Source organism: Nonomuraea sp. NPDC002799 (assembly GCF_053592075.1).
The window spans coordinates 224155-453863 of sequence record NZ_JBSFVA010000002.1; the positions used below are offsets into that span (position 1 = coordinate 224155).

Consider the following 229709-nt stretch of genomic DNA (forward strand, 5'->3'; position numbering starts at 1 on the left):
GGGGGAAAGGCCAGGGCATATGCCGCGAAAATTTCGAAATTTCGCCGTTTGCCCTGCTGGAAGGCCGTGGTGGGTCGGCATGCCATTGACGTTGCGTGCGTGCTACCGCAACGTTTCCTGCAACCGATTGCAGGCTTGCCCCACCGCAGAGGAGTCACACACGTGGCCGTCGCCTCGGCGCTCCCGCCCCGCACGAAACCACGTCGATCAGGTGCGTTAACGCCATATTTGCTGATAGCTCCGTCGTTGATCGCGATGCTCGGGTTCCTCGTGTACCCGATGGCCAGCGTGATCTATTACAGCCTCCAGCGCTACAACGTCACCAAGCCCTGGGACAACGGCTTCGCCGGATTGGACAACTTCCGCACGCTGCTGTTCGACGACCCCATCTTCTGGCAGAGCCTCGGCTTCAGCCTGCGGTGGGTGGTCGTCGAGGTCGTGCTGCAGTTCCTGCTCGGGCTCGCGCTCGCGCTGATCGTGAACGAGAGCTTCGTCGGCCGGGCGTTGTCACGGGCGATGGTCTTCTCCCCGTGGGCGGTCTCCGGCGTGCTGACCACCGCGATCTGGGTGCTGCTCTACAACCCGTTCACCGGCATGTCGCGCTATCTCGCCGACATGGGCCTCATGGAGTACGGGGCGGCGCCACTGGCCGACCCGGACACCGTGTTCTGGGCGGCGGTGCTGGCCGAGTTGTGGCGCGGAGTGCCGTTCTTCGCGATCCTGCTCCTGGCCGACCTGCAGTCGGTGTCGAAGGAGTTGTACGAGGCCGCCTCCGTGGACGGCGCCACCCGGATGCGCCGCTTCTTCCACATCACGCTGCCGCACCTGCGGGACGCCATCATCCTGTCCACGCTGCTGCGCTCGGTGTGGGAGTTCAACAACGTGGACCTGCTCTACACCCTGACCGGCGGCGGCCCGGCCCACCAGACCACCACGCTGCCGCTGTACGTGGCCTCGCTGGCCGCCCAGTCGCACGACTTCGGCTACGCCACCGCGCTGACCACCGTGGCGTTCCTGATCCTGACCTTCTTCTCCATCGTCTACCTGCGGCTCAGCAAGTTCGGGGCGAAGTCATGACCCAACGCGGCAGCCGGGTGCCCCGGTGGCAGATCTACCTCCCGCTGGCCCTGTACCTGTTGTTCACGCTGGTGCCGTTCTACTGGATGCTGGTCTTCGCCTTCCGGCCGAGAGGGTCGACGTCGATCGTCCCGTGGCCGATCACGTTCGAGCACTTCGACACGGTCTGGAATGGGATGGGATTCGCCGTCTTCTTCCAGAACAGCCTGCTCGTCGGTCTCGCCTCGCTGGTCACGACCACGGTGGTGGCGCTGGCCGGCGGGTACGCGCTGGCCCGCTACAACTTCCGGGGCAAGGGCGCGTTCCTGATCGGGATGCTCTGCACGCAGTTCATCCCCGGCGCCCTGATGATCATCCCGCTGTTCGAGATCTTCCGGACGTTGTCGCTGACGAACTCCCTGTGGAGCCTGGTCGTCGCCGAGACGGTCTTCCAGCTGCCGCTCTCCCTGATCCTCATCAGCGGCTTCATCCGCAACATCCCGCAGGAGCTGGAGCAGGCCGCCTGGGTGGACGGGTGCGGCCGGCTGCGCGGCTTCCTGGCCATCGTGCTGCCGTTGTTGCGCCCGGCCCTGGTCGCGGTCGGCTCGTTCGCCTTCATCCATAGCTGGAACAACTTCCTCTTCGCCCTCATGTTCATCAACGACCAGGAGAAGTTCACCGTGCCCGTGGGCCTGGCCTACAACCTCGGCGAGAACAGCGTCGACTTCGGCGCACTCGCCGCCGGTGGCGTCGTCGCCGCCGTGCCCGTCGTCATCGTCTTCGCCTTCATCCAGCGCTACCTGGTGCAGGGGATGTCGGCCGGGGCGGTGAAGGGATGACCCCGACCTACCGCAACCCCGTGCTGAACGCCGACTGGTCCGACCCCGACGTGATCCGGGTCGGCGACGACTTCTACCTGACGGCCTCCACCTTCACCAAGGTGCCGGGGCTGCCGATCCTGCACTCGCGCGACCTGGTCAACTGGACGATCATCGGGCACGCCGTGACCAGCGGCTACGACGACGTACGGCCGGGCTGCGGGGTGTGGGCGCCCGCGTTGCGCCACCACGGCGGCCGGTTCTGGATCTTCTACGGCGACCCCGACGTCGGGATCTGCCAGGTGAGCGCCACCGACCCGCGTGGCCCGTGGACCGCGCCGCACGTCGTCAAGCCGGGCGTGGGGCTCATCGACCCCTGCCCGCTGTGGGACGAGGACGGGCAGGCGTACCTGGTGCACGGCTGGGCCAAGAGCCGCGCCGGGGTGAACAACCGGCTCACCCTGCACCGCATGGCCCCGGACGCCGGCGAGGTGCTGGACGAGGGCACGCTGATCATCGACGCCGACCTGCTGCCCGGCTACCGGACGCTGGAGGGGCCCAAGCTGTACCGGCACGACGGCGCGTACTGGATCTTCGCGCCGGCGGGCGGGGTGGAGCAGGGCTGGCAGTCGGTGTTCCGGGCGGAGTCGATCTTCGGTCCGTACGAGGACCGGATCGTGCTGGAGCAGGGCGGCACCGACGTCAACGGCCCGCACCAGGGCGGCTGGGTGGACACCCCGTCCGGTGAGCACTGGTTCATGCACTTCCAGGACCGCGGCCCCTACGGCCGGGTCGTCCATCTGCAGCCGATGGCGTGGGAGGACGGCTGGCCGGTGCTGGGCGACAAGGGCGAGCCGGTCGCCGAGGGCCCCGTGCCCGTGCCCGGCGGCGCCCCGGCCGCGCCCGCGACCTCCGACGACTTCGCCGGGCCCGCGCTCGGGCTGCAGTGGAGCTGGCAGGCCGACCCGGACCCCTCCTGGTGGGAGCTGCGGGACGGGCGGCTCCGGCTGACCTGCGTGCCGGGGCCCGACGACCTCGGGCGGCGCCCGGCCGTGCTCGGGCAGCGGCTGCCCGGCGAGCCGTGCACGGTCACCACGACGCTCACCCTGGAGGGCGCGGGCCGGGCGGGCCTGGCCGTGCTCGGGGCCACCTGCGCCTCCGTGGAGGTGGCGAGCACGGGCGACGGGACCGTGCTGGTGTGCGGGGACGCCGCCCCGGTGCCCGTCCAGGGGCCCGTCACCGTCGGCGCGCGGATCGCCGCCGGCGCGCTCGTCACGTTCCTGGCCGACACCGGCCAGGGCCTGCGCCCGATCGGCGCACCCTTCCAGGCCACGCAGGGCCGGTGGGTCGGGGCGGTGCTCGGCCTGTTCGCCGCGGGGGGCGGCACCGGTCAAGCGATCTTCGACGCGTTCACCGTGGACATCGAAAGGTAGAGACTCATGAGACTACGTGTGCCGGCGATGCTCCTCGCCGCGGCCGTGCTGGCCGGATGCGGCTCGGACGCGGGCTCCGACGGCAAGACCGAGATCACCTTCTGGGACACCAACGCGGGGCCGGCCCGCACGCCGGTCTGGCAGCACGCCATCGCCGAGTTCGAGAAGGTCAACCCGACCATCAAGGTCAAGTACGTGGGCGTGCCGATCGCGCAGTCGGCCCAGAAGATCGACACCGCCATCGCCGGCGGCGGCACGCCGGACGTGGCCGACGTGGCCACCTCCGGGCTGGGCAACCTGGTCGCCCAGAAGGCGCTCGAACCCGTGGACGCGCGCATCGCCGGCAACCCGGCGCTGAGCGGCAAGTTCAACGAGGCGCTCCTGACGACGGTCAAGAACGTGGCGCCGGACGGTAAGGCGTACATCATCCCGATCTCCACCAACGCGGGCGCGTTCTGGTACCGCAAGGACTGGTTCGCCGAGGCCAAGCTGGAGCCGCCCAAGACGTGGAGCGAGTTCTTCTCGGCGGTGGACAAGCTGAACAAGCCGGCGGAGAACCGGTTCGGCTTCACCATCCGCGGCGGCGCCGGCTCCATCGCGCAGATGCTGGAGGTCGTCTACGGCCAGTCGGGGGTCACGGAGTTCTTCGACGCCTCGGGCAAGGCCACGATGAACGACCCGCGCAACGTGACGGCGCTGGAGAAGTACGCCGGGCTGTACAAGAGGAACACGCCGGAGGCCGACCTGCAGAACGACTACGTCAAGATGGTCGCCCAGTTCGACACCGCCGGCAGCATCGCCGTCATGCAGCACAACCTGGGCTCCTACCAGGACCACATCAAGGCGCTCGGCCCCGAGAAGGTGGCCTCCTTCTCCGTGCCGAAGTCCGACGCCGGCGTCCAGACGGTGTTGTCCAACCCGGTCAGCGGCGTCGGCGTCTTCGCGGCCGGGGAGAAGAAGGAGGCGGCGTTCAAGCTCGCCGAGTTCTTCGCGAGCAAGGACATGGGCGGCTACATCGCGGAGAAGAGCGGCGTCATCCCCGCCAACACCGACGTCCAGGGCACGCAGGCGCCGCACATCGTCGAGGCCCAGCGGGTGCTGAACGACCCGGCGACCCAGGTCGTGCAGATGCCCTACTACCTGCCGGAGTTCAACGACATCACCAAGACGTGGTCGGAGCCGCTGTTCCAGAAGGTGTTGCTGGGCGAGCTCAGCGCCAAGGACTTCCTGGACCAGTTCGCGGCCAAGCTGACCGAGGCGCAGGCCGCCTACAAGAAGCGGCACGGGTGAGGTGGCTGGGCGGGCTGACACCCCTTGCCCCAAAGTAATCGGATAGACACCGAGAGTTACTATGGGTCAGGTTCGTGCACGTAGCGCATCGTGCGGCCTGCCCTGGAGTGATCGGCGGCCGACACGGTCGCCGATCACTCCAGGGGGCTGGAAATGACTGACGAGACCCAGACAAACAGGACGGACATCGACACGGTGGTGGGTGGCGAGGCCACGCTGCTGCACTCAGGGGACGACCCGGTGGCCGCCGCCGCCGTCGACGTGGCCGTCGAGGCCGAGCTCCTGGACGACTCCGCGGTGCTGGAGGCGGACTGGTCGGAGACCAAGCGGGAGAGCGAGCGGCAGATCGCCCGGATCGCCGCCAAGGAGCAGGAGCGCGTCCGCCGGCTCCAGCGCGAGCTGCAGGCCCAGGGGGCGGAGGTCTGGCCGATCGCCAGGTGGTGGGGGTTCGAGATCCATCTCAACGAGGCCGCCGCCCGGCGGACCGCGCAGGTCTCGCAGCTCATCGCCGAGACCGCCGGCTCCGTGCTGGGCGCCTGGCTCACGGCGGTCATCGAGCGGTCGCTCCGGGCCAAGTCCGGCTGGATCGCCTCGGTCGCCGGGCCGTACGGCGTCCGGCTGGCCTCGCCCTGGACCGCCCCCGCCACGCTCGTCCCGGCCAGGGAAGCCGGCCGGACGGCCGGTGACGCCCGGCTCTACTGGGCCGTCTACGAGCCCGGCGAGGGCTGGAGCGCCGACCAGAGCTTCGTCGACCACTTCAGCGCCTCCAGCCCGGCGGTGGCCGAGTTCCAGGACCGGCTCTACGTAGCCCACCGCGGCAACGGCGAGGACGCCGGCCTGTGGTGGACGGTCTATGACGCCGAGGAGGGGTGGAGCGAGGACCAGCGCTTCCCCAAGCACTTCAGCACCGCCGGTCCCGCGCTGGCGGCCTACGACGGGCAGCTCTACTGCGCGCACCGGGGCAACCGCGACGACGCTCTGTGGTGGTCCCGCTGGGACGGCGCCGGCTGGAGCCCGGACTTCAGGCTGCCCCAGCACTACAGCGCCGCCGCTCCGGCGCTGGCGGCGTACGACGGGCAGCTCTACTGCGTGCACCGCGGCAGCGGCGACGACGCCTCGTTGTGGTGGACGCGCTGGGACGGCACCCGCTGGAGCCCCGACCAGCGCTTCCCGCACCACTTCAGCCGGTCGGGACCGGCGCTGGCGACGTACCGGGGGCATCTCTACTGCGTGCACCGCGGCAGCGGTGATGACACCTCGTTGTGGTGGACGCGCTGGGACGGCACCTCCTGGAGCGCCGACCAGCGGCTGCCCGGCCACTTCAGCGCCGAGGCGCCCGCGCTGGCCGTCTACAAGGACCGGCTCTACTGCGTGCACCGCGGCGCCTCCGACCAGAGCCTCTGGTGGACCAGCTTCAACGGCACCGGCTGGGCCCCGGACGAGCGGCTGCCAGGGCACCTCAGCGCCGAGAGCCCGGCCGTCATCGCCTACCGCGACCGGAACGCCACCCGCGACCAGCTCCTGTGCGTGCACAGAGGGGTCCGCTGAGAGAAGACGTCAGGTGCCGGCCCACGCGGGCCGGCACCTGCCGGGTCTTCAGGGGCGGATCACCAACCGGCGAGCTGCTCCAGGAACCACTCGACCAGCACCTTGGAGACGGCGCTGTGCTCGGAGTTGACGGCGTCGAAGCAGAACGCGTCCAGGAACGTCTCGTCCTTCGGCAGGTCGCTGAAATCGCGGTAAAGGTCGGACTGCCACTGGAACGGGTCCTTGGTCAGGGCGATCGCGCTGGCCGCCGGCACGAAGGCGCTACGGCGGAAGCGGTCCTCGATCGGCAGCCCGATCGCGTCGGCGATCCGGCCCCACGAGTCGAGCGAGCCGCCGGGCGCACCGTCGAACGCGGCCACGTGCGAGGTGGCGCTCGTCCACACGGGAGCGCCGAAGCGGAGCGTGCCGACGTTCTGCAGCACGCCGTGGTCGGGCTGGATCCTGGCGGTGAGCTGCAGCGGGTCGGCGTGCAGGTCGAAGACCGGCGCGCCGGGCGGCAGGTCGGGGCCGACGCCGTTGCCGACGCCGTTGGCCAGGCCCAGCTTGTACGGGCGCATCGGGAACCAGCCGACCCGGCGCAGGTCGTCCAGGAACTCGGTGCGGAGCTGGCTGGCGGTGGTCACGGGACCGGAGTAGTCCGCGTCCGGGACCCAGCCCCACAGGAGCTGCTGAGCGGCCGGGCTGCGGATCAGCTCGGCCTGGCCGGGGCCGTCCGAGCTCGGCTGGAGCGACTCGTGCAGGTAGGCGAGCTGCTGGAGTACCAGCGGGATCCAGGCGCCCAGGTGCGGGCTGTCGTAGGAGAAGTACTTGTCGGTCTGGTGGTCGAAGCCGTCGTTCTCCAGGCGGGCCAGGGCGTACCTGGTGATGAGGCCGCCCATGCTGACGCCGCCGACGACCAGCGGGTCGTCGCCGCGCCGCTCCTGGATGACGCGCTTGATGCAGGTGGCCGCCACGGCGGCGTTGGCCTGGATGTAGGTCTGGCGCTGGTCGAAGCCGAGCAGGATGACGTCGATGCCCATCGACCTGAGCTGGTCGAGGAAGCCGGGAGAGCCCTTCTGGTAGGGCTTGTTGAAGTGCGTCCAGAGCGCGTCCAGGTCGCTCGGCCCGTAGTTGAAGCCGTCGGCGAAGATGAGCGGCCGGGTCAGCGTGGCGCTGCCCTCCGCCAGGTGCACGGCGGCGCGCCCGGTGGCCGTGTGGCCCTGGTACGGCTGGTCGCCGACCAGCTCCCAGACGTGGTCGGGCCGGTGCGCGTTGCCCTTGCGCTCCTGCGGGGCCGCGAACCAGACGCCCTGCTGCCCGAGTGCGCTCGCGATCCGTTCGATCTGCTCGGAGGTCAGGCTGCTTTCGACGCCCCGCGCCGTGGTCTCGACATCGATTCTGGGTTCCTGGGCCATGATTGATCCTTTCGGTCCATGACGGGGCCACTCAGGGCCGCTCAGACACACCATACGGTTACTCTCTGTGATTGAACGAGAACAAAGGGTGGTGGCGTGGGCAGGGCCGAAATCTACGGCGGCTGCCGTGATATGGGGCGTTTCCCGGCAGATGCCGTTTGTCGGGCGGCTGCATAGGCTGTTTCGGTGACCACTGAGCTGGCGCTGCTGCCGCGAGTGTCCTTCCAAGGCCGGGAGATCACCGGGGCGCGCCTGCACGGTCTGCTCGCCCTGCTCGCCGGCGACCTGCGTACCGGGTGCAGCGCCGCCCGGCTGGTCGAGGGACTGTGGCCGGCGGAGCTGCCGGAGCGGCCGGGCAAGGCGCTGCACGTCCTCGTCTCCCGGGCACGGGCGCAGCTCGGTCACGACGTCATCGCCAGCACCGCCACCGGCTACCGGCTCTCCCTGCGCGAAGGCCAGGTCGACGCCGCCGCCGTGCTGCTCAGCGCGTCGGCGAGCGGCCGGCACGCCCGCGCGGGCGACCACGCAGCGGCACTCACGCACGCCGAGGCCGGCCTGGCCCTATGGGAGGGAACGGCCGGCGACGACCCCGGGTTCGACGACCCGCTGTCGGCGCTGCGCGCGGAGCGGGCGGCCACCTACCGGACGTTGTGGCGGGCCCGCGCGCTGGCGTTGTCGCGGCTGGGCCGCTCGGCCGAGGTCACGGGGACGCTGGAGGAGCTGTTCCATGAGCATCCGCGCGACGAGGAGGTGCTGCTGGAGCTGCTGCGCTCCGAGGCGGTGACGGTCGGGCCGCCGGCGGCTCTGACCAGGTACGACGGCTACCGCCTCGGCCTGCGCGAAGAGCTCGGCGCCGATCCTGGGCCGGCGCTGCGGGCCGAGCACCAGCGGCTGCTGCGCGGCGAGGTGGGCGTCGTCAGGCACGGCGTCTCGTACGAGCCCAACCCGCTGGTGGGCCGGGACGCTGACCTGGTGGCGGTGGCCGCGCTGCTGAGCACCTCCCGGCTCACCTCGATCGTGGGCACCGGCGGGCTGGGCAAGACCCGGCTCGCGCACGCGGTCAGCCGGCGGGCCGAGCAGCCGGTCGTGCACTTCGTGGCGCTCGCGGGCGTCACCGGCGACGCGGACGTGACCGGCGAGGTGGCCTCCGCCCTGGGCATCGGTCCGGCGGGCCTGGGCGCGGACGCCGTCGACGGGATCATCAACGTGCTCGGCTCCGGTCCCGCGCTGCTCGTCCTCGACAACTGCGAGCACGTCGTCGGCGGGGTGGCGGAGCTCGTACGCGTCCTGCTGGCCGCCACTGGCGAACTGCGCGTGCTGACCACCAGCCGGGCCCCGCTGGGCCTGTCGTCGGAGTCGGTGTACCCGCTGCCCGAGCTGGATCCGGTCACCACGGTCGAGCTCTTCATCCAGCGCGCCAAGGCCGCCCGGCCCGGCGCCGACCTGTCCGGCGAGGTGGTGGCGGCGTTGTGCCGCCGGCTCGACGGGCTGCCGCTGGCGGTGGAGCTGGCCGCGGCGCGGGTGCGGGTCATGTCGGTGGCCGAGATCGCGCGGAAGCTGGCGGACCGGTTCGCGCTGCTGCGCGGCGGCACCCGTGACGCGCCGCCGCGGCACCACACGCTGCACGCCGTCGTGGACTGGAGCTGGAACCTGCTCACCCCGGCCGGCCAGGCGGCGATGCGGGCCCTGTCGGTCTTCCCCGGCGGGTTCACCGCCGGGGCCGCGCACTACCTGCTCGGTGACGCCGACGGCGTGCTGGAGGCGCTGGTCGACCAGTCGCTGCTCAAGGTGTCGGACACCGAGTCCGGGACACGTTTCCGGATGCTGGAGACGGTGCGCGAGTTCAGCGCGGAGCGCAGGGAGGCGGCGGGGGAGAGCGGCTGCGCGGTGGCCGGGTTCCTCGACTGGGCGCGCGACTTCGGCCGCGCGCACCACGAATCGCTCTTCGGGGACGGCGTGGCCGACTCGGTCGTGGGGGTGCGCGCCGAGCAGGACAACCTCGTGCACGCGCTCCGGTCGGGGCTCGCGGCGGGCGACCGCGCGACCGTCGCGGCCACCGCCGCCGTGCTCGCCGGCCTGTGGACCGTCGAGGCCGATCATCTGCGGATGATGCGCCTGATGGAGGAGACCGTCCGCGCCCTGTCACCCCCTGACTCCCCGCTGGTGCCACCGCCGGTCGCTCCGCCGGTCGCCCTACCGGTTTCCCCGCCGGTCTCCCCGACGCAGCCTGGGTCGGCCCTGGTGGAGACGGCGCGTACGGCGTTGACGTTGTGCGCGTTGAGCGCGTTCATCTCCGTGGGACCTCGGGCGACCAGCCCGCTGAGCGCGCTGCGCAGGCTGCCCCCGTCGCCGCCCGACACCCTGATCCGCGCCGCCGCGACCGTGATGTGCGCCGACCCTGCCAGGTTGCCGGAGTGGTCCACCGGCGCCGAACCGCTGCTGGCGGGTGTCGCCGGCGCGTTCCACAGCTACGTCCACGAGCAGGCCGACGACCTGGACGGCGCGCTCGCGGTCGCCAGGCGGATGCTGACCGCGTTCGAGCAGCGGGGCAATCCGTGGATCGTGGCCCTCGCGCGCTCGCGGATCGGCGAGCTGTGCGTGCGGCTCGAACGGCCGAAGGAGGCCAGGCGCGAGCTGCGGGCCGCGCTGCCGGTGCTGGAGGAGCTCGGAGCCCGTCCCAGGGTGTTGCAGACCCGGTGGGGGATCATCCTGTCCGACCTGCAGCTCGGCTACCTGGACGAGGCGGCGCGCGAGCTGGAGCTGGCCACGCAGAGCCGGGCCGACGACGCGCTCGGGCCGCTGCTGCCCAGCCTCGGCGCGCAGGCGGAGATCCACCTGGCCAGGGGCGAGATCGACGCCGGTCTGCGGCTCTGGCGGCGGGCCGTCGAGCGGCTGCGGCACGCCGAGAGCCCGGCCTTCCCTCTCGACCCGCCCGGTCTGGAGCCGTGGACGCTGGAGGCCCAGGCCGCCGCGGTGGTCGCGCACGCCCAGCACGGCAGGCTCGAACCGGTGGCCGAGCTCGTCGGCGAGCTGCCGGGCAAGCTGCGGACCCTGCTCGCCGAGCCGCTCGGCGCGCCGGCGCCCTACCAGGTGGACCTTCCGGTCTGCGGCGCGCTCCTGCTGGCGCTGGCGATGGTGGACATCGCCACGGGCAAGGGCTCGGGGGCGCGGATGGTGGCGCTGGCCGAGCGGTTCCGCTACCTGCGCACGTTCCAGCCGACCATGTCCTCCACCCGCGCCCGGCAAGCGGCAGTGGCGGCGAGCAGTATGGCGGGCGGGACAGCGGGCGGTCTGGCGGGCACGGCGGCGGGTGCGGTGGCTTATGCCGACGCGGTGGCCGCGTACGCCGGGCTGAGCCGCGACGAGCTGCGCGGCGCCGCACTGGCGGCGCTGCGAGCACGCTGACGAGCCCACCGTCAGGTTGTGGCGCGGTCCCACACGTCGCGGACGGCCTTGACCACGGCGTCCGCCCGGTCGGTGTGGATCGTGCTGTGGCCGGCGCCTTCGAGCGCCCGGTGCTCGCCGTGCGCGGTCGAGTCGGCCAGCGCCTGATAGAGGCGGCGCTTGGCCTCACTCTGCGCCCGCATGGCCTTCTTGGACATGAGCAGCGCCTGACCGGCGTCCACGGACAGCGCGGTGAGCGCGATCAGCGGCACATCGGGCACCTTGCCGGCGGCCTGGAGCTCGTCGCGGAGCTCCACCAGGCCCTTGCGCTCCTCCATGCCGGCCAGGATCCACTCGGGGCTCGCATGGTGGTCGACCAGCGTCGTGCGCAGCTCGGGCGGCCATTCGGCGAGCATCCGCCCGTAGACGCGGCGCGTGAACAGGCGGATGAGCCGCATGCTGAGCCGGCCGGGCCGCGGGTGGCGGGCCCGCGCCAGGTGCATGGACTCCGGCATGTACGTGTCCCACTCCTCGTAGAAGGCGTCGAGCATGACGATCCCGGCCACGTCCTCGGGGAAGAGCTGCGCGAACCGCCGGGCGTAGGCCCCGCCCAGCGAGTGCCCGACCAGCACGTACGGCCCGGCCACCCCGGCGGCGCCGAGCAGCTCCCGCAACTCCGTGGCGACGTCGCCCGCGGACCGGGGCAGGCCGGCCGGGTCGCTCCAGCCCGTGCCGCCACGGTCGTAGACGACGCAGGTCGTGAACTCGGCGACCCGGTCGTGGATGTTCAGGTAGTCCAGGCCGACGGCGCTCGCCCCCGGCAGGATCACCACGGCCGGCCCGCCGGCGCCAGAGCTGTGCAGCCACAGGCGCCGGCCCCCGACCTCGTGGTGGCGCCCGATCGGCGGTGCTTCGAAGACGGTCATCGGCATCGCGACCTCCTGACTGACGGGGTTGCTGCTGTCAACCCTGCCCGCAGCGGGTCTTACGACGGTTTCACCACGGTTTCACGCCCCTGCCCGCGCCTCCCGCCCGTGTCCTCCATGCCCCCGATTAGCCCCGTCCGAGCCTCCGACCAGGGACGGGAGGAGTTTGTGGCCGGATCCGGGGGTAGGCGTACCGCTACACCCGGACAGCGGCCGACGTACCGGGGACATCGGACAGGGGGAGGTGAATGCGGTGGACAGGCGATCCGACGAGGACGACGAGTTCTTCGCTCCCGTGTTGCGCGATCCGCCCGAGCAGGGCGGCGTGGTGAGCGACACCGGCGTGCCGGACGTGCACGGCGGCGGCCCGGGGCGGTGGGCGCGGTCACCGCAGCCCTCGAACGCGCTCAGCATCCGCCTCCTGCTGGCCGCGCTGGCGCTGCTCGTCGGAGTGGTGCTGACCGTGCTGGCCCTCTTCGCCGGACGTGCCCTGCTCGCGATCCCGCCCGCCGTGGTGGCGGTGGGGGCGGCCGTCTATCTGGTGGCGTTCGGCGTGCGGCGCTCTCGCTCCGACGGCGGCCCGCCGACGTTCGGTTGAGGCAGAGGTTGAAGGCCATGATCCAAGCACAGGGCAACCATCACAACAGGAGCCGAGATGTCGCAGATGTCGCTGATCGATCGAGAATGTGTTCGCCGGCTACTGGACTCGCAGCACCCCGACGCCACGCTGATCTTCCTCCAGGGTGACTGCGTCGTGCTCCCGGCCACGGAGGTGGACGACGCGCATCGGGCCCTGATCATCACCAGCCGCGCGGAGGTGCTGGCCCAGCTCCCGGACGGCCCCGTGACCGACCGGGCCCTGGACGACCTGGCCGTCCGGCTGGACAACGTCGTCCGCGACCTGAGCGCCTGACTCCGCGACCTGAGCGCCTGACCGTGTCATCCGATTTGCCCTCTATCGCCGGAGGCCGGGGGGAGGTTTCATCGAGGGACACGACGACCCCGGAGGCGGACAGTGGCATTCCAGCTCATGGCGCTCTATCACCACCCCGAAAGCGTTACGGCCTTCGACAAGCACTACGAGCAGACGCACGCGCCGCTCGCCGCCGCCCTTCCGGGACTGCGCGCCTACACGGCGCTGCATCCCGCCGCGGGGCCCTCAGGGGAGCGGCCCGCCTACCACCTCGTCGCGGTGCTGACCTTCGACGACGAGGCGGCGTTCAACACGGCGATGGCCGGTGAGCAGGGCCAGGCGACGGCAGCCGACCTGGCGAACTTCGCCGGGGCCGGCGTCACGCTGCTCACCGGCGCCGCGGACAAGGTGACCTGACCACGGCCGGGGCTCATCCCGGGCTACTTCTTCTCCTCCATGGTGACGGTCACGGTGCTCGCCTTGCCGTCGCGCTGGTAGGCGACCTCGACCCGCTGGCCGACCTTGTAGCCGCGGACCTGGCCGACGACCGTGTCGCCGCCCTGGACGGCCGTGTCGCCGATCTTGGTGATCAGGTCGCCCTGCTTCAGTCCGGCCTTCGCGGCCGGGCTGCCCGCGGTGACCTGGCGGATCAGCGCGCCGGGCACCGTGCCGGTGGCGTCGGTGACGCTCACCCCGAGGAAGGCGTGGCTCACCTGGCCGTTGCTGATGAGCTGCTCGGAGACCTGCTTGGCGGTGTTCACGGGGATCGCGAAGCCGAGGTTGACGCCGTCGGCGGCGATCGCGCTGTTGATGCCGACCAGCTCGCCGGCGGCGTTCACCAGGGCGCCGCCGGAGTTGCCCGGGTTGATCGCCGCGTCGGTCTGGATCATGCCGCCGAGCGTGGTCGTCTGCTCCTCCTGCTGGCTCTGCCGGTTCCAGCCGGGCGGCAGTTGTTGTTGGTCCCCGCCGTTCCCGGAGGTCACGGTACGGTCCAGCGCGCTGATGATGCCCGACGTCACCGTCCCGTCCAGGCCCAGCGGGCTGCCGATGGCCAGGACGTCGTCGCCGACCTTGAGCTGGTCGCTGTCGCCGAGCGCCACCTTGGCCAGCCCTGACGCGCTCTCGGCGCGGATGACGGCGAGGTCGGTGGCCGGGTCGGTGCCGACCACGGTCGCCTTGGCGGTCTTGCCGTCGTTGAACTTCACGGTCAGCGCGCCGTTCTGCCCGTCCACCACGTGGTTGTTGGTGAGGACCAGCCCGTCCTCCGACAACACCACGCCGGAGCCTTCGGCGGTCTGCCCCTGGATCATCACGACGGACGGCTGCACCTTCTCGGCCACCTGCGAGATCGTGAGCTGGTCGGCGGCGGTCCTGAACACCGGGCTGGGACCGGCCGCGGTGACGGTGGTGACCGGCGCCGGTTGCGCGGAGCCTGCCAGGGACGCTCCCATGGCGCCGCCGCCCACGGCCGCCACCGACAGGGCGGCCACGGCGCCCAGCGCCAGCCCGGCGATCGCCTTCCTGGTCAGCAGGAAGGCGCGCTGGTGCGCCTGCGGCGGCGGCGGAGGCACCGGGTTCGGCCGGGTGAAGCCTCCGGCGGCGGGCGGGGTGTCGCCGAACTGGGTCCAGCCGCCGGCGGTGTGCTCGCGAGGCTCGTTGGCGTCCATGTCATCTCCTGATGTCGTTAACACCAGGGTGCTCAATGGGAGGTAAGTCCTGGTTAAGCCCTGGATGGACATCTTCGTCTGCCGCTGACGCCGGCCTTATCACCGCTGGCCGGCGCGATCATCACGGCGGAAAAATATCTTGAAGACGTCCGCCGGCCCTGGACGGCGGGCCGGCCTGTTCCCCGCCCCGGAATGTGCGCCCTCAATGCGGCGTGGCGGGAACGTCCAGTGTGGGGTTTCGATCGAAAAAGCCGACGGGCTTCAACCGGAAGCCGGTGTGGTCGGCGGGCATGATCGGCCAGTCCTCCGGCCGGGGCGCGTGGGTGAGCCCGAAGGTGTGCCAGACGACGAGGGAGCGGCCGTCGAGATCGCGGTCCGCGGCGGCGTAGGCGGGCAACCCCGCCTGGCCGGGATGCTGGTTGACGAAGTCGCCGGCGGGATAGCGCTCGGCCGGATCGTAGGCCGTGACCCAGAGGTGCTTGGTGGCGAACGCGGCCCGCGCCGCGATGGAGGAGCCGGGATCGGCCAGCAGCGCCGGCTTGCCCTCGGGAAGGAGGGCGTACCCGACGGGGTTGCCCAGAGCGTTGAGCGAGGCCGGGTTGATGATGTGCCAGACCCGGTCCACGCCGGCGTCGGCGGGGCGCTGGGCCTGGCTCTCCCGGGCCAGCGGGGTGCGCCGGTAGGTGTAGGCGTTGCCGCGCGGGTTGTCCGGTCCCATCGGGACGCGGGCCACGTCGACCTCCTCGACGCGGTTGGCCGGCCCGTCGACCGCCATGTCCAGCCGGGCGCAGAACAGGTGCTGGTGGTAGGGGGCGCCCAGGCCGGGAGCGACCTCGGCCGCGTTCGGGTGCCGTCCGCCCGCGTGGGCGGAGGTGAAGAGCACGCCGGTGGCCTTGGCCTCGAACTCGATGGCGCCGTCGAGGTAGAGGTACCAGTAGAAGCCGTAGTCGTAGTTGCCGACGGTGGTGAAGAAGGACAGGACCATGCGGCGCTGGCGACGGGTCTCCGCGGCCCCGGTCCACAGGTCGGTGTGCTTCCAGAGGATGCCGTGGTCCTCCTCGTGCAGGCAGACGGCGTTCGAGAGCGTGCGCGGGGCGCCGAGCTCGTCGGTGATGACGGCGTCGAGGTAGGTGATGTCGCCGAGGCAGTCGCAGTGCGCGTTGAGGGGGTTGGCGTACTGGCCGATGAGGTATTCGCCGACGTCGAAGTAGTTCTGCCAGGAGCGCACCGGCGAGGGGTCGGCGTAGGGGACGACCATCTCGGCGATCGACGCCCGGTGCACGATCGAGCGGTCCTGGAAGGCGATCTGGTGCAGGACCAGGCCCTCGCGGGCATCGAAGCCGATGCGCAACGACCAGTTCTCCCAGAGCAGCAGGTTGCCGTCCAGGGTGAACCCCGGGCCGTCCGGCTGGGTGATCTCGATGGGTTTCAGGGTGGTGCGCGGCGGGCCGGTGACGGCGGGGTCGTCGTAGTTGCCCGAACCCGCGGGCACCGGGACCGGGCCGAGGTCGATGACGCGGTCCACCGTGCGGTTGAGCACGTCCACGTACGCGACGAGGCCGTCGACCGGGTGCGCCCAGGCATGGTCCTTCTCGTGCTCCTGGACGAAGGCGAGCCCGCGCAGGATGCGGCGGCCCGACTCCTCGGGGTACTCGTCGGCGTACACGCCGGCGGACAGCGGCGCGACCCTGACCCGCGCCACGTCCAGGCCACGGGCCTTCAGCGCCGCCAGCCACCGCTTGTCGGCGGACAGCACCTCCTCGACCAGCGCGAACTCCCCGTCCAGGACGGGGAGCTGGCCGTCGGTGGCGGCGTCCAGCGCCCGGTTGACGTCGATCACCCCGCGGCTGAGCGAGACGATCACGTCCCGGGCCGGCCTGCCGCCCGTGTCGTGCAGCAGGACCCGGATCCGGCGGTCCACCGGGTCTCCCGGCCGATGGGCGAGCAGGGCCTCCTTCGCCGGTTCCTCGATGCCGGCGTACACGAAGCGGGTGGCGCTCGTGACCAGGCCGGCGCGGGTCAGCACCGTGCGGGTGGTCGTGATCTCGTCCGGCGTCAGCGGGTCGAGCGGGTGCTGCGTGGCGACCATGGGATCTCCTCCGGAGGTTGCGGAGCCGAGTACCACTTCGTCAGCGAACACCACGGGTACGGTGATTTCCAGGGTCGCCGGAGTCCTCCGGGGGTTACGGTCCGGCCGTCACAGGCTGGTGACGAGGTCAGAGCGCGTTGGCGTTCTGCGCGGCCTGGTAGACGGACATCGCCTCGTTCCCGAAGAAGGGGCCGAACATGAACTGCGGGGCGCCGTCGTACTTGAAGCTGTTGACGGAGTTCAGCCAGCCCAGGCCGGTGCGCTCGTCGAAGCCCTGGAACCACGGGCCGCCACTGGATCCGCCGGTCATGGCGCAGCGCAGCCCCAGGTCCTGGGTCATCACGGTGTCGTTGAAGGCGCGCCCGCTGCAGTACGTCAGGTCCGAGCCGTCGAACGGCGGCGCCGCCGGATAACCGAAGGCGAACATCTGCCGCCGCCTGGCCTGGTTGAAGGCCACCCCCTGCCCGCCCACCACATCGGTCAGCGTCCGGCCCTGCAGCGGCGCGACCACGGCGGCGGCGATGTCGAAGTTGATGTCCTCGCGGGCGTTCCACTGCTGCGTGGTCAGCAGGGTGGTCGCCACCCAGGTCCCGAACGGGCGCCGGCCGTCGTCGAAGGCGGGGACGAACGCCCAGTTGCGGTGGGAGGCGCCGTTCAGCTTCACGCAGTGCCCTGCGGTCATCACCACGCTCTCGTTGGCGCTGGTCACCGCCGAGCCGGAGCAGGAGGCGTTCTGGCCCTCGGCGGTGGTGAAGAAGACACGTCCGGTCGTCCGCACGATGGCGCCGCCGTCCGTCCACGGCAGGCCGGGGCTGTTGGGGATCCGGGCCCGCTGCTGGTCGTTGGCCGCGACGCCGCGCACGGCGAACGGCGCGCCCTGACGGGCGGCGGTGTCGATGGAGGCCGAGAAGGTGCCCGTCCACGGCGAGCGCCGAGCCGTCGTGTCCGAGGCGCCGCGCGTGGCCCACGGGGTGCCCCGGGTGGGGCCGTTCGACTGCGTGCCACGCCGGGGCGCGGGCGTGTCCAGCGGCTGCGCCGCCAGCATGCGCTGGGGCGTCCAGTACTGCGCGACGGTCCTGCGCTCCGTTCCTGAGTCGGTGACCGACCATCCGACGGGCCTGCGGTCGAGAGCGTTCCCGGCACTGGCCTGGGCGGTGCTCGCTGGAACCAGGGCGCCTGTCACGGCGAGCGCGACAACGGAGAGCAGGGCGACTCTGCGGTGCATTACGTACCTCCTGATACCGGGGTCTGCTGATGAGAGGTACGTACGGGGTTGTCCATCTTCCTCAAGGCATGCGCATAAAGGTATGGCTCGCTGACGGTCTCGTGATCTGCGGCTGCCACGATCCGGACGCATGGTCCGTCTCTCGCTGGCAGCCACGTGCCTGATCGGCGCGCTTGTGGGCTGCACCGCCCCCCTGGAGACCGCAGGCCCCGCCGCGGCTCACTATCACGCCACGGAACTGCGTCCAGGCGACTGCGTCGAACCCCTGCCCGTGGACGCCATGGTGAACGTGGTCAGCTGCGAGATGCCGCACGCGGCGGAGTTCGCGACCACGTACGTGCTCGCGGACGGCCCGTGGCCCGGCCTGGAGGAGACCCAGCGGCTGGCCCTCGACGGATGCGGGCCCCTGATGCGGTACGTGGAGGCCAGGAAACACGGGCTCGAAGTGGTCCCCATCCTGCCGGCGGAGGAGTTCTGGCCGAGGCAGCGCACGGCGTACTGCCTGGCCGCTCCGTCGGACGGCGAGCCGCTGACCGGCCGCGTCATCAAGTAGCCCGGCTCGCACCTCCGTCTCACTCCTGAGAGGGAGTCGCGGGATCGCCCGTACCGGCGATGTGCGCGACCACCCCGAGAGCCGAGCATTTACCCCATGAAGAACTCCCGCTTCCCCTTCATCGCCGCGCCGCTGCTCGTGCTGGCCTACGGCGTGATCCGCATCCTCGACGGCCTCGACGGCAGCCGTGGGCCGGGTCTCGCGTGGACCACCGGCCACCTGGCCTTCATGGCGGCCCTCGTCCTGTTCGTGATCACCTTCTGGCGGATGCGCCGCATGGCCGGGAGCGACACGGTGTCCACCGTGAGCGCGGTGGCCGGTACGGCCGGCGTCGCGGCGCTGCTCGCACAGTTCGGCATCGACGTCGTGGTCGGGTTCATGTCCGCCGACCACGAGGCCATGGGCGTCCTGTTCGACCAGGTCCAGGCCGTTCCCGGGGTGGAGATCATCGTCTACACCGGCGCCCCGGTCCTGTTCTACCTGGCTCAGGTCGCGATCGTCGCCCGGCTCGCGATCCTGCGCCGCGTCAAGTGGTGGACGCCTGCCCTGGTCCTGCTCGACATGCTCCTGCCGTTCGTCGACAAGGACTTCATCCCGCTCGGCGCCGTGTGCCTGCTCGTCTCGTTCGTGGCGCTCGCCCGCCTGGACGCGGCGCCGAGGGCCAGGCATGCGGTCGCCCTGGCATGACGCGACCGGCAGAATGGGATTCTGTGTCCGACATGGGGTTTCTCGCGCCGGTCCGGCGGTGGTCGCGGACGCTGCCGCCGATCTGGGTGGACGCCGCGCTGGCGGCCGTGGTGCTGATCGTGCAGCTCTGGCCGCTCCTGACCCGCGACAACCCGGACGGCGGCCCCTGGCACTGGTGGGGCTACGCGGTCGTGGTCGCCTCCGCGCTGCCGCTGATCTGGCGGCGCCGCGCGCCCGTGACCGTCCTGCTGGCCACCCACGGCGCCATGATCTCGTACGACTTCGCCGACGAGGTGGCCGCCCAGCCCATCTGGTACGGCGGGCTGATAGCCGTCTTCACCGTGGCCGCCTACAGCCCCCGATGGCTCCGCCTGCTCACGCTGCTCTTCACGGTCTCCGGCGGCCTGCTCCTGGTCGGCTCGGCCGACACCGCGGTGCGCGGCGTGGTGCTCGCCGTGGCCGCCTACGCCATCGGCCGGGCCTCGGCCACCTCCCGCGCCCACGCCGCGGCGCTGGAGGAGCGGGCCGCCCAGCTCGCCCGTGAGCGCCAGGCCGAGGCCGAACGGGCCGCCGAACGCGAGCGGGCCAGGATCGCCCGCGACATGCACGACATCCTCGCCCACGCGGTCAGCCTCATGGTGGTGCAGGCCGAGGCCGGGCCGGTGGTGGTCACCAGCGATCCGGCCAGGGCCGAGGCCGTCTTCGACGCGATCGCCGCCGCGGGGCGCGACGCCATGGTGCAGCTCCGCCGCATGCTGAGCGTCCTGAAGGAGGAGGAAGGCCCGCGGTCGCCGCAGCCGACGATCGCCGGGCTGCCCGCCCTGGCCGGTCAGGTCCGGGCCACCGGGCTCGAGGTGACATACTCCACCTCGGGCGAGCCGGGGCCGTTGCCGCCGGACGCCGAGGTGGCCGCCTACCGCATCACCCAGGAAGCCCTCACCAACATCGTCAAGCACTCCGGCGCGACCCGCGCCGACATCCGACTCGCCTGGCAGGACGGCACTCTCATGATCGACATCAAGGACGACGGCCGCGGCGGCGGATCGGCTCTGCCGTCGGGCGGCAACGGCCTGATCGGCATCCGCGAACGCGCCGCCGCCTGCGGAGGCACCGCCGTCACCGGCCGGCGCTCCGACGGGCCCGGCTTCCAGGTGCTCGTCCGCCTGCCGCGGCCGGTGACCGCATGACCGTGCGGATCGTGGTCGCCGACGACCAGGAGCTGGTGCGGGCCGGGTTCAGCATGATCCTCGACGCGCAGCCGGACATCGAGGTGGTCGCCGAGGCCGGTGACGGCGCGCAGGCCGTGGCCGCCGTCCGCGCGCACGAACCCGACCTGCTCCTGCTGGACATCCGCATGCCGATCATGGACGGCATCGAGGCGGCCGGCATCGTCTGCGCGGAGAGCGACTGCCGCGTCCTGATGCTGACCACGTTCGACCTCGACGACTACGTCTATGACGCGCTGCGCGCCGGGGCCAGCGGGTTCCTGCTCAAGGACGTCCGCCGCGACGACCTCGTCCACGCCGTGCGCGTGGTCGCGGCCGGCGAGTCGCTGCTCGCGCCCTCGATCACCACGAAACTCATCGCGGACTTCACCTCCAGGTCGGCCGCCCGGCCGGCCGCCCAGCCGCCGGAACGGCTGAACACGCTTACCGCGCGTGAGCAGGAGACGTTGCGGCTGATCGCGCGCGGCCTGTCCAACGCCGAGATCGCGCGGGCCATGGTGGTCAGCGAGCACACCGTGAAGACACACGTCAGCAACGTCCTGACCAAGCTGGGCCTGCGTGACCGGGTGCAGGCCGTGATCGCCGCGTACGAGAGCGGACTGACCGTGCCAGGAGGCGCCTCATAAGCCGGTACCGGTGGCGCGACCGCGACGGGCCCGCCGGCCCGCTCTGCCACGCTCACTGGGCGGATCAGCAGGGGGTCACGCCGTCATCAGGGGGTCACGCCGACTCGCGGATGGTCAGGGAGGGGCGCAGCAGGACGTGCGCCGGCGACGGCTGGGCGCTGTCCCTGGCGTCCGGGCGCTCCAGCGTGCGGGCGAGCAGGTCGACGCAGGCCGCCGCCGCTGCGGCGAGGGGCGGGCGCACGCTGGTCAGGCCGACGGCCGCCGCGGCCGGGGTGTCGTCGAAGCCGACCACGGCGACGGGCTCGCCGCCGCGCGCGCGGGCCGCCCGCAGCGCCCCCAGCGCCAGCGAGTCGCTCGCGCACACCAGGGCGGTGACCTCGCCGTCGGACCGCAGCAGCGCACGCGCGGCGCTCTCGCCGCTCTCGATGCCGTCCGCCACCGCGCGCTCCCACCGCGCACCCTCTTCCGGCCCGAGCGCTCGCACCCATCCCGCGCGCCGGTCGTCACCCACGCCCGACCCCGCCGGCCGGCCGATGTAGCCGATGTGCCGGTGGCCGGCGGCCAGCAGGCGCCGGGTGGCCGCCTCCGTGCCCGCGGCCCCGTCCACGTCCACCCACGGGTGGCGGGCGCCGGGCAGATCGCTCCACGGCCGGCCGAAGGCGACGAACGGCAGCCCCCGCTCCAGCAGCCAGGACGTGCGGTCGTCGTCGTGGTGCGTGGCGGTCAGCACAAAGGCGTCCGGCTTGTACGAGCCCAGCAGGTCCGCATAGGCCGCGATCTCCGCACGGTCGTCCGCGGCGGTGTAGAGCAGGATACGGTAGCCCTCCTGAGCCGCACTCTCGGTCAGGCCGTGCAGAAAGCGGTCCAGCACCGAACCGCTGATGCCGTCGCCGCCCGGCCCGATGCGGACGGCGATCAGGCGGGAGCGGCCGGTGCGCATCTGGCGGGCGGCCTGGTTGGCGCGGTAGCCGAGCCGCTCGATCACGTCCAGGACGTGCCGGCGGGTCTCCTCGCGGACCACGTCGGGGGTGTTGAGCGCGTTCGACACCGTCTGGCGTGACACCCCCGCCACCCGCGCCACGTCGATGATCGTCACCTTGTCCGCCATAAAGCGCCTTTCGGGGGGTTGAACGATCAAAGTGATGTAGGGCACGATTTGATCGTTCAAAGTTAGGTAAGTGTCCAGGAATCTGCACCCCGATCTCCCTCCTTGTCAAGACCGGCGGTGTGACGTGAGGAGTTGGCGTGCTTCAACCGCTGCTGCACGACCTCGTGAGCACCGTGATGGCGCCGGCCGGCGCGCTGAGCGACGCCGACGGCCAGATCCGGCCGGCCGGCGTGCAGGGGCTCTTCTGCGCTGACCAGCGGGTCCTGTCACAAGCCCGGCTGCTGGTCGACGGGCGCGAGCCGGACGGCGTGGGGCACGCCCCTGCCGGGCCCGGCAGGGATCGGTTCGTGTCCCTGGCCCGCTGGCTCGGCGACCGTTCGGCCGATCCCACGGTCCGCCTCGACCGCCTGCGCGAGCTGAGCCCGTACGGGATGAGCGAGGTCGTCGAGATCACCTCCACGGCGTCGGTCCCGGTGACGGCCACGGTCACGGTCGAGCTGTCCTGCGACTTCGCGGCGATCGACGTGGTCAAGTCCGGCCGCGCCGCCACCCCGCTCCCGGCCACCGCGCCGGGCGGCGGACGGCTGACGTGGCACTCCGGCCCCACCGCCGTCACCGTCACCGGCCACGCCGCCGAGGTGGCGGCGGGGGGTGGCGCGTGTTTGCGGTGGCGGGTGGAGCTGCCGCCGGGCGGGACGGTGACGCTGCGCTGGGACCTCGCCGTCTCCGACCCCGACGCCGTCGTCCTGCCCGCCACGGGCCCCGCCGAGTGGAGCCGGCCGCGCGTCACCGCCGCCGACCGGCGCATCGACCGGCTGCTGGAGCGGTCGCTGGCGGACCTGAGCTCACTGCGCCTGGCCGAGCCCGGCGCGCCCGAGGACACGTTCGTCGGCGCGGGCGCCCCCTGGTTCCTGACCCTGTTCGGCCGGGACAGCATCTGGGCGGCGCGGCTGCTCCTCCCGCTGGGCACCCGGCTGGCCGCGAGCACCCTGCGCGTCCTGGCCCGCCGCCAGGGCCGCCGCCTCGACCCCCACTCGGGCGAGGCGCCCGGCAAGATCATGCACGAGCTGCGGCGGAACGCGTTCGACCTGGCGGGGGAGGACCGGCGACTGCCGGCCGCCTACTACGGCACCATCGACGCCACCCTCCTGTGGATCAGCCTGCTGCACGACGCGTGGCGCTGGGGCCTGCCGGCGCAGGACGTCGAGGCGCTGCTGCCCAGCCTGGAGGCCGCACTGGGCTGGCTCGCCGAGCACGCGGACCCCGACGGGGACGGCTTCGTCGAGTACGTCGACACGAGCGGCCACGGCCTGGCGAACCAGGGCTGGAAGGACTCGGGCGACTCGGTGCGCTTCCACGACGGCCGCCGGGCGGAGGCCCCCATCGCGCTGGTGGAGGTGCAGGGCTACGCCTACCAGGCAGCCCTGCACGGGGCCGCGCTGCTGGACGCCTTCGGCCGGCCGGGCGGCCCCCGCTGGCGCGCGTACGCCGCCGAGCTGGCGGAGCGTTTCCGCGCCGCCTTCTGGGTGGAAGGACCGCAAGGACGTTTCCCCGCACTCGCCCTCGACCGCGACAAACGCCCCGTGAACTCCCTCACCAGCAACATCGGCCACCTGCTCGGCACCGGCATCCTCTCGCGGGCGGAGACCGTCCAGGTCGCCGCCCTGCTGGCGGCGCCGAGCATGGCGGCGGGCTTCGGGCTGCGCACGATGTCGTCGGCGGACGCCGGGTTCAGCCCGCTGTCCTACCACTGCGGATCCATCTGGCCCCACGACACGGCCATCGTGATCGCCGGCCTGGCCCGGGAGGGCTTCGGCGTGCAGGCCGCCACGCTCGCCGAGGGACTGCTCGCGGCGGCCGAGTCCTTCGACTACCGGCTGCCGGAGCTGTACGCGGGCGACGCCCGCGACCGGCTGGGCCGACCGGTCGCCTACCCCGCCGCCTGCCGCCCCCAGGCCTGGTCGGCCGCCGCCGCGCTGACCATCGCCCACGTGGCGCTCGGGCTCCACCCCGACGTGCCGGCGGGCCAGGTCCACCTCCGCCCCCTGACCGGCGCGCCGCTGGGGGCGCTGACGGTCGGCGGGTTCCAGGTGGCCGGCGCGGACGTCGAGGTGACCGTCGACCACGACGGCACCGCCAAGGTCACCGGCCTTCCTGACGGCATCCGCTCCTGCGACTGCCACTGACCCCACCTGGCGGCGACCCGGCGGCGTGGTGCGCCGTCAGCGGGTGTGCAGGCGGCGGAAGTCGTCCAGGCTCTGGCGGTAGAGGGCGAGGTCGTTCTCCAGCTTGACCCTGGTGACCCGCCCGGGGTCCGACTCCCGCACCACCCGGCCCATCTCCGACCAGAACACGTCGGAGGGCAGCTCGGCGTAGTCAGGGGGGAAGAACTTCAGCGCCTCGGCCACGGCGTCGGCGGCGAAGCGCCAGTCGGCCGAGATCCGCTCGAACGTGTCGGGGTCGGAGGGGTCCTCGGCGAAGAACAGCGCGCCTTCCAGCGCCCGGCTCGCGTAGGTGGTGGCGACGAGCACCCACTGACCGGGGTCGATCAGCTCGGACAGGCCGCCGCCGAAGAGCACGTCGCCCTCTCTCGCCCAGCTCTCGGCCTCGCGCGGGACGAACACCTCCGCGCCGTCGAGGCTCACCACCCAGCCGTCCGCCTCCTGCGCGACCGTCGCCCGGCTCGACGCGCCCGGCTCGGAGGTCCGCAGGTCGAAATAGACGTATGCCTCCACCAGGGAACGGGCCAGACCGCGCTCAGGCATGCCGGGCCGCCAGCTCCTGGTAGGTGTCCTTGACGACGAGCAGCCGGTCAAGGTGGAACCTGCCGGGCTCGGCCGCCAGCACCGCCCGTCCGCGTTCGGACCAGAACCCGTCTTCGGGCACCGCGTCCGCCCCGGGCGGCACGAACTTGACGACCTCCTCGACGGCCGCGGTCGCGACCCGCAACGCGCGCAGGGCCTCGGCCTGGTCGTCCACCGGCACGTTGCCCGCCGTCAGGTCGGCCACCCACAACCACTCGCCCGCGTCGAGCAACTCCGAGGGCTCCCGGCCGCCGAACGTCGGATAGCCGGTCGGCAGCACCGGATGCTCCGGCAGCCCGAACAGGTGCTCACGCGGGGTGGCACACTCCTCGCACGTGCCCCAATAGCGGCTGACGGGCTGCCCGTCGACGCTGACCAGCCCGCTCTGCCAGGTCGTCTCCGCCGACCCGCAGGCGCATGGGTGCAGGTCAAGATAGAGGTGAGCCTCGTCCCTCGCTCGTGCCACCGCGAATGCCATAGCCGTCCTCTCCTCGTCGATCCATCATGCCGGAACCCGCCGCCCGCTCACGCCGGGATCGAGCGCGGTCGCTCCTGGACGTCGGCCGGGCCCGGCTCGGCACGCTGCCCGCAGACGCACGGTCCGTCCGCGGGGCAGGGGCACTCCCACTCCGGATACCAGCCGGTGCCGTTGGCGATCAGCACGAGGCGGTTCATGAACGCGGTCCAGTCACGGGGACGACGGCCGTTCGCGAGGGTGGCCAGCTCGGTGGCCACCGGTGCGGGGAGCAGCGCCCGCACCTCCGGCCGGACGCCGGTGATCAGGTCGAACAGCACGCCCAGCCGGGCCGCCCGCTGCGCCGCCGTGGCCGCCCGCGCCTGGCGCACGGCCTCGTACAGCTCCGCCTGCTCCGCGTGGTCGGCGGCCGGTGCGCCCAGCGCCCGCGCGACCGCCGCGGCGGCCGTCGCCGCCGCCGCCCGCTCGGTGGCGCCGATCGTGAGACGGCCGTCCACCTGGTACGTCAGCAGGCCCGCCTCGGCCGGACCCGCGCCGGCCGGCCGCACCTCGACCGGGATGGGCGCACGGCCGGGCAGCACGATGTCCATCAGGCCGGAGCCGTACGAGTGGACCCGGGCCCCCATGAGCGCCGCGGCGCGCTCCATGGCCTTGGCCGCCGCCGTCTCGGGCAGCCGCGCGTCGCCGCGCACCGCCGCGATCTCGGCGGCGTTCAGCTCGCCCGCCCGCGCGAGCGCCAGCATCCGGTGCGCCGACCCGGGCCGGCCGGGCGCCAGCCCCGCCTGCTCGGCCGCGGCGCGCAGCGCGGCGTTGTCGGCGGCGGCGCGCAGCGGGCTGCCCTCGGCGATCGCGGCGATCAGGCCGCGCAGCCGCGCGAGCGTCCTGGCGTCGGGCACGCCGAGCACCGGTCCGCTCGCCCTCCCGTCCGGTCCGAGCGCCGCGGTGCCAGGGCGTCCGGCGAGGGCCGCCGCGTGCGCAGCGACCTGCTCGGCCACCGCGATCCTGGCCGCGGGGCTCGCCCCGGCGGGCACCTGGACCGCCAGCCGGTCCTGCGTCCGCGAGGTGACGGTCACCTCCGTCACGCCCGCCGGGGCCGTGCTCAGCGCCAGCGTGAACGTCCCGCGCGGCGTGGTCACGGAGTACTCGCCCACCGCGCCCGGCGCCTGCGCCACATCGGCGACGCCGGCGATCTGCGCGAGCCGGGCGAGCCCGGCCGCCGTGGTGTCCAGCCCCGCGTGGGCTCCGCCGTTGAGCAGCCGCGCGATCCGGCTCTGCGGTTGGGCGGGGGCCGGCGCGCGGGGCCCGGTGCCCCACGGCGCGGCGGGCGGGGTGTGCCCGCGCCGCTCGATGTCGGCGGCGATGGCGTCGATCGCGTCCGCCAGGAGCGCCCGCGTGGCGGAGTCGCCGGCCGCGCGCCACCGGCGTGACAGGTGGGCGTGCTCGTCGAGGCGGGGCAGCAGGCAGAGGTCGGTGCCCTCGGCCTGGTTCTCCGAGAGCGACGGCCTGATGACGCCCTGCGCCGCGTTCGCCATCGCCGTCTGGGCGACGTGCGACAGTTCGTGCACCAGGACGGACGCCAGGACGTCCGGATGCACGTCCCAGATCCTCGTCCGGTGCGGGTCCTCCTTCGTGCCGGCGCGCTGCTCCGTGGCCGCGATGAGCCCGGCGCCCGGGTCCTCGATGAGCACGCGGACGTGCTGGTCGGGCAGCCCGGCGATCTGGAGGACCAGCGTGTCCTCCGTCACCCAGGTCACGCTCGCGGTCGTGCCGCCCAGGTCGCCGGCGGTGACGTCGGCGGCGCGCACCTCGTCCATGGTCAGGTCGGGAGCCCCGTCCGGCCGGGCGGACCTGCTGAACGGCGTGCCCTCGATCGCGGGGTCGCTCACGGTGCCCGTCGCGATCCCTTGGGAGACGCTCCCGCCCTGCGAGGGGCCGGACTGGCGGTGGTCGGTGGGCCAGCTCGGCTTGCCGACGTCTGTCGCGAAGACACCGCTGTTCTTCAGCTCGGCCAAGACCTGCTGGGTGAACGTACCGGGCGTTTCGGAGTTCATGAAGAGGTCGCGCAGGTTGATGCCGGCCTGCTGGGCCGCGTTCAGCACGTGCTGCGGCAGGGTGGAGAAGGCCATGGCGAACCCGCCGTCGGGCTGCTCGCTGAGCACGGAACCGGTGGGCGTGACCAGGAAACGGCGCAACCTGCCGTGCGGGTGCGCGCTGTCGGCTTCGCGGACGGCCACGTGGGCCACCTCGCCGCGCTCGCGGGCGGCCAGCCGGGCCTCATGGAGGACCGGGATGAGCCCGTGGGCGTCGCGGCTCGGCGTGAAGCGGAAGGAGTCCCAGTCGGAGCGGGGCTCCCCGAGCTGGATGTTCCCTTCCATCCGGTTGTCCAGCTCCTCCAGCTCCTCACCGAGGAGCAGCACGTCGATCGTGGCGCCGCTCGCGCTCGGCCGGCTCACCGGGTCGCCGACGGTGTGCCAGTTGCCGTCTCGCAGCCGCGCCACGTACCGGAAGGTGAGGTCGTAGTCCACGCGGAACCGGACGATGTAGCCCTTGCCCTTCACGAACTTGCTGCGCTCCCGGCGCGCCCCGTGATGGTCGGTCACACTCTCCGACACCTGCTCGCCCGCCTGCACGCTGCCGCTGAGGCCCGAGTCCGCGTCCGCCGCGCTCATAGCCGTCCCCACAGGGGCCACCCGGCCGCGGCTGACGGTCACGTTCTGGGCGTCGGCGGCCCTGTTGGCCTCGCCCACCTCGATGTCGTCGATCGGTCCCGCGACGATGGTGCGGTCCGACAGGCGGGCCTGGACGTTGGTCTGGACGCCCTGGTCCCGGAACTTCTGCCTGCTCACCGGTACGAGGTCCTCGCCGCCGGGGGAGATCATCCGCTCCAGCGCGGTCAGCAGCGCCGAGCGCGACAACCGCGTGACGAACTCGGACTCGCGCTCCTGGACCGCCGCGGGGTCCAGCATCCGGGTGAGCTCGGCCAGCACCACGTCCAGCAGGGTGGGTCGCGTGGGATGCTCCCAGAGCGCGACCGGGAAGAAACCGGGGTGCAGCTCGACCTGCCGCGGGTCGGTCACGGTGGCGAACGGCTGCGCCGAGTCCACGTAGGGCCGGATGAAGCCGATCGGGGAGCGCCGCCTCAGCGTGGCGTTGTAGGCTATCGCGGTCTCGGCGGCCGTCCTGCGCCTGCGCCTGCGCAGGACGATGTCGGCCAGGCGGGCCGCCGCGGAGATCGGGCCGGTGAAGGCTGGGCGCCCGGTGAGCCGCCGCAACAGGATCTTGCGCCGCGTGGGCCGGATGGGCCTGCGCACGACCTCGATGACGAGCCGGCCCTCCTGCTCCAGCACGTCGATGCCGTTGAACAGGCCGACCCGTTGCAGCCTGGCCTGCTGCCGGTTGATGGCGCGGGAGTAGGAGCGGCTCCGGTCCGTCGAGACGCCGAGCTTCTGCTCGCCGTCCTGATTTCCGCTGCCGGTCTCCACCCCTGCCGAGTAGGAGCCGCTGTACGACTCCGAGCGCGTGTAGTCGCTGTAGCGATACCGCTGGCGGATGATGCCGGCCTGGAGGGTGCGCAGGAGCAACCTGGCCCGGCGGAAGTTCTGTCCGGTCTTGGGCACCAGCCGGGCCCTGACGATCACCTCCTCGGTCGGCGCGACCTGCGAGTCGCCCTGGACCCTGTAGTGCTTCTCGTAGCCGCGCCGCGACCACAGGTCGTCGACGTGGATCCGGACGGAGTCCTCGGTGAAGTCGGTGGTCACCTCCTCGCGCAGCAGCGGGTTGTTCGCCAGCACGCCGGGCGCCTTGGCCTCGACCTCGTTCAGCACGGCGTCCAGGGTCGAGACCGGCGTGCCCTGCGCGTCGGTCAGGTCCAGCGACTCCACCGTGCCGATGCCCACGGCCTGGTCGTAGGACGGCGCCACCTCGACGTCCCTGGCGCGCTCGATCAGCTCCGCCGCCTCGGTCAGCGTGCCGGCGAGTTGCTGGACCAGCTCTGCCTGCTTGCCGTTCTTCACCTTCGGGCCGAGACCGGTGATCTCCCGCACCTTGTTGAGCAGCGCCTTCGCGGTGTGCCGCGCGGCGTAGGAGACGTCCTCGCCCATCACCCGGGCCGCGGCCACGTCGCAGATGTAGCGCTGCACCAGGGGCACGGCCAGGGTCGGGTCGAGGGGCGAGCTGTCGTTGAGGAAGCGCTCGATCGCGTCGGAGACCAGGGCGGGGGGCAGGTCGAGGGTGCCCTTGGCGTACATGTCCAGCGCCTCGTACTCGGCGATCATGGACAGGACCATGCCGTTCGCCTGGGCCTGCCGCGGATCGCCGCCGGATACCCGGCCCTCCTGCGGCAGGGTGGACGCGGTGCTCTCCGAGCCGGTGACCGTGAACGCCGCCTGGGTCAGCAGCACGTACTGGCGGCCGTGCTTGATGGTGAGCTCCTCGTCGGCCCAGAGGTCGACCTGCGAGGTGCTGACGGAGGTGCCTCCCGAGCGGGACGGCAGCGAGAGCTTGCCGCCGTCGCGGGACGTGCCGCCGTCGTCGAGATCCGACATGCTCGCCGACGCGCCCACGTTGAGGCCGGAGGAGCCGCCCGCCGAGACGCCGGCGATGCCCATCCCGAACAGGATCTCGCCGTTGACCTGGTCCACGATGCCGAGCACCTGGGTCTCGCCCATCCGGCCGCGCATCGACACCTGAGCCTGGGACGGCATTCCCCCGCCCTGGACGATCACGCCGCCGAAGTCCTGGAACAGCAGCCGGGGATTGGCGACGAGCATGCGCTGGCTCAGGGCGGTCGCCAGCGTGAGATAGGCGGCCGAGCCCACCGGCGCCCCCGGAGTGACCCCGCTCGCCGCGTCCAGCAGCCCCGGCACGTCCATGGCCAGGAGCCGCACCTTCGCCCGGAGCTCCTCGGACATGGGGCCCAGGGACGTGGGCCGGGTGGCGCCGTCGGTGGGGGGGAGCAGGTCGGCGGCGATGAGCAGCTTGGCCGATCCGGGACGGTCGGACAGCCGCGTCTCCTCGCCGTCCTGCAGGAGGTCGATGACCAACCGGTGCTTCAGCTCCGCGATGGCGACCGGCCCCTTGTTCTCGTGCAGCCCCACCACGCTCACGCCGCTGCCGTCGTTGGAGCCCACCGAACGGGTCCTGTTGCCGCCGCCGCTGACGCCCACCTCGTGCGAGAGCCCGTCCTGACCCTGGTTGGGCCCATCGCCCTCGGAGACGGACGCGCCGCCGCCGTACGTCCTGGACTGGCTGATCGACCGCCCGGAGCCCTGGTTGCCGATGTCGAGGTTGACCACGGTCTCGGCGTCGGTGTGCGTCATCTTGGGATTGCGGCGGAAGGACTCGAAGTCCTGCACGATCCGCAGGCGCAACACGTGGTGCCCCGGCGCCACGTTCAGGCCGTGCGTGACCAGGTCGACGAAGATGCCGTCCTGCACGGCCGCGTCGTAACCGGACCGGATCCGCTGCTCCGAGAGCTGCACGGTGAGCTCTTGGAGGTTGAGCACCTGGCTGGCGCGTCCGAGCAAGTTCGACGAATACTGCAGCTCCCCGTTGACCACCGGCGGGATGATGCCGAGTTCCCGCAGCTCCCGCACCACGTCCCGGATGGACGGGTCCAGGTCTTCGACGTCCTGGACGAGGACCGCTCCCGGGCCCCGGATCTGGCCGGGGCCGTCGCCCATGAACGTGGGGAGCTCGGCCTTGCGGCCCGGCGGCGGGCCGGGGAGCGGCTCGCCGCGGAAGAGCTGGTTGCCGTCGGCGTCGAGCAGCGGCTTGCCGAACCGGCGGAGCAGCGCCGCGCTGTCGACGGGCAGGCCGAAGTGGTAGGCCAGCGACTCCCGCATGGACACCACCGCCTCGTGCGTGATCGGCGCCAGGGTGACGGGCTGCTTGCCGACCTCCTCCACGGTGAAGGTGGTCTTCAGCACGAGCCGGTAAGCCTGCTTCGGGCTGGTCTTGCGGTGCACGCTCGGGTGGATGGCCTGCTTGTTCGCGCCGGACGAGTACGACCGCGAACCCGACCTGCTCCCCCTCGCCCCTGGGCCGATGGTCGGCTCGTACGTGCCGGGCCCGTTGACGCCCTCCAGCGCGGGGTGCTTGAACCCGGCCGAGACGTTGCCCTCGATCGAGCCGCCGGAGGAGGCGCCGTTGATCCACGCGGCGAAGTCGACGAGCACCTCCTCCTCCCACTCCTCGGCGGTCGGGCCGCCCAGCGGCTCGGCCTCCTCCAGGACGACCTCGGTCTTGGCGGTGATCTTCACGTCCGGCCCGTGGGTGCCCGACAACACCCTCGTGTGCCCGCCGTTGACCATGTCGCGCAGCAGGTGCGGCATCTCGGCGGTGACGTAGACGCGGAGCGCGTCCCGCGCCGGGGTGCCGACCATGGTGTAGTCGCCGCCCAGCGTCGCAGCCAGCAGGTCGAGGGCCTCCTCCAGGCCCGTCATGCTCTCGGGGACGGCCGTGGGCATCTCCGGGTTGCGCCGGTCCTCGGAGATCCTGGACAGGTGGCTCGGCGGCTGGTCGGTGTAGGAGTGCGAGACCCACAGCCGCTGATCGGCGACGTCCCCGGGCTTGCCGGAGTCCACCGTGGTGGTGTTGCGCCAGCCATTCCCGTTCCGGGAGCGGATCTCGACGGTCCAGGACGCGGCGGAGCTGAACAGCAACGACTCGCTCCGGTTGTCGCTGACCGTGCCGGTCTGGGCGTACATGCCCGCCCCGCTCGTCGCCGACCAGTTGCGGCCCATGGAGCCGCCCACTCCGACGGACAACCATTCGGCGACCTGGCGCACGTCGTCGTTGGGAATCAGCGGGGTGAGGACGGCGGAGTTCAAGTTCAACGGCGTGCTGGCGGAGCCGGACTCGGTGACGGTGACCGTACGGGAGGACTGCACGAACAGGCCGACCATCATCTCCGACGCCTTGACGGCCGGGTCGATCACCTCCACCAGGTCGGCGAGCGTGAGCTTGACGCGCACCTCGGCCGCCTGGCTCCCCTCGCCCACCCGCAGCACGAGGCCGTCGGTGGACATGGCCTTGTGCCAGTCGGCCCGGATACGGCGCTCCAGCTCGTGCACGGTGAACCGGTACGTGTTCCCGTCGCCCTTCAGCATCTCGTTGACGGTGTCGGTGAGGGCGCTGATGTGGGCGAGGCGACCGGCCGGCTGGCCCGTGGCGAGCGCGAGCTCCTGCGGCAGCGCCTTCTTCAGTGCCTCCAGGTAGGCCTCGTGATGCTGCTTGGCCGTCGCGTGCAGTCTGGCGCCGATGTCGGCCATGGGGACCGTGCCGGGAGCCGTGGTCCTGCCCGTCTGAGCCAACGCCGTCGCCGCTTGCTCGTACGTTTGCCGCGCCCGCGTCGCCTCGGTCAGCGCGGCGACGTAGGCCAGGGCGATCCGTTCGTGGCGCTGCGCGGTGGCGCGGTGGAGGGGGGCGGCTCGACGGGCGGCCTGCTCCCGCTCGTGACGGCCCGAGTCACGCTGGCGGGCGGCCTTGCGCGCCTGCCTGGTGGCCCTGCGGGCCTCCTTCCGCGCGTCGTTGGCGCTCTCCGTCTTCGCCTTGATCTGCGCCTGGAGCGCCTCCTCGGCCGTGGTGAGCGCGGCGACGAGGTCCCGCAGCTGCTTGACGGTCGGCTCGCCCTCAGGCGCGGCCGGGGCCGATGGCGGGCGGGTGGCCTGGGTCGGCGCCCAAGGCAGGTCCGGCGCGGTGTGCCCGCGCCGCTCGATGGCGCGGGCCAGGCCGTCGATGTCGACAGCCAGCAGGCGCTTCTTCGGCAGGGTGTCGGCCTGGTTCCACTGGTCGGTCAGCAGCGCCATCTCGCTGACCTGCGCGGCCACGCACGCGTCCTCCGTGACCTGGCCGTCGGGCCGGCCGCGCAGGAAACCTCGCCTGCCCGTTCCCCGCGCGGCCAGTAACTGCAGAGTGTGGGCGATCTCGTGGACCCAGATCCTGGCGACCTGGTCGTTGCTGACGCGCGGGTTGAAGTGGACCAGGTGCGGGTGGTCCGCGTCCGTGCCGCCGGTGCGGACGTCGGTCTGGCCCATCAGGCCGGCGGACAGGCCGCCGACGGTCGACTGGAAGTAGTGGGTGCCGTTGTTCTTGGTCTCGACGACGACGATGTCGGAGTTCGCACCGGTCAACGAGATGGTGACCACGTCCAGGTCGCCGAAGTACGCGGCGCGCAGCTCGTCCACCGGGGCGAGTGTTTCGTTCTGTTGGAGGTCGACGCCCTGACGGCCGTCGGTGACGTAGCGGGTGTCCGCCACCGGGCTGGAGGCGACCGTGGTGGTGCCCGGCTTGCTGGTGTGCGTCTCGGGCGCCGGGTCGGTGCCGGTGTCCGGGTCGGCGGCGTTCTGCTGGTCGCCGGCAGGGGCGGCGGAGGTTTCTGCCGCGGCCTGGCGCAGCAGGGCGGCCGCCTCCGTCTTCAGCGTGTCGACGTCCGTGCCCTGCTCGGCACTGGCTTCGAGTGAGGCGCGGATGCGGGCCACCGTGCGGGCGGAGATCGCGCCGACGGTCGTCTCGCCGGCGGCGACGAGCATGTCGCCGTCGGGGCCCACCACGACGTCGCTGAAGGCGTCGGTGAGGGCCAGCTCGGCGCGAGCGGCCGGGGACAGGCCGCCGAGGTTGGCGGCCGAGGTGGTGGTCTGGGTGGTGGTCTGGGTGGTGTTGTCCGGCTGGGTGGCGCCGTCTGACTGGGTTTGAACGTCGGCGGTGCTGTCGGGTGCCTGCGCCGTGGTGCTTTCGGGCGCCTGCGCCGTGGTGTTGTCCGGCGTTGGGGCCGTGGTGTTGTCAGTGTCCTGGGCGGTTTCGCCGTCCGGTGTCTGGGCCGTGGTGTCGGTCGTCTGGGCCGGCGTCTGCACAGCGTCGTCGGGCGCGGGCGCGGCGGCCGTCTGGTCGTCCTGCTCCGGGTCCACGGCGGCGGAGTCGTCGTTGTCCCTGTCGGGCGAAACGGTGTTGCGCCGCTGCTGATCGGCGTCGGCCTCAGGAGTGGTGGTGTTGCGGCGCTGCTGGTCGGTGTCCGTGTCGGGGGTCGTGGTGGTGCGGCGTTGCTGGTCGGTGTCCGTGCTGCCGGGCCGGGGTGCGGGCGCGTTCGGGGACGTCGTGGTGGTCGGGCCGCCGCCGCGGGCCGGCGCGGGCTCGGGGGAACGGACGGCACCGGGCTGGCCGCCGGGCTGGCCGCCGGTCGGGTCGGATTCGCCCGGCGTCATGTTCCCGGGCGGACCCCCCGGAGGGTGGCCGGCCGCCCGGGCGGCGTCGGTACGCGCGGCGGTGTCGTAGGCGGCCATGAGCGTGGTCGCCGGATGGGCCAGCGCGGTGTAGACCTCGGGGTTGAACGGGCTGATCGACCCGGTACGCCCGACGCCGCCGAAAAAGCCGCCCATGACGGCATCGCCCGTGAACGGAAACTCCCACTGCTTGTAGATGACGCCGTTGGCGATGAAGCTGCCGACCGGGGAGGCGATCGTGTTGGTCAGGCCGGTGGTGAGCGCCCGCCCCGCGAACCCGGGCACGCTACGGGTGACCCGGGCCATGGGCCCGGCCAGCGACGTGCCGGTCACCGCGCCCGTGCCGGCGCCGAGGACCGCGGCTCCCGACTTCCTCCAGTCCCACTCGGTCGTGGTGCCCAGCTGCTGCTGCTCCAACTGGGAGAAGAAGTCGATGAAGAACTCTTCGCCGATCTCCTCGACCAGCTCACGGCCGATCGGTGAGGCCAGCAGCCGCAGGATGGCGCCGCGCCCGGTGGCGCCGGTGAGCGCGGTCACCCTGGCGAGCCGCCGTGCGCCCAGTTCCCTGGCCCCCACCGTGAGAAGCCTGACCAGGATCCGCTGGATGGCCGCGCGGGCGCCCGCCGCGTACGGCCCGATGATCGCGGTGGTGGATCCGGCGGTGAAGAAGGACGCGACGATGGCGATGGCGATGGCCACGACCGTGACCCAGAAGGCCACGTTGATGGAGATCTTGGAGTACTGGGTCTCGACGGCGAAGTTGTGCGCCTGCTGCGAGTAGGCCTGCGCGTTCCCGGCGACCCCCGCCATGCCGCCCTCCTGGCCGTACAGTTGCTTGGCCCTGATGACGAAGTTCGCGGTGGCTGGAGAGGTCCAGCCGGCCACGACGGTGCGCGCGACCGAGCCGGCTTGCGGCACCGAGCTGGTGGTCCCCGCGGCCAGGGCACTGCACGCCTGCGCCAGCTCCGACAGGCCGCTCTCGCTCGCCTCCGGCCATTTCTGCCCGGCCGACAACATGGGGATCAGCCAGTGCACGACCCAGTCGGGCAGCACCTCGGTCTCCCACACCGGGAGGATGTCCCGGTCGATGCGGACCATGCCGCCAGGCCGGCCGTCGCCGGAGACCGCGACGTGGGAATCGCCGTTGACCGCCACGCCCTGGGCCTCAGATCTCCCGAATCAGCCCGGCTTGGATGTCGCGCTGGATGTCGGCATCGGTCTGCAGGGTGTTGTCGACGGCCGCGCGCACACGGTCGCCCGCGTCGGCTATCTCCTTGAGGAGCGTGACGCACTGGGTGAGCATCCGCGTGGGGCCGTCGTCGCGGAAGTAGGCCGCGCTGAACGCCTTCCCCTCGGCGCCGCCGCCCCACGGAGCCGCGGCGAGGGCCGCCTTGACGTCGGCGACCAGACCCGCCGTGTCCCGCTGGACGTCCTCGACCATGGTGCCCCACTGCGTGAGGCCGTAGTCCACGACGGGCTTGACGATCTGCGTACCGTCCCAGAGCTTCATTGCCTGCCCCCCATCCGATCGGCGAGTTGCGTCAGAAGAGTTTCTAGGTCACCTTCCAGATGTGCCTTGAGTTCCGCAGGGGGGATCACCGGTTCGAAGATCTCCACGACACGCTCCTGTGCCCTGGTCGCCGCCCGCTGCGCGGTCGCGGTGATCGTGTCGGCCAGGTGCCGGGCGTCCGGCCGCCGGTAGACGCGCGGGTCCAGGTCGAGCCGGATGAGTTCGCCGCGCGAGCCGACCGTCACCGACACCAGCCCGTCACGGGACTTCTCGGTGATCTGGACCGCTCTGGCCTGGGCGTGCAGCTCCACGCCGGCGTCCTCGATCCCCCGGAACAGGTCGCGCAGCTCGTCGGCGTACGCGCGCATCGCCGCCACATCCGGCTGATCGCGCGACTCCACAGGACCCCCCAGCCCTCGCCTCGTATGTGCGAACTCTTACGACACTTCAGCGTTTCTAGTCAGTTTCCGTCACATGAACATCGGGAGACAAGGGGGTGTGTCTAATGTGTTAGATTCCGACATTTACCGGCAAGGCGCTCTCCCCTAGATCGGTGACCTCCGCCCGGGGTACCCAGAGGCGGTACACGCCCCGCTCGACGCGCTCCAACCCCAGCTCACGGGCCTTGATCGCGGACGCGCCCAGGTGCTCGACGAGCAGCAGCCCGTCCCTTTCGCCGTGCACCTGGAACGGCTCTCCCCGCCAGCGGCACTCCGTCGTCACGAAGTGCAGGGCCGAGCATTCCGAGGCGGGAACCACCCGCACATGGCAGCCGGGCTCCACCTCGTCGAAGCCGGCCACCGGTTCGGGGCTGCGCAGCCGTATCCACAACTCCAGGGAGTGGGGCTCGGGGCTGGCCGGGTAGTCGGTGCCCTGCCAGCGGGCCCGGTAGAAGTGCCAGGTCATCCCGCCCGCCTTCCGACCATCAACCACCGCCGCAGGTCGCCGTGGTAGATCGCGCGCCGGTGCTCGATCCCCTCGGTGGTCAGCTCCCAGATCTCGGCGCCGTGGGGCAGGCCCACGCCGTGCACCTTGTACTCGCGGATGACGTAATCGACGTTCGGCACCAGACCCAGGCCGATGAACGGCGGCTCCTCGATCACCCATCCGGCCACGGCGGCCCGGCCTTCCTCGTCGGTGCCGCCGTAGGGGGTGCGGTAGAGGTCGAGGCCGGCGGGGCGCCAGCGCAGGATGTTCAGGGAGCCGGTGGCGGTCAGCATGTCCGGCTGGCCCAGCGCCTCGGCGAGCACGGCCGGGGTGGCGATGTGCGAGACGTCCAGGGCGTGGTGGCAGTAGCCGGACACCCTCGGGTCGTTCCCCGTCATGAACGCGTGGACGCCGGCGGGGGAGAGCAGCTTCTGCACGGCCGGCACCCCCGACGCGGGGTCGAGCTGCAGGTCCTGGACCAGCGTGGGCACCGCCAGCCTGGCCACCGCGCCGGACTGCAGCAGGAACGAGGCCCCCAGCCCCGGATTGACCGCCAGGCCCCAGCGCGGGTCCGGCCAGCCGGCCGCCAGCTCGACCAGGGACAACACCCGGCAGTGCGTGGCGACGCCGCCGGTGGCCAGCCGCATCGCGTCGACGGAGGTGAAGGCGATCACCCAGGTCCGCTCGGCGTCGGCGACCGTGGCCCAGGCGGGCCGCTCGTCGCCGGCCGCCGCCGCGGCGGTCACCGGCAGCGCCAGGTCGGCGCCGCGCAGCAGGCTCAGGCACAGGGCGTCCTGCCCGTCGGCGCGGGCCGCCCACAGCAACTCCTCGAACGGCGTCGCGGGCCGGTGCTCACTCGACGTCATCCGCCCAGTTTGCCCTCTTCGCCCGGATAGCCGGCAGACGGGCGTCGGCCTGGGCCAGGTGGCGGAAGATGTGAGAACACTGGCAGCGCTGACCTGCGGAAACGTCGGCGCTCAGGTGGCGGTTTGGAGCTTTTATCCAGGAAAGCGGCGTAATGTAAAGCGCCGCCCCCCACGGAGCCTTCCAGCTAGGAGAGCCAGCACGCATGTCCGTCACTCCCCGTGGTTACACGCGTACGCCGGAGCACGGGCTCGCCCGGTTGAGCTGGACCGAGGCGGGCTGGTCCGTCACGCGCGGCGTGGCCGAAGGAGCCGCCCCGTCCGAGGCCGCCGGCGGAGCGCCCGGGGCCGATGGGGCGATCGCCGGCGGAGCGCCTGCGGTCGATGGGCCGATCGCGGACGGCGAGGCCGGGATCGACGTGCTGCGCCCGTTGCGCGGGCTGGAGATCGCCTGGCCCGGGCGTGAGGTGCCGCTGGACGGGATCATGCGGCTGGCCGCCGCGGGCGTGCCGCTGACCGCCGAGAGCGCCCCCGCCTGGCTCCCCGCCGGCCTGGCCGCGCTGCTCACCGACCGCGACTGGCTGGCTTACGAGGCCGACGGCACCCCACGCTCCCTGGCCGACCTGCGCCGCGAGGAACACAGCGTACGGCTGCGCCGCCTGGCCCACCGGCCGCCGGGCGATCCGCCGCGGATCAGCGTGGTCATGTGCACCAAACGCCCGCATCTCGTCGGCGGCGCGCTCGCCCAGATCGCCGCCCAGCGCGGGGTTGCGGCGGAGGTGCTGCTCGGCCTGCACGGGGTGGCCTTCGAGCAGGTACGGCAGGCGGTCGAGGACTGCCCGCTGCCCGTCTCCTGGATCGAGGCGCCGGCCGCGACGCCGTTCGGCCGGGTGCTGACCGACGCCGCCGCGCGGGCCGACGGTGACTATCTGGCCAAATGGGATGACGACGACTGGTACGGCCCTGACCACCTCGCCGACCTGGTGATGGCGGAGCGGTACGCGGGGGCCGACATCGTGGGCGCGACCGGCGAGTTCTTCTACCTGGAGCCGCTCGACGCGACGGTCAGGCGCACGACGTTCGGCAGCGGCGCGGCCTGTCCGAGCGAGGTGTGGTCGGATCACGTGGCAGGGGGCACGATCCTCCTCCGTAAGACGAAATTTGGTGACATAGGCGGATTCCCCGCCCTGCCCAGCGCCGTCGACCGCGAGTTCCTCAGAACAGCCCACGAGGCGGGCGCCCGCATCTACCGCACCCACGGGCTCGGCTACGTGCTGCGCCGCGCCCTCGCCGACCAGCACACCTGGCAGCTTCCCCTCGCGCACTTCCTCAAAGGCGCCGCCAACCAGTGGCGCGGCTTCCGCCCGAGCCTGCTGATGGAGACGGCATGACACGAATCTCGCCCGGTGCGACGTGGACGTCCGACGATGGACGCGGCACGACATGGCGCTCCGCCCGTGGCCAGGCCCGTGGGACCGCCGTGCGGCGGGTACGCGGGAACGACTACCGGATCCTCCAGCCGCCGGAGCACTTCACCCCCGAACTCCGGGTCAGCGTGATCATCCCCGCCTACGGTGCCCAGGACAAGCTGGACCTGGTGCTGCAGGGCCTGGCGCGGCAGACGTACCCGGCCGCCCTGACGGAGATCATCGTCGTCGACAACGGCAGCTCCCCGCCGCTGCGGCTGCCCGAGGGCACGGCCGCCCGCCTGATCCACTGCGACCGGCCCGGCCGCGCCGCCGCCCGCAACGCCGGGCTCGCCCAGGCCACCGGCGACGTCATCCACTGGCTCGACTCCGACGTGGTGCTCACCTCCGGCGCGGTCGAGGCGCACATGCGCTGGCACCACGCCGCCCCGTACCTCTCCGTGACCGGCTACATCAGGTTCACCGACGCCGAGCTGCCGGCCACCCTCCCCGACGACCTGGAGCAGGTCTTCGAGCCGGCCGAGCCGCACGCCTGGCTCGTCGGCCTGGTGGAGCGCACGAACGGTCTCACCGCCCCTTCGCCGCGCCCGTTCAGCCTGCACGTCGGCGGCGCCACCTCCGTCAGCGCCGCCCTGGTCGAGGCCGCCGGGCCCATGGACGAGGAGCTGATCCTGGGCCAGGACACCGAGATGGGCTACCGGCTGGCGCAGGCGGGCGCGGTGTTCGTGCCGGAGCCCCGGGCCCGCGCCTATCACCTCGGCCCCACCATGCGGATGCGCCACCAGAAGCGCATCGACCGGGTCAGCCACGCCTTCGTCGCCGACCGCATCCCCGCCTACCAGTGGTTGCGCACGCATCCGTCCCGGCAGTGGCAGGTCCCCAACGTCACCGCCGTCCTGGACGGCACGGCCGGGTACGAAGCCGTCCGCGCCACCGTGGACGCGCTGCTCGCGGGAACGGTGGCGGATTTGTCTGTCGTCCTGGTCGGCCCCTGGGACACCCTCGACCGAGACCGCCGCGCCCCGCTCAAGGACCCGAACCTCGACCTGGTGCTGGTCCAGGGGCACTACCAGCATGAGAGCCGGGTACGCCTGGCGACCACGGAGCAGGTGGACCCGTCCACCCCGTTCGTGTTGCGCGTGCCGGCGGGCTGGGTGCCCGGCGAGGACAGCGTCGGCAAGCTCATGAACGTGGCCCGCGCCGAAGGGCTCGGCCTGGTCAACGTGCTGCTCGACGAGTCGTCCCAGGACATCGTGGCGGCCCGGCTGGAACGGGTGTCCGCCTTCGCCCGCGCCCGGCTCGTCGCCCGGCCTGGTGAGCCGCTCGACGCCGCCGTGGACGACGTCTCGGCCGTGCGGTGGGTCGTCGGCGAGGTGTACGGCTTCACCTCCGAGCCCGTCCCGTTGCCCGGCCGCCGCGCCGCGTACCAGGCGAGGGTCGAGGCCGTGGCGGAGGCGGCCCGCCTGGCCAGGGAGGCCGAGCGGCTGCGCGCCCAGGTCGCCAAGTGGCGGGACGAGGCGGCGCGCTGGCGCAAGAGCACCGTCGAGCTCCGCCGCGAGGTCGGCACGCTCCGCCGCGAGCTGCACGCGGCCGGCCGGCCGCAACCGGGCATGCGCGCCCTCCTGTCCGGCAAGGTGAAACGCGTCATCCGCAGGAAACCACGCGGCTGAGGGGCGGGAGCCGGGCAGCCGCTTCAGGCGACCGCGAACAGCAGCGCCGCGCTGATGAGGATGACCACGGCGGTGGCGAAGTGGATGCCGAAGGCGATCGCCTTGGTGCCGCCGTTGCGCAACACGATCACCGTGTCCGCCAGCGGCAGGAGCGCGACGACGAGCATGAACCACGCCGCGGCCGTGGCCCCCGCGAAGGCGATCAGGGCCAGCCCGAGGATCCCGTAGGTGGAGTCACGGACGCCCTTGACGGTCAGGTAGGCGGTCTCCTCCGCCGGGACGCCGTACCCCGTGGCGGCCGCGCGGGGCACCATCAGGAAGCGCGCGCCGATGAAGAGGCAGAAGAGATCAAGAACGATCGCGAGCCCGTAGGCGACCTGGGTAAGCATGTGCACTCCATATTTGCTAGCGCTGCTAGATGCAGGAGTGAGACTAGCATAGCCACGACAAGACAGCTAGCGACGCTAGAATGAGGTCATGTCCATCCAGACGCGCCGACAGCGCGAGCGTGCGGAGCGGGAACGGTTGATCGTCACGACGGCGCGCGATCTGGCCGAGTCGGAAGGCTGGGACGCGGTCACCACCCGCCGCCTGGCCGAAGAGATCGAGTACAGCCAGCCCGTCCTCTACAGCCACTTCAAGGGCAAGGACGCGATCATGACCGCCGTCGCCTTGGAAGGCTTCGCCGACCTCGCCGCCCGCCTGCGCGCCGCCCGCGCCGCCGCGTCCGGGCCGCGAGCGGCACTCGCCGTGGGCACGGCCTACGCCGGCTTCGCCGACGAGCGGCCCGCCCTGTACGACGCGATGTTCACCCGCACCGTCGACCTGGAGTTCGCCACTCCGGAGGCGCCGGCCGCGCTGTGGGACGCCTTCGTCGAGCTGCGCGAGAGCCTGCGCACGCCGGCCGGGGACGACGACCTCGAAGCACTCACCGAGACCTTCTGGAGCGGCCTGCACGGGCTCATCACCCTCCAGCGCAACGGCAGGCTCCGCCGCGAGGACCACCGCCGGCGGCTGGCCCTGCTGATCGCCCGCTTCTCCGCCTGACCCGCCCGGCACGGCCGGCACCGCCGTCCCGCGTTACTCGCCGCTGCACCCCGCCGATCGGCCGCTACCCGCCGCCCATCGCCGGCCTCGATTTGCTCGCCCTCGCTCTCGGTCCGGGAGCGGCGAATGGGGTGACACTGGTCTCATGGTCGAGAAGCTGGTCGCGCATGTGCGTGCGGCGTTCGGATGGGACACGGACGTCGTGGTGTCCGCCGGTCCGCGAGGCGCGCTGGGGCAGATCTGGCGGCTGGAAGTCGGGCGGGCGCGTTACGCGCTCAAGGAGATCTTCGCCGAACCGCCGTCGGCGACGCTGATCGAGGCCGAGCTGGCGTTCGCGCGGCGAGCCGCCCGCGCGGGAGTGCGGCTGCCCGCGTGCCACCCCGACCGCGAGGGGCACTACCTGCTGACCACGTCCGACGGGACGTGGCTGCGCCTGTACGACTGGATCGACCTGCGGCCGGTCGAGCTGACCGCGCCCGGCACACCGGAGGACATCGGCGCGCTGCTCGCGCGCCTGCACGGATGCGCCCCCGCCGTGGCCGCCGAGCCGGACGGCGGCCCACCCGACCGCTGGTACGACCGCGTCCCCGCCACCCACGAGTGGGCCGCCGTGTCCGACGCGGACGCCGCCTGGGCCGCGCCGCTGGCCGAACGGCTGGCCACACTGCCCGAGCTCGGCGCGGCGGTCGCGCCGGCCGGCCCCGCGGGGCTGATCGTCTGTCACCGCGACCTGCACCCGGACAACGTCCTGGCCGGCCCGTCCGGCGAGCTGGTGGTCGTCGACTGGGACAACCTCGGCCCGGCCGACCCCGGCCGGGAGCTGGCCCGGGCGCTGTTCGACTGGTTCTTCGACCACTCCATCGCCGACCTCGACGCCATGGGCCGCATGTACGACGCGTACGTGCGCGCGGGCGGCCCGGGACGCATCACCGAGCTCGCCGACTTCTCGATGTTGCTGGCTTCCCGGCTGAACTTCCTGCTGGTCCAAACCCGTGTGGCACTCGACCAGGGAGCCGAGCCCCGGCACCGCGAGTGGGCGGAACGCGAGATCGACGAGTTCCTGCGCCTCCTGCCGACCCCCGGTCAACTGGCCGACGTCCTGGCACTGACCGGCACCCGCTAGCGCGCCGACAACGCAGTGCCCTTCAACCAGCGACATCAACCAGCGACCATCAACCAGCGACCATCAGAAGTGCACCGCGCGGACCTCCGTGACGGTGAACTCGTCCACGATGTGCCGGTTCTGCAGCAGAAACCCGACCAGTCCCGCCACCGCTTCCACCCCCAGGGCGGCCCTGGCCTGCCCGGTCAGGAGGAAGACCAGGGGAGTGGACGGCTGGTCCAGAGAGAAGTTGCGCCCGTGGCGATGCACGTCGTGCAAAGCCCTGATCGGGATGGGCCGGGGTGAGGTGAACCACACGGAGACCGTCCACAGCGGCAGCGCCGGGTCCGCGTCCGCCGCGGCGTGATAGCAGGTCACGCAGCCCCGCCCCGCATGCTCGTCGTGCGGGCAGGTCCACTGGGTGATATCGGCGGGGGGCCGGCCGCGAGCGCCGAACATCGCCGTCTCGGTCACGCGACGGTGCCCAGGCCGTGTCCTCGATGGAGTGGGGTACTCGCTGATGATGCGTCCTTCTGCGTGGGGCGTACGGGGAAACAGGGGCGGTCACTCCGCTCGTCGGGTGTAGGAGGCGAGCAGGTCGATCTCGGTGAAACCGGCGGCGTCGAAGAGGTCCCAGACCGGCTCGGAGTCGCCGGCGGCGTACAGAATCGTCTCGGAGACGCCGTGTTCGGCGAGGAGGGCGTCGGCGGCCCGCAGCAGCGCCCGCTCCAGCCTCTCGTCGGCGTGCCCGGCGTCAGTGCCGAACCACCACAGGACGCCGAGGTCGTCCACCGGCTGCTGGACGACGACCTCGGCGGAGTCGTCGCCGTCCCGGGCTTTGAGCCACCACCCCGGCGGCGCCGTGCTGGGGGTCACCTCGACCAGCGGGCTCGCCTCGGCGTCGAGGTCGCGCGACGCCGCGCGGTGCAGGTATCGCCAGGAGGTGCGTCCGGAGAAGCCCGCGTGTTCGAGCACCTTTTCGGTGACGGGCCGGCGGCTCGTCGGCAGGGCGGCCAGGCCGAGACCGCGCGCGGCGGTGAAGGCGTGGACGGGGTCCCTCCCGCCGAGCTTGCCCAGGGCGTGGGAGACGAGCGCCTCGACGACGTCCGGCACCTCCCGCCCGTGCAGCCAGAGGATCTGCCCGGTGCGGCCGTCCAGGTGCGTCGTGTAGGACACCGCGCCGGCGATCTGGCCGTCCGGATCGACCAGCACGTCGGTTCGCGGGCGTTCGAGGCCGTCCCAGGCGGCGGGGTCGTGCCGGGACGTCCCGGCCACGGCGTCGTCGAGCATGCCGGGCGTGCAGGCGGGCTGGCCGGGCAGGCGGTCGGCGTCGGCCAGCGCGAGCACGGCCCGCCGGTCGGCGCCCCGGTAGCGGCGGGTCTTCGTGCCGGGCCCGGGTGCGCGCGCGGCGACGCGGCAGCAGGCGAGGATCTCGGGCGCGGACAGCGTGTTGCCCGTGCGCGCGGCCGTCCGCATCGCGGCGGCGGCGGTGGGCCCCGTGGTCTCCGGCGGGATGACCAGGAGCAGGTAGCCGTCCTGGTTGCCGCGGATCACCCTGATCGTGTGGGACGTCGTGGTCAGGCCGCTGACGCGCAGGAACCGGCCGTCGATGAGAAGGTGGGCCGGAACGTCCTGCCAGGTGGTCAGATCGAGCCGGACCCGCAGAATGGGCCCCAGCCGGCCCTCCAGAAGGCCGATGAGCGCGGGCAACTCGCGCCGCAGATCGCTGGAGTGCGGCCACCAGGCGCCATCGAGCGTCCCGTCCCGGGTGAGCGTCGGCTCCAGGAACACCCGAGCCGGTTGGAGATCGATGGGCTGGTTCGGCATCTGGCGTGCCGCCTGTCTCCGGTGCACGAGGAACCGGCTGCGCCTGAGGCAACGCCGACGCGGCTGCCGACATGGGAAATGGCCCAGGTGAATCCACCATACGCCTCCCGTCCCGCCGTCATAGAGCGCCGCACTCCGCGGACCGGCGTCAATCACGCGCCATGAGCCAATGCGGGCCACGAGCAGCACGAGCAGCCACCGGATCGCGGCCGGGCCCGTAATGCGTAAAGGCCCGGATCGCGGCCGGGTCCAGAATGCGTAAAGGCCCCGGATCGCGGCCAGGCCCAGAATGCGTAAGGGCCCGGATCGCCGCCAAGCCCCAGAAGGCGTAAAGGCCCCGGAACGCGGTCAGGGCCCGCACCCGGGGAGGGTGCGAGCCCTGACGCTTGCCGTCAGACGGCTAGTCAGGCGGCGACGATGTTCTCCGCCTGCGGGCCCTTCTGGCCCTGAACGACGTCGAAGGACACCTTCTGGCCTTCGGTCAGCTCACGGTAGCCACCGTTGGCGACGATGTTGGAGTAGTGCGCGAAGACGTCGGCGCCGCCGCCGTCCTGCGCGATGAAGCCGAAGCCCTTTTCAGAGTTGAACCACTTAACAGTACCGGTAGCCATGTTCTCTCCTTCAGATAAGTGCAGGGAACCCCCGAAATCCGCACTGTGCGGACCTCGTGTCGCCGCGATGAGCCCATCCGGAGATGACCGGCAAACAAAACGCGCCTGACTAGAACGCTGTCAGACGCGCACAAAGTCTTTTTATGGGTACCACAACTGCAACAAGGCAAGTCTAACACACGTCCTCGGGTGCCTTGCGCAGGTCCTCCAGATCCCCGAAGGGGCCTACGAACGGAGCGCCGCGTCGACCTGGCCGCGCTGGTAGATGGGCAGGCTCCGGTCCAGCCCGGTCACGTGCAGGAGCTCGCTGGTGTATCCGGTCGGCGCCGTCAGAGCGAGGACGATGCCCATGGCCTTGGCCCTGCGCCGGATGCCCATCAGCACCCCCAGGCCGGACGTGTCGATGAACGAGATGTCGGACAGGTCGCAGATCAGGGTGCTCTCGCAGGTCGAAAGGGCGGTGAGCAGCCGCTGGCGGAGCGTCTCGCTGGAGAAGATGTCGATGTCGCCATGCAATCGGATCACGGTGGCGGTGGGGGAATGTGCGTTTGAGGTCATGATTTAAGCCCGTCTCGGTGCTCAGAGGACCGAAGGTCGTCTATCGCCGCGGGCGACGCCGGCGCGGGTGCCAGCGTACGGAAGTGTCCTCGGTGCACTTGAGCTTACTCGCTCTGCGCGAGGCGGCCAGGGCCCCATACGCCTCTGGCGCAGCGACGGGCCGGGGAAGCCGTCGCGTGCTAGCTTGTGGGCGTTGCGGTGATGGACCCATGACTTCTGTGCGCCTGATGGCTGCGGCCGCGGGCGCACGCCTGTTTCACCGGCCGTCGCGGATGGGCCATTACGGCGACCTGGGAGCCCGTGACGTTCGGGTGCCCGCTCCGCGCCAGCTCGAATGGAGATCGACATGGCGACCGGCACTGTCAAGTGGTTCAACTCGGAAAAGGGCTTCGGCTTCATCGCCCAGGACGGCGGTGGCGCCGACGTCTTCGCCCACTACTCCAACATCGCCGCCGAAGGCTACCGCGAGCTGCGGGAGGGCCAGAAGGTGTCCTTCGACGTCGTCCAGGGACAGAAGGGCCCGCAGGCGGAGAACATCGTTCCCGCCTGACCTGGCGTCGGTGCTGTGATCGGCCGCGTCAGGCGGCCGATCACGAGCTACGATGGTCAGCGCTTCAGAGTTTGAAGAGCTTGGGATACGGCGCGGTGATGCGGTGGGTCTCGGCCCCGAAGTCGACGAGGACGGCGACGCCTTCTTCGACACCGATGACCGAGCCGAGGCCGTATTTGTCATGGCTCACCCTGTCCTCCAGCACGAACTGCTGGACAGGCGGGAGGGCAACCTCGGGAACGTTGAACGGGCTTCCGGGCAAGCGCTGCCGACCCGCGGCTCGATTAGGCCTCATTAGTGCAGTATGCGCTGTTCCGAGAGATAACTCGAACCTCTTGCGAAGACTCGGGCCGGACCGTGACCAGTTCCTGAGCCACGAAAGCCCTGCCGGAGCTACGATTCCACCGAATCTTCCACCACTCAGAGAACGTCCGAAACTCCTGACAGTCTGTCGCCGAATTCACCGGCTCGACCGCCTGAAGAAGCCCGCTCGCCACGACGGCTCCGAGGTCCGAGTGGGCCAAGTGGTCCATGTGGCGCCTGGGTCCGCGGCGAAAAGGGCTCAGACGAACGCGCTGTGCCCCGTGATCGCGCGGCCCACGATGAGCGTGTTGATTTCCCGGGTACCCTCGTAGGAGTAGAGCGCTTCGGCGTCGGCGACGAACCGCCCGATGTCGTAGTCGAGCACGATGCCGTTGCCCGCCAGCAGCTCGCGTGCCCAGCCCACGACCTCGCGCATCCGGGTGGTGCAGTATGCCTTGGCCAGCGCCGAATGCTCGTCCCGGTAGGTTCCGTCGTCCTGGAGCTGGGCCAGGCGCACGACCATGCCGAGCGAGGCCGTGGCGTTGCCGAGCATCCTGACCAGCAGATCCTGCACGAGCTGGAACTTGGCGATCGGCCGGCCGAACTGCTCGCGCTCCTTGGCGTAGTCCAGGGCGATCTCGTACGCGGCGAGCATCACGCCGACCGCCTGCCAGGCCACCCCGCTGCGGGTGCGGCGCAGGATCCCGGCGGTGTCGCGGAAGGAGGTGGCGTTCGGCAGCCGGTTCGCCTCCGGCACGCGGCAGCCGTCGAAGGTGAGGTCGGCGTTCTGGACGGCGCGCAGCGCCATCTTGTTCTCGATCTTCTTGGCGGTGAAACCGGGGGTGCCCTTCTCCACCACGAAACCCTTGACGTGCTGATCCTCGGCGTCCCGGGCCCACACCACGATCACGTCGGCGAAGGTGGCGTTGCCGATCCACCGCTTGGCTCCGTCGAGCACCCAGGTGCCGCCCTCGCGCCGCGCGGTCGTGCGCATGCCGCCGGCCACGTCGGAGCCGCCGGTGGGCTCGGTGAGCGCGAACGCGCCGATCTTCTCCATCCGGCTCATCGGCGGCAACCAGCGCTCCTTCTGCTCCGGCGAGCCGCAGGCGGCGATGCTGCCCATGGCCAGGCCGGTGTGCACGCCGAAGAAGGTGGCCATCGACGGGTCCGCGTGCGCCATCTCCATCGCGAGGAATCCGCTGAGCAGGCTGCTGGGCTTGGGGCCGGCGGAGCCGTCGTACGCCAGGCCGGCGATGCCCAGGTCGGCGTAGCCGCGGACGAGCTCGGTGGGGAACTCGGCGCGGGCCCAGTAGTCGTTGGCGATCGGCACCACCTTCTCGCGCAGGAACTCCCGTACCCGCCAGAGGATCTTCCGCTCCTCGTCGGGGAGCAACTCCTCGAAGGTGTAGAAATCTCCGGTCAGCAGGTCTGCCATGGCCATCCGTCCTCACTCCGGGTTCCCGGTTCCGCTACCCCCAGACGTCCGGACAACGCCGGCCGGGTTCACCTCGGGGGCCGCCCCGCGAGCACCCGCCGGTACACGTCCTCGTACGCCGCGGCCATCGCGCCGAGGTCGAAATAGCGCTCCACGTGGTTCCGGCACACGAGCGGGTCCAGGCTCTCGACCGCCTCGATCGCGGCGGGCAGCTCGTCGGCCGACTCGACGACGAAACCCGTACGGCCGTCGACCACCAGCTCCGGCACCGCCCCCCGGCCGATCGCGACGACGGGTGTGCCGCACGCCATCGCCTCGATGACCACCATGCCGAACGGCTCCTCCCACTGGATGGGGAAGACCAGGCAGCGGGCCGCCGCGAGCAGCGCGTGCTTGCGCTCGCCGCCGACCTCGCCGACGTAGGTGGCGTCAGGACCGAGCCTGGGCACGACGTGCTCGTCGAAGCAGGCGTGCTCGACGCGTTCGACCAGCTTGCCGGCGAGCACGATGCGGCGGCCCGCGGCGCGTGCGGCGTCGATGGCCAGGTGGGCGCCCTTGCAGACGTCGAACCTGCCGAGCCAGAGCACCCAGTCCTCCTTGACCTTCTGGAACGGGAAGGCCGCGACGTCGATCGCGTTGTGCACGGTGCCGACCCAGTTGAGGTCGGGCGCACCCGACCGCTGCGCCTCGGAGATGGCCACCAGCGAGATGCCGTCGCCCAGCGCGCGGTAGCAGTCGCCCAGCTCGCTGTCCGAGGTGCCATGGCAGGTGACGACCGTCGGGATCGCCCGGCCCGTCGCGGTCAGAGGACCGGCCAGCGAGTGGTCGTGCACGATGTCGGCGTCCACCTCGGTCAGCATGCGCTGCGCGTGGGCGGCGTGCAGCAGCTCCGGCAGCGGCTCGCCGATCCGCTCGGAAGGCGGCCGGTCGAAGGTGGACAGGAACGTGGCGGGGACCGTGGTGCGGCCGGCCCCGATGAGGGTCACCTTGTGGCCGCGCCGGTCCAGGCCGGTGATGAGGCCGGCCAGCATCTGCTCGATGCCGCCGTACCCGATGGGTGGCACGTCCTCCCACGGCGGCGCGATCATCGCGATGTGCAGGGGATCCCCCCGCCGCGCCGGCTCGGTCACGATGGGCCCGTCCAGCGGCCCCTCCCCGCCGATCACAGCGCCGCCAGCCCGTAGACGCGGCTGGGGTCGGTGCGACACGCGCCGCTGATCGGCGCGCGCGGCTCGGTGACCAGCTCGATGCCCTCCGGCAGGCCCGAGACCATGGGCTCGCTGCCGTCGTCGGAGACGCGGATGGTGACCCGGGCGCGCGCCACGGGCATGTCCTTGATCTCCAGCGCCCCGAATCCGGTCGGCAGCGCCGGCGCGAGCCAGACCTTCCCGTACGGCACCCACGGGTCGAACCGGAGCAGCGTGCGCAGCAGGTGGATGGGCGCGGCCGAGGCCCACGCCTGCGGCGAGCAGGAGGTCGGGTACGGGATCGGCTGCGAGAACTCGCTCTTGTCGAACCCGCAGAAGAGCTCCGGCAGCCGCCCGCCGAACGCCTGCGCCGCGTCCAGCAGCCCGACCGCGATGCGCTGCGCGTCCTCGACGAAGCCGTAGCGCATCAACCCGGCCGCGATGATGGCGTTGTCGTGGGGCCACACGGAGCCGTTGTGGTAGCTCATCGCGTTGTACGCGCCCATGGACGAGGCCAGGGTGCGCACCCCGTAACCGGTGAACATCTCGGGCGACAGCAGGTGGCCCGCCACCTGGGCCGCCTTGTCCTCGTCCACGATGCCGGTCCACAGGCAGTGGCCCATGTTCGAGCCGAGGCCGTCGATGGGCCGGCCCTGGCCGTCCAGGCCCATCGCGAAGTAGCCGGCGTCGGGCAGCCAGAAGCGCTCGTTGAACGCCGCCTTGATCGCCCTGGACCGTTCCACGCAGCGGCGCTCGGTCGCCTCGTCGCCGTGCCCGTGGGCGAAGTGGGCCCGGGCGAGGTAGGCGGCGTAGACGTAGCCCTGCACCTCGGCCAGGGCGATGGGCGAGCGGGCGATGGTGCCGTCGCGGAAGTTGACGCCGTCGAAGGAGTCCTTCCAGCCCTGGTTGATCAGGCCGCGGTCGGTCTTGCGCTGGTAGTACAGGAAACCGTCGTGTTCGCCGTACTCCTCGATCCAGCGCAGCGCGGCGTCGGCGTTCGGCAGCAGGTCTTCGACGGATTCCGTGTGCAGGCCCCACCGGCGCAGCTCGCCGAGGAGCATGACGAAGAGCGGGGTCGCGTCGACCGAGCCGTAGTATGCCTGGCCGCCGTAGGGCGATTCGTCGTCCTGGGTGCCGAAGCGCAGCTCGTGCATGATCTTCCCGGGCTCCTCCTCGGAGAGCGGATCGACCTTGGTCCCCTGGAGCCGGGCGAGCCTGCGCAGCGTGCCGAGGGCCAGCGACTGGTCCAGCGGCAGCGTCATCCAGGAGGTCAGCAGCGAGTCGCGGCCGAACAGCGTCATGAACCAGGGCGCGCCGGCGGCGATGGCCGGCGGCTCGTCCGGATGGTTGGCGTCGAACAGCCGCAGGCTGCCCAGATCCTCGCGTGAGCGGCGCATGACCTGGACCAGCGTGAGGTTCGTGCTCCGCATCGTGGGGCTGGTCCGCGTCCAGGTGGCGAGGCGGCGAGCCGGCTCGGCGTGCTCGATGGAGTGGGCCGCCGGAAACCAGGCGGACGACGACTCCACGCCCTGGATGATCGGATTGACCACGAACGTGGTGCGCCACTCCCCGCGAGCGGGCACCACCACGGTGAAGGTGAGCAGCCCCGGTGTGCATTCCACGGGCGTGCCCGGCGACTCCACGATGATCCGGGCCCCCCGCGCCCGGTAGGCCGAGAACACCTCCATCCCCGAGTCGAGGGGTTTCATCTCCACGTCGGACACCGGACGGACCCGCTCGGCCTTGACCTCGAACAGATCGGCCACGTCCGACCCCACGTGCATGGTCACCGAGCACCCCGCGGGCTCCTGCGACATGTTGCGCAACATCAGGTCCTCGCGCAGGCCGCCGCCGACATAACGGTCTCTGACCACCAGCATCGTGCTCTCCGCCCAGCCCGGCCGCGGTCGCGCCTTGGCCACGAACGTGGCGTGGTACGGCTCGGACAAGAACGTCTGCAGTGGCTCCACCGGATGGTCGTCCACTCGCAGCACCCATTTCGACAGGAGCCGGGTGTCCGAGTCGTAGACACCCTGCGCCCCGCCGGGGACGATGTCTCCGCCGTGCTGGCACAGACAGAACGAACCGCCCTCGACCAGGGTGACCGTATCCCCCAATGCCCCCGGCTGCCCCTCGAAAGTCCACGCGTTCATGGACTGCCCCCTATCACTTCCCCCACCGCTACCTGTCCACGGAGCGCTTCTGCATCCCTGCCCTCCATCAGGCCTTCGACGCGGCCTTTGCCTGCCGCCGGTCCGCAGGTGGACGAACGCTGGACTGGATCAGACGCCTTCCACCGCGTACGTGACCAGCGTGGTGAGCACCTGCTTGATCGACTCGCGCCGGCGTACGTCGCACAACACGATCGGGATGCCCTCGGTCAGCCCGAGCGCCCGCCGCACCTTGGCCGGATCGTGCCGGCGGGCACCGTCGAAGCAGTTCACGGCCACCACGAACGGGATGCCGCGCTGCTCGAAGTAGTCCACCGCCGGGAAGCTGTCCTGCAGCCGGCGGGTGTCGGCGAGCACGACGGCGCCCAGCGCGCCCAGCGCCAGCTCGTCCCACATGAACCAGAACCGGTCCTGCCCGGGGGTCCCGAACAGGTACAACCACAACCCTTCGCGGATGGTGATGCGGCCGAAGTCCAGCGCCACCGTGGTGGTGACCTTGGTCTCCACACCGGACAGGTCGTCGATCCCGACGCCCCGCTCGCTCAGCAACTCCTCGGTGTGCAGCGGCCGGATCTCGCTGATCGTGCCGACCATGGTCGTCTTCCCGACACCGAAGCCGCCCGCGATGAGGATCTTGATGGCCAAGGCCGAGGCGACCGCGGTCGTCCCCGGCTCAGAGGCTGCGTAGTCCATGCAGCACTTCCCTGTAGATGCGTTCATCGATCGTCTGGGCGGCGGGGCGCGGGCGCTGGATGGTGATGAGGCCCTCGCGCCGCAGGTCTCCGAGGATCACCCGGGTGATGTTGAGCGGCAGCCGGAGGTGCGCCGCGACATCCGCCACCGGCGTGGGCTTGCGGCACACCGACAACACGGCCCGATGCTCGGGGATCAGGTCCGATGGCTGGTAGACGCCGTCGACCGTCGTGACGATGGCCACCAGGTCGAACGTCTCGCCCTGCGGGCGCGCCCGGCCGCCGGTCAGCCCGAACAGCCGGATCAGCGGCCCGGGATCCTCCCCGGTCATGGTCTCGCGCCGTTCCAGGCGGGTGCCGGTGCCGCTCCCCTCGGCTGCGCGGAGAGGTGCTCGCCGACCCGCTTGACCATGAGCGCCATCTCGTACGTGACCATGCCCAGCTCCGCGTCGGCCGTGGCGAGCACGGCCAGCCGGGCACCCTGGCCGGCCGCGGTCACGAACAGGAAGCCACCTTCCATCTCGATGATCGTCTGCCGTACGCCGCCCAGGTCGAAGTGGCGCCCCGCGCCCATGGCCAGACTGTGGCTGCCGGCGGAGATGGCGGACAGATGCTCGGCGTCCTCACGGGTCAGCTCCCGGGAGCCGCCCATGGCGAGCCCGTCGGCGGACAGCACGATGGCGTGCCGGATGCCGGGGACGCGCTGGGTGAGGTCGTCAAGAAGCCAGCTCAGTTCACTTCTGGGGTCGGGCATCGGGATGGTCGTCCTTTCGTTTCCACACGTCTTGTCCAGGTTCCGTCTGCTGGCGGCCTTGCTGCCAGCCACGTTGCATGGACGACATGAGCTGTGCGAGCTCCTCCGGCGAGCGCCCCGCGACCGAGCGCCGACCGGCGCTCGGGGCGGTGCGTAGCTGGGGAGCCAGGTTGGCCTGCGGGATGCGCATCGGCAGCCCGTCGAGGTCCTCGTCCGCATCCTGGGCCGGCACCGTGACGCTCCACTCGACCGGCGGGCCGGGGGGCGTCGCCGAGGCGGGCATCCGCCTCGGCTCGGCTCCCGCCTTCGGGCCCGGCCTCGTCGCGGGTCCCGCGTCGAACCAGGTCGCGCGCTCGGGCTCGGCGACGTGAGCGGGCTGGGCATCGGGGCCGGGGCCGGGGGACTGGGCGGACTGGGCTACGGGGCCGGCGGCGTGGGCGGGCGCGGCCGGGAAGCTGTCCGGGAAGTGGTCCGGGACGGTGTCCGGGAAGTGGTCCGGGACGGTGTCCGGGAAGCTGCTCGGGACGGTGTCCGGGAAGTTGCTCGGGACGGTGTCCGGGAAGCTGCTCGGGACGGTGTCCGGGAAGTTGTTCGGGAAGCGGTTCGGGACGGTGTCCGGGAAAGTGTCCGGCGTGAGGTCCGGAAGGCTCTCCTGCGGGGTGCCGGGATCGGCCTCCGCTGCGGCGGCCAGGCCGTACGGCCGGGATTCCGCGGGTGCCGCGCCGAGCGCGCGCGGGGGCCTGGCGGCGTGGGCCACGGCGTGGTCGGCCGGACGGGCCGCCGTGGCGTCGGCCGGAGGTTCGGCCCCGGCGAGCAGCGCGGAGGGCAACAACACGATCGCCGTGGTCCCGTCGTACGGCGAGGGCCGCAGCGCGATCTTGATGTTGTGCCGGGCCGCGAGCCTGGACACCACGAACAGCCCGAGCCGGTCGCTGTCGGCCAGGTCGAACTCCGGCGGCTCGGCCAGCCGCGCGTTGAGATCGTCGAGGGTGGCCTGGTTCAGCCCCAGGCCGCGATCCTCCACCTCCAGCGCGAACCCGTTGGCCGCCCGCATGCTGCGGATGTGCACGTTCGTGTCGGGCGGGGAGAAGACGGCGGCGTTCTCGACCAGCTCGGCGACCAGGTGGATCACGTCGGTGACCGCGCCGCCGACCAGCAGCGGGGCGTCGGGCATCGGCGCGACGGTGACGCGGGTGTAGTCCTCGACCTCCAGCACCGCCGCGCGTACGACGTCGAACAGCGGCACCGGGTCCCGCCAGCGGCGGGCGGGCGCGGAGTCGGACAGGATGATCAGGTTCTCCGCGTGCCGCCGCATGCGGGTGGTCAGGTGGTCGAGCTTGAACAGGTCCTCCAGGACCTCGGGCTCCTCGATCCGGCGCTCCATGGTGTCGAGCAGCGCGAGCTGCCGGTGGAGCAGCGCCTGGTTGCGCCAGGCCAGGTTGAGGAAGACCTGGCCGACGCCCTTGCGCAGGGTCGCCTGGCCCACGGCGGCCTCGACCGCCGTGCGGCGTACGGCGGCGAAGGCGTGCACCACGCGATCGACCTCGGCGGTGTCGGCCGGATCGAGGCCGGGGGCCTCGGTGGCCGGGTCCACGTCTTCGCCGCGGCGCAGCCGTTCGACGAGCCGGGGCAGCCGCTCCTCGGCCAGCTCCACCGCCGACGCCTGCAACCGCAGCAGCTCGGTGATCAGCGAGCGGCCGAACCGGTACGACAGCGCGACCGACACGATCACCGCCGCCAGGCCCAGGAGCAGGACCAGCCCGATCCGCCAGTAGCCCCCGGTCTTCTGCCCCTCGGACTCCTCCGCGGCGCGGGCCAGCTCCGCCTGAGTGTCTTGGTTGAGCGTACGCAGGACGGCTTCGGCGTCGCCCTTCCACTGCGCGGGCTCCACCGGCGGCGCGCCGTCGGTGTCCCACCCGAACAGCTCGTCCTCCACCTCGATCAGCCGCTTGTACTGGGCGCTCGCGACCAGGTCGTCGTGGGTGGCCCGCAGTTCGGGGCCCATGTCGCGCTCGGCGTTGGCGAAGACGAGCCGGCGGCTGGCCATCGCGGCGACGAACGAGGCACGATCGGTGGGGGTCATTCTGCCCTGCACGATCGTGCTGGTGAGCACGGCGTGCTCGCGGCCGAGATACTCCGCCGTGGCGCTGTAGGCCGCCATGCCGCGCACCGCGCGGTAGGACGAGACGTCGCTCAGCGCGTCACGGTCGCTGAACTGGCCGTTGGCGACGCTGATCAGGTTGTTGTACGCGTTGATGATCGTCAGTGGCGGCGCCAGGACGCCTCCGTCGGCGGAGGCGCGCAGCGCCCGCAGCCCGTCGAGCGCCTGCACCAGAGCCCGCACCTGGGCCGGGGTCTCGGCGCCCGCGGCCTCGACGTCAAGGGACCCGATGACCTCGCGCAGCCGCGCCACCCGGACGTCGGTGTTGCGCCGCTGGTCCACCAGAGGCGCGTACGCCCCGGTGCTCCGAGGCGCCTCGGCCGAGAGCTGACGCTCCCGCTGTAACGCGATGATCAGTTCGAGCACTGGCGACCCGATGGCCTCCCAGCGGTCCTGCGTCTGGGAGACCGTGGCGATCTCCTCCACGCTGGAATAGGCGATGAACCCCCACAGGGCGATCATCGAGACCAGCGGAAGCAGGAGGATCCTGAGCAGCTTGGTACGGATCGGCGGAGGCGAGCTCATCCATATGTCCAATTCCGCGCGTGGAGATAGCGCCGCTGGGCAGTCGTGAACTGGGTGCCCCCGAGGATGCCCGCCACAACTGGAACGCCTGTGGTTCGTCCACTATGCCGATGGGGCACATGCACTTCAAGCTACAGATGCGAAGAATCATCCCGAATGGTGGGTTGACTCTTTGTCAGCACACGATTCGTGACCGTAACTGTGGGCGTCTCACGGACGGTGACCATCGCCGGGGCCTTTCGGGGTGAATTCCCCCCTTTTCAGGTCGCGATTCGTCTGGCAAAGACTTCGTCCCGACTCGATCGACACTCAGTACGAAAGAGGTCTTAGTCGCCCTTAGTGGGCACTTTCCAGGACAACTCGACATGCGACGCATTTGTCAGGTTGGGGCAGCGGCGGCCAAGTCCTGAGGAGAATCATGTATCGCGAGCTCAGCACCGTCCTCAGTGCCATCGTCACCGCCGCCCTCGGCGCCGTCCCCAGCGCCGTCCCCACTGCCGCTCTGACTGCTCACGGCATGACGGCCATCCCCGCCGCCGCTGCCGCCGTCGCCCCCTCCGCAGCCTCCTTCGTCTCGTCTCCGGAGATCGACAACATCGCGCATCGGGGCGGTGCCGGGTACGCGCCCGAGAACACCGTCGCGGCCTGCGCCCTGGCCCGCGCGCAGGGCGCCGACCTGTGCGAGTTCGACGTCCAGGAGACCAAGGACCGTCAGCTCGTGCTGATGCACGACCAGACGTTGTCGCGCACCACCAACGTGGAGAAGGTCTTCCCCAGGCGATCCCCGTGGAAGGTCGCCGACTTCACGCTCGCGGAGATCCACCGGCTGGACGCCGGCTCGTGGTTCTCCTCGCGGTACCGGGGCGAGGGGGTGCCGACTCTCAGGCAGGCGCTGCAGACCATGCACGGCAGCGACGGCGGGCTCCTGCTGGAGATCAAGCACCCGCCGCACAGCCCGGACATCGACCGGAACGTTGCGGCCGAGCTGGAGGACACCAAAGCCTGGTGGAGCGGCGGGCGGCTGGCCCTGCAGGCGTTCGACTGGCGGTCGATGCGGGCCTTCCGCGACATCAGTCCGCAGGTGCCGATCACCCTGCTCGGCAAGCCGCCCGCCAAGCGCCTCACCGAGCTGGCCACCTACGCCAACGGCATCAACCTCCCGCACGCCGGGCTCACCGCGCGGTACATCAGGAAGGTCCACACCAAGGGCATGAAGGTGTACGCCGGGACCACGAACAAGCCGGACGTCATCCGCCGCCTGATCGCGTACGGCGTGGACGGGATCATGACCAACAAACCCGATCACCTGGAGAACGTCACACGCCGCCGGTAAAAGTACGCTCTGGCTTACATAGCTAACTATGAAAAAAATAGTAGGCTACTGATATGAAACTAGGAATCGCCCTCCCCACGTCGGGCCCGCTGGCCGGCCCCGCCAACATCGCCCGCGTCGCGCAGGACGCGGAGCGCCTGGGCTACGACTCGGTGTGGACCTACGAGCGGCTGCTGCGGCCGACCGCGCCCGTCTCGATGGGCGGCGGCGAGCCGCAGCCCATGCCGGAGACGTACCGGCTCACCTACGAGCCGCTGGAGACCCTGAGCTATGTGGCCGCGCTCACGGAGCGGGTCCAGCTCGGCACCAGCATCATCGACGCCCTGCTGCATCCGGCCGTGGTCCTGGCCAAACGTTTCGCCACGCTCGACCAGCTCAGCGGCGGCCGGGTCGTCGCCGGTGTCGGCCAGGGATGGATGTCGCAGGAGTTCGCGGCGGCCGGCGTGCCGATGAGCCGCATCGGGCCGGGCATGGACGAGGTCGTCGCGGCCATGCGCGCCTGCTGGGGGCCCGATCCCGTTTCGTACGACGGGAAGTTCACCCAGATCGCCGAGTCGGAGATCAACCCGAAGCCGGCGCAGGCCCACGTGCCGATCCTGCTCGGGGCCATGACGCCGGGTGGCGTGCGGCGGGCCGCGCGCATCGCCGACGGCCTCAATCCGGTGGTCGTCTCGCGGGACATGCTGCTGGACCTGGCCAAGGTCTTCCGGGCGGCGGTGGAGGAGTTCGGGCGCGACCCCGGCGCGGTCACGGTGGTGGCGCGGGCCAACGTGCCCATCACCGCCGAGGCGCTGGGCGACGACCGGCCGTTTCTCGGTGGCTCGCCGCGTCAGATCGCCGACGATCTGGCCGGGCTCGACGGCACCGGCGTCGACCACGTGTTGTTCGCCGACTCCGGCCACGACGCGCAGGGGCGGCCCGTCGAGATCGACGCGGCCATCGCCCGCTACGCCGAGCTCATCGACCTCGCCCGCCGCTAGACACCTCGCCACCGTTCGCGGCGCAACCCGGGGGCGCGCCGCGCCGGTGGCGGGTCGGGGCGCTAACCGGGGTTGGGCCGCGCTGGAGGGCGGGTCCGGCCGTCGGGGCGCTACCGAGGTGGGGCCGCGCTGAAGGCGGGTCCGGCCGTCGGGGCGCTACCGGGGTTGGGCCGCGTCGAGGGCGCGGCCTGCGCGCTCGGTGGCGCAGTGCTCGCCGATGTCGTTGCGCTCGGCCCAGGCGTGCAGCTCCAGGAAGGCCCCGCGCAGGTCTTCGCCCACGGAGGTGAGCCGGTAGAGCACCGCGGTGGTCGGCCCGTCGGCGAGCTGACGCTCCACGAGCCTGGCCGCCATCAGCTCCCGCAGCCGCTCGGTGAGGATGCCGTCGGTGATGCCCGGGATCATCTTGGCCAGCTCGCTGAACCGCGAGGGCCGGTGCAGCAGCGCCACGATGATCATGCCGTTCCAGCGCTTGCCGAGCACCTTGAACACGACCGTGAACTGCACGTCGCAGGAGATGCCTTCCTCGCTTCCGTCCGAGGCGAGGCTCTCGGAAACGTATCCGGCCATGTGGCCAGCTTACCTGCCGGTAGTGCCCCCGGCCGGGCAGGCGGCGGAGCGGCCTGGATCACCTGCCGCGCCGCCCTTGGCGAGGCGTCAGGCGGCTCAGACATACCCGATAGTCGATCAGGCACGGTTCCTCTATGTTGGCCTGAGTATGCGACCCCCCAAGGAGATGCTCCTGTGAAGAGACTTCTCGAAGGAACCCCGCTGCGTACCGGTGTCGTCGCGGCCGTCGTGCTGGCAGGCGGCCTGCTGGCCGCTTCCCCCGCCGGAGCCGTCGTCGTCGGCGAGCGTACGGTCGTCGTGGCGCCGCAGACGGCCGGCCCGGCCGCCGCGGCGCGTCCGCGCAACGGCAGGATCCTCTACGACCGCTACAGCGGCGGCGAGGGCACGCTCAAGGTCAAGAACGGCACGTCGAAGGACGGGGTCGTCACGCTGGTCAAGGGGAAGACCAAGGCGATCAGCATCTACGTCCGCGCCAAGTCCACCGCCAGTGTCAGGGACGTCCGGGACGGGACGTACCGGATCTACTTCACCACCGGCTACCGGTTCAGCACGTCGAAGGGCAGGTTCACCCGGGCCGCCGTGTACAACCGGTTCAACGATCGGCTGAAATTCACCACGACCTCCGCCGGGACGAGCATCTGGACCCTGACCCTCAACCCGGTCAGAGGCGGCAACGCGCGGACCAGCCGGGTCAACCCGAAGGACTTCCCGGCCTGACGGCACCCGTACGCGCACAGAACTCCATGGACTGCCCCCGGCTCGAGGTGAGAGGGCCGGGGGCAAAGCCATTCCACCGTGGCCGAAGATGGCGATGATTGTTTTTGTAAGCGCTTTACACAGAGTGACCAACTGACTATGTTGAGTGCGTTCTAGCAGGTCAAAGGCTTGCGATTTCTTTGGAGACGGTCAACGGCGCAGGCGTGGTCACCAGGGTCACCCGAAGGGCCGCGCGCCACGGCGGCGCGACCGGCTCGCGGCGACCGAAGGACACGATGCCATTGACCGGCGCCCAGATCTGGGCCCTCGCCGCCGCCGCCTCGACGGCCGTGCTGGCGGCCGGCGTGCTGTTCGGGCCCGCGATGCGCCCCGGCACGGCGACCAGTCACTGGGACGCGCCGGCCACCACGCTCGACAAGCAGATCGACGCGACCGACCTGTACGCCTTCACCAGCCCGGACCGGCCCCGCAGCGTCACCGTCATCGCGAACTACCGCACGTTCCAGTTCCCCGGCAAGCCGTGCGCGTTCGACACCAACGCCCGCTACGAGGTGCACATCGACAACACGGGCACCGGCCAGGCGGCGCTCACCTACCGCTGGACGTTCAGGAACAAGGGCCTTCCCGTGCCCCCGTTCGTCCGTGCGAAGCCGCCGGCCGGGCCGGAGCCGCTGGTGGAGCAGGGCTTCACGCTGACCAGGCACCAGCCGGGCAGGCCGGCCCAGACCCTGGTCAAGGACGGTCACGTGGCGCCGGCGGACCCGGGCGCCCTGGTCGCGCCCGGCGACCCGAGCCGGGCCGTCATCGACCTGCCCGGCGGCGTGAAGGTGTTCACCGGCCCGTTCTTCTCCGACGACAAGGCCGTCACACTGCTCCGGTTCGGGCTGCCGTTCTTCCCGGTGCGGACCGGCGTGCCCGCCGGCGTCAACGCGCTGGCCATCCAGGTGCCGAAGGCGGACCTGGCCCGCGGCGGCGACCCGGCCCGCAACCCCGTCATCGGGGTGTGGACCACGGCCTCCCGCAGGTCGGTCTCGCTGCGCGGCGGCTCGGGCGACTACAAGCAGGTGTCGCGGCTGGGGAACCCCGGCTTCAACGAGGTCCTGATCCCGAAGTCCTCCCGTGACCGCTTCAACGGCCTGCGCCCCGAGGACGACGAGGGCGGTGGCCTGGTCGTGCCGTCCACCCTCGATCCCGACCAGGCCAAGGTCATCGCGGGGGAGGCGGGCGTCAAGGCGCCGGCCGCGCCGCGCAGGGACCTGGAGGAGATCTACCTCACCGGCCTGACCCGCGGCGGCCCGATCAAGCACGACCTCAACGGGCACCTGCTCAACCGCGACGCCTCCGGCGTCGTGCGCGCCGAGGAGTTGCGGCTCAACATGAGCACCCCGGTCACCGCCGAGCCGCACCAGTACGGCTATCTCAAAGGGGACGAGCAGGGTTACCCCAACGGCCGCCGCCCGATCGACGACGTCGTCACCGTCAATCTGCGGATGCTCCTGGGCGAACCGGCGGGGCCGGGCGTCCCCGCCCTGACCGACGAGACCAGTCCCGCCTTCCTGACCAGACAGGTCACCGGCTCCTTCCCGTACCTCGCCCTGCCCAGCAACGCCTAGCCCGAGCCCGAGGACGGCCGACAGATGACACGCGTACGGAGAATCCTGCCGCTGCTGGGCTGCGCACTGCTGGGGTGCTTGGTGCTGGCCCTGTTCGCGCCGGGCGGGCCGCTGCGCCAGGACGATCCGCCCGCCCGGTGGACGCCGTACGAGCTGAGCGCGTTCATCGTCGACATGCAGCGGCACCTGCGCCGGCACCCCGCCGACGCGCCCACCTGGGCCCAGCTCGGCGGCGCGTACCTGGAGCAGGCCCGGCGCACCGGCGACGTCACCTACTACGGCAAGGCGCACGGGGTCTTCCTGCGTTCGCTGCGCCTGTCGCCGGGGGAGCCCGACATCGACGCCGTGATCGGCATGGGCGCACTCGCGAACGCCAGGCACGACTTCGCCGCCGGGCTGCGCTGGGGCGCGCGCGCCCGCGCGGCCGCGCCGTACCGCTGGCCGCTGTACGGCGTGCTCACCGACGCCTACCTCGAACTCGGCGCGTACGACAAGGCCGAGCGCGAGCTCCAGCGCATGCTGGACGGCCGGCCCGACCTCGCCTCCTTCACCCGTGCCGCGCGCCTGCAGCACCTGCGCGGCCGGACCGGGTCCGCCAGGCAGACCCTGGAGCGGGCGCGGGAGATCGCCGGCGACGCCGCCGAGTACGCCTTCTGCCTGTGGCAGCTCGGTGAGCTGGCCTGGCACGAAGGCGATCCGCGCCATGCCCTGAACGCCTACGCCCAGGCGCTGGCCGCCGACCCGCAACACGCCCCCTCACTGGCGGGCCGGGCCCGCGCGCTGGCCGCGCTCGGCCGGACCGCCGAGGCGCTGCGCGACTACGCCGCCGCCGGCGCCCGCTCGCCCGCGTTCGCCGTGGAGCACGCCGAGCTGCTCGAACACCTCGGTGACCGGGACGCGGCCGACCGGCAGTACGCGCTGTTCACCGCGCAGATCGGGCTCCTGGCGGCCAACGGGGTCCGCGACGACCTGGCCGCCGGCCGGTTCGAGGCCGATCACGGCGATCCGCTCGCCGCCGTGCGGCACCTGCGCAAGGAGTGGGCGCGGGGGCGCAGCGTCGAGGTCGCCGACGCCCTCGGCTGGGCCCTGCACCGGGCGGGACGCTCCGTCGAGGCCGTCCGCTACGCCGCCCACGCCGACCGGCTCGGCGGGCGCAACGCCCTGTTCGCCTTCCACCGCGGCGAGATCGAGCGGGCCCTCGGCGACACCGCGGCCGCCCGCGCCCACCTGTCCGAAGCGCTGTCCATCAACCCGTACTTCTCCTTCGGCGGGCCCGCCAAGGCCCGCGCGGCGCTGGCGGCGCTGGCGTGACGGTGCTGGGTGCCGTTCATCCGATGCGGCGCCACCGCCGAACCGCCTTGATCGGGTGAGGCGCCCGCGTCCGGACGGGGCTACCGGCCGGCCGCGCCGGAGCCCGCCGGACCCGGCCCGGCCATGACCGGCCGGGCCACGGCGCGCCGGCCGAACGTGACGCCGCCGCCCAGCAGGACCACCCCGGACAACACCCCGCTGACGATGGGCACCCAGGCCACGGCGTCCGTCGACGCCAGGACGAGCCCGGCGGCGCCGAGCAGGGTGAGCAGCACACCGGGTACGGCGATGCTCCAGTCCTTCCAGACGGGCGCCAACGCGATGAAGTGCACGCCGACCACGAGCGCGATCCAGGCCACGTTCGCCTGCGGGGGACGGTCCCACGCGGCCAGCAACCGGAGCCCGCCGAAGAGGAGGACGGCCTCGGCGGCCACCACGACCAGGTAACCCCGGCCGAACATGCCCCCCGGCCGGCCCCCGGCAGACCGCTCCTGCCGGGCGCCGGCGGACCGCTCCTGCCGGGCGCCGGCGGACCGCTCCTGCCGGACGGCGGCGAACCACAGGGCGAGCACGCTCGCGGCCGCCAGGCACGCGGCCACCCGCAGGACGTACACGGTCGCGGTGTTCAGCGGGCTCTGCGCGTTGACGACGACGAACACCGCGCCGAAGGCCGCGCCCACCAGCAAACCAGTCATTCGTTGCATACCCTCATCAAAGGGGGTGCCGCGACGCCGTGGCATGGGGGCTGGGGCGAGGACGGGGTAGGTCTGGCCCTACCCGTGCCACGCACATCGCTCTATGGCGCTACCTGACCGCGCCGCGCAGGTAGGCCAGCACCGCCAGCACCCGCCGGTTGTCGTCCTCGGTCGCGGGCAGGTCGAGCTTGGCGAACACGCCGGCCACGTGCTTGCCGACGGCCGCCTCCGTGATCGACAGCGCGCGGGCGACGGCGCTGTTGGAGCGCCCTTCCGCGATCAGCGCCAGCACCTCGCGCTCGCGCGGGGTCAGCCGGTGCGCCGGCTCGGTGACCTCTCTGGCCCTGGCCCAGGTCTGCTCGAACAGGTCGATGAGGGTGGTGATCAGACTCTGCTGCCTGATCGCCAGCGCGCCCGGCGCGTAGGGGACGGGCGTGATGCGGAGGAAGGCCACCGTGCGGTCGAAGATGAGGATCTGCTGGATCGGCTCGTCCACGACGCGGTGCAGGTCACCGGCGGCGTGCAGCTCCCTGATCCGGGCCGCCTTGCGCGGGTCTTCGAGCATGCTCGCGTTGATGATCGTGCGCATCGTCATGCCGCCGCGCAGCGCGTCGAGCACGCTGCGCCGGCTCCGCTGCTCCTCGCGGCCCTTCTCCGCCGAGCCGACCGGCTGCATGGCCCGCAGCTCGCGTGCCGAGGCGGCGGCCTGCGCGATCTCCCGGCGGACGAGCTCGCTGTCCTCCAGCCGCTCGACGTCGACCGGGATGCCACGCAGCTCGCCCACCACCTCTTCCAGTCGATGGGCAAGCTGGGCCAGCGACACGCTCTCGTCCACACGCCTCCTTGACCTGCTCGTGTTGACAGTCCATCACGGTTTCGAGTGCACTCCTGCCGTGAAAATCAACAGTCCCACCGCCATCACCCTGATCCTGGCGTTATGCCTCGCCGCCGCACCGGTCACGACCGCCGGCGCGGCCGTCGACACCGCTGCGGCGGCCGTCACCGGCTCACCCGTCATGAACGCCCCGGTCTTCAACGACCCGACGGCCGACTCGGGCGTCGCCCACAGCCCGAGCGTCAAGCAGTCCGCCGTGATGGACCAGCTCATCCGGCTCATCAAGGCCGTCCCCACGGCCGGCGAGATCCGTTTCGCGATGCACGAGTTCGCCCCCGGCGACAGGTCCGGCGAGGTCGCCTCGGAGCTGATCGCCGCCCACGCCCGGGGCGTGAAGGTGCAGGTCATCCTCGACAGTCAGGACGACGGCCAGAACAACGCGGTGTTCGCCCAGCTCAGCACCGCGCTCGGCACCACGGAGACGGCCGCCTCCTGGGCCGTGCGCTGTGAGTATCCGAACGAGAGCGCCGACCGGGGCTGCATCGCCAGGAACTACCTGCACGACAAGTTCGCCACCTTCTCCAGCGTCGTCGCGGACGGGGTCACCCACACCAACGTCGTCTTCCAGACCTCGTCGAACATGACGGACTGGTACCTGTACAACTCCTACAACGACGCGTTCACCCTCACCGACGCCGTCGTCTACAACGGCTACGTCCAGTATTTCAAGGACCTGCGGGCCCGCCGCATGCAGCCGGTCAACCCGGACTACTTCTGGACGACTCCCACCGGCTCGGCGTACAAGGGTCACTTCTTCCCCCGCCTCAGCTCCAGCGGCGACCCGATCGCCAACGTGCTGAAGCTGGTCGAGTGCAGCTACCAGGACGCGGCCGGCGTCACCCGCCAGACCGACATCCGCCTGGCGCTCACCGCGTTCAACGGCACCCGGGACGCGATCGCCGACGAGCTGCTCCGGCTGCGCGGCGAGAACTGCTGGATCGACGTCGTGTACTACGACGAGAGCGCGCACTCCAACGTCACCGACCACATCCGGGCGAAGCTCGCCCAACCCGCGTCGAACGGCAAGTACATCCAGGTCCGGCCGTGCAGGTTCGCGGTGGGCAGCCGTTCCGTGGTCCCGCACACCAAGATCATGATGATCGACGGTCACTACGACGACGACATCACGCCCCGGGTCTACACGGGCAGCGCGAACTTCACCACCCTGGAGAACGCCGACGACTCCATGCTCAGAGTCGCCGGCCGTGACGTCCATACCAAATACCTGTCCTGGTTCTACAACCTCCGCAGCGCCTGCGGCGGCTGACCCTGCTCCGCGCCGGTTACGGCGTCCACCTGATGCCCGGGTTGACGCCGCCGGTCCAGTTGAAGGTGGCCATGTTGTCCCACTGGTTGCCGGTGCCGTTCATGTTGGCCGGGTCCCAGCCGTGGCCGGTGATGGCGTACCAGGTGGGCTCCCAGTAGAAGACGCCGATCGCGCCGGCGGCGCGGGCGGTGTTCTGGACCGCGGTGAAGTTGCTCGCCTGCCCGGCCCAGGTGGCCGGGTAGCCCGAGCACGGCGTCGAGCCGCCCACCGCGTTCGCCTCGCTGTCGGCGTTGGCGGCGGTGAACGGGTAGGCGGTCTCCGCCACGACGACCGGCTTGCCGTAACGGGACCTCGTGTCGTTGATCACCGTGGACAGGGTGGACAGCGGGCCGTGCCACATGCAGTAGTACGACAGGGCGGTGATGTCCCAGGGCACGCCCTTGGCGCGGATCCCGTCGTAGAACCAGCGCGCGTGCGCCTGGCTGTCGGCGTTCGCGGTGTGGATGATGACCTGGGTGCCGCCGTTGCACGCCTTGGTCGCGTTGTAGCCGGCCTTCAGCAGCAGGCTCAGGTTGGTGAAGTCGTTGTTGACGACCTTGCCGTCGTTCCACAACATGCCGACGTTGATCTCGTTGCCGATCTGCACGCTGTCCGGCGTGGTGCCCTGGGCCTTCAGGCTGTTGCAGATGTCGTAGGTGTAGTTGTAGACGTCCGTCTGGAGCTGGCCGATGCCGTGACTCGCCCATGCGGCGGGTTTGTACTGCTTGCCCGGGTCGGCCCAGGTGTCGGAGTAGTGAAAGTCGATCATCAGGCCGAGGCCCTTGGCCTTGACCGTCCTGGCGTAGGCCAGGACCTTCGCCTTGTTGTTGTATCCGCTCGCCGGGTTGTTCCAGACGCGCAGCCGCACGTAGTTGACGCCGACGCCGGTGAGGATGTCCAGCGGGTCGGCGGCGGTTCCGGCCGCGTTGTAGTACTTGGCCCCGAGGTCCAGGCTGCGCTGGACCGAGGAGATGTCGGCGCCGCGCATGGTCAGCGTGGCGGCTGCGGCCGGCGTGGGATTCAGCGGTACGAGGGCGAGCAGCGTCACGAGTGTCAGCAGGAGCGTGACCCTGATGGTGCGCAGGCGGTGGACGGCCATCCCGATCTCCTTGATCAAGAAATGGGCGGTGGTGGTCTTGGTGCCGTGCACTTCTCTATGTGAACGTTCACGGACGATTGAGGCGACGAGGGGCCCGCCAATTCGCCTTCAAGATGCTTAATCGCCCAGATGCGCTCTGTGAACGTTCACAGAATTCTTGAGCATGAGGATAAAGCTGAATGCCGCGCTGGGGAAGAGCGAGTTTCAGCGGTGTTTCGCCGAGCTGTCCGTCGGGGCTGGGGCGCGGTGGGGAGCGGCGCCGGGTTCGATGGGCTGCTCTTCCGGGTCGGTAGGCTGTGACTCAGGCTCTCCGCGATCTTCGGGGTGCCGCCGCAATCTGAGAGCGAGACGCAACATGAGCAGTCCTCGCAAAACTGACGACGACACGGCAGCCGAGGCGCCCGCCGAGCGGAGTGAGGCCGACCGGCAGGCCGAGCACGCGGACAACGCGCAGTGGCTCAAGGACAACCCGGACGCGATGCCGCAGGTGGACGGGGGACGGTGGGCCGTGTACGACCGCGACGGCCACCTCTGCGGCCACCTCGTCGGCGACGGCCCGACCCGCGACACCCGCTTCAAGGCGATCGCCGAGTCGGGCACGGGGACGCCGCCCGATGACGGGGCCGGCGGCTACGGCATCACCCTGCACGACGCGGGCGCGCACCTCCTCGACGCCACACTGCACGACGATCCGAACCCGCACACCACCTGACCGCGCACGGCTCGCGCCCTACCTGAACGTGTACTCGGAGCGGCCGAAGTCGAGAGTCCAGGCGTACCTGGCGAGGAACGCCTGTGAGAGCAGCCCGTCCACCCTCATCCCGCCGAGGCGCGACCACGGCGTGGTCCTGGCCGGCGCGATCGACAGGAGGTGCTCCGGCTGCGCCAGCGGCCCCAGGCTCAGGGGGCCGGCGGCCTTCAGATGGGTGGCGGCCAGGTCGGCGCGCGGAATGCCCCACGAGCGATACTGCGACCTGGTGGCCAGCACGGCCGCCTGCCGCAGCGTGCCGTCCTCGTCCTCCAGGACGTGGACCAGCCCCGAGTCGACGAAGAACGTGAGGTCGCGGCGGAGGCCGTAGCCGCCCCTGGCCAGCATGTAGTGGTCGCCCCACAGCGAGAAGGGCACGCGGACGCCGTCCAGGGGAGCGGGGTGGCCGCGCGGGGCGAGGAGGAGGCGGCCGGCCGGAGTGTCGATGGTGGGCAGGAACCGCCGCAGCAGGGCGGTGCCCATGAGCGTGACGTCCTGCGGGCCGGTCAGCGTGGGAAGCACGTCCACGGGGACGTTCGTCAGCCTGGCGCCGCCGAGGTCCAGCTCACGGACGATGCCGGCACGGACCGGCGTCCGGGTGACGCCGTGGAAGCGGTGGCCGTTCGGGAGCGTCTCGATGCCCGTCCGCGCCGCCCGCCGGGTGCTCATCACCAGGAACGCGCCTCCGGTGTCCAGGTGGAGCAGCGTGCGGTGGCCGTTCAGCACGCCTTCGACGGCGGGCAGGTAGGGGGCCAGCGGATGGTCCTGGAACGGCAGCGCGACCGGCTCGGCGGCCTCGACCGTCATCGGATGGTCGCGCCGCAGGGCCAGGTCGCGCGGGACACGGCGGCGGCGCCGGCGTAAGTGCTCGCAGGCTCTGTGTGCCTGGTCCAGGTGCAGCCACGCGTGCGCCACCGGCAGGTCGAGCGCGGGGTGCCGGAAGGTGAGGGCCGCATAGCGGGCCAGCGCCTGCTCGAACCGGCCGCGTACGAGGTCGGCCAGGACGAGCAGGCGGTCGTTCCCCGCTGCGGCGGCCCGGCGCGCGGCCTCCTCGACGTCTCCTGAGATCCACGCCCGCCGGGCTGCGCGGTGTCGTGACAACGTCATGACTGCTCCGTTCCTGACCGGTCGGGGCTGTCGCCATCAGGAATTATTCGCTTTTCCGTAATTACGTAAAAGCGTACTTACTCGGCGGGCGATGTCAACGAGGTCAGCGGGGCTCGTGGACGTCCGAGTGGAACCGGGTCCCCAGATCCGGCCAAGGCAGGAAATAGAGGGAGTTGATGGTCCGGCTGGAGATCAGCCAGGCATCGTCCTGCCTGACGTATTCGTCGTCGTACCGTACGCCCGCGATCAAGCACACCCCGTCCTGCCCGTGCTCGGCGTGCGCGCTCACCATCCCGGTCGCCCGGTCCCCGTCCCCTTCGAAGACCTGCGCGTGCGGATAATGGAAGGTGAACTCGTAAGCGCCTACGCGCTCGGCGTAGAAGCGGGCCAGCTCCGCCCGCCCGGTCACGCTTCCGCCGGTGAAGCGGAGGCTGCCCTCCTGCGCGAACAACCGCGCGGCGCCGTTCCAGTCGCGCGCGTCCAGGGCGAAGCCGTAGCGGGCCACCAGGTCGGACAGTTCGGCTCGGGTGATCAGATTCATGACCGCCAGTAGAGCGTCCTGGGAGTTCAGCGGTCCAACAACTTGTTGGGCGCATTGACGACCGGGAGGAGTCAATGGTGGACCTGGAACAGGTCAGGGCCTTCGTGGCGGTGGCGGATGAGCTGCACTTCGGCCGCGCGGCGCAGCGGCTTTTCGTCACTCAGCAGGCGTTGTCCAAGCGGGTGCGGCGGCTGGAGCAGGTGCTGGGCGGCGCGCTGTTCGTCCGGGGCACCCGCCGGGTCGAGCTGAGCGAGGCGGGACGGCGCTTCCTCGACCCGGCCAGGCGGTTGCTGGAGGCGGCCGAGGTGGCGCGGGCGGCGTTCGGCGGCGCGCCGCGCCCGCTCAACCTCGACGTCTGGGGCTACCAGCAGTTCCCGTGGACGCTGACGGTCGGCTTGGCCGAGACCATGCCAGAGCTGCTGATCCAGCCCAGCGTGCGGCGCGGGTTGCCGCGCGCGCTGGCCGCGCTGCGTCGCGGCGAGGTCGACGCCGCGTTCGGCAACCCCGCCGACCTCGACGAGCCCCTCCCCGCCGACCTGACCAGCCGGCTGGTACGCCTCCAGCCGATGGTCGCGGTGCTCGGCCCGCTGCATCCCCTGGCCGGCGCGGCCCACGTCGGCGCCCGCGACCTGGACGCCCTGTGGTGGCCCAGCACCGACCCGCCCGACATGGCCGCCTTCGCCCGTCGCGTGGCGGACGACCTGGGCATCCCGATCGAGTTCGGCGGCACGGCCTGCGCCGACGCCGGCTCCTACGCCCGGCGTCTCCCGCCCGACCGCCTGTCCCTCGCCCCTGACGACGTACGCCTCGCGGACGGCGTCCAGATCGTCCCCATCACGGAGCCGGCCATCCGCTACCCCTGGTCGATCGTCTGGCGGCGCGGCGACCGTAACCCCGCACTCGCCCGCCTCCTGCGTGAACTGGCCGAACGCGGCCACACCAGCGGCTGGACGGAACAGCCAGATCAGGACGCGGAGGCCCCTCCTGGACGGGCTCACGCGAAGTAGCCGCGCGCGACCAGGTCGGTCGTCACCAGGATCGCCACGGCCTCGGCGGCCAGCAGCGCCACCAGCACCACGAGCTGCACGACCCCGGCCTCGATCGGGCTCGCGCCGCCGAGCAGCATCCCCACGAAGGCACCGGGAAGCGTGACCAGCCCCACGGTCCTGGTCTGGTCCAGCGCGGGCACCAGGGCCCGGTTCGCCGCGGGGCGGCAGATCTCCAGTGCCGCGTCACGCGGCAGGAAGCCCAGCGCCAGAGCCGCTTCCACCTCTCCCTTGCGCTGGACCAGCTCCTCAGCCGCCCGCTGCCCGGCCAGCGACGTGGCGGTCATGCAGCCGCCCAGCAGGATTCCCGCGATGGGAATCACCACGATCGCGTCCAGGACGACCACTCCGCTGCCGGCCAGGACGGCCAGCACCGGTGCGGTCCCGGCCGCGATGGGCGCCGCCGCCCACCACGCGTTCCGGCCACGGGTGATGCGCCGGCCCGCGGTGAAGGCGGCGACGCCGTACATGAGCAGGATGAAGCCCGTCGCGGCCGTGAAGGAGGCGACCACCCAGGTGATCAGGGCGGAGACCGCGCCGAGTTGCGCGGCCGCGCGCAGGCAGGCGGTGAGAACGGCCCGTCCATGGCCGAGCCGGCCCAGCCAGGCGACCACGGCGCCCAGGACGACGAGGGCCACCAGGATCACCGGGAGAAGAGGGGTCAAAGAGATCAATGACGTGGAGCGCACAGCAGGTAGTGTGCCGCCTGCCGCGCAGAGGGCCCGCTTCGTGGCAGACGCCGCAGGAGGACAGACGGGCGCATGGAGGTCGAGAGAGGCCGTCGAACGTGCTCACCACTGAAGCCGCAGCGCGAGCGGGCCCCGGTGGTCCAGCGTGCTGCGGTACTCGATCCGCTGGTCCGGTACGAGACGGAGGCCGGGCAGACGTTCGGCGAGCAGGCGCAGGGAGATCTCCACCTGGCGGCGGGCCAGCCCCGCGCCGGGACAGTAGTGGGCACCCTGGCCGAAGACCACGTTCGCCTGCGGAGGCCGGGTGATGTCGAACTCCTCGGCCCGCTCGAAGGCGTCCTCGTCCCGGTTGGCGGAGGCGAGGCAGACGGCGACCTCGGCGCCGGCGGGCAGGTCTCGCCCGCCGAGGCTGGTGTCGGTGGTCACCACCCGGAGGAAGACGTGTGTCGGGGTGTCGTAGCGGGCGATCTCCTCGGCCGCGTTCGCCGCGAGGTCGGGCCGTTCACAGAGCAGTTGCCACTGGCCGGGCTGGGTGAGCAGCCGGAGCAGGCCGTTGCCGAGCAGCGCCGAGGTGGTGATGTGGCCCGGCATGGCCACCGACAGGACGAGGCCGACGAGCCCCGCCATGTCGTCGGTGCTGAGGGGCGCGTCACCCGGGGCGCACAGGGCGATGTAGTCACTGATCAGGTCGTTCTGGGGCGCGGCGCGGCGATCGGTGACGTACCGCATGATGAGCCGCTGGAAGCGGACCCAGCCGCGCGCGCACTCGATCTGCTCCTCGTCCGACCCGAACTGGTGCCCCATCCCCATGGCCGCCGCGGCGCGGCTGTCGTCCCCGAACGCCCTGCTGTCCTGCTCCGCGAAGCCGACCAGCCGGGCGGTCACGTCGACGGGCAGCACGTTGGCGTACGCCGCCATGAAGTCGGCGTGGCCGTCCTTGGCGAAAGCATCGATGAGGACCGACGCCCGTTCGGTGATGTACGACTCGGTCGCGGCGACACGTTCGGGGGAGAGGGCCGCGGCGGCGGGGGCCCGAAGCCGCCGGTGCGCCTCGCCGTCCATGGTGATGAAGAGCTCCCGCGGCGGAAGGCCCTTGGCCAGTTCCTCCAGGACGGCCGGGGGGAACGGGGTGTACGGCCGCAGGGTGTTCGCCGAGGAGAAGGTCCGCCCATCGCGCAGCACCGTGCGCACGTCGGCCATCTTCGTCACGACCCAGGCGCCGATCACCGGGGAGAAGAACAGCGGCTCTTCGCGCCGTGCGCGCTCGTACAAGGGGTAGGGGTCGTGCAGGTGCGTGCGGAGCGGGTCGTACAGGTCGCCCAGGGACATGCCCATCACCTTTGCCCGGAAGGTGGAAATTGCCCTGACTATAACCCGGCAAAGACGACAAAGGGCCAGACCATCAAGGCGCGCAACAGCGCCGGATCCCCGACGCGCAACGGCGCCGGGGCCGGCCGGTCAGGGGGCGGGCCAGTGGCGCAGCAGGGTGTCGAGGGCGTCCAGCACTCGGGTCCAGGTCTCCTGCGTGTCAGGGGCGCTGTGGCTGAACCCGCCCCCCAGCTCCAGGCTGACGTAGCCGTGGAAGACGCTGCCCAGCAGCCGGACCGCGTGCGTCTGCTCCGGCTCCGCCAGGTCGTAGCCGCGCAGGATCGCACGGGTCATCTGCGCGTGCCTGCCGCCCGCGCTGGCGGCCGCCGTCTCCGCGTCCAGTCTCAACTGCGTCGCGGCGTAACGGCCGGGATGCTCCCGGGCGTAGTCGCGGTAGACGTTCGCGAAGGCGGTCAGGGCGTCCTTGCCGGCCCGCCCGGCCAGGGCCGCGCCGACCCGGTCGGCGAGCTCTTCCAGGGCGAGCAGGGCGATCCTGGTCCTGAGGTCCTGGGAGTTCTTCAGATGTGAGTACAGGCTCGCGACCTTGACGTCGAACCGCCGGGCGAGCTCGGAGACGGTCACCTGGTCGAAGCCGATCTCGTCGGCCAGCTCCGCCCCCGCCTGAGTCAGGCGGGCCACGGTCAGCCCTGCGCGTGCCATGATCCACCTCTCCTCGGCCAACGCAGATTATGCTTTTGCCTAATGGCCTTAGGCAAGTCAGCCGGGCTGTCCAGGGCGGATGGCGTCAATCGCAGATCTGGGTGCTGACGGGCCTGGTGGCGGTCTCGGCGCGGCGGGCGTCGGGGGAGACCTCGGAGGAGGTCAGCACGTAACCGGTGTCGGCCTGGCCGACGACGGCGGCGAAGACCACGCCCAGCACCCGGCCGTCGAGGGACAGCAGCGGGCCACCCGAGTTGCCCTGCTGAACCGCGCCCCGGATGAGATACACCTCCCGCGTCACCTGGGTCTCCCGGTAGATGTCGGGGATGGAGGCGCGCTGCCGCTCCGCGATCCGGGCCGGTTGCGAGGTGAACCCGCGGTCCTTGGGATATCCCGCGATGACGGCGTCATCGCCCTTGCCGGCCTCGCCGGTGAAGGTCAGGTGCGCCAGCCCGAGGTTCGGCACGTGCAGCACCGCCACGTCCCGCTTCGGGTCGAACAGGACCACCGCCGCCGGGTGCGGCCGCTGCTCGTGGTCGATGACGACCAGGTCGGCGTCCACCCCAGCGACCACGTGCGCGTTGGTCATGACGTGATCCGGCGCGTACACGAACCCGGAGCCGGTGATGTTCTTGCCGCAGGTGCCGGCCAGTCCCTGCACCTGCACGATGCCCGCCCGGGCCTGTTGCAGCGCGGCGCTCGTCCGCACGGCCGCGTCCGGCGGTGGGACGTCGATGGTCGGCTGGCCGGCGATCGCGTCCAGCACCGGCGGGAACTCGGACCGGTCGACGAAGCGCTTGAACGGTTTCTGCCAGTCGCGTGCCGCCTCGGGAATCGCCTGGTCGACCGTGGCCAGAAGCAGCGAGCCGCGGATCTGCTCCACGATCGGCGTCAGTGAGCTGGACACCAGCAGGTTTCCGGCGAGCCAGGCGATGACCAGCACCGACAAGCCGGACATCAGGGCGCCGCCCAGCGCGTCCAGCCTCCGGGCCGCTTCGTAGCGCACATGGGCGCGCAGCACGGCCCCCACGGTGGACGTGCCGAATTGGGCGAGCGTCCCGGTCAGGAACACGATCACGATGGCCATCACGGACTGCGGCACATCCCCGTCCAGGACGGCGCCCGCGAGGGACGGCGCGATGTGGATCCCGAGCACGCAACCGCCGACGAAGCCGACGAAACTCGCCGCCCCCACGATGAACCCCTGGCGATATCCGGCGACGCCGGCGACCACGAGCAGGGCCAGCAGAATGAGGTCGAGCAGATCGCCGAGCACCAGACAAAGGTAAGCACAATATCGGCCCCGCGCTTGTCGCGATGATCAAACCGTATTGTGGTATCAAGAGTTTCCCGACACCTTCCGGACGACGGGCCGGCGCCTTTTATCCGCGACATTGTCGCGGCCTTTCCGCACGTTGTTCAGGCCGCGACCCGGCGTGCCGCCGATCGCCTGCCGAGCTCGGTCTCCAGGGCGGCCAGGTAGCGCTCGTGGCCGGCGCGGAGCTTGCCGGCGCCGAAGACCAGGGAGACGAGCGGGCCCGCGAGGCTCTCCCGCATGGTCACCTTGGTGCGGCCGCCGGGAAGGGCCTCCAGGATCTGCTGGTCGACGGCCTTGTAGCCGAAGACCAGGCCGCTCCAGGTGAGCTCGCGTCCGGGAGCGACGACGGCGAACGTCGACGCGATCTTCACCTTGCCGAGCCGCCAGCGGAAGCCGGCGCCAGGCGTGATCTCGTCGAGCCGCAGCACCTCGTAGCCCGGGGCCCAGGACGGCCAGTTGCGCAGGTCGGTCAGCACCTCCCAGACCTGGGCGGGTGTCGCGTCGACGACGACGCTGGACTCCGAGGTCACCGGGGCCTCGTCGTCGATCCGGCCTTGGGCGGCGTAGTCGGCGTGCAGGGTCGTGAGGGAGGGGCCCCGCTGGAACAAGCTGCGCATGATGACTCCTTGGTGATCGATGAGAGCAATGCTCTCGTTTCGGAGCGATGATGTCAAGAGCGGTGCTCTCTTTTTCGGTCGCCGCTCTCTCCGGGGTCGTCCGCTTGGGCGGCTGCTAAAATGGGGGTCAGTTGTGATGGAGGAGACCAGACGTGGCAGGTGACGACGACATCTCCGGGTGACACCGGAGGTTGATCGGCCCCGGCAGGCGCGCATGACCGCCGCCGGTGGGCCCTGATCGTCGTTCCCGAATCCCTGTCCCCTTCCCGGGCGGCTTCGGCGCGCCCCGGATCACACCCGTACGAGGTCTTCCGCATGTCCGATGCGTTCATCAACTGCGCCAACCTGTCCTTCTCCTGGCCTGACGACACGCCTGTCTTCAGCGACCTCTCCTTCACCGTCGGCGCCGGCCGTACGGGCCTCGTCGCCCCCAACGGCGCGGGCAAGAGCACGCTGCTCAAGCTGATCGCCGGCGAGTACCGGCCCGGCGGCGGCAGTGTGTCCGTCAACGGCACGCTCGGCTACCTGCCGCAGAGCCTGCCGCTCGACGGCGGCCTGACCGTGGCCGAGGTCCTGGGCATCGCGCCCGTGATCGCCGCGCTGGACGCCATCGAGTCGGGGGACGCGAGCGAGGAGCACTTCACCACGATCGGCAACGACTGGGACATCGAGGAGCGCACCCGAGCCCAGCTCGACCGGCTCGGGCTCGGCGACCTTGAGTTCGCGCGCACGCTGCGCACCCTGAGCGGCGGTCAGATCGTCTCGCTCGGCCTGGCCGCGCAGCTCCTGCGGCGGCCCGACGTCCTGCTGCTCGACGAGCCGACGAACAACCTCGACCTCGAAGCCCGCCGCAGGCTCTACGCCGTGCTCGGCGACTGGACCGGCTGCCTGCTCGTCGTCAGTCATGACCGGGCCCTGCTCGACCGCATGGAGCGCATCGCCGAGCTGGACCGGGGCGAGGTCCGTTTCTACGGCGGCGACTTCACCGCGTACGAGGCGGCCGTGCGCACGGAGCAGAACGCCGCCGAGCGCGGCGTGCGCAGCGCCGAGCAGGAGCTCAAGCGGGAGAAGCGGGAGTTGCAGCAGGCCAGGGAGCGGGCCGAGCGCCGGGCGGGCAACGCCGCCCGCAACCTCAAGAGCGCCGGTCTGCCGCGCATCTTCGCCGGCACCATGAAGCGGGGCGCCCAGGAGTCGGCCGGGCGGGCCGGCCAGACGCACGCCGCCCGCGTCAGCGACGCCCAGGCCCGGCTCGACGAGGCCGGGCGGGCCGTGCGGGACGACCAGAAGATCGTGTTGCGCCTGCCCGGGACGAACGTTCCCGCCGGCCGCACCGTCTTCACCGGCGAGCAGTTGCGGGCCCGCGGCCTGTTCGCCGAGCCCGGTCTCGACCTGGTGATCCGCGGGCCCGAGCGCATCGCGCTGACCGGCCCCAACGGCGTGGGAAAGTCCACCCTGCTGCGCCTGATCAGCGGCGACCAGGAGCCCGGCGGCGGCCTGGCCAGGCGGGCCGACGGCCGGGTCGCCTACCTGTCGCAGCGGCTCGACCTGCTCGACGTCGAGCGCACCGTGGCGGAGAACCTGGCCGCGTTCGCCCCCGGCATGCCGGAGGCGGAGCGGATGAACCTGCTCGCCCGCTTCCTGTTCCGCGGCGTCCGGGCGCACCTGCCGGTCAGGGTGTTGTCCGGCGGCGAACGGCTGCGCGCCACGCTGGCCTGCGTCTTGTGCGCCGAGCCGGCGCCCCAGCTCCTGCTGCTCGACGAGCCGACCAACAACCTCGACCTGGTCAGCGTGGGGCAGCTGGAGAGCGCGCTCGCCGCGTACGAGGGGGCGTTCGTGGTGGTCAGTCATGACGAGCGCTTCCTCGCGGAAATCGGGGTGAACCGCCGGCTGGAGCTGTCCGGCGGGCGGCTGCTGGAGACCGGGGGGATCGCCGGTGATTGACGCACCGACATAATCTCCACGCCGGATTGGCATAATTCTGGAATGGATCCCTCTCCGTATTCCTGGAAATTCTACCTTTCCACGACAATCGGAGTTTTATGGACGATTGTCCTCGTCGCTCTCATCGCTTCCCGGGCGACCATGGCACTCACCATCGTCACGGTGGTCGTGGGAATCGTCGGTGTCGTGGGCCCCGTCCTCGGTATTTACGGGGTCAGGGCCCTCAGGGTCCCGAAGATAAACCCCCGGCACGCCCGCCGGGTGATCGGCGGGATCATCGCCGTGAACGCCTTGGTGAGCGCGACCTGGGCGGCCGTGCTCTTTTACCAGGCCAACCGCGACGTCGACATTCGCGCGGTGAGCCGGCTCAGCGGACAGACGAACGTGCGTCCCGGCGGGGTGGCGTCACTGGCCGCCGCCCTGCCGGCCCGTCGAGGTCACGTCGTGCTGACGTTCCGCATCGCCGACCATAATGAGGAAATCGGCTATTGCGCGCCGTTCACGACACTCACGGTACGACCCCGCGCCGACGGAAACGCCGCCCTGTCCGTTACCCGCCGCACCGGTGAGCAGATGCGGCTGGACATCGCGCCGGGCGCCACGGAGCTTCATCTCGACATCATCGTCAGCAGCGTACGGAACGACGCGAACTGCGCCGTGGACCTGTCGCTGACCGAAGCCGTGCTCACGAATTCATAGCGGAAGCCCGAATTCATCGCGGAACCTGAAGGACAATCAGATGCGCGTGCTACGAAGAGCATTACGTCTTACTCTGTGCGGCGGGCTCGTCCTGGTGGCGGGCTGCGGCGGTCCGGCTCCGGCTCCGGGGCCGACGGTCCTCGAAGGCACCATCGTGGTGGGGGTGCCTCACGACGCCCCGGGATTCGCGCTCGGCACCATCAACCCGACCGGCATGGACATCAACGTCATGAAGGCCGTCGAGGCGAAGCTCGGCGCCAGGCTGGTGTCCACGCCCATCACCTCGGCGGCCCGGGCGCCCATGTTGAAGGGCAAGCGGGCGGACCTCGTCATTCACACGTACTCGATCACGCAGAGCCGTAACGATGACGGCATCGACTTCGCCGGGCCGTACATGGTGAGCACCCAGGCGCTGCTGGTGCGCTCCGACGACAAACGTTTCGACGGCAAGGACAGCCTGAAGGGAAAGACCGTCTGCACGGTCGGCACCACCACCGGCGCCAGGGTCGTCATTCCCGGGGCCATCATGGGAACGCCGGGCGCCATGCGACAGACGACCAAGGAATGCGTGGAGGCGCTTCTGGAGAAGAACACCGACGCCATCTTCACCGACACCCTGCTCCTGTACGGATACGCGGGCGCCTACGCGGGCAAGTTCAGCGTCATCCTGCCCGGGGTCTTCGGCGAGAACCAGTATTACGGGATCGGCCTGCTCGGCCCCAACAAGGCCGACTGCCTGAAGCTGAACGACATCATCCAGGAGTATCTGCGGGTGCAATGGCGGCGGGACTTCGAGTCCACGCTTCCCGCGGCCGCGCGCGCCTTTCCCGGCAACTCGGACGCGGGCGACTACGAAGGGCAGTTCAAGCCGCAGGCGACCGACATGAAGCTGCTGTCCTGCAAGTTGTGACGCGGGAACGAGGCCGTCAAGCCTCGTGGCACACGGGCTTGCCCGCAGGCATCGGCGCGGCCTTCGCCGCGCCGATGGAGCCGGCGATGCCCTGCGACAAGACCGCCGTGGCGTCGCCGGCTCGCGGCACCTCGGCCGCGCTTCTCCCACTGGCAGGCGGGTGATCAGGTGTCGCGGAAGGTACGCCGGTAGGTGTCGGGCGGGACGCCGACCGCTCGGTTGAAATGCCGGCGCAGGGTGGCCGCGGTCCCCATGCCCGTACGCGCCGCGATCTGCTCGATGCCGGCGTCGGTGGTCTCCAGGAGCTCCTGCGCGCGCCGGATCCGCTGATCGTGCAGCCAGCGCAGCGGGGTGACCCCGATGGCGCCGTTGAAGTGACGGGCGAGGTTGCGGGTGCTCATGCCCGCCCGGCCGGCGAGATCCTGAACGGTCAGCGGCTCATGCAGCCGGTTGAGCGCCCAGTCCTGCAGAGCGGCGAGCGGGCTGCCCGCACCGTCCCCGGGCGACAGCGGAGCTCCGGCGAACTGGGCCTGGCCGCCCGCCCGATGCGGCGCCACGACGAGGCGGCGGGCCAGCTCGTTGGCGACCGCCGCGCCATGGTCGTTCCTGACGACGTGCAGGGACAGGTCGAGGGCGGCTCCCTTGCCCGCCGAGGTCAGCACCGGCCCCTCATCGACGTAGAGCACGCCGGGATCGACGTCGATCGCGGGGTAACGTGCCGCGAGGCGGTCGGCGTGCATCCAGTGCGTGGTGGCCCGCCTGCCGTCCAGGAGCCCGGCGGCGGCGATCACGAACGCTCCCGTGCACAGCGACACGATGCGGGCGCCGCGCTCGTGGGCCGCGCGCAGCGCCGCCAGCAACTCGGCAGGTGGGTCGGCCTCGACGTCGGCGCAGGCCGGGACGACGACCGTGTCCGCGCCGGCCAGGGCGTCGAGCCCATGGCGGGAGTCGAGGCGCAACCAGCCGCCCAGCAGGGTCCGGGGCGGCCCGCAGACGCGGAAGTCGTACCAGGGGTCGGCGAGGTCGGAACGGTCGACCCCGAACACCTCGCAGGCCACCGCGGCCTCGAACAGCAGCACGCCCTCGTACAACACCAGCACCACCGACGTCATGTCCGAAAGTGTACGCATGTCGTCGCTTCAGACACTCGTGACCCGGGTCCGGGGCCGCGAAGATCAAGCCATGACGCAGAGGAAGACAACCGTGGCCGTCTACGGCGCGTACGGCCACACCGCGCGATTCGTGATCGCCGAGCTCACGCGGCGCGGCTTCGGGCTGATCCTGTCCGGCCGCGACGAAGAGCGCCTGCTGGCCCTCGACCACCTGGGAGTGCCGATCAGGCCCGCGTCGGCCGACGATCCCGAGTCGCTCGACCGCGCGTTGTCGGGGGCCGCGGCGGTCATCAACTGCGCCGGGCCGTTCGCGCAGACCGCACTGCCCGTGCTCGACGCCGCCGTCCGCGCCGGCGCGCATTATTTGGACGTCTCGGCGGAGCAGGTCGTCTCCCTCGCGATTTTCGAGCGCGCGGCGGACGTGAGCACGGTCGTGGTCCCGTCCATGGCGTTCTTCGGCGGGCTCGGCGACCTGCTGGCCACCTCGGCGGCCGGCGACTGGACGGACGCGGACGCCGTCGAGATCGGGATAGCCCTCGACAGCTGGCATCCGACCGAGGGCACCAGGCGGACGGGGAAGATCAACGCGCCCAAGCACCTGATCTACACCGGGGGCACGTTCGTCTCTCCTCCGCAGCCGCCCGAGATCCGCATCTGGGAGTTCCCGCCGCCGTCCGGCACGCTGGAGGTCAGCGAGCTGGCCACCGCCGACTCGGTCGCGATCTCGCGCCACCTGAGCACGCCCGAGATCCGGGTGTACATGAACCGGCAGCCGCTGCGCGACGTCCGGGATCCCGGCAGCCCCGCGCCCGTGGCCGCGGACGGCAGCGGGCGTTCGTCGCAGACCTTCCTCGTGGACGCCGTCGTGCGCAGGGGCGGGGAGCAGCGCCGCGCGACCGCGTCCGGGAGGGACATCTACGCCGTCACCGCGCCTTTGGTGGTGGAGGCGACGGCGCGGATCCTCGACGGCCGCATCACCCGGACGGGCGCGGCGGCCCCCGGCGAGTTGTTCGACGCGCCGGACTTCCTGCGGGCCCTCGCCCCCGCGCCCCTCACACTCGGCCGCGCGGAGGCGACAGCCCGCCTGTAGCCTCACCCGGCCGGGTAGTCCGCAGACTAGTCGGTGAGTGATCTGTTCGCTCACCTACCATCTCGTTATGTCGTGGGATGCCGAGCTCCGGGCCCTGACCGAGCGGGTCGCGGGCTCGCTGTTCAAGCGGCCAGAGCCCCGTGCAACTGCTGGGAATCAGCCCCGAGACCGCCACCGCCTGGACCCAGGCCGGCGGCAACTGGGCCCGCTAGGCGGCTCAACTCCCTGACCGACCCAACCCCAGAACCTAAGGTGTCATCTCATCTGTTGTCCCCGCGTAGCAGGTGAGATGACATCTAAGAATATGGTTCTACCTGGGCAGACTCTCAGAGCGCTCCAGACAACCGGGATTATGCGCCTGCTCATTCCTTCGCGGAGCTCGTGAGAAATCGGATGATCAGATCGGTGAGGTCGCTGGGCTGCTCCGCGACCATGTTGTGGCTCGCGGCCAGCTCGGTCACGCGAACAGTGCTCGGGATGTCGTGAAGGTCGCGCCGTACCCCTCGGCGGAAGGCAGTCATGAGCTCACCGCCGTCCATTCCCGCCGGGTCTCGGTCGGACAGGACGACCAGCGCGGGGCACGTCACCGCGCGGAGGAGGGGGATCGCATCGCGAAAATCCGGCGCGTAGCGCAGCGCCGCCAGAGTCTCCGGGCCAGGGCGAAGGTAGCTGTGGCCGTCCCGGGCGGTGAGGGCTCTTTGAGGGAGCATCGGTGCCTGCTCGGCGGGGACCGGCCGGCCCATCATCGCGGCCTGAGCGTCGAAGGTGGCCTTGAGCTGGTCGAGGGCCGTCTTGAGCGCGTCCTGCGCCATGCCCGGATAGTTGCCCGGGTCGTTCTCCGCGGACCTGAGTCCGTCGAGGTTGACGATCGCCGGGCATCCGGGGTGGCGTCGCGCCCACATGATGGCGAGCATGCCGCCGAGAGAGTGGCCCACGATCGCCGGACGGTCCAGGCGGAAATGCTTGACCACGGCATCAAGGTCGTCGAGAACCGCGTCCCACTCCCAAGGACCGTCCCCGGACAGCCCGTGGCCGCGCAGGTCCATGGCCACGACCCGGTGCCTTCGCGCGAGGAGCGGTGCGAGCGCGTCCCAGGCTTCGAGCGTCCCGCCCAGCCCATGAAGGAGCAATACGGCGGGGCCGTCCCCGCCATGGTCACGGGCCGCCAGAGGAATGACATGGTCGGTGATGGTGATGTCCTGAGGGGACACGCTGCTCCTTTGGTTGGTTGAGCCGGGCGCGCACGGACTCCGTGGTCACCCCGCCGTCGGGATGGCGTTCGAGCTTCGCGCGCTTGACGAGGTCGTGAACCCCCTGGCGGGTGATGCCGAGCATCGCCGCAGCCGTGGCGTACGGCACGGCTGCGGCCCCCGGGTGCCCCGCGCGGCGGGCGACGGCCTGCCCGAAGGCTGAACGCCACCACGCCTCTGGAGGGTCGAACGGCTCGTCGCCAGGGAAGGCCGCCGCGATCAGCCGTGCCGCCGTACGGACCGCGAGCTTGTCGTCTGGGCCGAGCAGCTGTGCCGCCCATACCTCGGCCGCGATACGCAAGCGTTTCCGTATCGGCCGGACCTGATCATCCGACTCGAAAAGGATCTCGAGCGGGTCAACGATCCGGGTTTCCATCAGCCGGACGAGCTCTCTGGTCAGTTCGACGTGCTCTGCCGTGCTCGCATGGTTCACTTGACGAACAATAGCAAGTACTTGGCAGAGTATGTCAAGAAGAAAGGAAGCGTCGGTAGACGGGGCTGAGAGAGCGCTCTCTCAGCCCGCAAGGCTTGTATCAAGAACTGAAAAATGTGGTCGGACTTTTCTCTCGCGGTCACCGCACGGATCACAAGAGCACAGACGCCCGGCAGGGCCGGGCCCGGCTCAGGCGGGTTGCCCGGCCGCCGCGCGCGCCGCCATCCGCCGTTCGAACCACAACGAGGTGAACGGCGGCACCGAGCACGCCAGCCCCAGGATCACCGCGCCCCGGCTCCAGCCCGCCTCCCGCGCCGAGAGCAGCACCCCGAAGATGTACAACGCGAACAGCGCCCCGTGGATCGGCCCGAACACGTTCACCCCGAGCTCCCCGGTCTCGGTCACGTACTTGAAGAACATCCCGATGAGCAGCCCTGCCCACGAGCACGCCTCAGCGATGGCCACAATTCTGAACAACCGCAGCATGCCCCGCCCTTTCACCCGATTTCCGCGCACACTCTACAGGCCGTAGAGGAGGGCGCACTCGCCGGAGGGCGGCGTGCGGCGCGGACCGTTAGGCTTCGGCGGATGAAGGCGATCTTTCCCCGCAAGCTGCACGAGGGCGATGTCGTACGCGTGGTGGCGCCGTCCAGGTCGCGCGCGATGGTGATGGAGCACGACCACACCGGCATCATCGACTCCAGGTTCGCCGAGCTGGGCCTGACGCTCTCGTACGGCGGCCACGTCGACGAGCGGGACGCGTTCGACTCTTCCAGCGTCGCCTCGCGGGTCGCCGATCTGCACGAGGCCTTCGCGGACCCGTCGGTGGCCGCGATCCTGACGGTCATCGGCGGTTACAACGGCAACGAGCTCCTGCCGTTCCTGGACTGGGAGCTGATCCGCGCCAACCCGAAGATCCTGTGCGGATACTCCGACATCACCGCCCTGCAGAACGCCATCCTCGCCCGGACCGGCCTGGTGACCTACTCCGGGCCCCACTGGTCGACGTTCGGCATGCGCGATCATGTCGAGCAGATCGTGGACTGGTTCACCTCGGTCATGTTCGACAGTGCTCCGGTCAGCCTCGCGCCGTCGGCGTACTGGAGCGACGATCTCTGGTTTCTCGACCAGGACGAGCGCGAGCTGCTCCCCAACGAGGGATGGTGGCCGATCCGGCCCGGCGCCGCCGAGGGACACATCGTCGGCGGCAATCTCTGCACGCTGAACCTGCTGCAGGGCACCCCCTGCATGCCGTCCCTCGACGGCGCGATACTGATCGTCGAGGACGACCTCGAGTCGCACCCGGCGACCTTCGCCCGCGACCTGACCTCGCTGCTGCAGCTTCCCGACGCGCCGGGTGTCCGCGGACTGGCGATCGGGCGCTTCCAGCACGCCAGCCGGATGACCCGCCCGCTGCTGGAGCAGATCGTCGACGCCCAGCCGGCGCTGGCCGGCGTCCCCGTCCTGGCCAACATCGACGTCGGCCACACCTACCCCTTGGCCACCTTCCCGATCGGCGGCCAAGGCGGGCTCACCGTCACCGGCACCCAGGCAAGCCTGACGCTGCTGCGCCACTGACCTCATCGCCGGTGCGCGGCCATGCGTGGCCGCGCTGACGGGGGAGAGCGGCGGGTCAGGACGAATCCCGCTCCGCTGTCTCGGCGATGCGCTTGATGTTCGCCAGGCGCCGATCCCAGTCGGCCGCGAGCCCGGCCATCCACCGCGCCGTCGCGTCCAGCGCCGCCGGCCGCACCGCGTACCGCACCTCGCGTCCGACCCGGCCGCCGGAGACCAGCCCGGCGGCGTCCAGGACGGCGAGGTGCTTGACCACCGCCTGCCGGGTGACGGGAAGTCGTTCGGCCAGCGTCGTCGCGGTCGCCTCGCCCTGGGCGGCGAGCAGATCGAGGAGCTGACGCCGCGTCGGGTCGGCCAGTGCGACGAGGACGCTGTCGACCGACGCGACGTCGCCGCGCTGTTCGTCCGTCACACCGATGGCTGCTCGGTGCGCGTCCTGAACGCGTCGAGGACCTGGGGCCACCCGCCGGCATTGTCCTTCAGCGCCTGACCGCGCAGTTCCTCGCTCCCCGCCAGCGCCGCGAACCCGCTCTCGACGACCCGCAACCGCGTCTTGTCGCCTTCCGGGGTCAACGTGAACTCCACCAGGGTGCTGTTGTCCTCGCGCAGGTCCTCTCCAGGGAACGCGCTGGCCCAGCGATAGGCCAGGTACGTCGGCGGCTCGACCTTCTCCACCCGTACCGGGAAGTCGCCGTACTCGGCGTTCTTCGCCACTGTCGACTCCCCTTCTCTGGCCACGGTGCCGGACACGGTCCCCTGGTCGGCCACCCAGAAGCCGGGCTCGGCCACCAGCGACCAGACCCGCTCCAGAGATGCCGCGATCAGTGTTTCGCGCTCGATCCGATCCTCGCTCATAAGAGGGCTCCTTCGTTGCCGTCGGCTGATGTGCAACTCAAAGATTGCACATCAGCTCTCCAGGTGCAACTCTGGAGTTGCGCGATAGGGTGAGTCAGGTGGGCAGGGGGGTGGGGCGGTCGACGACGATCTCGTAGACCAGGTCGGTGGTGATGGAGCCGACCCGGGCGAGTTCGGAGGTGATCTCCTCCAGGTCGCTCATGCCGGTGGCCACGATCTCCATCACGTAACAGGACTCTCCCGTGACGCGCAGGCAGCGCACGATCTGCGGCTGGCCGGCCAGCGTGGCGGCGACCTTGTCGTACAGCGAGCCGTGCACCTTCATCCGGACGATCGCGCGCAGGGTGTAGCCCAAGGCTTCAGGCTCGACGCGCGCCCGATAGTCGCTGATGGCCCCGTGCTCCTCCAGGAGACGCAGCCGGGTACGGGTGGCCGAGACGCTGAGCTGGATCGTCTCGGCGAGCTTGGCCAAGGTCGCCCGGCCGTCGGTCTGCACGGCGGTGATCAGGGCACGGTCCACGTCGTCCAGGGGTCTGGCAGCCGGTGTGTTCGTCATTAGTGCAGGATCCCGCAGATTCTGCGCCGGAGCCACCGATGGTCGATCGATTCGAGGTGTGACACCCCCCTATGGGCTCTCTAGCGTTGACCTCATGACGACTTCGACACCGTTCTTCCTCATCGACGTCTTCGCTGAGCGCCCGCTGACCGGGAATCCGCTGGCACTGGTGCCGGACGCGGACGAACTGACCGAGACCCAGATGCGCGACATCGCCCGCGAGTTCAACCAGTCCGAGACCACCTTTCTGCTCCAGCCCACCCAGCCGGGCGCCGCGTGGCGGCTGCGGTCGTTCACCCCGATCGGAGCCGAGGTGGACGGCGCCGGCCACAACGCGCTCGGCGCCTGGTTGTGGCTCGCAGACCAGGGACTGACCGGGGACGGGCCATCACGGACGCTTTTGCAGGAGATCGGCAAGGAGGTGCTGCCCGTCGAGGTCGTCCGCCAGGACGGAGCAGGCGTCCGGATCGTGATGGAGCAGTCGTCGCCCGTCTTCGGGGCCGTGATCGAGGACGCCTCCCGGCTCGCCGCCGCGCTCGGGCTGACGCCCGAGGACCTGGCCGCCGACCGGCCGGCGCAGGTCGTCTCCACCGGGGTCGCCCACCTGCTCGTCCCGCTGGCCGATCGCCCGGCCGTCGACGGCACCGCCGTCGAGAGCCGGGACCTGGCCGCGATCCTCGCCGAGGTGGGCGCCGAGGGCTGCTACGTCTACACCACCGCGCCCGGCGAGCCTGAGGCGGACGCCTACAGCAGGTTCTTCAACCCCACCGTGGGCATCGTCGAGGACCCGGCCACCGGCACGGCCGCCGGGCCGCTCGCCGCCTTCCTCCTTCGCGCGCGCGGCGCCGACGCGGGTCTGGTCGTCATCGAGCAGGGACACGCGCTCGGCCGGCCCAGCCGGATCCAGGTCGAGGTCGACGGCGACCGGGTACAGATCTCCGGGTCCGGGATCGTCACGGCCCACGGCCGGATCAGGGTCGCATGAAAGCGGGGACCACGATGACCATCGACGACCTCACCTCCACCGACCTGGCGCACCTGCGCCGCTGCGTCGAGCTCGCCACCGAGGCCCTTGAGGCGGGCGACGGCCCGTTCGGCTCCGTCCTGGCCGACGCCGACGGGACCGTCCTGGCCGAGGAGCGCAACCGCGAGGTGACCAGCGGCGATCCGACCGCCCACCCCGAGTTCGTCCTGGCACGGTGGGCGGCGGAGCACCTCACGCCGCAGCGGCGATCGGCCGCCACGGTGTACACGTCAGGAGAGCACTGCCCGATGTGCTCGGCGGCGCACGCCTGGGTCGGGCTGGGCCGGATCGTCTACGTGCTCTCCGCCACCGAGCTCGCCGACTGGCGCGCCGGGCTCGGACGGCCCGCCTCACCCGTGCTGAGCCTGCCGATCAACGAGATCGCGCCCGGCATCGCCGTCATAGGACCGGTGCCGTCCCTCGGCGAGGAGATGCGGGAGCTGCACGCGCGGGCGGCCAGACGTTCCGGCTAGGCCCCGGCCGCCAGACGGTCGCCGGGTCAGGCCGGGCCGGTAGGCGGTCGCCGGGTCAGGTGGTTGTTCCGGGCCGGGGTCGCGTGGCGGAGCGAGCCAGGCGGCGGCCGAGCTCCTGGGCCGGTCGTTCGACGAAGCGGTAGCTCAGGGCGGCGCAGGCGACCACCGCCGCCAGCAGCACCACGGCCCAGGTGATCCGCGCGGCGAGGGAGACGCCGGCGGCCGCGGGGACCAGCCGTCGCAAGATCTGCACCGCGAGGGGGTGCAGCAGATAGACGGAGTAGCTGATCAGCCCGAGGCGTACGAGGAAGCCGGGAAACGTGGCCGAGCGCAGCAGGCGGCCGAGCATGAAGGTCAGCCAGGCCGCCACCACGGCGGCGGACCAACTCCACCTGAACGCCAGCGCCTGCTCGTCGGACATGCCCCAGCCGGGCCCGAACCAGATCGCGGCGGTGATGGACACGACCGGCACCAGCTCGATCAACCATCTCCGCGCCCCCCGGCGGAGCTGCCCATGGTCCAGCCGGTAGAGCGCCGTCCCGGCGAACATGACGGACACGATGGACAGGCTCTGCCACGCGCCGACCCGGCTGTTGGCCCCGAGCAGGACGACGGCCAGGACGGCCAGGGCGGCCGCGCCGCACAGTCGTACCCGATGGCCGCCGCCGAGGATCGCGGCGAGTCCCGACATCAGCACGACGGCCACGATCAGCACGACGACGTCACCGCCGAGACCCCGTGACAGGGCGCCGGCCGGGAGCACACCGCCCACGAGCACGCCCGCCATCGCGACGGTGAGAATGCCGGTGGTCCGCGCGCGATGTCGCCCGAAGATGAAGATCGCGGTCACCAGCAGGTAGAACACCATCTCGTAGGAGAGCGTCCAGAACACGTTGACGACGCTGGCCACCTGCAGGAAGTCCTGCAACATCGTCAGGTGGGCGATGCCGGACGTGACCGGGTGGTCGCTCAGCTGGGCGGGCAGGACCGAGTAGACCCGCACGAGTCCGAACACGGTGCCGATGCCCGCCGCGACGATCCACAGGGGGTAGATGCGGAACAGGCGGCTGATCCAGAAACCGGCGACGCTGCCACGCCGTTCGAGCGAGGCCGGCACCACGTAGCCGCTGACGAGGAAGAACAGCATGACGCCGTACTGGCCGAAGTCGAACCACGGGCTGATGGTCGCGCGGACTTCGGGAAAGAGGGGATCCAGCAGGTGCTCGAAGAGCACGGCGAGCACGGCCACGCCGCGCAGGGCGTCCAGCCAGGTCTGCCGGCGGGCCGGTGGGGGCGCCTGTTCCTGGAGCGCGGCCTGCGGCCCGCCGCCTTTCCGGGCCGTCAGGTTGATAGACATTCAGTCACGTTATGGGGTCAACCTGGGTGAATGCTCAAAGTAACCCCAGGTGAGGGACCTGGACGGCCTGGGATCGGCCGGATCGGGCGAGGCATCGAGGCCGGCCGGGCGGCCGGAAAATCGTTCGCTCCCCCTCACCGCCCTGCGGCAGCATGGGTCGTGAGGGCACTCGGGGAGGTGAATGGTCGTGCGCGGGTCACTCGGCAATCCCGGGGACGCTCCATCGGTGCGAAGGTCGGCGGTCCAGCTCGCCCTGCGCTACTACTGCGGCGAGCTGATGCGCCAGTGGCGGGTCGCGGTGCCGGCGCTGACGATGCCGGCGACGGGGAACATCTGCCTGTTCTACCTGGCTCCGCTGATGGTGGCCGGGCTCTTGGGACATCTGGCCGATGGCGGCGACGGCACCCTCGCCGAGCTCCTGCCCTACGTTCTCGGCTTCGGCGCGTTGCTGCTGGCGGGCGAGGTGTTGTGGCGGGTCGGACTGCACTTCCTGAACCGTACGGACGCCCGGGGCGTCGAACGGCTCGGCGTCGTGGGCATGGACGAGCTGCTGGCCAAGGACGCCACGTTCTTTCATGACAACTTCGCCGGTTCGCTGACGAAACGGGTGCTCGGGTTCTCCTCCAGGTTCGAGGACTTCGCCGACACGCTCATCTTCTCGATCATGGCCAAGCTGGTGCCGCTGATCTTCGCCTCGGTGGTGTTGTGGCGTTATCACCCGCTGCTGGTCCTCGTCCTGGTGGGCCTCATCATCGTCACCGGCGTACTCGTCGCCCCGCTCATCCGCCGTCGCCAGGTGCTGGTCGACGAACGCGAGGCCGCCAAGGTGCTGGTGTCGGGCCACGTCGCCGACGTGCTGGCCAACATGGACACGGTCCGCGCGTTCGCCGCCGAGGATCGCGAAGCCACCGAACATCGGGCCAGGGTCGCCGTGCAGAGCAAGTTGTCGCTGCGCTCCTGGGACTACGGCAACCTCCGGGTGGACACCGTCGTCGCCCCGCTGTCCGTACTCACCAGCGTCGTGGGCCTGCTCCTCGCCGTGGCGCTGCGCGGTGGTCTGGGGGTGGAGGCCATCGTGGTGACGTTCACCTACTACTCCAACACGATCAGCATCATGTTCGAGTTCAACCAGGTGTACCGGCGCATGGAGACGGTGCTCACCGAAGCCGCGCAGTTCACCGAGCTGCTCCTCGTCCCGCCCACCGTGCTCGATCCGGGGCAGCCGCAGCCGCTGCGCCCGGCGGACGCGGGGGTGCGCTTCGAACGGGTGAACTTCGCGCACGCCCATGGTCCGCCGCTCTTCGAGAACCTGGATCTGGACATCCGCAGCGGCACCAAGATCGGGCTGGTCGGCCAGTCCGGCGGCGGCAAGACCACCCTCACCCGGCTGCTGCTGCGTCTCATGGACGTCGACGGGGGCCGGATCCTGATCGGCGGCCAGGACATCACCCGGTTGAGCCAGGCCGACCTGCGCAGCCTGATCGCCTACGTCCCCCAGGAGCCGGCCATGTTCCACCGGTCGGTGCGCGACAACATCGCGTTCGCCCGGCCGGACGCCACCGACGCCGAGATCCTCCGGGCCGCGCGGGCGGCACACGTCACGGAGTTCGCCGACTCCCTGCCTGACGGACTCGACACCCTGGTGGGCGAGCGCGGCGTCAAGCTCTCCGGCGGCCAGCGGCAACGCCTCGCCCTCGCCCGCGCCATCGTGCGCGACGCTCCGATCCTGCTGCTGGACGAGGCGACCAGTGCCCTGGACTCCGAGAGCGAGCTCCTGGTGCAGGAAGCCTTGTGGCAGCTGATGCGGGACCGTACGGCGCTCGTGGTCGCGCACCGCTTGAGCACCGTCGTCCGCATGGACCGGCTGGTCGTGCTCAACCGGGGGCGCATCGTGGAGGAGGGCACCCACCACGAGTTGCTCCAGGCCGAGGGTTCCTACGCCCGGCTCTGGCGCCACCAGTCCGGCGGCTTCCTGATCGATGACGAGGTCGAGGTCAATGACGACGTCGACGACGACACCTCGGACGCGCTCCGCCGCTGACCGGTGCCCGGGTCGCCGGGGCCGATGCCGGACCCTGCGGATCCCTACCCCAGCGGGGTGCGGCGCGGATCATCGGTGGTCCGCATACTTGGCTCCATGAACAAGCACGGGCAACTCGCCGGCTTCCTGCAGGCGCGCCGGGGCCTGCTGCGGCCCGAAGACCTCGGGCTGCGGACGTACGGCGAGCGGCGCCGGGTGCCGGGGCTGCGGCGCGAGGAGGTCGCGATGCTCGCGGGCATCAGCGCGCCCTACTACGCTCGCCTGGAGCAGGGCCAGTCGCACAACGCCTCGCGCGAGGTGCTCGACGCCATAGCGAGCGCCCTGCGGCTGGACGACTCCGAACGAGCCCATCTGCACGCCCTGGCCCGGGCGCCGAAGCGGCCAGGACCCGCGAGCCGGCCGCGTGCCGAACGCGTCACCCCGGCCACCCGTGCTCTGCTGGCGGCATTGGCGGGCACGCCCGCCATCGTGATCGGCCGCCGCAGCGACGTCCTGGCCTGGAACCGTCAAGGTCACGCGCTCTTCGCCGGCCACCTCGATCCGGGCGGCCCCGACGACCCGGCCCGGCGGCCGAACATGGCCAGGCTGGTGTTCCTCGACGCGCACACCCGTGACCTGTACGTCGACTGGCTCGCCAAGGCCAGAGCCGTGGTGGGCAACCTGCGCCTGACGGCTGGGCGATACCCGGACGATCCGCTGCTGGCCGCACTGATCGGCGAGCTGACCATGCGCAGCCAGGACTTCGCCGCGATGTGGGCCGATCACCGGGTCCTGCCCTGCGATGTCGCCGACTACGAGATGCGCCATCCCCTGGTCGGGACCTTGACGGTCACCCAGCAGACGGTGCAGAGCCCGCAAGGGGACGGTCCGGCCGTGGTGGTGGCCACGGCCGATCCCGGCTCCTCCTCCGCGACGGCCCTGACCCTGCTCGACCATGTCACGGCACCCCGGGAGCCGGCCCAGCCGCGCCCCGGCGCCGGCGTTCACACCATCTGACCGGCCTCTCCCCGAGGCGCCCCTCGACCACGGCGCCGCACCGCGGCTGCCGCATGCCCAAAACCGTGCCGACAACCGTGCCACGAACCGTGCCACGAACCGTGCCACGAACCGTGCCAGAACACAGTGAAGGAACCATGTCCAAGCGAAGCATCAAGATCACAATGTCGGGCCTGCTGATGGCCGCGACCGCCCTCATGACGACCGCGCCGGCCGACGCGACGTCCGCTCGAACGTTCCTGACAGACGTACGGGTCGCCACCCACTTCGACGTGGACGCCGACCAACTGCCCGAGAACATCACCCTGCTACCTGACGGCACGGCGGACATCACCTTCGCCGCCGGCCGCCAGGTGGCTCAGGTCACCCCGAAGGGCACGACCCGCATCCTGGCGACGCTGCCTGTCCCCGCCGACGGCGGAGTCAACACACCGGTCCTCGGCTTTCCCCTGACCACCGGCATCGTCCACACCTCGGGCGGCACGGTGTACGTGTTGTACGCGACCGGCACGGCCGATCTGACCGGGTTGTGGCGGCTGCGCCCCGGGCAGGCCCCGCAGCGGGTCGCCGCGCTGCCCGCGAGCGGCCTGCCCAACGGCCTGGCCCTGGACGAGCAGGGCGAACGGCTCTACATCACCGACTCGGTGCTCGGCACCGTGTGGACCGTCCCCCTCGCCGGCGGCACGCCCACCGCGTGGTCCACCGCTCCCGAACTCGCCTCGACCGGCTTCCTCGGCGTCAACGGCGCGAAGGTGCACCGTGGCGCCCTGTGGGTGACCAACCTCGACCGGGGCACCCTGCTGCGCATTCCGATCCGCTCCGGGAACCGGGCCGGAACGCCGCGGGTCAAAGCATCAGGGCTGGCCGGCATCGACGACTTCGCCTTCACCGGCCGCGGCGACGAGGTCCTCGCCGCACTCAACGGCCCCAACACGGTCGTCCGCATCCAGCCCGACGGCACCAGCACCACCGTTCTGGACGCCGCCGACGGGCTGCAGAACCCCACCTCGGTCGCGCTGCGCGGCAACGACGTGTACGTGCTCAGCGCCGCCTACACCACGGGCACCGACCCCAACCTGCTGCGCGCCCGCGTACGCGATCACCGCTAGCACCCGGCACGACACGTGCTGTGCGGGGGCCGGTCGTGAAGGTCCGCGCGCCGGAAGGGCGCATAGCCTTGGACCATGGTGCGATTCGCGGTCGGGTTGCCGAATGTCGGCGAGTTCGGCGACCCCCAGGTGCTGACGGAGTTGGGCGTCGCGGCCGAGGAGCACGGCTGGGACGCGGTCTATGTGTGGGATCACCTGCTCTACTCCGATCGCGAGTGGCCGGTCGTGAGCCCGACGGTGGTGTTGTCGGCGATCGCGGCTCGTACCAGCCGGATCCGGATAGGCGTGTTGATGACGGCCCTGCCCCGGCGGCGGGTGCAGATCGTGGCGCAGGAGACCGCCACGCTGGACCGGCTGTCCGGGGGGCGGCTGGTCTTCGGCGCCGGTCTGGGGTCGATGGACGCCGAGTACACGCAGTTCGGTGAGGATCCCGACCTGAAGGTCCGCGCCGCCAGGCTGGATCATGGATTGACGGAGCTGACGAGACTCTGGGAGGAGTTGCCGCCGCCCCCGGTCCAGCGGCCGCGGATCCCGATCTGGATTCCGGGGCGGTGGCCGACCCGGGCGGGGTTCCGGCGGGCGGCCCGGTGGGACGGGGCGATGCCGACCTTCCAGCACTTCGGGCGGGAGCGGCCGGTGCCCGTCGCGGAGTTCGCCCGAGTGGTGGAGTTCCTGGCTGAGCAGCGGGGTTCGCTGGACGGGTTCGACATCGCGCTGGAGGGACGCGCCGCGGACGGCCTGGTCGACGGGTACACGGCGGCGGGCATGACGTGGTGGGTGGAGGCGATGGGCTGGTGGCGCGGCGGGGTCGAGAACGCCCGGTCCACCATCGCCGCCGGCCCGCCCCGCTGACCGTCGCCAGCCCTTCGGGCACCGAACCGCCAGCCCTTCGGGCACCGAACCGCCCGCCCTTCGGGCACCGAACCGGCCGCTCTTCGGGCACCGAACCGGCCGCTCTTCGGGCACCGAACCGGCCGCTCTTCGGCACCGAGCCGGTCGGGCCGCCCCGCTGCCCGGCGCTCGCCCGTCGGGCACCGAGCCCGCGTCGGCTACAGCGCGGGCTCGCCGGCCGGGCCCCAGGTGACCGGAATGGACTCGGGCTTACGGAAGGCGGCGCCCTGCCGCCAGCGCAGGCCGGAGGGCGGAACCGCCAGGCGGAGCCGGGGCTCGTGGGCGGCCAGCGCCCGCACGACGGCCTCGATCTGCAGGCGCGCGAGCCGGTTGCCCGGGCAGAAGTGCGGGCCGTGGCCGAACCCGAGATGGGCCTGGCGGTCCCGGTCGGGATTGAAGTCCTCGGGGTCGGGAAAAGCCAGCGGATCACGGTTGGCCGCCTCCAGCGAGATCAGGACGAGCTCCCCGGCCTTGATCGTCATCCCGTCGACCTCGATGTCCTCCAAGGCCAGCCGTTTGATGCCGCCGGTCACCAGCGGCGTGTAGCGCAGCAGCTCCTCCACCGTCGTGGCCGTCAGGCCGGGATCGCCGCGCAGGGCGTCCAGCCAGCCGGGGTGGCGTAGCAGGGTGACCAGGGAGCCGGCCAGGAAGCTGACCGAGGTCTGGACCCCCACGAAGAGCATCATCATGGCGAACGCGATCACATCGCTCTCCGCCAGGGCCCCCGTCTGGGCGATGCGCTTGATCAGGTGGTCGCCGGGAGCGGCCACGATCTCGGGCAGACGGCGCTCGAAGAACCGGAACGTCGCCTGGTCGGACCGGCGCATGCGCTCGGCGCTGTGCCCGTATACCGGCCCCCAGGACAGGATCTCCTCCCACCACTGACGCAGGCGCTCCTTGTCCTGCTCTTCGAACTCGCCCAGCAGGTGCCGGTAGGCCACCGCGAAGGCCAGGGAGACGGCCAGCTCCTTGAACAGGTCGGCGGGCGGCTCCCGGCGGGTGAGGTCGCGCAGCAGGCCGGCGGCTTGTGCCTCGGCCCACCCCTGATGCCGGTGCAGCGTGCGCGGGGCCAGCGCGTCGGTCAGCAGGCCCTGGATTCCCGCGTTCCGCACCTTGCCGATGAGGTCGGTGGTCCCGTTGGGGAAGCGCAGCGGCCACGGCTCCTGGCGGGGCGCGCCGGCCTGCATGGCCGCCGCCATGTTGAGCCGGGGGTCGCTGAGCAGTCGCTTGGCGAGGTCGTAGCGGATGACCAGCCAGGCGGTGTCGCCGCTGACGGTGGTGACGCGGGTGGCGGGCGCGGGGGACGAGCGGATCGCGGTGAGCCGCGGGGACAACTCGAAGCCCCAGTCACCGAGGGGGAAGTCGTGGCTGGCGGTCATGCGGCGCGGCCTTTCGACGGCGGGATCTGCCCGATCGTTGCTTTCTGTAATCGAATGATAACAATATGTTGTCAACGAGGAAAGGATGTGACATGGGATCAGTAAAGACAGCGCTGGTCATCGGTGCCGGCGTGGCCGGACCTGTCGTGGCCATGGCGCTGCGCCGCATCGGCATCCGTTCGACGATCTACGAGGCGCACACCGCCGCGCCCGGCGACCTCGGCGGGGTGATCACGCTCACCGCCAACGGCCTCGACGCCCTGGCGGTCGTCGGCGCGGACGACGCCGTCCGGCGGATCGGCTGGCCGGTGACCCGGTTCCTGCTGGCCGACCACAAAGGGCGGCCCATTCCCGGATACGAGCTGCCGCGCGACCTGCCGTGCGCCCAGGCCGTCTGGCGCTACGACCTGTGCCGCACCCTGAGCTCGATGGCACTGGCCGAGGGCGTTTCCATCGAGTACGGCAAGCGACTGGTCGGCGTGTCCGAGTCGGCGGACGACGTCACGGCCGAGTTCGCGGACGGCGGCACGGCCCGCGCCGACGTGCTCATCGGCGCCGACGGAGTGCGCTCGGCCGTCCGCACCCTGATCGACCCCGCCGCGCCGCCGCCGAAGTACTTCCCGCTGCTGGACTTCTACGGCGTGTCCGACCTGGTCGTGCCGGGCACGAGCGACAGTCCGTGCGCGATCGTGGGGCGGCGGGCCGTGCTCGGCTACTGGCCGCAGATCGAGGGCGGCACGGTCTGGTACGGCAACCTGCCCATCGACGGCCCGCTGACCGCGGCCGCGGCCCGCCGCGTGCCCGCCGCCCAGTGGCTCGACCGGATCAGGCGGGTGTACGCCGACGACGCCCTGGCCCGTGACCTGTTCGCGCACACCAGCCCGGACCGGCTCTGCGTCGCCGGCTCGATGGTCATGATGCCGCCGGTCCCGCGCTGGCACCGCGGCCGGATGGTGCTGGTCGGCGACTCCGTGCACGCTCCCTCCTCCAGCTCCGCCCAGGGGGCCGCGCTCGCGGCCGAGAGCGCGGTGGAGCTCGTCCGCTGCCTGCGCGACCTGGGCGATCCCGCCACCGCCTTCACCGCCTACGAGCAGGCGCGCCGCGCGCGGGTGGAGAAGATCGCCGCGCGCATGGCCAAGGGGAACGTGGTCAAGGCGTCGGGCGCGGTGGCCATGTCGTTGCTGAGACTGCTCTGGCCCATCGTGAGCCGGACGGTCGCCAGCCCCGAGGTGCTCTTCGGCGCCATCTGCCGGCACCGCACCGACTGGGCCGCCCCGGCCCGGCCGCCCAGGTGAGCCTATGTGCGCTAACTTTCGGTAGTCATCAGATTACAGCTGATGGTTGAGGCTCGGTGAGAGGAGACCGGTGCTAGATCGCCCCGCGGGAAGCAAGTGGCTGGTCCTGGCCGTCATCGCACTGACGCAGCTCCTCGTCGTGCTGGATTCCACCGTGGTGGGCACCGCCCTGCCGTCGGCTCAGGCGGATCTGCGTTTCTCCGACGGTGACCGCCAGTGGGTGGTCACCGCGTACACGCTGGCGTTCGGCAGTCTGCTCCTCATCGGCGGGCGGATCGCGGACCTGCTCGGGCACAAGACCGCCCTGCTGGGCGGCATGGTGGGCTTCGCCGTCGCCTCCGGGGTGGCCGGCGCGGCCGGCGGGTTCGGCGTCCTGGTCTGTGGCCGCGCGCTGCAGGGTGTCTTCGCCGCCGTGCTCGCGCCCGCCGCCCTGGCCGTGCTGACGAGCACGTTCACCGACGAGCGCGAGCGCGGGAAGGCGTTCGGCATCTTCGGCTCGGTCGCCGGATCGGGCCTCGGCGTGGGGCTGCTGCTGGGCGGGGTGCTGACGGAGCAGTTCGGCTGGCGCTGGTGTCTGTACATCAACCTGGTGCTGGCGCCGGTGGCGTTCGCCGGGCTCGCCCTGCTGCTGCCGCACCGGCCGCGCCACCGCGCGGCGCGGCTCGACACCCCGGGCGCCCTCGTGGTCACCGCCGGGCTGTTCTGCCTGGTGTACGGCCTGTCCAACACGCAGGACGCCGGCTGGGGCACGCCGTCGTCAGGAGGGCTCCTGGTCGTCGCCGTCGCGTTGCTGGCGCTCTTCGCCGCCATGCAGGCGCGGGCCGCGCACCCGCTGCTGCCGCCGGGCATCCTGCTGGACCGCGACCGGGGCGCCGCGTTCGCCGCCCTGCTCGTCGCCTCCGCCGGCATGTTCGGCGTCATGTTGTTCCTGACCTACTACCTGCAGCAGAGCCTGCATCTCGGCCCCCTGCGCGGCGGTCTGGCCTTCCTGCCGATGGTCGCCTGCCTCATGGTGGCCGCGCCCGTGTCGGCCGGCGCGCTCGCGCCCCGGATGGGGATCAGGGCGGTGGTGGCGATCGGCATGGCGGTATGCGCCCTCGCCATGATCTGGCTCACCCGGCTCGGCCTCGACAGCACCTACCTGAACGGGGTCGTCGGCCCGCTGTCGCTCTTCGGAGCCGGCGTGGGTCTCGTCATCGCACCGGTCATCAGCGTGGCGACCTGCGGAGTGGCGCCCGAGGACGCCGGGGTCGCCTCGGCGGTCGTCAACGCCACCCAGCAGGTCGGCGGGACGATCGGCGTCGCGCTGCTGAGCCTGCTGGCCGTCCGGGCCACCGGCGACTCCACCGGCGACTCCACCGGCGGCCTCGCCCGGGCTAGCGCGGCGCTGCAGGCGTACGTCAGCGTCTTCTGGGCGCTGGCGGCGATGTTCGCCGTGGGCATGGTCGCGTCCGCGCTGCTGTTCCGCCGTTCCGAAACCCGGCTCGTCGCCAGCCCTACCAGCGCGGATTCCTAAACATCGCACGGATTCACCTATCGCCCAAGGTTCACCCTAAGTAATGGAGGGAATACTTTGCGTATTCTTGGTCATGAACGGGGGATCAGAACATGGATGGGACGCGGGCCGGCCGCGGGCGAGATGCCTTCGCGGTCGAGCCTTATACCGACAACTGCCGGGATGTCTGTGAGCGGGCGGAGCACGTCCTCGTGGGGGTCAGCCCCGGCAACGGCTACTTCAACAAGGAACGCCTGACGGCTCTGCTGCGCTGGGTCCACGCGGTCTTCGCCCGCGTGGACGTCATCGTGCCCGACGCGTCGCTCGTGCACACCTACCAGGCCATCGGCCACGATCGCGACCTCGCCCTGAAATACGCGCGCCAGAAGTCGAGCCAGATGTGCCGCAGGATCGCCCGCGCGCGCGAGGGCGCGGGCATCGGGCCGGACGCCGGGCCGATCCGGCTGCTGTCGGAGTTCGCCGGACACTCCCACTACCAGCGGCTGCGCGCCCAGGCGGACGTGGCCATCGCCGTCGACCCGGCGCTCCGGCAGGTGCTCTTCGACGGCAGCCGCAAGGTCCTGCTCGGCCATCTGAAGGGCGCCGAGCCCCGGCAGCAGCAGATCGAGGAAGGCATGCGCTATCTGACCGCGGAGATGCCGCTCTGCATGGACACCCCCGTCATCATGGGTGTCCCGAGCTCGGTGGCCGTCTATCACCAGGTGCTGCCCTTCGTCACGCAGATGTACGCCTCCGAGCACCTGACCATCTCGCCGCTGCAGGCCCACGCCGTGCTGCGGCCGGCCGCAGCGACGCCGGGCGCGCGCGACGGGTCGAAGGCCTCCCGGCCGGTCGTGCCGCCCGCCGGCGGGGGAGAGAGCCGACGGTGACCGCCACCCCCCGGACGCCGGACGTGCTCGGGGTCATCCGGACGCGTACGGTCGTCCGCCAGTACACGGCGGAGCCGGTCTCCGACGCCACCGTGCGGACCCTGGTGGCGGCCATGACGGCGGCCCCGTCCGCCTCCAACCTGCAAGCGTGGGCGTTCGTCGTCGTACGCGACCAGGCCAGGGTGCGCTCGGTACGGGCCTTCGCCCCGGGCATGGTGGGGCGTCCCGCCCTCGTCCTGGTCGCCTGCCTCGACCACTCCGGCTACGGCGAGGAGGTCCACCCACGGCAGGTGGGGAGGTTGTGCGTGGCCATGGCCGTGCAGAACTTCCTGCTCGCCGCGCACGCCCTGGGGCTGGGCGCCTGTCCGGCCTCCAGCTTCCTGGCCGCCCCGATCCGGCTCCTGCTGGACATGCCGCCCCATCTGGAGCCCGTCCTGCTCGTGTCCGCGGGATACCCGGCGGTCACGTCCCCGCCCTCCCCGCCCTCCCCGCGCCGCGCCCTGCATGAGGTGGTCCACCATGACGGTTGTGCCTGACGTCCCCTACCAGAGCCCGGGCGTGGAACTCGCCCGGCTGGCCGCCCGGCTGCTGAGCGGCGGCCGGGCCCTGGCCGACGAACCCCGCGACTACGCCGTCGCCCGGCTGATGAGCGCCGCTCACGAGTTGCTGAGGCTGGCGGACGCCCACGGTCTCGTCAATCCGCACTTCGCCGGCGTTCGGGTCCGGCTCGACGAGTTCTTCGAGGTGATGTCGGGTGACGCCGACGTGCCAGGGCTCCTCGACGAGTTGTGCCTGTCACTCGCCCGAGGTCTGAAGGAGGCGACGGAGCCAACCGGACGCTGATTGTCCGGAACCGGTCCTAAGGTGAGGTCAGTGACCGAGTTCCCCGACCAGGACACCCGCGGGAACACCGGCTCTATGCCGAACGGGATTTGACCGCGCTGGAGAGAGAACACTGATCATGGACATCTTGCTTATCGCCGGCCTGTGGCTCGACGGATCCGCCTGGGACGACATCGTGCCCCCGCTCAAGGCACTCGGCCACCGCCCTGTGCCGCTCACCCTTCCCGGGCAGGGTGACGGATCCGCCTCGGCCACGCTCGGCGACCAGGTGGCGGCGGTGCTCGCCGCCGTGGACGCGGCGGACGGAAAGCCCATGGTGGTGGGGCACTCCGCCGCCTGCACGCTGGCTTGGCTGGCCGCCGACGCGCGACCGGAGCGGGTCGCCAAGGTCGTCCTCATCGGCGGCTTCCCGGCCGCTGACGGGCAGCCCTACGCCGACTTCTTCGAGCCGCAGGACGGCGTCATGCCCTTCCCCGGCTGGGGCCCGTTCGAGGGGCCGGACTCCGCCGACCTTGACGAGGAGACCAGGCGAAGCTTCGCCGCCGCCGCGATCCCGGTGCCCGAGGGAGTGACCAAGGGCGTGGTCCGCCTGACGGACGAGCGACGGTTCGACGTCCCGGTCGTCGTCGTGTGCCCCGAATTCACCCCCGCGCAGGCCCAGGAGTGGATCGACGCCGGTGACGTGCCCGAGCTCGCCAAGGCCGAGCACGTCGGCTTCGTCGACATCGACTCGGGCCATTGGCCCATGACCAGCAGGCCGGCCGAGCTGGCCCGGCTGCTGGCCGAGGCGGCGCGCTGATCAGGAACGGACGGCCAGTTCGTCATCCGGAGCGACGGCGCCCGAGCTCCTGCGGCCAGTGGTGAGCCGCAGGAGCAGCGAAGCCGCTGTCAGCGCCACCCCGAACCAGACGACACTGGTGACACCGAGCCGATCGGCGAACAGTCCGCCGAACAGCGCGCCCAGCGCGATCGAGGTGTTGTAGGCCATGGTGTTGAGCGACATCGCGGCCTCGAAGGTCTCGGGCGCCGCGGCGAGCGTCATGTTGACCTGGCACAGTTGCACGGCGCCGAAGGAAAGTCCCCAGAGGACCAGCGCGATGATCGAGCCGGCCGGGCCGTCGCCGATCGTCAGCAGCAGGAGCAGGGACACCACGAGTCCCACGCAGCCGGCGACGAAGGTGCCCCGCAGGCTCTTGGTCACCGTATATCCGGCGATGAAGTTGCCCACGGCGCCGCCGATGCCGAAAATTATCAGCACCACGGTGATGAAGACGGGCGTGGCGGCCGCGTTGGCCTCCAAGAACGGCCGTACGAACGTGTAGGCCCCGAAATGGCCGAGCACGAAGAACACGACGACGAACAGCACCAGGCGTAGCTGGACGTTCTTGAGCGGAAGCCCGAAGACTTCACGGACCGACACCGCGTTCGCCGACGGCAGCGACGGAACCATGGCGGCCACCGCGACGAACACCAGCACACTGAGGCCGGCCCAGATGAGGAACGTGGTCCGCCAGTCGGTGAGGCTCTCCAGGATCGTGCCCAGCGGTATGCCCACCACCGTGGCGATCGAGATGCCGGACATCACGACCGCGGCCGCCCTGCTCGCCTGGCGTTCCGGGACGAGGCGCATCGCCATGCTCACGCCGATGGCCCAGAACACGCCGCTGGCGAAGCCCATGATGAGCCGCGTCGTCAGGATCACCGCGTAGTTCGGCGAGACGGACGTGATGAGGTTCCCCAGCGCCAGGATCACCAGCAGTGTGGACAGCAGCGCGCGCCGGTTGACGCGCCTGGTCCAGGCCACGATGAACGGCACACCCAGCCCGGCTGAGATGCCCTGCAGGGTGACCATCAGGCCGGCGGCGCCCACGGAGATGTTCAGGCTGGTGCTCAAGGGAGTGAGCAGGCCGACGGGCATCAGCTCCGTGGTGAGGAAGACGAACAGACTGGCCGTGATCGCGGCGACACCCAGCCAGGCCCTGAGTGTTGAAAGTGGGCGTTCATCCTGTTGAGGCATGTCATCTTTCCGTTGGTTCTCGGCGCCGGCAGCGGCGCCGCTGGACGTGCCCCACAGTCTCGCCCGGCGACGATCGATGAGTCCAACACATGCTTGTCACCTCATCGATCTCGTTGGACGATAGATCCATGGAGCTCCAGCAGATGCGCTATGTCGTCGCCGTCGCCGAGACGGACAGCTTCACCCGGGCCGCCGAGCGTTGCCTGGTCGTCCAGTCCGCCCTCAGCCACCAGGTCGCGCGCCTGGAGCGGGAGCTGGGCGCGCGACTCTTCGAGCGCACCAGCCGCCGGGTGCGGCTGACGCCGGCCGGCGCGGCCTTCCTTCCCGCCGCCCGTCAGTGCCTCGACGCCGCCGAGCGCGCGGCCGCCGAGGTCGCCGCGGCGGTCGGCGAGGTACGCGGACGGCTCGCCGTGGGCCTGATCCCCACCGTCGCCGCGGTCGACATCCCAGGAGCCCTGCGCGACTTCCGGCACCAGTACCCGCACGTGCGCATCAGCCTGCGCGTGGGCGCGAGCGACGAACTCGCCGAGCAGGTCAGGCAAGGAGCCATCGAAGTGGCCTTCCTCGGGCTGCCGACCACGGCGCGACCCCAAGGCGTCAACGCCCGCGAACTCGCCAGGGACCGGCTCGTCGCCGTGGTCGCGCCAGACCATCCCCTGGCCGGAGAAGCAGCGGTCGACCTTCGCCGGCTCTCCTCCGAGGTGTTCGTGGACCTGCCGCCCAAGACGGCCGGGCGGGTGCAGTCCGACCAGGCCTTCTCAGCCGCCGGCCTCACCCGTGACGTCGCCTTCGAGGTGACCACGGCGGACTTCATGGCTCGGCTGGTCGGCCAGGGCCTCTGCGTCGCCATGCTCCCGTCCGCCTACGTGCCTCAGCTCACCGGCGTCACCACCATCGAGGTCACGGACGCGCCGGCCCGCGTCGAATACGTCATCTGGAGCCGCGTCGGCCGCACGCCCGCGGCGACCGCCTTCCTCGCCCTTCTCGACCTCCCGGCCCTGTCCGGCACGGACTGAAGCCGGTCGGCTCACCCGAGCAGCTCGTGCAGGGCGGTCCGGCCCTCTTCGGCGCGGTGCGGGAGCAGCAGCAGCGTGTGGGCTCGTTCCAGCCGGGCCTCGATGCCTTCCCACTGGGCGACCGAGGCCGTCAGCGCGTCCGGGTCGGCGTGCAGCCGGCCGGCGGCGCGGGCCAGGCACGCGGCGGCCCAGGGGTTCTCCCCGGCGGTCAGGGTCGCCGCCGCCAGCCGATCGGGGGCATCGGGCAGCCCGGCCACGACGGCCAGCTCGGCCCCCGCCGCCTGCGCGTACGCCTCGTAGCGTCCCATCGGGAACGTGCCGAAAGCCCGCTCGACCAGGGCCGCGGCGTCGCTCAGATCGCCTGAGTGCACGGCGTCCCTGGCGTCGACGAACGCGCCGAAGGAGGACAGGCGCGCATGTCCGGCCCGCGCGTGGTCCACCACCACGCCGGCTCGGTGCCGCCACAGGCGGAAGCCGCGCCGGTCGTCGAGCAGGCCGTAGGCGAGCGCGACGGCCGACACCGAAGGCAGCAGCCATCCCGCCGCGGGACGGCCGGCTCGTTCCCAGCCCTCCCACATCCGTGCGCCGTGGCGCAGGGCCGCGCCGAGGTCGCCGGTGAGGACGAGACCGGGGATCAGCCGGCTGGCGGAGATGTACGGGTGGTCGCCGACGAGGTCGTCGTTCACCATCAGCCGGCCGGCGGCGATCGCCGCGGGCAGATCCCCGGCCACGACCGCGTCGGTGCACGCCACGTGGAGGGTGTCGACGATCTCGATGGCCGACCGCGGGTCGTCGCGGTCCATGCCGGCCAGCAGCGCCAGCCGTTCCCTGATGTGCCGCCGGGCTTCGCCGTGCCGGCCGGCCCGCCCGGCGACGGTCGTCACCGCGTCGAGCGCCGCGCTGATGAGGACGGTGTCGCCTGTCGTCCGCGCGGCGGCGAGCGCCGTGGCGGCCAGGGCCGGGTCCGGGTCGAACGCGTCCGGTCGCGCGGTCCAGGCGGCCGCCGTGGCGAGGGCCGCCGCCACGATCGGATCAGCGGGGTCGCCGGCCTCGGTGGCCTCGGCGAGGTGCCGGCGGAGCCGCTCGGCCGGAATGCCCTCGGGGAAGGAGGCGAGGAACCGGCCGGCCGTCTCCACCGCGCGGGCCAGGGCGACCGCGCGGCCGTTCTCGTCACCCGCGGCGTGGGCCTGCGCCGCGGCGGCGAGCAGCAGGTCGAACACGTCCTGCCCTGAGATGGTGTCCAGGGAGCAGTCGGCCGCGCTCCGCAGATCCTTGGCCGCCTCGCCGGGAGCGGGCGCCCGGTCAGCCGCCTGCCGGTAGTGGCCCTGTGCCTCAGTCAGGAATCGGCGGGCGAAGGTGAGATGGCCGAGCGAACGGGCCAGGCGGTGCGCCGGGCCGCCCGGTCGTGCCGGGGCGGCGGCCAGCGCCGCCCGCAGGTCGTCGGCGACCGCGTCGAACTCCTGCCGCCAGCCCACGGTCACGTCCTGCCCGCGGCCTCCGACCGGTGCCACAGCCCCGGATCGGCCGCCGCCGGTGGCGATCAGGCGCTCCTCCAGCGCGGTCGCGGTGTCGGCGGCCCACCGGAGATGGAGTTCCCGGGCCGCGTCGTGCTCGTCGGCAGACCGTGACAACTCGCCGGCGAAGGCCCTGACGGTCTGCAGGAGCCGCCATCGGCTCGCCGTCCCGGGGCTGCGGACGACGAGGCTCTTGTCAACGAGCCGCCCCAGCACGTCGGTGATCGCACCGGGCTCGCCGCCGGCGGCGAGCGCCGTCGCGGCGGCCACGTCGAAGCCGCCGCGGAACATCGACAGCCGCCGGAACAGCGCCTGCTCCTCCTCGTCGAGCAGCTGGTAGCTCCACCCGAGCACCGCGCGCAACGACCGATGCCGCTGGTCGGCCACCCGGCCGCCGGCCAGCACCCGCAGGAGGTCGTCGAGCGCGACCAGCAGCCCGGCCGCCCCCAGAGCCGCACTGCGGGCCGCGGCCAGCTCGATGGCGAGGGGTATGCCGTCAAGGCGGGCGCAGATCTCCGTCAGCAGCGCCGGGTCGGCGCCGAACTCGGGATCGGCCGCGGTGGCGCGGTCGAGGAAGAGCGCCTCGGCGTCGGAGGTCAGCGGCAGCGGGCCGATCGGCACGGTACGTTCGCCGGGCACGCTGAGCCGCTCGCGGCTCGTCACCAGGATCCGGGTGCCAGGACAGGCGGCCAGCATCCGCTCGGCGAACCCGGCCGCCGCGTCCAGCACGTGCTCGCAGTTGTCGAGGACGAGCAGCGCCCGGTCGTGGCGCAGCCGTTGCACGACGGCCTCCTCCAACGGCTGCCGGGCTCGCTCACTGACCCCGAGCACCCCGGCCACCGCCTGCGTGACGAATCCGTCCCGCACCGGCACCAGGTCCACGAACGCCCCGCCCGCCGGATACGAGGCGCAGGTCTCCGCCGCGAGCCGGCTCTTGCCGACGCCGCCCGGCCCCAGCAGGGTGACCAGCCGGGAGACCTCGAACGCCGCCAGGACCGCCTCACGCTCCCGTTCGCGTCCGACGAACGAGGTCAGCGAGACGGGAATGCCCGCCGGAGACGCCTCCCGGAGGCCGTCGTCCGCCTCGTCGCCGGCCGGTCGTCCGGCCAGCGCGGCCAGCGACTGCCGGTCGGCCACTCCGTACTTGCGCAGCAGCGAGGCGACGTGGCTCTCGACCGTGCGGACGGAGATGTGCAGCCTGTTCGCGATCTGCGCGTTCGACAGCCGCGCCGCCACCGCCGCCAGCACCTCGGCCTCACGCTCGGACACTTTTCCGATCACCCGGACATCATCACGTACGTGCGGCGGAGATGGATCTCTCAGTGGCGCCTCAGTAGTGACCACGGATGCCCGGCCGATGCCGCCCGAAGCACACTGATCACGTAACCGACCAGCACAACACGAGGGAAACGACATGAACAAGGTCATCTCGCAGGACGGCACCGCGATCGCCTTCGACCGGATCGGGCAGGGACCGGCGGTGATCCTGATCGGCGCCGGTCCGAACGACCGGTCGGCGACCGCAGCCCTGGCCGAGCTGCTGGCCAAGGACCTGACCGTCTACAACTACGACCGGCGCGGCCGTGGCGACAGCGGTGACACCGCCCCCTACGCGGTGGACCGTGAGTTCGAGGACATCGAGGCGATCATCGCTGAGGCGGGCGGTTCGGCGCACCTGTACGGCACCTCCGGCGGTGGCGTCATCGCGCTGGAAGCCGCCGCCCGCGGGCTCGCCGTCGACCGGCTGGCGGTGTGGGAGGTGCCCTACATCCTGCCCGGCACCCGTACGCCGGTGCCGGCCGACTACCGCGAGCAGCTCGTGGCGCTGCTGGCCGAGGACCGCCGAGGTGACATGTGCGAGTTGTTCCTGACCGCGGCGGTCGGCTTGCCGGCCGAGTTCGTGGCCCCGATGCGGGACTTCCCGGGCTGGACGGCGATGGAGGCCGTGGCCCACACGCTCATCTACGACGCGGCCATCACCGGCGACTTCTCCCTGCCCGCCGACCGGCTGGCCGGGGTCACGGTGCCCACCCTGGTGATCGACGGCGAGACGATCCCGTGGATCAGCGACACGGCGCGGGCGGTGGCCGGTCTGCTGCCGGACGTCCGGCGGGCCAGCCTCACCGGTCAGCCCCACAACGTGGCCCCCGAGGCCATCGCCCCCGTGCTCACCGCCTTCTTCACCTCGGCGTGAGCAAGCGCTCAAGCGGGGACCGCCCGTGGCGAGCGGCTCTTCGGCGACGAGGGCGGTCGTGACTCCGAGCGGAACCCCCGGCCGTCGCGCTGCTTGGCCTGCTCGCTGAGCGCGGGCAGGCAGCCCATCGCCCGGCCGACGGCCGCGGCACGCGCATCGGCGGTCTCCTCCGTGTGAACGAGTTCCCTGGCGAACAGCCGTACCAGGTCATGGAATCCGTAGCGTGGGCAGCCGGCCGGGTCCTGGCCGAGCGGCCGGGCGAGTTGCGCGTCCACCAGGTGCTCGCACAGTTTCTCCGCGATCGGCGGCGGCACCTCGGCGAGCGCGGCCACCGTCCAGGCGGCGAACCCATCGGGCACGTCGAGCAGCCCCAGACGGCGAAAGGCGACCTTGGCCGCCTGGGGAAGATCCCGGTAGCTCAGCGCGAGGTCGTCCCGAACCTCCAGATCGGCATGACGCAGCTCGTCCAGGCGGCCCTGCTCGCTCTCCAGGCGGGCCGCCATCGCCGCCATCGTCCAGTCGCTCCTGGACAACACCTTGGCCGCGGCGATGCGCAGGGCGAGCGGCAGCCGGCCGCACAACTCGCCGACCTTTCGGTCCACGGCCCGCTCACCCGGCATCCGCTCGGCGCCCACCATCCGGCTCAGCAGTTCTTCGGCCTCCTGCGTGCTCAGGACGCCCAGGCCGAGGCAGCCGGCGCCGTCCTGGGCGACGAGCCCGCCCAGCGGTGATCGTGAGGTGATGATGACGCAGCAGGAGGCCGACCCCGCCAGCAGCGGGCGCACCTGCGCGGCCGAGGCCGCGTCGTCCAGCACGATGAGCACGCGCCGGCCTTCGAGCAGGCTGCGGAACAGCGCCGTACGCTCGTCGAGCCCGGCCGGGACGCCGGCCTGCGGCAGGCCGAGCGCGCGCAGAAACCTGGCCAGCACGGCTTCGGGGCGCAGCGGGGGCGCATGGCGGTCGTGTCCGCGCAGGCCGGCGAACAGGTGCCCGTCGGGGAACCGGCCGGCCACACGATGCGCCCACGACACCGCGAGCCCCGTCTTGCCCACGCCGGCCATGCCGTACACCACGCAGAGCGGCAGCTCCCCGCTGTCGTCCTGCCGATCGAGCAGCTTGTCCAGGGCGCTGAGCTCCCTGTGCCGCCCGGTGAAGGCCGACACCGCGGGCGGGAGCTGGGCCGGCCTCACCCTCGGGCTCGGCTGCCATCCGCCTGACGCCTCGCCCAGCCGGACCCTCGGGTTTGCTTGCCATCCGCTCGAAGCTTCGGCGGATCGTGCTCCCGTGGCGATCCACCGTACGCCGCTTCCGTCGCAGAGGATCTCCGCGTGCGTGTCACGGAGCACCTGCCCAGGCTCCAGTCCCAGCTCCTCCACCAGCACGGCCCGGCCGTGGTCGTAGACCTCCAGCGCCTCCGCCTGGCGTCCTGACCGGTGGAGCGCGAGCATGAGCTGCGCGCGGGTCCGCTCACGCAGCGGGTGCTCGGCCACCGACACACCGAGCACCCCCACCAGCTCACGATGCCTGCCGAGCTCCAGCTCCGCCTCGGCCCAGTCCTCCAGCACGCTCAGCCGCAGCTCCTCCCATCGGCCGGCGACCACCCGCAGGGGCCGGCTGCTGATCCCCGACAGGACCTGCCCGCGCCACAACCCGAGTGTCTCGCGCAGCAGCGCGGCCTTGCGGGCGGGTGGCGCGTGGCGCGCCTGTGCCAGATTCACCTCCACCTGGTGGGCGTCGAGATCGGCGGTGCGGATCCGATAGCCGGACGCCACGGTCTCGATCAGCTCGGGATCGCCGCCGGCCGCACGGAGGGCCTTGCGCAGGGCGGACACGGCGATCATCACCTGGTTCCGTCCTGAAGCCGGCGGCTCATCCCCCCACACCTGGTCGATGAGCCGCTCCATGGGCACGATCCGTCCGCCGGCCAGGAGCAGCGCCGCGAGCGTGGCCGGCGCCCGCGACCCGCCCAAGTGGACCGGACGGCCGCCGACGGTCACGACCAGCGGCCCCAGGATGCCGAACCATGTCCGTGAAGTCAGTGCCATCGGTGAAGCGACGATTTCGCGCATGACGACGATCCCCCTGGTGCCGGCTCTGGTACGCGGCGATACGACAGGCGCCCCCTGGCAACCCGGCCGCTGGAAACAATGGAGCGATGGTCCGTACCGGCCTCGCTCAAGCCTCTGTACTCGTGATGGCATAACGCGGAGAACGCAGCGGGAGAACCCTGGAGCTTCGTGAACGACCGCTGGATCCCTACGGTGGCCGGCCGCCCTAGGGGCAGCTCCAGTCGTGCTCGCCGCCTTGGCAATCGCCCGCCTGGACGCTGATAGACGCCTGCGCGCGGGAGTCGAGGTAAGCGGCGGCCCCGGCGGTCGCCCCCGCGACCGCCGAGAGCGCCAGCAGCAGAGCTGCGAGCTTGTGCTTGAACATGGAAAGGCCTTTCTTTCCTGATGTCGGTGATCACGGAGTATGCTGCCAAAACCCGATTTCAGTTCGTTTACAGCGAATTGATAGGGCGCTCGCCACACTCGGGCAGGCAGCGTGTGCCTGGGGGATACGAATGCCGCACCACAATGAACACGTCAAACCGACGATCAGCATTCTTGGGCCTTTGGAAGTCAGGATCGCGGAACGCGAGATGGCCGTTCCGGGGCGCAACGGTCCCTGGTTGCTGGCCGGAATGGCCCTCGGAGCCGGCCGTCCGGTGCCGGAAGACCGGCTGATCGAGTGGGCGTGGGGGCCGGCCGGGGCGAGCGTGGGCGCGCTGCGCACGGGGATCTCCCGCATCCGCACCTGGTTACGCGACCAGATGTCGCTGCCCGACGCCATCGAGCTGACCGGTCACGGCTACCGGCTGGACATCGCGCAGGTCCGGCTGGACGCCGCCCGTTTCCTGGAGCTGACCAAGGCGGCGGCGACCGAGCACGACGCCACGCGCCGGGTCGGCCTGCTCCAGCAGGCGCTGGCGGAGTGGCGGGCCCCCGTTCTGCTCGGCGCCCCCGAGGGCTTACGCGCGTGCCCCGAGGCTCATCGGCTGGAGACGGCGCACCTGACGTGCGTGATGAACCTGGCAGACCTCGCGCTCGCCCTGGGCAAGCCGGAAGAGGTGGTCGATCACATGACGGCCCTGGCCGGGCGGCATCCTTACGACGAGCGGCTGCACGCGCGCCTCATCACGGTTCTGGGCGCGTCCGGGCGCCGGGCGCAGGCGCTGCGCTGGTTCGAGGCCACCAGGAGGAGGCTCGCGGACGAGCTCGGGGTCGATCCTTCGCCTGAACTCCGTGCCGCCCACGCCGCACTGCTGGCGGAGGAGGCGAGCGCCGGCGGCCAGAAGACGGCCCGTCCGGCGGCGCCGAACATGCTTCCGCCAGACGTGACGGACTACACCGGGAACGACGGCCTCCGCCAGGAGTTGCGGCGCTACCTGGATGACGCGCGCAGGAACACCGTGGCGATCGTGGCGGTCTCGGGCATGGGCGGCATCGGCAAGACCGCGCTCGCGCTGCATCTGGCGTACGAGGTGCGCGTCCGCTTCCCCGACGGGCAGTTGTACCTGGACCTGCACGGCACCGGAACGCAGGCCGAGCCGGTCGATCCGAGCGAAGCGCTCAGCCGTTTCCTGCGGATTCTGGGCGTGGGCGGCGACTCGATCCCACCGACGCTCGACGAGCGAGCCGAGCTGTTCCGCACGCTGATGTGCGATCGCCGGACGCTGATCATCCTGGACAACGCGTCCGACGCGGCCCAGGTCATGCCGGTGCTGCCGGGCAGCCCGTCCTGCGCCGTCATCGTCACCAGCCGCAGGCCCATGGGAGCGCTTGCCGGAGCGCGGCAGGTGGACCTCGACGTGCTCAGCCCGTCGCAGGCCGCGACCCTGCTGGAGCGGATCGTCGGCCGGGAGCGGCTGGCCCGCGACCCCGTCGCGGCCAGGACACTGCCGTCCCTGTGCGGTCACCTTCCGCTGGCCCTGCGCATCGCCGGCGCCCGGCTGGCGGCCAAGCGGCACTGGACCGCCGCCACGCTCGTGGCGCATCTCAGCGACGAGCGGCGCAGGCTGGACGAGTTCGCTTACGGGCCGCTGCACGTGCGTGCCGTCTTCGCGCTCAGCTACCAGGCGCTGGAGCAGGAGCAGCAGCGCGCCTTCCGGCGGCTGGGCCTCATCGAGGTCACCAGCTTCCCCTCCTGGGTGGTCGCCGCGCTGCTCGACATCGACGTCGCCGAAGCGGACAGACTCCTCGAAACCCTGGTGGACGCTCAGTTGCTGCAGGTCGCCGCGACCGACTCGGCCGGGCGGACGCGCTACCGCTTCCACGACCTGGTACGCCTGTTCTGCCGGGAGATGAGCGAGACCGAGGACCCGGCCCAGGTACGCGACGACGCCGTCGGACGCATGCTGAGCTGCGTGCTGACGGTCAGCAGAGCGGCCTACAGCGTGTTGTACGGCGGCGAGCACCAGATCGTCCGCGGTTCCCCCAAGCGCTGGCACCTGCCCGCCGGCTACGTGGCGCAGCTCGTGGCCGATCCGGTGGAGTGGTTCGAGACCGAGCGGCTGACCATCGTCAACGCGGTGAAGCTGGCCGCGACCGCGGGGCACGAGGACCTCTCCTGGGACCTGGCCTACACGACCGCGATCTTCTTCTCGCTCCTGAAATACCTCGACGACCAGCACGCGACCCTCGAAATCGCCTACGCGGCGGCCGAACAGGTAGGTGACGTCCGCGGCATGGCGGCGGTGCTCCACTGGCGTGGGGCGCTGCACACGGACGAGGCGCGCTACGACCTGGCCACGGCCGACTTCGAGCGCTCGCTTGGGCTGTTCCAGCAGGCGGGCGACGTGCACGGCAGTGGCATCGCCCGGGCTTACCTGGCGATGATCGATCGTTTCGTGGGCCGCCCCGACCAGGCCATGACGCGTTACGTACGGGCGTTGGAGGAGGTGAGAGCGGCGGGAGACACGGGCGCCGAGGCGTACATCCTGCGGTGCGTCGCCCAGATCCACCTCGACCACGGCCGGCACCAGCTCGCCAGGGCCGACATCGAAGCCGCCCTGGCGATCTACGAGCCGCTGAACGCCCAGCGCGGCCTCGCGCAGGCCCTCTACTGGATGGGCAACCTCGAACTGCGGGAGAAGAGGTACGTCGAAGCCCGCGCGGCCTTCACCAGAACGCTGGCCGGCGTCCGCACGATCGGCGACCGGGCGGGAGAGGCGCTGGCTCTGTACGGCCTGGGGGTGGCGAGCCTGCGCCAAGGACTGCTGGTGGAGGCCGAGGCCGCGCTGACTCAGGCCGCGGACATCACCAAGAGCATCAAGAGCCTGCTCAACGAGGCGCGCGTCAGGACGGCGCTCGGTGAGTTCCATCACGTGGCCGGCCGGACCGCGGAGGCCGTCGCCGAGTTGGCGGCCGCTGTGGCGATCGCCAGGAGGATCGGCGCCAAGCCCCTTGAGGAGCAGGCCACGGACCTCCTGGACGAGGTCCGCGCGTCACCGGCGTGACCGGAGCCGCGGCGGGCTCCCGGCGGCCCGGACCCGGCGTGACCTCAGGTCACCGGGCCACGGCCAGGCGGTAGCCCTCGTCCGTGGCGAGGAGGTCGTGATGGGTGCCCTCCGCGGTGACGACGCCGTCGTCCAGGACGAGGACCCGGTCGGCCGCGTTCAGGAGGGCCGGGCTGCTGGTGAGCACGATGGTGGTGCGGTCGCGGCGGAGCCGCGCGAGGTTGCGCGCGATGAGCTGTTCGGTGACCGCGTCGACCGCTGTCGTCGGGTCGTGCAGGACCAGGATGTCGGCGTCGGCGGCGAGGGCGCGGGCCAGGGACAGCCGCTGGCGCTGCCCGCCGGAGAGGTTCGCGCCGCGGTCGCGGACGCCGTGATCGAGCCCTTCGCGGTGCAGGGCGACGACGTCGGTCAGCAGGGACGCCTCGACGGCCTCGGAGACCATCCGGCCGGCGCCCGCCGGGTCGATGTTCGTGCGCAGGGTGCCCGCGAAGATCTCCCCGTCGTACGGGTTCACCAGCAGGTGCTCGCGGACCGCCTCGATCGACAGGTCCGCGAGCTCCTGCCCGCTGACCCGCACCACGCCCTCGTAGGCGCCGGGCGGGACGTGCACGGCCAGGATCGAGGCGAGGTCGGCCGCCGCGCGCGGCTGGTAGCCGGCGATCGCCACGAACTCGCCGGCGGACACGTGGAACTTCAGCCCGCGCAGGGACCCGAACCGCACGCTGTCGACCTCAAGGTCTCCGCCTGGGGACGGGCGCCCCGGCCCCGGGGTCAGCACCGGCGGCGCGGCCAGCACCAGCGCCATCCGCTCGGCCGACGCGCGCGCGATCATCACGTACTTCGGCATCTCCGAGAACAGTTTGAGCGGCTCCATGATGAACTGGGCCAGGCCCACGGCCATGACGAGCTGCCCGATGGTGATCCGGCCGTTGAACGCCAGCCAGCCCGCCGTCAGGGTGACCGCGGTGGCGAGGATCGTGTTGAGGGCCAGCGCGGCGCCGGCGTACGCGCCGTTCACCTTGGCGACGGTGATCGCCTGGTCCTTCGCCTCGGAGCTGACCTTCCGGTAGGACAGGAAGCCCGCGTGGTTGCCGCCGAAGCCGTGCAGCGGGCGCAGGCCGGTGATCAGGTCGGCGACCTTCGCGCCCGCCCGCGCCACCCGGGCCTGCTGTTCACGGGTGCTGGCGCCGATCCGTTTGGACAACACGCTCAGGATCGACAGGATCGCGATGGTGCCCACGATCACCAGCACGCCGAGCCGGACGTCGGCCATGCCCAGCGCGACCGCCGCGATCAGCACCGCGACCAGCGAACTGATCAGCAGCGGCACCACTTCGATGATGTCGGCGGTCTGGTCGGCGTCCTCGGTGGCGATGGTCAGGACCTCGCCGGACTTGAGATCGACGTCCCTGGCCACCGGTTGCAGCCCGCAGGCCGCGACCCGCACCCGCCAGCGGTGCGCCTCGGTCGTGTTGGCCTTCTGCAGGATGCGCATCCCGAACCGCCACGACAACGACACGGTCGTGATGATCACGGCCAGCGCGGCGATCGACAACGCGAGAGAGCCGAGGCTGCGGTCCTGCAGCGTGTGCTCGACTATCAGGCCGAGCGCGATGGGGAAGGCGGTCTCGGCGGCCTGGTACATGCCCATGAGGACGGTGCCCCAGGTCATGGCGGCCGCGTTGCGCCGCAGTGCGGTCGCCAGGATGCCGGACCGGGACTCAAGCGGGTTCATCGTCGCTGACTGCCTTCTTGCCAGGCGCGCCACAGCCGCGCGTACCGGCCGCCGAGGGCCACCAGTTCCTCGTGCGTTCCCTGCTCCACCACACGCCCCGCGTCCAGCACGGCGATGCGGTCCGCCGCCATCGCCTGGGTCAGCCGGTGCGCCACCAAGAGCGTGGTACGCCCCAGGCACGCGGCCGACACGGCCCGCTCGAGCTCGGCGGCGCCCTGGCTGCCCGCCTCCGCGGTCGACTCGTCCAGCACCACCACCGGCGCCCGGCCCAGGACCAGCCGGGCCAGGGCGATCTGGGCGACCTTGGTGACGTCCAGCCGCTCGCCGCCCTCGCCGACCATGGTGTTCAGCCCGCCGGGCAGCGCCGCGACCCACGTGTCGGCGCCGGCCGTGCGCAACGCGTCCATCAGCTCGGCGTCGCTCGCCGCCGGCGCGGCCAGCCGCAGGTCGTCGGCGAGCGGACCGGAGAACACGTGCGTCTCCTGCGTCAGGATGCTCACCAAGGCCCGCGCCCCGGCCTCGTCCAGCCCGGCCAGATCGGTGGTTCCGACCCGCACCGACCCGGACTGCGGGGTCCCGATGCCCGCGATCAGCGCGGCCAGGGTCGTCTTGCCCGCGCCCGTCGCCCCCACCAGCGCGAGCGAACCGCCCGCCGGGATCACCAGGTTGACGTCCAGCAACACCGGCCGCTCGGAGTCGGGATAGCTGAAGGTCAGCCCCTCCACCGTCACCGGGTACGGCCCGGCGTCCGCCGGCGCGACGGCCTCCCGGCCCACCAGCCGTTCCTCCGTGGCCTCGCCCAGCACCCCGACCAGCCGGGTCAGGCTCGCGCCCGACTTCTGCGCCTCGTCGAAGGTGAACATGATGGCGCCCAGTGGATTGAACAGCCGGTGGAACAGCAGGGGGGCCACCGACGCCTCACCCAAGGTGACGGCATCGGCCTCCAGCAGGGCGTACCCCACCACGATGATCAGGACGAGCCCGATGAACTCGGCGCGGTTCTCCCTGCCGACGAACCGGCCGAAGAACCGGAACACCTCGACGCCGAGATCGCGCACCCGCCACGACTCGCGGGTGACCTGCTCGCGGAAGGAGTCCTCAAGGCGGTATGCCCGGACGGTGGCGATCCCGTTCAGGCCGCTGATCAACGCCTGCGCACGATCGGCCTGGGCCTCCCGCTGCCGCTGGTAGAGCGGCGCGGACCGGGGGAGATACCAGCGCAGGGCCAGCCAGTACGCGGGCAGCGCGCCGGCGCCCGCGAGGCCGAGCCGCCAGTCAAGACCGAACATGCCCGCCGTGGTGATGACGACCAGCACCCCCGCCGAGAACACGGTGGGGATGGCCGTCCGGATGCCCTTGGACACCACGGCCACGTCGTCACCGACCCTGGACAGCACGTCGCCCCGGCCGACCTGCTCGATCCGCGCGCTCGGCATGCCCAGCACCGCCTGAACGGTGCCCTCCCGCAGCCGCGCGAGCAACTCCGCGCCCAGCCGCCCGATCAGGTACGCCGACGCCGCGGTGGCCGCCGAGCCGAACAGCGCGGCGGCCACCATCAGCACCCCGAACGTGACCAGGATCGACTGCGGCTCACCCTCGACCACCCCGTCGACCACCTGGCCGAGCAGGAACACCGGCAGCACCCCGAGCGCCGACCCGGCCACCGTGGCCAGCACGGCGGCGGTCGTCAGCCAGGGCGCCTCGCGCGAGTGCGCCGTCACCCATCGGGTGGCCTCGCGTCCGGTCGCCGTACGCAGGATGGGCGAGGCCACGCGCGGGTCGGTGGTGCTCACACCCGGACCGGCATCTCTAGAGGGCCGACTTGACGAGCTCGTCGATCGCGTACGGCAGCGACAGCAGGGTGCCCTGCGACATGGCCGCGCCGATCGCCGGGCCCTCGCTGTCCAGCAGGTACGACACCTTGCCGCCCTTGACCGCGGGCAGGTTGGCGAACAACTTGAAGTTCTTCAGCGCGTCCTGGTCCGCCTGGTCGGCGATGACGAAGATGCGGTCGACGTCGATCAGGTCGATGCGCTCGGGGGACAAGACGGTGTAGAAGCTGCCTTCGGCGATCTTGTCGATCTCCGGCCGGCCCTTGAAGCCGATGCCCGTCACCAGCCGCCCGCGCACGTCGGTGGTGGTGAACGGCGCGACCGAGTCCTTGTACCAGGACGTCGCGACGGCGGTCTGGTCAGCGAACTCCGGGTGCGCCGCACGGGCGGCGTCGAGCTTGCCCTGAATGCCCTGCACCAGCTTGGCGCCTTCGTCCGCCTTGCCGAGCGCCTTGGCGATGTGCAGCGCGTTGTCCTGCCACGGCGCGCTGAACGGCTCCTTCTCGGCCTTGGTGCGGCCCACCGTCGGGGCGATCTTAGTGAGCCGGTCGTAGGCGGCCTGGTCGATCTCGGAGTAGACCGCGATGATCAGGTCGGGCCGCAGGGCGGCGATCTTCTCGTAGTTCGGGCCGGCGTCACCGTTGCTCATGATGACCTCGGGACGGGTGTCGCCCCACGCGTCCTTCACCCAGGGCCACTGGGTGTTGATGTCAGGAGTCTTGCCCGCCGGGTTCGGGTACTGGTCGACCATGCCGACCGGCTTGATACCGAAGGCCAGGATGGCCTGGTCGTCGGTGTAGCCGACGGAGACGACCCGCTCGGGCGCCTTGGTGATCTGCGTGGATCCGAACGCGTGCTCCACGGTGACCGGGAACACGCCGCCCGTGGTGGCCGCGGCGGTGGCGGCCGGCTTGTCCGCCGAGTCGGAACCGCAGCCTGTGAGGAGGCCGGCGCCAAGTGCGGCAGCGGACAGAACCGCTGCGAACCGCCGCAAGGTCTTCGTAGCTGTTGTTCGGTGGAGGGGCATCCAAAATCCCTTGCTTTCGTGCAATTCGCCGCAATCCCGACTAGGAGCAGGAAGACCGTAGCACGCGGGAATTAGGTGAGCCTAACCTTGGATGCCGAGATCGGCGGGGGCGCGGTCGATCGGCACGCTGGGTGGCCGGTCGCTCACGTCCGCGCCGGCCGGTGCTCACCTCCGCCTGAGGTTCGCCCGTACCAGCAGGTAGACGAGGAAGGGGCCGCCGATCGCGGCGGTGACCACGCCGACCGGGAGGGTGATCGGCAGCGCCGTACGCGCCACCAGGTCCGCGCCGATCAGCAGCAGCGCGCCCGTCAGCCCGGAGGCCACCAGCGGCGGTGTCGGGCAGCGGGTCAAACGCATCGCGACCTGCGGCGCCACCAGCGCGACGAACGGGACCGGGCCCGCCGCGCTCACCGCCACGCCGGCCAGCAACACCGCGCACAGCAGCAGGACCGCCCGCACCATCGTGTAGCGCACGCCCAGGCCCGCCGCGACGTCGTCGCCGAAGTGCAGCGGCCTGAGCTGGAACGCGATGCACGACACGACGGCCAGCAGGGCGAGCGAGCACCACAGTGCCACCCAGACCTCGCCCCACGACCGGTTGTCCAGCGAGCCGACCAGCCACGCCTGGGCCCGGGCCACGTCGCGGATGTCCGCCGTGACCAGCAGCCAGGCCGTGATCGCCTGCGTCACGGCGCTCACCGAGATGCCGATGAGGATGAGCCGCAGGCCGTTGATCCCGCGCCGCCACGCCAGGAGATAGACCAGCAGACCCGTGCCGAGACCACCCGCCAGCGCCGCCACGGACAGGCCCACGGAGCTGACGATCGCGGCGGCGGTCCCGCCCGACACCGTCACCAGGAACACCGCGACCGCGCTCGCGCCCCCGGTGATGCCCAGGATGTCCGGGCTGGCCAGCGGGTTGCGCGTGATGGACTGCGTGATCGCCCCGGACGCCCCCAGCGCGACCCCCACGATGAGCCCGGCCAGGGCGCGCGGCATCCGCAGATCCATGATCACGAACTCGTCGACCCGCTCACCCTGGCCGAGGAGCGTGGCGACCACCTGGGGCAGGCCGATGGGGAAGTCCCCGAGGCCGATGGACAGGCAGAACACCAGAAAGGCCGCCGCCACCAGCAGCAGCGTGACGAACACCATCCAGGGCCGCCACACGAACGAGGCCCGGCCGAGCCGCACGCCCGGTGTCACGGGCGTCTGCACCGCTGTCTCGTTCATACCGTCTTGAACTTTCCGCGCCACACCAGCGCCGCGAAGAACGGGGCGCCGACGAGAGCGACGACGACGCCTGCCTGCAACTCGCCCGGTCGGGTCACCACGCGCCCCACGATGTCACAGGTCAGCAGGATCACGGCGCCGAGCAGACCCGCGCACGGCACCAGCCAGCGATAGTCCGGTCCGGTGAGATAGCGGGCCACGTGGGCCACCATGAGCCCGAGGAACGCGATGGGGCCGCAGGCCGCCGTCGTCGCGCCCGCCAGCAGGGTGATGGCGACGATGCCGACGGTCCGGCTGCGCGCGATGTTCACGCCGAGCCCGCGTGCCACGTCGTCGCCCAGGTTGAGCAGGTTGATGGCGGGCAGGGTGGTCGCCCCCAGCACCAGCCCGACCACGATGAACGCGAGCACCGGCCAGATGACGTCGAATCCGACCCCGGCCACGGAGCCCGCGTTCCAGAACCGCAGCGCGTTCAGCGACGCCTGGTCCGACAGCGCGACCGCCGTGGTCATCGCGGTCAGGAACACCGCGACCCCCTGCCCGGCCAGCGCGAGCGTCAGCGGATTGCCCGCCCCCCGGCCGAGGCTCGCCAGCCCGAACACGACGACACCGGCGACCGCCGCCCCCAGGAAGGCGAACCACACGTACTGGTACGGATTGGCGAACCCGAACAGGAGGATCACCGTCACCACGGCGAACGAGGCGCCGGAGTTCACCCCCAGCAACCCCGTGTCGGCGATCGGGTTGCGCGTGTAGCCCTGGATCAACGCACCGCTGACCCCCAAGGCGATGCCCGCCACGATCGCGAGCACGGTCCTGGGCACCCGCACGGTCTGCACGATGAGCGTGATCTCGGTGAGCCGCTGGTCGGAGCCCGGCGCCGGGAAAAACCCGTGCCACACCTCCGCGGGACTCAACGCGCGCGCGCCGACGGCCAGCGACACCGCCGCCGCGACCAGGAGGAACACCACAAGCGTGCCCAAGGCCACCACCCGCCGCCGGCGGGTCTCGGTGGCCTCGGATGCGGGACGTTTCCCCACAGTCGTACTCATTCGACGTACGTTATCCCTCCGGTCAACCGGGGACGCACGGCCAGGGGGACCGCCGGGCACCGCCCGGACGGCGATGTTCTGCGAGGCTACGCACGTGCGCATTCGTGTGTTGGGCCCGGTTCAGGTGCTTTCGGAGGACGGGGTGCCGATCGACATCAGCGGCGTCAGGCTGCGGATGCTGGTGGCCAGGTTGGCGCTGGAGGCCGGCCGGCCGGTGCCGGTCGGGTCGCTGATCGACGATCTGTGGGGCGAGGAGCCGCCGTCGAGGGCGGCCGGCGCGGTGCAGGCGCTGGTGTCCCGGTTGCGGCGGGTGCTGGGCGGGGCGGGTGCGCCGGAGCTGGTGGCGGGCGGCTACCGGCTGCCGGTGCGGGCCGGGGACGTGGACGCCTACCGGTTCGAGGAGCTGGCCCGGCAGGGCCGGCACGATCTTGCGGCGGGCCGGGCCGAGCCGGCGGTCGCGGCGCTGACCGGCGCGCTGGAGGAGTGGCGCGGGCAGATGCTCGCCGACGTGTCGGAGGCGCCGTTCGCCGGCGCGGTGGCCGTGCGGTGGGAGGACCTGCGGGCCACGGCCGTCGAGGACCGGTTCGAGGCGCTGCTGCGGCTGGGCCGGCACGACGAGGTGCTGGCCGATCCGCGGTCGGCCGGGGCCGCGCGGCCGCTGAGCGAACGGCTGGCCGGGCTGCGGATGCGGGCGCTCGCCGCCGCCGGCCGGCAGGCGGACGCCCTGGCGGTGTACGAGGAGATGCGCGCCAGGCTGGCCGAGGAGCTCGGCGTCGACCCGTCACCCGAGTTGCGCGAGGTCCATCTCGCCCTGCTCCGCGGCGAGCTGGAACGGCCATCGGGGCAGGCCGAGGTCGCCCGCAGCCGGCTGCCGGCCCGGCTGGCCGGTTTCGTCGGCCGGGAGAGCGAGCTGAGCCAGGTCGCGAAGCTCATGGCCGGCTCCCGGCTGGTCACCATCGTCGGCCCTGGCGGGGCGGGCAAGACGAGGTTGTCGCTGGAGGTGGCCACCCAGGACCCGGCTCATCTCCGCGGCCGCGTGTGGTTCGTGCCGCTGGCCGGTCTGAGCGCCCGGGACCAGATCGCCGACGCGGTGCTGGGCGCGCTCAACTCCACCGACGGCCGTCTGTACGAGGGCGGCCAGGCCGCGGCGACCACCCCGTTCGACCGGGTGGCCGAGCTGCTCGACGTCGGCGACGCGGTGCTCCTGCTGGACAACTGCGAGCACCTGATCGACGCGGCCGCGGAGCTGGCCGAGCAGCTGCTCCTGCGGCTGCCGCAGTTGCGGATCCTGGCCACGAGCAGGGAGCCGCTGGCGATCACCGGGGAGGCGCTGTGCCATCTCGGCCCGCTCGACCTGCCGGCGGAGTCGCCGGAGCTCCATGAGGCGGCCGCGGCGGCGGCGGTGCGCCTGTTCGTCGACCGGGCCGCCGGTGTCCGGCCCGGCTTCGTGCTGGAGGAGTCCACGGTGGACGCCGTGGTGGAGATCTGCCTGCGGCTGGACGGGATGCCGCTGGCCCTGGAGCTGGCCGCGGCCAGGCTGCGCTCGATGAGCGTGGCGCAGATCGCGCGCCGCCTCGACGACCGGTTCCGGCTGCTCACCTCGGGCAGCAGGACCGCACTGCCGCGCCAGCGGACGCTGCTGGCGGTGGTCGAGTGGAGCTGGGACCTGCTGACCGACCCGGAGCGGGTGCTGGCCCGCCGGTTGTCGGTGTTCTCCGGCGGGGCGACCGCCGGCGCGCTGGAGGCGATCTGCTCGGACGGGGCGCTGCCCGCCGAGGACGTCGTTTACCTGCTCGGGTCGCTGGTCGAGAAGTCCATCGTGCAGGTCTCCGGCCACGGCGAACCGCGCTATCGCATGCTGGAGACGATCCGCGCCTACGCGGCCGCTCAGCTCGCGGAGTCCGGCGACGACGTCTCGGCCCGCTTCGCGGCCTACTTTCTCGCGCTGGCCGAGGAGCACGAGCCGCTGCTGCGCAGCGGTGCGCAGCTCCGCGCGATCACGGTCTTCGACGCCGAGCACGACAACGTGATCACCGCGCTGCAGGCGACCCTGGACGCCGGAGACGCGCTCATGGTGTCCCGATTCGTCAGAGCCATGTTCTGGTACTGGGGAATCAGGGGGATGAGCACGCAGTTCGAGACGTACCTGGCCGAGGTGCTCAAGTTCGGCGACGCTCTGCCTGAGCCGGCCCGCGTCGCCTTCCAGGTCGTACGAGGTGTGGCAGGCGGTCGGACCGACGCGTCGCCGGCGGCCGGTTCACCGGTCACGGAAGCCGACCCGGCCGGCACCATGGGCTTCCACCCGGCCCTGCCCTTGTTGCGGATGTCGCAACTGGTGGGCGACCCGCAACGCCGGGACCACCAGTTCGAGCAGGCGTCCCGCTCGCCGGATCCCTGGGTGCGGGCCAGCGCCTACTGGGCCCACGACCTCGTCCGCGCCGAACAGGGCGACCTGCTCGGCGGCGCCCAGGCCCGGCGGGAGGCGCTGCGCGGCTTCGAAGAGGCCGGTGACCGCTGGGGCCTGGTGATGAGCCTGCTCTCGATCAGCAGAGATCATTCCCTGCGCGGCGAGTACGACTCCGCCATCGCCATCTTCGAACGGGCGGTCGCGATCAGCTCCGAGCTCGGCACCGAGGAGCACCTCTACCTCACCAAGAGCAGGCTCGCGCGGGCGCGGATGCGCAGCGGCGACCTGGACGGCGCCCTGCGCGACATGCGGGCCGCGCAGCGCCACGCCGACGAACGCGGCCATCGGCGGCTGGCGGCCACCCTGCTGAACACGTTCGCCGAGGTGCACGTGCACAGGGGCGAGCTGCGGGAGGCCGATCAGGCCCTGGACCGGATGGAGTCACTGTCCCACCGGCTGCTCTACCCCGAAGCCCTCGCCGAGGACCTGATCGCGGGCTACCGGCTGGCCGTCCGGATCGCGGAGGGAGCAGGCGGGCCGGCGCGTGAGCTGCTGCCCGGCGCCATCCGCGGGGTGTTCGCCTACGGCAACGCCAATGGCCTGGCCTGGGGGGCGGAGCTGCTGGCCGGAGTGCTCGCGCTGGAGGGCGACGCGATCGGGGCGGCGACCGCGCTGGGGATGAGCCAGGTCATCCGCGGCCTGTTCGACGAAGGCGCCCCGGAGTTGCGGGTGCTGGTGGCCGAGCTGATCGGGCGGCTCGGCGAGGACGGGTATCGCGCGGCGTACCGGCGGGGCGCCGAGCTGCCCCGGCAGGACGCGCTGAACCACCTGAAGGCAACTGCTTCGGTATGAATTCTTTTACGCAGACAATGCCGAATTCGTCACTCGGAACGCCGCGTTCGTAGCAGCGGAGAGCTTGATATCATGCTAAATACCCCCGGTGTCACATAGCGAGCAAAAGCGAGGGGGCATGGTGGTGAAGGCTCTACTGAACTCGCTGACCGAGGCCGAGATGGACTTGGTGCGAGAGGCCGACAAGGACAATCTGACCGCGCTGGACGAGGACGGCCTCGTCGAACTGCACACGCGCGTACGCCGGGCGCGCAACAAATACGTGAAGATGTACCGGCGGGAAGCCAGTGGCCGGGTCGGCGAATTCGGCGGGCGCGGTATGGCACGACCGAAGAATCGCCGCAATGCGCAGAAGGCCGAAGTGTTCGAGGACACGCTGGCCAGGGTCAGCCGCCACCTGGCCAGGGCGGCCAAGCGCAGTGCCGAGGAGCTCAAGGCCGGACGGCTGGCCGCCGCACGCGGGCATCAGAGCATCCCGCCACCCAGGTCGGCGGATGATGACATGACGTCCCCCATGGCGAGCCAGAAGCGCGATCGCCGGCCGGACTCGGCGGCCCTGCGTCGCCGCCAGGCCAAGACGCTGGCCATCGGCGCCCGCCGGCAGGCCAAACGCGACAGCTCCTGAACCGACGGGGCGGATCTCCGCCCGTCAGGAGCCGGTGGCCCGCACGGGGAAGTTGCTGCGGATCGTGTTGTCCGGGTCGTGGCGGCGCTTGATGTCGCGCAGGCGGGCCAGGACGTCAGGAGCGAAGGCGTCGGCCACGGATTCCTCGGGCTTGAGGTAGGTGTACGGCTTGCGGCCACTGATCGCGGGCGCGAGGTCACGGAGGAGTCGCCGCTGCCTGGCCCGGATGGCCGCGGCGGAGTCCGGGGTGCTCGGCACACCGAACAGGTAGAGGGCGTACGGCTCGGTGAGGGGTCCGTGCGGGCTGTCGGAGGGGCGGGCCAAGGCGCCGCCGAGATGCCGGAGCTGCACGCTGAGCAGCGGGTCGATCGGGGTGGCCAGGAGGGTCTTGGCCGTGAGGTCGTCCAGTGCGGTCAGCAGGTCGCCGTGCGACAGTCCGGGGCCGGGGGTGGTGGGTTCGGCGGCGATGGAACCGAGGTCGGTGATCGGCAGGGGGCCGCGGCTGTCGGACAACGCCCCACCGAGATGCTCCAGCGGCCGCAGGAGGGCGCGGCCCTCGGCCGGGTCACCCAGATAGGTGGCGTCCACGGCGACCATCGGCGGGCTCGCGGGGAAGTTCAGCAGGTCGAACCAGACGGTGAGCCTGTCGGGGGCCGCGGCGGTGATCTGCCGGTAGGCGTCCAGGACGTCGGCCGCCCGGTCGGCGGTCCACGACATCCGTCCCCCGTACAGGGCGGGGGCGGGGTACAGGTCGAATTCCAGCGCGGTGACCAGCACGAAGTCGCCACCGCCGCCGCGCAGGGCCCAGAACAGGCCGGGGTCGGAGCCGGCGGTCACCCGGGCCTGGGCGCCGTCGGCGGCGACGACCTCGAACGCGGTGACGCTGTCGGCCGCCCAGCCGTGGGCGCGGGAGAACCAGCTGAGTCCGCCGCCCAAGGTGTAGCCGGTCACGCTCACCACGGGGGAGCTGCCGGGCAGCCCGGTCAGGCCGTGCTCGGCCGCGGCCCGCTGGACCTGGCCCCAGCGCACGCCCGCGCCGATACGCGCGGTGCGGGTGCGGGGATCCACGGACACCTCGTCCAGCAGGCCGGTACGCAGCAGGATCGCGCCGTCCAGGTCGCCGGTGGCGCCATGGCCGCTGGGCTGGGCCGACACCTGCAGGCCACGGGCGTGGGCGTAGCGGACCAGGGCCGCGACGTCGGCGGCGTCCGCCGCCTCGACCACCGCGGGCACGTCTTGCTCGACCGCCAGGTTCCAGGGGCGGCGAGCCTGGTCGAAGCCGTCGTCCCCGGGCAGCAGGACCCGTCCTCGTACGAGGGCGCGCAGGTCGTTCAGGGTGCTCATCTTGGTCTCCTTGCGAGGTCAGGTGGGTTCTGAGCTCCTCCACTCTCGACTGGGGCGCGGGTCTGATCAATGTGGGTCTGTGGCACGATCGTGAAGTCTGGATTAACGATGAAGGCAGGGGCCATGCTGGAACGGCACGAGCTGGAGGCCTTCCTCACCCTGGCCGAGGAGCTGCATTTCGGCCGCACCGCCGAGCGTCTGCACGTCTCCACCGCCCGGATCAGCCAGACCATCGCCAAGCTGGAGCGCCGCGTCGGGGTGCCGCTGTTCAACCGCACCAGCCGCCGGGTGGAGCTGTCCGCGGTGGGCCGGCAGATGTATGCGGAGATCCGGCCCGCCTGGTCCCAGATCGCCACCGCGTTCGAGCGGGCGATCGACACCGGCCGCGGTCTCAGCGGCACGCTGCGCGTCGCCTTCGTCGGCGCGGCGGGCGGGCAACTGCTGGTCGGCGCGACCGAGCTGTTCCGCGCCCGTGAGCCCGGCTGCGACGTTCAGCTGCGTGAAGCGCAGATGACCGAGATCTTCCCCTGGCTGTGCGACGGCGAGATCGACATCGGGCTGGCCTCCTTCCCCGTCGATCAGCCCGGCATCGTCTCCGGGCCGGTCCTGGTGAGCGAGAAGCGCATGCTCGCCGTTCCGTCCCAGCACCCTTTCGCCCGCCGGACGTCGGTCTCCTTGGAGGACCTGGCCAGAGTGAAGGTGCTGCAGTTGCCCGACACCACGCCGGCCTCGCTGCGTGATGACCGCTCGCCCCGGACCACTCCGGCCGGGCGGCCGATCGAGCGCGGCGCCGCGACCGCGACGTTCAACGAGATGCTCACGCTCATCGGCGCCGGCCACGGCGTCTTCCCCGTCGGCGCGCAGAGCAGGCGCTACTACGCCCGTCCCGACGTCGTCTACATCCCCTTCAGCGACGCGCCGCCGCTGCAGTGGGGCCTGCACTGGCGTGCGGACGGGGCCACCGCTCGCGTCCGTGCCTTCAACCAGGCCGCACACGACCTGGTGAGTGGTTAGCCCGCCCTGGGGCGGCTGTTGGCCCGCGATCTGGCCTTTCCGCAGATACCGGGCCAGGTCTGGATATCGTGCCGCTGTTGCGGTCGAAGATGGGTCTTCAGGCTGGCAGGTGCGGCAGGTAGGGTGAGGGCTTGTGACGACGTTTCGGATCAGTGAGGCCGCGGCGCTGCTCGGGGTCAGCGCCGACACCGTCCGCCGATGGGTGGACGCGGGCCGGTTGGGAGCCGAGCGGGACGAGCATGGCCACCGGCGGGTGAACGGTGCCGACCTGGCCGCTTTCGCCCGCGCGCAGATCGAGGAGATCGACGGCGGTGGCCGCTCCTCGGCGCGTAACCGCTTTCGCGGCATCGTCACCGAGGTGCTTCGCGACGCGGTGATGGCGCAGGTGGAGATCGCCGCGGGGCCGTTCCGGGTGGTGTCGCTGATGAGCCGCCAGGCCGCTGATGAGCTGGGCCTGGAGGCGGGGGTGGTGGCGGTCGCCGTGATCAAGTCCACCAACGTCGTCGTGGAGATCCCCGGCCACGAGCGTGTGGCCAGTTACCTGTGAGGAGCCCCGTGGTGATCAGGCGTGTTTCCCGGTGGGCGGTCGCCTTGCCCGTCGCGCTCGCGCTGGCGGCCCTGTCCGGTTGCGGCTCCGGCGAACCGGCCACGTCCTCGGCTTCGTCCCCGGCGTCCGCCGGGGGCGCGGCCAAGGAGGTGACGGTGTTCGCGGCGGCGTCGCTGACCGGGACGTTCACCGAGCTCGGCAAGGTCTTCGAGGCCGCGCATCCGGGCACGACGGTGAAGTTCAACTTCGGCTCCAGCGCGACCCTGGCGCAGCAGATCGTTCAGGGGGCGCCGGCCGACGTGTTCGCCGCGGCCAGCCCGGCCACGATGAAGACCGTCACCGACGCGTCGCTGGCGGCCTCGCCGACCACGTTCGTCCGGAACAAGCTGCAGATCGCCGTGCCGAAGGACAACCCGGCCAAGGTGGATGAGCTGAGGGACCTGACCGACGCCAAGGTGAAGGTGGCGCTCTGCGCCGAGCAGGTGCCGTGCGGGGCGGCGGCGGTCAAGGCACTGGACGCGGCCGGGCTGAAGGTCACCCCGGTCACTCTGGAGCAGGACGTCAAGGCCACGCTGACCAAGGTGGAGCTGGGAGAGGTGGACGCGGCGCTGGTCTACAAGACCGACGTGATCGCCTCGGCGGGCAAGGTGACCGGGATCGAGTTCCCGGAGGCGGAGCAGGCGATCAACGACTATCCGATCGCCACCGTGGCCAAGGCGCCGGCCGGTGACGCGGCCCGGCAGTTCGTGGATCTGGTGTTGTCACAGCAGGGCGAGGACGTGCTGACCAAGGCCGGCTTCGAGGCCCCCTGATCGGGGATGGAGTCTTCTGTGCCGGAGCAGCTTGACCTGGGGGGCCCGCCTGACCGGCCGGCCGGACGCCGGTCCGGGGGCGGTGCGGCCTCCGGGCGGCTGCCCTGGATGCTGGTGCTGCCCGCGCTGGTGGGGCTGGTCTTCCTGGTGCTGCCGCTGGCCGGGCTGCTGATCCGGGCTCCGTGGTCCACGCTGGTGGCGCGGCTGGCCGAGCCGCAGGTGCTGGAGGCGTTGCGGTTGTCGCTGCTGTGCGCCAGCGTGGCCACGGCCGTGTGCCTGCTGCTCGGGGTGCCGCTGGCCTGGTTGCTGGCCCGGGTGTCGTTTCCCGGGCGGCGGCTGGTCCGGGCCCTGGTCACCGTGCCACTGGTGTTGCCGCCGGTGGTCGGCGGTGTGGCGTTGCTGCTCGTGCTCGGGCGGCGAGGGCTGGTCGGGCAGTGGCTGGAGACCACGTTCGGGATCACGTTGCCGTTCACGACGGCGGGGGTGATCATCGCGGAGGCGTTCGTGGCGATGCCGTTCCTGGTGATCAGCGTCGAGGGGGCGCTGCGCGCCGCCGACCAGCGTTTCGAGGAGGCCGCCGCCACGCTGGGGGCGTCGCGGTGGACGGTGTTCCGGCGGGTGACGCTGCCGCTCATCATGCCGGGCGTGGTGGCCGGGGCGGTGTTGTGCTGGGCGCGGGCGCTGGGCGAGTTCGGCGCGACGATCACGTTCGCCGGCAACTTCCCCGGTACGACGCGGACGATGCCGCTGGCGGTCTACCTGGCGCTGGAGACCGAGCCGGAGGCCGCCATCGTGCTCAGCCTGGTGCTGCTGGCCGTCTCGGTGGTCATCCTGGCCAGTCTGCGCGACCGATGGGTGACCAGCCCATGACGCTCGACGTTTTGGTGGTCGGCCTGGACCGAGGGGTGACCAGCCCATGACGCTCGATGCCCGGCTGGTCGTCGTGCGGCCCGCGTTCGCGCTGGACGTCGCCCTGGAGGTCGCTCCCGGCGAGGTCGTGGCGTTGCTCGGGCCGAACGGCGCGGGCAAGACCACCGCCCTGCGCGCCCTCGCCGGGCTCACCCCCATGTCCGGCGGGCACATCAGCCTGCGCGGCCGGCCGCTGCACACCCTGCCCGCCGAGAGCCGCCCGATCGGCATGGTCTTCCAGGACTACCTGCTCTTCCCGCACCTGAGCGCGCTGGACAACGTCGCGTTCGGGCCGCGCTGCCAGGGCGCGTCCAAGGCCGAGGCCCGCCGCACCGCCGCCGCCCTGCTGGAACGGGTCGGCCTGGCCGATCGCGCCACCGCCCGGCCACGGCAGTTGTCCGGCGGGCAGGCCCAGCGGGTCGCCCTGGCCCGGGCCCTGGCCGTCCAGCCCGAGCTGCTGCTGCTGGACGAGCCCTTGGCCGCCCTCGACGCCCACACCCGGCTGGAGATCCGCTCCCAGTTGCGCCGCCATCTGGCCGACTTCGACGGCGTCACCGTCCTGGTCACCCACGACCCCCTCGACGCCATGGTGCTGGCCGACCGGCTGATCGTCATCGAACACGGCGCCACCGTCCAGCAGGGCCCACCGGCCGAGGTCGCCCGCCGCCCACGCACCGACTATGTCGCCCGCCTGGTCGGGCTCAACCTGTATCGCGGCGTGGCCGACGGTGCCCGGGTCAAGGTCGGCGAGTTGGTGCTGCACACCTCCGAACAGCTCGGCGGGGCCGCGTTCGTGGCCTTCCCGCCCGCCGCCGTGGCCCTGTATCGGACCCGGCCGGACGGCAGCCCGCGCAACCTGTGGCAGGCGCGCATCGACGGCATCGAACGACACGGCGACAACGTCCGCGTGCACCTCGACGGCCCCATCGCCGCCTTCGCCGACATCACCCCCGCCGCTGTGGCCGACCTCGACCTGACGCCCGGCCAGCGGATCTGGGCCTCGGTCAAGGCCACCGAGACCCACGCGTACCCGGCATGAACACCGAGCGGAGCGACAGCGGTCACGACTGCAACGCCAGCTGCCTGGGCGGTCCCTGCCACGGCCTGCTCACCTGCGTCGAGCAGGACATCGGCACTCTCGCCCCGAAGGGCGACCTGCTCAGTGTGGTGGACGCATGGCCCCGATGAGGGTGGTGACCGGCACCCGAGCGAATCCGATGCGAGTGTCGCTCGCCCCGTACGGCAACCACACGGCGTCGTCATGCAGCAGGCCGCCACAGGAATACACGACGTTGGGCACGTAGCCTTCACGTTCGGTGTCACCGGCGGTGAGAAGCGCGCCCGGGAGTTCGGCGATGACGCGATGCGGCTCGCGGGAGTCGAGCAGCAGGGCGCTCATGGCGTATTCGCGCATGGGGCCGACGCCATGTATCAGGACGAGCCAGCCGAACCTGGTCTCGATAGGGGACCCGCAGTTACCCACCTGGATCAGTTCCCAGCCGCGGCGGGGGGTGTGCAGCGGTACCGGCCTTTGCCATCTGTTGCGCCCGTCGAGGGTCGTGAGACCGATGGTCTCGCCGTCGGAACGGCACAGCGCCAGGCTGCGTCCCCCGACCGATCGCGGGAACAGCGCCATACCCTTGTTGACGGCGGCGGGGCCGCGCATGGGGGTGATCGTGAAATGCCGCAGATCATCGCTTTCGATCAAGTGGGAACGGATGTGTCGCCCGTCGTACGCGGTGTAGGTCGCGCGATAGGACGTTCGGCCGTCCTCGTCGACAACCTGGACGAACCGCGCGTCCTCCATGCCGTTGCTCTCGGCCGCGGTCCCGGGCCAGAGCACCCGCCGGTGAAGGGGGAGATCGGCGGAGAAGGCCACGGCGTAGTCGGAGCGCGTCGTGCGGCGCATCTCTTCCACGGTGCGCTGCGTGGTGGTGCGGGTGAGCAGGTCGGCAGGCAACCGGCCGAGCGCCTGCTCGAAGTCGTCGTCATCGAAGCGTTCCGGCAGGGACTCCAGCATGGAGGCCGTCACCTCGTTGTCCCAGGCATCGTCGGAGAGCCCCGCGGCGAGCAGGTCGCGCCGATGGTGGGTCCGGTGCCGGCGTCCGACGGACAGGGCCCCGGAGCGATCGGAGATGACCAGGTCGGAGTGGGGGCCGAGTATCGCCGTGGTGAAGCCGATGGAGGAGAGGTGTCCCTCGCCGATCTGCCGCAGGCTGATTGCCGCGCGAAACTGTCCAGGGCCCAGACCGGACTGGTCGGGATGGGGGACCATCGAGGGATTGCACACCGCCGCGGCTTCTACGGCGTACTCGTGGCTGAAGTAGGCGCCTACGAGGAGGCGACCCGGCAGGGACAGGTCGACGTCGCGCGGGATGCGATGGCGGACCAGGTCGTGGTGATGGGCGAAGGTCGCTTCGAGGTCGTGGTGCCGACCGCCGAATCGCCGCAGCGTCTCCTGGAGCATTTCGGTCGTCTCGTCGTCGTCAAGGAGCATGATGCGGTCGATCAGCGCAGCGGCCCGAGTACGGGTGAGCGCGGCGTCCTCGCCGGGCACGAAGAGCTTGATGATCACTCTTCGCGGGTCCGGAGTGAGCGTCGGGCCGAGCCGGGTGGCCAGATCCCCGCTGGTCATGGGAGCCGCCTGGCGTACTGCATGGTGGAGATCAGCGCGATGGTCGACTCCGCGCCCTGGTTGAGGTTCGGACCGTGCTCGGTGAGGCCGTCGTAGCCTCCGCCGGTCGCCGGGTCCCACATGAGAGCATTCGCGTCGTTGGCACCCTCGAACCACGCCACCGACTGCCGTACCTTCTCCTGCCACGCTTGGTCGCCGGTCACGCGGGCAGCGGTGGCGCAGGCGTCGGCGAGTGCGGCCACCTCGATCGGCTGCTGGTCGTAGCGGGATCGCGGCGCGTTCAAGCGCCAGCCGGTGGCGGGCACGACCGCGAGCCGACCGTCCCTCGTCTGGATGTCACACAGCCAGGCGAGCATGAGCAGGCCGGTGGCGAGCAGTTGCCGGTCATCGCTCAGCTCCCCGGCGGCGATGAGCACCTCGGCGAGAGCGGCGTTGGCGTAGGTCAGGTGCGGTTGCGGCCACGGCCAGGAGGGGTTCTCCGAGGGAGCGCCGATCGCCTCCGCCGCGTCCATCAGCAGGCTGGCGGCCACAGTGCTGTCCGGGCTGGCGCGTAGGACCTCGGCCGCGCCCAGCCCGGCGAAGACCATGGCGCGCGGATGCGGGGAGCGCTGTTCGGCGCCGAGAGTGAAGGCGAGCAGCGCTTCTTCCCGGATCCACGGAGCGGCGTTGCGGGCCGCCGCGGTGCCCAGGCCCCACATCGCCCGTCCCCACCAGTCGCCGACGCCCGGCCGGTCGCTCCAGCGCCGGTCGAAGGAGAGCCGGTTGTGGAACGCACCGGAACGGTCCTGAGCGTGAGTGAGGAAGGCCAGGTAGCACTCCGCCAGCCGGGTCAGCCGGTGGGCAGGGTGCGGTTCGCGGGTGACGACGACGAGCCCGCGGGCGACGTCGTCGGTGCAATAACCGTGATGGCGGCGGACGAGGGCGTGCCGGGCATGCTCGAACAGGCCGGTGTCGTCGCTCAGCCGGAGCAGGTGCTTGAAGCCGGGAGTGGCGGTGCTCATGGCAGCGCTGAGACCGCTGCGGCCGGCCGCTCGGCGACGAGCGAGCGGACGAGGCCGTCATATCGGGCCGCGACCGCGGGCCACAGCAGGGTCGGGATCAGGGTGCGGGTACGCCCGATGAGATTGTCGGCCAGCCCGGGTTGCGTGAGGACCCGGCGTATGGCGGAGGCGAGCTCGGCGGGGTTGCCGTGTGGAACGAGTAGTCCTGGACCGCTGGTGAGCAGTTCCACGGCGTGCGGGAATGAGGTGGCGACGACCGGCACGCCCGCGGCCACGGCCTCGATGAGGACACCGGAGGTCACCTGCTCCGCGGAGTCATAGGGCAGGACGACGACGTCTGCTGAGCGGACGAGCCGGCTCAGCGAGTCCTGATCCCGGTAGACAGGGTCGTGCCGGACGGCCCTGGACACCCCGAGCCGGGCGGCGAGCTCGTGCAGCCCGTCACGATAGGCCTCGCCTTGCTGCTCCAGTACTTTGGGGTGGGTCTTTCCAGCGATCGTATACATCGGTGGCGGGTCGAGGCCCACCAGGAGCGCGAGCGCGCGTAACGCCCACTCGATGCCTTTGCCGGGTCCGATCAGTCCCCAGGTGAGCAGGTGCGGACGGGGCCGGCGTCTAGCCGGGACCCGCATGTGGTCGGCGGCCCCGTGCGGAATGACGGACACCTTGCCGGCCTCCACTCGGTAGCCGGCCGTCAACCGGTCATGAGCGGTGCCGGTCATGGTCACGATGGCGTCGGCGGCGGCCACGATCTCCTCGAGCAGGGCCTTCTGCTGGGGAGTGGGCCTGGCCAGGACGGTGTGCAGGACCACGATGCTCGGCACGGTGAGGCGACGTAGCAGCGGCAGGACGTCCTGGCCGTCCAAGCCGGGGTAGATGCCGTACTCGTGCTGCACGATGGCCACGTCGAAGTTCTCCAGAGCGGAGGCTGCGGCCTTCCAGCCGCCGAGCCCGCCGGGAGTCCAGGTGTGCACGACCCCGGGCTGCGGCCGTTCGTCGTCGCCTTCCGCGGTGACACGGACGATGCCGCCGAACATGCCGCCCCTGGTGAGATGGGCGGCCAGGGCGGAGTTGAAGGTCGCGAGCCCGCACTGGGTGGGCGGGTGGGTGCTGAGAAAGCCATATGTGAGGGCCAACTGCCATGCCTTTCGGTCATTCGGCCGCACCAGAAGGGATGCCGATGCGGCTCGTTCGGTGAAGACGGCTACCCCGTCTGCCTGTGCGGTGGAACCCGGAGCCTTCACCGGGGGCCTGCCCTCATACGGGGGCCTGCTCTCATACGGGGGCCTGCTCTCATACGGCGGCCGCCCGCTAACTTTGTCCTAACATTTCGCGGTAGATGAGCAAGTAACTGGTCACCATCCGATCTGCAGTGAATCTGCGTTCGGCCTGTGCGCGGCAGCCCGCGCGATCGATCGTCGTGATGCGCGTCAGCGCGGTGACCGCCTCGTCAAGGGAGTCCACCAGGAAACCCGTCACTCCCTGGTCCACGACTTCGGCCATGGATCCGCGCCGGTAGGCGACGACGGGCGTGCCGCAGGCCATCGACTCGACCACCGACAGGCCGAAGGGCTCGTCGAACGCGATGGGGTGCAGCAGGGCGGCGCCGCTGCCGAGGATCTCACCACGCCGCTCGGGCCCCACCGACCCGAGGAACCTGACCTGCTCTCCGTCGACCTTCGGAGCGACCTCCTTCTCGAAGTACCGCTCGTCCTGGACGATTCCGCAGATGGTCAGCGGCATCCCGGCCCGCCGAGCGATCTCGATGGCCGTGTGCGTCCCCTTGTCGGGATGAATGCGGCCGAACGCGATCAGCCGCCGGCCGCCCACCGGGTCGAAGGGGAACGCGTCGAGATCGATGCCATGGTGCACCGTGGCGACGTAGTCCAGCTCCGGTACACGGTCCGCGTCCGAGATGGACACGTAGGCGGACCGGGCATGGGCGTAGGCAGGCAGGATTCCCGTTCCGGAGAATCCGTGAACCGTGGTGAGCAACGGGGTCCGGCAATGATCGGCGAAGGCCAGTGGCAGCCAGTCGAGATGGTTGTGGACGAGATCGAACTCACCCGAACGGCTCAGCGCGTGCGCGACATGCATCGCCTCCCACACCCGCCCGTCGAGCGATGGATCGTCGGCGTACCCGCGTGGGCACACTCCGTCCAGCGTTCCGGAGGTGACGGAGTCCAGCGTGGCGAACAGCGTCACATCGACGCCGGCGGCGGCGAGTCCCTCGGCGAGCAGGCTCGTGACCTGCTCCCACGGGCCGTAATGGCGCGGAGGCGTACGCCAGGCAATCGGCCCCAGCAGCGCTACCCTCACGAGACGGAGGTTGCGGTCTGCCGCGCAAGAACATGACCGTCGTCTGACATGGGCGCCATCACTCCTTTGGAATACGTTCCGCCGGATGGCTCCGCGAGAAAAGCGGTCCGCCGTCGACGCCGTTCTGCCCACTGCGGGCAGATGATCGGTTTCCCTCGCGGCCGGGTGCAGGGCGAGCACGACGGTACGGACGCTGCTGAGTCTCCTCACGCTCTTTCATCCCGAGCCAACGCCACGGCGGGCCAGACGGAAACAGCCGTTTTCGCAAGGAGCCATCACCACAACTGATCACCAGGGAGTGTGACCGCCTCCTCGACGCGGCGGGTGGGACGACGAGCAGGTGGAGAGCTCGATCCCAGGATGATCGGATTGACCATCGCGGCAGATCGACGCCTGGTTCAGCCCGCTAGGTGGCCGAGGTGAGAGACTCTTGCGATGCGCTCTTCTCAAGTGACCTTCGACGATGTCGTCGCAGCGCAGGAACTCCTCGCCGACGTGGCGGTCCGTACGCCCGTGATCCAGTCGCGGGTGCTTTCCGACGTGGTCGGCGGGCCGGTCCATCTCAAGTGCGAGAACCTGCAGAGGTCGGGCTCGTTCAAGGTGCGCGGAGCCTACGTCAGGATCGCCCGGCTGGCCGAGAAGGAGCGGGAGAGGGGGGTCGTCGCGGCCAGTGCCGGCAATCACGCTCAGGGGGTGGCGTTGAGCGCGCGGTTGGTCGGAGCCAAGGCTACGGTCTTCATGCCTGAAGGTGCGGCGCTGCCCAAGGTGGAGGCCACCCTCGGCTACGGCGCTGAGGTGATCTTCGCTGGGCGTACCGTGGACGAGGCGCTCGCCGCGGCGCGGGAGCACGCGCGGCAGACCGGTGCGGTGATCATCCATCCCTTCGACCATCCGGACGTGATCGCGGGGCAGGGCACGATCGGCCTGGAGATCCTGGAACAGTTGCCGGCCACCGGCACGATCGTGGTGCCGATAGGCGGCGGAGGTCTGGCGGCCGGGCTCGCGCTGGCGGTCAAGACGTTGCGGCCCGGGGTCAGGGTCGTGGGGGTCCAGGCCGAGCGGGCAGCGGCCTACCCGGCCTCGCTGAACGCGGGGCACCCGGTGATGGTCGAGCCGTTCCCGACGATGGCCGACGGCATCGCCGTGGGCCGCCCCGGAGACCAGCCGTTCGAGTTGATCCACTACCTGGTCGACCGGGTGGTCACGGTGAGCGAGGAGGAGATCTCCCGAGCGCTCGTGTTGTGCCTCGAACGTGCCAAGCAAGTCGTCGAGCCGGCCGGCGTCGTGGGCGTCGCCGCGCTGGCGGCCCATCCGCAGGCGTTCGAAGCGCCGGTGGTCGCCGTGTTGTCCGGCGGCAACATCGACCCCATGCTGCTGGCCCGGGTGCTGCGCCACGGCATGGCGGCCGCTGGGCGCTACCTGGCCGTGCGGGTGCGACTGCCGGACCGTCCAGGGGCGTTGGCGGGGCTGCTGGCGGGTCTTGCCGCCCTCCGGGTGAACGTGCTGGACATCGTGCACGAACGATTCGGATCGAGACTGCACGTGGACGAGGTCGAAGTGCAGTTGCAACTCGAGACGAGAGGCCCCGAGCACTGCGCGGAAGCGCTGGACGCACTCCGAAGAGACGGCTACAAGATCATTCTCGGTTGAGTGGCCCACCGTGTCTCGGGAGAGCCATCGAGTCGGCCCCATCTGGAGAACTCGCTGGACGCCGCCTCATCGGCCAACCGCTCGTCGCCCGCATCACCAGAACGTGGACCGTCATAACGAATCCGGCCGATGGACTCGCTCCATCCCTCCAACTCGGCACGCGCGTCATCATCGTTGCTCGTACTGGCCATCGTGACCCGTGGTCACTCTCTTCGCGAGAGTCAATCCGGCGTGCTCGGTGCTGAAGCACCTCTTCGCAGGCGGCAGGATGAGCCGCAGCCGGCGACCCCGCGGGCGGAGCCGCGCGTCTGCCCTATCGCCGGGATGAGGCACTCAGTCACCTGCTCCCTCATCGGGCTGCCCACCACCCACGCGGGTGTCGAGGAGGTGGGCCCCGGCGTCGTGCAGGGTGATGCCGTAGCCCGGCGTCTGGCCAGGAGGCGACCACTCGTTTGTCGCGCTGATCGCCTTGAAGCGGGTGTCGCGGGTCGGGCCGTCGCCGACGAGGTGGCCGCGTAGATGACCGGCGCGATCGTACACGGCCCACTGGCCGGCGCCCACCTGCGGCATGGCGACTGGGTTGTCCTTGAGCCACTGCGCGTTGGCCGCGTGATTGGGCCACTCATCGGCCCCATTCGGCTGGGAGAGGCTGCCTCCCGAGGCATGATCTTCGGTTTTGCGAGCACTACTCATGTCGCGTCTCGCTCTCTGATTGTGGCTGAAGCCCCCGATGTCTGTGGTGCCGCCGGAGGTCTTGCGCTCGGAGTGGTGGCGCCGGGGTCGTCTCCGCCGAGATCGAGGCTGAAGGTCCTGCTCCATTCGCCGTTCCGGTCGACCAGGCCACGCCTGCCGTAAGCAACCCGAACAAGGCCACCAGCGCCGCCCCGATGACCGCCCGGCGGCCCTTGCCGCTGCCCGGCTGGGAGCTTCTCGCCGAGGGTGTAGCGGTTCCGGGCATGAACGGTGAGGTCGCTGCCACGAGGATGTGCGCGGCGCTGGTCGCTGCCGGCTTGTCCTTCGACGGCCATAGGTCTGCCACGTGCCGGAGCCGCTCGTGGGCGCCGACTGCGTCCAGCCGCGTGGCAGGGTCCTTGTCGAGCAGGCCGACGAGCACGCTCGCCAGCGGTCCGGCCCTTTGGAAGGGGTCGGGTGGGTCGGCGAGCACGGCGACGAGAGTGTGTATCGCCGTGTCACGGCAGAAGGGGGGCCGCCCTTCGACGGCCATGAAAAGGGTGGCCCCCAGTGACCACAGGTCCGACTGTGGGCAGGCGTCACCTGTGACCCGCTCAGGAGCCAGGAAATCCATGGTGCCGGTCAGCATCCCGGTCTGGGTGAGCGGGGCCTCACCGTCCATGGCGGCGATGCCGAAGTCGGTCAGAACCACGCGACCGTCATGAGCCAGCAGCACGTTGTCCGGCTTGACGTCCAGGTGCACGATCCCGGCCGTGTGCGCGGCGCACAACCCCTGGAGCAGGTCCAGCCCGATCTTCGCCACCGCGCGCGGAGACAGCGGCCCGTCCTGGGCCACCTTTTGACCAAGCGTTCGAGAGCGCACCAATTCCAGCACGATCCAGGGCTGACCGGCCACCTCGATGACGTCGTACACGGCCGCGACATTGGGATGGCTGACGCGTGCCGTGGCACGTGCCTCCTGTCGCGTTCGTTCGGCCAGGACCGTCCGTGCGGGCCCGGTCGGCAACGGCACTTCTTTGATCGCGACCTCGCGGTCCAGCAGCTCATCACGACCGTGCCAGACCGTTCCCATGCCGCCCCTCCCGAGAGGTTCGAGCAGCCGGTAACGGGCGGCGAGAACAGGCGCATGCAACGGTGCGTTGAGTCTGGGATGCTCACTCAACGTATCGACGTCATGCCCGGGCGGCAGGTCGAGGACAGGCCCCTGATGACGGCTGCGGGTGCCAAGAGCCGTCATGAGCGCTGTCCGATCGTGATTGCCGGTCGGTGCGGCCTGTGCGCCGGCGCCTGGCCACCATCGCGACGACGATCACGGCCATCCACAGCATGGTGTCGGTGAATATGACTTCCTCCGAGCGGTATCGATGCCGGCGCATACCGCATGAAGACGGGTAGCCGGGCACTGCCAGTCAATGCCGCTGACAGGCGGACGGCTACCGGCGTTCCGTGCAAAGCTCATCGCCATAGCCGATCACCGAGCAACTTCTTCGACAGTCCGAGTCCGATGACGCCGGATCAGGGCGACCGATGCGGACCGCGGTTCTCGCCAGAGTTCGAGGAAGAAGCCATTCGCAGGGTGCTGGAGGGTGAGCGGACGAGACCGGCGACCAACTGCTCTCGGAGACCGCGGCTGGGATCGGGATCGACCTCGGGCTGACGGCGTGTGGGCTGACGGCGCCCGTCGGCGGGCGCTCCACGTGGGGCAACTGCGGCTCGCCCGGCCGTGGGCGTCAGGGCGTCGGGCCGGAGTCATCGGCGGACTCCAGCGGGATCGGCGCGAACATCGGCGGCTCCTCCTCCGGCGTCAGCGCCGTGGGGCCGTAGATCCAGTCGGTGAAGGAGTAGTCGTAGGTGTCGCGGGCCCGCAGGAGCGTGTTGCGCCGGAGGCGGGCGACGCCGTCCAGATGCCACAACTCGCCCCAGGCGCGGGCCGTCGTCAGGACACGCCGGCAGTGCTCGGGACGGACGGCTTCGTAGGCGGCGAGAGCGCCCTGCCAGTCGATCGAGCCGTCCTCGGCGCGGCGCGCGGCGACGTGCCTGGCCAGCACCCAGCCGTCCTCGATGGCCATGACCGCGCCCTGCGCCATGTACTGCAGCGGCGGGTGGGCGGCGTCGCCGAGCAGCACGATGTCGCCGTCGACCCACGTCATGATGGGGTCGCGGTCGAACATCCGCCACCAGCGGTCGCGCCACATCAGCGGGATGCCGGCCCGGACGTCCGCGCAGGTGGCGGCGAAGGCGTGGTCGAGCTCGTCGGGCGTGCCCCAGTCCGCCTCGCCCGCGAGGGCCTTGGGGGACTGGAAGACCGCGACCTGGTTGAGCATCTCGCCGCCGCGCAGCCCGTAGTGGACGAAGTGGCAGCGCGGGCCGACGTGGACCGAGACCTCGCTGAGGTCGACGTCCCGGCCGACCTGTTCGAGGGGTATGGCGGCGCGGTAGGCGACGTAGGCGGAGTTGACCGGCTCGTCGTCGGCCAGGAGCCGGCGGGCGGCCGAGTGCAGGCCGTCGGCGGCGATGACGATCCGGGCCTCGTCGGCGCGGCCGTCCGCCAGCAGCGCCCGGGCGCCGGACGCGGTGTTCTCGTAGCCGCTGACCCGCGCGTCGGTGACCAGGTCGACTCCCGCGCGCCGGCAGGCACGCAGGAAGATGCCGTGCAGGTCACTGCGGTGGATGACCATGTACGGGAAGCCGTACTCGCGTTCCAGGTCGGTCAGGTCCAGGCGGGTCAGCTCGTCGTCGTCGACGGCGTCGCGCATCACCATGCTCTTGGGCAGCACGCCGAGGCTCTTGGCCTCGTCGAGCAGGCCGTAGTCGTGCAGGATCCGGGTGCAGTTGGGCGCGATCTGCAGGCCGGCGCCGACCTCGCCGAACTCGCGGGCCTGCTCCAGCACGCGCACCCGCAGGCCCTCGCGGGCGAGGGCGAAGGCGGCGCTCAGGCCGCCGATGCCGCCTCCGACGATCAGGACGTCGACGGGGTTCGCGGACGCGGTCACGTTGCTCTCCTCGATGCCGTGCGCGCTCACAACCACGCCGGCAGTGCCGGAGCGGGGGAGCCGTCGGTCGTGGTCAGGGCATGCGGGCGGCCGGCGAGGTACGCCGCGACCTCCGCGAGCGGGCCGGTGACCGCGATGGCGTCGTCTTCACCGGACAGTTCCCAGCGGTCGCCGGTGTCGGCGGCGGTGAGGACGATCGCGGGCCCGGGAGCGCTGCCGCGCTTGCCCGCGATGTCGTCGGACAGAGCGGCCAGGAAGCCGGCAGGCAGGTCGGCGAAGGAGACACCGGTAGGCAGGTCGGCGGTGGAGACACCGGCGGCCAGGCCCGCGTTGGAGACACCGGCAGGCAGGCCCGCAGAGACACTGGCGGCCAGGTCGACGGCGTGCACGCAGACCTCGCGCGAACGCAGCCACGGGATCTCGGTCGCGGGGACCGTGCGGCCCTGGGCGGTGACCACCTCGGCGGCCCACTGCCCGGCGCTCAGGGCAGCGGTGCCGGCGGCGAGCCGGTCCGCGGACGCGTGCAGCCAGGCGGCCAGTTCGGCGGCCGGCTTCTGGGAGCCGGCCGCGATGTCGGCGTCGCGCTGGTCCATCGAGGAGTACATCGGGCTCTTCTCGCCGGTCGCGGCCCAGCGCACCAGGTTGCTCAGCGCGTCGGCGTTCGCCGCCACGTGCGCCACCAGGTGCTTGCGGGTCCAGCCGGGCAGCCCGGAGGGGGCGAGGTACTGCTGCTCACCCCACCCGGCGACGGCGTCGAAGAACAGCCGGGTGCCCGCCGCACTCCAGCTCAGCGCGTCCTCGAACGTGCGGCGCATCAGGCTGAGCCCTCCTTGGCCACGGTGTTCCGGAGCCGGCCGATGCCCTGGATCTCGGTGACGACGTGCTCGCCGCCGGTCAGGTAGCGCTTGGGGTCGCGGGCGTGACCGACGCCGCCGGGGGTGCCGGTGGCGATGATGTCGCCGGGGTTGAGTCGGACCACCGTCGAGACGTACTCCACCAGCGCGACCGGGTCGAAGAGCAGGTCGCCGGTGGTGTCGTGCTGCACGACCTCGCCGTCGACGGTGCACTCGACGTCGAGCTCAGGGCGTACGCCGCCGGGCAGCTCGTCCGGGGTGACGACGTACGGGCCGACCGGGGTGGAGGAGTCCCACATCTTGCCCTGCAGCCACTCGCGGGTGCGGAACTGCCAGTCGCGGCAGGTGATGTCGTTGAGTACGGTGAACCCGGCGATCGCGGCCTCGGCCCGCTCGCCCCTGGCCCGGCGGACCGGCGCGCCGATCACCACGGCGAGCTCGGCCTCCCAGTCGAACGCGGTGGTCTCCTCAGGGCGGGCGATCTCGTCGGCGGCGCCGATGAGACAGTCGGCGAACTTCGCGAACAGGGTGGGGTACTCCGGCAGATCGCGGCCCATCTCCTGGATGTGGTTCTTGTAGTTGAGCCCCACGCAGACGACCTTCGACGGGCGCGGGACGACCGGCGCGAAGTCGGCGCCCTCGACGGGGTAGGTCCTGACGGCGTTCGCGGCCGCGGCCCGCTCGGCCCAGCCGTCCTGGGAGAGGAGCTCGCCGAGGTCGGTGGCGCCGAGGTCGGCCAGCCGGTCACCGTCGAGTCGCACGGCCCGGGTCGAGCCGTTGACGCGGAGGGTGGCGAGCTTCATCGGGTGGTCCCTTCGATGTGGGTGCGGTTGAGCTGGAGGGCCTCGAAGACCGGGGCGTCACTGAACCGGAACAGGTCCAGCGAGCCGGAGTCGGAGTCGGTGGCGCCGGCCTCGGATCGGGCGGAGAACGGCTCCCAGGAGGGGACGACGAAGAGGTCGCCGCGGGTGACCGGCCAGGTGCTGCCGCCGACGGTGACGGTGCCGGAGCCGTCGAATACCTGGTAGACCGACGATCCGGTCTCGCGGACCGGGGCGGTCTCCGCGCCCCGGACGACGCGGTGCATCTCGACGCGGATCGTGGGCAGCACGTCGGCGCCCGTGGCCGGGTTCGTGTAGCGGACGGCGGCGTGGCCGGGCTCGACGGTGCCGCCGAAGCCCTCGGACTCAAGAGCGAGCTGGTCGGTCAGGGCGCGGTCGGTGAACTCCCACTTGTAGGACAGCAGCGGGGTGCCCGGGGCGAGGTCGCCGATGGACAGCGGACGCAGCCCGGGGTGGGCCCACAACCGCTCGGAACGGGAGCGCTCGGGTGTGATGCGCTCGGCGTCGCTGATCTCGTCGCGGCCGAACTCGAAGAACTGCGCTTCGGAGACGTACTGGAACGGGATGTCGAGGCCGTCGATCCAGGCCATCGGCTCGCCGGTCGCGTTGTGGTGGGCGTGCCAGTTCCAGCCGGCCTGCGGCAGGAAGTCGCCGCGGCGCATCGGTACGGCGTCGCCGTTCACGACCGTCCACACGCCCGCGCCCTCGACGACGAAACGGAAGGCGTGCTGGGTGTGGCGGTGCTCGGGGGCGTCCTCACCGGGCATCAGGTACTGGATCGCGGCCCACAACAGGGGCGTCGCGAAGGGACGGCCGCCGAGGCCCGGATTCGCCAGCGCGATCGCCCGCCGCTCGCCGCCGCGGCCGACCGGGACGAGGTTTCCGGCCTGCTCGGCGAGCCCGCGCAGGTTCTCCCAGCGCCACAGGTGCGGCACCGCGCGCGAGTGGGGATGCGCCGGCATCAGGTCGCCGATCTCCGTCCACAGCGGCACCAGCAGCTCCTGCTCGAAACCGCGGTAGAGGTCTTCGAGCGCGGGGGTGACGTCGGGCTGGCCCGGCGCGTCGGCCGCACGGAGCCGCACCGGGGACTTCGGCGTGGTCACAGGGGTGCTCATGCGGCTAATATTGCTCCTGTCCCACTCTGCGGGACACAGAATTCTGCTCTGCAGAATCGAGAGGTCATGGACAAGCCACTGAAGACTCCGCCCGCCTACCTGATCAACAGTGTCGACCACGCGTTGCGGATCGCCGCGATGTTGCAGATGGAGGGCGGGCTGACCGTCTCGGAGGTGGCCGAGCGGCTGGGTGTGGCCCGCTCCACCGCGCATCGGCTGCTCGCGATGCTGGTCTACCGGGACTTCGCGGTCCAGGACGATCGGCGCCGCTACCGGCCGGGCCCGGTCCTGGAGCTCGCCGCCCACTCGCCCTCGGTCGCGTCCCGGGTGCGGGCGGCGGCCCTGCCGCACCTGCACCGGCTGGTCGGCGTGCTCGACGAGTCCGTCAACCTGGCGGTGCGCACCGGTGACACGGTCCGGTTCGTCGCCAGCGTCGAGTGCGGCCAGAGCCTGCGGGTGGGGTCCCGCGAGGGCATGGTGTTCCCGGCGCACCGCACCACGGCGGGACTGCTCCTGCTGGCCGAGCTGACCGGCGAGGAGCTGGAGGCGGTCTACCCGCCCGAGCGGTACGCCGGCCGTCCCGCCGACCGGCCCGACCTGGCACGCCTGCGGACCGAGCTGGCCCGGGTGCGGCGCAACGGTTTCGTGCTCAACCAGGGCCGTTCGGAGCGCGGCGTGGTGGCGCTCGGCGTGCCGCTCCGGGCCCCGGACGGAAACGCCCTCGCCGGCCTGTCGGTGTCGATGCCGAGCGGACGCTACGAGCGGCACCGGTTGCCGTCACTGGTCCACGCCCTGTCCCGCACCGCAGGCACCATCGAGGCCGATCTCGCCCGCTCCGCCTGAGGACGAAGCCGGCGGTAGGCGTTCCTCGTGACGGGCGGACGGATCACCGCTTCGTGAACGGCAGCACGAGCCGGGACCGGTGGGCGGCGTCGCGATAGATCTTGTGGGTGACGGGACGGCCCACCGGCAGGTGGAACGCGTCCGGCGGCAGCAGCGCGTTGTGCGCGTCGGCCGGCGGCTCGTCGTTGGACAACTCGGCCACCAGACGGTGGCCAGGGGCGAACGCCGCCGCGAACGGGTAGAGCCGCAGGACGTACTCCTCGATCTTCCCGGGCTCGACCGGCACGGCGCGGGTGTGCGGGTGGTACGGGTCGCCCTCGGTCGTCCGGTCGTCCAGCTCGCGGTGCGACGCCTTGAGGAAGCCCGTGGTGATCAGCTGGCGGTCACCGTTCGGGGCGACGTCCCACAGCCGCAGGATGAAGTTCGTGTCATCCTGGTCGATCTCGGCGAACAGGTGCGCCGCACCGGCGCCGATGAGCTCCACAGGCTCCTCGAACGGCTCGGTGCTCCATCTGACGATCTCCACCTGGTCGGTCACCGTCAGCGGTGCCTGGTAGAAGCCGTCCGGGGCGGCGTGCTCGGCGCCCATCAGCTCGGGCTCCGCGGAGAGCTTGTGGCGCGGGCGCAGATACAGCGGCCGGTACTCGATCTCCTTCGGCGGCCACTGCGCCGCGGTGACCACCTCGCGCGAGCCCTCGACGAAGACGCTCACGGCCGGCTCGTCCATGATGCCGGTGTCGATGCCCTTGAGCCAGTGGTCGTACCAGCGGAACATCTTGTCGTGCTCCTCGATCCAGGGGCGCGACTGCATCGGCGGATAGGACCCGATGTCCAGCTTCTTGGGGCCCTTCAGCACGTCGAACAGCTCGATGTGGCCGTCCACGGTCCAGCCGCGTCCCTGGTCGATCTGCAGATAGACCGGTATGTCGATGTTCTGGGCCAGCGTGATGGGGTTGCGCTCCTCGTACCACTCGCCGTCGAGGTCGTTCATGACGATGTCGAACCAGAACTCGCGGTTCTTCGGATACTTCAGCACGTGCACGAGGTTCGGCCAGGCGGCCACGTCCGGGTCCTGGAGCCGCTCGTCGACGAGCTTCTTGAGCTTCTCGGGGGAGTGGACCTGCTGCATGCGGGACCTGACGTCGGTGTGCGCGATGCCGGAGTCGCCGCCGCGTCCCTCGCGGGCGGCCCGCGGCATGAACCACATGACGCCGCCGTGGTAGGTGGTCTCGTAGAAGTCGAAATGGCCGCCGCTGACGAAGATCGCCTTCAGGTGCGGCGGCCGCTCGGCCGCGGCGAGCACCTGCATCGACCCGAAGTAGGAGATGCCGATCATGCCGACGTTCCCGTCGCACCACGGCTGCCCGGCGACCCATTCGATGAGGTCGTACAGGTCCTGGCCCTGGGGGACGCCACCGGCGTTGTAGTTGCCGATCATCACGCCGCCGGAGTCGCCGGTGCCCCGCATGTCGCCGATGACGTGCACGTAGTCCTCCTTGACCACGCGCGCGATGTCGCCGGCCTCGACGCAGCCGTCCCACATCGGGCTGGGACGACGCTGCGGCGGCGTGGTGAGGGCGAGGGCCTGCAGCTCCTTGCCGTACGCGCTCATCGCGATCAGCGCCGGCCGCGGCTTGTCCTCCGTGCCGTGGTAGGCGTCCACGGCGAGGGTGACCCCGTCGCGCATCGGCACCCGCAGATCCTTGCGGACCGCGATCGTCCGCTCGCCCGCCTGAATCATCTGGAAGTCGGCCATGAGTACGAAGTCCTCTAGTTCTGGGTGAAGTGCGGTCGGTAGCCGTGCATCGACGTGAAGAACGGCGACGGCTCCAGCGTGGGGTCGCCGGTGTAGCCGAGGCTCTCGGCGACCGGGGCGAACGGGGAGTAGGGCGAGTCCGTCTCCCGCAGGCCGTCCTGAAGGCAGCGGCGAGCCGCTTCGCCGACACCGGCCTCGATGTCCAGGCTCTGCTGGAGCGCCGCCCGTGCCTGGACGGCGTCCAGCTCGACGCCGTACGGCACACCATCCACGCCGCGGTACGGATGCCCGAGGTAAAGGTGCAGCGGCCGGATCTCGTCGCGCAGGAACCGCAGGCCCGCGCGGTACGCGACCGGATCCGCGTAGCCGGGGAAGCCGTTGGCGGCCCCGTGGACCTGGACGGCGTCACCGGCGAACACGGAGCGCTGGCCGTCGATCACGTAGGCCACCGATCCGGGTGTGTGGCCCGGGATCGCGTGGACGGACACGGTGACGTCGCCGCCGAGCGAGAGGGTTTCGCCGCCGTTCAGCAGCATGGCCGGCTCCATCTCGCCGGAGATGACGGCGCCGGCCGCGGCCGTCACCTTCGCCGCGCCCTCGGGGTCGTTCAGGTACCGCCCCCGGCCGTGGAGGTACTCGTCCACGTGCGCCCGGCGCGAGCGCACCATCGGGGCGTCGGCCTCGTGGATGACCACCCGCGCGCGCCGGCCGGTGAGCTCCCACAGGGCGTGGGCGCCGCCGACGTGGTCGATGTGCCCGTGGGTCAGCAGGATCCAGCGCACGTCCTCGATGCGCCGCCCGATGGCCGCGAGCGCGGGGGCCATGCCCTCGGCGGGCGAGGAGGCGATCCCGGTGTCGACGATGGCCGGCTCGGGGGCGTCGATGAAGAAGCTGTACAGACCGAACCGGCCCCACGGCGAGACCAGGGGATGAACGTCCGTCATGACGCGCTCCCCCTCAGGAAGGCGGCGGCCTCCTCGAAGACCCGGTGATAGGCCGGGATCCAGGAGAAGTGCTGCACGAAGCCGTGGCCCGCGCCCGGGTAACGGCGCACCGTGACCTCGGCCCCGGCCTCTTCGAGGCGCCGACCGTAAAGTTCGCCCTCGTCGCGCAGCGGGTCGTACTCCGCGGTCACGATCAGCGCGGGCGGCAGACCGGTCAGGTCCGCCCGCTTGATCGGCGAGACCAGCGGATCGGCCGGGTCGGCGCCGCTGCCGAGGTAGAAGGCGTTGAACGGCCGCAGCCCCGCCGTCTCCATGCCGTACCCGACGGCGTTCTCGCGCAACGAGGCGTAGCGGTCGACGTCGAAGTCGAGATCGAGCGACGGATAGAGCAGCACCTGGTGGGTGATCCGGTCGAAGCCGTCGTCGTGCGCCAGACCGGCGACCGCGGCGGCGAACGTGCCGCCGGAGCTGTCACCGGCGACGGCCAGCGTGGTGCCGTCCCAGCCCAGGCTCTCGCCGTGCTCGGCGGCCCACCTGACGGTGGCGTAGCAGTCGTCGAGACCGGCCGGGAAGGCGTGCTCGGGCGCCAGCCGGTAGCCGACGGAGACGACCTTGAGCCCGGTCTCCTTGGCCAGGGAGCGCGCGACGTGGTCGTGGGTCTCCAGGCTGCCGAGGAAGAACGCGCCGCCGTGGAAATAGAGCAGGATGCCGTACGCGCCGGCCTCGACCGGCGTGTAGATCCGTACCGGGACCTGCCCGGCGGCGGTCTGTGCGGTGAGATCCTCGACGGAGTGCAGCGGCAGGCGGCCGGCCACGGGCGGGACCTGGGACTCCTCACCTGCGCGCATCGCCGCCGGGTTCAGCGGGCCGGGCGGCGGCGCCGGCAGGCCGGCGAGGACGTGGGCGATGTCGGGGTGCAGGGGCATGCCGTCACGCCCTCGCCTGGAGGGACGCGGGCGTCTGGCCGGGGAAGACGTCGCTGATCTCGTCCTCGGTCCAGCCCTGGCGCGAGATCCGCTGCAGCTCGTCGGTCACCGGCTTGCGGATGGCCTGGTAGCGCGCCAGCGCCTCCTTGACGGAGCCGGCCTCCTTGAGTGCGTCGGCGAGGGCGCCGGCGTCCAGGATCGCCGAGTTCGCGCCCTGGCCCTGGTGGTGCAGCATCGAGTGGGCCGCGTCGCCCACGAGGACGACGGAGTCCGAGTGCCACGTGTCGACCGCGTCGATGTCGTAGACGGCGCGGCAGTTGACGACGTCCATGTCCAGGTCGCGGGTGATGCGTACGATCCGTTCGTCGAATCCCTCGACGGTCTTCAGCAGGTCCTCCTTGGTGACCTTCGGCGCCCAGGTGCTGTCCGGGCACAGGGCGGTGATGTCGAAGGAGACCTGGCTGCGGTGGCGCAGCGGCAGGAAGTAGATCTTCGTGCCCCGGCCGATGTACATCCGGAGGTTGTCGTCGACGGCCATCCCCCGGGCGTCGCCGACGGAGATCACCGCGCGGTAGGCGTGCTCGCCGGAGAAGACCGGCTGGTTGTCGCTGAGCAGTTGCCCGCGCACGACCGACTTGATGCCATCGGCGCCGACCACCAGGTCGGCGGTGACCGACGCGCCGTTGGCGAAGGTCAGCGTGGCCCGGTCACCCTCGTCCTCGACGCTCTCCAGCTTGTGCCCGAGGTGCACCATGCCCTCGGGGAGCACGCCCAGGAGGGCCTCGATGAAGTCCCCGCGGTGGATGAGGTGGGTCTTGCCGCCGAAGGTGTCGATCTCCGGCCACTCCTCCCGCATGATCGAGTCCGCGGTGGGGGTGAGGATCTCGAAGTAGTCGCTCGGTGAGCTCACCCTCGCGATGGCGTCGAAGATGCCCCACTGGCGGAAGCGGTCCATGGTGGAGGGCCGCAGGCCGATGCCGGCGCCGACCTCGCGGATCCTGCTCGCCTGCTCGTAGACGTCGACGGTGGCGCCGAGCAGGCTCAGGGCCTTGGCCGCGGCGGCGCCCGCGTACCCCGCGCCGACGATGGCGATGTTCAGGTTCTTCAGATCGGAGATCTGCATGCGTCTCGTCCTTGTCAGTTCTGGATCGCCAGGAAGCCGGCGGGGTTGTCGACGAAGATGGTCCTGATCGCGGCCTCGTCGAGACCGGCGGCGCGCAGGTCCGGGATGAGGTCCTCGAAGAGGTAGTTGACGGTGTGGCCCTGCACCCCCGGCCAGCCCAGCGGGCTGCAGTTGGCGTCGGCCGAGGCGAGCACCTTGCCCAGGTGCCCCTGGCCGATGAACCGGAGGAAGTGGTCCAGCCGCTCCTTGCGCGGCCGGGCCCAGAAAGGCGGGTCGGCGAGCTCGGTCTCGTAGCCGAAGGTGTCGAAGCCGACCCGGCCGCCCTGCTCCGCGATCCAGGTGTCGCGGGTCTTGTCCGCGTTCACACCGTCGTCGACGTGCCCGAACAGGACGCGGTCGAGCGGGAGGCCCTCCGCGTTGAAGATGGCGATCGCGTTCTCGGCGTCGATCGCGAGGTGGGTCAGGATGGGCACGCCGGTGGTCAGGGCGGCGCGGGCGGCGGCGCGGTAGATGCGCTTGTCCAGGTCCGTCATGCGGCCACCGCGGCTCACGCCGACCTTGATGATGCCGGCCCGGCCGCCGGTGCCGCCGATGCCGGCGGTGATCTCGTGGATGAAGTGCTCGGCCAGGTAGTCCACGCTCGCCCGGGCGAAGAACGGCAGCGCGGTGTCGCCGCCGACGAAGCCGGTGCTCGCCACGATGTGCACGCCGGTCCGCGCGGACAACGACCTGTAGTAGTCGACGTCGCGGCCGTTGCAGATGCCGGTCGCGTCGACGAACGTGCCGCCGCCGTACTCGTGGAACCGGCGCAGCTTCGGGACGGTCTCGGCGTAGCGCTGCTCGGGGGTCTTCCACCACTTCGTGTCCAGCTCGGAGCCCGGCATGCCGTACCCGATGTGCTCGTGGACGGCCACGAGGCCCAGCTCTTCGGCCGGGATCGGCCCCAGGACGGTGTTCACTCTCGGCACGGCACTCACCTTCAACGGAAGAACGATGGTCTTGGGCTGTCGCGCGCTCAGCGCACCGACAGCAGGTCGCGCGGGTTGTCCACGAGGATGCGCGAGACGTCCTCGTCGCGCAGGCCCTGTGCCTTGAGCAGCGGGACGAACGTGGTCAGGACGTAGCTGTAGGGCACGTCGCCGGCCGGGTGGCCCTTGGCGACGCCGGTCGCGTTGCTGGAGAGCAGGATCCGGTCGCCGTGGCCGGCCTCGATCAGCCCGGCGACCAGGGCGGCGCGCTCGGCGCCGGTGACGTGGGCGTCGTCCTCGGTGCCCGCGTGGTCGAGGGCGACGTAGGCGCCTTGGGCCGCGACCTTGAGCGGCGCGCCGGCCGCGACGGCGTCCTTGCGGTCGAGCCCGCCGACGACGACGCGGCCGGCCGGCACCTTCTCGTCCAGGACGACCTGGAGGTCGTGCACGGCGTCGTTCCCGAAGCGGATGGACAGCGGGACGCCGGTGGCCAGGGCGGCGCGGGCCGCGCCGCGGAACAGGCTCTCGTCGGTCGCGGTCATGCCCGTCCGGGTCGCGGCGGTGGCCACCAGGCCGGCGGCGCCCCGCCGCTCGACCCGGGGAACCACCATGCCCTCGGTGACCTCCTCGGCGAAGAGATCGGCGAACTTCCCGGCCGGCCACGGCGTCGGGGGGTTGGTCTGCGGCGTCAGGAAGTAGCCGCCGAGCAGCTCCTCGGGGCCCTGGCCCGCCGACGCGACGATGTGCACGCCGGTCGTGCGCGACAGGGCCTCGTACAGCCGCACGTCGCGCCCGTGGAACATGCCGGTGTTGTCGACGATCGTCCCGCCGCCGTGCTCGCGGAAGTCGTTCAGCTTGGCGGCCAGGGTCTCGAAGATCTCGGCGCGGTCGATGGTGACGTCGAACGCGTACTCCGCTCCCGGAAACACCGACAGCAGGGCCTCGTGAATCGCGACGACCCCCAGCTCCCGCCCGGGAACGGGGCCGAGGACGGTGTTGACGGTGCTGTCGGCGGTCTTCCCGGCAGTCTGGGCACCCATCGCTGCCCCTCCTTTCGACGTGTGACGCGTCACGTAGATTTAACATGACGTAAACCGATTTTCCAACAAGTAAGTTGAATAATCTACCTGTATGTAGATCACTCGGCGGGGACGAGCTCCTCATCGCTCAGGGGCGCCACGACGTCGGCACGCTCCGCGCCGAACAGCCCGAACAACGTCAGAGCCGCGGCGGCGGCGGCACAGAGGCCGGCGACCAGGAAGGCGAGGTTGTAGGCGCTGCCGAGCGATTCGAGCGCGAGCACGTGCAGGCTCTCCGGCATCGGCACCGGCGGCAGGTCAGGACCGGCGCCGGGCACGACCGGCATCGAGTTGATCGCCATGGCGCCACTCCCGTGGGCGATGCCGCCGGCGATGTCGGTGTAGGGCGGCTTGAGCCCGGACGCGCCGATCGAGCTGCCGAAACCGGCGATCAGGTCGCTGTTCGCCCGGCTGACCGCGAACGCGGCGATGAGCACCGGGCCGAGCGCGAAGCCGAAGTCGCGCAGCAGGTTGGTGGTGGCGCTGGCCATGCCCGCGAGCCGCAGCGGAACGGCGTTGATCGCGACGGCCGTGATCGAGCCGACGGTGAGCGCGAAGCCGACGCCGAGGGCCAGCATCGGAGCGATGAACCGCGTCCAGTCCATGTCGTGGACGTCGAACGTCGAGCACCAGGCGCCGCTGACGGCGATGAGGGCGAAACCCGCGGTGAGCACCCAGCGCGGCGAGAAGTTCCGGATCAGGTGGGAGACGGCCGCCATCAGCACGAAGGCCGGCCCCTGGATGAACAGGAACAGCAGGCCGATCTTCAGCGCGCTCTGGTGCTGGATCGCGCCGAGCCAGATGCTCATCGAGTAGCAGATCGCGAGGAAGGCGAACATGCCGACCACCGTGGCGATCGCCACGATCGCGTACGCACGGTTGGCGAAGATGTTGAGGTGCAGCAGCGGGACCTCGGCCCGCAACTCGACGACGACGAAGGCGCCGAGGAGCACGACGCCCGCGACGAAGGCGCCGATGATCTCGGGGCGGGCGAAACCGGCTTCGGAGCCCTGCGTGGCGGCGAAGAGGATGGCGATCAGGCCGAGCGCCAGCGTGATCTGGCCAGGGATGTCCAGCTTGCGCCCCTCCGGCGCCGCCGAGTCGGCGGCGAACTGGCTGATGACGATCGAGGCGACCGCCGCCGCGATCACCACGAGGTACGACGTCCGCCAGTCGCCCTCGGCGGCCAGCCACCCGCCCATCAACGGGGAGATCGCCGCACCGATCGAGAGGAAGCCGGCCCAGACGGCGATGGCCTTGGAACGGGCCTCCTGCGACGGGCTGACCGCGGCCAGCATGGCGAGCGAGATCGGATAGAGGATCGCGGCGCCGAGACCCGCGACGGCCTGCCCGATCCACAGGATCTGGACCGTTCCGGCGACATAGCAGACGAGCGAGCCGGCCACGGTCAGCACGGCGCCCGCCTGCAGCAGCCGCTTGCGGCCGAACAGGTCGCCGATCACGCCGGTGGTCAGCTCGAAGACGACCATGGGGATGGCGAAGGCGGCCGTGACCCAGGTCAGCTGGGCGCCGGTGGTCTGGAATTCCTGCTGGAGGGTGCCATTGAGCGCGCCGGGCAGCGAGTACGCCACTTGCGCGAGGAGTACGGCGAAGCAGCCGGCGACCACCGTTGCGGTGTAGCCCTGCTTGCGCGCGGCGATCTGCGTCATTGCGATGTCTTCCTTGTCGATGGGCCGGACGATCGGTTCCGGCCGCTCGGGATCGGCTCCCCCGAGGTGAGCACGACCACCTGTTTGATGTGCAAGGTGTCACATGACTTGACATGGCGACAAGAGTTTGAGCAGTCCGTATTAAGAACGATCAGTAAGAGCAGAACACAGCCGTGGTGCTCTATGCTGGCCGGATGGCGACGCTTCGTGCGGCACAGCGGGAGATGACGCGCAAGCTCCTGCTTGACGCCGGCCTGGACCTGTTCGGGTCGAAGGGTTATGCGACGACGACGGTCGACGACATCGCGTCGGCGGCCGGGACGACGCGGGTGACCTTCTACGCGTACTTCCCGTCCAAGGTCGATCTGATGAAGGCCCTCGTCTCGGAGCGGCTCAACGCCGCGCTCGACCGGTTGCCCTCCGCCGAGCACGGGTCGACCGAGCGTGAGCTGGTCGCCGTGGTCGAGGACGGCTCGCCGGCGCGGATCCGCGCGTGGCTCGCGTCGGCCTCGGACCGATGGGACGTGATCCGCCCCTACACCACGGCCGCCTTCGAGGCCGCGGCCGTGGACGCCGAGATCCGCACGCTGCTCGACGAGTGGCTGAACGAGGCCATCGGCGACATCAAGGAGGGGCTCGACCGGGCCGGCCGGTTCCCGCCCGGAACCCGCCACCTGCGCGGCGTCATCGCCATCACCGAGCTCGACCACGTCGCGCGCCACTGGAAACCGGGGACCTGGGGTGCCGGCCGCGACGCGATGCTGGACGTCCTGACAGAGAGCTGGGCCGGCTCGATCGGGCGCCACTGAGCGCTGGGCCGTGCCCGGCCGACGGTGCTGTTCACGCAGGACGGATCGAGGGGTACGCTGCCGGTCATCCGGTTCTATGCAGGATGATGGCCGGCCGTTGCTGAGATGTGCGCCGGGAAGTCGTCTATCAAGGACCTCCCATGAACGCAGACGACCGCTCCGCAGACGGTTTCACCGTGTCCGTCGGCATGCACGAGGACTATCTCGTGGTCCGCGTGGCCGGCGAACTCGACTACCAGCACGCCGCCCGGCTGCACGAGCGGATCAACTACGCCTGGCGGGTGACCCCGTCGTCCGGAGTGGTCCTTGACCTGGGCGGGGTGAGCTTCTGCGACTCCATGGGAGTGGGCGTTCTGGTGTTGCTGCTGAGGCAGAGCCGCGAACAGCGGTCCCCCTTGGTGCTGTCCGACGTGCCGGCCCTGCTGAAGAGAATCCTGCACGTCACCGGCCTGCGCTCGGCGTTCCGGGTGGCCCCGACCGTCGAAGCGGCCATTGAGAGCATCAAGGCGGCGCCGGAGCCGGAAGGCGCGGACGACGTCGGCCCGGTCTAGCGCCGTCGTCGATGACCCGCTCCGACGGCGGCTTCTCGCCGCCCATGAGGGCATCCCGCATTCTCTCGAAGCGTTCGTGGGCCTCCTGGACGTAGCCGGTGCCGATGGTGGTGTAGTCGATCTGGGTGGCGATCAGCTCGCGCAGGTAGCCCTTGTTCGGCTCGAAGGTGACCGGCGCGGGCAGTTCGGGGGCGCACACCTGCTCGGGGTCGCGGCCGTCGTGCTTCTTGAACAGCTCGGCGGCCAGGCGCAGGTGCTCCAGCTCCATGGTGAGGTGCAGCTCCCAGACGGCCTTCACCTTGGGGTCGGACTCGGTCTGCAGGAAGGAGTGGTAGAGGTAGCACTCGTTGTACTCGTGGTTGAGCAGCATCTCCCACCAGCTCTCGCCGGGGTCGACGAGGGATTCGTAGTGGGTGACGTGCTCTTCCTCGATGAGGCCGATCTCCTGGTAGAGCCGGCGGGCGATGGGCTCCATGTAGGTGGGGCCGACGTTCAGGTAGAAGTTCATGGTCTGCTGCTCGGCCGACATGATGGTCAGGGCGTGCAGCTTGGAGATGGGCGCGGCCGAGCTCTTGTCGTAGGGCTCGCGGACGTTGTCGATCGGGTCGCGGTGGTGCAGGTGGGTGGGGCGGCCGGGCATGACCTCGGTGAGCCGGTCGACGATCTTCTCGGCCTTGCGGTGCTCGATCAGCTCGTACAGGTTGGCGTAGCGGTAGAGGTGGTCGAAGTCCTCCAGCACGCCGAACTCATAGGCCTGCCGCAGATACCGGTCGGGCTCCATGCGGGCGACCCAGGCGGTCAGGTCGACGGCGACCTGCTCGTAGGCGATCGTGGTCTCCAGCACCGAGGCCACGCCGGGCAGCAGCCAGTTGACCACCTTCTGCTGCTGGGCCTCGATGTAGCGCACCCGGGCCAGGTGTCGTTTGAGCTCCAGGTCGGGGCAGTGGCGGGCCATCCGGTGGCTGAACATGATCGCTTCGACCTCGATGCCGTTCATCGTGATGATGCGGCACCGGGTGTAGGGGTCGGCGTGGTCGGGGTCGATCGGGGTGACGTTCAGCTCGCGCCAGTTGCGGAGCTGCCTGTCCAGGGGGATGCCCCGCTCGCGCAGCGGATTGAAGGTCATGTGCGTGGGCTCCTTGCGCCGGCGTGAAAGGTGCGGGTTGCCCGCCTCTTCGAGGCTTCCCGGCGCAACCTCTGCCCGCCCCCGCGCACGACCCTGGACTCGGCAAGGATCGTGGCTGCCCATGCCCGCGTGCCGGGCCTTCACCAAGCTGACCCGCAGCCTTCCAGCGGTTGTCAAAGTTCGCCAGTCGCTGCAGAACGAGGGCCCGCGGCTCATCATCGAGGTGAGCCGGCTGGACGGCCTCGACCTCGCCGGCGCCGATCTTCTGGCAGACCTGTCACGCCGGATACGGACTCGCGGCGGCCGGCTGGCGCTGGCCGGCGTGCAGGAGCCGGTCCGGCGAGTCCTGCACCAGCACGGCGCGGCCGGCCTGATTCCGGTGTATCCCTCGGTGGCCGACGCCGTGCTCAGCCTTGACCGGCTCGACCAGAACGAGGCTGAGTGATCTCCCGGGTTCGCCGGGCGAGCTCGTCAGCGGCCGAGGATGTCGCGCAGTCGTGCGGCGTAGGCGCGGGGGTGGGTGGTGTTGCCGTTGTGGCCGCCGGGGAACTCCTCCGGGCCGGTGCCGAGCAGGCCGGCCAGCGCGACGGCGCACTCGTGGTCGAAGACGGTCCGGGGCGTGGTCTGTCCTGAGGCCGGGATGATGCGGGTCGAGGCGGTGGTCAGCGCGGCGACGTCGATGGTGTCGTGGAGGACGGCGGTGAAGTCGTGCTCGACGAAGAAGCCGAAGTTGCGCATCCGCTGGGGCGTCATCGGCTGCGGGGTGAGGCCGGCTTCGGCGCCGGGGTTGGCGGGGTCGATGCCGAGCACCTGGGCGATCGCCTTGAGGGTCGCGCCAAGGCCGTCCTTGCGGTGGATCTCCTGGATCTCCCGCAGCTCCGCCTCATGGTGGGCGCGCTGTCCTGCGGGGAGCAGGCGCGGGGTGACCGGCTCGTGCGCGATGAGCACGCTGATCTGGCCGGGGTGACGCAGGGCCAGGTGGAGGCCGATCGAGGCGCCGAGGCTGCAGCCCAGCATGAAGGCGGGTCCGTCGGTGAGCTCGGTGAGCAGGTGGTGCACGTCGTCGGCGTGCTGGGCGAGGGTCACGCCCTGGGCGGGGTCGGTCAGGGTGCTGCGGGACAGGCCGCGACGGTCGTAGGTGATGACGGTGTAGGCGTCGGTGAGCCGGCCGACGAGGTCGGTGCTGCGGCCGGCGTCGCCTTCGCCGCTCTGGGAGATCAGCAGCGCCGGACCGGTGCCCCGCACTTCGTAGTAGAGGGTGGCGCCGGAGACGGGCAGGTGGCCGGTGGTCATGGTGGGTCCTTCGCTGAGCGATCGGTGGGCCTGACCTCACCGACTATAAATCATCAAATCTGATGTATCAACCTTGATGGATTTCGACTCGTGGAGGCGGAGTAGACCTGTTCCTGCTGGACTGCACGCTGATGAGAAGCGGTGAAGGGGCGCTGCCTGCGCGGGGCTCGGTGAGGGGCCGGCCATGGAGGAGAAAGGACTATACCAGTGGGACCTCCTCGTGAACGGATGTGCACCAATCGGTGCCGAGATGGTTGCGGGCGCCCCAGTGGCCGGCCGGGCGGGTGGCTGACTGCTTCTCTCGTCAGGATGAAAAGCAGCAGGTGGAAAGCTTCTGTGCCCATTTTCGCGACGCCTCGCCCGCTGCTCGGCCGACATGTGTCCCATGGGGATGAGTGGGACATAAGTGGCAGTCTTGACAAAATGGTATATACCTATTAGCTTTCCAGGCCATACCACTCAGTCAGGGCCTGCGGTGACGACGGCCGAACGCGGGAGTTAAAGATGATCAGACGAAGGGCCGTTGCAGCCGGTGCCATCCTCGCGAGCACGGTGCTGTTGTCCGCCTGCGGCCTCTCCGGAACGGACGACGGCGCCCAGCCGACGGCCGCCGGCGAGGTCACCGGCGCGGTCACCGGCAAGGTGACGTTGCAGACCTGGAACCTCAAGTCCGGGTTCGCCGACTACATCGAGGGCGTCATCGCCGGCTTCGAGAAGACGTACCCCGGGACCAAGGTCACCTGGCTCGACCAGCCCGGCGACGGTTACGAGGAGAAGCTGCTCACCCAGGCGAGCGCGGGCGAGCTGCCGGACGTGACCAACACCACGCCCGTCTTCAGCTACCAGCTGGCGAAGGAAGGTCTCCTGGTCGACCTCGACTCGGTCGACGACTCGCTCAAGGCGACGTACGTCCCGGGCTCGCTGGCCGCCTTCCAGTTCAACGGCCAGAAGGGCACCTACGGTTACCCGTGGTACATCACCACGGAGCTGAACTACTGGAACACCGCCACGATGGCCGCCGGCGGCCTCGACGCGAAGACCCCGCCCACGTCCCTCGACGAGCTGGTCGCGCAGGCCCGCACGCTCAAGGAGAAGTCCGGCGGCAAGTCGTTCCTGATGAGCAACAAGCCGTACATCGGCACCTTCACCGCGGCCGGCATCCCCGTCATCAACGAGGACGGGACGAAGTTCATCTTCAACTCGGACCAGGCCGTCGCGCTGCTCGACACCTACCGGGCGGCGTTCAAGGACGGGCTGCTGCCCAAGGACGTGCTCACCGACGACTTCCTCGGGAACACGCAGTTGTTCACCAAGGGGTCGGTGGCGTGGACCACCGCCGGTGGCAACTTCATCGGCACGGTGCTGGAGAGCAACCCCTCGCTGAAGGGGAAGATCGGGTCCTCGCCCTACATCGGGACGGCTCCGCTCTCCGTGCAGGGTGTGTCGGTGCCGAAGTCGTCGAAGAACCTGCCCGCCGCGAAGGCCCTGGCGCAGTTCCTCACCAACGCCGCGAACCAGGAGGCGTTCGCCAAGCTGGTCCCCGGCATCTTCCCCTCGACCACCGCGTCGCAGGCGAACGCCGCGTTCGGCGAGAGTGACGGGACTCCGGAGGGCGACGCCAAGGCGATCGCCTTCAAGGCCCTGACGCAGGCGACGGTGCCTGAGCCGGTACAGCTCACCGGGGCGATGTCGACGTACGTCAACCAGCAGATGGCGGCGGCCATGACCGGGGAGCTGACGTCCAAGGAGGCGCTCGACGCCGCGGTCGCCAAGTGCAACCAACTGCTCGCGCAGTAGGGCGCAAGGTGGTGCCGGGCCGGAGCACACCGGCCGGCCCGGCGCACGGATCGGGAAAGCGCAGATGACCAAGATCAAGACACTGCTTCGCCAGGACTCGTCCGTGAAGCCGCACAGCCCGGACTCGGCCGGCTCGCCACCTGCGGGTGGCCGGCCGGCGGCCGTGCAGGTCCGCACCCACTCCTGGTTCACCCCGTGGTTGTTGTGCCTGCCGGCGATCGTGTTCCTCCTCCTGTTCAACGTGTGGCCCGCGCTGAACGGGACGGTACTCGCCTTCACCAACGCCAAGCTGCTGACCGGCGGGCAGTTCACCGGCCTGGACAACTTCGGCCAGATGATCGGCGACGATCAGCTCGCGTCGGCGCTGTTGAACGCCGTGATCTATCTGGCCGTGTGCCTGCCGATCCTGCTCCTGCTGCCGCTGGGCCTGGCGCTGCTCGTGGAGAAGAAGCTGCCGGGCATCACGTTCTTCAGGACGGTCTTCTACACGCCGGTCGTCGCGTCGGCCGTGGTCGTCGGTCTCATCTGGACCTGGCTGCTGGACGACAGCGGCGCGATCAACTCGATGGCGAAGAACCTCGGGTTCATCAGCGAGTCGATCCCGTTCCTGACCGACCGATGGCTGGTGGTCCTCAGCGCGATCACCCTGACGATCTGGAAGGGCCTCGGCTACTACATGGTCATCTACCTGTCGGCTCTCGGCAGTGTGCCCCCCGAACTCCACGAGGCGGCCGCGGTCGACGGCGCCGGAGCGTGGCGCCGGTTCTGGGCGGTGACCGTGCCGGGTGTCCGCAACACGATGCTCCTCGTCGCAATCCTCATCACGGTGGGCGCCCTGCGGGTGTTCTCCGAGCTGTACATCCTGACGAACGGCTCCGGCGGAGTCGGCGGGGACGCCTCCTCGGTCGTCATGCTGATCCAGATGTACGCCCGCGGCTTCAGCGGCAACCTCGGCTACGCCTCGGCCCTGTCGTTGTTGCTGTTCTTCGTCACGCTGGGACCGCTGCTCCTTCTCGCACGTATCAACAGGGTGAAGCCGTGACCTCCACATCGGCGCAGGTCCGCCCGGACCAGAAAGCCAAGGCCAGGCCGCGGCGCGGATACCGGGGGTTCGCCTCCATGTCCACGCGCGAGAAGGTCATTCGTTACCTGCTTCTCGTGCTCGTGCTGGTCATCACCGTCGGGCCGTTCATCTGGCAGTTGTCCACCTCGTTCAAGGGCGCGGGTGAGGACATCTACACGCAGACGCCGTCCCTGCTGCCCCAGGACCCGACGCTGGCCAACTACGTGACGGCCGCCGAGACGGTCCCCATCCTGGGGTTCGCGTGGAACTCCCTCCTCGTGGCCGTGATCTCCGTGATCGGCAACGTCGTGGGGACCACCATGGCCGGTTACGCGCTCACCCGGCTGCGCTTCCGCGGCGCCAAGCTGATCCTGGGCGTCATCCTGGCGAGCATGCTGATGCCGGCCGAGGCGACGCTGGTGGCGCAGTACCTGACGATCCGGTCCATGGGCCTGACCGACACGCTGCTCGGCGTCGCCCTGCCCGGGGCGATCGGCATGCTCAACATCCTGCTCATGCGGACCGCGTTCCTCGCGATTCCGAAGGAGCTCGACGAGGCGGCGATCGTCGACGGCGCGAACGCGTGGCACCGCTTCGTGCGCATCGGACTGCCCAACGTGAAGGGCATGATCGCCGTCGTCTCGGTCTTCGCGTTCATCGCCGCCTGGGACGACTTCCTCTGGCCGTTGCTCGTGCTGACCACTCCGGAGAAGCTCACGCTCACCGTCGGGCTGGAGTATCTGCACGGGACGTTCTCGGCCAACCCGCGGGTCATCGCAGCCGGAACGATGATCGCTTTCTTCCCGGTGGCCATCTTCTTCGGCCTCCTCCAGAGGTACTTCTTCCGCGGCGTCGACGCCGGCGCCGTCAAGGGATGACTCATCCCGAGAAACCATTCCGATCGGATTTGTACAGATCGGCAGAATTCCCACAGGGAGCCATCATGGGTGTTCATCGACGTGCCGTGTTAAAGGGAATCGTTGCCGGCGCGGCCGGCGCGCTCGCCGCGCCGGGGTTGTCATGGGCCGGGGAGGCGTCGGCCACCAGCTCGGAGGCCGGCGCCGAGGTGTCGGCCGTCACCGTGGATCAGGTCACCGTGCAGGCCGCGGACGGGACCCGCTGGCCCATCAACGCGACGGACGGAGCCAGATGGGAGGGCATGCTCGTCCAGTACACCCCTGATTACGGCTTCACCACGTTCACGAACCCGTGGGGTGCCGAGGTCGCGCTCGAAGCGACCAAGGAGCCCAACCAGTACCGTGTGACAGCCGTGAACTCGGCCCTGGTCGACTCGTCGAAGAGCGGCAACACCACCATCCCCGCGAACGGCATGGTGCTCAGCGCCGGGCCGGGAGGCGCCCAGGACGCGGTCGCGTTCGTCACCGGGCACTTCGCCGTCGGGGACACCGTCACGATCCTCCGGCCCACCACGGTCGACTCCTCGCAGGTGGCGGCCGCGTTGGACCCCACGGCGGAGTCCAACCCCGACGGCGCGGCGTTCCCCGGCTTCCGGGGTGCGGACCAGCTCCTCATCTACACGCCGGCCTACGGCAAGTCGACGGGGACCAACCAGTGGGGCTACGAGCTGATCGTCCAGGGCGGTGTCGTCTCGGCGTTGGCCGGCGCGAACACGGTCATCCCGGCCGACGGTTTCGTCCTGAGCGGCCACGGCACCATGGCGACCTGGCTCCAGCAGAACGGGCTCGTCGGCGCGGAGGTGAAGCTCGACGGCAAGACCGTGTCCGTGCACCGGGACGTGACCATCAACATCGTCAGTGCGAAGGACGAGGTCGAGGAACTCGCCGCCGGTGTGCAGGAACGGCACGACGCGTTCGTCAACGCGCCTTTCGACGCCGCCTTCCAGGGCCTCGCGGCAGCTCGCGGCTGGCTCGCGAAGGCGGAGGCCGCCAAGGGCACGGACGACCAGAAAGTCCTGTTCTACTGCAGTGCGGCCATCACCGCGGCCCGGGAAGCGTCCTATCGTTCCCTTCCGAGCCGCCCGGCCGACGCGCGCGGCGTGTGGTACCGGCCGGTGGAGAAGAACGCCGAGCAGATCGCGGCGACGCTGGCGAAGATGAAGCAGACCGGCGTCAACGAGCTGTACCTGGAGACCCTCTGGGGCGGGTACACGCTCTACCCGAGCAAGGTCAACGTGGCGCATGACCTGCCCGCGCAGCGCCCGGAGTTCGCGGGCTTCGACCCGTTGCGGGCCTGGAAGAGGGAGGCGGACCGCCAGGGGATCGCGCTGCACGCGTGGATCGACGGGCTCGCGGTCGGCAACGAGCTCGGCGACGGTCTGGGCCCCATCCTCACCAAGCATCCGGAGTGGGCCGCGGTCGGCCGTGACCACGTCGAGGACGGTAAGCCGTCGACGTCGCCGAACGGCTTCTACTGGCTCGACGTCACCGACCCGGTGGCCCACACCTACTTCCTCGATCTCTGCGCGGAGATGGTGCGGGAGTACCGCCTGGCCGGCATCGACCTCGACTACATGCGCTACCCGGACGAGAGCGACTGGCAGCACAGCTTCAACTTCTCCGACGACGCCCGCCGCGTGTTCCAGGAGCGGGAAGGTGTCGATCCGATCACCCTGAACCCGGACGAGACTCCCGAGCCCTGGGCGAAGTGGACGGCGTTCGTGGGGGAGGAGGAGACGCGCATGGTCGCGGACATCTTCCGGACGATCAAGGCGAACGATCCGGCGGCTGTCGTGTCCGAGGCCCCGGAGGCCGGCACCGAGGCGCGGAAGATCGGGCAGTGGTCCGAGATCGTCGACGTGGTGATCGCCCAGGCGTACACGGAGAATCTCGAAGCCCTCCGCGCGACGGTCGTCGAACACCGCGACAAGATGACCGGCGGGCAGCTCATCTACACCGGCATCGGGTCGATGTACAACCGCGCCGGGAGCCACGCGACGATCCGGCAGTCCGGGGCGGCCGAGGACATCGACACCGGGACGATCATCTTCGCCTTCGGGCAGGCGGGTCCCGCACACGTGCGGGCACTGTCGATCGGCCCGTGGCGCGCACCGGCCATCCCGCCGGGCCAGCGCCCCGTGGCCGCGGCGCGGGCGCTCCTGGAGGAGAGCCGCGACGAGATCGGCAAGCGCTACCTGCCGCGCAACGGAATGGCGCCCTCCGTCGCCACGTCGCTGACCGCCGAGATCAAGGCCCTGGCGCGTGCGCTCGACCGGGATCGTCCGTCCGACGCGGAGCTCACGTCCACCGACAAGCGGCTGGACGCGCTCGCGGGCACCATCCAGCAGCTCACCGGCAAGGGCAAGATCAAGTCCGCTGTAGCGCTTCAGATGACCGAGCAGATCACCCGCTGCCGCTCCATCATCGACTACGCGATCAAGCGGCACATGCGTTGACCACGATGAAGGGATGAATTCCATGGATGCCGAAGGGCTTGTCCATCTGCGTGCCGGCGGCGTGTCGCTGGTCGTCGACACCCGGGGGAGCGGCCTGCCCAGGGTGCTGCACTGGGGTGCCGACCTCGGGGCGCTCGACGCAGCGGACCTGCTCGCGCTGAGCGCCGTCTCGATCCCGCCGACGGGGTTCGGCCCCGTCGACCAAGTGGTCCCGCTGTCGATCGTTCCCGAGCAGAGCGCCGGCTGGCTCGGCACGCCGGGCCTGTCCGGTCACCGGGGCGGACGCGACTTCTCCGCCCAGTTCGTGACCGAGCGGGTGGAGCGTCAGCCGGGCTCGGGGCCGATCGCCCACCGGTTGTCGATCAGCGCGGCCGACGAGCACGGCAGGCTGGGGATCCGGCTCGACATCGAGATGGCGCTCTCCGGCCTCGTCCGGCTGCGCGCCACGCTCGCCAACGACGACCCCGGGCTCGACTACACGCTGGACGGTCTCCTGCTCACGCTCCCCGTGCCGCTGCGGGCGCAGGAGATCCTCGACTTCTCCGGCCGGCACCTGAGGGAGCGCTCACCTCAGCGGCACACCTTCACCCAGGGCACCCACCAGCGGGACAACCGCCGCGGGCGCACCGGCGGGGACGCCACGCTGCTGCTCCTCGCCGGCTCGCCGGCGTTCTCCTTCGAGCACGGCGAGGTCTGGGGACTGCACGTCGCCTGGAGCGGGAACCACCGGACCCTCGCGGAGCGCAACCCCGACGGCGTCGGCCTGCTGGCCGGCGGTGAGCTGCTCCTGCCTGGCGAGGGCACGCTCGCGCCGGGGGAGTCGTACACCTCGCCGTGGGTCTTCGGCAGCTGGGGCCGTGGCCTGAACGACCTGTCGGCGCGCTTCCACGACTACCTGCGGGCCCGCCCGCAACATCCGGGCGCACGCCGGCCCGTCGTGCTCAACACCTGGGAAGCGGTCTACTTCGACCAGGACGCCACCGTGCTCGGCGAGCTCGCCGAGCTGGCCGCCGGGATCGGCGTCGAACGGTTCGTGCTGGACGACGGCTGGTTCCGGCACCGCCGCGACGATCGCGCCGGACTGGGCGACTGGTACGTCGACGAGAACGTGTGGCCCGGCGGGCTGCACGCGTTCGTCGACCGTGTTCGCGCGGCCGGGATGCAGTTCGGGTTGTGGTTCGAGCCCGAGATGATCAACGTCGACTCCGACCTGGCGCGCGCCCACCCCGAATGGATCCTGTCGGCCGGCTACCGGCTGCCGCCCGAGGGCCGCCACCAACAGGTGCTCGACCTGGCCGAGCCGGGGGCCTTCGCGTACATCCTGGAGCGGATGAGCACGTTGATCACCGAGTACGGCATCGACTACCTCAAGTGGGACCACAACCGCGACCTGGTCGAACCCGGGCGAGCCGCGCACGGCCGGGCCGGGGTGCACGAGCAGACCCTGGCGGTGTACCGGCTGATCGACACCCTCAAGTCCCGCCATCCGGGGCTGGAGATCGAGTCCTGCTCCTCTGGTGGTGCCCGCGCCGACCTCGGCATCCTCGACCGGACGGACCGGATCTGGGCCAGCGACTGCATCGACGCCCTGGAGCGGCAGCAGATCGAGCGCTGGACCGGTCTGCTGCTGCCGCCGGAGATGCTCGGCTCGCACGTCGGCGCGTCGGCCGCGCACGCCACCGCCCGCGTGCACGACCTGGCGTTCCGCGCCGGCACGGCCCTGTTCGGCAGCTTCGGGATCGAATGGGACCTGCGCTCGGCCACACCGGCCGACCGGCAGGCCCTGGCCGAGTGGATAGCGTTCTACCAGCGGAACCAGGAGCTGCTGCACACGGGACGCGTCGTCCACGTCGACCATCCGGACCCGGCGCTCCAGGTGCACGGGGTCGTGGCCGCGGACTCCGCCGAGGCGCTCTTCAGCTTCGTGGCCGTCGCCACGTCGGCGCAGACCCGGCCGGGGCCGGTCCGGGTGCCGGGGCTCGACCCGGACGCGGACTACCGGGTCACCCCGGTGCCGCTCACCGCGGAGGTCTCCAGATTCCTCGCCGCCACCTGCCCACCGTGGTGGACCGGCGGCGTCACGCTGTCCGGCCGGGTGCTCGCCGAGCACGGTGTGCAGATGCCCGCGCTCTTCCCCGACCGGCTCGTCCTGGTGCACTTCGCGCACGTGTGACCGTACTCATCCGACCCGCCCCGCAACAGAGAGGGATCATCCCGTGACCGACGTCAAGACCGGACCGGCGCGTGTGCTCGCCGCCCGAGCAGGCGACCCCGACTGGTGGCGGCAGGCCGTGGTCTACCAGATCTATCCGCGCAGCTTCGCGGACGGGAACGGCGACGGCATCGGCGACCTCGCGGGCATCATCTCGCGGGTCGGCCATCTCGCCGAGCTCGGCGTCGACGCCGTCTGGATGAGCCCGTTCTACCCGTCGGCGCTGGCCGACGGCGGATACGACGTCGACGACTACCGGGACGTCGATCCCCGGATCGGCACCCTCGACCAGTTCGACGAGCTGGTCGAGGCGCTGCACGCGCGCGGCATCCGGCTCATCATCGACCTCGTCCCGAACCACTCGTCGGATCGTCACGAGTGGTTCCAGGCCGCCCTCGCCGCCGAGGCCGGGTCGCCCGAGCGGGACCGGTTCATCTTCAGGGACGGTCTGGGGGAGAACGGTGAGCTTCCGCCGTCCGACTGGAAGTCCCTCTTCGGCGGCCCGGCCTGGACGCGCGTGCCCGACGGGCAGTGGTACCTGCACATCTTCGCCAAGGAGCAGCCCGACTGGAACTGGGCGAACCCTGAGGTCCACGCGGACTTCCTGCGGACGCTGGCGTTCTGGGGCGACCGCGGCGTCGACGGCTTCCGCGTCGACGTGGCCAACGCCCTGACCAAGCGGCTCCCCGAGGTGCTCCCCAGCCAGGCGGACCTGGGCGACGAGACGTTGCACGCCGTGGGCGACCACTGGTTGTGGGACCGCGACGACGTCCATGACATCTACGCCGAATGGCGGGAGCTGTTCAACCGGTACGACCCGCCGCTCATGGCGGTCGCCGAGGCCTGGGTGCCCGCCGAGCGCCGGATCCGGTACGCGGACGCCGCGGGCCTGGGGCAGGCCTTCAACTTCGACCTGCTGCGGGCCGACTGGGACCCCGAGCAGTTCCGTGCGATCGTCACCGACAACCTGGCCCTGGCCGAGCCCTCGGGCAGTTCGAGCACCTGGGTGTTCTCCAACCACGACGTGGTCCGCCACGCGACCCGCTACGGGCTCGCCGGAGGCGGTGACGGCAACGCCTGGCTCCTGTCGCGCGGGACGGAGCCGGTCGAGGACAGAGACCTCGGCGCACGGCGGTCGCGGGCGGCCACCCTGCTGGCCCTGGCGCTGCCCGGCAGCGCCTATCTGTACCAGGGGGAGGAGCTCGGCCTGCCGGAGGTGGCCACGATCCCCGACGAGGACCGCCAGGACGTGGTCTTCTTCCGCAAGGGCGGCATCGAGCTGGGCCGGGACGGGTGCCGGGTGCCGATCCCCTGGACCGAGCACGGGCCCTCTTTCGGGTTCGGCCCGGGTGGCGCCCACCTGCCGCAGCCGGCCTGGTTCGCCGAGTACGCGGCCGACGCGCAGGAGAAGTCGCCGGACTCGACCCTGAACCTCTACCGGCGGGCACTCGGCCTGCGCCGCCGGCTGCAGACCGCTGAGACGCTCGACTGGCTCCCGGCCGGCCCATCGGTCGTCGCGTTCCGGCGGCCGAACGGCTGGGTGTCGGTGACCAACTTCGGCACAGAGCCGGCCGCGTTGCCGGAGGGAGAGCTGCTGATCACCAGCGGGCCGTTGATCGACGGCGACGTCCTCCCCCCGGACACGACGGCCTGGCTACGGACTGACGGATAGGACTCGGGAGAACTTTTGAACGATCGGTATATACCTCTTATGCTCGCAGCATGACATCGAACCCGTCCGCCCCGGCGACGGCGAAGCAGCCGAAGTACCTGCAGATCAAGGAGTCGCTGCTGGCGGATTACGTCGAAGGACAACCGGCCGGCCACATGCTGCCGCCGGAGCGCATCCTTGCGCAGGACTTCGGGGTGACCCGTGTCACGTTGCGGCGGGCCATCGACGAACTCGAGTCCGACGGCCTCGTCTACCGGGTTCAGGGCGGCGGCACCTTCTGCGTAGGGCCGGCGATCGCGAAGTCGCTCAAGCTGACGTCGTTCTCCGAGGACATCCGCGCCCGGGGCCGCAAGCCCACCTCCGTCGTGCTCGACGTCGGCATCTCGCCGGCGGTCGAGGAGGCCGGGCGCCAGTTGCGGCTCAGCCCGGGTGAGCCGGTCCTTCAGGTCCGCCGGTTGCGCCGGGCGGACGGCGAGCCGATGTGCCTGGAGTCGTGCGCGCTGGCCGCCGAGAGCGTCCCGGGCCTGCAGGACATGGATCTGACGGGCTCGCTGTACGAGCTCGTCGGCCGTGAGTTCGGGCTGTTCCCCTCGTGGGCGGAGCAGCGCGTCGAGGCGACGGTGCTGGCGCCGGACGACGCGACGCTCCTGGGGGTGCCGTCGTTCTCGGCGGCCCTGCGCGCGACGCGGGTCTCCTATGACGCGCGCGGCAAGGCGATCGAGTACTGCGTCACGACCTATCGCGCCGACCGGTACTCGTTGCAGTTCGCCGTCAGGCGGGACTGACGAGACGTGCGCGCAGGAGGGTGCCCGCCCACGTGGAGGCGCCCTCCTGACGCCGGCCGTCCCCGCTCGGGCGGGCTCCCTTTGGTTGCACTTACATGGAAAATGGTATATACCAATTAGGTGCAGTCATTGGATGGAGATGGTTCCGATTTGTCCCGCAAGGAGGCGCGAGCCGCCACGGTCGCCCGCCTGGAAGGCGGCGTGGTCGTCTCGGCTCAAACGCACCGGCCAGGCGGACCATTGGACGACCCGGACATACTGGTCCGGCTCGCGATCGCAGCCGAGCACGGCGGCGCCGGAGGGTTCCGTGTCGCCGGCCCCGAGGTCGTGGAGCTGCTCCGCATCCGGACCGCATTGCCGATCATCGGCATCACGAAGCGGCAGGACCTGGGGCATGAGGTGTTCATCACGCCTACCGTGGCGGACGCGGTCGCGCTGATCGACGCGGGCGCCGACATCGTCGCGGCGGACGCCTCGCCGCGGGGCCGCCCGGCCGAGTCGTTCGCCGAGATCGTGGCGGCCTGCCACCGCAGAGGCGTCGCCGTCGTGGCCGACTGCGCGACGGTCGAGCAGGGCCTGGCCGTGGTCGCGGGGCGGGAAGCCCCCGACATGGTGGCGACCACCATGGCCGGATACACCGCGGAGACGCGCGGCGTGACGCCGCCCGATCTCAGCATGACCGCCGTCCTCGCCGCGCGACTGCCGGTCCCCGTGATCACCGAGGGCGGGATCTGGGACCCGAGCGGGGTCGAGGCCGCCTTCGCCGCAGGGGCCTATGCCGTCGTCGTCGGCTCCGCGGTGACCGACCCCGAGCGCATCACCAGGCGCATGACCGAAGCCAAGCGCGATGCGACCGCACTCGACCGCGCTCGGAGCACAGGAAGGAAGAGTTGATGCCCGCACTGAAAGTCGGACTGGTAGGAGCCGGGGGCATCGCGCACGCCCATGCCCCCGCCTGGCGGTCGCTCGGCGCCGAGCTGCACGTCTTCAGCTTGGCGGGCGCGGACGAGCTCGCCGCGACGTACGGCGCGCGGAAGGCCGAGTCGCTCGACGAACTGCTGCGGCTGGTCTCCGTCGTCGACGTCATGACGCCGACGCTCACCCATCACGAGATCACGAGCCGGGCGCTGGCCGCCGGCGCGCACGTGTTCTGCGAGAAGCCGCTGGCCAGGAAGACCGCTGACGCCGCCGACCTGCTGCGCCGGGCCTCGGCCGCCGGCCGGCACCTCTTCCCCGGCCACGTCGTGCGCTACTTCCCCGAGTACGCGGCCATGCGCGCCGCCGTCGGGGCGGGAGCGATCGGCCGGCCGGCGGTGTTGCGGTTCAGCCGCGGCGGCGCGTTCCCGTGGTGGTCACCCTGGTTCTCCGACACCGAGCAGTCGGGCGGGCTGGTGATGGACCAGATGATCCACGACCTGGACATCGCGCGGTGGGTGGCCGGTGAGGTGGTGGAGGTCTACGCGACGCAGCTCACCGTCGACCGCGACGGGCAGCCCGTGCAGACCGCCCACGTCGTGCTCACGCACGCGGACGGCGCGATCAGCCACGTACGCGGGCTGTGGGGCCCGCCGCACGTCACGTTCCGGACGTCGTTCCACGTCGCGGGCGATGAGGGTGTGCTGCACTTCGACTCGGCCGACCCGCCAGGGGTGCGCCTCGATCTCGGTCCGGTTCCGGCCGGCGGGGAGGAGCGGCCCGCGCCGGTCGCCGGGGAGAGCCCGTACCTGACCGAGATCCGGGAGTTCGCCGAGGCGATCGCCGGTGGGCCGGCGGCGCGAGTGACGGCCGCCGACGGAGTCGTCGCCGTCGAACTCGCCGAGGCCGCCCTTGAGTCGCTCGGCAGCGGCGAGGCGGTGTCGATCGACACCGGCGCGCGCCTGCGCGACCTCGTCGGCGCCCAGGAACCGGACATGAACGTAGGGAGTGGTGTCGCGTGACAACCGCAGCAGGGGACCGCCCGCTGAAGGTCGCGTTGTTGTCGTTCGCGCACGTGCACGCCGAGAGCTACGCGCGGTTGCTGGCCGAGCGGCCGGACGTCGAGCTGCTGACCGCGGACCCGGACGCCGCGGACGCCCCGCCTGGGGAGCTGCGCGGCAAGGAGTTCGCCGATCAGCTCGGCGTCGCCTATGCCGGCACCTACGACGAGGCGCTGGCCTGGGGGCCCGACGCCGTCATCGTCTGCAGCGAGAACGCCCGGCACCGTGACCTCGTCATCAGCGCCGCGGCCGCGGGCGCGCAGGTGCTCTGCGAGAAGCCGCTCGCCACGAGCGTCGCCGACGCGGAGGCGATGATCGCCGCCTGCGAGGCCGCGGGCGTCTTCCTGATGACCGCCTACCCGGTGCGGTTCAGCCGGGAGTTCGCCTCGCTCAAGGCACTGTACGACTCCGGCGCCATCGGGACCGTGCTGGGCATCACCGGCACCAACAACGGGAAGATCCCCGTCGGCGGGCGCGCCTGGTTCACCGATCCGGAGCTCTCTGGTGGCGGCGCGCTGGCCGACCACGTCGTGCACGTGGCCGACCTCATCGACGAGCTGCTCGGCGAGCCGGCGGTCGCGGTGCGGGCGGTCACCAACCGGATCCTGCACGCCGCCAAGCCGCAGGTCCGGGCGGAGACCGGCGGGCTCGTCAGCATCACCTACGAGTCCGGCGTCGTGGCGACGATCGACTGCTCGTGGAGTCATCCCGACAACGCCCCCAACTGGGGCGGGCTCACCCTGCAGGTGGTGGGGACCGAGGGCGTCGTCGACATCGATCCGTTCGGCGCCCATGTGTCCGGGACGTCGCGGGCCGGCGCCTCCTGGGTGGGCCTCGGTGAGGACCTCGACCTGGCCATGCTCGACCGGTTCCTCGGCGCCGTCCGCGACGGGAGCTCGCCGCAGCCCGATGGCGCCACCGGCCTGCGTAGCCTGCGGATCGTCACCGCCGCCCAGGAGTCCGTGGCCGCCGAGCGGGTGGTCCGGCTGACCTCCGGCTGATCGCCGGGCCTTCAGGTGCGGGGCGCCGACCAGGTGAACGGTCGGCGCCCTGTCACTGTCCGTTCTCGCGGAGGGCTTCCAGGCCCGCCTCGTCCGCAAGGTGGGACAGGGCTTCCAGGCCCGCTCCGACCAGGCCCGCGTCGTCTCCGAGACGGGCCGGGAGGACCGGCGCGGCGGACGGGCCCGGCAGGACCTCGGCGCGGTAGGCGGCTGCCAGCGGCTCGAACAGCGCCCGGCCGAGCATGGAGACGCCGCCCGCGATGACGATCGCGTCCGGGTCGATCAGGTTGGCGGCGCCGGCGAGCACGCGGCCCAGCAGTGTGGCCGCGTCGGTGATCACGTGCGAGCCGAGCCGGCCGATCTCGGCCAGGGGCAGCGCCTGCCCGGTCTCCTCCCGGTAGGCGCGCTCGATCGCGGGGCCGGACGCGTGCGCCTCGATGTGATCGAAGGCCCCGCACGAGCAGCGCACGCCCGCGCTGATCGGAGCGGGCAGGTGGCCGACGCTCCCCGCCGTCCCGGAGAGCCCGGTCCGCACCCGGCCGTCGACGCACACCGCCCCGCCGATGCCCGTCCCGACGGAGACGACCAGCGCCGTGCGCGCGTCGCGGGCCGCTCCGACCCGCGCCTCCGCCGCCCCGGCGGCATGGCAGTCGTTGAGCACGACCGTCGGAAGTGTGAGCGCGCGCTCCGTCGCGCCCTTGACGTCGGTGCCGGCCCAGCCGGTGAGCAGATCGGTCGCCGAGGCGATGCGCCCGCGCGGGTCGACGGTCCCGGCGGTGCCGATCCCGCAGATCACGGCCTGACCGGCCAGCGGCCGGGCGAGCTCGAAAACGGTCTGGAGGATCGACGGCCCGGCGGGCGTGGCCGCCCTGGCCCGCTCTTTCAGCGTCCCGTCCGCCGCCACGAGCCCGACCGCGATCTTGGTGCCGCCGATGTCGACGGCCAGTGCGAGCGGCGTCATCGCGGCGTGGCGGCCGGTCGCCCGGTCGCTGATGGCGGGCTGGTTCTGGCGGTCTTCAGTGTCGTTCCTTGCATGGTGCTGGGAGAACTCCGATTGGGCTAGGCCGAAAACTTCGCGAGGCTACGATATTGGAGTACACCAATTTAGGCTAGACTCCGGGCCAACCAGGACGTCGCGCGAGCAGCTCATCCTCTGCCGCGACCCTCAGGAGGAAGTCCCACCGCATGCACATCGCTCTGCTGCCCCTAGACGAACGCCCGGTCAACACCCGCCTGCCCGCCGACGTCGCGGCGATCGCCGGCGCGCGGGTCAGCCTGCCCGATCCCGGGCTGCTGCCGTCCATGCGCGGTCCCGGCCAGGCCGGGCTCCTCGGCCAGTGGCTGCTGGACCAGGACATGGACGCGGCCGTGGTGTCCGTGGACATGCTGGTGCACGGGGGCCTCATCCCCGCGAGGACCACCTCCGACGACACGCTGACGGCCCTCGAACGGCTCAACGTGCTGCGCAGGCTCCGGCAGGCCCGGCCTGACCTGCCCATCTCCGCGGTCTCGCTGGTCACCAGGGCGAGTGACAGTTATCACGGCGACGAGGAGCCCGCGTACTGGCCGCGGTTCGGGCGTGAGCTGCACGCGTACGGAGGGCTGCTCCATCGCCGGCATGTGGCCGACCTGACGGGCGACGAGCCCCCGGCCGACGAGCTTGCCGGCCGCATCCCCGCCGGGATCAGGGTCGACTTCGAGTCGCGCCGCCTGCGCAACCACGTCGTCAACCTGGAGGCGCTCAAGCTCCTCGCGGAAGGCGTCGTCGATCCGCTGCTCATCACCGCCGACGACACGGCCGTGCACTCGGCGGGCTCGGTCGAGCAGAGCTGGTTGCGGCACTGGGCGCGGGCGCTCGATCCGGCGGGCACGCTGCTGATGTACCCGGGCGCCGACGAGGTCGGCGCGGTGCTGGTCGCCCGGGCGCTGGCGGCCCGGCACGGCCGGACGATCCGGATCCGCGTGACCGGCGGGGACCCGGCCGGGCTGGACGCCGTCGCCCCCTTCGAGAACCTGCCCGCCGCCGAAGGCGCCCGCCGTCAGATCCGCGCGGCGGGCGCCCGGGTGGCCGAGGACGGCGAGCACGCCGACGTCGTCCTGGTCCTGCACACCCCCGACCCGCGCAGGACCGACTGGCTCGGCACCCAGCCCGTCCCGGACGCCGCGGCGGTCGCCGCGACGATCCGGGCCGTCCGCGAGGCCGGCGCCCCGGTCGCCCTGGCGGACGTCCGTCACGCCAACGGCGGCGACCCGGACCTGGTGGCGGCGCTGCGCGCGGAGGGCCTCGTCGACGGTCTGGTGGCGTACGGAGGCTGGAACACCGCGGGCAACACGATCGGCTCGGTGGTGGCCGCCGCCGTGGCGACCGTCGTCGGCGGCAGGGAGAACACCCTCGACCGGACGGCCGCCCGGCGTCTCCTCCTGCACCGCCTCGTCGAGGACTACGGCTATCAGGCCATGATCCGCGCCACCGGTCCTGACGCCGCCGAGGCCGGCCGGCGGCTCGGGTCGATCCTGCGCGAGCTGGACCCGGACTGGACGATCGGGGAGATCACATTCCCCTGGAACCGCTCCTTCGAGATCGACTTCACGCTGGCAAGACGGAAGCCTCAGGGGAGCGCCGGGTAAGGCGTTCAGGAGGGTGAAACCGCCGAAGGCCGGCGCGCCGCGCCCAGCCGCGCGGTAAACTTGAACTATTCCAGATTAGTGGTCTATGTTGTTTCGTATGGCGTCAGACTTCGAGGCGCAGTTGCGGGCGGTCTCGTTGCGTGTGACCCAGCCGCGGCTGGCAGTGCTCGCCGCGCTGCGCGATCACGCGCACGTCGACACCGACACGGTGATCGCCCTGGTACGAGCCGACCATCCCAGGGTCTCCCACCAGGCGGTGTACGACGTGCTGCGCGCGCTCACCAACGCCGGTCTGGTGCGGCGTATCGAGCCCGCCGGTGCGACCGCCCGCTACGAGGTGCGCGTGGGGGACAACCACCACCATGTCGTCTGCCGCTCCTGCGGTGCGATCGCCGACGTCGACTGCGCGGTCGGCCACGCACCCTGTCTCACCGCCTCGGACGACCACGGCTTCGTGGTCGACGAGGCCGAGGTCGTCTATTGGGGCACCTGCCCCGACTGTGCGGCCAGACGCCTTGACCAATGATCCGGTAGTTCGGAAGGAAGCAGATGAGCGACACCCAGGGCAACGCGCCCACCAGCGCGCAGGGCGTGGACCAGAAGGCGGCGGCCGGCTGCCCGGTCGCGCATGACTCCGTGACCGCGCATGGCAGCGAGAGCGAGAACCCGGCCATCGACTCGCCGACTCCGAAGACCGGCGGTCGTCCGCACACGAACCGGGACTGGTGGCCCAACCAGCTCGACCTTTCGGTGTTGCGCGCCCACTCGTCCAAGGGCAACCCGCTGGGCGAGGGTTTCAGCTACGCCAAGGAGCTGGCGAAGCTCGACGTCGAGGGCATCAAGCAGGACATCATCGGGGTGCTCACCACCTCGCAGGACTGGTGGCCGGCCGACTTCGGCCACTACGGCGGTCTGATGATCCGGATGAGCTGGCACGCCGCGGGCACGTACCGCATCCACGACGGCCGCGGTGGCGGCGGCGACGGCGCCCAGCGTTTCGCCCCGCTCAACAGCTGGCCCGACAACGCCAACCTCGACAAGGCCCGCCGGTTGTTGTGGCCGGTCAAGCAGAAGTACGGCAACAAGATCTCGTGGGCCGACCTGCTGGTGCTCGCCGGCAACGTCGCCCTTGAGTCGATGGGCTTCAAGACCTTCGGCTTCGGCTTCGGCCGCGAGGACGTCTGGGAGCCGGAGGAGATCTTCTGGGGTCCGGAGGACGCCTGGCTCGGCGACCAGCGCTACGCCTCCGACAACGAGATGGTGCCGGACGTCGGCGCGACCGAGATGGGTCTCATCTACGTCAACCCGGAGGGTCCCCGCGGCAACGCGGACCCGGCCGCGGCGGCGCATTTCATCCGCGAGACCTTCGGGCGGATGGCGATGAACGACGAGGAGACCGTCGCGCTCATCGCCGGCGGCCACACGTTCGGCAAGACCCACGGCGCCGGCGTCGCGGACGACCACGTGGGGCCGGAGCCTGAGGGCGCGCCGCTGGAGGCGCAGGGCCTGGGCTGGCTGAGCAGCCACGGCACCGGCAAGGGCGGTGACACGATCACCAGCGGCCTCGAAGTGACGTGGACCGACCGGCCGACCCAGTGGAGCAACCGGTTCTTCGAGATCCTCTTCGGCTACGAGTGGGAGCTCACCACGAGCCCCGGCGGCGCGAAGCAGTGGGTCGCGAAGGACGCCGAGGCGATCATCCCGGACGCCCACGACCCGTCGAAGAAGCACAAGCCGACGATGCTGACGACCGACCTGTCGCTGCGCGTCGACCCGGTGTACGAGGAGATCTCCCGCCGCTTCCTGAACGACCCCGACGAGTTCGCGCTGGCCTTCGCCAAGGCGTGGTACAAGCTGCTGCACCGCGACATGGGTCCGGTCAGCCGCTTCCTCGGACCGTGGGTCGCCGAGCCCCAGCTCTGGCAGGACCCGGTGCCGGCCGTCGACCACGAACTCGTGGGTGACGCCGACGTCGCCGCCCTCAAGGCGAAGATCCTGCGGTCCGGCCTCACGACCGCCCAGCTGATCTCCACCGCCTGGGCCTCCGCCGCGAGCTTCCGGTCCACCGACAAGCGCGGCGGCGCCAACGGCGCCCGGCTCCGTCTTGAGCCGCAGCGCGGCTGGGAGGTCAACCAGCCCGAGCGGCTCGCGACGGTCCTGGACGTCCTTGAGGGCATCCAGCGTGAGTTCAACGAGGCCGGCGGCGCGAAGATCTCGCTCGCCGACCTGATCGTGCTGGCCGGTTCGGCCGCCGTCGAGAAGGCGGCGACCGAGGCCGGCGTGGCCGTGACGGTGCCGTTCCGCCCGGGCCGCACCGACGCCACCCAGGAGCAGACCGACGTCGAGTCCTTCCGGGTCCTTGAGCCGCGCGCCGACGGGTTCCGCAACTACCTGCCTTCCGGCCAGAAGATTCAGCCGGAGGTGCTGCTCGTCGACCGTGCCTACATGCTCAACCTGACCCCGCCCGAGCTGACCGTCCTCGTCGGCGGCCTGCGCTCCCTCGGAGCCAACTTCGGCGGCACCCAGCACGGCGTGCTCACCGACCGGCCCGGCGTGCTCACCAACGACTTCTTCGCCAACCTGCTCTCCCCGGGCACCCGGTGGAAGGCGTCGGAGTCCGAGGAGCACGTCTACGAGATCCGCGACGTGACCACCGACAAGGTGCAGTGGACCGCCACCGCGGTCGACCTCATCTTCGGCTCCAACTCCCAGTTGCGAGCCCTCGCGGAGGTCTACGCCGGCCAGGACGCCCAGGACAAGTTCGTGAACGACTTCGTCGCGGCCTGGACCAAGGTCATGGAGCTCGACCGGTTCGACCTCGTCTGACCCGTCTCCGACCGACGAGCCCGGCCGAACCATCGTGATCGGCCGGGCTCGCCCGCCCTGGTAGGCCGGCGGACTGGATCACGGCTTCTCCTCCTCGTCCATCTTCCGGGTGTCGCGCGGCTCGACGTAGGGTTCCTGCGCGGCCGGGTGCCCGGCGGCGATGGCGCGGCCCCGGGCGATCTCCGCGTCGAACTCCACGCCGAGCAGCACCGCGATGTTGGTGATCCACAACCAGATCAGGAAGACGATCACGCCGGCCAGCGTGGCGTACGTCTTGCTGTACGAGCCGAAGTTGGCCACGTAGAAGCCGAACAGGGCCGAGGCGGCGATCCAGCCGATGATGGCGACCGTGCTGCCAGGGGTGATCCAGCGGAAACCAGGGTGCTCGACGTTGGGCGCGAACCAGTACAGCAGCGCCAGCACGATGATCAGGATGCCGGCCAGCACCGGCCACTTGGCGATGTTCCAGATCAGCAAGCCGGTCTCGCCGATCCCGAGCACCTTGCCGGCCTGCTCCGCGAGGCTGCCGGTGAACACCACCGCGACCGCCCCCGCGGCCATCATGACCACCAGGACGATGGTGATCCCCATTCGCAGGGGCAGTGTCTTCCAGATCGGCCGGCCCTCGGGCATCTCGTACATGATGTTGGCGGCCCTCATGAACGCCGCCACGTATCCGGACGCCGACCACAGGGCCACGGCGATGCCGAGGATCGTCGCGATGCCGGCCGCGCCCTGACTGCTCTGCAGCGCCTGCAGGACCTGGTCGATGATCTGCTTGGCGGGGCCCGGCGCGATCGCGCTGAGGTTGTCGGAGATCGGCTTGGTCGCCGACTGGCCGAACAGCCCCAGCAGGGACACGACCGCCAGGAGGGCGGGGAAGATCGACAGGACGGCGTAGTAGGTCAGCGCGGCGGCCCAGTCGGTGACATGGTCGTCCTTGAACTCCTTGACGGTGCGCTTGAGCACCTGCCACCAGGAGCGTCTGGACAGATCAGTCGGCCGGTCGGGGGCGCTGGCGTCCGTCGCCAGGATACGGCGCTCGCTCATGGGCGCCCGCTACCCGCGCGCCCGGCCGGCACACGCGCAGCACCGCGAGGAGCATCCCTGGTGGGGAACGAACGCTCGGCCGGGAATCCCCAGCCGAGCGTCTCACCAAGCTCCGGCCGGTTGATCAAGCAGTGTCGCGACGGCCCTGTTGCTCTCGGGTCAGTGTCCGGCCGGGCGGTCGCGGGCGTTGTTGATGCGCACCGCTTCGGCGAGCTGGTCCTCCAGGACGATGATGCGGCAGGCGGCTTCCACCGGGGTGCCCTGGTCGACGAGTTCGCGGGCGCGCGCGGCCAGGCGAAGCTGGTAGCGGGAGTAGCGGCGGTGGCCGCCGCCGGAGCGCAGCGGCTCGATCAGGTTGGCGGCGCCGAGAGCCCGCAGGAACGTCGGGGTGACACCGAGCATCTCCGCGGCCGCGCCCATGCTGTAGGCGGGGTAGTCCTCATCGTCGAACCGGTCTTCGGCTCTGGACTCGGCCGTGTCCGCGTTTCTGCCGTGAGCGAGCGTGTCACCCTCGGCATCCGAGCGACGTTGATCCATATATCCCTTTCCCGTCACGCGCACAGGGGGCCCCGGCGCGTTGTTGCGCCGGGGCCCCGAAGAGTTCAACACCATCTACCGGCCATCTGGCCGGCTTCCTGTTTTCCGCGTCCGCCGTACTGAGTGGCGGTGATGCGGGGATCGCGGATGCGTGACCGTAGACCACCTTCCTATCTGTGGAACTGCGGTACCCGAGCGGCGAACTTCAGCCGGCAACGGGCGATCCCGATGGCGTTCAACACTCCCTTCATCTCTATCTTCCGGACCACTGTCTAACTTCACCTGCGGCAGCGCGTCCACGGTCGGGGCCCCTTACCACTGCGCTGGCCCGTCACGTCCGACCTTCTGCCATCAACCAAACAGTTACTTCGCCTGCGGCAGCGCGTCCACGGTCAGGGCCCCTTACCAATGCGCTGGCCCGTCACGTCCGACCTTCTGCCGAACAGTTGCTTCACCTGCTAATTCCTGCGTGCTCCGGGCAGTTCGTCGTGTTGCCAGTACTTCCGCTGCCCGGCCGATCCGTTCTTTGCGACATGAGAAACACTAGCTCCGTCTCCTGCGAATGTCTACTCCGGCCGCTACACATTTTCGGCACCGGTCACCGCAGCCACCCGGGCCGCGCAGCTCACGGCCGAGGCGGCGGCACGATGATCCGGATGGGCTGGCGGCGTGATCGTTTCGTGTCAATAATGATCATGTTTCTGCCGATGACAGGAGATGTATGCGCAAGTCAGGATTGACCTTGCTCTCTGCCGCCGTGATCGCGGTTAGCGCCTCCGCGATCGCCGTGCTGGTGCAGCCGTTACCCGCCGAGGCCGCTCGGAAGGACGCGGTCTGCGGAACCAAGGGCACGGACGGCGTCGTCGACGACGACAGGACCATCCAGGCCCAGATCGACGGCTCGAAGGTCGGGGACGAGATCGTCATCACCGGCCCGTGCGTGATCAACAGCACCGTCAAGCTCCTCGACAACCGCACCTATCGCGGCGACTCACGGACCGGCACCGTGATCAAGCAGGCCGACAATGCGAACCTGCCCGCGATGTTCGCCTCCGAGTCGTGGGTCGACAATTGGACCAGCTCGTCGGAGCCGGTCCGCGTCGAGCGGCTCACCCTGGACGGCAACCGGGCCAAGAACACCGGGACGGTGGGCCTGATGCTGCGCTCGTGGGGCTCCAGGGTCTACGACGTGGAGGTCTGGAACGCGCCCTCGGACGGCATCCGCCTCAGCAACCCGGCCAAGGACGGCACGACCACGCTGGACAACACGATGGTGAACGGCATCATCAGCGACGTCTACATCGACAACTCGGGCGGCGCGGGCGTCAGGGTCCTCGACCCCGACGGAGCCAGCAAGATCACCGACTGGACGTTCACCCGCTCGTGGGTGCGCGACAGCGGCACCAGCGCGGTCCAGTCGGACAACGCGGCCGGCTGGCTCATCACCGACCTGCACCTGTACGGCAACGCCAAGAACGCCCTCGACCTCGACCGGTGCTTCGGTACCTCCGTCCAGAACAACTACATCGAGGACTTCGGCTACAAGGCCACCACGGCCGTGGCCGACTACTTCGGCATCCGCTGCACCGTGCAGGACGGCGCGGCCTCCACGATCTCCGGCAACAGGATCCACAACTTCCGCGACGACGGCGTGACGCTGCCGGTCGGCCCCACCTTCTACTACCTGGCCCTCGACGGGGTGAACGAAGGCAACGGCACCGTGGTGGTCACCGGCAACGCCATCAGGGGCGCGGGCGGGAGCGCCAAGCAGACGGGACTGCTCTACAAGAAGGGCAGCGGCACCTCGCTCGCCGTCACCTCCACCGGCAACCTGGTCAAGTACGTGACGACCGCCAAGACCCAATCGGGAACGACCTCGGACACCGGCATCTAAGGCCCCTGCCCCGGGACCGAGGTGATCCGGCCTGAGCCGCTGAGTGATCTGTGGCGCCCGGAGCACGAGGCCGCGGGCGCCACAGATGCTCAGCGGTCAGCGCCTCTCCGGCGTGACGGTCACCCGGACCGCCGGAGCCGCGCCGATCTGGACGTCCAGGATGATCGGCCGGCCGGCGAGGAGCGTGGCGCGCGCCTCACCGACGAGGTTGACCTTCAGATCCTGGGTCCTGCCCGGCTGGAGCGTGACCTTCCTGGCGTCGAGCTTCGCGCCGTCGTGAGAGACGACGACCTGCTCCTGGCACTTCGCCTGGCCGGCGCAGACCAGCGTGATCGTCACCTGGGCAGGAGCGATGCCCTGCGGCTTGACCGTGGCGGTGACGGTGTCGTCGAGCACCGTCATCACCGGGGTGCCGGCGGGCGGCTCCTTCGGCAGGAGGGAGGCGGTGTAACGCGCGGTGTCACCGGAGGTGTTGAGCGCGAGCGCCGTCTTGCCCGGCTCCGCCACGACCGCGGTCAGCGTGGCGTTGCCCTGTCCGTCGAGGCGGACCTCGCCGAGGTAGGCGATGTCGTCCTCGGCCGGAGCCGAGGTGGATGCGCGGCCGTGCAGCAGGAGGACCGACAACTGCCGGTCCGCCGCGGCGCTCCCGGCGGACAGCGCCAGGGTGACGGTGCCGTCGCCGTTCGCGACGGCCTCGTGGCGGATGCCGCCGGTCTGGGCGGCTTCGGCCGCCCCCGAAAGGACCGCCTCAGCCTGAACCGCCTCAGCCTCGCCGACCTGGCCGGTCTCGCCGCTCTCGCTGACCTCGCCAGTCTCGACGGCCTTGTCGGTCTCGCTGGCTTTGTCGGTCGCGTCGGTCGCGTCGGTCGCGTCGGTCACGCCGGTTTCGTCCGGCTTGCCCGCCGCTGCGGGCGTCTCGGCGGGAGATGCCGCCGTGCCGCGCAGGATCGGCCGGCCGAGGCCGGTGTCCCACTGCCAGACCGACTCCAGGTCGAAGCCGAGTTTCCCGGACCAGAAGGACGGGTCGGCGGCCTCGTTCTGGAGCGCGGTGGCGCCGTTGAGCGTGGCCGGGCCGGTCGCGGTCTCCGTCTGCGGGCCCGCCTTGACCGTCTCGGCCGCCCAGTTGTTGCTGAGCGTGGCGACGTTGCCCGCCAGCACCCGGCCCAGGAAACGGTGCGCCCAGGACGGTGCGGTGACCGTCGGGTTGAGCGCGATCGAGTCGCGGATGGTGGTGCCGGTGTAGCCGTAGCCGGCCACGCCGCCGTCGTTGCGGCCGTCCGCGCGGACGCTGCCCGTGGCGAAGACCCGCTCGGTGATGGAGCCGGCCAGGGCCACACCGATCAGCCCGCCCGCCTCGGTGGCGAGCGCGCGTACGTCCGCCGTGGAGTAGGCATCGCGCACGACACCCTGCGAGTTGCCGACCAGACCGCCCACACGCGAGCCCGCGGTCACGGACCCGGAGACCCGCACGCGCTCGATGGTGCCGGTGCTGGCGTTGGCCAGGATGCCGGCGTTGGCGGTGGTGGTGTTCACCTGGGCGTCGAGGATCGCGAGGTCGTGAATGCGTCCGGAGAGCTGGGCGAACAGCCCGCCGGTGGTGGAGGTCAGCCCCGTGACGGTGTGCCCGGCGCCGTCGAACTCGCCGGTGAACGGCCGGGGCAGGCTGGTGAACGGCTTCCCGGTCAGATCGAGGTCGGCGGCGAGCACGTAGTCGTAGGAGGGATGCTGACCCGTCACGGTCAGATCCTCCGCGCTGTCGACGATGCGGAAGCCGCGTCCGTCCGCCGGCAGGTCGGGCACGGGGACCGGCTCAAGCGCCTCGGGCGCCATCCGCAGGGTCGGGCGCTTGGCGACGTCGTCCCACTGCCAGACGGTCGCGAGGTCCCAGCCGCGGGCCTCGTAGAAGGTCTGCCGCTGGATCTCCGCCGGGGCGACCACGTTGCCCTTCTGGTTGTCGGCCGCCGGCGGGCCGGTCAGCGTCTGCCCGCTGATCGGGACGCCTCGGGCGACGTGATTGTCCTCAAGGGTGGCGGTCTGCCCGCTGTAGACGCGGCCGACGATGGCGTGCGCGTAGCTCGACGCGGCGATGTTGGCGTTCAGTGCGACCGTGTGCCGCACCTGCGTGTCGGTGTAGCCGTAGGCGGCCACACCGCCCGCGGCCTGGTTGCCCGCGGTGACCGCGCCGGTGGCCAGCACGTTCTCGGTGACCGACCCGCCGACGGAGACGCCGACGACGCCGCCGGCGTACTGAGTCGTGGCGCGCACGTCCACCGTGGAGACGCTGTCGCGGACGGTGCCGAACTGGTGTCCGGTGATGCCGCCGACGTAGCTGTCGGCCGTCAGCGACCCGTCTGCGCGGACCCGCTGGATCGTGCCGTGGTTCTGGTCGGCGACCAGGCCGGCGGTCGTCCGCTCTGTCGTGATCTCGCCCTGGACCACCAGGTTCTGGATGGTGCCGTGGTTGTCGGCGAACAGGCCGGGGCCCTGGTCGGCCAGCGCGCTCAGCCCGGAGACGACATGCCCGTCGCCGTCGAGGACGCCGGTGAAGGTGGCCAGGCGGCCGATCTGGGCGCGTTTGACCCCGGTCAGGTTCAGGTCCGCGGCCAGCCGGTAGTGGGCGGCCGGCTCGTTGTCGATCTTGGCCAGGTCGTCGACGGAGTCGATCAGGTACGGAGACTCCGCGCCGCCCTCACCGGCCAGGCCCTCGCGCACGGTCATCACCGGCTGCTGGGGCTTACCGGAGGCGAGCGAGTCCCACACGAACACCTTCACGGTCGAACTCGGCGTCACCGGCAGCGGCGTGCGGAAGCGCACGAACTGCTCACGGCCGGCGTGGTCGAGCTTGACGTCGCGGGTGCGCACGTCGATCATCCGCTGCTGCGTGTTGTCGTAGGTCGCGGCCATGACGGTGACGTTCTCAAGACTGCCCGGGTAGGACAGGAGACCCACGCCGCCCAGCTCGCGGTTCTCGATCTCGGCCGCGGAGACCTTCCAGGTGCCCTGCGGCTTGGTGACGGTCACCTCGTCGACCACGCGCCCGTCGATCGTGTACGTCGACAGGCGCAGACCGGCGTCGGTCACCGTCAGGACGCCGCCCATCTGGACGTTCTCGTCGAAGACCTTGTCGTCCCACCAGAACTTCTGGTTGTCGTAGAACTTGGGGCCGGACGAGCCCATCGTCACGAACGTGGTGCCCTCGACGGTCTCCTCGGGGGTCGCGGCCAGGCGTCCGTCGTAGATCGTGGCACGCTTGTAGACGTGGTCGTGCCCGCCGACGTACAGGTCGACGCCGAGCCGGTCGAGCAGGGCCGTGACCTTGTCCCGGTCGATGTCCATGCCGCCGTCGTCGGCGTGCGTGCCGCCGTAGTACGAGAAGTGCCCGACGACGACGTGCCATTTCGCGTCCGAGGCGCGCACGTCGCCGACCAGCCAGGCCAGCTGCTCGTCCAGGCGCACGTTGGAGTTCAGCACCGAGAAGTGCACGTCGCCGCGGTCGAAGGCGTAGTTGCTCTCGCCGATCGCGCCGTTCTCCGGCAGCGCGAACATGTTGGTGAAGATCGCCCCCGGCTGGTCGCCGACCGCGTCGTAGTCGAGGTCCTCGTAGGTCTCGTGGTTGCCGACCAGGCCCGCGTACTGCAGGCCGAGGCCGGTCAGCAGGGCGTCGTGGGCCTCGGCCCACTGCTCGCCCCGGCCGCCGCGGTCGACGAGGTCGCCGACCTGAAGGACGGTGCCGCCACCCGGCGTCTTGCTCTTGAGCTGATCGAGCACCCGACCCGGCAGGGCGAGGGAGCCGGGGTCGCCGTCGGGGACCTGAATGTCACCCAGGAGATAGACCGGCTCCCCGACGGCGCCGCCGGCCAGGAACTCGCCGCGCACCCCGGTCCAGGCGGACTTGTCGGAGCGGGCGGGGGCACCGCGTCCGCGTGCCACGCCGAACCGGTACTGATAGGTCGTGCCGACCTTCAGCCCCGTCAGGCGGAACTCGTGGGAGCGCAGCGTCTGGCCCGTGATGGAGTGCTGGTAGACGGGCTCGTTGTTGCCGACCGTGTTCACCTCGTAGGGGCGGTCGGCGGTCGAGGTCAGCACTTTGGCCTTGGACCAGTCGTCCGACCCCTTGGGCAGGACCTGGGCGTAGACCTTCTCGATGGCGCGGTCGGTGGTGACCGCGATGCCGGCGGATCCGGGCTTCTCGCCCGCGGACACGTTCCCGCCGAAGCGGCCGAAGACGGCCGCCGGGTCCGGCGCCTTCTGGGAGACCTGGACGCGCAGCAGCTCGGCGTTGGTGTTGCCGAGGTTGTCGGTCGCCTTCACGACCACGAACGCGTCGTCGTACGAGCGGATCCGGAAGCTGCCGTCGGTGACCGGGACCTGGCCCGCCGAGTCGAACACCTCCAGCGCGACCGTGGGCGTGGTGCCGGAGTCGTCGGTGGCCGTCACCTGGGGCAGCGGGATGCTCTCGCCGTACGCCGCCGTGGCCGGCATGGTGCCGGGCACCGTGATCTGCGGGGCGTAGTTCGCGCCACGGGTGGTCTCGCCGATCCAGATCGGGGCGGAGACCAGGAAGTCGCCGTCGGCCTGGTCGGCGCGGACGTAGTAGAAGTCGCCGTCCTTGACGTTCAGCTTGGCCGTCAGCGTGAGGTCGTTGCCGCTGACCGCGCCGAAGTCGTGGGCGACGGCGCCGCCGTTGGTGATGAGGCGCGCGGAGGTGAAGGAGTCGCCCGTGTCCGGGTCGGCGAGGCGGAGGTCGACGTCCAGGGCGGCGGTGCCGCCCGGCAGGATCGCGCCCATCAGCTTGTCGTTGCCGCCGAACGCGAGGACCCCGTTGACGTCGGCCGTCGAGTAGAGGCTGCGCTCCTTCATCGCCGCGTACAGACCCCGGGTGGAGTGCCGGTCGGCCCACACGCCGGTGATCGACGGGTTTCCGGACACCCAGGTCGCGGAGTGCTCGTCGCCGTTCCACGTCGGGGCCAGGTGCCAGCCGGCGTCCAGCGCCTTCTGGAACTCGCTCACCGCGCCGGCGGTCTTGACCTCGACGAGCTCCATCCGGTCGTCGGCGACCCGGTCCAGGCCCTTGAAATCGAAGAAGTCGCCCTTGCTCGTGGGGGAGGGGTGGTTGAACTGGCCGATCGCGTCCGGGTCCTGCTTCATGCGGGCCAGGAAGGTGAAGTAGTCGTACTTCATGTCGCCGGTGCCGAACGTGTTGCCGTACCCGTCGACGCTGCCCTTCTCGGTGGCCCGCGCCGTCACGTGCCAGTCGGAGTTGAACACGTTGATGTGGCCGGTGCCGTCATACCAGGTGTTCTCGATCGCCGGCACCGCGACCAGGTCGTCCTGGGACGTGTTGAACTTCGTGGCGCTCTCGTGCAGGTAGCGCCATTCGGCGGAGTCGGCGTCACGCCAGTTCGCGACGTAGTCGTCGCCGTTGCGGATGTCCCACATGACGTCGTGCTCGGAGACGGTGAAGAAGTCGGCCCCGGTCTCGCCGCGGACGTGCTCGTAGGCGTCCGGCGGCAGTTGCACGCCGTCGCTCACCGAGGTGTGGGAGTGGAACTCGCCGGTGTAGAGGGACTTGCCGAGGAAGGACGGCCGGTCCTGGTCCGCTGCCACGGCTGGGGGCGATGCGATGACCAGGGTGCCGGCCACGAGTGCGATCGTGGTGATCGCCCCGGGCCAGGAGGGTGTCGGGGGTGCGCTGATGCGCCTCATGTTGCTGCCGTTTCAGGTGGTTCTAGAGTGAAAAAGGTGAATACCAGACAAACCAGAACGGAAACAACAAATCACTTCGCTTACGTGTCGAAGCGGTGAACCAGCGGAGAACCGCTCATGCCGTCATTCGTGAGGTTCTATCCTTTGGACACCCCGACCTTCGACAACCACCCCGGCGCAAGCTATGACCTGGACCAGGCCGGGCCCCCGGCGATCGGCTCCGGATCCATCCAGATCCACACCTGACCGCACAGAGCCCGCGCCGCAGCGGCGGCGGCGCGGGCGCACGGATCAGGGGGCCTGCAGGTCGCCCGCGACCAGTCGCGGGCCGCGGCGAGACGGCCACAACAGCACGGGTATCGGCCGTATCCGCGCCGGGGTCGCCACCGCGACCGGCGCCTCATCGTCAGTGTGGCGGGTGGTTGACATGCCGGATCACGCCCCGATCGGGAAGCGGTGGTCCAGGCCGGCGATGCGCAGCAGCCGGGCCAGATGCGGGGGAAGGCCGGTCAGGACCAGCGTGATGCCCTGGGCCCGCGCACGGCTCTGTACGCCGATCAGCACGCCCAGCCCGCCGGCCCCGCAGAAGGTGACCTGGGACATGTCCAGAACGAGCGAGTCGGTGCTGTGGCCGAGAACGTCGAGCAGTCGCTGGCGCAACTGAGCCGTGGTGAAGATGTCGATGGCCCCCGACAGGTGCACGAGAGTCGGTGCCGAGGCCGTCATGTCGTCGAGCGGGACGGTTTCCAGGGCGGTCATTTAAGGTCTCCTTGCTGGAGAAGCTGCACTGCGATGAGATGTCCGCCGGACGGGCTCGGCCCGACGCCAGGACGGGGGGTGCCTGAACCGCTCGATCCGGCCGGCAGGCGGCACGGGGGTGACCTCACGCCGGTGCTGACGCTCGATTGTCCGAGGCGGTCGACTCCTGCGCGATGACCGATGCGTCCTCGTTCTCCCAGCGGGCGGGACTGTCGACGGCCCTCGCGCGGAACGCGGGACCGGGTGCCAGGCTCGCCAGGGTGAGGATGTCGTCGGTGGTCAGGCCGGCGGTGTTCTGGGCGGTGAGCTTGAGCGTGGTCTCGGCGGCGCCGGCGGCGGTGTCGGGTGGGATGACCAGCAAGACGACCGGCTCGCCGGCGGCGAAGATGAGAGTGATCACGCGTGGGTCGGTGTGGCGGAACCAGCCGACGCGGACCCGCCGCCCGCGGGCCGGGATGCGGGGTGGGACGTGCTGCCAGGCGTCCTGGTGCAGGCCTATCCGTAGCGTGGTCCGGCTCAGTCGCTGGTCGACGGCGGCGATGAGATCGGGCAGTTCGGCGGCGGCGTCGTGGGAGTAGGGCCACCAGGCCCCGTCCACCACGGCCCGGCGGTCCAGCACCGGGTGGAGGGTGAGCCGTAGCGCGGAATCCGATCGAGGGATCGCGGAGGAGGCGGGGCTGAGGGGTGCGGATTGTGAAAGAACTGTCGGCATCATGGTCGGCTGACCTGTCCAGGCCCATGTGAAGAGGGCCGGTGGTAGTTCGCCGGGGGCGACGTAGACTTGTATGCCGACGCTCGAAAAGTCCTCGGTGCCTTTACTCTATCTCATGACTTCCGGGATTCCACAATTCTGGAAGTAGAATAGGCAGAGAATTCGAGAAACGCGCTCTCATTGATCACCGAACCGGCCGGAGCGGCTTCCGGCAAGCCACGCCGGACGCGGCGGTCCCGCTCCCCACCAGCGACGCTTGAGGCTGAGACGGTGTCTCGCGGATGCGTCGCATCTCAGCGCCTGGGCGCAGCCAAGCGGATCGGGCCGGGTCCGATGGAGAGCGCCGGTATTCATGATGTGAATTCATTTGTCGCCGGCGCGACCTTAGTATGTGTGAATGTCGGCCGGCTCTGATTCAAGCCCGAAGGCCGCAGCCTGGGGAGTTGAAGGTCATAGCTCTAAAGGGCGAGGGTTTCCAGGTCCACGGCGCCGGCCATCGCCTCGGCGCCTTCGTCGTTGAGGTGCATGCCGTCGCCGCTGTCCAGGGCCGGGTGGATGGAGTCGGGGGCTTCGGGGTTCTCGACAGCCCGGGCCACGTCGAAGACGGCGTCGAACGTGCCGGTGGCACGGATCCAGTCGTTCACCTCGCGTCGGGTGGCGAGGCCCTCGGGGGTGCTGATCCCGGGGTAGACGGCGCCCGCGAAGGGGCCGATGGTGGCGGCGAGGATCTTCAGATCGGCCGCGTGGGCGCGGCGGGCCAGGGCCTCGAAGCCCTTGATGAGGGCGTCGGAGGTGGCGGGAGGTTCGCCGGCCATGCCGGGGAGGCCGAGGTCGTTGATGCCGAAGTGCACCAGAACGTGGGTAAGGCCGGGTATCGAGAGCACGTCGCGGTCGAAGCGCGCCAGCGCGTGCTCGCCGACCTCGTCCCGCAGGAGACGGTTTCCGGCGATGCCCTGGTTGACGACCCATCCCCGCTTGAGGCGCCGGTTGAGGAAGTCCACCGAGCGATGGTTCGCGCCCGTCGTGGAGCCGACCCCTTCGAACCAGGAGTCGCCGAACGCCACGGCGATCGCGGTGTCATCCGGGGTGAGCACGTCGACGCCCGAGACGTAGAACCTGGCTTCCACCTGCTCGGCCTCAGGGAGTGCGGGAGAGGTGACGTGGTTCCCGCCGACGACGTGAGCGGTCTCCATGGGCATGTGGGAGTAGGTGGCCAGGCCGGTCTCCTCAGGCAGATAGAGGCTGAGCGACAGGTCGGCGCCGGCGGCGACGGGGAGGTCCAGCGGGTCGCCGACGGCCTCGGCTCCCGGCGGGATGGTGACCTTCTCGCTGCCGTCGAAGGTGAGGGCGGCCTGCCCGTGCTCGGTGGCGGCCGTCGCGGCGGCGATGGTCAGGGGAGTGCGGCCGTAGCGGTTCGTCAGGCGTACGCGGAGGCGTTCTCCGCCGCCGGCCATGTGGAGCACCTGACGCACGGTCTGGTCGGCGAACCCGCGCGGTTCGCTGAGCTGGATCTGCTCGTAGGGACTGATCACGGCGGTACGGAAGCCGGCTGTCCAGATCATGCTCGCTCCATTGAGGTGATGGTTCGAAGTTGAAGCATGTATGACAGTAACCTGCTTCGACTTCAAAGCAACCAGCTGGGCGGGTGACCTTCCTCACATTGCTTTGAATTCGAACCGATGGCCGCATGCCGGACACCCGCCGCAACTGGCCGACGACGACGTGCTCCACCTCGGCGGCATCATGACCCGCGTCCGCGATCACCTGCGCACCCAGCCACCCTGCTCCGCGGCCCCCCGCAAACGCCGCCCCGGCCCCGCCTGAACCGGAGGACGGCCGGGTCACCGCCAGGTGGCTGCGTACTCTGCGGCGTAGGACTTCACCGAACGGGCGGGACGCCCGGTCACGTCCGTCACGGTGCCGGTGACGAGGTTGTTGACCTCCTCTCTGATGAGCCGGAACAGGCCCGACTGCCAGGTGACCGCGTACTCGGGGGAGCCGGAGGCACGCATCCTCTCGGCGAACCCGTCCGGGGGGAGCGCCACGTACCGCAGTTCGCGGCCGGCCGCCGCGCCGATGCGTTTCAGGGCTTGGCCGTGGGTGAGCGCCTCGGGGCCGGTCAGGGTGTACGTGGCTCCGGCGTGCCCGTCCTGGGTCAGCGCGATGGCCGCGACGTCGGCGATGTCACGGGTGTCGACGAAGCCGACCGGGGCGTCGCCGGCCGGCAGTGCGAGCTCGCCCGACCGGCGCAGGCCGTCGGTGAAGCCGCCGTGGCCGAAGTTCTGCTGGAACCAGTTGGGCCGCAGGATCGTCCACTCCCCGCCAGCGGCGCGCACGTCGTCTTCCCAGGTCGCCATGGGGATCGCGGTGGGCAGCAGCTCGACGCCCAGGATCGACAGCAGGACCACCCGCCGGACTCGCGGAGCGGCGTCGATGAGGTCGCGGACCAGCACCGCGGCGTCGGGCTCGGCGTACGGGCCGACGACGTACAGGCCGTCGACGTCCCGCAGCGCGGGCCGCCAGGTGGCCCGGTCGGACCAGTCGAAGCGCACGTTCTCCACGGCGCCCGCCGCGCCCGCCGCAGGATGGCGGCTCGCGGCCCGCACCGCGACGCCCCGATCGGCCAGTGCTCGCACGAGCGGAACGCCCGTCTTGCCCGTCGCCCCGATGACCAAGCACCGCATGTCCCGCTCCCATCTCCAGCCATCATGTGATCACGAGGCTAGAAGGCGGTGGCCGGGGAATCGATGGCTGTTCGACCGTAAAAAATGTCCTATCGTCCTGATTTATCGGGGTTCTACGTACGATTTCCGGCATGGACGTACTCGCCGACACGCTGCTGGCCATGCGCACGGGACGCCCGATGGCGGCGCGCGCCGAAGTGCGCGCCCCGTGGGGGCTGCGCTTCCCGGCCTTCACCGGGACCACCTTCCATGTGGTGTTGCGCGGCACCTGCTGGCTGCTCGACGCCGAGCCTGGCGACGGGACCTCGCCTCCGCGTCACCTGGCCCTCGGTCCGGGCGACGTGGTGTTCCTGCGCCGCGCCACCGAGCACGTCCTGGCCGATCAGCCGGCCAGCCCGGTACACGACTTCCAGCCGGACAAGGCCGACACCTCCGGCCCGATCGGCCAGGTCCGGCTGGACGGGGAGGGGGCCGCGTCGGTCCTGCTGTGCGGGGCGTACCTCCTCGACCAGGACCGCCCGCACCCCCTGCTGAACGAGCTGCCCAGGGTCTTCTACCTGCCGGCCAGGCACGGGCCGCTGCGGCAACTGGTCGGCCTGCTCGATGACGAGCTCGACGGCGCGGAGCCCGGACGGGACGGCGTCGTGCCCGCGCTGATCGACGCGATGTTGCTCTACATCCTGCGCAGGTGGATCCGGGAGCGTTCGGGCACCGCCACCGGCTGGGCCGTCGCGCTGACCGACCCGGCCATCGGCGCGGCGCTGCAGAGCATCCACGCCGAGCCCGGCCACGGGTGGAGCGTCCGCGACCTCGCCGCCCGCGCGGCCCTGTCCAGGACCGTGTTCGCGCAGCGGTTCACCGACCTCGTCGGGCAGCCGCCGCTCACGTACCTGACGTGGTGGCGGATGACCACCGCCGCCCGCCTGCTGCGCGAGAGCGACGCGCCGCTGTCCGCCGTCGCCCGGCAGGCCGGCTACTCCTCTCCGTACGCCTTCGGCCGGGCGTTCAGGCGCGAGTACGGGACTTCTCCCGGCCGATACCGGCACGACACCCGACCGGCCGCCGGGGAGGACACCGACATCAGCGGATAAGCCCGACTTCGACCCTCCACGCGCACTCTGTATCCGCCACCATCACCGGCATTCTGGACCGGCTCCAGCGCGACGGCTGGGTCACCCGCGACCGAGATCCGCGGGCGTCCGACCGTCGCGCCGTCGAGGTCCGCGCCCTCCGCGATCGCAACCCGGAACTGTTCACGCTCTACACCGGCATGAACTCGGTCATGGACCAGATCTGCGACCGGTACACCGACTCCGAGCTCGACCTGCTCGTCGACTTTCTCCGCCGCACCCACCGACGCCGGCGAGGACGCCACCAGCGCATTGGCCCGCGAGTAACGGCCGCGCCCAGGTGAGCGGTCACTCGCGGGCCAGGAACCAGCCGAGCGCCACCGCGGGGACGGGGACGAGGCACAGGATCGTGAACACTCCTTGCGGCCCGTACGCCTCCGCCGCCGCGCCCAGCGCCGGCGCGATCAGGCCGCCGACGCTGACGGCGAGCCCGAGCGTGACCCCGGAGGCGGTGCCGGGCCGGCTGGGCAGGTAGTCCTGGCCCAGCTTGACCAGCACGGCGAACGGGATGTTCAGCGCGATGCCCGCCAGCACCGCGCACAGCAGCGGCAGGTACACCCCGGGCGCCAGCCGCAGGCCCACGAGCGCCGGGATGGCCAGCACGCTGCCGAGTCGCACGGTGCGGACCAGGCCGATCCGGTCGGCGACGCGCCCGCCGATCAGCGTTCCGGCGACGCCGCCGACCAGGAACCCCGCCAGCGCCGCGCCCGCGACCGCGCGGCTCGCGCCGAGGTGTCTGATCCAGTACAGCTCGATGAAGGTGAGCACCCCGAAGAACGCCACCGACCTGACGATCTCGATGCCGGTCAGCACCATGAACGGCGCCCACCTGTCGGCGCCCCGGCGGACCGCGGCGCTCGTGGCCATGACCTGCGGCCGGTTCCTGAGCAGGACGAACGCGATGAGCACGGCGGGCGGGATGAACAGCGCGGTCGCTCCCACGCCCATCGAGATGAGCGCGGGCGTGGCCAGGACGGGCGCGAGGAAGAACCCCACGCTCCCCCCGGCCGCGAAGATGCTCATCGCCGTGGCGCTTTCGCCCGCCGCCTCCCGCGCCCCCTTGCCCGCCGCCGGATGGAACATCGCGACCCCGACCCCCGAGAGCAGGATCAACGTCCAGACGGCCGCGTACGACTCCACGACCCCGGACAATCCCAGCCCGAGCCCCGCAAGGGCCACACCGGCCGCGGCCAGCCACCGCAGCCGGTAACGGTCCACCGCGAGGCCGATGAAGGGTTGCGGGATCGAGCTGCCCAGGGCGGCGGCGAGCGTGAGCCCCGAGGCCGCCACGTAGCTGTAGTGCCGGTCGAGCACGAAGTAGGGCACACAGGCCGGCACCAGCCCTTGGTAGAGGTCGTCCACGGCGTGTGCGGTGGCCCACAGCCACATGCGGCGCACGACGGACCTCTCGCGCGTCATTGTTTCAGTCACAAAGACGAGCATTTCGGACGGCTGCCTCAGCGGGCTAGCGATACTCTGCCGAACTATGTCGACAACCAGCCAACCTCTGCGCGGCGGCCCGGCTCGCGTGCCGCTGACGCACCGCGAGCGCATCGACTGGCACGACCACGCCGAGCACCAGCTCATCTACCCCCGGCAGGGCGTGTTGCGGATCTCCACCCGGGCGGGCGGCTGGATCGTCCCGCCGCACCGGGGCGTGTGGATACCGGCGGGCGTGCCGCACGCCCACGAGGCGCACGGGCCCACCGAGATACGGGCGCTCGTCTTCGACCCCTCCGTCAACCCCCTGCGGCTGGACCAGCCGACCGTGCTCGCGATCACGCCGCTGTTGCGGGAGGTCATCGTCACCCTCACCGACGACGGGGACCTGACCGGTGGCCAGCGGCACAACCTCGAACGCGTCGTGCTCGACCAGATCCGCCGGGTGGAGTCGCTGCCGCTGTGCCTGCCGTCCCCTGCGGACCCGAGGCTGCGCGACCTGGCCGCCATCCTGGAAGACGATCCGGCGGACGATCGCAGGCTGGCCGAGCTGGGGGCGGCGGTCGGCGCGTCGGAGCGTACGCTGAGCCGTCTCTTCCGTGACCAGACCGGGCTGAGCTTCCCGCAGTGGCGCACCCAGCTCCGGCTGCACCACGCGCTCATCCTGCTGGCCGGCGGCGACTCGGTGACCGCGATCGCCGCCGCCTGCGGCTACAGCGGGCCCAGCGCCTTCATCCACGCCTTCAAGCACGCTTTCGGCACCACCCCGGGCGAGTACGGCCCGTCCGGACTCCGCGGCTGCGCATGACCGCCCGCACAACGATCAGGAGGCGCGCAGCGTGCTGGCGTCCTCACAGTCCTCGTACCGCTGCGACGCCTCCTGAACCCGGCTTTCCTGCTTGCGGAGCGCGGAGGCCAGCAGCTCGAGCCCGCTGCCGATGTTCCCCAGCCGCTCGCTGTGGACCTGCCAGTACCTGTGGCCGTAGTCGTCGTCGCCGAGTGCGGCACGCACCGCGCCCGACGACCTCTCGAACTTGGTCTGTGTCCCCGACACGTCATCGGCCATGCCACCCGCCGCGCACGCCAGCCGGTACATCTGGCCAGGACTGTGGGCGAGACCGTTGAACTCCACGATTGGGCAGTTCCCTTCATGTCAACATGCGCCACAACGCCGGTGAACAATGATAGTTCTGGGATCAAAGGGTGATAAGTGGGGGAAATGAATGATGATGGACGAGTCGTGGCGGCTGCTGGAGCAACTCGTTCAGGAGGTCAACCAGCAGACCGAGCAGCTCAAGGAGATGCACGAGAAGGTACGCCAGTTGTCGGTGACGGTCAGGTCGAGCGACGGCATGGTGAGCGTGACCGTCGGCCCCCGAGGTGAGGTGCGGACGATCGTCTTCGATCCCCGCGCCTACCGCAAGTTGTCGCCGTCAGAGCTGTCCGCCCTGACCGTCGAGCAGATCCAGCGGGCTACCCGGCAGGTCTCCGGCGAGATGCAGGAACTGATGGAGCCGTTCGCGCCGGACCTCCCGTTCGAGGACCTGTTCGGCGCGGGAACGGGCTTCGAGTCGTTCCTGCCGGGCGAGCCGGAGCCGCCGCGATCATGATGGGGTACACCGTCTGATGGGACTCGATCTCAGCCGGGTGCCCGACATAGTCAAGCCGCTGGCGCGGCCGCTGGCGGGCGGGGCGATCCCGGAAGCCGACGTGGACGGGATCATCGCCGAGGCGCGGACGCTGGAGCAGCTCGCGGATCGCCTCGCTGAGATCAAGGCGGGGGACGCCGGCGCGGTCGCGCGCATGTTGCGCGGCGGGGAATGGCAGGGGCCCGCCAAAGAGGCGTTCGAGAAGGTGTTCGTCGAGCTCGGCGGGCAGCCGGACGCCGCCGGCTCCGCTACCGGGGAGGCGCTGCTCGACCTGCTGGAGCGGGCGCTTCGGGAGGAGGCGGCGTCCCTGCGCGATCACGGCGTGCGGATGCAGCACACCGAATGGATGATCTACGCCGCGCTGGCGCTGCTCGGCGTGGTGATCGTCAAGCTGCTGGTGTGGATCTACGTCAACGGCCCGGCCGTGTTTCGGGCGATTCACCACAGGGCGCTGCTCACCCGGGCGAACATCCAGATGACGAAGCGGCTCGTCCTCGGCAACATGCTGATGTTCGGCGGGATCATGGGCGGCCTGGATCTCACGGTGCAGACGGCGCAGCAGCTTTTCGGAGATCGGGAGGCGTGGGACTTCGACTTCGCGTCGCTGGCGATGTCGACCGGCAGCGGCGCCCTGGCCGGTGCGCTGTTCGCCGGCGCGAACGTGGGTCTCTCGCGGCTGCTGAGCCAGGAGATGGTCTACCTCACCTCCGGGGCCGAGCTGGCCGTGCGGAACAGGATCGTGGCGCTCGGGCAGAGCATGTACGGCCAGGCCCTGATGGGCGGGCTGGCCGGCACCGTCGGGTCCGTTCCCGGGCTGGCGCTCGGCGGGCAACTGGACTCCTCGCATCTGGCCTTCACCTTCCTGTCCGGCGTCGTGGGCGGCATCAGCGTCCCGGCCGTGGCCCGGAGGGTTTACCTGCCGATGGACGCGGTCGCCCAGCTCGGCGACCCGTCCCCGGCCGGCCCTTCGACTCCTTCCAGCACCTCGCCCGCAGACCCCGGCACCCCGCCCGCAGGCCCCGGTCCACGGCCCGCGGACCCCGGTCCACGGCCCGCGGACCCCGGTCCACGGCCCGCGGACCCCAGCCCGCCCCCCGCAGACCCCAGCCCGCCCCCGGGAGACCCCAGCCCGCCGCTTGCGGACCCCGGCCCGCCGCCCGCTTCCAGGAGCAGGGAGCCCGAGCTCTCGCAGACCGTCATGGCGCACGTCGAGGTCGGCGCCCCGGTCGAACCGCGCGCCAACCTGCCCCAGCCGAGTGCGCACGGCGTGATCGTGGGTGAGGTCACCCAGCGCCATGACACGCTCCTGCCCGGCCCCGTCGGGGACCGAGCCGAACCAGGTGCGGCCCTCGCACGATCTCAGCAGAGCCTCCCCGCCGAGCGAACCCCCGCCGGCACGATCACGCCGGCGGCCGAGACCCCGAACCCGGGCGGCCTCGCCCGTAGTTCACCGATCCCGGCCACCGTCCCAGCGGTCGTGGGCGCGACCTCCGCAGGCGCCGACCAGGCAAGCCGCCAGAGCCAGGAGAACGCGGCCGCCGAACCTTCGCCGACCCGCCAGGACAGTCCGGAGTCACCACAGCGGCGCCTCGCGGACGACCCCACCCCCCATCAGGCCCGCGAGCCGCAGCCCATCTCGCACCAGTCCCACGAACCTCTCTCCGCCTCCCACCCGTTACGCGAGACTCTCCCCGCCCCGCACTCGCCGGGGGAAACCCCTGCCCCGCACCCGTTACGCGAGACTCTTCCCGCTCAGCACTCGCCAGGGGAAGCCCCTGTCTCGCAACCGCCACGCGAGGGTCACGCCGCCTCGCAACGCGGCCCGCAGCCGCCCGGCCCCGATCCGCAGCCGGCGGCCCCGCCGGTCACGTCCCACGACCCGCCGAACCCCGCCGCGCGTCAGGCCGCATCCAGCGCGGTCACCCCTCGCGGGGAGGCCCCGCTCGCGGACCCCGCGCCGATCGGCGCGGGGTCCGGTCAACGACACCCCTCCGAGCAGGGGCAACGTGTCACGGACCTGGCGAACGGCCCGAGCGGGCCCGTCGCCCGTACCACCACCGCCCTGCCCGACGGCCCGCGCCGGATCGAACCGGTGCCGAACCATGTGGCGGACCTGCTCGGCCGGAACGGCGCGGACGAGCCGATCAGCGGCACGTACGAGCCGATCATCGGCGCCGCCCGGCCCGCCGCGCTGCGCGGCGACCACTCACCGATAGCGGACCCGCGGCCGCGCACCTTCGCCGAAGCCGCCGCGCTCGTCCACCGCTGGACGCCCGGCCATGCGAACGACCACGGCGACAGCCCGCCGAACCGGATCGAACGGCTGCTCAGCGGCTCTCCGAACAGAACCGGCCCGCCCCTGAGGACGGAGGCGGAATTTCTGGCAGAAGGCCGCCGCCTGGCGAGACAGCTGTCGGTCGCCGACGAGAGCGACGCGACCGCGCGGGCCCTGGCGTCGATAAGCCGGATCATCGGCAGGCCGGACCCGGAAAGGGCCATTCCCGAACTGGCGAACGAGCTCGGCGTGCCCTTCGACGCCGACGCCCTGGTCGAGGTGTACAACGACGCCCACCGGTATGACATGGCCCCGGAGACCGCGACGGACCGGGCGGCTCTGACAGGCATTCTCCGCAGGACCATGGACGCGGATCCCTATCGCTGGACGGGCTATCGGAACCAGACCACGTTCGCCCCTATGACGGCGACCCCCAGTCAGGCGCGCACGATCGGGCTCATGATCAGGATGATGGGGGACCCCGTCACGCTGTCCCGGGGCCGGGATTTCGTCAGACCCGTGCTGCAGCGGTACGGCGTCCCCGACGTCGCCCACTTGCTCCCGGTCGTCCGGGCGGCCAACAGGAACGGCCACTTCCCCTCGGGAACGACCGGGGAGGCGGCGTTCACCGCGGGCATGGACCGCTTCTGGCAAGAGGACCCGTACCTGTGGACCGGCCTCCTGCTCGCCGAGCACCACTCCCTGCCTGGCCTCCGCGAGCCGACGGCCCGTCTGACCGCGCGCATGGACGAGATCGCCACGCGCCCGGGCGACACCGTCCCGCCGCTGGAGCGCCTGGCCCAGGCTGCCGGGCTTGGACGCTCGGTCGACCAGTTCGTCCGCCTGGCCGAGGAGGCGCAGAGGCAGGGCGCCGACCTCGCGCGAGCGGCCGGCCCCGAGGAGCTCACCGACCGCATCCTCGCCTATCGGGCGCGAGACCCCCACCTTTGGGACGGACTGCGGATCGCGGCCGAGCACGACATCACGCGCCCGAGCCACGATGAGGCGAGGGCCCTTTCCCGGCTCGCCGAGATCACCGGCTCCGAGTCGCCGTCCCGGTTGTGGGTGTTCGATCCGCTGCGCCGGCTGGCCGGAGACGCGGGCCTCGATCATTCCGTCGAACGGCTGGTCCAGCGAACGGTCGAGGCCCAGCGACACGGCTTCGACCTCGTGGGGCCGGTCGATCGGCAGCAGGTGCTCGACGTCGTGGCTCAGCACGCCGGGCCTTCCGCGGGCGGACGGCTGCCGAACCCGCCGGACATTCCGCCGGGACTGCACGATCTGTCCCCTGCGCGCGTGCGAGATGCCCGGCAGACCGCGACCCACGAACTCGCCGAAGCGCGCCAGACGTACCGGGAGAACCACCCGGCTCTGCGCCGCGTCATGTCCGTGATCGGCAGCGCCGACCCGCTGGCCGTGGCGACGCAGGAGAGGCTCGCCTCGCTGGAGGCCCGGGTCAAGGCGTGGCAGCGCTGGCCGGAGCGTTCTGAGATGTCCTTCACGAGGGACTTCGCGGCGTTCCGGAACGCATACGATCAGGCGGCGGAACGCGCCGCCCGCGGTGAGACGGTGATCCCCTACCTGATGGACGACGTCACCGCGGGCCTGGGGGCCCGTGGCGGAGGGCGCGGGTTCGGTTTGGAGATCGAATTCTCCCTGCCCGAGCGAGACGCCGGCCACACCCTGAGAGACATCGGCCGGGCTCTGTATGGAGCCGGTCTGACGAACGTCGCCGAGGTGCAGGGCTACCACTCGATGAAGGACGAGGGTTACCGCCCGGCGAAGAACGGCGGGCTCGGCGGCGGGTGGAGGCTGGAGCGGGACAGCACGGTCGCGGGCGAGCTGGTCTCGCCCATCCTGTACGACGAGCGGGCGACGTGGGAGACCCTCGATCTCGCCCTCGCGATCATTCGCTCCCACGGCGGCACGGCCAGCTCCCATACGGGCGGGCACATCCACGTGAGCACGCATGACTACGACCACATCGTGGAGAACTACACCAGCGTGCTGAAACATGCGGGTCATCACACCGACACGTTGTTCAGGCTCGGGCACAACCCGGAGCGGGAGAGCCACCGGGGGGTGAAATACGCACACCCGAACGTGCTGCCCACCACCGGCTACAAGTCGGCAGGCCCGGTGCGCGATTTCCACAGCAGGCACGACTACGCGGTGAACATGCAGGGCATGGACGGGACCTCGAAGGGCCACGTCGAGTTCCGGTGGTGGGACGGCTCGCTCGACCCCGCCGTGACCCAGGCCCACGTGAAGGTGTCGCTCGCGCTGGTCGAGACGGCGTTCCGGAACGCGATGCTGGGCGATCTGCCCAACCTGGGCCGGCACGACGCGCTGGGCACGCACGCCGGCCTCTCCGACCCGCATCACGGGCTGGACCGCACCGAATGGGGCAGCCTCTCCTTCCGTATCCTGATGGACGAGCTGTTCTGGCGGGCCGTCGACAAGGAGCAGCTCACCGCCCTCTACGCCGCCACGCGCTGGGTCCGCCCGGCATGACACGACGGGAGCCCTTTGTGGCCGTGACCATCCGTAACACCTCAGCGGCGGAGCCGCCCCCGGCCGCACCTGACAAGGACGGACGGCTGTACGGCTTCGAGATGATCTACGCGGACGGGACCTTCCGCGGCTACGCCGACGAGCCCGCCGAGCTGATCGGGATGCTCGTCCCCGGATACGTCGCGCTCGCCACCGACGAGGAGCGCGCGATGGCGCGGATCCAGCTCGCCCTGGATCTGCAGGTCAGGCTGCAGGCCCGGCTCGCGGCCGGGCCAGAGCTGGACGCGTGCGGGGAGGCGGAGCGCGCGGTGCTCCTCGGCGGGCGGCACGAACCGCCGGCGCCCGTTCGGTGGGAGGCGCCGGTCCCCCTGGTTCTGGTCTCGGCCTTCTACGAGCCCGCCGGGCCACTGCCGAGGCCGTCGGGGCCCGCGGAGCTGCAGGTCTGGCTCGACCCGGCCGACGAGTGGACCCTGCTGACCAGCCTGCACGCGGCCGGCCTGATCGTGGTGAGCAGGGCCGGCGCCTGATTCGGAGGACTTGGTCGGCGTTTCACCCTTTCAGCGCCGCGGCCCCGAAGGAGATGCTGAATCGTTTGCACCAGATGGTCACGGTCTTCAGGGTGCCCAGGTCGGCTTCGGCGGGAATGGCGTAGTTGGCGCTGCCCTTGTTGCCTTTGAGGTGGCCCAGCTCAAGGTGACGTCCGTCGTCGAAGGCGGACCAGTCCTGGGTGATCGGCTGGTCGCTCAGCCAGACTCGCAGGTCGGGGCCGTCCGAGGTGCTCAGGTCCGCCAGACGCAGGACGCGCGATCCGTCCGGCAGTCTCAGCACTTCCGCCGTGCCCGTGGTTCTGTGCTCCTGGGTGACGAACGTTCCGCGGGTGAGCTGCTCGGCGCGCGTACTCGCCGGTGGTGGGGGTGGAGTGGCGGAGAGGGGGATGCCTGCCTGATCGTGCGGAGCCGACGAGAGCATGGGCGGGGCCTCGTTCACCGTGACGGTCGTGAACAGCCGCCACGGCTGGAACAGGTACATCGCGATGGCGAACAGCACGGCGCCCACGCCGATGACGGCCAACGTGGCTGGACGTCTGAAGAGCTTCATGGTTCAAGGGCATCACGCCGGCGGCCGGTCAGCTCTTACGGAGCGGTTACGGTGCGCCGCATGGCCGGCCCTGCGCCGAGGCGTCCGGGGTCACCCGGTACCGGCTGGTGCAGGCGCGACTGGCTGGGGTGGCGTGGTCAGGTGAAGGGGATGGTGAGCCACGGGCTGTTCCGGTCGGTCGTCAGGATGCGGTGGGCGTTGAGCATCTCCCCGTACCAGTCACCGAATTCCTCCTCATCGAAATGGAGGCAACGTCCCAGGATGTAGGCGGCCGAGAACTCCGCCCAGGAGCGGTAGTTGATCCGGCTGAGCCGGCCGGCGCGGAGGACCGCCTGTTCGGCTTCCGCCAGGTCGCAGTAGCGGGCCCCGAGTCCCCAGCGGGCCATCTTGGAGGCCCGCCCGTAGTCCCACGCCTCCACCGTGCGGACGAATCCGCCCTCGGCGAGTAACCCGTCCGCACGGAATCGTGCCTCGTAGCGTGTGATGCGCCCGATGAGCCGTTGCGCTCCGGCGACTTGGGCCTCCGTCTCGGAGTCGCCGTGGGGAGCAGTCATCGCGCCAGGGGCCGCGTCCGCTGCTTGGCTCCGAATGACGCGCGAGGTCACCTGACGCCAGTGGTCGATCTCGACCACGCCGCCGAAATCGCGGGCGAGCACGCTGCGGACGCTCAGGACGAATCCCCAGAACGGGCTGCTCATCCGGCCGTTGAGCAGGGTCTCCTCAGTACGCAGCCACTGTTCGCGGCTGGTGATGTCCCACCACTCCTTGAGGCGTTTGCGCTCGCGGACGTAGCCGGTGCCATGCCAGCCCATCGCGTTCCAGAGCGAGGCATTGCTCACGCAGAGAAGCGCCCCGCAGGCGAGGCCGTGCGCGACCGGACCGTGCAGCGGGCCCCCGGCCCACAGGGTGCGCAGTTCGTTGCGGCGAGGGTAGGGCAGCCGTTCGGTATGCCGGCGCCACATCAGCCGATGGGCGGCCGTCGCAGGGAAGAACGCTTCGCAGGGGGTGCCGGGGTTGATGGCCAGCCACTCGTCGTCCTGGGGCCAGTTCCGGGCGAGTTCGCCCAGGTCGTCCTGGAAGAAGACCGGATCGGGCGCGGGCGCGGGCAACATCCCGTCGGTGTGGAACGCAAGGAACTTGGTACCGGGCCGCGCGGCCCAGTAGGTGGGGGTGTAGCTGACCCAGCCGGGCTGGGAGTCGGCTTTGGCGCGCGACATCGCGTGATAGAGGTTCGCGGTGGCGAGGACGTCGAAGAACGCGGCCCAGTCGCCGCGCAGCTTGGCTTCGTACAGACCGCGTTCGATGTCGGTGGCCGCGTGCCAGGCAGGGATGGGTCCCTCGTAGGACGCGCTCTGATTCGCCATGAGGTGGAAAGCGGGCTCAGGCGTCGCGCAACGTGGCTTCGACGAACTCGTGGGCCGGTCCGGCCAGGCGTTCGTGGAGTTCGAAGAAGGTGTCGGCGGCGCGGACGCCGTTCCAGCCGGCCGGCAGGATCTCCAGGGGCAGGCCGGGGTCGGAATACGCCAGGCGGCGCCAGTCGGTGAGGGCGGAGATGTAGTCGGTGAACGCCTGCGCCGGGTCCGGCGTGGCGGCGGAGCGGTAGCCGTCGAGTGCGGGGGTGTACTGGTCGAGGAACTCCCGGGACAGGTCCTGGAGTCTGGAGAGGTCCCACCAGCCGGGCGCCTGCTCGGCGACTTCGGTGAAGGCGACGTGATGGGAGTTGAAGAGGTTGACGTAGGGGTCCAGGCCGTGGCGGACGAGCGTGTCCCGGGTCTCCCGCAGCAGGTGCGCGGGGGCGATCCACACGCCGGCGGCGACGGTGCCGAAGCCCAGCCAGGACAGGCGGGAGCGCAGTTGGTGCCGCTTGTCGCGCTCGGACTCCGGAACGCTGAAGACCGCGAGCAGCCAGCCGTCGTCAAGGGAGGCCGGTCGCCGTTCGAAGATCCGCCGGTCGCCTTCCCGCAGTATCTGATGCGCCTGGTCGGACAGTGCGTACCCCGCGACACCGTCCAGCTTGACGGAGTTGAGCAGGCCGCGGCGCTTGAGCCGGAAGACCGCCGAGCGGACGGAGGGGGCGTCGACGCCGTGCTGGGCGAGCAGCTTGATGACCGAGGCGACGCTCATCCAGCCGCCCACCTCGCGGGCGTACAGACCGTAGACGGTGACGATCAGGGCGCGCGGCTGCTGGCTCCGCCCGGTGGAGTCGTCGTCCTCCGCCATCGGCGCACCTCCGCGGTCTCGGGCGCCCGGCGACGCGATCCGTTACGTAGTCCTGACCGCCGTCATGATAGCGAACGCCGCGATTACCGGGATCTGCCGCGAGATTGGCAGGTTGCGTGCCAAGCATCCCGCAACCTGCAGATATTGACATTTCATGACGGTCGTGAAATATACGAGATATCCAATTTCGAGCGCCGCCTACCCCACGGCCGAGCGCGCATTCTCCTGGCCATCGTCGTCCGAGAGGGCCTGATCCGTACGGTCTGACCGCCGCACCCCCTGGTGGTCCCCGGAAGGACTTCCCCCTTGCCTCCTTCGGCCTCGGCGTACGTCGGCACGTTCACGACAGCGCGCACTTGGCGATCGCCGAAGCGATCCGCCCACCCATCCCCCCGCTGAGGAGACCCCCATGTCCCAGCAGAGTCCACCCGGTTCCCCCCACTCCTCCCGTCAGAAGATCTCCGGAGGCAGCGCGCTGCTCCCTCTCGGGCTGTTGTTCCTCGCGATCGTCACCGACGGCATCGACACCGCCGCCTTCGGCTTCGTGATCCCCACACTGAGCCGTGAGTGGGGCCTGCCACCGGCGCAGTTCACCTTCGCGCTGGTGGCCACCAACGCCGGTGTGGTCGTGGGTTATGTGGCGTGCAACCGGCTCACCGCGCGCTTCGGCAAGCGCACGGTCGTCTGGGCGTCGGTCCTGTCCTACTCGGTCGCCGTCCTTCTCACGCCCCTGGCCACCACCGTGCCGGCGCTCACCGGGCTCCGGCTCCTGACCGGGCTCGGCCTCGGCGCGGTCCTGCCCGCTGCCGTCTCGCTGGCCGCCGACCTCGTCCCGCCCCGGCGCCGCGACGCGGCGGCGGTGGGGATCACCCTCGGGATCGCCTGCGGCGCGACCCTGAGCGGCCTGGTCGGTGCGAAGCTCATCGCCGGGCTGGGCTGGGAGGCGGTCTTCTGGGCGCCCGGCACCCTGGCCGTCGTGATCGCCGCGCTGCTGTGGTGGCTCCTGCCGCATACCGAGACGCCGCCGGCGCCCGCCGACGGCCCCGGGCCGGTCCGGGTGGGAGTCACGGCCCTGTTCGCGGGTGAGGTCCGGGTGCGGACGATCCTGCTCTGGGCGTTCGCGTTCCTGGTCTTCGTCACGGTCTACGTCCTGCAGTCATGGGTGCCGACCTTCCTCGTCGAGTACGGCTTCCCCCTGGAGCAGGCTCCTCTCGGCACCGCGGCCTTCGGCTTCGGCGGGCTCATCGGCGGGCTCATCCTCGCGAGCTTGGCGGCGTTCCTGGGCGCCCCCCGGATCGTCGCCGTCATGACCGGCCTGGCCGTCGTGTTCCTGTCAGTGGCGGCGCTCGCGCCGCTCGGCAACGCCGGCCTGCTCGTGCTGATCGGCCTGACCGGGGCGGGCACCACCGCCGGCAGCGTGGGTCAGACGGCGCTGGCGGTCGCGACCTACAACGACGCGACCCGCACCGCGGGCGTGGGATGGGCGGCCGCACTCGGCCGGCTCGGCTCCATCCTGGGTCCCGCCTTCGGCGGGGTGCTGCTGGCCCTCGACGTGCCCGCCTCGACCATCCTGCTCGGCGCCGCGGCCCCGGTCCTCATCGGCTGCGTTCTGGCGGTCTTCTTCACCCGAGCGGTGAAGCGGGCACCCGCTTCCGGGCCGGAGCCGGGCGGGGATTCCGGCCGGGAGCGGGGCACCACCCCGGCCAAGGAGCACGTCGGCCAGGAAGGCGATCCGCGATGAAGCGGAGCTGATGATGTCACCGGCCACGGAGCTCTGGCGCCGTGGCCGGTCAGCGCGGCGGCCGTCAGGCCGGCCCGGCGTCGCCGGGCCGGGTCGCGTCGTGGGTGACGCGTCCGCCGACGACCGTGAGGATCGGATCGAGTCCGCGGAGCCGGTCCACCGGGCACGTCCGTGGGTCGACCGGCCAGACCGTGAAGTCGGCGAGCCGGCCCGGTGTCAGGCACCCGCGCAGGTCCTCCTCGCCCAGCAGCCGGGCGGCCGCGGTGGTGTGGAGCTCGATCGCCTCGTCCCGGCTGATCGCGTGCTCCGCGCCCTGCACCCCGGCGACCGTCTCCCGCGTCACCATGCCCCAGACCGACTGCATGGCGCCGAACGGGCCGACCGGGAAGTCTGAACCGGCCGTGACCAGGGCTCCCTCGTCGATCCACTCGCGAGCGGGGAACAGGCGGGCGACACGTTCCGGCCCCCAGTAACCCAGCTCGACCTCGGCGGTGTCGTGCAAGAGAGGTTGCTGGATGGTCACCGGCACGCCCAGTGCCACCGCGCGCGTGCGCTCCTTCGGGCCGGCCAGGCCGCCGTGCTCGATGACGAGGGACCGCGGCGGCAACCACGGGTTCCGTTCGAGGACTCGCTCGTAGATGTCGAGCAGGAGGCGCACGGCCCGATCGCCGTAGGCGTGGGTGCCGACCCGCCAGCCGCGCCGGACCACGCGTTCGACGGCTTCGGCCAGCGCGTCCGGCTCCCAGAGGAGCAGGCCGCAGAAGTCGTCGTGACCGCTGTAGGGGCCCTCGGTCGCGCCCGCCTCCAGCCCGCCGTCCAGCATGAACTTCACGCCCCAGACCCGCAACCAGGGATCCGAACGGTAGCGCCACTGCTCCAGCTCGTCGAGGAGCGCGTCCAGGTGCGCGGGCTCGGTCATGCCCTGCGCCATGACCAGTGCGCGCACGCGGACGCCGAGCCGGCCCGTGCGCCGCGCGTGCTCCAGGAGATGAAGGTCGGGAAGCGGCACCGCGCAGTCCCGGACGGTGCCGATGCCCCGGGCGGCGTAGTCGTGCGAGGCCAGGTCCAGGCCGGAGATGCGCTCCTCTTCGGCGGGCCGGGGGTAGAGGTGCTCGACCAGGTGCATCGCGGCGTCGATCAACCGCCCGTTGAGCGTCCCGTCCTCGTTCCGGCCGATCAGGCCACCCGGCGGTGTCGGCGTGTTCTCGTCGATGCCCGCGAGGCGCAGCGCGTACGAGTTGACCACGGCGTTGTGGCCCCCGCGCTTGACCAGGACGGGATGCCTGCCGGTGGCGAGATCCAGCTCGGCGGCCGTGGGCATGCGGCGCTCGGCGAGGTTGAGTTCCTGCCAGTTGGTGGTGGTACGGAGCCATTCGCCGGGCGGTGTGACCGCGGCCCGTTCCCGGATGAGGTCGAGGAACTCGGCGAGGTTCTTCGCCTTGTGGACGGGCACGTCGTGCGCGCCGTACGCGGCGTAGATGAGATGCGTGTGGGTGTCGTCGAAACTCGGCAGGACGGTCCCGTCGGGGACGTCGATGACCGTGGTGTCAGGACCGATCCACTCGGCGAGGCCGCTCTGGTCGTCCGACATGGCGACGATCCGGTCACCGCGTACGGCGATCGCACGCTGCGGAGCCACACCGGCGACGAGGGTGTGGACCGTCCTGGCCCGAACCACCAGGTCGGCGTCGCGCTGCCGCTGGCCGGCACCGCCGCTCGGCTGCTCGGGCACGATGGAACCTCCGGCTTCGAGGGGTGGGCCGTGGCCGCCGGTGCGGTCACGGCTCTCTATCATCCCGAGGTTATCGTGTGAAATTTTCGAGCGTCAAGGATATGAAATATGCTGACGACGCGTGATGGGTCACCGCAGGAAGGTCGGGAGCTGGCTGCCGGCACAGACGTGCAGAACCTCGCCGGTGATCCGCGCCGCCTGGTCCGAGGCCAGGAAGGCCACGGCGTTCGCGACGTCCTCCGGGCGTACCAGCTCGCCCATCGGGGTGGCGGCGCGCATCCGCTCGGAGTAGTCGTCCAGCATGCGCTCGCCGCCGCGCTGCCTGCTGAAGCCGGTACGGACGAAGCTGGGCGCCACGGCGTTCACCCGGACGCCGATGGGCGCCAGCTCCATGGCCAGCGAACGGGTGAGGCCGACCAGCCCGGCCTTCGAGGCCACGTAGCCGGGGTGGCCGCCGCCCAGCCACGTGCGCGACCCGACGTTCACCATGGAGCCCGATCCCTGCCGTCGCCACCAGGGCAGGACCGCCTGGGCGAGCAGCGCCGGGCCGCGCAGGTTGACGTGCTGGGTGAGGTCCCAGGACGCCGTGTCGATGCCGGCCAGATCCTGCGGCGGCTCGATCCCGGCCGCGCAGACGACGGCGTCGATACGTCCGAACTCGGCCGCCGTGTCCGCCACGAAGGCGGCGATGTCCGCCGGGTCGGCGACGTCGAGGCGCCGCCCGTGCACCGAACCCGGAAGGTCGCCGGCCGTGGCGAGCGCGGCCTTCAGGTCGAGGTCGGCGACCACGACCGTCCAGTCGTCCGCGGCCAGCCGGGCGGCGGTCGAGCCGCCGATCGCGCCGCCGCCTCCCGTGATCACCGCGACCGGCGCGGTGGACGTGCCGCTCATCGGATCGGCGCCTTTTCGTACGAGCAGGTGTGCATGTGTGTGTCCTTGCTAGTGGAGGTGACAGGCGGACGCGACGGCGAGCAGCCGGTGGTCGGCGCCGGCCGCCGCGGCGAGCAGGGCCCCGGCGGGCAGGCCGCCGAGCGTCCCGGCGGGCAGGGACACCGCGGGCGTCCCGGCCAGGCAGAAGGGATAGGTCTGGCGGATGAGGGCGGTCGTGGTCTCCTCGGTCGCGCCGTCGATGGGCGGTGCGACGATCGGGGTGGTGGCGGTGAGCAGGACGTCGAAACGGGCGAAGGCGGCGTTCGTCTCGGCCTGCCACATCCGGCGGAACTCCCTGGCCCGGTCCAGGTCCTCGGGGCGCACACGATGGCCGCGGCGCGCCTCCACGGTGGGCGGGTAGGAACGACCGGGCTGGAGCAGACCGGCGTAGACGGCGGAGGCTTCGACGGCGTAGATGGTCCGCGCGTGCCGGTGGACGAGCGGCGCGGAGGGCAGCTCCACCGGGCTGACCTGGGCTCCGGCGGCCGCCAGCCGGCCCGCGACGCCGTCGAGCAGGTCGCGTACGCCGCCGTCGATCTCGTCGAACCACCCGGTGAGCCGGCCGACGCGCAGTCCGGCGAGTCCGGGCGCGGCGGGCGGTGGCGCGGGCTCCTCCAGCAGGACTCCGGGCGGTGGCGCGGGCTCCTCCAGGACGTTCAGCAGGGCCGTGACGTCGGCGGGGGTCAGGGCGATGACGCCGACCGTGTCGAAGGTGGGGCTGAGCGGCACCACCCCGTCCACGCTGATCCGGCCGTGGGTGGGGCGGAATCCGCAGACGCCGGTGAGCGCGGCCGGGATCAGCACCGACCCGCCGGTGTCGGTCCCGAGCGCGGCGGCCGCCATGCCCGCCGCCACGGCCGACGCCGAGCCGCCGCTGGAGCCGCCCGCCGTGCGGCTCTCGTCGCAGGGGTTGCGCGCGTCGCCGTAGTGCGCGTTGGCGGTCACGGCGGAGCTGGCCAGCTCGGGCAGGTTCGTCTTGCCGGCGACGAACGCGTCCGCCGCCTTCAGCCGGGCGACCGCCACGGCGTCCCGGGGGGCCGGCTCGTACTCCTGGAGCGGGCGGCCCAGGCTGGTGACGTGGCTCGCCACGTCGATGTTGTCCTTCACGGCGACGGGTATGCCGGCGAGTGCCCCGCTCAGGAGGCCCGGTCCCGGTTCTGTGAAGACCTGGGTGAAGGCGTGCAGGCTCGGGTTCAGGGCGGCGATGCGGGACAGGGCCGCCCGCGCCGGCTCGGCCGGGGGAAGCGTGCCGTCGCGGACCGCCGCCGCCAGGCCGGCCAGGCCGCCGTGCCGGGCGAGCAGCGCGTGCAGCGGAGCTTCCGTCATCGGGACGAGCCTTCCGGCGCGGGCGTGTCCTGCGGTACGTAGCCGAAGCGGCGGCGCGGGGTGAGCGCGTCGTAGCGCGGCCAGTCCAGCTCGATGCCGATGACGTCGGTGAGCAGGGACTGGAACTCGCCCAGCCGCCCCTCGTCGGCACGCACCCGCGCGGGCGGCGTTCCCTGGCGTACGCAGAAGCCCGCCAGCGCGCCCGCCGCCTCTCCGACCGTCCACTCGCCGGGATGGACCCGGACGGCGCCGCTGGTCAGGTGGGTGGCGCCGATGTTCTTGGCGGCGGGCAGCAGGTTGCGCAACCGTACGGGGATGAGGCTGCCGAGCGGGATCTGGAACGGCCAGGTGTCGATGTCGATGGTCGGCCGCCCGCTGGTGGACGGGTGCACGTCGATCCGGTAGGCACTGACGCCGACGCTGTCGGCGAAGCGCTCGGCGCCCTCAAGACCGGCGCGGGCCTCGACGCCGATGTGCTGCTCGACCAGCGTGAACTCGGCGCGGATGCGCCGGCTCTCGCGGATGTAGGGCAGCTTGGCCAGCCCGTCGGGCGTGCCGGTGAGGTCGCCGCGCGGGCGCAACTCGGGATATCCGTGTCCGCCGTCGTGGCGGGGGGCCTCGGTCTGCATCCAGTACAGGAACGAGAGGGAGAGCTCCCGCGCCTCCCGCAGGGCGAGCTGCCGGGCCGGCTCGTCCACGCCGATGAGCGGCAGACGGGAGTAGTCCATCATGGGCCAGGCGGCGGCGGTGATGTCGCCCCACTCGGGTTCGAAGTGCGCGGCGTCCAGGACGCGCCGGGCATGCCAGAGGTCGTAGCGGACGCCGCCGTCCGACACCTCGTCGGTGAACAGCGGCCGCTGCCGGGTCCTGTGCGTGACGTGGTCGCTGACGTCCCAGCTCAGCAGCGCGCCCGGCCAGGCGGGCGGCCGGTAGGAGCGCCACGTGGCGTAGCCGGCCGGGCGGTCGATGGTGTTGTCGGTGGCGGGGTCCCAGCTCAGCAACATCGCCCAGGTGATCGCCTGCTGGTCGTAGGGGTCGGCGACCGGCGGCGCGTGCGGCTCACCGGTCTCCGCGCTGCTCTCCGCGCCGTAGACGTGCTCGGCGCCCGCCAGGTCGATGAGGTCGCCGAGGTCGGTGGCGTCCAGATAGTACGCAGCGGTCAGCTCCCTCTCCTCACCCTCGGGCCCGCGTACGAGCACCGAGGTGATCTCGTCGTGCTCGGTGGCGGCGGCGGCCAGACGGTGGTCGCGCAGCACGGTGACCAGCCCGCCGCTGATCCAGGGCGCCAGCATCTCCTCCAGCACGAGACGGGAGACCTGCGGCTCGTGGCTGAGCGGGCCGATGTTGCCGGAGCCGGGATTCAGCGCACGCACCGTCCTGGCCGCCGCCTTCAGCGGGTAGTTGCGCCGGTAGAAGGAGCGCACCCGGTCGCGGTAGTCGCGGTAGGAACGGGTGCAGCCGGCCGCCTCGATCCACGGGTGCTCGTCGGGCGGGATGCACTGGCTGCTCACCTGTCCGCCGAGCCAGTCGCACTCGCTCACCAGCACGCTGCGCAGGCCGAGCCGGGCGGCCGCCAGGACGGCGGACACCCCGCCGAGGCCGCCGCCGATGACGACCAGATCGAAGTGCTGGGGTCGGGACACGCGATCGCTCCTTGGGACGAGGGAGGTCAGGGGGCTGAGGACGCGGCCGGTCATCGCGAGCCGTCGCGGAGCCAGTCGTCCCCGCGCCGGTAGAGCGCTTCGACCGCGTCGCCGGTGAGCTGCGGCATGTCCGTCTTGACCTGGTAACCGAGCCCGGTCTGCAGGTACGCCAGGTGCCGGTAGCCCTCGGGCAGGCTCCGCAACAGGTCGCGGTCGAGCCGCGGCGTCGTGGCCGGATCGACCGGATCGATGCGGTCGCGCTCGTAGACGGGCTGGCGGAGCACCAGCCGCCAGCCGTCGTCGCGGCTGAGGAAGTCGTAGAACCTGCCGGTGCACACGACGTCGCACTCGACGCCTTCGACGAGCGCCCGCTGCGTGATCGTCATCTTCGTCTGGGCGATCGCCCGGTCGCCGGCGACCTCGGCGGAGGTGCCGCCCAGGAAGTGCAGGATGCGTACGCCGCGCGCCCATCCCTGCCGGCTGACCTCGATGAAGTCGCGGTAGCCGCCCTGGAACCAGGTGGCCTGCATGACGCCGTCGGGGTGCCACAGGGTGGCGAACCGGTCCCACTGGCCGGCGTCGCGCCAGACGGCCCAGTTCTCCACGAGCTGCCTGATCTCCGCCTGGTCGGTGCTGGTCACGCCGGCTCCTTCGCTTCGTGGTACGGGTGGTGGCCGGCCGCCGCGAGCGTGCGGATGGTGGCGCCGTGGATCTGCCCGGCGGCCTCGGCCGGGGGCAGCAGGTCGAGGTCGTCGGCCCAGATCTCCGCCGACATGCGGGCGGTCACGCCGAGGGCGTCGAGCTCCCGTACGAAGGCGGCGGCGCCGGCGCCGGGCAGCAGGCGCAGGTGGCGGGCCTCGTACCGGAGGTCGTCGCCGGGGGTGGGCCGGACGTCGTTGAGCTGCACGGACAGCACCCGCTCCGGCGGGATCGCGGCGAGGTCCGCGGGCGTCGCGCCTGAGCGCCGGTAGTGCCAGTGGTCGAGCAGGAGACCGGCGGCCGGCGCCCCGCTGTCACGCACGAGCCGCCAGGCGTGCCCCAGGGTGCGGATCTCGCTGAACGGCATGAACTCCAGCGCCACCCGCGCCCCGCTCGCGGCCACCCGCTCGGCCAGGGCGGCCAGCCGCTCGGCCAGCAGCTCATCCGGGTACGCCGTGAACTGCACCGCGTTGAGCTGCCCGCATTCCAGCGCCTCCAGGGCGTGGAGCAGCAGGTCCGCCTCCTCGTCCTGGCCGACGACGCCGGAGCCGGAGCCGGCGGCGGCCCAGTCCCAGGGTGACTCCAGCTCGGCGACGCGCAGGCCGTGCGCGCCGAGCAGGCGGCGCAGCGCGGCGTCGGTGAGCCCGTCGGCGCGGGCGGCCCGGTACTGGTCGAGGGTGAACCCGACGGAGTCGAAGCCGGCCTCGGCGGCGGCCCGCAGCCGCTCGGGGAGCGACGCGTGCCGCAGGGTCATGGCGCACAACGTGATCGCGTGGTCTGGTGTCATCTCATTCCGTTCTGTGCGCTATGTGCACAACTGTGCGCATAATAAACGTTAAGGGGGTACCCGGGCAACAACGGTGTCCGCGAGGTCAGGCGGGAAGGAACGCCAGCAGGTGCCGTAGGACCTGCTCAGGCTGCTCTTCCGGCAGGAAGTGACGGCAGTCGTCGATGGCCCGGCCGGTGACCCGGTCGGCGTACCCGGACCAGACGGCGGGCACGTCGCTGCGGCCGAGCCCGCCCTGCGCGCCCCAGAGCAGCAGCAGCGGCTGGGTGACGCGCCGGCCGCCGGCGGCGTCGTGCTCGTCGGCCGCCAGGTCCTGGCGGAAGCCGGCGCGGTAGTCCTCCAGCGACGCGTGCAGCGCGGCGGGGTCGCTGAAGGCGGCGACGTACTCGGCGATGGCCTCCTCGCCGATCGCGCCGGGCGCGAACACCTGCCGTTCGAGGAAGAAACGGAGGTACGCCTCGGTGTTGCCGGCGATCAGCAGCTCGGGCAGCTCCGGCTGGAGGTGGAAGAACCAGTGCCACATGGCGGCGGCCGAGTCCTTGTCGAAGGAGTTCATCACCTCCCGGGTCGGCAGGATGTCCAGCAGCGCCAGGTGATCGACGTCCTCGGGGCGGTCCAGGGCCCAGCGGTGGGCCACGCGGGCGCCCCGGTCGTGTCCCACGACGTGCGCGTTGCCGAAGCCGAGCACCCTGACGAGACGCGACAGGTCGGTCGCGGTCGTGCGCTTGTCGTAGCCGGTGCCCGGCTTGCCGGAGCGGCCGTAGCCGCGCAGGTCGGGGGCGACGACGGTGTAGCGCTCGCCGAGCGGGCGCATGAGGTGCCGCCAGCAGTGGCCGGTCTGGGGCCAGCCGTGCAGGAGGACCACGAGGCGGTCGCCCGTACCGCAACGCCGGTAGAACAGGCCGGTGCCGTCGAGGTCGGCGAGATGAGTGGTGACAGTCACGGAAATCCTTTCCGGACCTGCCCCCGTTATCCGATGAGGCCGAACTCCTGATGGGAGTTGTGGCGCAGGTCCGCTTCGATCTGATCAGCCGCCCGCCGCATGGCGGGCAGGAAGTCGCTCATGGCCTCGGCGGAGCCTCGGCCGGAGAGCATGGAGACGTTGAGCGCGGCCATGACCCGGCCGCTCGAGTCGCGGACCGGCACGGCGATCGAGCGCGAGCCGTCGTCGATCTCCTGGTCCACGATCGCCCAGCCCCGCTTACGGACCTCCTGGACGATGGACCGCAGCTCGGCGGGGTCGGTGACCGTGTGCTCGGCGATCTGCTCCAGGCGTACGGAGCCGAGGTAGTCGTCGAGCGCCTGGTCGGACACCCCGGCCAGGAGCACCCGGCCCATGGAGGTCGGGTACGCCGGGAACCGGCTGCCCACCATGATCGGGATGGTCATCAGCCGCTTGACCGGCACGCGTGCGACGAACACGACCTCCTTGCCGTCGAGCACGCCGAGCGAGCAGGTCTCGTGGATCTCCCCGACGAGCCGCTCCATGTGCGGCAGGGCGACCTCGGGCAGGCTGAGGCTGGACAGGTAGGCGAAGCCGAGTTCGAGCACGCGCGGACGCAGGGAGTAGAGACGTCCGTCGGTCATCACGTAGCCCAGGTCGACCAGCGTGAGCAGGAAGCGCCGCGCGGCCGCCCGGTCGAGGCCGGTGATCTTGGCGACCTCGGTGGAGGTGAGGTGCGGGCGGGTGTGGTCGAAGGCCCTGATGACGGCCAGCCCCCGCTCCAGGGACTGGACGAAGTACGGGGGCCGCTCCTGGCCGCGCTGGGCCTGCTCGGATTGGTCCGCGTCGGTTCGCGCCACCGGTGCCACTCTCCCCTTCGATCATGATGGCCGGTCTGGTCCGCCGGTGGCAGGAGGGCCACGGCGGTGTCCCCAGGATACGGCTCGCCGGAATGGGCGGTTGATCGCTTCACGCATTCTGCACCGTTTCGGCCAGGAGCGCGGCGAGCCGCAACGGGTCGGTGAGCATCGGCGAGTGGGCGCTGTCCAGCTCCACCTGCCGATTCGCGCGGCGGGCCATGGTGCGCTGAACACCCGGGGACAGGGCGCGGTCCCGGCGGCAGACGATGTACGTGGAGGGGAGGTCGCGCCAGGCGGCGCGGGTCACCGGGGCGGTGACGGTGCCGACGTGCTCGGGCGTGAGCCGGCCGACGGCCTCGGCCGTCTGCTCGGGCGTGCACCCCTCGTAGAACATGTAGCGGGCGGCGGCGTCGGGAACACGCAGGTAATCGCCCTCGGCGACGGGCGCGAGCGCCGGGTCGGGAGGCGCGGGTGTGAGCCGGTTGGCGTCGGCGCTGGACTCTCCTTCTTCCAGGAGGAACGCGGTGAGGTAGATCAGCGAGGTGACACCGGCCGCGCCGGCCGCGGCCTCCGTGATCACCGCCCCACCGTAGGAGTGCGCGCACAACGCGACCGGGCCGGGCAGCGCGGCCAGCTCCGCGCGCAGGAACTCGGCGTGGCCCCGCAGGTCATGGCCGCCGGGCGCGCGTCCCACACCGGGGAGCTGTACGGCGTGGACGGGGACGCCCCGCTCGGCCAGCAGCGGGATCACCGGATCCCAGGCCCAGCTCCCATGCCAGGCCCCGTGGACCAGCAGCAGCGTGGGTGGCGGAGGAGTGGTCGTCGGACTCACCTCGTTCTCTCGCAGGTCGTTGTGCCGCATGTTAGCAATGCGCACAAGCGTGCGCCAAGCGCACAGTTCTGGCCCTTCCCTATTGCGCACCCTCGACGGACCTGATTAGTATGCGCACAATCGTGCGCATATCGCACAACGTCCTGACGTCCGGTCGAGCGGTAGCGGCAAGCACCGAGATTCCGGAGATGCAAATGCTCAGATTCCTGGCACGTCGCCTCCTCCTGGCGGTGCCGACGTTGTTCGGCGTGTCCCTCGTCGTCTTCGTCACCGCCAAGCTCGTCCCCGGCGATCCGGTGGCCAGCCTGGTGGGCCCGCTCGCCCCGCCCGAGGCGCGGCGCGCGCTGATCGAACGGCTCGGGCTCGACCAGCCGCTGGTGGTCCAGTTCGGCACCTGGTTGCAGAACCTCGTCCAGGGCCGGCTCGGCACCTCCATCCAGTTGCAGTTACCGGTGCTGGACATCGTCTTGTCCGCCTTCGGCAACACCGCGCTGCTGGCGGCGGCGGGCGCGCTGATCGCCTTCGCCGGAGCGCTGGTGCTCGGGAGCGCCGGAGCCTTCAGCGCCTGGCGGCTGCCGGACCGGCTCGCCTCGGGCGCGTCCTTCCTGGCCATGTCGCTGCCGCCGTACTCCGTCGGGCTGCTGCTCGTCGTCGTGTTCGCCGTGGAGTGGCAGGTCCTGCCCGCCGGCGGCATGCGCGACCTCATCAACGGCAGCGGACCGGGCGACCTGCTGCGGCACTTGATCCTGCCCGCCGTCGCCGTGGCGGTGATCCCGATGGGCGTCGTCGGCCGCATGTTGCGCGCCACCCTGGCCGACGTGCTGGCCGGCGACAACGTCGAGGCGATGCGGGCGCGCGGCCTGCCCAGGTCCGCCATCGCCCGGCACGCGCTGCACAACGCGCTGCCCTCGCTGCTCACCATCGCCGGGCTGCAGCTCGCCTACCTCATCGGCGGCGTGGTGTTCGTGGAGACGATCTTCTCCTGGCCCGGGCTCGGCCAGGCGCTCTACAACGCCATCGCCTCCCGCGACCTGCCGCTCATCCAGGGCGGCGTGCTGGTCATCGCCGTCTCGTTCCTCGTCATCAACATCCTCGTCGACGGCGCGCACGCGCTCATCGACCCCCGCGTACGGAGGTAGCCGTGGACGGCACCCCATCCGCCATGACGGCCGCCCGCCGAGTCCGCCTTCCTGCGGCCCTCGTCGCAGGCGCGCTCATGGCCCTGCTCCTCGTCCTGGCAGCGGTGCTGGCACCCGTGCTGCCGCTGCCCGACCCCGACGCCGGCGCGCTGACCGAGCGGCTGCTGCCGCCGGGCTCCGCCGGACACCTGCTCGGCACCGACGGCCAGGGCCGCGATCTGCTCAGCCGCCTGGTGTGGGGCGCTCAGCCCTCACTGGTCGTGGCGTTCACGCCGGTCCTGGTCGCCGGCGTGCTCGGCATCTTCCTCGGCATCGTGGCCGGGCTCGGCCGGCGGTGGCTGGAGAACGCCGTCATGCGGAGCCTGGACGTGCTCTTCGCCTTCCCCGCCGTGCTCCTGGCCATCGCCGTCGCCGCCTCACTCGGGGCCGGGCTGACCAGCTCGATCATCGCCCTGTCGGTCATCCTCGTCCCCGCGGTCGCCCGGGTGGTCGTCACCGAGGTCGCCCGGCTGCGCGAGCTGGACTTCATGCAGGCCGCGCAGGCCAGCGGCGCGCGCTGGACCACGATCGCGCTGCGGCACGTGCTACCCAACATCCTGCCGCCCGTGACCGTGTACTGCTCGGCCCTGGTGGGCCTGTCGATCGTGCTCGGCGCCGGTCTGTCCTTCCTCGGGCTCGGCGTCGCGCCGCCACGGGCCGAATGGGGCGCGATGCTGGACGACCTGCGCCAGCACATCTTCATCGCGCCGCTGCTCGCCCTGGTCCCGGCGGTGGCGATCTTCCTGGCGTCGGTGGCGTTCAACGTGCTCGGTGAAGGACTGCGCCGGCGCTTCGACGTACGGACGAGGCACGCGGCATGAGCGCGCTGCTGGAGGTCGAGAACCTCAAAGTCGACATCCCCACCGGGCCGCGCGTCGCCCGCCCCGTCCGCGGAGTCAGCCTCACCGTCGAGGCGGGCCGCACGACGGTGGTGCTCGGCGAGTCGGGCAGCGGCAAATCCGTCACCGCCCGGGCCGTCATGGGGCTGCTGGGCGGCGCGGCCAGGATCAGCGGCGCCATCCGGCTCGACGGCGCCGACCTGCTCGGCCTCGACGAGCAGTCCCTGCGCCCCCTGCGCGGCCGGGCCATCGGCCTGGTGCCGCAGGACCCGAACGGCTCGCTCGACCCGCTGCGCCGCGTCGGCGCGCAGGTCGGCGAGGTGTTGCGGGTCCACCGCGTCGTCACCTCGCGGGCGGCCCGCCGTGCCCGGGTGGAGGAGCTGCTCGCCCAGGCCGGGATCACCGAGCCCGCGCGGGTGGCCCGCTCCTACCCGCACGAGTTGTCCGGCGGCATGCGCCAGCGCGTCGCCATCGCCGCCGCCGTGGCCTGCGAGCCCCGGCTGCTCATCGCCGACGAGCCGACCACCGCGCTCGACATGACGGTCCAGGCCAAGATCCTGGAGTTGTTCGACCGGCTGCAGCGGGAGATGGACATGGCGCTGCTCCTGGTCACCCACGACGTGGGCGTGGCCAGGCAGATGGGGTCGTCGGTGGTCGTCATGTACGCCGGGCGGGTGGTCGAGCACGGGCCCGCCGGGCGGGTGATCGACCGGCCCGCGCACCCGTACACGGCGGCGTTGCTCGGCGCGCAGCCGCGCCCCGGCATCCCGCGCGGCGAGCTGGCGGCGCTGCCCGGACTGCCGCCGTCGGCCACCGAAGACCTCGACGGCCGGTGCGCGCTGGAGCCGCGCTGCGCCCATCGCGTCGACTCCTGCTCGGCCGCGCGGCCGGAGCTCGACGCCGTCGCGGAGGGCGGCTCCGCCGCCTGCCCGGTCCCCTGGAGAGCCGCCGGCCTGGAAATGAGGGCGAAATGAGCGATCCGCTGCTGGCCGCGACCGGCCTGACCAAGAGGTTCGCGAACGGTGTGCTCGCCGTGGACGACGTCAGCCTGTCCCTGCGAGCCGGTGAGACGCTCGGCGTGGTGGGCGAGTCGGGCAGCGGCAAGTCCACCACGGCGAAGATGATCCTGCGCCTGCTCAAGCCCGATGCCGGGCAGGTCGTCTTCGCCGGGCAGGACCTGGCCCGAGCCCGCGGCGGCGCGCTGCGGGCCCTGCGCGCCGGCCTGCAGGTCGTCCCCCAGTCGCCGCAGACGTCGCTGAACCCGCGGATGACCGTCGGCGACGCCATCGCCTTCAACCTGCGCGCGCACCACTGGCGCGGACCGGCCATCTCGGCCAGGGTCGCCGAGGTGCTCGACCAGGTCGGCGTGCCGGCCGCGGACGCCGGACGCTACCCGCACGAGATGTCCGGCGGACAGATCCAGCGGGTCGCCCTGGCCCGCGCCCTGGCCACCCGCCCCCAGCTCGTCATCTGCGACGAGGCGGTCTCCGCCCTGGACAAGAGCATCCAGGCGCAGGTGCTCAACCTGCTCGCCGAGCTCCAGCGCGACACCGGCGTCGCCATCCTGTTCATCTCCCACGACCTGTCGGTCGTCGAGCACATCGCGGACCGGGTCGCGGTCATGTACCTGGGCCAGGTGGTCGAGGAAGGGCCGGCCGCACAGATCTGGACGGCCGCCCGCCATCCCTACACCCGCACCCTCCTGTCGTCGATCCCCCCTCTCGCCTGACCCTCTTCCGCCTGAGCTTCGTTCGCCTGACTTTCGTTCGCCTGACCTTCCGGAGACATCCATGGCCTTCCCGCGCCGTTCTCGCCTGCTGCCCGCCGCCCTCCCCGTCGCGCTCGCCGCCGTACTCGCCGGGTGCGGCTCCACCGCCCCCGCGTCCCCCGGCGCCGGTTCCGGCGGCACCCTGGTGATCGGCATGACCGCCTCCGACCTGCCCGGCACCGACACCGTCCTGGCCTTCACCCAGGGCTTCGAGGGCGAGCGGTTCGTCAACTTCCAGTTGTACGACGGGCTCACCCGCTATGACCTCAAGCAGGACGCCAAGACGCCCTCGATCGTCCCCGGCCTGGCCACCTCGTGGGAGAGCAGCCCCGACGGCCGTACGTGGACCTTCCACCTCCGCGACGGCGTGACCTTCAGCGACGGCACGCCGTTCGACGCCGACGCCGTCGTGTTCGCCTTCGACCGGCTGATGAAGAAGGACAGCCCGTTCTACTACCCGGCCGCCGCGGGCGCGGCCTCGCTCTGGGCCCAGAGCATCACCTCGTACGCCAAGGTCGACGCCAGGACCGTGACCGTCAGCACGAAGCAGCCGAGCGGGCACCTCCTGACCGACCTGACCTTCCTCACCGTCCCGAGCCCGAGCGCCGTGCGGAAGTACGGCAACGAGCAGTTCTCCCTCCACCCCGCAGGGACCGGCCCCTTCCGCTTCGAGTCGGCCAAACCGGGCCAGCAGCTCACCCTCCTGCCGAACAAGCAGTATTGGGGCGGCGCGCCCAAACTGGACAAGCTGATCCTGCGCCCCATGCCGGACGCCTCCGCCCGCACCGCCGCCCTGCGGGCCGGCGAGGTCAACTGGATCGAGTACCCCACCCCCGACGACCTGGAGTCCCTGCGCTCGTCCGGCTTCCGGTTGTTGTCCAACAACTACGACCACCTCTGGTACTGCACGTTCGACCAGGCCAAGAAGCCCTGGGGCGACGTACGCGTACGCCAGGCCGCCAACTACGCCATCGACCGCGAGTCCATCGCGAAGAACCTGCTGAAGGGCACCGCCGACCCGGCCTACCAGCACGCCCCCGCCTCCACCGAGCAGTACGACCCCGCCAACGACCACTACACCCACGACCCGGCCAAGGCGAAGGCCCTGCTCGCGGAGGCGGGCCTGAGCGGCGGGTTCACCACCACCCTGGCCGTGCCGACCGGCGGGTCGGGCAACCTCATCCCGGTGCCCATCGCCACGGCGCTCCAGGCGCAGCTCGCCGCGGTCGGCATCAACGTCAAGATCGAGAAGGTGGAGTGGTCGGCGCTGCTGGCCGACCTCAACGCCGGAAAGCCCGCGCTCGGCGCCGACGTCCAGTGCGCCTCGACCGTCACCTACCAGGCCGAGGCGCTGATGCGGAAGTTCTGGGCCAAGGACACCCCCGCCTACGACGGCCACCACTACTCCAAGCAGGTGGACGAGCTCACCGATCAGGCCGAGCGCACCCTCGACCCCGCGGCCCGCAACAAGCTGTTCAAGCAGGCCGAGGCCATCGTCAGCCAGGACGCTCCCTACCTGTTCGTCGTCAGCGACCGCAACCCGCGCGTCGTGGCCCCCACCGTCGACGGCGTCGTCGCGCCGAAGTCCTGGTTCATCGACCTGACCACCGTGCACATCGCAGGCTGAGGAGAAAACCGATGACGAGCGACGATCGCAGGCTGAGGAGAAACCGATGACGACCGACGTCGAGCGCATCCGCTGGGCGGTCAACCTGCCGCTTCCCGGCCTGGCACTGCGTGACCACCGCCGGACGCTGCAGGCGCTGCCCGGCCTGGGCTACCGCGACGTGTGGACGGGCGAGGGCGGCGGCCTGGACGCCTTCACCCCCTTGGCCGCCGCCGCGGCCTGGCAACCGGAGCTGGGGGTCGGCACCGGTGTGGTGCCGGTGTTCACCCGTGGTCCGGCCGTGCTCGCCCAGACGGCCGCCGCGCTGAACGACCTCAGCGACGGCCGGGCCATGCTGGGCATCGGCACCTCCGTCCCCGCCCACGTCTCGGCGCTGAACGACATCCCGTTCGCCAAGCCGGTCGCCCGCCTGCGCGACACGCTCCGGTTCCTGCGCGCCGCGCTGCGCGGCGCGCACATCGACCACGAGTACGAGACGTTCGCCGTGCGCGGCTTCCACCTGCCCCGGACGGCCGCCACGCCGCCCAAGGTGCTGCTCGGCGCACTCCGCCCGCGCATGGTCCGGCTCAGCCTGGAGGAAGGCGACGGCTTCATCACCAACATCCTCACCGCCGGCGACCTCACCCAGGTCCTCGGCACGGCCGGTCCGCCGCCACCCGGCCGGGAGATCGTCGTCAAGGTCTTCGTCTGCCCGACGGCGGATCAGGTGCACGCCAGGAACGCCGGACGCGCCTTCCTGGGCTGGATACTCAACCAGGCGCCGTATCGAGCCTTCCACGACTGGCTCGGCCGCGGCGACCGCCTGCTTGAGTCGCGGGCCCGCTTCGACGCCGGCGACCGCCACGGAGCGGGCGCCGCCCTGCCGGACGACCTGGTGGACGCCCTCTGGATCCACGGCTCTCCAGCCGACTGCCACCGTCAGCTCCGCCCTTTCCTCCAGGCCGGCGTCACCTCGCTCCAGCTCTACCTGGCGCCGACCCCGGAGCTGCTCACGGGCCACATCCGCCTGGAGGACGTCCTCACCGCCCTACGCCACCCCTGACCCTCATACCGAACGCGGCTCGGGAGCTCGGAAGTCGGCCGCGTGGTCGCGGGCCCATTCACCGAACGTACGGGCCGGGCGGCCGAGCAGCTCGTGCACGGTCGAGGTGACCGGCTCCGGCTCGTCGGTGATGCCGGCCCAGTGGCCGAGCGCCTGGTCCACGAAGGCGGGGTTTCCCCAGGCGGCGATCATCTGCTCGCGAGCCTCCTCGGGCGGCTGCTCGTCGAAACGCAGGCTCCGCCCGATCGCCTCGCCGATGATGCGCACCTGCTCGGCCTGGGTGACCGCCGCCGGGCCGGTGAGCACGTACCGCCGGCCGGCGTGCCCGTTCTCGGTCAGCGCCCGCGCCGCCACGGCGGCGATGTCGGCCTCGTGGATCAGCGACCGGGCCGCGTCCGCGTACGGCGCCCGCACCACACCCGTGCCGCGGATCTCCTCGGCCCAGCTCAGGGTGTTGGTGGCGAAGCCGCCGGCCCGCAGGAACGTCCATGACACTCCGGTGCTTCGGACCAGGTGCTCCACCTCGCCCCACACCCCGTTGTCCGCAGGCTCGCGGTCGTCCTGCACGGAGAAGGCGGAAAGGTAGACCACGTGCCGCACGTGCTTGCCGATCGTGTCCACGACGGCCTGCGCTCCGTCCGCCGCGAAGAAGGGCCACAGCAGGAACACGGAGTCGACACCCTCAAGCGCCGCGTCGAGGGAGCCGGGGTCGGTCAGGTCGCCGGCTACCACCTCCACGCCGTCCGGCAAGCCGGCCCGGCGCGGGTCCCTGGCCAGCGCGCGCGGCGAGAGGCCCCTCTCGATCAGCAGGGAGACCAGGTGCCGGCCCACGTTGCCGGTCGCACCTGTGACGAGGATCTTCTTGAGCTCGTTCATGGTGACCATGCTGGAACTTAAACCAATGTTTAAGTCAAGCCCTAGGATCTGAGGCGTGAGCACCGTGCCCTGGAACACCAAGGAACTGACCATCGGCGAGCTCGTCGAGCGCAGCGGCGTGCCCGCCTCGGCGCTGCGCTTCTACGAGCGCCAGGGGCTCATCCGCAGCCGCCGCACGTCCGGGAACCAGCGCCGCTACCACCGGACGACGCTGCGCGTGGTGGCCTTCATCCGCGCCTCGCAGAACGTGGGCATCCCGCTGGCGGTGATCGGCGAGGTCCTGGGTTTCCTGCCCGAAGGTGCCGCCCCGACCCCGGAGTTCTGGATCCGGGCGTCCGACTGCTGGCGCGTGGAGCTCAACGACCGGATCGAACGGCTGGAGCGGATGCGTGACCTGTTCACCGAGTGCATCGGCTGCGGCTGCCTGTCGTTCGAGCAGTGCGCGCTGGTCAACCCGCGAGATCAGCTCAGCGAGAAGGGCAGCGGGCCGCACCGCCTCAGCTCAGGAGCGTCCGCCTAGGCCCAACCCGTCAGAAGGGGAAACCCACTCCGGTCGACTCCTCCGAATAATCCCATAGCCGGGACGCCAGGCGCCGGTCCATGGCCCGTGGGGGGAAGCGAACTTCTGCCGGCTCACCGGTCAGCCCGAGAAAGCCGTTCGGCCCGTAGTAGGCGCCGCCGGTCGCTTTGGCGTGCACCCAGAGCAGCAGGTGCTCGTCACGGGCGGAGAACGGTGCCGCGGTCACCGGATCGAAGCCGGCCACCGCGCTGTGTGCTCGATTCACGGCACGTACGGCGGCTCTCGCCTCCTGCGTGGTGCCGAAAACGATCGCGAACAACGAGCGCAGGGTGCGTTCGAGTCGCCCCCAGGGATCCGTTTCGTACTGACGCGACAACTGGCCGGCCGCGGCGATGCGCGGATGCGCGGCCTGCATCAGCAACGCCCGCATCCCGCCGAGAATCACCGAACGTTCCCGCAGCACCTGCCAGGATCGGCTGTCCGGCCCGAACAGACCTGGATCAGCCGTCATCATGGCGATCCGGCGAAGGCCAGGACCGCCAGGCCGGGAAACCAGACCATCCGCATCAGCAGAATGGCGAGCGAAATGCCCTGCCTGCCGGCCGCGATCGCGGAGATGCACACGGGCGCGATCGCCGCCGGCGTCATGAAAGCCAGATATCTCGCCGGATCCCAGCCGAACACCGGAGGAAGCAGGAGGAGCAGCACGCACGCCATCGCCAAGCACTGGAAGACGCGAATCGCGGGCCGTTCACCGAAATAGGTGGCGACCGTGGTGATGCCCGCGTGGGTGTCGGCGGCGTGGTCGCGTACGGCGAGCAGCACGAGATAGGCGAATCCGAACACGAACATAAGTGCGGCCATGACCCAGATCCGGCCGTCGGCGCCGGCCGCGACGGAAGCGCCGAAGACCAAGCAATATGCGAACAGCAGCGCGATGGTCGCGTTGCCGAGCAGAACCGTGTTCTTCAGATAGAACGAATAGAGCCAGCCAATCACCAGCGTGCCCAAGGTGATCACTCCTTCGAGCAGGCCCAGCGCGCTTCCGGCCGCCGCCGCCACAAAGGCGGTCACCCAGGCCGCGATCCAGGCCGATCGAGCCGGGACGCGTCCCGAGGGCAGCGGGCGGGTCGGTTTGTCATAGGCATCGGCCGCCGCGTCGACAATGTCGTTCACGATGTTCGAACTCGCCACCACCGCGCCGATGGCGAGGCGACAAGAACTGTCTCAAATAGCGAGACCGCGATATTTTCACCGGACAGATACAGTCCCACGACCGCGATGGCCGCTCCGACCATGCACGACATTCCGCGTGCCAGTCGCCACAGGTCGACGGGGAAATCCCATAATCGGCCGGCCGTTTTCGAGGACCTCATCTCGGCACCCCTGCGTATATCGGAGGCGTGTGTTCACAGAGTAGCAACGCGGGAGCGCTCGGCATATCGCTGAGCCAGGCTGGGGCAAGGAATGCCCGCCGTAAAACACTGCGGCGAATAAGGGCACGAGCCGGGGTTCCCGGCGGCCTGCCAGATCCACCGGGGGGATGTCACGCATCCGTGTGATGTCGGCCGGGCCCGTAGGGCGTTTGCTGGGATCTCCGACCGGCGCTGCGCTCTTAGCTGGAGACAACGATGATTACCGCCTGCCATCCCTCCGAAGACGTCAAAGGCCTGACCGATGACCGGTCGATCAGTGAGTTGGACGCGGCCGCTTCGGTGTTCGTCACCACGGCGCCCCGGCTGCTGGCGATCGGTCTCCGCTTTCTCGGCGACGTGGGCGAGGCCGAGGACGTGGTGCAGGAGGCGTGGCTCCGGTGGGCGCGCGCCGACCGCTCGGTCGTCAGCAACCCGCCCGCGTTCCTCGCGCTGACGACCACCAGGCTCGCCATCAACGTCGCCCAGTCCGCCCGGAGGCGTCGCGAGCTGTCCGTCGGCCCCTGGCTGCCCGAGACGGTGGACGGCAGCGTCAGCCTTGAGACGGTGGCCGAACGACACGACGCGGTCGACGCGGTGCTCCGGCTGCTGCTGGAGAAACTGTCGCCCGCCGAACGGGCGGCGTATCTGCTCCGCAAAGCGTTCGACTACCCCTACCGGCGCATCTCCGAAGTGCTGCACCTGGGTGCGGACCATACGCGGCAGCTCGTGCGGCGCGCCCATGAACGCCTGGCGGCCGGGCGTCGGCAGCCGGTGGACACCGCCGTGCATCAGCGTCTCGTGCAGACGTTCCTGACCGCGGCGCAGACCGGTGACCTCGCCGAGCTGGAAGGACTTCTCGCGGCTGACATCCCCATGCGGAAGAGTGCGTGACGAGCCACGGTGCGGTCGGCCGCGCCTATCCGCCGTACGCCAGGAAGCGGAGCAGAGCGCGGTTGAACCGCAGCGGATGGGTGGCCTGGCAGCCGTGCGGCGCGCCCTGGATGACCTCCACGGCGCTGCCGCCCACCTGCGCGCCGGTGACCGGGAACGGGGTGATGTCGTCGTGCTCGCCGTGGATGACCAGGGCCGGCAGAGGTATCGCGATCTCGCTGCGCAGATCACTGCGCACCAGGGTGGTCAGACCGGCGTTGAGCGCCTGTGGCGCCGCGGTCGCGCCCTGGGCACGATAGTGGTCGCGGTGCGGGTCGCTCAGCAGCACGCGCCCGTCGGCTCGGAACATCCGGGTGACGTACGCGTCGAGCATGGCGAATCTGTCGGTGTTCAGACGAGCCTCAAGGTGCTTGAACCGCTCGGGGGCCCAAGGGCCCTGCGGGTTGTCATAGGAGCGGTACAGGTACGGCAGCGCCGCGCCCGCCAGGACGACTCCCCTGATCCCGGCGGTTCCGTACCGGGTGAGGTAGCGCACGATCTGCGCCGCGCCCATTCCGGCTCCCACCAGGGTCGCTTCGCTGAGCTCCAACTGCTCCAGCACCGCACGGAGGTCGGCCGCCAGGCTGTCGTAGTCGTAGCCGTCCCATGGGCGGGAGGAGTCGCCGAAACCCCGGAGATCGTAGGCGATCACGCGGTACCCGGCCTCCACCAGCGCGGGCAGTTGTGCCGCCCACATGTGCCTGGACAAGGGCCAGTCGTGGAGCAGGACGACGGGACGGCCGTCACCGTAGTCCTCGTAGCAGAGCTCGACCGGGGTACGGCCGTGATCGACGCCAACAGGCAGGTAGGCCATGTGGCCGCCGCTTCCTTTCCGATGCATCGCTGATCAGCCGTCGTGTTCGACGACCAGCCTGGTCAGTTCCACCCGCGAGTTGACGTCCAGCTTGGTGTAGGCGTGGCGCAGGTGGGTGTTGACGGTGTGTGGCGACAGGAACAGCCGTTCGGCCACCTGCCGGTTCGTGGCGCCCTGGGCCACCAGCCGGACCACCTGCAACTCCGAGGCGGTCAGCCCGTTCCAGCCGCGGGTGACTCCGGAGGCGCGGCCACGGCGCCGGATCCCGGCGTCGCGCAACCGCCGCCGTACCCGGCCCGCGTCCCGCAGCGCGCCGGCCTGCTCGTACAGCTTCAGCGCCGCGTCCAGGCACTCGACGGCCGCCTTCCGGTCGGTCGCCGCCAGGGTGCGGCCGGCGTCCTCCAGCGCCGACGCGCGGACGATCGGCCGGGGGAAGTCCGCGAGCTGCCCGGCGGCCCGCGAGAGGAGTGCCGCGTCGTCGTCGAGCAGCCCGCGGGCGTGCGCCGCGATGGCGGCCAGGAACGGGAAGCCCGGGTTGCGCCCGGCTCGCTCCTCCGCCAGGCACACCATGTCCGTGGCGGCTCCGCGCTCACCGGCACGCAGGGCCATGCGGACGAACAAGACGTCGTCGGCCGGGTCCAACGGCGTCGTCACGCGCCCGCCGGCCGGGCCGGCCGCGACTGCCCTCGCCGCGTACGTCATGGCGAGTGCCGGATCGTTGTCGCGGTCGGCTGCCAGGGCGAGCATCCAGGCGCCCGTCCTGGCGACGAAGGGAGCCTCGTCGCGCGTCATCCGCCGGCCGTCGGCGACGAAACGTGCGATGCCCGGCTGGTCACCCGTGTACAACGCCGCCCGGCCGAGGGTGTAGAGGGCGGTCACGTCGGCGGCGTTCCCCGTTCCCAGGTCCTCGATCATGGTGGGCGCCGCCTCGGCCTCGGCACGGGCGTCGGCCAGCCGGCCGGCGTCGAGCAGGATGCGGGCGCGGTACATCGACCACAGGTGCACGGCGGCGGTCTGCCCGTGCGCCTGCGCCTCGCGCAGTCCGGCGTCGGCTTCTTCGAGCCCGCGCAGCGACTCGCCGGCCGAGCTCCACAACAAGCTCTTCCAGGAGGGCTCGGGGATCCACAACGAGTGCAGGATGCCCGCGTCCGTCGCCAGCCGGGCCGCTTCGTCCTGCTGGTCGAAGGCGCGCCGCCAATCCATGTGATGGTGGAAGGCGGCGGCCGCCCGCGCCGCGATCGCCGTGGCCTCGATGGTGCGATTGCCGCAGGAGGCGGCGGTCCGCAACGCCGACTCGACCACGTGGCCGGTCTCCTCCACGTTGCCGGCCAGGACGAGTGCGAGGGCCCGCAGGGCGAGCAACTGCGCCCGGGTCGCCTCCGACAGCCCGGGCAGGGCCAGCGCGAGGCGGCACTGCCGGACCGCCTCGGCGAAGGAGCGCCGGCCCGACACCCGGGCCAGGCTGAGCCGTACCTGTGCTTCGGCTTCCGGTTCGAGCAGCCGGGCCAGGGCGTCGCCGGCCATCGTCCTCGCTTCGAGGTCGTGGCCGGTCTGCCACAGCAGGATGATCGTCTCGGCGATCAGCGCCGGGCGGTCGGCGTGGTCCGCCGGAGCCAGCTCCAGGGCGCGGCTGCTCAGGGCGACCGCGGTGGCGGGGGAGAGGGGCGCGAGGTCGGTGGCGGCCCGGCGCAGCAGCGAGACGGCCTCGTGGTCGCCCGGCTGGGCGACCTCCGCCAGGTCGGCGGCCACCTCCATGACCGCCGCGCCGCGCCGCAGGCGTACATCGACGGCCTGGCGGCGTACGTGGTTCTTGAACGCGGCGGGCACGCCGGCCCGGACGGCCTCGCGGACCAGGTCGTGACGGAGAGCCAGCCGCCCGTCGGTGTCGGTCAGCAGGTCGGCGCGGAGAGCCTCCTGCAAGGGGCCCATCAGGTCGACAGGTGAGCACCGCAGCAACTCGGCCAGGACCTCGACGTCGACGTCGCGGCCGAGCATGGCCGCGAAGCGCACGCTGTCGCGGGCCAGCGGTGAGAGCTGGTCGAGCCGATGCCGGATGGAGGAGCGAAAGCGCATCGGGATGCGCCCGGCGGCTCTCAGGTGCGCCATGCCGTTCTTGACGGTGATGGCGCCTTCCTCGCGGATCCCGTTCAGCAGTTCGACCAGGAGCAGCGGGCGGCCGTCGGCCTTGCGGGCCAGCTCCAGCAGCGCGGGCTCGGCCACGGCCCGCAGGACGTCCTGCGCCAGGAGCGCCACCGCCTCGGCGGACAAAGGCGGCAGGACGATTCTGTCCACCAGCCAGGCGTGCGCCGGGCCGGTCTGGGGGTGCTCGCTGGTGGCCAGCACCCACAGGATGGGCCGGCCGGACAGGCGGGCCGGCAGCGTGCGCAGCGCGCTGCGGGTGGCCGCGTCACACCACTGCAGGTCATCCATGACGATCAGCAGCGGAGCGGCCAGCGCGGCCCGCTCCAGCTCGTGCTGGAGCTCCTGCAACAACCAGAAACGCTGGTCGGCCGCTTCGCTCAACGCCAGCAGCCGATCGCGTGCCATGAGCGGGGCGGGGCCGGACAGCAGGGCGTCCAGCAGGGGGGAGAAGGGGACGGCGTGGCCGTCCGGCACGCCGGCTCCCGCATGGACGCGCAGACCGGCGGCCCTGGCCAGGCCGGCGACCTCGGCGAGCAGCCGCGACTTGCCCGCTCCCGGCGCCCCTTCGATCAGCACGGCCCCGCCCTGTCCTTGGGTCAGGGCGTGCAGCCGGTCACGCAGGATCAGCAACTCGTTTTCCCGGCCGCGCAGCGGCAGCGTGGGGGAGGCGTCCGTGATGCGGTGCCGCAGGTCCTCGGAAGGTGTGGAGAAGGCGGCGGCCATACCGTTGCGGCTCACGTGCTCGTCCGTTCCGTGGGTGGGCACTCGGGCGAAGACAGGGAGGAGATCATGGGCTTCCACATCCGTCAGTGCCTCGACGACGATCGAAGCAGTGTGGGTTGATGCAGGTCGGGCTCTGTTCCGGGGGGGAATGGCGTGTAAGAGAATGAAACCAACGTGGTCGCTTGGGTACGAGGCAGAACGGCAGGCAGAAGTAGCCGGCCGCTTCCGCCCTTCGCCGGAACAGGGAGGCAGGAGTTGGGCGATGAGCTCTCCTTCGGCGCACTGCTGAGGGCCCGCCGGCAGGCGGCGGACCTGACGATCGAGGAGCTCTCCCAAGCCTCCGGAGTGAGCGTGCGGGCGATCGGCGACATGGAGCGGGGCATCAGCCGCGGCCCGCAACGCCGTACCGTCGCCGCGCTGGCCGAGGTGTTGCGGCTGCCACCGGAAGACCACGACGCCCTCCTCACCGCCGCCAGGGCCGGACGGCCGCGCCCTGCCCCCTCCAGCTCCGGGATCTGTGAGCTGCCCCGGGGGATCGGCGACTTCACCGGCCGCGAGCACGAGCTGGGCCTGTTGCGCGAGCTGGCCGTCCGGCACGCCGGCGCGGACGGGCCGGCGGTCACCGCGACCGTCTCGGGGACGGCGGGGATGGGCAAGACCGCGCTGGCCGTGCACGCCGCCGACCGGCTCGCGGACCTGTTCCCCGACGGCCGTTTCTTCCTCGACCTGCGCGGCATGGACGCCACCCCGCTGGCGAGCGGGACCGGCCTGGCGCGGCTGCTCAAGGCGCTGGGCCTGGCCGAGCGGGGCATCCCCGCCGACGAGCAGGAACGCGCCGGGCACTACCGGGCCCTGCTGCGCGAGCGGCGCTGCCTCATCGTGCTCGACAACGCGGCGAGCGAGAGCCAGGTACGCCCCTTGCTCCCGGGCGACGGGCCAAGCATGACCCTGATCACCAGCCGCCGCCCGCTGGCGGGGCTGGAGGGCGTGCACCAGATCCCCCTCGCCCAGCTCGCCGAGGTGGAGGCCGCCGCGTTGTTGCGGGCCATCGTGGGCGAGCCCCGCTCGGCGGCCGAGCCGGACACGGTCGGCGAGCTGGCCCGGTTGTGCGGCCATCTCCCGCTGGCCATGCGGATCGCCGGCAACCGGCTGCAGAGCCGGCCGGGCTGGACGATCAAGCAACTCGCCGGCCGGCTCGACGACGAGGAGCGCCGCCTGGACGCGCTGGCCGCCGGTGACCTGCACGTCGCCGCCGCTTTCGCGTTGTCGTACGAGCAGCTCACCCCGAACGCCCGGCAGACCTTCCGGCGGCTCGCGCTGGCCGCCGCGCCCGGCTTCGGCATCCCGCTGACCGCGATCCTGATGCAGCTCGACCTGGACGACGCCGAGGACGCCCTGGAAGAGCTGGTCGACCTGGGCCTGCTCACCTCGCCGTACGCCGGTCGTTACGTCTTCCATGACCTGGTCCGGTTGTATGCCCGCGCCCAACTGGAGCGGGAGGATCCGGTCGAGGCGCAGGAAGTGGCGCGGGTGCGGATGGAGAGCTGGTTGCTGGAGGTGGCCACGGTGGCCGGCCGCTGGTTCGAGCCCGGTTACGGTGCGCCGCCGCCGGAGTGGCGTTCTCTGGTCACGCTGAACAGTCAGCAGGAGGCCGGCGATTGGCTGCAGGCGGAGAGCACGGCCTGGCTGGAGGCGCTGCGCTCAGCGGCCCGGCGTGGTGAGCACCCGACGGTGATCGAGGTGGCCGGATCCATGCACTGGTTCTCTCCCCTGTGGAGGCGGTGGGGGCACTGGCGTGAGGTGTTCGAGCTGTCCTCCACGGTGGCGCACACCCTGGGCGATCGGCTGCAGGAGGCGGTGCATCTCAACCTCCTGTCCTGGGCGCTGTCTGTGTGTGAAGGCCGTGACGAGGAGGCGGAGGCGACCGCGTTGCGGGCGCTGGACCTGGCCCGTGAGGTCGGTGACGCACGCCAGCAGGGGTGGGCGCTGTCCCATGCGGGCTGGGCCATCATGGGCGATCCGGCGAACCTGGAGCGGGAGCTGGACTACACCCGGCGAGCCGCCGATCTCCTCCTGCAGGCCGGCGATCGGGAGGGCTATCCCGTGGCCATGACGGGCCACATCCACGCCCTGCGGCGGGCAGGCCGGATAGAAGAGGCATTACAGCACTGCCTGGCACTGCTGGACAGGCTGCGTGACCCTGCCTACGGCCGTTCCCCGGCCCACGTCAGCTACCATCTCGGGTCCACCCTGGCCTATCGCGGCACCATCTACCTCCTGCTCGAACGCTGGGAGGAGGCCGTCGCCTCCTACCGGCAGGCACTGCCGGAGCTGAGTGCCCACCCGGCTGCCAACACTGCCGAGGCATTGGCGCTCACGCAGCGCAGGATCGGCACCGCACTGCGGCGCCTGGGCCGGGTCGAGGAGGCCCGCCAGGTGTTGACGGAAGCGGCCCGGCTGTATGAGGAAGATGGTTTCTTCGAGGAAGCCGCCGAGGTGGTCAAGGAACTCGAAGAGCTGTCCGGACCCGACGCAGCAGCCGTCCGTTAAGCACGGCCGCGAAATATCCCACGTTCGTGCGATGTAGCCCGCCGTTTCCGCTGACACGGTGTCTTCACCGTCTCCCACCGGGGGAGGCCGACATTGTGGGTGGACGCGGATGGCTGTCTGGTTCGTCACCGGCGCGACACGGGGCATCGGGCACCGTGTCGCCCGCGAAGCGCTGCGGCGAGGACACCGGGTGGTCGCCACCGGCCGCGATCTGCCGGCGGTGACCGCCGCCTTCGCCGGAGCCGCCGGCGAGGTGCTCCCCTTGGGGCTGGACGTGTTGCGGCCGGAGGCGCCGGCGGCGGCCGTCGAGGGGTCGATGCGCCGATTCGGCCGCATCGACGTGCTCGTCCACGATGCCGCCAGAACCGTCCGCATGCCCTTGGAGGAGACGACCGACGCGCAGGCGCGGGCCCTCTTCGACGTCAACGTCGTCGGCCTGCTCGCCGTGAGCCGCGCCGTGCTGCCGGTCCTGAAGGCGCAGCAGACCGGGCAGATCATCGTGGTGGGCTCGGCCGCCGGCTTTTCGGCTCCGCCGGGGGCGGGCCTGTACGGCGCGTCCATGGCGGCCGTCGAGGCGCTGTGCGAGACGCTCCGCGCTGAACTGGCCGAGGTCGGCGTCAGCGTGACCGTCGTCGAACTCGGCCGCTACCCCACCCTGCCGCCGGTCTTCGATCGCGGCCCGCTCCCGCCGGGCGATCCGCGCAAGGCGGCCGCCGCGATCGTCGACCTCCTGACCGCCGGCGATCCTCCGCTGCGGCTGCAGCTCGGCGCCGACGCCGTCACCCACGTCGAAGCCAAGCTGGAGCACGTGGCCCAGGAGCTCGACCAGTGGCGGCCGGTCTCGCTCAGCACGGCCGCCGACCATGACCTACCTGGGCAGAACGGTCACCGGCCGCCGGAGAGCACGTGATGCCAGGCTGCCATCCCGCCGCCGGCCGGCCACGTGCCGAACAGCGTCATTGATCAAAGAATCGCACGGGTGCCGTCGCTGATCGGAGTGCAGCATGAACGCGCGTGAAACGGAAGCCGGTGCCGCGGCACAGTTCGGGCGGTACCGGCTGCGCGGACGCCAGTCCGAGATCGCCAGTCTGCGGGCCCACCTGGCCGCGCTGCCCCGCGGCAGGGGTGCGACGGTGCTCATCCAGGGCAGCCCCGGCATCGGCAAGACCCGCATGCTCACCGAGGCGCGGCACATGGCCGAGGAGACGGGACTGCGCGTCATAGATGGCGGAGGAGACCCGGACGGGCAGACCATTCCCTTCGGGGCGCTGCTCGGGGCTCTGCACGCCAGCCCCGACCGGATTCTCCCGGTCGATGCGGTCCAGACCGGTTCGGCGATCTCCGCGACCCGCTACTGGTTGTTGCAGGAGCTGCACGAGCACCTGGAACGCGCTGCGCTGACCGCACCCCTGGTGATCGCCATCGACGATCTCCAATGGTGCGACGAGGGCACCCTGCTGGCCCTGCGAACCCTGCCGCAGCGCCTGTCCATGCATCCCATCGCCTGGATTCTCGCCGCACGAACCGGGCCGCTCACTCCTGACGTACGCGCCACGATCTCCGCGCTGAACCTGGCGAGCGGCCATCTGCTCACCTTGGCCCCGCTGTCGGGCGAGGCGGTCGCGGCGATGACCGGCGACCTGCTGGCGGCCACTCCCGAACCCGCCATCCTGCGGCTGGCGCAGCAGGCGGAGGGACGCCCGCTGCTGCTCACCGAGCTGATCAACGGCGTGCTCGACGAAGGTGCGGTCACCGTCACCGACGGCGTCGCCCGGCTGACCCGGCGGCAACTGCCCCCGCGCTTCCACGCCTCCGTTCAGCACCGGCTGGAGCAGGTCTCCCCGCTGGCCAAGAAGGCCGCGCAGATCGCGTCGGTGCTGGGCCGGACCGTCTCCATCGACCAGCTCGCCGAGCTCACCGGAGAGTCCGCCGTCACACTGCTGGAGCCGCTGGAGGAACTGCTGTCGGCCGACCTCCTGACCGAGAGCGACGGCACGCTGGTGTTCAGCCACAACCTGATCCGCGAGGCCATCCAGGCGGCCCTGCCCGCGACGCTCCGCAAGGCGCTCCGCCGCCAGGCCGTCGACCTGCGGCTCGATCGGGGCATCCCGGTCGCGCAGATCGCCGCCGACCTCGCGGAGACGGCCGAGCCCGGCGACGGCACCGCCATCGCACTGCTTCGCCAGGCCGCCCGCGACCTGGCGATCACCGCGCCGTCGGCCGCCGTGGAGATGAGCCGGCGCGCGATCGAACTGTCCGCCCTCGACCCGCTGCGGCAGGCCGGCCTCATCGCCGAGGCCTTGCCGCTGTTCACCCAGACAGGCCGCGCCCATGAAGCCCTCGCACTGGCCGAGACCGCGTTGCGCCGGCCCCTGCCGGTCGATGTCGAGGCGGGCATCAGGCTGGGCCTGGCGCTCGTGGCCAACCAGCATTCCTGCACCGAGGCCGTACGTCAGAGCCGCGCCGGAGTCGCGTTGCCCGGCCTGCCGCCCCGCATCCGTGCCCAGCTGACGGCCATGCTGGCCTTCAACCTCGCCCTCATCGACGCCGATGAGATCATCGAGGCCGAAAGCCTGCTCCCGGCCGCGCTGGCCGCGGCGGATCAGGCGGCCGACCAGGCTTCGCGTGCCACGGTGCTGAGCGTGGGCTCGATCATCGCCGACCATCGGCTCGACGTCCGCCGTGCGCTCGACCTTGCCGACCAGGCGGTGGCCGCGTCGCGCGACGCCCGCCACACCGACGTGCTGTGGCTGCCCGGAGTCTGGAAAGCCCTCCTGCTCAGCAGACTGGGGCGCGTGGCGGAGGCGCTGGCCGAAGCGGACGACGGCCTGCGAAAGGCCCGGCATCACGGACAGGCCAACCTGCTGCGGCTGTGGGGCACGGCGCGCTGCCGGATCTATCTGGACGCGGGCCGCCTCGGCGACGCCCGAGCCGAGGCCGCAGCGATCCTGGTCATGTCCGACGAATTCGGTCCAGGCGACCTCGATGACTTCACGGCCCGATACGTGCTCGGCCGCGTCGCCCTGCACACCGGCGACCCGCAGGAACTGGCGCGCGGCCGCGAATTCGCCGCCGCCATCATGGGGGTCGAGGCCGGGCAGATCCGGCGGGCGGGAGCGTGGCTGGCCGCACAGGCCGCCGCCGACGGCGGCGACCACCTCCGGGCCATGGAGCTGACCGCCGAGGCCGCCGCTTCCTACCATCGGCCGGCCTCGTCGCTGTCCAGCCCCGCCGACCCGGCCGACGAGCCCGTCCTCGTCCGGATGGCGCTGCGTGCGGGAGACAGCGCCCGCGCGACCCTGGTCACCGAGTTCGCCGAGACCCGTCACCGCCGCAACCCTGGCATCCCCATCTACGCGGCCACGGCCATGCACGCCCGTGCCCTTGTGG

The 229709-nt window shown here is 71.2% G+C and carries 192 protein-coding genes (1 of these 192 running past the window's edge); 90 read left to right on the plus strand and 102 right to left on the minus strand.

What is annotated here, in order from left to right:
- The first annotated feature begins 255 nt into the window (after nt 1–255).
- The 5 genes from ACWD0F_RS04945 to ACWD0F_RS04965 all read left to right on the plus strand — a co-directional run bounded on the left by ACWD0F_RS04945 (nt 256) and on the right by ACWD0F_RS04965 (nt 6145).
- Nucleotides 256–1077 carry a carbohydrate ABC transporter permease gene (locus tag ACWD0F_RS04945; protein WP_449872938.1) on the plus strand — a complete coding sequence of 274 codons (822 nt, stop codon included), beginning with the start codon at nt 256–258 and terminating at the stop codon, nt 1075–1077.
- Nucleotides 1074–1895 (plus strand): carbohydrate ABC transporter permease, encoded by an 822-nt coding sequence (locus ACWD0F_RS04950; RefSeq protein WP_449872590.1) that lies wholly within the window; start codon nt 1074–1076, stop codon nt 1893–1895. The genes ACWD0F_RS04945 and ACWD0F_RS04950 overlap by 4 nt, the downstream gene beginning before the upstream one ends.
- Nucleotides 1892–3307 carry a glycoside hydrolase family 43 protein gene (locus ACWD0F_RS04955; protein WP_449872591.1) on the plus strand — a complete coding sequence of 472 codons (1416 nt, stop codon included), beginning with the start codon at nt 1892–1894 and terminating at the stop codon, nt 3305–3307. Before ACWD0F_RS04950 ends, ACWD0F_RS04955 begins: the two co-directional genes overlap by 4 nt.
- A 6-nt stretch (nt 3308–3313) precedes the next feature.
- Nucleotides 3314–4597 (plus strand): ABC transporter substrate-binding protein, encoded by a 1284-nt coding sequence (locus tag ACWD0F_RS04960; protein WP_449872592.1) that lies wholly within the window; start codon nt 3314–3316, stop codon nt 4595–4597.
- Nucleotides 4598–4750: 153 nt separating this feature from the next.
- Nucleotides 4751–6145, plus strand: coding sequence for a hypothetical protein (locus tag ACWD0F_RS04965; protein ID WP_449872593.1), 1395 nt, complete (start codon nt 4751–4753; stop codon nt 6143–6145).
- Nucleotides 6146–6204: 59 nt separating this feature from the next.
- On the opposite strand, the gene ACWD0F_RS04970 is transcribed toward ACWD0F_RS04965, so the two are convergent.
- Nucleotides 6205–7539, minus strand: a complete 1335-nt coding sequence (locus ACWD0F_RS04970; RefSeq protein WP_449872594.1) for an esterase/lipase family protein — start codon at nt 7537–7539, stop codon at nt 6205–6207.
- A gap of 186 nt (nt 7540–7725) precedes the next feature.
- Here ACWD0F_RS04970 and ACWD0F_RS04975 point away from each other — a divergent pair, with 186 nt between their 5' ends.
- Nucleotides 7726–10944: an ATP-binding protein gene (locus tag ACWD0F_RS04975; protein ID WP_449872595.1), complete on the plus strand. Its 3219-nt coding sequence runs from the start codon at nt 7726–7728 to the stop codon at nt 10942–10944.
- Nucleotides 10945–10955: 11 nt separating this feature from the next.
- Here ACWD0F_RS04975 and ACWD0F_RS04980 read toward each other — a convergent pair whose 3' ends face one another.
- On the minus strand, nt 10956–11855 hold the full coding sequence (locus ACWD0F_RS04980; RefSeq protein WP_449872596.1) for an alpha/beta fold hydrolase: 900 nt from the start codon (nt 11853–11855) through the stop codon (nt 10956–10958).
- Nucleotides 11856–12102: 247 nt separating this feature from the next.
- Here ACWD0F_RS04980 and ACWD0F_RS04985 point away from each other — a divergent pair, with 247 nt between their 5' ends.
- The 3 genes from ACWD0F_RS04985 (at nt 12103) to ACWD0F_RS04995 (ending at nt 13179) form a co-directional block, all read left to right on the plus strand.
- Nucleotides 12103–12447 (plus strand): hypothetical protein, encoded by a 345-nt coding sequence (locus tag ACWD0F_RS04985; RefSeq protein ID WP_449872597.1) that lies wholly within the window; start codon nt 12103–12105, stop codon nt 12445–12447.
- 57 nt (nt 12448–12504) lie between these two features.
- A complete protein-coding gene (locus ACWD0F_RS04990; RefSeq protein WP_449872598.1) occupies nt 12505–12762 on the plus strand; it encodes a hypothetical protein in 258 nt (85 codons plus the stop codon).
- 102 nt (nt 12763–12864) lie between these two features.
- A complete protein-coding gene (locus ACWD0F_RS04995; protein ID WP_449872599.1) occupies nt 12865–13179 on the plus strand; it encodes an EthD family reductase in 315 nt (104 codons plus the stop codon).
- A gap of 23 nt (nt 13180–13202) precedes the next feature.
- On the opposite strand, the gene ACWD0F_RS05000 is transcribed toward ACWD0F_RS04995, so the two are convergent.
- The 3 genes from ACWD0F_RS05000 to ACWD0F_RS05010 all read right to left on the minus strand — a co-directional run bounded on the left by ACWD0F_RS05000 (nt 13203) and on the right by ACWD0F_RS05010 (nt 17743).
- A complete protein-coding gene (locus tag ACWD0F_RS05000) occupies nt 13203–14429 on the minus strand; it encodes a S1C family serine protease (RefSeq protein WP_449872600.1) in 1227 nt (408 codons plus the stop codon).
- A gap of 202 nt (nt 14430–14631) precedes the next feature.
- Nucleotides 14632–16518, minus strand: coding sequence for a primary-amine oxidase (locus tag ACWD0F_RS05005; RefSeq protein ID WP_449872601.1), 1887 nt, complete (start codon nt 16516–16518; stop codon nt 14632–14634).
- A gap of 127 nt (nt 16519–16645) precedes the next feature.
- Complete coding sequence (locus tag ACWD0F_RS05010; RefSeq protein WP_449872602.1) at nt 16646–17743, minus strand: trypsin-like serine peptidase; 1098 nt, start codon at nt 17741–17743, stop codon at nt 16646–16648.
- Nucleotides 17744–17873: 130 nt separating this feature from the next.
- On the opposite strand from ACWD0F_RS05010, the gene ACWD0F_RS05015 reads away from it, so the two are divergent.
- The 4 genes from ACWD0F_RS05015 to ACWD0F_RS05030 all read left to right on the plus strand — a co-directional run bounded on the left by ACWD0F_RS05015 (nt 17874) and on the right by ACWD0F_RS05030 (nt 20835).
- Nucleotides 17874–18296, plus strand: a complete 423-nt coding sequence (locus ACWD0F_RS05015; protein ID WP_449872603.1) for a septum formation family protein — start codon at nt 17874–17876, stop codon at nt 18294–18296.
- Nucleotides 18297–18392: 96 nt separating this feature from the next.
- Nucleotides 18393–18983 (plus strand): hypothetical protein, encoded by a 591-nt coding sequence (locus tag ACWD0F_RS05020; RefSeq protein ID WP_449872604.1) that lies wholly within the window; start codon nt 18393–18395, stop codon nt 18981–18983.
- Between the two features lie 32 nt (nt 18984–19015).
- A complete protein-coding gene (locus tag ACWD0F_RS05025; RefSeq protein WP_449872605.1) occupies nt 19016–20170 on the plus strand; it encodes a sensor histidine kinase in 1155 nt (384 codons plus the stop codon).
- The gene (locus ACWD0F_RS05030; protein ID WP_449872606.1) at nt 20167–20835 is read left to right on the plus strand and encodes a response regulator; all 669 of its coding nucleotides are present in this window, start codon (nt 20167–20169) and stop codon (nt 20833–20835) included. Before ACWD0F_RS05025 ends, ACWD0F_RS05030 begins: the two co-directional genes overlap by 4 nt.
- Before the next feature lie 94 nt (nt 20836–20929).
- Here ACWD0F_RS05030 and ACWD0F_RS05035 read toward each other — a convergent pair whose 3' ends face one another.
- A complete protein-coding gene (locus tag ACWD0F_RS05035; protein WP_449872607.1) occupies nt 20930–21943 on the minus strand; it encodes a LacI family DNA-binding transcriptional regulator in 1014 nt (337 codons plus the stop codon).
- A 137-nt stretch (nt 21944–22080) separates the two neighbouring features.
- Here ACWD0F_RS05035 and ACWD0F_RS05040 point away from each other — a divergent pair, with 137 nt between their 5' ends.
- Nucleotides 22081–24129, plus strand: a complete 2049-nt coding sequence (locus ACWD0F_RS05040) for an amylo-alpha-1,6-glucosidase (RefSeq protein ID WP_449872608.1) — start codon at nt 22081–22083, stop codon at nt 24127–24129.
- Nucleotides 24130–24165: 36 nt separating this feature from the next.
- Here the strand turns inward: ACWD0F_RS05040 and ACWD0F_RS05045 are convergent, their stop codons facing one another.
- From ACWD0F_RS05045 to ACWD0F_RS05075, 7 genes are all read right to left on the minus strand, one after another.
- Nucleotides 24166–24708, minus strand: a complete 543-nt coding sequence (locus tag ACWD0F_RS05045) for a hypothetical protein (protein ID WP_449872609.1) — start codon at nt 24706–24708, stop codon at nt 24166–24168.
- Nucleotides 24701–25225, minus strand: coding sequence for a hypothetical protein (locus ACWD0F_RS05050; RefSeq protein WP_449872610.1), 525 nt, complete (start codon nt 25223–25225; stop codon nt 24701–24703). The genes ACWD0F_RS05045 and ACWD0F_RS05050 overlap by 8 nt, the downstream gene beginning before the upstream one ends.
- 47 nt (nt 25226–25272) lie before the next feature.
- Complete coding sequence (locus ACWD0F_RS05055) at nt 25273–35595, minus strand: cell envelope integrity protein TolA (protein WP_449872611.1); 10323 nt, start codon at nt 35593–35595, stop codon at nt 25273–25275.
- 10 nt (nt 35596–35605) lie between these two features.
- Entirely contained in the window at nt 35606–35950 is a 345-nt protein-coding gene (locus ACWD0F_RS05060) for a hypothetical protein (RefSeq protein WP_449872612.1), read from the minus strand.
- Nucleotides 35947–36351, minus strand: coding sequence for a YbaB/EbfC family nucleoid-associated protein (locus tag ACWD0F_RS05065; protein WP_449872613.1), 405 nt, complete (start codon nt 36349–36351; stop codon nt 35947–35949). Before ACWD0F_RS05065 ends, ACWD0F_RS05060 begins: the two co-directional genes overlap by 4 nt.
- A gap of 109 nt (nt 36352–36460) precedes the next feature.
- On the minus strand, nt 36461–36856 hold the full coding sequence (locus ACWD0F_RS05070; protein WP_449872614.1) for a hypothetical protein: 396 nt from the start codon (nt 36854–36856) through the stop codon (nt 36461–36463).
- Nucleotides 36853–37743 carry an SseB family protein gene (locus ACWD0F_RS05075; protein WP_449872615.1) on the minus strand — a complete coding sequence of 297 codons (891 nt, stop codon included), beginning with the start codon at nt 37741–37743 and terminating at the stop codon, nt 36853–36855. The genes ACWD0F_RS05070 and ACWD0F_RS05075 overlap by 4 nt, the downstream gene beginning before the upstream one ends.
- Nucleotides 37744–37946: 203 nt before the next feature.
- On the opposite strand from ACWD0F_RS05075, the gene ACWD0F_RS05080 reads away from it, so the two are divergent.
- Both ACWD0F_RS05080 and ACWD0F_RS05085 read left to right on the plus strand, forming a co-directional pair.
- Entirely contained in the window at nt 37947–39131 is a 1185-nt protein-coding gene (locus ACWD0F_RS05080; protein WP_449872616.1) for a glycosyltransferase family 2 protein, read from the plus strand.
- Entirely contained in the window at nt 39128–40837 is a 1710-nt protein-coding gene (locus tag ACWD0F_RS05085) for a glycosyltransferase (protein WP_449872617.1), read from the plus strand. Before ACWD0F_RS05080 ends, ACWD0F_RS05085 begins: the two co-directional genes overlap by 4 nt.
- A gap of 23 nt (nt 40838–40860) precedes the next feature.
- Here ACWD0F_RS05085 and ACWD0F_RS05090 read toward each other — a convergent pair whose 3' ends face one another.
- Nucleotides 40861–41226: a DUF4267 domain-containing protein gene (locus ACWD0F_RS05090; protein ID WP_449872618.1), complete on the minus strand. Its 366-nt coding sequence runs from the start codon at nt 41224–41226 to the stop codon at nt 40861–40863.
- Nucleotides 41227–41314: 88 nt separating this feature from the next.
- Here ACWD0F_RS05090 and ACWD0F_RS05095 point away from each other — a divergent pair, with 88 nt between their 5' ends.
- Nucleotides 41315–41884, plus strand: coding sequence for a TetR/AcrR family transcriptional regulator (locus tag ACWD0F_RS05095; protein WP_449872619.1), 570 nt, complete (start codon nt 41315–41317; stop codon nt 41882–41884).
- A 145-nt stretch (nt 41885–42029) separates the two neighbouring features.
- Nucleotides 42030–43007: a phosphotransferase gene (locus tag ACWD0F_RS05100; RefSeq protein WP_449872620.1), complete on the plus strand. Its 978-nt coding sequence runs from the start codon at nt 42030–42032 to the stop codon at nt 43005–43007.
- Nucleotides 43008–43070: 63 nt separating this feature from the next.
- On the opposite strand, the gene ACWD0F_RS05105 is transcribed toward ACWD0F_RS05100, so the two are convergent.
- The 4 genes from ACWD0F_RS05105 to ACWD0F_RS05120 form a co-directional block, all read right to left on the minus strand.
- Nucleotides 43071–43460, minus strand: coding sequence for a hypothetical protein (locus ACWD0F_RS05105; RefSeq protein ID WP_449872621.1), 390 nt, complete (start codon nt 43458–43460; stop codon nt 43071–43073).
- Nucleotides 43461–43550: 90 nt separating this feature from the next.
- Entirely contained in the window at nt 43551–44813 is a 1263-nt protein-coding gene (locus ACWD0F_RS05110) for a DUF5994 family protein (RefSeq protein WP_449872622.1), read from the minus strand.
- 404 nt (nt 44814–45217) lie between these two features.
- Complete coding sequence (locus ACWD0F_RS05115; protein ID WP_139637865.1) at nt 45218–45424, minus strand: cold-shock protein; 207 nt, start codon at nt 45422–45424, stop codon at nt 45218–45220.
- 225 nt (nt 45425–45649) lie between these two features.
- Nucleotides 45650–45982 (minus strand): STAS domain-containing protein, encoded by a 333-nt coding sequence (locus ACWD0F_RS05120; protein ID WP_449872623.1) that lies wholly within the window; start codon nt 45980–45982, stop codon nt 45650–45652.
- A 346-nt stretch (nt 45983–46328) separates the two neighbouring features.
- Between ACWD0F_RS05120 and ACWD0F_RS05125 the strand changes: the two genes are divergently transcribed.
- Nucleotides 46329–46532, plus strand: coding sequence for a cold-shock protein (locus ACWD0F_RS05125; protein ID WP_449872624.1), 204 nt, complete (start codon nt 46329–46331; stop codon nt 46530–46532).
- A gap of 64 nt (nt 46533–46596) precedes the next feature.
- On the opposite strand, the gene ACWD0F_RS05130 is transcribed toward ACWD0F_RS05125, so the two are convergent.
- The 8 genes from ACWD0F_RS05130 to ACWD0F_RS05165 form a co-directional block, all read right to left on the minus strand.
- Nucleotides 46597–46722: a hypothetical protein gene (locus ACWD0F_RS05130; protein ID WP_449872625.1), complete on the minus strand. Its 126-nt coding sequence runs from the start codon at nt 46720–46722 to the stop codon at nt 46597–46599.
- 372 nt (nt 46723–47094) lie between these two features.
- Nucleotides 47095–48270, minus strand: coding sequence for an acyl-CoA dehydrogenase family protein (locus ACWD0F_RS05135; RefSeq protein WP_449872626.1), 1176 nt, complete (start codon nt 48268–48270; stop codon nt 47095–47097).
- 68 nt (nt 48271–48338) lie between these two features.
- A complete protein-coding gene (locus ACWD0F_RS05140) occupies nt 48339–49436 on the minus strand; it encodes a glycosyltransferase family 4 protein (protein ID WP_449872627.1) in 1098 nt (365 codons plus the stop codon).
- Nucleotides 49433–51610: an amylo-alpha-1,6-glucosidase gene (locus ACWD0F_RS05145; RefSeq protein WP_449872628.1), complete on the minus strand. Its 2178-nt coding sequence runs from the start codon at nt 51608–51610 to the stop codon at nt 49433–49435. The genes ACWD0F_RS05140 and ACWD0F_RS05145 overlap by 4 nt, the downstream gene beginning before the upstream one ends.
- Before the next feature lie 129 nt (nt 51611–51739).
- Complete coding sequence (locus ACWD0F_RS05150) at nt 51740–52321, minus strand: GTP-binding protein (RefSeq protein ID WP_449872629.1); 582 nt, start codon at nt 52319–52321, stop codon at nt 51740–51742.
- A complete protein-coding gene (locus ACWD0F_RS05155) occupies nt 52302–52652 on the minus strand; it encodes a DUF742 domain-containing protein (protein ID WP_449872630.1) in 351 nt (116 codons plus the stop codon). Before ACWD0F_RS05155 ends, ACWD0F_RS05150 begins: the two co-directional genes overlap by 20 nt.
- Nucleotides 52649–53074 carry a roadblock/LC7 domain-containing protein gene (locus ACWD0F_RS05160; RefSeq protein ID WP_449872631.1) on the minus strand — a complete coding sequence of 142 codons (426 nt, stop codon included), beginning with the start codon at nt 53072–53074 and terminating at the stop codon, nt 52649–52651. The genes ACWD0F_RS05155 and ACWD0F_RS05160 overlap by 4 nt, the downstream gene beginning before the upstream one ends.
- On the minus strand, nt 53055–55760 hold the full coding sequence (locus tag ACWD0F_RS05165; RefSeq protein ID WP_449872632.1) for a sensor histidine kinase: 2706 nt from the start codon (nt 55758–55760) through the stop codon (nt 53055–53057). Before ACWD0F_RS05165 ends, ACWD0F_RS05160 begins: the two co-directional genes overlap by 20 nt.
- Before the next feature lie 418 nt (nt 55761–56178).
- Here ACWD0F_RS05165 and ACWD0F_RS05170 point away from each other — a divergent pair, with 418 nt between their 5' ends.
- The gene (locus tag ACWD0F_RS05170) at nt 56179–57093 is read left to right on the plus strand and encodes a glycerophosphodiester phosphodiesterase (RefSeq protein ID WP_449872633.1); all 915 of its coding nucleotides are present in this window, start codon (nt 56179–56181) and stop codon (nt 57091–57093) included.
- 53 nt (nt 57094–57146) lie between these two features.
- Entirely contained in the window at nt 57147–58073 is a 927-nt protein-coding gene (locus ACWD0F_RS05175) for a TIGR03619 family F420-dependent LLM class oxidoreductase (protein ID WP_449872634.1), read from the plus strand.
- Nucleotides 58074–58229: 156 nt separating this feature from the next.
- On the opposite strand, the gene ACWD0F_RS05180 is transcribed toward ACWD0F_RS05175, so the two are convergent.
- The gene (locus ACWD0F_RS05180; RefSeq protein ID WP_449872635.1) at nt 58230–58640 is read right to left on the minus strand and encodes a winged helix-turn-helix transcriptional regulator; all 411 of its coding nucleotides are present in this window, start codon (nt 58638–58640) and stop codon (nt 58230–58232) included.
- Between the two features lie 174 nt (nt 58641–58814).
- Between ACWD0F_RS05180 and ACWD0F_RS05185 the strand changes: the two genes are divergently transcribed.
- The 3 genes from ACWD0F_RS05185 (at nt 58815) to ACWD0F_RS05195 (ending at nt 62281) form a co-directional block, all read left to right on the plus strand.
- A complete protein-coding gene (locus tag ACWD0F_RS05185; RefSeq protein ID WP_449872636.1) occupies nt 58815–59357 on the plus strand; it encodes a hypothetical protein in 543 nt (180 codons plus the stop codon).
- A gap of 275 nt (nt 59358–59632) precedes the next feature.
- Entirely contained in the window at nt 59633–60970 is a 1338-nt protein-coding gene (locus ACWD0F_RS05190) for a DUF4331 domain-containing protein (protein ID WP_449872637.1), read from the plus strand.
- Nucleotides 60971–60994: 24 nt separating this feature from the next.
- Nucleotides 60995–62281 (plus strand): tetratricopeptide repeat protein, encoded by a 1287-nt coding sequence (locus tag ACWD0F_RS05195; RefSeq protein ID WP_449872638.1) that lies wholly within the window; start codon nt 60995–60997, stop codon nt 62279–62281.
- 80 nt (nt 62282–62361) lie between these two features.
- Here ACWD0F_RS05195 and ACWD0F_RS05200 read toward each other — a convergent pair whose 3' ends face one another.
- Nucleotides 62362–62976 carry a hypothetical protein gene (locus ACWD0F_RS05200; protein ID WP_449872639.1) on the minus strand — a complete coding sequence of 205 codons (615 nt, stop codon included), beginning with the start codon at nt 62974–62976 and terminating at the stop codon, nt 62362–62364.
- Nucleotides 62977–63085: 109 nt separating this feature from the next.
- Nucleotides 63086–63811 (minus strand): LuxR C-terminal-related transcriptional regulator, encoded by a 726-nt coding sequence (locus tag ACWD0F_RS05205; protein ID WP_449872640.1) that lies wholly within the window; start codon nt 63809–63811, stop codon nt 63086–63088.
- 58 nt (nt 63812–63869) lie between these two features.
- Here ACWD0F_RS05205 and ACWD0F_RS05210 point away from each other — a divergent pair, with 58 nt between their 5' ends.
- Nucleotides 63870–65138, plus strand: coding sequence for a phospholipase D-like domain-containing protein (locus ACWD0F_RS05210; RefSeq protein ID WP_449872641.1), 1269 nt, complete (start codon nt 63870–63872; stop codon nt 65136–65138).
- Between the two features lie 16 nt (nt 65139–65154).
- Here ACWD0F_RS05210 and ACWD0F_RS05215 read toward each other — a convergent pair whose 3' ends face one another.
- On the minus strand, nt 65155–66327 hold the full coding sequence (locus tag ACWD0F_RS05215; protein WP_449872642.1) for a glycoside hydrolase family 53 protein: 1173 nt from the start codon (nt 66325–66327) through the stop codon (nt 65155–65157).
- A gap of 304 nt (nt 66328–66631) precedes the next feature.
- Between ACWD0F_RS05215 and ACWD0F_RS05220 the strand changes: the two genes are divergently transcribed.
- Complete coding sequence (locus ACWD0F_RS05220; RefSeq protein WP_449872643.1) at nt 66632–66988, plus strand: hypothetical protein; 357 nt, start codon at nt 66632–66634, stop codon at nt 66986–66988.
- Nucleotides 66989–67006: 18 nt separating this feature from the next.
- Here ACWD0F_RS05220 and ACWD0F_RS05225 read toward each other — a convergent pair whose 3' ends face one another.
- On the minus strand, nt 67007–68131 hold the full coding sequence (locus ACWD0F_RS05225) for a retropepsin-like aspartic protease (protein ID WP_449872644.1): 1125 nt from the start codon (nt 68129–68131) through the stop codon (nt 67007–67009).
- A 103-nt stretch (nt 68132–68234) separates the two neighbouring features.
- A complete protein-coding gene (locus tag ACWD0F_RS05230) occupies nt 68235–68672 on the minus strand; it encodes a nuclear transport factor 2 family protein (RefSeq protein ID WP_449872645.1) in 438 nt (145 codons plus the stop codon).
- A gap of 74 nt (nt 68673–68746) precedes the next feature.
- Between ACWD0F_RS05230 and ACWD0F_RS05235 the strand changes: the two genes are divergently transcribed.
- Nucleotides 68747–69679 (plus strand): LysR family transcriptional regulator, encoded by a 933-nt coding sequence (locus ACWD0F_RS05235; protein WP_449872646.1) that lies wholly within the window; start codon nt 68747–68749, stop codon nt 69677–69679.
- Here the strand turns inward: ACWD0F_RS05235 and ACWD0F_RS05240 are convergent.
- From ACWD0F_RS05240 to ACWD0F_RS05260, 5 genes are all read right to left on the minus strand, one after another.
- Nucleotides 69667–70383, minus strand: a complete 717-nt coding sequence (locus ACWD0F_RS05240) for an ABC transporter permease (RefSeq protein WP_449872647.1) — start codon at nt 70381–70383, stop codon at nt 69667–69669. The two genes, ACWD0F_RS05235 and ACWD0F_RS05240, sit on opposite strands and share 13 nt — an antisense overlap.
- A 126-nt stretch (nt 70384–70509) precedes the next feature.
- Nucleotides 70510–71736 (minus strand): cytochrome P450, encoded by a 1227-nt coding sequence (locus ACWD0F_RS05245; RefSeq protein ID WP_449872648.1) that lies wholly within the window; start codon nt 71734–71736, stop codon nt 70510–70512.
- 129 nt (nt 71737–71865) lie between these two features.
- Nucleotides 71866–72435 carry a TetR/AcrR family transcriptional regulator gene (locus tag ACWD0F_RS05250; protein ID WP_449872649.1) on the minus strand — a complete coding sequence of 190 codons (570 nt, stop codon included), beginning with the start codon at nt 72433–72435 and terminating at the stop codon, nt 71866–71868.
- An 85-nt stretch (nt 72436–72520) separates the two neighbouring features.
- Entirely contained in the window at nt 72521–73711 is a 1191-nt protein-coding gene (locus ACWD0F_RS05255) for a MarP family serine protease (protein WP_449872650.1), read from the minus strand.
- A gap of 143 nt (nt 73712–73854) precedes the next feature.
- The gene (locus ACWD0F_RS05260; protein WP_449872651.1) at nt 73855–74370 is read right to left on the minus strand and encodes an SRPBCC domain-containing protein; all 516 of its coding nucleotides are present in this window, start codon (nt 74368–74370) and stop codon (nt 73855–73857) included.
- A gap of 315 nt (nt 74371–74685) precedes the next feature.
- On the opposite strand from ACWD0F_RS05260, the gene ACWD0F_RS05265 reads away from it, so the two are divergent.
- Genes ACWD0F_RS05265 through ACWD0F_RS05275 form a run of 3 tightly spaced genes read left to right on the plus strand, consistent with a single transcriptional unit; the run spans nt 74686 to nt 77920 of the window.
- Nucleotides 74686–76311 carry an ABC-F family ATP-binding cassette domain-containing protein gene (locus ACWD0F_RS05265; RefSeq protein WP_449872652.1) on the plus strand — a complete coding sequence of 542 codons (1626 nt, stop codon included), beginning with the start codon at nt 74686–74688 and terminating at the stop codon, nt 76309–76311.
- Nucleotides 76312–76353: 42 nt separating this feature from the next.
- Entirely contained in the window at nt 76354–77010 is a 657-nt protein-coding gene (locus ACWD0F_RS05270; protein ID WP_449872653.1) for a hypothetical protein, read from the plus strand.
- A 40-nt stretch (nt 77011–77050) separates the two neighbouring features.
- Nucleotides 77051–77920 carry a transporter substrate-binding domain-containing protein gene (locus tag ACWD0F_RS05275; RefSeq protein WP_449872654.1) on the plus strand — a complete coding sequence of 290 codons (870 nt, stop codon included), beginning with the start codon at nt 77051–77053 and terminating at the stop codon, nt 77918–77920.
- 164 nt (nt 77921–78084) lie between these two features.
- On the opposite strand, the gene ACWD0F_RS05280 is transcribed toward ACWD0F_RS05275, so the two are convergent.
- Nucleotides 78085–79032 carry a helix-turn-helix domain-containing protein gene (locus ACWD0F_RS05280; protein WP_449872655.1) on the minus strand — a complete coding sequence of 316 codons (948 nt, stop codon included), beginning with the start codon at nt 79030–79032 and terminating at the stop codon, nt 78085–78087.
- A 70-nt stretch (nt 79033–79102) separates the two neighbouring features.
- Between ACWD0F_RS05280 and ACWD0F_RS05285 the strand changes: the two genes are divergently transcribed.
- Nucleotides 79103–80122 carry a saccharopine dehydrogenase family protein gene (locus tag ACWD0F_RS05285; RefSeq protein WP_449872656.1) on the plus strand — a complete coding sequence of 340 codons (1020 nt, stop codon included), beginning with the start codon at nt 79103–79105 and terminating at the stop codon, nt 80120–80122.
- A 362-nt stretch (nt 80123–80484) separates the two neighbouring features.
- Here ACWD0F_RS05285 and ACWD0F_RS05290 read toward each other — a convergent pair whose 3' ends face one another.
- The 3 genes from ACWD0F_RS05290 to ACWD0F_RS05300 form a co-directional block, all read right to left on the minus strand.
- A complete protein-coding gene (locus tag ACWD0F_RS05290; protein WP_449872657.1) occupies nt 80485–81333 on the minus strand; it encodes an alpha/beta fold hydrolase in 849 nt (282 codons plus the stop codon).
- Complete coding sequence (locus tag ACWD0F_RS05295) at nt 81278–81805, minus strand: hypothetical protein (protein ID WP_449872658.1); 528 nt, start codon at nt 81803–81805, stop codon at nt 81278–81280. The genes ACWD0F_RS05290 and ACWD0F_RS05295 overlap by 56 nt, the downstream gene beginning before the upstream one ends.
- 189 nt (nt 81806–81994) lie before the next feature.
- On the minus strand, nt 81995–82291 hold the full coding sequence (locus ACWD0F_RS05300) for a DUF3817 domain-containing protein (RefSeq protein ID WP_449872659.1): 297 nt from the start codon (nt 82289–82291) through the stop codon (nt 81995–81997).
- 102 nt (nt 82292–82393) lie between these two features.
- Here ACWD0F_RS05300 and ACWD0F_RS05305 point away from each other — a divergent pair, with 102 nt between their 5' ends.
- Nucleotides 82394–83383, plus strand: coding sequence for a S66 family peptidase (locus ACWD0F_RS05305; protein ID WP_449872660.1), 990 nt, complete (start codon nt 82394–82396; stop codon nt 83381–83383).
- Between the two features lie 55 nt (nt 83384–83438).
- On the opposite strand, the gene ACWD0F_RS05310 is transcribed toward ACWD0F_RS05305, so the two are convergent.
- The 3 genes from ACWD0F_RS05310 to ACWD0F_RS05320 all read right to left on the minus strand — a co-directional run bounded on the left by ACWD0F_RS05310 (nt 83439) and on the right by ACWD0F_RS05320 (nt 84791).
- Nucleotides 83439–83792, minus strand: a complete 354-nt coding sequence (locus ACWD0F_RS05310) for an ArsR/SmtB family transcription factor (protein WP_449872661.1) — start codon at nt 83790–83792, stop codon at nt 83439–83441.
- Nucleotides 83789–84235 carry an SRPBCC domain-containing protein gene (locus ACWD0F_RS05315; protein ID WP_449872662.1) on the minus strand — a complete coding sequence of 149 codons (447 nt, stop codon included), beginning with the start codon at nt 84233–84235 and terminating at the stop codon, nt 83789–83791. The genes ACWD0F_RS05310 and ACWD0F_RS05315 overlap by 4 nt, the downstream gene beginning before the upstream one ends.
- 94 nt (nt 84236–84329) lie before the next feature.
- Entirely contained in the window at nt 84330–84791 is a 462-nt protein-coding gene (locus tag ACWD0F_RS05320) for an Lrp/AsnC family transcriptional regulator (protein ID WP_449872663.1), read from the minus strand.
- 94 nt (nt 84792–84885) lie between these two features.
- Between ACWD0F_RS05320 and ACWD0F_RS05325 the strand changes: the two genes are divergently transcribed.
- Nucleotides 84886–85776: a PhzF family phenazine biosynthesis protein gene (locus ACWD0F_RS05325; RefSeq protein WP_449872664.1), complete on the plus strand. Its 891-nt coding sequence runs from the start codon at nt 84886–84888 to the stop codon at nt 85774–85776.
- A gap of 14 nt (nt 85777–85790) precedes the next feature.
- Nucleotides 85791–86288, plus strand: coding sequence for a nucleoside deaminase (locus ACWD0F_RS05330; RefSeq protein WP_449872665.1), 498 nt, complete (start codon nt 85791–85793; stop codon nt 86286–86288).
- A gap of 55 nt (nt 86289–86343) precedes the next feature.
- Here ACWD0F_RS05330 and ACWD0F_RS05335 read toward each other — a convergent pair whose 3' ends face one another.
- Complete coding sequence (locus ACWD0F_RS05335) at nt 86344–87645, minus strand: acyltransferase family protein (protein WP_449872666.1); 1302 nt, start codon at nt 87643–87645, stop codon at nt 86344–86346.
- Nucleotides 87646–87871: 226 nt separating this feature from the next.
- Here ACWD0F_RS05335 and ACWD0F_RS05340 point away from each other — a divergent pair, with 226 nt between their 5' ends.
- From ACWD0F_RS05340 to ACWD0F_RS05355, 4 genes are all read left to right on the plus strand, one after another.
- Nucleotides 87872–89686, plus strand: coding sequence for an ABC transporter ATP-binding protein (locus ACWD0F_RS05340; RefSeq protein WP_449872667.1), 1815 nt, complete (start codon nt 87872–87874; stop codon nt 89684–89686).
- Between the two features lie 96 nt (nt 89687–89782).
- Nucleotides 89783–90682: a helix-turn-helix domain-containing protein gene (locus ACWD0F_RS05345; RefSeq protein ID WP_449872668.1), complete on the plus strand. Its 900-nt coding sequence runs from the start codon at nt 89783–89785 to the stop codon at nt 90680–90682.
- Between the two features lie 137 nt (nt 90683–90819).
- The gene (locus ACWD0F_RS05350; RefSeq protein ID WP_449872669.1) at nt 90820–91791 is read left to right on the plus strand and encodes a hypothetical protein; all 972 of its coding nucleotides are present in this window, start codon (nt 90820–90822) and stop codon (nt 91789–91791) included.
- Nucleotides 91792–91866: 75 nt separating this feature from the next.
- Complete coding sequence (locus ACWD0F_RS05355) at nt 91867–92643, plus strand: LLM class flavin-dependent oxidoreductase (RefSeq protein WP_449872670.1); 777 nt, start codon at nt 91867–91869, stop codon at nt 92641–92643.
- A 197-nt stretch (nt 92644–92840) separates the two neighbouring features.
- Here ACWD0F_RS05355 and ACWD0F_RS05360 read toward each other — a convergent pair whose 3' ends face one another.
- A complete protein-coding gene (locus ACWD0F_RS05360; protein WP_449872671.1) occupies nt 92841–94061 on the minus strand; it encodes a cytochrome P450 in 1221 nt (406 codons plus the stop codon).
- A 92-nt stretch (nt 94062–94153) separates the two neighbouring features.
- On the opposite strand from ACWD0F_RS05360, the gene ACWD0F_RS05365 reads away from it, so the two are divergent.
- The 6 genes from ACWD0F_RS05365 to ACWD0F_RS05390 all read left to right on the plus strand — a co-directional run bounded on the left by ACWD0F_RS05365 (nt 94154) and on the right by ACWD0F_RS05390 (nt 99383).
- The gene (locus ACWD0F_RS05365) at nt 94154–95356 is read left to right on the plus strand and encodes an FAD-dependent monooxygenase (protein ID WP_449872672.1); all 1203 of its coding nucleotides are present in this window, start codon (nt 94154–94156) and stop codon (nt 95354–95356) included.
- Between the two features lie 70 nt (nt 95357–95426).
- Nucleotides 95427–96872, plus strand: a complete 1446-nt coding sequence (locus ACWD0F_RS05370; RefSeq protein ID WP_449872673.1) for an MFS transporter — start codon at nt 95427–95429, stop codon at nt 96870–96872.
- A gap of 92 nt (nt 96873–96964) precedes the next feature.
- Nucleotides 96965–97741, plus strand: a complete 777-nt coding sequence (locus ACWD0F_RS05375; protein ID WP_449872674.1) for a tRNA-dependent cyclodipeptide synthase — start codon at nt 96965–96967, stop codon at nt 97739–97741.
- Nucleotides 97738–98277, plus strand: coding sequence for a nitroreductase family protein (locus ACWD0F_RS05380; RefSeq protein WP_449872675.1), 540 nt, complete (start codon nt 97738–97740; stop codon nt 98275–98277). Before ACWD0F_RS05375 ends, ACWD0F_RS05380 begins: the two co-directional genes overlap by 4 nt.
- Nucleotides 98261–98584, plus strand: a complete 324-nt coding sequence (locus tag ACWD0F_RS05385; RefSeq protein ID WP_449872676.1) for a DUF6092 family protein — start codon at nt 98261–98263, stop codon at nt 98582–98584. Before ACWD0F_RS05380 ends, ACWD0F_RS05385 begins: the two co-directional genes overlap by 17 nt.
- Nucleotides 98585–98702: 118 nt before the next feature.
- Entirely contained in the window at nt 98703–99383 is a 681-nt protein-coding gene (locus ACWD0F_RS05390; RefSeq protein WP_449872677.1) for an alpha/beta fold hydrolase, read from the plus strand.
- On the opposite strand, the gene ACWD0F_RS05395 is transcribed toward ACWD0F_RS05390, so the two are convergent.
- On the minus strand, nt 99384–100601 hold the full coding sequence (locus ACWD0F_RS05395; protein WP_449872678.1) for an MFS transporter: 1218 nt from the start codon (nt 100599–100601) through the stop codon (nt 99384–99386).
- Between the two features lie 128 nt (nt 100602–100729).
- Between ACWD0F_RS05395 and ACWD0F_RS05400 the strand changes: the two genes are divergently transcribed.
- Complete coding sequence (locus tag ACWD0F_RS05400) at nt 100730–101617, plus strand: LysR family transcriptional regulator (protein WP_449872679.1); 888 nt, start codon at nt 100730–100732, stop codon at nt 101615–101617.
- An 11-nt stretch (nt 101618–101628) separates the two neighbouring features.
- Here ACWD0F_RS05400 and ACWD0F_RS05405 read toward each other — a convergent pair whose 3' ends face one another.
- On the minus strand, nt 101629–104412 hold the full coding sequence (locus tag ACWD0F_RS05405) for an ATP-binding protein (RefSeq protein WP_449872680.1): 2784 nt from the start codon (nt 104410–104412) through the stop codon (nt 101629–101631).
- A 133-nt stretch (nt 104413–104545) separates the two neighbouring features.
- On the opposite strand from ACWD0F_RS05405, the gene ACWD0F_RS05410 reads away from it, so the two are divergent.
- Entirely contained in the window at nt 104546–105325 is a 780-nt protein-coding gene (locus ACWD0F_RS05410; protein ID WP_449872681.1) for an alpha/beta fold hydrolase, read from the plus strand.
- A gap of 8 nt (nt 105326–105333) precedes the next feature.
- Here the strand turns inward: ACWD0F_RS05410 and ACWD0F_RS05415 are convergent, their stop codons facing one another.
- A complete protein-coding gene (locus ACWD0F_RS05415) occupies nt 105334–107370 on the minus strand; it encodes a BTAD domain-containing putative transcriptional regulator (RefSeq protein ID WP_449872682.1) in 2037 nt (678 codons plus the stop codon).
- Nucleotides 107371–107599: 229 nt separating this feature from the next.
- The gene (locus ACWD0F_RS05420) at nt 107600–107758 is read right to left on the minus strand and encodes a hypothetical protein (protein ID WP_449872683.1); all 159 of its coding nucleotides are present in this window, start codon (nt 107756–107758) and stop codon (nt 107600–107602) included.
- Nucleotides 107759–107939: 181 nt separating this feature from the next.
- On the opposite strand from ACWD0F_RS05420, the gene ACWD0F_RS05425 reads away from it, so the two are divergent.
- Nucleotides 107940–110822 carry a BTAD domain-containing putative transcriptional regulator gene (locus ACWD0F_RS05425; protein WP_449872684.1) on the plus strand — a complete coding sequence of 961 codons (2883 nt, stop codon included), beginning with the start codon at nt 107940–107942 and terminating at the stop codon, nt 110820–110822.
- Nucleotides 110823–110871: 49 nt separating this feature from the next.
- Here the strand turns inward: ACWD0F_RS05425 and ACWD0F_RS05430 are convergent, their stop codons facing one another.
- From ACWD0F_RS05430 to ACWD0F_RS05450, 5 genes are all read right to left on the minus strand, one after another.
- Nucleotides 110872–112557 carry an ABC transporter transmembrane domain-containing protein gene (locus ACWD0F_RS05430; RefSeq protein ID WP_449872685.1) on the minus strand — a complete coding sequence of 562 codons (1686 nt, stop codon included), beginning with the start codon at nt 112555–112557 and terminating at the stop codon, nt 110872–110874.
- The gene (locus tag ACWD0F_RS05435) at nt 112554–114350 is read right to left on the minus strand and encodes an ABC transporter ATP-binding protein (protein ID WP_449872686.1); all 1797 of its coding nucleotides are present in this window, start codon (nt 114348–114350) and stop codon (nt 112554–112556) included. The genes ACWD0F_RS05430 and ACWD0F_RS05435 overlap by 4 nt, the downstream gene beginning before the upstream one ends.
- Nucleotides 114351–114366: 16 nt before the next feature.
- On the minus strand, nt 114367–115266 hold the full coding sequence (locus ACWD0F_RS05440; RefSeq protein WP_449872687.1) for an iron-siderophore ABC transporter substrate-binding protein: 900 nt from the start codon (nt 115264–115266) through the stop codon (nt 114367–114369).
- A gap of 315 nt (nt 115267–115581) precedes the next feature.
- The gene (locus ACWD0F_RS05445; protein ID WP_449872688.1) at nt 115582–116649 is read right to left on the minus strand and encodes a FecCD family ABC transporter permease; all 1068 of its coding nucleotides are present in this window, start codon (nt 116647–116649) and stop codon (nt 115582–115584) included.
- Nucleotides 116646–117701, minus strand: a complete 1056-nt coding sequence (locus ACWD0F_RS05450; protein ID WP_449872689.1) for a FecCD family ABC transporter permease — start codon at nt 117699–117701, stop codon at nt 116646–116648. The genes ACWD0F_RS05445 and ACWD0F_RS05450 overlap by 4 nt, the downstream gene beginning before the upstream one ends.
- A 94-nt stretch (nt 117702–117795) precedes the next feature.
- Here ACWD0F_RS05450 and ACWD0F_RS05455 point away from each other — a divergent pair, with 94 nt between their 5' ends.
- Complete coding sequence (locus tag ACWD0F_RS05455; RefSeq protein ID WP_449872690.1) at nt 117796–120960, plus strand: BTAD domain-containing putative transcriptional regulator; 3165 nt, start codon at nt 117796–117798, stop codon at nt 120958–120960.
- A 118-nt stretch (nt 120961–121078) separates the two neighbouring features.
- The gene (locus ACWD0F_RS05460) at nt 121079–121585 is read left to right on the plus strand and encodes a hypothetical protein (RefSeq protein ID WP_449872691.1); all 507 of its coding nucleotides are present in this window, start codon (nt 121079–121081) and stop codon (nt 121583–121585) included.
- 24 nt (nt 121586–121609) lie between these two features.
- On the opposite strand, the gene ACWD0F_RS05465 is transcribed toward ACWD0F_RS05460, so the two are convergent.
- Complete coding sequence (locus tag ACWD0F_RS05465) at nt 121610–122929, minus strand: FAD-binding oxidoreductase (protein WP_449872692.1); 1320 nt, start codon at nt 122927–122929, stop codon at nt 121610–121612.
- A gap of 108 nt (nt 122930–123037) precedes the next feature.
- On the opposite strand from ACWD0F_RS05465, the gene ACWD0F_RS05470 reads away from it, so the two are divergent.
- The 5 genes from ACWD0F_RS05470 (at nt 123038) to ACWD0F_RS05490 (ending at nt 127250) form a co-directional block, all read left to right on the plus strand.
- Entirely contained in the window at nt 123038–123943 is a 906-nt protein-coding gene (locus ACWD0F_RS05470; RefSeq protein ID WP_449872693.1) for a LysR family transcriptional regulator, read from the plus strand.
- A 133-nt stretch (nt 123944–124076) separates the two neighbouring features.
- Nucleotides 124077–124490 carry a TOBE domain-containing protein gene (locus ACWD0F_RS05475; RefSeq protein ID WP_449872694.1) on the plus strand — a complete coding sequence of 138 codons (414 nt, stop codon included), beginning with the start codon at nt 124077–124079 and terminating at the stop codon, nt 124488–124490.
- Nucleotides 124491–124501: 11 nt separating this feature from the next.
- Entirely contained in the window at nt 124502–125302 is an 801-nt protein-coding gene (gene modA / locus ACWD0F_RS05480; RefSeq protein ID WP_449872695.1) for a molybdate ABC transporter substrate-binding protein, read from the plus strand.
- 108 nt (nt 125303–125410) lie between these two features.
- A complete protein-coding gene (modB, locus tag ACWD0F_RS05485) occupies nt 125411–126172 on the plus strand; it encodes a molybdate ABC transporter permease subunit (protein WP_449872939.1) in 762 nt (253 codons plus the stop codon).
- Nucleotides 126173–126218: 46 nt separating this feature from the next.
- Nucleotides 126219–127250: an ABC transporter ATP-binding protein gene (locus ACWD0F_RS05490; protein WP_449872696.1), complete on the plus strand. Its 1032-nt coding sequence runs from the start codon at nt 126219–126221 to the stop codon at nt 127248–127250.
- A gap of 120 nt (nt 127251–127370) precedes the next feature.
- Here the strand turns inward: ACWD0F_RS05490 and ACWD0F_RS05495 are convergent, their stop codons facing one another.
- From ACWD0F_RS05495 to ACWD0F_RS05510, 4 genes are all read right to left on the minus strand, one after another.
- A complete protein-coding gene (locus ACWD0F_RS05495; protein WP_449872697.1) occupies nt 127371–128846 on the minus strand; it encodes a glycoside hydrolase family 130 protein in 1476 nt (491 codons plus the stop codon).
- Nucleotides 128843–129847 carry a glycosyltransferase gene (locus tag ACWD0F_RS05500; RefSeq protein ID WP_449872698.1) on the minus strand — a complete coding sequence of 335 codons (1005 nt, stop codon included), beginning with the start codon at nt 129845–129847 and terminating at the stop codon, nt 128843–128845. Before ACWD0F_RS05500 ends, ACWD0F_RS05495 begins: the two co-directional genes overlap by 4 nt.
- Nucleotides 129844–130983 (minus strand): glycosyltransferase, encoded by a 1140-nt coding sequence (locus ACWD0F_RS05505; protein WP_449872699.1) that lies wholly within the window; start codon nt 130981–130983, stop codon nt 129844–129846. The genes ACWD0F_RS05500 and ACWD0F_RS05505 overlap by 4 nt, the downstream gene beginning before the upstream one ends.
- Nucleotides 130984–131158: 175 nt before the next feature.
- Complete coding sequence (locus ACWD0F_RS05510) at nt 131159–132346, minus strand: glycosyltransferase family 4 protein (protein ID WP_449872700.1); 1188 nt, start codon at nt 132344–132346, stop codon at nt 131159–131161.
- Between the two features lie 270 nt (nt 132347–132616).
- Between ACWD0F_RS05510 and ilvA the strand changes: the two genes are divergently transcribed.
- Complete coding sequence (ilvA, locus tag ACWD0F_RS05515; RefSeq protein ID WP_449872701.1) at nt 132617–133816, plus strand: threonine ammonia-lyase; 1200 nt, start codon at nt 132617–132619, stop codon at nt 133814–133816.
- A gap of 333 nt (nt 133817–134149) precedes the next feature.
- Here ilvA and ACWD0F_RS05520 read toward each other — a convergent pair whose 3' ends face one another.
- The 6 genes from ACWD0F_RS05520 to ACWD0F_RS05545 all read right to left on the minus strand — a co-directional run bounded on the left by ACWD0F_RS05520 (nt 134150) and on the right by ACWD0F_RS05545 (nt 140313).
- The gene (locus ACWD0F_RS05520) at nt 134150–134386 is read right to left on the minus strand and encodes a hypothetical protein (RefSeq protein ID WP_449872702.1); all 237 of its coding nucleotides are present in this window, start codon (nt 134384–134386) and stop codon (nt 134150–134152) included.
- A 115-nt stretch (nt 134387–134501) separates the two neighbouring features.
- Nucleotides 134502–135746 carry a serine/threonine-protein kinase gene (locus tag ACWD0F_RS05525; protein WP_449872703.1) on the minus strand — a complete coding sequence of 415 codons (1245 nt, stop codon included), beginning with the start codon at nt 135744–135746 and terminating at the stop codon, nt 134502–134504.
- A gap of 493 nt (nt 135747–136239) precedes the next feature.
- Nucleotides 136240–137502 carry an FAD-dependent oxidoreductase gene (locus tag ACWD0F_RS05530; RefSeq protein ID WP_449872704.1) on the minus strand — a complete coding sequence of 421 codons (1263 nt, stop codon included), beginning with the start codon at nt 137500–137502 and terminating at the stop codon, nt 136240–136242.
- 26 nt (nt 137503–137528) lie between these two features.
- Entirely contained in the window at nt 137529–138317 is a 789-nt protein-coding gene (locus ACWD0F_RS05535; RefSeq protein ID WP_449872705.1) for a maleylpyruvate isomerase family mycothiol-dependent enzyme, read from the minus strand.
- Nucleotides 138317–139159 (minus strand): fumarylacetoacetate hydrolase family protein, encoded by an 843-nt coding sequence (locus ACWD0F_RS05540; RefSeq protein ID WP_449872706.1) that lies wholly within the window; start codon nt 139157–139159, stop codon nt 138317–138319. Before ACWD0F_RS05540 ends, ACWD0F_RS05535 begins: the two co-directional genes overlap by 1 nt.
- On the minus strand, nt 139156–140313 hold the full coding sequence (locus ACWD0F_RS05545; protein WP_449872707.1) for a cupin domain-containing protein: 1158 nt from the start codon (nt 140311–140313) through the stop codon (nt 139156–139158). Before ACWD0F_RS05545 ends, ACWD0F_RS05540 begins: the two co-directional genes overlap by 4 nt.
- Before the next feature lie 66 nt (nt 140314–140379).
- On the opposite strand from ACWD0F_RS05545, the gene ACWD0F_RS05550 reads away from it, so the two are divergent.
- Nucleotides 140380–141156: an IclR family transcriptional regulator gene (locus ACWD0F_RS05550; protein WP_449872708.1), complete on the plus strand. Its 777-nt coding sequence runs from the start codon at nt 140380–140382 to the stop codon at nt 141154–141156.
- A 43-nt stretch (nt 141157–141199) separates the two neighbouring features.
- On the opposite strand, the gene ACWD0F_RS05555 is transcribed toward ACWD0F_RS05550, so the two are convergent.
- From ACWD0F_RS05555 to ACWD0F_RS05585, 7 genes are all read right to left on the minus strand, one after another.
- Nucleotides 141200–142912: a CocE/NonD family hydrolase gene (locus ACWD0F_RS05555; protein WP_449872709.1), complete on the minus strand. Its 1713-nt coding sequence runs from the start codon at nt 142910–142912 to the stop codon at nt 141200–141202.
- Between the two features lie 14 nt (nt 142913–142926).
- Entirely contained in the window at nt 142927–143856 is a 930-nt protein-coding gene (locus ACWD0F_RS05560; RefSeq protein ID WP_449872710.1) for an MBL fold metallo-hydrolase, read from the minus strand.
- Nucleotides 143853–144782, minus strand: a complete 930-nt coding sequence (locus ACWD0F_RS05565) for an alpha/beta hydrolase (RefSeq protein WP_449872711.1) — start codon at nt 144780–144782, stop codon at nt 143853–143855. The genes ACWD0F_RS05560 and ACWD0F_RS05565 overlap by 4 nt, the downstream gene beginning before the upstream one ends.
- A 4-nt stretch (nt 144783–144786) precedes the next feature.
- On the minus strand, nt 144787–145905 hold the full coding sequence (locus ACWD0F_RS05570) for an FAD-dependent oxidoreductase (protein WP_449872712.1): 1119 nt from the start codon (nt 145903–145905) through the stop codon (nt 144787–144789).
- A gap of 14 nt (nt 145906–145919) precedes the next feature.
- On the minus strand, nt 145920–146873 hold the full coding sequence (locus ACWD0F_RS05575; RefSeq protein ID WP_449872713.1) for a phosphotriesterase family protein: 954 nt from the start codon (nt 146871–146873) through the stop codon (nt 145920–145922).
- A gap of 47 nt (nt 146874–146920) precedes the next feature.
- Nucleotides 146921–147913, minus strand: a complete 993-nt coding sequence (locus tag ACWD0F_RS05580) for a phosphotriesterase family protein (RefSeq protein ID WP_449872714.1) — start codon at nt 147911–147913, stop codon at nt 146921–146923.
- A 98-nt stretch (nt 147914–148011) separates the two neighbouring features.
- A complete protein-coding gene (locus ACWD0F_RS05585) occupies nt 148012–149622 on the minus strand; it encodes an MFS transporter (protein WP_449872715.1) in 1611 nt (536 codons plus the stop codon).
- Between the two features lie 194 nt (nt 149623–149816).
- Between ACWD0F_RS05585 and ACWD0F_RS05590 the strand changes: the two genes are divergently transcribed.
- Both ACWD0F_RS05590 and ACWD0F_RS05595 read left to right on the plus strand, forming a co-directional pair.
- Nucleotides 149817–150431, plus strand: coding sequence for a TetR/AcrR family transcriptional regulator (locus tag ACWD0F_RS05590; protein ID WP_449872716.1), 615 nt, complete (start codon nt 149817–149819; stop codon nt 150429–150431).
- A 140-nt stretch (nt 150432–150571) separates the two neighbouring features.
- Nucleotides 150572–150982 carry an STAS domain-containing protein gene (locus ACWD0F_RS05595; protein ID WP_449872717.1) on the plus strand — a complete coding sequence of 137 codons (411 nt, stop codon included), beginning with the start codon at nt 150572–150574 and terminating at the stop codon, nt 150980–150982.
- Here ACWD0F_RS05595 and ACWD0F_RS05600 read toward each other — a convergent pair.
- Nucleotides 150933–152108, minus strand: coding sequence for a hypothetical protein (locus tag ACWD0F_RS05600; protein WP_449872718.1), 1176 nt, complete (start codon nt 152106–152108; stop codon nt 150933–150935). The genes ACWD0F_RS05595 and ACWD0F_RS05600 overlap by 50 nt on opposite strands.
- Before the next feature lie 121 nt (nt 152109–152229).
- Here ACWD0F_RS05600 and ACWD0F_RS05605 point away from each other — a divergent pair, with 121 nt between their 5' ends.
- The gene (locus ACWD0F_RS05605; protein ID WP_449872719.1) at nt 152230–152553 is read left to right on the plus strand and encodes an STAS domain-containing protein; all 324 of its coding nucleotides are present in this window, start codon (nt 152230–152232) and stop codon (nt 152551–152553) included.
- Between the two features lie 26 nt (nt 152554–152579).
- Here ACWD0F_RS05605 and ACWD0F_RS05610 read toward each other — a convergent pair whose 3' ends face one another.
- Nucleotides 152580–153401: an alpha/beta fold hydrolase gene (locus tag ACWD0F_RS05610; RefSeq protein ID WP_449872720.1), complete on the minus strand. Its 822-nt coding sequence runs from the start codon at nt 153399–153401 to the stop codon at nt 152580–152582.
- A 504-nt stretch (nt 153402–153905) separates the two neighbouring features.
- Here ACWD0F_RS05610 and ACWD0F_RS05615 point away from each other — a divergent pair.
- The 10 genes from ACWD0F_RS05615 (at nt 153906) to ACWD0F_RS05660 (ending at nt 167280) form a co-directional block, all read left to right on the plus strand.
- Complete coding sequence (locus ACWD0F_RS05615; RefSeq protein ID WP_449872721.1) at nt 153906–155198, plus strand: ABC transporter substrate-binding protein; 1293 nt, start codon at nt 153906–153908, stop codon at nt 155196–155198.
- 64 nt (nt 155199–155262) lie between these two features.
- Entirely contained in the window at nt 155263–156240 is a 978-nt protein-coding gene (locus tag ACWD0F_RS05620) for a carbohydrate ABC transporter permease (RefSeq protein WP_449872722.1), read from the plus strand.
- Nucleotides 156237–157139 (plus strand): carbohydrate ABC transporter permease, encoded by a 903-nt coding sequence (locus tag ACWD0F_RS05625; RefSeq protein ID WP_449872723.1) that lies wholly within the window; start codon nt 156237–156239, stop codon nt 157137–157139. Before ACWD0F_RS05620 ends, ACWD0F_RS05625 begins: the two co-directional genes overlap by 4 nt.
- A gap of 86 nt (nt 157140–157225) precedes the next feature.
- Nucleotides 157226–159634, plus strand: coding sequence for a glycoside hydrolase family 10 protein (locus ACWD0F_RS05630; protein WP_449872724.1), 2409 nt, complete (start codon nt 157226–157228; stop codon nt 159632–159634).
- A gap of 22 nt (nt 159635–159656) precedes the next feature.
- Nucleotides 159657–161807, plus strand: coding sequence for an alpha-galactosidase (locus ACWD0F_RS05635; RefSeq protein ID WP_449872940.1), 2151 nt, complete (start codon nt 159657–159659; stop codon nt 161805–161807).
- A gap of 43 nt (nt 161808–161850) precedes the next feature.
- The gene (locus tag ACWD0F_RS05640) at nt 161851–163518 is read left to right on the plus strand and encodes a glycoside hydrolase family 13 protein (protein ID WP_449872725.1); all 1668 of its coding nucleotides are present in this window, start codon (nt 161851–161853) and stop codon (nt 163516–163518) included.
- Between the two features lie 50 nt (nt 163519–163568).
- Nucleotides 163569–164303: a GntR family transcriptional regulator gene (locus tag ACWD0F_RS05645; RefSeq protein ID WP_449872726.1), complete on the plus strand. Its 735-nt coding sequence runs from the start codon at nt 163569–163571 to the stop codon at nt 164301–164303.
- Nucleotides 164304–164453: 150 nt separating this feature from the next.
- On the plus strand, nt 164454–165197 hold the full coding sequence (locus ACWD0F_RS05650) for an N-acetylmannosamine-6-phosphate 2-epimerase (protein WP_449872727.1): 744 nt from the start codon (nt 164454–164456) through the stop codon (nt 165195–165197).
- Nucleotides 165197–166240, plus strand: coding sequence for a Gfo/Idh/MocA family protein (locus ACWD0F_RS05655; protein ID WP_449872728.1), 1044 nt, complete (start codon nt 165197–165199; stop codon nt 166238–166240). Before ACWD0F_RS05650 ends, ACWD0F_RS05655 begins: the two co-directional genes overlap by 1 nt.
- Nucleotides 166237–167280 (plus strand): Gfo/Idh/MocA family protein, encoded by a 1044-nt coding sequence (locus ACWD0F_RS05660; protein WP_449872729.1) that lies wholly within the window; start codon nt 166237–166239, stop codon nt 167278–167280. Before ACWD0F_RS05655 ends, ACWD0F_RS05660 begins: the two co-directional genes overlap by 4 nt.
- Nucleotides 167281–167332: 52 nt before the next feature.
- Here the strand turns inward: ACWD0F_RS05660 and ACWD0F_RS05665 are convergent, their stop codons facing one another.
- Nucleotides 167333–168241, minus strand: coding sequence for an ROK family protein (locus ACWD0F_RS05665; protein WP_449872730.1), 909 nt, complete (start codon nt 168239–168241; stop codon nt 167333–167335).
- Between the two features lie 224 nt (nt 168242–168465).
- Here ACWD0F_RS05665 and ACWD0F_RS05670 point away from each other — a divergent pair, with 224 nt between their 5' ends.
- From ACWD0F_RS05670 to katG, 3 genes are all read left to right on the plus strand, one after another.
- A complete protein-coding gene (locus ACWD0F_RS05670; protein WP_449872731.1) occupies nt 168466–169908 on the plus strand; it encodes a DUF4127 family protein in 1443 nt (480 codons plus the stop codon).
- A gap of 97 nt (nt 169909–170005) precedes the next feature.
- Nucleotides 170006–170434 (plus strand): Fur family transcriptional regulator, encoded by a 429-nt coding sequence (locus tag ACWD0F_RS05675; protein WP_449872732.1) that lies wholly within the window; start codon nt 170006–170008, stop codon nt 170432–170434.
- A gap of 23 nt (nt 170435–170457) precedes the next feature.
- Nucleotides 170458–172734, plus strand: coding sequence for a catalase/peroxidase HPI (gene katG, locus ACWD0F_RS05680; RefSeq protein WP_449872733.1), 2277 nt, complete (start codon nt 170458–170460; stop codon nt 172732–172734).
- A 78-nt stretch (nt 172735–172812) separates the two neighbouring features.
- Here the strand turns inward: katG and ACWD0F_RS05685 are convergent, their stop codons facing one another.
- Together ACWD0F_RS05685 and ACWD0F_RS05690 are read right to left on the minus strand one after the other, a co-directional pair.
- Nucleotides 172813–173784, minus strand: coding sequence for a YihY/virulence factor BrkB family protein (locus ACWD0F_RS05685; RefSeq protein WP_449872734.1), 972 nt, complete (start codon nt 173782–173784; stop codon nt 172813–172815).
- Nucleotides 173785–173943: 159 nt separating this feature from the next.
- Nucleotides 173944–174204 carry a helix-turn-helix domain-containing protein gene (locus tag ACWD0F_RS05690; RefSeq protein ID WP_449872941.1) on the minus strand — a complete coding sequence of 87 codons (261 nt, stop codon included), beginning with the start codon at nt 174202–174204 and terminating at the stop codon, nt 173944–173946.
- A gap of 874 nt (nt 174205–175078) precedes the next feature.
- Between ACWD0F_RS05690 and ACWD0F_RS05695 the strand changes: the two genes are divergently transcribed.
- Nucleotides 175079–176215 carry a right-handed parallel beta-helix repeat-containing protein gene (locus ACWD0F_RS05695; RefSeq protein ID WP_449872735.1) on the plus strand — a complete coding sequence of 379 codons (1137 nt, stop codon included), beginning with the start codon at nt 175079–175081 and terminating at the stop codon, nt 176213–176215.
- A 96-nt stretch (nt 176216–176311) separates the two neighbouring features.
- Here the strand turns inward: ACWD0F_RS05695 and ACWD0F_RS05700 are convergent, their stop codons facing one another.
- The 5 genes from ACWD0F_RS05700 to ACWD0F_RS05720 form a co-directional block, all read right to left on the minus strand.
- Nucleotides 176312–181921, minus strand: coding sequence for a metallophosphoesterase (locus ACWD0F_RS05700; RefSeq protein WP_449872736.1), 5610 nt, complete (start codon nt 181919–181921; stop codon nt 176312–176314).
- 435 nt (nt 181922–182356) lie between these two features.
- Nucleotides 182357–182680, minus strand: a complete 324-nt coding sequence (locus tag ACWD0F_RS05705; RefSeq protein WP_449872737.1) for an STAS domain-containing protein — start codon at nt 182678–182680, stop codon at nt 182357–182359.
- A 124-nt stretch (nt 182681–182804) separates the two neighbouring features.
- Complete coding sequence (locus tag ACWD0F_RS05710; RefSeq protein WP_449872738.1) at nt 182805–183395, minus strand: DUF5994 family protein; 591 nt, start codon at nt 183393–183395, stop codon at nt 182805–182807.
- A gap of 455 nt (nt 183396–183850) precedes the next feature.
- Nucleotides 183851–184954: an SGNH/GDSL hydrolase family protein gene (locus tag ACWD0F_RS05715; protein ID WP_449872739.1), complete on the minus strand. Its 1104-nt coding sequence runs from the start codon at nt 184952–184954 to the stop codon at nt 183851–183853.
- Nucleotides 184955–185233: 279 nt separating this feature from the next.
- Nucleotides 185234–186076 carry an NAD(P)H-binding protein gene (locus tag ACWD0F_RS05720; protein WP_449872740.1) on the minus strand — a complete coding sequence of 281 codons (843 nt, stop codon included), beginning with the start codon at nt 186074–186076 and terminating at the stop codon, nt 185234–185236.
- Between the two features lie 131 nt (nt 186077–186207).
- Here ACWD0F_RS05720 and ACWD0F_RS05725 point away from each other — a divergent pair, with 131 nt between their 5' ends.
- Nucleotides 186208–187167, plus strand: a complete 960-nt coding sequence (locus ACWD0F_RS05725) for an AraC family transcriptional regulator (RefSeq protein ID WP_449872741.1) — start codon at nt 186208–186210, stop codon at nt 187165–187167.
- Nucleotides 187168–187494: 327 nt separating this feature from the next.
- On the opposite strand, the gene ACWD0F_RS05730 is transcribed toward ACWD0F_RS05725, so the two are convergent.
- On the minus strand, nt 187495–188637 hold the full coding sequence (locus ACWD0F_RS05730; RefSeq protein WP_449872742.1) for an MFS transporter: 1143 nt from the start codon (nt 188635–188637) through the stop codon (nt 187495–187497).
- Nucleotides 188638–188692: 55 nt separating this feature from the next.
- On the opposite strand from ACWD0F_RS05730, the gene ACWD0F_RS05735 reads away from it, so the two are divergent.
- Complete coding sequence (locus ACWD0F_RS05735) at nt 188693–189454, plus strand: AraC family transcriptional regulator (RefSeq protein ID WP_449872743.1); 762 nt, start codon at nt 188693–188695, stop codon at nt 189452–189454.
- Nucleotides 189455–189469: 15 nt separating this feature from the next.
- On the opposite strand, the gene ACWD0F_RS05740 is transcribed toward ACWD0F_RS05735, so the two are convergent.
- The gene (locus ACWD0F_RS05740; RefSeq protein ID WP_449872744.1) at nt 189470–189778 is read right to left on the minus strand and encodes a hypothetical protein; all 309 of its coding nucleotides are present in this window, start codon (nt 189776–189778) and stop codon (nt 189470–189472) included.
- A gap of 91 nt (nt 189779–189869) precedes the next feature.
- On the opposite strand from ACWD0F_RS05740, the gene ACWD0F_RS05745 reads away from it, so the two are divergent.
- From ACWD0F_RS05745 to ACWD0F_RS05755, 3 genes are read left to right on the plus strand one after another with little or no spacing between them, the layout of a single operon-like run.
- Nucleotides 189870–190256 carry a YbaB/EbfC family nucleoid-associated protein gene (locus ACWD0F_RS05745; RefSeq protein ID WP_449872745.1) on the plus strand — a complete coding sequence of 129 codons (387 nt, stop codon included), beginning with the start codon at nt 189870–189872 and terminating at the stop codon, nt 190254–190256.
- A 16-nt stretch (nt 190257–190272) separates the two neighbouring features.
- Nucleotides 190273–195084, plus strand: coding sequence for a hypothetical protein (locus tag ACWD0F_RS05750; RefSeq protein WP_449872746.1), 4812 nt, complete (start codon nt 190273–190275; stop codon nt 195082–195084).
- A 17-nt stretch (nt 195085–195101) separates the two neighbouring features.
- Nucleotides 195102–195611, plus strand: a complete 510-nt coding sequence (locus tag ACWD0F_RS05755; protein WP_449872747.1) for a hypothetical protein — start codon at nt 195102–195104, stop codon at nt 195609–195611.
- A 22-nt stretch (nt 195612–195633) separates the two neighbouring features.
- Here the strand turns inward: ACWD0F_RS05755 and ACWD0F_RS05760 are convergent, their stop codons facing one another.
- From ACWD0F_RS05760 to ACWD0F_RS05770, 3 genes are all read right to left on the minus strand, one after another.
- Nucleotides 195634–196182 carry a DM13 domain-containing protein gene (locus tag ACWD0F_RS05760; protein WP_449872748.1) on the minus strand — a complete coding sequence of 183 codons (549 nt, stop codon included), beginning with the start codon at nt 196180–196182 and terminating at the stop codon, nt 195634–195636.
- Nucleotides 196183–196319: 137 nt separating this feature from the next.
- Nucleotides 196320–197546 carry a DUF1266 domain-containing protein gene (locus ACWD0F_RS05765; RefSeq protein WP_449872749.1) on the minus strand — a complete coding sequence of 409 codons (1227 nt, stop codon included), beginning with the start codon at nt 197544–197546 and terminating at the stop codon, nt 196320–196322.
- A 16-nt stretch (nt 197547–197562) separates the two neighbouring features.
- Nucleotides 197563–198402: a PaaX family transcriptional regulator gene (locus tag ACWD0F_RS05770; protein ID WP_449872750.1), complete on the minus strand. Its 840-nt coding sequence runs from the start codon at nt 198400–198402 to the stop codon at nt 197563–197565.
- 409 nt (nt 198403–198811) lie between these two features.
- Here ACWD0F_RS05770 and ACWD0F_RS05775 point away from each other — a divergent pair, with 409 nt between their 5' ends.
- Nucleotides 198812–200143, plus strand: a complete 1332-nt coding sequence (locus tag ACWD0F_RS05775; RefSeq protein ID WP_449872751.1) for an MFS transporter — start codon at nt 198812–198814, stop codon at nt 200141–200143.
- Between the two features lie 64 nt (nt 200144–200207).
- On the opposite strand, the gene ACWD0F_RS05780 is transcribed toward ACWD0F_RS05775, so the two are convergent.
- From ACWD0F_RS05780 to ACWD0F_RS05820, 9 genes are all read right to left on the minus strand, one after another.
- Nucleotides 200208–201938: an amidohydrolase gene (locus tag ACWD0F_RS05780; protein ID WP_449872752.1), complete on the minus strand. Its 1731-nt coding sequence runs from the start codon at nt 201936–201938 to the stop codon at nt 200208–200210.
- Between the two features lie 66 nt (nt 201939–202004).
- Nucleotides 202005–202766 carry an SDR family NAD(P)-dependent oxidoreductase gene (locus ACWD0F_RS05785; RefSeq protein WP_449872753.1) on the minus strand — a complete coding sequence of 254 codons (762 nt, stop codon included), beginning with the start codon at nt 202764–202766 and terminating at the stop codon, nt 202005–202007.
- 48 nt (nt 202767–202814) lie between these two features.
- Nucleotides 202815–204131, minus strand: a complete 1317-nt coding sequence (locus ACWD0F_RS05790) for an amidase (protein WP_449872754.1) — start codon at nt 204129–204131, stop codon at nt 202815–202817.
- Nucleotides 204128–205774, minus strand: a complete 1647-nt coding sequence (locus tag ACWD0F_RS05795; protein WP_449872755.1) for an FAD-dependent oxidoreductase — start codon at nt 205772–205774, stop codon at nt 204128–204130. The genes ACWD0F_RS05790 and ACWD0F_RS05795 overlap by 4 nt, the downstream gene beginning before the upstream one ends.
- Nucleotides 205775–205824: 50 nt before the next feature.
- Nucleotides 205825–206415 (minus strand): nuclear transport factor 2 family protein, encoded by a 591-nt coding sequence (locus ACWD0F_RS05800; RefSeq protein ID WP_449872756.1) that lies wholly within the window; start codon nt 206413–206415, stop codon nt 205825–205827.
- Complete coding sequence (locus ACWD0F_RS05805) at nt 206412–207260, minus strand: sugar phosphate isomerase/epimerase family protein (protein ID WP_449872757.1); 849 nt, start codon at nt 207258–207260, stop codon at nt 206412–206414. Before ACWD0F_RS05805 ends, ACWD0F_RS05800 begins: the two co-directional genes overlap by 4 nt.
- An 85-nt stretch (nt 207261–207345) precedes the next feature.
- Entirely contained in the window at nt 207346–208203 is an 858-nt protein-coding gene (locus ACWD0F_RS05810) for an alpha/beta fold hydrolase (protein WP_449872758.1), read from the minus strand.
- Nucleotides 208204–208229: 26 nt separating this feature from the next.
- Nucleotides 208230–209063: an IclR family transcriptional regulator domain-containing protein gene (locus tag ACWD0F_RS05815; RefSeq protein ID WP_449872759.1), complete on the minus strand. Its 834-nt coding sequence runs from the start codon at nt 209061–209063 to the stop codon at nt 208230–208232.
- A gap of 109 nt (nt 209064–209172) precedes the next feature.
- A complete protein-coding gene (locus tag ACWD0F_RS05820; protein ID WP_449872760.1) occupies nt 209173–209925 on the minus strand; it encodes an alpha/beta fold hydrolase in 753 nt (250 codons plus the stop codon).
- A gap of 164 nt (nt 209926–210089) precedes the next feature.
- Between ACWD0F_RS05820 and ACWD0F_RS05825 the strand changes: the two genes are divergently transcribed.
- The 6 genes from ACWD0F_RS05825 (at nt 210090) to ACWD0F_RS05850 (ending at nt 216349) form a co-directional block, all read left to right on the plus strand.
- The gene (locus ACWD0F_RS05825; RefSeq protein ID WP_449872761.1) at nt 210090–211034 is read left to right on the plus strand and encodes an ABC transporter permease; all 945 of its coding nucleotides are present in this window, start codon (nt 210090–210092) and stop codon (nt 211032–211034) included.
- A gap of 2 nt (nt 211035–211036) precedes the next feature.
- A complete protein-coding gene (locus tag ACWD0F_RS05830; protein WP_449872762.1) occupies nt 211037–211894 on the plus strand; it encodes an ABC transporter permease in 858 nt (285 codons plus the stop codon).
- Nucleotides 211891–212886, plus strand: a complete 996-nt coding sequence (locus ACWD0F_RS05835; protein WP_449872763.1) for an ABC transporter ATP-binding protein — start codon at nt 211891–211893, stop codon at nt 212884–212886. The genes ACWD0F_RS05830 and ACWD0F_RS05835 overlap by 4 nt, the downstream gene beginning before the upstream one ends.
- Complete coding sequence (locus tag ACWD0F_RS05840) at nt 212883–213641, plus strand: ATP-binding cassette domain-containing protein (protein ID WP_449872764.1); 759 nt, start codon at nt 212883–212885, stop codon at nt 213639–213641. Before ACWD0F_RS05835 ends, ACWD0F_RS05840 begins: the two co-directional genes overlap by 4 nt.
- A 61-nt stretch (nt 213642–213702) precedes the next feature.
- On the plus strand, nt 213703–215307 hold the full coding sequence (locus ACWD0F_RS05845) for an ABC transporter substrate-binding protein (RefSeq protein WP_449872765.1): 1605 nt from the start codon (nt 213703–213705) through the stop codon (nt 215305–215307).
- 46 nt (nt 215308–215353) lie between these two features.
- Nucleotides 215354–216349: an LLM class F420-dependent oxidoreductase gene (locus tag ACWD0F_RS05850; RefSeq protein ID WP_449872766.1), complete on the plus strand. Its 996-nt coding sequence runs from the start codon at nt 215354–215356 to the stop codon at nt 216347–216349.
- Nucleotides 216350–216352: 3 nt separating this feature from the next.
- On the opposite strand, the gene ACWD0F_RS05855 is transcribed toward ACWD0F_RS05850, so the two are convergent.
- The gene (locus ACWD0F_RS05855; RefSeq protein ID WP_449872767.1) at nt 216353–217225 is read right to left on the minus strand and encodes an NmrA family NAD(P)-binding protein; all 873 of its coding nucleotides are present in this window, start codon (nt 217223–217225) and stop codon (nt 216353–216355) included.
- A gap of 55 nt (nt 217226–217280) precedes the next feature.
- On the opposite strand from ACWD0F_RS05855, the gene soxR reads away from it, so the two are divergent.
- Nucleotides 217281–217745, plus strand: coding sequence for a redox-sensitive transcriptional activator SoxR (gene soxR / locus ACWD0F_RS05860; protein WP_449872768.1), 465 nt, complete (start codon nt 217281–217283; stop codon nt 217743–217745).
- 10 nt (nt 217746–217755) lie between these two features.
- On the opposite strand, the gene ACWD0F_RS05865 is transcribed toward soxR, so the two are convergent.
- Complete coding sequence (locus tag ACWD0F_RS05865) at nt 217756–218259, minus strand: oxygenase MpaB family protein (RefSeq protein ID WP_449872769.1); 504 nt, start codon at nt 218257–218259, stop codon at nt 217756–217758.
- Nucleotides 218256–218951, minus strand: coding sequence for a UbiA family prenyltransferase (locus ACWD0F_RS05870; protein ID WP_449872942.1), 696 nt, complete (start codon nt 218949–218951; stop codon nt 218256–218258). Before ACWD0F_RS05870 ends, ACWD0F_RS05865 begins: the two co-directional genes overlap by 4 nt.
- Before the next feature lie 425 nt (nt 218952–219376).
- On the opposite strand from ACWD0F_RS05870, the gene ACWD0F_RS05875 reads away from it, so the two are divergent.
- Nucleotides 219377–220051, plus strand: a complete 675-nt coding sequence (locus tag ACWD0F_RS05875; protein WP_449872770.1) for a sigma factor — start codon at nt 219377–219379, stop codon at nt 220049–220051.
- A 25-nt stretch (nt 220052–220076) separates the two neighbouring features.
- Here the strand turns inward: ACWD0F_RS05875 and ACWD0F_RS05880 are convergent, their stop codons facing one another.
- Both ACWD0F_RS05880 and ACWD0F_RS05885 read right to left on the minus strand, forming a co-directional pair.
- Nucleotides 220077–220904: an alpha/beta fold hydrolase gene (locus tag ACWD0F_RS05880; protein WP_449872771.1), complete on the minus strand. Its 828-nt coding sequence runs from the start codon at nt 220902–220904 to the stop codon at nt 220077–220079.
- A gap of 33 nt (nt 220905–220937) precedes the next feature.
- Nucleotides 220938–223784: an ATP-binding protein gene (locus tag ACWD0F_RS05885; RefSeq protein ID WP_449872772.1), complete on the minus strand. Its 2847-nt coding sequence runs from the start codon at nt 223782–223784 to the stop codon at nt 220938–220940.
- A 240-nt stretch (nt 223785–224024) separates the two neighbouring features.
- On the opposite strand from ACWD0F_RS05885, the gene ACWD0F_RS05890 reads away from it, so the two are divergent.
- From ACWD0F_RS05890 to ACWD0F_RS05900, 3 genes are all read left to right on the plus strand, one after another.
- Entirely contained in the window at nt 224025–226319 is a 2295-nt protein-coding gene (locus tag ACWD0F_RS05890) for an ATP-binding protein (protein ID WP_449872773.1), read from the plus strand.
- Between the two features lie 109 nt (nt 226320–226428).
- Nucleotides 226429–227229, plus strand: coding sequence for an SDR family NAD(P)-dependent oxidoreductase (locus ACWD0F_RS05895; protein ID WP_449872774.1), 801 nt, complete (start codon nt 226429–226431; stop codon nt 227227–227229).
- Between the two features lie 94 nt (nt 227230–227323).
- A protein-coding gene (locus tag ACWD0F_RS05900) for a helix-turn-helix transcriptional regulator (RefSeq protein WP_449872775.1) crosses the window boundary here: on the plus strand, nt 227324–229709 show its 5' portion. It continues 425 nt past the right edge of the window; only the first 2386 of its 2811 coding nucleotides appear in the window; its start codon is at nt 227324–227326; its stop codon lies off the right edge, out of view.

Coding starts and splice junctions, on each gene's coding strand:
- ACWD0F_RS04945 (WP_449872938.1), top strand. CDS start 256: ATGCTCGGGTTCCTCGTGTACCCGATGGCCAGCGTGATCTATTACAGC.
- ACWD0F_RS04950 (WP_449872590.1), top strand. CDS start 1,074: ATGACCCAACGCGGCAGCCGGGTGCCCCGGTGGCAGATCTACCTCCCG.
- ACWD0F_RS04955 (WP_449872591.1), top strand. CDS start 1,892: ATGACCCCGACCTACCGCAACCCCGTGCTGAACGCCGACTGGTCCGAC.
- ACWD0F_RS04960 (WP_449872592.1), top strand. CDS start 3,314: ATGAGACTACGTGTGCCGGCGATGCTCCTCGCCGCGGCCGTGCTGGCC.
- ACWD0F_RS04965 (WP_449872593.1), top strand. CDS start 4,751: ATGACTGACGAGACCCAGACAAACAGGACGGACATCGACACGGTGGTG.
- ACWD0F_RS04970 (WP_449872594.1), bottom strand. CDS start 7,539: ATGGCCCAGGAACCCAGAATCGATGTCGAGACCACGGCGCGGGGCGTC.
- ACWD0F_RS04980 (WP_449872596.1), bottom strand. CDS start 11,855: ATGCCGATGACCGTCTTCGAAGCACCGCCGATCGGGCGCCACCACGAG.
- ACWD0F_RS04990 (WP_449872598.1), top strand. CDS start 12,505: ATGTCGCAGATGTCGCTGATCGATCGAGAATGTGTTCGCCGGCTACTG.
- ACWD0F_RS05000 (WP_449872600.1), bottom strand. CDS start 14,429: ATGGACGCCAACGAGCCTCGCGAGCACACCGCCGGCGGCTGGACCCAG.
- ACWD0F_RS05005 (WP_449872601.1), bottom strand. CDS start 16,518: ATGGTCGCCACGCAGCACCCGCTCGACCCGCTGACGCCGGACGAGATC.
- ACWD0F_RS05010 (WP_449872602.1), bottom strand. CDS start 17,743: ATGCACCGCAGAGTCGCCCTGCTCTCCGTTGTCGCGCTCGCCGTGACA.
- ACWD0F_RS05015 (WP_449872603.1), top strand. CDS start 17,874: ATGGTCCGTCTCTCGCTGGCAGCCACGTGCCTGATCGGCGCGCTTGTG.
- ACWD0F_RS05020 (WP_449872604.1), top strand. CDS start 18,393: ATGAAGAACTCCCGCTTCCCCTTCATCGCCGCGCCGCTGCTCGTGCTG.
- ACWD0F_RS05025 (WP_449872605.1), top strand. CDS start 19,016: ATGGGGTTTCTCGCGCCGGTCCGGCGGTGGTCGCGGACGCTGCCGCCG.
- ACWD0F_RS05030 (WP_449872606.1), top strand. CDS start 20,167: ATGACCGTGCGGATCGTGGTCGCCGACGACCAGGAGCTGGTGCGGGCC.
- ACWD0F_RS05035 (WP_449872607.1), bottom strand. CDS start 21,943: ATGGCGGACAAGGTGACGATCATCGACGTGGCGCGGGTGGCGGGGGTG.
- ACWD0F_RS05045 (WP_449872609.1), bottom strand. CDS start 24,708: ATGCCTGAGCGCGGTCTGGCCCGTTCCCTGGTGGAGGCATACGTCTAT.
- ACWD0F_RS05050 (WP_449872610.1), bottom strand. CDS start 25,225: ATGGCATTCGCGGTGGCACGAGCGAGGGACGAGGCTCACCTCTATCTT.
- ACWD0F_RS05060 (WP_449872612.1), bottom strand. CDS start 35,950: ATGAAGCTCTGGGACGGTACGCAGATCGTCAAGCCCGTCGTGGACTAC.
- ACWD0F_RS05070 (WP_449872614.1), bottom strand. CDS start 36,856: ATGACCTGGCACTTCTACCGGGCCCGCTGGCAGGGCACCGACTACCCG.
- ACWD0F_RS05075 (WP_449872615.1), bottom strand. CDS start 37,743: ATGACGTCGAGTGAGCACCGGCCCGCGACGCCGTTCGAGGAGTTGCTG.
- ACWD0F_RS05080 (WP_449872616.1), top strand. CDS start 37,947: ATGTCCGTCACTCCCCGTGGTTACACGCGTACGCCGGAGCACGGGCTC.
- ACWD0F_RS05085 (WP_449872617.1), top strand. CDS start 39,128: ATGACACGAATCTCGCCCGGTGCGACGTGGACGTCCGACGATGGACGC.
- ACWD0F_RS05090 (WP_449872618.1), bottom strand. CDS start 41,226: ATGCTTACCCAGGTCGCCTACGGGCTCGCGATCGTTCTTGATCTCTTC.
- ACWD0F_RS05095 (WP_449872619.1), top strand. CDS start 41,315: ATGTCCATCCAGACGCGCCGACAGCGCGAGCGTGCGGAGCGGGAACGG.
- ACWD0F_RS05100 (WP_449872620.1), top strand. CDS start 42,030: ATGGTCGAGAAGCTGGTCGCGCATGTGCGTGCGGCGTTCGGATGGGAC.
- ACWD0F_RS05110 (WP_449872622.1), bottom strand. CDS start 44,813: ATGCCGAACCAGCCCATCGATCTCCAACCGGCTCGGGTGTTCCTGGAG.
- ACWD0F_RS05115 (WP_139637865.1), bottom strand. CDS start 45,424: ATGGCTACCGGTACTGTTAAGTGGTTCAACTCTGAAAAGGGCTTCGGC.
- ACWD0F_RS05120 (WP_449872623.1), bottom strand. CDS start 45,982: ATGACCTCAAACGCACATTCCCCCACCGCCACCGTGATCCGATTGCAT.
- ACWD0F_RS05125 (WP_449872624.1), top strand. CDS start 46,329: ATGGCGACCGGCACTGTCAAGTGGTTCAACTCGGAAAAGGGCTTCGGC.
- ACWD0F_RS05135 (WP_449872626.1), bottom strand. CDS start 48,270: ATGGCAGACCTGCTGACCGGAGATTTCTACACCTTCGAGGAGTTGCTC.
- ACWD0F_RS05145 (WP_449872628.1), bottom strand. CDS start 51,610: ATGAACGCGTGGACTTTCGAGGGGCAGCCGGGGGCATTGGGGGATACG.
- ACWD0F_RS05150 (WP_449872629.1), bottom strand. CDS start 52,321: ATGGACTACGCAGCCTCTGAGCCGGGGACGACCGCGGTCGCCTCGGCC.
- ACWD0F_RS05155 (WP_449872630.1), bottom strand. CDS start 52,652: ATGACCGGGGAGGATCCCGGGCCGCTGATCCGGCTGTTCGGGCTGACC.
- ACWD0F_RS05160 (WP_449872631.1), bottom strand. CDS start 53,074: ATGCCCGACCCCAGAAGTGAACTGAGCTGGCTTCTTGACGACCTCACC.
- ACWD0F_RS05165 (WP_449872632.1), bottom strand. CDS start 55,760: ATGAGCTCGCCTCCGCCGATCCGTACCAAGCTGCTCAGGATCCTCCTG.
- ACWD0F_RS05170 (WP_449872633.1), top strand. CDS start 56,179: ATGTATCGCGAGCTCAGCACCGTCCTCAGTGCCATCGTCACCGCCGCC.
- ACWD0F_RS05175 (WP_449872634.1), top strand. CDS start 57,147: ATGAAACTAGGAATCGCCCTCCCCACGTCGGGCCCGCTGGCCGGCCCC.
- ACWD0F_RS05180 (WP_449872635.1), bottom strand. CDS start 58,640: ATGGCCGGATACGTTTCCGAGAGCCTCGCCTCGGACGGAAGCGAGGAA.
- ACWD0F_RS05190 (WP_449872637.1), top strand. CDS start 59,633: ATGCCATTGACCGGCGCCCAGATCTGGGCCCTCGCCGCCGCCGCCTCG.
- ACWD0F_RS05195 (WP_449872638.1), top strand. CDS start 60,995: ATGACACGCGTACGGAGAATCCTGCCGCTGCTGGGCTGCGCACTGCTG.
- ACWD0F_RS05200 (WP_449872639.1), bottom strand. CDS start 62,976: ATGACTGGTTTGCTGGTGGGCGCGGCCTTCGGCGCGGTGTTCGTCGTC.
- ACWD0F_RS05220 (WP_449872643.1), top strand. CDS start 66,632: ATGAGCAGTCCTCGCAAAACTGACGACGACACGGCAGCCGAGGCGCCC.
- ACWD0F_RS05225 (WP_449872644.1), bottom strand. CDS start 68,131: ATGACGTTGTCACGACACCGCGCAGCCCGGCGGGCGTGGATCTCAGGA.
- ACWD0F_RS05230 (WP_449872645.1), bottom strand. CDS start 68,672: ATGAATCTGATCACCCGAGCCGAACTGTCCGACCTGGTGGCCCGCTAC.
- ACWD0F_RS05235 (WP_449872646.1), top strand. CDS start 68,747: ATGGTGGACCTGGAACAGGTCAGGGCCTTCGTGGCGGTGGCGGATGAG.
- ACWD0F_RS05245 (WP_449872648.1), bottom strand. CDS start 71,736: ATGTCCCTGGGCGACCTGTACGACCCGCTCCGCACGCACCTGCACGAC.
- ACWD0F_RS05250 (WP_449872649.1), bottom strand. CDS start 72,435: ATGGCACGCGCAGGGCTGACCGTGGCCCGCCTGACTCAGGCGGGGGCG.
- ACWD0F_RS05260 (WP_449872651.1), bottom strand. CDS start 74,370: ATGCGCAGCTTGTTCCAGCGGGGCCCCTCCCTCACGACCCTGCACGCC.
- ACWD0F_RS05265 (WP_449872652.1), top strand. CDS start 74,686: ATGTCCGATGCGTTCATCAACTGCGCCAACCTGTCCTTCTCCTGGCCT.
- ACWD0F_RS05270 (WP_449872653.1), top strand. CDS start 76,354: ATGGATCCCTCTCCGTATTCCTGGAAATTCTACCTTTCCACGACAATC.
- ACWD0F_RS05275 (WP_449872654.1), top strand. CDS start 77,051: ATGCGCGTGCTACGAAGAGCATTACGTCTTACTCTGTGCGGCGGGCTC.
- ACWD0F_RS05280 (WP_449872655.1), bottom strand. CDS start 79,032: ATGACGTCGGTGGTGCTGGTGTTGTACGAGGGCGTGCTGCTGTTCGAG.
- ACWD0F_RS05285 (WP_449872656.1), top strand. CDS start 79,103: ATGACGCAGAGGAAGACAACCGTGGCCGTCTACGGCGCGTACGGCCAC.
- ACWD0F_RS05300 (WP_449872659.1), bottom strand. CDS start 82,291: ATGCTGCGGTTGTTCAGAATTGTGGCCATCGCTGAGGCGTGCTCGTGG.
- ACWD0F_RS05305 (WP_449872660.1), top strand. CDS start 82,394: ATGAAGGCGATCTTTCCCCGCAAGCTGCACGAGGGCGATGTCGTACGC.
- ACWD0F_RS05315 (WP_449872662.1), bottom strand. CDS start 84,235: ATGAGCGAGGATCGGATCGAGCGCGAAACACTGATCGCGGCATCTCTG.
- ACWD0F_RS05320 (WP_449872663.1), bottom strand. CDS start 84,791: ATGACGAACACACCGGCTGCCAGACCCCTGGACGACGTGGACCGTGCC.
- ACWD0F_RS05325 (WP_449872664.1), top strand. CDS start 84,886: ATGACGACTTCGACACCGTTCTTCCTCATCGACGTCTTCGCTGAGCGC.
- ACWD0F_RS05330 (WP_449872665.1), top strand. CDS start 85,791: ATGACCATCGACGACCTCACCTCCACCGACCTGGCGCACCTGCGCCGC.
- ACWD0F_RS05335 (WP_449872666.1), bottom strand. CDS start 87,645: ATGTCTATCAACCTGACGGCCCGGAAAGGCGGCGGGCCGCAGGCCGCG.
- ACWD0F_RS05345 (WP_449872668.1), top strand. CDS start 89,783: ATGAACAAGCACGGGCAACTCGCCGGCTTCCTGCAGGCGCGCCGGGGC.
- ACWD0F_RS05350 (WP_449872669.1), top strand. CDS start 90,820: ATGTCCAAGCGAAGCATCAAGATCACAATGTCGGGCCTGCTGATGGCC.
- ACWD0F_RS05355 (WP_449872670.1), top strand. CDS start 91,867: ATGGTGCGATTCGCGGTCGGGTTGCCGAATGTCGGCGAGTTCGGCGAC.
- ACWD0F_RS05360 (WP_449872671.1), bottom strand. CDS start 94,061: ATGACCGCCAGCCACGACTTCCCCCTCGGTGACTGGGGCTTCGAGTTG.
- ACWD0F_RS05365 (WP_449872672.1), top strand. CDS start 94,154: ATGGGATCAGTAAAGACAGCGCTGGTCATCGGTGCCGGCGTGGCCGGA.
- ACWD0F_RS05375 (WP_449872674.1), top strand. CDS start 96,965: ATGGATGGGACGCGGGCCGGCCGCGGGCGAGATGCCTTCGCGGTCGAG.
- ACWD0F_RS05385 (WP_449872676.1), top strand. CDS start 98,261: ATGACGGTTGTGCCTGACGTCCCCTACCAGAGCCCGGGCGTGGAACTC.
- ACWD0F_RS05390 (WP_449872677.1), top strand. CDS start 98,703: ATGGACATCTTGCTTATCGCCGGCCTGTGGCTCGACGGATCCGCCTGG.
- ACWD0F_RS05395 (WP_449872678.1), bottom strand. CDS start 100,601: ATGCCTCAACAGGATGAACGCCCACTTTCAACACTCAGGGCCTGGCTG.
- ACWD0F_RS05400 (WP_449872679.1), top strand. CDS start 100,730: ATGGAGCTCCAGCAGATGCGCTATGTCGTCGCCGTCGCCGAGACGGAC.
- ACWD0F_RS05410 (WP_449872681.1), top strand. CDS start 104,546: ATGAACAAGGTCATCTCGCAGGACGGCACCGCGATCGCCTTCGACCGG.
- ACWD0F_RS05415 (WP_449872682.1), bottom strand. CDS start 107,370: ATGGCACTGACTTCACGGACATGGTTCGGCATCCTGGGGCCGCTGGTC.
- ACWD0F_RS05420 (WP_449872683.1), bottom strand. CDS start 107,758: ATGTTCAAGCACAAGCTCGCAGCTCTGCTGCTGGCGCTCTCGGCGGTC.
- ACWD0F_RS05430 (WP_449872685.1), bottom strand. CDS start 112,557: ATGAACCCGCTTGAGTCCCGGTCCGGCATCCTGGCGACCGCACTGCGG.
- ACWD0F_RS05445 (WP_449872688.1), bottom strand. CDS start 116,649: ATGAACGAGACAGCGGTGCAGACGCCCGTGACACCGGGCGTGCGGCTC.
- ACWD0F_RS05450 (WP_449872689.1), bottom strand. CDS start 117,701: ATGAGTACGACTGTGGGGAAACGTCCCGCATCCGAGGCCACCGAGACC.
- ACWD0F_RS05460 (WP_449872691.1), top strand. CDS start 121,079: ATGGTGGTGAAGGCTCTACTGAACTCGCTGACCGAGGCCGAGATGGAC.
- ACWD0F_RS05465 (WP_449872692.1), bottom strand. CDS start 122,929: ATGAGCACCCTGAACGACCTGCGCGCCCTCGTACGAGGACGGGTCCTG.
- ACWD0F_RS05470 (WP_449872693.1), top strand. CDS start 123,038: ATGAAGGCAGGGGCCATGCTGGAACGGCACGAGCTGGAGGCCTTCCTC.
- modB (WP_449872939.1), top strand. CDS start 125,411: ATGCTGGTGCTGCCCGCGCTGGTGGGGCTGGTCTTCCTGGTGCTGCCG.
- ACWD0F_RS05490 (WP_449872696.1), top strand. CDS start 126,219: ATGACGCTCGATGCCCGGCTGGTCGTCGTGCGGCCCGCGTTCGCGCTG.
- ACWD0F_RS05495 (WP_449872697.1), bottom strand. CDS start 128,846: ATGACCAGCGGGGATCTGGCCACCCGGCTCGGCCCGACGCTCACTCCG.
- ACWD0F_RS05500 (WP_449872698.1), bottom strand. CDS start 129,847: ATGAGCACCGCCACTCCCGGCTTCAAGCACCTGCTCCGGCTGAGCGAC.
- ACWD0F_RS05520 (WP_449872702.1), bottom strand. CDS start 134,386: ATGCCGCAGGTGGGCGCCGGCCAGTGGGCCGTGTACGATCGCGCCGGT.
- ACWD0F_RS05525 (WP_449872703.1), bottom strand. CDS start 135,746: ATGACGGCTCTTGGCACCCGCAGCCGTCATCAGGGGCCTGTCCTCGAC.
- ACWD0F_RS05535 (WP_449872705.1), bottom strand. CDS start 138,317: ATGCGCCGCACGTTCGAGGACGCGCTGAGCTGGAGTGCGGCGGGCACC.
- ACWD0F_RS05540 (WP_449872706.1), bottom strand. CDS start 139,159: ATGAAGCTCGCCACCCTCCGCGTCAACGGCTCGACCCGGGCCGTGCGA.
- ACWD0F_RS05545 (WP_449872707.1), bottom strand. CDS start 140,313: ATGAGCACCCCTGTGACCACGCCGAAGTCCCCGGTGCGGCTCCGTGCG.
- ACWD0F_RS05550 (WP_449872708.1), top strand. CDS start 140,380: ATGGACAAGCCACTGAAGACTCCGCCCGCCTACCTGATCAACAGTGTC.
- ACWD0F_RS05555 (WP_449872709.1), bottom strand. CDS start 142,912: ATGGCCGACTTCCAGATGATTCAGGCGGGCGAGCGGACGATCGCGGTC.
- ACWD0F_RS05560 (WP_449872710.1), bottom strand. CDS start 143,856: ATGACGGACGTTCATCCCCTGGTCTCGCCGTGGGGCCGGTTCGGTCTG.
- ACWD0F_RS05565 (WP_449872711.1), bottom strand. CDS start 144,782: ATGCCCCTGCACCCCGACATCGCCCACGTCCTCGCCGGCCTGCCGGCG.
- ACWD0F_RS05570 (WP_449872712.1), bottom strand. CDS start 145,905: ATGCAGATCTCCGATCTGAAGAACCTGAACATCGCCATCGTCGGCGCG.
- ACWD0F_RS05580 (WP_449872714.1), bottom strand. CDS start 147,913: ATGGGTGCCCAGACTGCCGGGAAGACCGCCGACAGCACCGTCAACACC.
- ACWD0F_RS05585 (WP_449872715.1), bottom strand. CDS start 149,622: ATGACGCAGATCGCCGCGCGCAAGCAGGGCTACACCGCAACGGTGGTC.
- ACWD0F_RS05590 (WP_449872716.1), top strand. CDS start 149,817: ATGGCGACGCTTCGTGCGGCACAGCGGGAGATGACGCGCAAGCTCCTG.
- ACWD0F_RS05595 (WP_449872717.1), top strand. CDS start 150,572: ATGAACGCAGACGACCGCTCCGCAGACGGTTTCACCGTGTCCGTCGGC.
- ACWD0F_RS05600 (WP_449872718.1), bottom strand. CDS start 152,108: ATGACCTTCAATCCGCTGCGCGAGCGGGGCATCCCCCTGGACAGGCAG.
- ACWD0F_RS05605 (WP_449872719.1), top strand. CDS start 152,230: ATGCCCGCGTGCCGGGCCTTCACCAAGCTGACCCGCAGCCTTCCAGCG.
- ACWD0F_RS05610 (WP_449872720.1), bottom strand. CDS start 153,401: ATGACCACCGGCCACCTGCCCGTCTCCGGCGCCACCCTCTACTACGAA.
- ACWD0F_RS05615 (WP_449872721.1), top strand. CDS start 153,906: ATGATCAGACGAAGGGCCGTTGCAGCCGGTGCCATCCTCGCGAGCACG.
- ACWD0F_RS05620 (WP_449872722.1), top strand. CDS start 155,263: ATGACCAAGATCAAGACACTGCTTCGCCAGGACTCGTCCGTGAAGCCG.
- ACWD0F_RS05635 (WP_449872940.1), top strand. CDS start 159,657: ATGGATGCCGAAGGGCTTGTCCATCTGCGTGCCGGCGGCGTGTCGCTG.
- ACWD0F_RS05645 (WP_449872726.1), top strand. CDS start 163,569: ATGACATCGAACCCGTCCGCCCCGGCGACGGCGAAGCAGCCGAAGTAC.
- ACWD0F_RS05655 (WP_449872728.1), top strand. CDS start 165,197: ATGCCCGCACTGAAAGTCGGACTGGTAGGAGCCGGGGGCATCGCGCAC.
- ACWD0F_RS05665 (WP_449872730.1), bottom strand. CDS start 168,241: ATGACGCCGCTCGCACTGGCCGTCGACATCGGCGGCACCAAGATCGCG.
- ACWD0F_RS05670 (WP_449872731.1), top strand. CDS start 168,466: ATGCACATCGCTCTGCTGCCCCTAGACGAACGCCCGGTCAACACCCGC.
- ACWD0F_RS05675 (WP_449872732.1), top strand. CDS start 170,006: ATGGCGTCAGACTTCGAGGCGCAGTTGCGGGCGGTCTCGTTGCGTGTG.
- katG (WP_449872733.1), top strand. CDS start 170,458: ATGAGCGACACCCAGGGCAACGCGCCCACCAGCGCGCAGGGCGTGGAC.
- ACWD0F_RS05685 (WP_449872734.1), bottom strand. CDS start 173,784: ATGAGCGAGCGCCGTATCCTGGCGACGGACGCCAGCGCCCCCGACCGG.
- ACWD0F_RS05690 (WP_449872941.1), bottom strand. CDS start 174,204: ATGGGCGCGGCCGCGGAGATGCTCGGTGTCACCCCGACGTTCCTGCGG.
- ACWD0F_RS05700 (WP_449872736.1), bottom strand. CDS start 181,921: ATGAGGCGCATCAGCGCACCCCCGACACCCTCCTGGCCCGGGGCGATC.
- ACWD0F_RS05705 (WP_449872737.1), bottom strand. CDS start 182,680: ATGACCGCCCTGGAAACCGTCCCGCTCGACGACATGACGGCCTCGGCA.
- ACWD0F_RS05710 (WP_449872738.1), bottom strand. CDS start 183,395: ATGATGCCGACAGTTCTTTCACAATCCGCACCCCTCAGCCCCGCCTCC.
- ACWD0F_RS05715 (WP_449872739.1), bottom strand. CDS start 184,954: ATGATCTGGACAGCCGGCTTCCGTACCGCCGTGATCAGTCCCTACGAG.
- ACWD0F_RS05720 (WP_449872740.1), bottom strand. CDS start 186,076: ATGCGGTGCTTGGTCATCGGGGCGACGGGCAAGACGGGCGTTCCGCTC.
- ACWD0F_RS05725 (WP_449872741.1), top strand. CDS start 186,208: ATGGACGTACTCGCCGACACGCTGCTGGCCATGCGCACGGGACGCCCG.
- ACWD0F_RS05735 (WP_449872743.1), top strand. CDS start 188,693: ATGTCGACAACCAGCCAACCTCTGCGCGGCGGCCCGGCTCGCGTGCCG.
- ACWD0F_RS05745 (WP_449872745.1), top strand. CDS start 189,870: ATGATGATGGACGAGTCGTGGCGGCTGCTGGAGCAACTCGTTCAGGAG.
- ACWD0F_RS05750 (WP_449872746.1), top strand. CDS start 190,273: ATGGGACTCGATCTCAGCCGGGTGCCCGACATAGTCAAGCCGCTGGCG.
- ACWD0F_RS05760 (WP_449872748.1), bottom strand. CDS start 196,182: ATGAAGCTCTTCAGACGTCCAGCCACGTTGGCCGTCATCGGCGTGGGC.
- ACWD0F_RS05765 (WP_449872749.1), bottom strand. CDS start 197,546: ATGGCGAATCAGAGCGCGTCCTACGAGGGACCCATCCCTGCCTGGCAC.
- ACWD0F_RS05770 (WP_449872750.1), bottom strand. CDS start 198,402: ATGGCGGAGGACGACGACTCCACCGGGCGGAGCCAGCAGCCGCGCGCC.
- ACWD0F_RS05775 (WP_449872751.1), top strand. CDS start 198,812: ATGTCCCAGCAGAGTCCACCCGGTTCCCCCCACTCCTCCCGTCAGAAG.
- ACWD0F_RS05780 (WP_449872752.1), bottom strand. CDS start 201,938: ATGATAGAGAGCCGTGACCGCACCGGCGGCCACGGCCCACCCCTCGAA.
- ACWD0F_RS05785 (WP_449872753.1), bottom strand. CDS start 202,766: ATGAGCGGCACGTCCACCGCGCCGGTCGCGGTGATCACGGGAGGCGGC.
- ACWD0F_RS05790 (WP_449872754.1), bottom strand. CDS start 204,131: ATGACGGAAGCTCCGCTGCACGCGCTGCTCGCCCGGCACGGCGGCCTG.
- ACWD0F_RS05805 (WP_449872757.1), bottom strand. CDS start 207,260: ATGACACCAGACCACGCGATCACGTTGTGCGCCATGACCCTGCGGCAC.
- ACWD0F_RS05820 (WP_449872760.1), bottom strand. CDS start 209,925: ATGCGGCACAACGACCTGCGAGAGAACGAGGTGAGTCCGACGACCACT.
- ACWD0F_RS05825 (WP_449872761.1), top strand. CDS start 210,090: ATGCTCAGATTCCTGGCACGTCGCCTCCTCCTGGCGGTGCCGACGTTG.
- ACWD0F_RS05835 (WP_449872763.1), top strand. CDS start 211,891: ATGAGCGCGCTGCTGGAGGTCGAGAACCTCAAAGTCGACATCCCCACC.
- ACWD0F_RS05840 (WP_449872764.1), top strand. CDS start 212,883: ATGAGCGATCCGCTGCTGGCCGCGACCGGCCTGACCAAGAGGTTCGCG.
- ACWD0F_RS05845 (WP_449872765.1), top strand. CDS start 213,703: ATGGCCTTCCCGCGCCGTTCTCGCCTGCTGCCCGCCGCCCTCCCCGTC.
- ACWD0F_RS05850 (WP_449872766.1), top strand. CDS start 215,354: ATGACGACCGACGTCGAGCGCATCCGCTGGGCGGTCAACCTGCCGCTT.
- ACWD0F_RS05855 (WP_449872767.1), bottom strand. CDS start 217,225: ATGAACGAGCTCAAGAAGATCCTCGTCACAGGTGCGACCGGCAACGTG.
- ACWD0F_RS05865 (WP_449872769.1), bottom strand. CDS start 218,259: ATGATGACGGCTGATCCAGGTCTGTTCGGGCCGGACAGCCGATCCTGG.
- ACWD0F_RS05875 (WP_449872770.1), top strand. CDS start 219,377: ATGATTACCGCCTGCCATCCCTCCGAAGACGTCAAAGGCCTGACCGAT.
- ACWD0F_RS05880 (WP_449872771.1), bottom strand. CDS start 220,904: ATGGCCTACCTGCCTGTTGGCGTCGATCACGGCCGTACCCCGGTCGAG.
- ACWD0F_RS05895 (WP_449872774.1), top strand. CDS start 226,429: ATGGCTGTCTGGTTCGTCACCGGCGCGACACGGGGCATCGGGCACCGT.